Raw genomic sequence first — 230,686 nt, 5'->3', positions numbered from 1 at the left:
GGCACCGCGCAGCGCCTCGCCCATCTGCGGGAGCACGCCCCGCTGCTGGCGGCGCGCGACGACGCCCAGGTGGCGCTCGCGCATCTGCTGGTCAGCGCCGGGGAGGCGGCGGAAGCCGCCGCCGTGCTCACGCAGCGGCGCCTCCAGCCCTGGGAGGGCGGGGAGGGGGAGGCGCTGGCGGCCTGGGAGCGGGCGTGCATCCGGCTCGCCGTCGGCGCCGTCGCCGACAAGGACCCGGACTCGGCGCTCGCGCAGCTGCAGGCCGCCCTCGCGCCGCCCGCTCAGCTCGGCGAGGCGCGCCACCCCCTCGCCTCGACCGCGCAGCTCGAGCTGCTGATCGGGGACGTCCATGCCCGCCGGGGGCAGCCGGAGGCCGCCTCGCAGGCCTGGCGCCGCGCCGCCGAGCAGAAGGGCGACTTCCTCGGCATGCAGACCCAGGAGCACTCCGAGACCACCGCCTGGAGCGTCCTCGCCCTGCGCCGCCTGGGCCGGGACGCGGAGGCGACGGCGCTGCGACAGGACCTCGAGGGCTTCGTCGACGGCCTCGCCGGGACCCCGCCGAGCGTGGACTACTTCGCGACCTCGCTGCCCGACCTGCTCCTGTTCGTGGAGGACCCGACCCTCGTGCGGGATCGGCGGGTCGCCGTGCTCCGCGCGCAGCTGCAGGCCCTGGACGGGGAGCTCGACGCCGCGGCCGACGCTCTCGCCGCCCCCGAGCTCGCGTCCTCCCGGCATGCCGCCGACCTCGGCATGCTCCTGGGCGACGGCGCGGAGGGCCTCGCCTTCCGCGCCGGCCTTCCCTGACCGGCAGGAGCCTCCTCGACCGACCAGGAACGTCCCGAACGCCGCGGATCGCCGCGGACAGCACCACCTCCACCTCACCCGACAAGCACACCGGAGCGGACGATGAAGACCACTCGCATGTCACGACGGACCATCCTCACCAGCGCAGGGATCGGCATGACGGCCGCAGGGCTCGCCGCCTGCGTGAACACCAGCGGCACCGGTGCCACCGGTGGCACGGGCGGCGGAGGGAGCGGGGACGGCATCGTCTTCCAGAACTCGATCCAGGACACCGCCCCGAAGGCCGCCCTCGAGCAGCTGGTCGCCGACTACGACGGCCCGGTGACGATGAACTCCGTGGCCACCGAGCAGTACCGCGCCCAGCTGACCAACTACCTGCGCTCCTCGAACCCGCCCGACGTCTACAGCTGGTACGCGGGCTCCGTCTCCCGCGCCTACGCGTCGCAGGGCCTGCTGCTGGACGTGGCCCCGCTGTGGGACGAGGGCGGCGCCTGCTCCGACTTCTCGCCCGCGCTGAGGAGCCTGTCCGACAACGGCGACGGCACGTTCAGCTTCGTGCCGACCAACTACTACTGGTGGTCGATCTTCTACAAGAAGTCCGCCTTCGCGACCTGGGGCATCACCCCGCCGGAGACCTGGGACGAGTTCATCGCCCTGTGCGAGTCCCTCCTCGCCCAGGGGATCATCCCCCTCGCCAACGGCATCGGCTCCACCCCGTGGATGGCCTCGGGATGGTTCGACTACCTGAACCTGCGCCTGAACGGAGCCCAGTACCACCGCGAGCTGCTGGCCGGCGAGCACGCCTTCACCGACCCCGAGGTGAAGACCGTGATGACCGAGTACGCCCGCCTCATCCCGTTCTTCGACCCCGACATGGCCTCCTACTCGAACCAGGAGGCCACGACGCCTCTCGTGCAGGACCGGGCCGCGATGTACCTGGTCGGCGCGTTCGTGACCAACAACGTCCCCGCCGACATGGTCGAGGACCTCGACTTCTTCTCCGTCCCGGTGATCGACCCGTCGATCCCCACGGCGGAGGAGGCCCCCACCGACGGCTTCTTCGCGGCCTCCGGCAGCTCCGACCCGGAGGCGACCCTCGACTTCCTCAGCTACCTCGCCGCCCCCGAGCAGCAGCAGAGGTTCATCGAGCTGTCCGGCTCGGCGAACCTGCCCACGTCCCCGCAGGTCGACACCTCCGGGTTCAGCGCGCTCACCCAGAAGGGCATCGAGCTGCTGAACTCCACCGAGGAGATCACCCAGTTCTTCAACCGCGACTCCTCCGACGCCCTCCAGACCACGGCCGATGCCGCCCTGACCCGGTTCCTGGCGCAGCCCGAGGACGTCGACGCCGTGCTCACGGAATGGCAGGCCGCGGCCGAGCAGGTCTGGAGCTCCTGATGGCGGCCCTGCGGGCCCGATGGCGGCGGGTGCCGCCGCTGATCTGGCTGATGCTGCTGATCCCGCTGGTCGTCGAGGCGTTCTGGGTGTTCTGGCCGGCGGTCAACTCGTTCTCCCTGGCGACCCTGCGCTGGGACGGCATCACCCCGGCCGAGGGCGTCGGCCTGCAGAACTTCGTCGACCTCACCGCCGACCCGATCTTCCGCACCGCCGCCGCCAACACGGTCTACTGGCTGATCGCCTTCGGCCTGCTCTCGGTCGCGGGCGGGCTCGCGCTCGCCGTCGCCCTGAACCGGCCCGGCCGCGGGGTGGGCATCTATCGGGCGGCGATCTACCTGCCGATGGTCGTGTCGATGGCGGTCACCGGCCTGTTCTGGCGGGTCATGTACCAGCCCGACGGGCCGATCAACAGCGCGCTGGGACTGCTGGGGCTCGGGCACCTGGAGCGGCAGTGGCTCGCCGACCCGGACCTGGCGCTGTCGGCGATCCTCGTCGCGGCGGTCTGGCGCCAGTGCGGCTACATCATGGTCCTGTACCTGGCCGGGCTCAAGGGCGCCGATGCCTCGCTCGAGGAGGCCGCCGCCGTCGACGGCGCGAACGCCTGGCAGCGCTTCTGGCGGATCGTGATGCCGCAGCTCAGCGGCGTGCACACCGTCGTCCTCGCGGTGACGGTGATCGATTCGCTGCGCACCTTCGACATCGTCTGGACCATGACGCGCGGCGGCCCGTACAACAGCACGCAGCTTCTGAGCACCTACATGTTCCAGCAGGCGTTCACGAGCGGGAACCTCGGGTACGCCTCCGCGATCGCCGTGGTCATCTTCCTGCTCGCGATCGGGTTCATCATCACCTACCTGGCCCGCCAGGCCCGCACGGAGGAGGCGTCATGAGCACCGCAGTCCCCTCGGGCGCGGCATCGTCGCCGCGCCGCCGCCGGCGCTCGGGGCGCTCGCCCTGGCTCCACGTCGTCATGATCCCGCTGACCCTGCTATGGATGAGCCCGATCGTGTTCGTCGCGATGATCTCGGTGCGCACCTTCGACGACATCGCCGCCCGCGGGCTGTCGGCCCTGCCCACCTCGATTTCGCTCGAGGGCTTCGCCACCGCGCTCAGCGGCGGGGGACTGCTGCGGGCACTCGGCGTGAGCACCCTCGTGACGGCCCTCGCCGTGCTGGCCTCGCTGGCGCTGTCGTCCTGGGCGGCCTACGCGCTCAGCCGGTTCCGGATCCCCGGGCGCCGCACGATCCTGCTGGCGATGCTCGCCGGCAACCTCCTGCCCCCGCAGATCCTCCTCGTCCCGGTGGCTCGGATCAGCGAGGGCATCGGACTTCAGGACACGCTCAGCGCCCTGATCCTGGTCCAGGTCGGATTCGGCATCGGCTTCTACACCTTCGTGCTGCACGGCTTCATGCAGGGCCTGCCCGAGGAGGTGTTCGAGGCCGCGCGGCTCGACGGCGCCGGCCCCGGACTGATCTATCGGCGGATCGTGCTGCCGCTGAGCAGGCCCTCGTTCGCGGCGCTCGCGGCGCTGGCGACCACCTGGGTCTTCAACGACCTCATCTGGGCGCTGACGATCCTGCGCACCGAGGCGAAGTTCCCGATCAGCGCGGCCCTGCTGAACCTCATGGGCGGCTACGGCAGCAGCTGGAACGTCATCGCCGCGGCCTCCCTCATCGCGGCGGTCATCCCCGCGCTCGTGTTCTTCGCCTTCCAGAAGCAGTTCGTCTCCGGCCTCCTCGTGGGCTCCACCAAGTGAAGGAATCATCGCCGATGTCCCCGCACCACCCGCTCGACCTCACCGGCACCTGGAACTACCGCCTCGATCCCGACCACGTGGGGGAGGCGGACGGCTGGGCGACCGCACCCCTGGCGGACGCGGGCACCCTGACCCTGCCCGGCTCGCTGGGCGCGCAGGGCATCGGCGATCCCGTCACCGTCGACACCCCGTGGACCGGCGGCATCGTCGACCAGTCCTTCTTCACCGACGAGCGCTACGCCCCCTACCGGCAAGGCGAGGACGTCTCCATCCCCTTCTGGCTGCAGCCGCAGGTGTACTACCGCGGCGCCGCCTGGTACCAGCGGCGGATCGAGATCCCCGAGGGCTGGGACGGCAGCGGCCTCGACCTGGTGCTCGAACGCGTGCACTGGGAGTCGACCGTGTGGGTCGACGGGCAGCGCTGCGGCAGCCAGAACAGCCTCACCACCGCGCACCGCCACGACCTGGGCCCCCTCGCCCCGGGGGCGCATCTGCTGACGATCCGCGTCGACAACCGCACCGTCATCGACGTGGGCCCGAACTCCCATGCGATCTCCGACCACACCCAGGGCAACTGGAACGGCATCATCGGCGAGATCGCCGTGCACGAGCGCCCCGAGATCCGCCTGGGCCAGGTGCGCGTCCTCCCCGACGTCGCCGCCCGCCGGGCCCGGGTGCGCCTGGACATCGCCTCCGGCACCGCGGTGGCCCGCGAGGGCCGGCTGCAGCTGACGGCCCGCCGGGCCGACTCCCTGCCCGGTGCGGCCGATGCCCCCGTCATCGGCCCCATCGAGGCAGCCTTCGAGGTCGACCACGGCGAGGACCTCGGCTCCCGCGGCCTGCTGGGCGGCGGGACCCACCTCGACATCGACCTGGACCTCGGGGCCGATGCCGCGCTGTGGGACGAGTTCACCCCGGCGCTGTACGCGCTGGAGGTGCAGCTGAGCGCCCGCACCGCGGACCGCGAGCACACCGATACCGCTCACGTGCTGTTCGGGCTGCGGGAGGTGCGCACCGAGGGCACCCGGATCCTCCTGAACGACCGGCCGATCTTCGTGCGCGGCAGCCTCGAATGCTGCGTGTTCCCGCTGACCGGGTACCCGCCCACCGAGCTGGAGCCGTGGCGGCGCATCATGCGCATCGCCAAGGCCCACGGACTGAACCTGCTGCGCATGCACTCGTGGTGCCCGCCGGAGGCCGCCTTCGTCGCCGCCGACGAAGCGGGCATGTACCTGCAGGTCGAAGGGCCGATCTGGGCGAACCAGGGGGCCGCGGTGGGGGAGGGGCGCCCCGTGGACTCCTACCTCCACGAGGAGACGCGGCGGATCCTGCGCGCCTACGGCAACCATCCCTCGTTCCTCATGATGGCGCACGGCAACGAGCCCGGCGGGCGGGACGCGGAGTTCCTCGCCGCCTGGGTGCGGCTGTGGCAGACCCAGGACCCGCGCCGGCTGTACACGACGGGCGCGGGCTGGCCGGGCGTGCCCGAGAACGACTTCGACAACATCCCGCAGCCGCGCGCGCACCGCTGGGGCGAGGGCCTCGAGTCGCGGATGAACGCACAGCCGCCGCACACCCTGGCGACCTACGACGAGGACGTCGCCTCCCGGGACCGGCCGATCGTCTCCCACGAGATCGGGCAGTGGTGCGTCCACCCCGATCTCGAGGAGGTCGCGCAGTACACCGGCCTGATGCGGCCGCGGAACTTCGGCGTGTTCGCGGACCTCCTGCGGGAATCGGGGATGCTCGACCAGGCGACGGACTTCCTGCACGCCTCCGGACGCCTGCAGACCCTCGCCTACAAGGAGGACATCGAGGCGGCGCTGCGCACCGAGGGCTTCGGCGGGTTCCATCTGCTGGGGCTGACGGACTTCCCCGGGCAGGGCACCGCCCTGGTCGGCGTGCTCAACCCGTTCTGGGAGGAGAAGGGGTACGTGAGCCCCGAGGAGTTCTCCCGCTTCTGCGCCCCGACCGTGCCGCTGGCCCTGCTGCCGCGGCGGATCTGGGCGGCCGAGACGGAGCAGGATTTCTCGGTGCGGATCGCCCACTACGGCCGGGCCGCGCTGGAGCAGGGCGAGGTGCGCTGGAGCCTGCGCGGCGACGACGACGCCGTGCTCGCCCAGGGCGTCTTCGACGGCGCCTCCCGGATCCCCCTCGGCAACTCCACCGTGCTGGGCCCCGCCACGATCCCCGCGGGCCTGGTGGGCGAGGCGACGCACCTGCGGCTGGTCGTCACCGTCCTCGAGGCGGGGGAGCAGATCGGCGAGAACGACTGGGACGTGTGGATCCACCCCGACGCCCCGGCCGATGAGACGCCCGGCGTGCGCACCGCGACCGATCTCGCCGAGGCGGCGCAGGCCGCCGCCCGCGGCGAGAGCGTGCTGCTGGAGATCCCGGCGGAGGCGATCGGCAACGACATCTCCCTCGGCTTCACGCCCGTCTTCTGGAACACGGCGTGGACCCGCGGGCAGGCCCCGCACACCCTCGGCCTGCTGCACGACCCCGCGCACCCCCTGTTCGCGCAGTTCCCGACGGCGGGCGCCACGGACTGGCAGTGGTGGGCGCCGCTGCGCGGGGCCCGGCCGATGCTGCTGGACGGCCTGCCCCGTGCGTTGCGGCCCGACGTGCAGGTCATCGACACTTGGTTCGAGGCCCGCCGCCTGGGCGTGCTGTTCGAGGCGCGCCTCGGCGAGGGCCGGATCCTCGTGACCTCCCTGAACCTCGACGGCGGCAACGGGGCCGAGGAGCGCCTGGCCGCCCGGCAGCTGCGGCGCAGCATCCTCGCCTACATGGCCTCGCCCCGCTTCGCCCCGCAGGTGGAGGTGAGCGCCGAGCAGCTGGCGAGCGTCCTCCGGTGAGGTGAGCGCCCCGCGTACCCTCGAGCAATGGCAGGAGAGAGTTCGGCATCCAGGACGTCCTGGCGGGCCCGGCTGGGCACGGCGCTACTGGTGGTGCTCGCCATCGGGGCGGTCCCCCTGTACCGCGCCGTCACCGGGCCCTCCGCCGACGGGGCCGTGCTGCTGCACGAGGCTCATCGCGTCGAGCTGGGCCCGAACGGCTGGGTCGCCGCGCAGCAGGATGCCAACGGATGGTTCTGGGGCGACGACACCGAGGTCGTGCTGCGCAACCTGGCCACGGGGGCCGAGACGAACATCGGCGGGGCTCCGTCCCTGGAACACATCCTGCCCACGGGCGGGTACCTCAGCGACGTGGGCGGCATCGGGATCCATGAGCCCTCGGGCGAGGAGGTCGCGTTCATCGATCCGCCGATGATCGGCGAGGGGGTGGAGGGGCTCGAGGGGCTGCAGGCCGGCTTCCCCGAGATCGCCGGGGTCTCCGACGAGGTGGTCGCCGTGCTGGTCTGCTATTCCCCGGAGATGGAGCTGCTGTCTTCGGAGGTCGAGGGTGGGCATGCGGTGATGGCGGGCTTCCGCCTGAGCGACGGCGGGCGGGTCTGGGCCCGGGACACCGGGGCCGGATGCGCGGGGCAGGCGATGTACCGCCCGCCGGTCTCGGAGCTGGGCGCCCTCGAGCACGTGGTGACCTACGCTGGCGACCGGGCCGCCGTGACCCGTCTCGACGACGGGGCGGTGGCCGCCACCTGGGAGGACACCCCGCGGGATTCCGTGGTCGTGCAGGACGGGCTCGCCCTGCACCGCATCGGCGACTCCCGGGTCGAGGCGGTGGACCTCGCCACCGGTGACGCCGTCGCCGCGACGGAGTGCGCCGATGCAGGTCTCATGAGCCCGGGCCCGGTCCCGAACCTCTCCCCGGAGGCGGTGCTCGCCGTCGAATGCGGCGACCAGGAGGTCCGGCTCTACGACCGGGACACGCAGGCGTTCACCCCGGTGCCGGCGCCGCCGCTCGGCGAGGACCGCACCATCCCCGACGGGGAGTCCCGGGCCTACGACCGGTACATCCTGCACCGCACGGGGGAGACGCTCACCATCACCGACGCGCTCAGCGGGGAGGAGATCGGCAGCGTCGCCGTGCCTGAGGAGATGGCGATCCAGAACAACGCCCCGCGCGGGCGGGTGCTGCTGCTCTACGTCCTCACGGACGAGGACGACGTCGAGTACCGGATGATGGCGGTGGACCTGCGCACGGCCGAGCCGATCCTGACCGAGGCGAAGGGGGTGGGCCCCGACTGGCAAGTCGATCCGACCGGGTACGCCCTGGTCTCCGGCAGCGACTTCTACAGGAGAGGCGGCCGGAGCAGCTCCGGCACGGTGCACCGGGTGGAATCGTGGGTGGTGGGGGTCGAGTAGGTGGCGGGCGCGGAGTGAGCGGACTCTCTCGGGGTGGCCCTCGAGGTCAACGGCTGAAGATCGGCTCCGCAACCAGGAGCAGCTTCCGGCGCACCGGGGACTCCGCGGTCTCCAAATCCATCGGGAAGAGCTCGGCGCGGGACCTCCAGGCCCTCTCGCTGCCGCCGGGCGCCGACGGCAGCTGCCCCGACACGGGCGCCCAGTAGCAGTCGAGGTCGGCCTGGCGCTCGCCGTCGCTGCGCTCCTCGCGGCAGATGAGCCAGCCGACCTCGACGTCCAGGCCGAAGTCCTCGCGCAGGGCGCGAGCCGAGTTCACCAGCGCCATCCGGCAAAGACGGGACATGCGGGATCTCTCGCAGTCCACGCACTTTAGCCAGGGGCGGGCCTTATACGGAAAGGTCCAGCGGAAGGTCAGCAATGTCCCTAAGACGCTGTCCTTCAACCATCATAGAAAGCAATTCGCGAGACTCATCAGTGCCCAATTCGTTAACGGCTTCCTTCAATTCCGGAAGGGCAAAGTGGTAAACAGTATCGATGTCTCCGGTCCCTAGCGCTAGGGAAGAGATGCGACTCGGAGTAGGTTCGCCAGTCACGACAACGATATGAGGAGTACGACCCTTGCGATTTCGGACGAGGTTCAGTGCTTCACTGCGGGCATTCTGTGCTCGATCCGAACGCAACGTCCACTTACAAGAAATAACCGCATGTAGAATCCGGGATTGGCCTGGACGGCGAAGTCGGATGGGGCTCAAATTTCCAACTTCGGAATCCACTAGGACCGCGTCACTGTTGATGACATCATCTGGAACTGGAGCACGACTGACGATTACATCCGGAGCGATTGCGTATGCGTTGCCCAGAACGGCGAGAAGCTGCGGGTTATCCGTCACTGCTTGATCGAGATAGCCCAGATGAGTGTACGGCTCGTACTGCGCAATATGGTTCGCCTTGCGGGCGCTTCCTAGGTTCCGGACTTCCCATTCGCCAGGACGCAACATATCAAATCTAGGGAAAGTTTCATTGAGCAGGCCAACGACAGCCTTCTCAAAGGATCCTCCAAGGGTCTGACCGGCCGCACGTTCGTGTACTGTCTCCTGCTTCAGTGCGCGCGCAATATGCGCCGAATAGGCTCTCGACTGCGCGTTACCCCTGTCAGCGTTACTGGCAATACCGTCCGAGTCAACGGTTAGTGTGCCCTCCAGCAGGCCAGCATGGAATGACGAACGAGCTATAGATAGAAACGACTCTGGGCTCACGCGACCACCTTCATCGGGACCTCACTGCGGCGGCGAGAGGCGCCAAGCGCACGGCGAATAGCGATTCCAACACTGGCCGCAACTGGCGGCGGGAAGGCGTTTCCTATCTGCCTATATACCGAGGTCTTTCGTCCTGAGAACTGCCACCCTGAATCAAAGCCCTGAATTCGCGCGACCATCTGATTCGTTAGGCGAGGTATATGTGATTCGGCTACATCATGCGATGGTGCCTCGTCGGCGACGCCCTTCCCGTCTACACCCAATTTCAGCCAGGATGCTTTAGCTCGGGTCGGTCCGAGGTCCGCTCCTCCGTGCTTCTTTGATCCCCCCACGATAGTTGGAGCGATCCCGTTCGCGTTGTCCGCCCAGATTCGGGCTCCCCGCCAACCTCGGGCGCCCATAAGAGGTAAAAGAGCCTCACCGACGGTGGGCGGGCTCCCGACTGGACCGGGCCAAACAAAGTTTTGGAACTTGTCTTTGCGGAGAGCAACAAGTATGAACCGAGGACGCAGTTGCGGTACGCCAAACTCTGAACTAAGCAGCAGCTGCCAATCTGCCCCATATCCCAAGCGGTCGAGCTCTTCAAGAATCGACGTGCGATACGTGCCGAACCTTGCAGATGCCAGGCCCTTGACGTTCTCGAGCATTACGGCCGTCGGCCTAGCTTCACGCACTAACCTCAGAGCTTCCGGGAATAAATCGCGTTCGTCATCGGCACCAAGCTGCTTTCCCGCCACACTGAACGGCGGGCAAGGCACGCCTCCGGCGAGCAAATCAATCCCAGTATAGTCCTTGCCGTCGATATCTCGAACGTCGCCCTCGTGCACATTCCACGTCGGCCGATTGAGCCGAAGCGTTGAGGCGGCATCACGGTCGATCTCGACCGCCAACTCGTGCTGAAAACCGGCTTGTTCGAGCCCGTAGGATTGACCCCCTGCACCAGCACAAATCTCCAAGGCTGCGAGTTGTCCAGACAATCTTAGTCTCCTCAGTCCGTCGTCGTCTTCAGCCGACACTCTGCCAGATGACACCGACAGCGCAGCGATCACGGCAGGTCATTGAAGGGGTCTAGGAAGGTGTGGATGCCATGAACAGGGCATCGAAACGAGATCCGCACCCCGCTTTCGGTAGCAACCGCCTCGGGTTCACAGTCCCCACCGCACTCTGCACAGATGCGGTACGACTCATCGTCGCGTCCCATAGGGTCGGCCCGTCCGATGCCACCAACCAACCTCTCACCTCCACATCGTAGTGCACCCAGGCTAGCCGGGGTTAGCCGGATGCTGTGCTGCCTGCGCCCTTCACTCGCTGAGCGGGCGGTCCTACTCACCCGGCACGGACTGATCAGAGTTGCCACGCGCTTAGGCTCGGCATCACAGCCAGGTGCACCCAAGACCCTCCTGGCCGCCCTGCCTCCCCGCACGGCCCGGTCAGTTGGGTGACCCTCGACGGCAGTGGTTGTACGGGTTCGGCGTCAGACCGACGCTGCTACACCAGCTTGCGGCTGAGCACGCGACGTCCGTGGGTCGGACCGCGCAGACTCCAACCGTGGCTGTTGGCATGTCGACTCGCGAGTCGAGGAGACAAGACGCGCTTCGTGAGGGAGTATAGACGTATGGTGAGCAAGGTGGTGTTGAGCACAGTGGGGGGCGGTACCCGTGACCTGCGGGTAGACCCGTACGACACCACTCAGCCCGCGCGCACGCCGTCTGGAAGCGAACTGCACCTGGGGAGCCAGGACTTGGTCCGCCTGACAGGCTTCGCATTAGAGCGTGGATTCGTTCCTACGTCATTCATGATTTCTGACGCTTACTTAGTTGCTTTACCGGAAGACGAACAGGTTCAAGTCTCAACTGAATTGCTACGCCTTTTAGTTGGGTACGGGCCAGACGAGGTCATGATGTCACTCCAGGAGGAGCATGACGGTCTATATATTGTCGGAGTGAACCTGATTGCTGGAGATAGCGGCGGCCGGATATCGGTTCGTCGGCGCGGCTTCGTAGACACCTCTGTCGTGCAGGAAGCCCAGCGATTGCTCGCGTCAGCCTGGCGGGAGCTAAATCTTACGTGACGAATCGATTATTGCGAATAATTGTAGAAGGGCTCAAGGTCGCTGTTGCCGCGTGGCTTACCTTCTGGATGGATCCGTGGTTGCAAAATACTTTCGAGTCCGTACCCGCTCCGTTGAGGTTTCTTATCGGAGCAACCTTAGCAGCCATCCTGCTGGAGGTTCTACTTCAGGTGCTTTTTGGTTGGCCGCAAATAAGACTAGCCTGGTCCGATGAAACTGAGAACGCTCCAATCACGGAGATCCGCGCGAAAATACGCAGAAGTACGGGCGAATCCCAGCCTTTCCGCCTTGAAGTCTTCGCGCATCGGACCGGCTGGCTTGGATATCAAGTTCTGCGACAACTCACGAGAGCTGAACTTCGTTTGGTGATTCGAATCGAACGAGCTCTTATTGTGCCCACCTGCGAAAAATCTTCCAAGATGGGATCCGGCGTTTCCGGCCAGCTATCAGTCACTCCGTGTGATGAAGCGAACGGATTCGCAGTTATGCTTGGCCAAGCTCCGTACAGCTCGGGGATATGGCACTATGCGGATGTGAGGTGGAGGGATGAGGAGACGCCTATCGGTGCCGAGTTCCGGGTGAACTACCGACTGGTGCATCGGCGTCCAGTCATTGAGTGGTTGATGAACCTGTTGATCCGCCGCTCAAGCAATGTAAACTGCTTTCGTGTGATTGGAGCCTGATTTTGCCTACTATGAATCAAGACGCGGTCAAGGTACTGCCGATGGTCTCTCGTTCGAAAATGACCCTTGAAGAGATCCGTGACGGTATGCGCAGGATGAAACCGACGCTTGAAGGGTTCAAAGGGGGGTGGGCAAGCGTCCAAGACGCCGGGTCGAACTTGAGGGTGGCCGGCGAGGAGCCGCCAAATTCGGACCCCGAGATCGTAACGGCCACCAATTTGCTTCCAGAGATGTTGCAAGCGCGTTTTTATTATTGGGACCCGGCCCCAGCCCTAATTCGGCAAAACCCTGACATCGACGTCAGCCAGGTGCGAAAGTTGAATGCTATCGACGTCGTCGTGACTTCGATCGGTGTGAGTAGGATCGGCATTCTATTTTCTACTCGGACCCGTTCGTATCTCGGGGGAAAGGGAGGCGTGATCGCGGCCCTAGAGTCAATTCTGCAGACGCGTGACGTTACGATTAAGATTGACCGTCATGACTCGCACCTTCGGCTCGCGAACGAGGAGATTTTTCTCTGGTTGACCGTGCAGCACAGGGACAATCCGCAGATCGCGGGAGGTATTCGCCTAGACCAGATTTCCGGCATCAGTAGCATGGATGCCGCCAGTCGAACCGCAGAGCTTCGTTTCGGTGTCGACTTTCAACGATCAAACTTCCTGACCGCCGTGGCTGAGAAGGATACTTTGGGTCCGATGGACATCGGGTTTTCGCACATCGAACGTGGTGTGAATCATGCTTACGACCTTAGGCTGCATATTGACGGCGGGATCGAGATTAGCAGGAACCGACTGCATGTCCCGAACAGCCTCAATGATCCGCGCTTCATGCTCAACTCGGTCCTCCTTTTGACGTTCTACATAATTCCCCAGATCAATCGCCTCTACATCGCCGACGCGGCAAACTGGCGTTCCAAGAGGGCGGATGTTATTGATAATGCCATGAGCTCGCTGGAGACTCGGTATAAGGAACTTCGCGCGGTTCTCGCGAAGCACAAGCCGTAGGGGCCAGGAGCGATGTTCGAGGGATCGCCGCTACCGCTCACTCAGATAATCGAGTTTCCAATCCGGGCGGCGACACTTGGGCTGTGGCGTTGGTCTGTTCTGTGTGAGGGAAAGGCGGTTTGACCCGCCCATCTGCATGTCTAGGGCCACAATTGCGGACGGCTTAAGTCCTGATGAAGTCGAGGCATGGCATCGGCGACCGGCCAGGCCAGCGTCGACACTTGCGCCCAGCCCGCCTACGCCGCTCGACATATCCTTCACCCATGCCGCCGACCCCCGAGAACTTCCAGGTCGACCTGCGCGGGATCGTCGAGATCCTGTCGCACAACCTGTACTCGAGCCCGCGCGTGTACGTGCGCGAGCTGATCCAGAACGCACGGGACGCCGTCGTCGCCCGTGGCGAGCAGGTCGCGCCCGTCGAGCTGGTCGTCGACCCCGCGGCGGGGGCGCTCACCGTGCGCGATCACGGCATCGGCCTCACCGAGGCGGATGCCCGCAGCCTGCTGTCCACCATCGGCGCCTCCAGCAAGCGCGAGCAGCTCGTGGCGGCGCGGCGGGAGTTCCTGGGCCAGTTCGGGATCGGCCTGCTGTCGTGCTTCCTCGTCGCGGACCAGATCGAGGTGGTCTCCCGCAGCGCCCGCGACCCGCAGGCGACGACGATGCGCTGGATCGGCTACGGCGACGGCACCTTCACCGTCTCGCCCGCGGAGCAGCCTCTCGAGGAGCCGGGCACCCTGGTGCGGGTGCATGCCCGGCCGGACGAGGCCGAATGGGTGGGGGCGGATCGCGTGTTCCGCCTCGCCCGCGAGTTCGCGAGCCTGCTGGCCGTGCCGATCACCTTCGCCGTCGCCGGGGATCCGCGACCGGCGGTCCGGGTGAGCGGGGATCCTGCGCCGTGGGACCTGCCCCGTGAGGCGGCGGCCGCCTGGTGCGAGGACGCCTTCGGCTTCGCGCCGCTGGCGAGCATCCCGCTGGACCTGCCGATGCTCGGCATCCGCGGCGTCGCGTTCGTGACCGGCGAGGCGACGCCCGGCCGGGGCCGCGCGGGGGACCGGGTGTTCTCCCACGGCATGTCCGTCGCCTCTGACAACACCCAGCTGGTGCCGGAGTGGGTCAGCTTCGCGCGCGTCGCGATCGAGGCGGGGTCGCTCAGCCTCACCGCCTCCCGCGAGAGCCTGCACGAGTCCGCGGCCCTCGCCACCGCGCGGGAGGAGCTCGGCCACCAGGTCCGGGCGGGCATCGAGCGCCTCGCCGCGGGGGACCCGGAGGTCTTCGCGCGCTTCGTCGACGTGCACGGGCAGAGCCTGCTCGCCCTCGCCGTCGCGCACCCGGAGATGCTGGAGTTCGTCGCCCGCCACCTGACCTGGGAGACCAGCTCCGGGCCGCTGCGTCTGGTGGAGATGCCGGCCAGGATCACGTTCACCACGCAGGACCGGGACTTCAGCAGCTACGCCCCGATCGTCCAGGCGCAGGGCGACCTGCTGGTCAACGGCGCCTACACCCACGGCGCCGCCATGCTGCGCGCGTACGACCAGGCCCAGTCGCGGCTCACCGCGCGCGAGTTCGAGCTGACGCGCCTGCTGGAGGACCTCCCGGAGCCGCGCGGCGAGGACGCGGCCCTCGCCGAGCGGATCGGCACCGTGGCGCGGGGCGTGCTCGACGCGCACGGCGTCGCGGTGGACGTGCGCGCCTTCCGCCCGGTGTCCCAGCTGGTGCTGCACGTGCCCGGGCGCGCCGCGGGCTTCGTGTTCGAGGAGGTCGAGGACGATCCGTGGGCCGACATGCTCGGCGGCGGGGCCCCGCGCGAGCAGGAGGACCCCCGGCCCACCCTCGTGCTCAACCTCCGCGCCGAGGCCGTGCGGGCCCTCGGTGGGACGCTCGCCCCCGCCACCCGCGACGACGCGATCCGCGCGCTGCACCTGCTGAGCCTGCTGCAGGCCGGCATCCGCCTGCAGGCCGAGGAGCAGGCGCTCCTCGCGGGCGCGCTGCAGACGCTGCTCCTCGCGGCATCCTGACCGGCGGGGCCGATGATCGCGCGGATGCCGGCGCCGGCACCGACCATCGGCCGCATCGGCCGCAGCCAGACCACACACAGACCGACCACCGACAGCAGGGGATGACGATGATCCGATACGACGAGGTCCGGGGCCTCACCGGCGAGAAGGCGCAGCGCGTGCGGGCGCTCATCGACCGCAGCAGCGAGATCTGGGACATGCCGGAGGACATGGGGACGATCGACGCCTGGGAGGAGCAGATCGCCGCCTGCGAGGCGGAGGGCGTGCCGCATCTCGCGGCGAGCGGGCGCTTCGGTCAGTACTCGATCCTCAGCCTCGGCGGCATGCCGCGGGAGGCCCTCGAGGCGTATGCGCGGCTCATGCAGATCGTCGGCCGCTACGGCGACCACATCCACCCCGACAACGTGAGGACGTTCCTCGGGACGATCTCGAACCTGGTCTCGACCGTGGGGGAGGACCCGTCGCTGTCGCGGCCGCAGCTCGAGCGGATCGTCGACCTCGTCGAGAAGCAGACGATCGCCCACGGCTTCGACCTCTCCAACGTCACGCTGGCGCGGGCGAGCCTCGCCGCCGAGTTCGGCGAGCAGGATCGCGCCTACGCGCTGCTGGACCGCTGGCAGGGCATCGGCAGCCCCGACTGGCCGCCCTTCGACGCGAACACCGTCACCCGCGAGGTCGCGATCCTCGAGCCCTTCGAGCCGGCCCTCGCCGCGGAGACGCTCATGCGACGGTTCACGGCGATGGGCGTGCCGCCGGGCCCGATCGACACGGACCGCGAGGACCTCACCCAGCTCGTGCTGCTGCGGGCGCTGCTGGGATCCCTGTGGGCGCGCGCCGGGCGGAAGGACCTCGCGGCCCGGATCGGCGACGAGCTGGTCGACCAGTTCGGCATCGAGGACCTGGTGCGGACGGCGGTGATCGAGGACCTGCTGCTCGTGCTCGAGCATCGGCCCGACGATGCCCGGGTCGCGGCCGATGTCGGGCTCGCCAACAGTGCGCTCGACACCGTGGACTGCCGGCTGATCGCCGCCCTCGCCCGCAGCCGGACGCTCGAGGACCCGGCGGGGGAGGAGGCGGTGCTGCTGCGCGCCGCGGCGACGGAGGCCGCCGCGGCGCACGATGAGCGCGGCGCGACGGACATCCACACCCGGGAGCTGCGGGAGATCTGGTTCGCGGACCTCCCGCCTGCCGGCCCCGAGCCGGACGCGGCCGATGACCCCGTGGAGCGGGCCGAGCGGATCCTGCGCGCCGGCTGGATCCCGCGGCGCACCGCGCCGGTGACCATCGACGAGGTGCCCTTCGCGATCAAGGACCGCTACCTCGAGCTCCACGGACTGTCGATGGCCGTCCTCGAGGCCGGCTCCGAGGAGGAGTCCGAGGCGCTCGTGGAGAGCATCGTCGCCCGCAGCCGCGAGCTGAGGATGCCGATGGCGGAGTTCGTCGCGCAGCTCATGCGGACGATGCGTGCATACCAGTCCGATGACCACGTGGCGCTCGTCCTGCGCTATGAGGAGGCCCAGCGCGCGCAGGCGCTCGCGCCGGACGGGATCTACCCGCCCCTGGAGAAGGCCGCCGCGGGGCTCTTCCTCCCGGTGATCCTCACGGGCCTCGACCAGCCCGCGATCCCGCTGGAGCGCATCGACGCGATCATCGCCGGGGAGGTCGATCTGCGGGCGCTGACCGGGAAGCCGACCACGCCGATCGCCATGGCCCGGCTCGCCCGGGCCGCCCACCTCGGGGAGGTCTCGGAGATCGAGCCGCTGCTCGCCGACGTCCGGGCACGGCTCGCGGCGGACGCCGGGGACGTCGACCCCTTCGACGTGCAGATCGACCTGGCCCGGATCCTCGCACCGCTGGATGCCCGGGCCGTCCCGGAGCTCGTGGCGGACGTGCTGGAGAGCTCCCACGACCCGTCCCAGCAGCGCGCGGCGCAGGCATGGACGGCCTGGGCCGCACTGCGGGCGGGCCGGCCCGTGGACCAGGACGCGGCCGAGGTCGTCGCGCAGCTCGAGCAGGTCGATCGGGACTTCGAGGATTTCGGGGACCTGCCGCGGTCGGTGGTCCTCGAGCTCGCGGCCCAGGTCCCGGGCGCCCTCGGATGGGCGGTCGACGCGGCGCTCGCGGACGCGACCCCGGGGGACCCGTACCACTTCGACACCTTCGCCGGGGCCGCGCGGGTCCTGCTGGAGCACGCCCCGGACGACGAGCGCGGCCCGCAGCTGCGCGAGGACGCGCTCGCGATCGCCGCCGCGCTCGATGCGCGCAACGGCAGCGACGTGCAGTCCCGGCAGCTGCGCGAGAGGTTCTTCCGGGAGGCTCGCGAGCGCAGCTGAGCAGAGCGAGGCGAGGAACTGCCGCTGCAGGACATGTACATGACGTACGTGTCCTGCCGCAGCAGTTCCTCCGAGCTCTCCGAGATGCCCCTCTGCGGCGGGGGCGGAGCGTCCGGACGCGGCGCACGCATCGCGAACCGAGGCTCGGCGGCGCGCTCGGCAGCGGCAGCGAGCGGGCCGTCGGCCGGCGGGACGGGCGCCCCTACCCCTCCACCCCGAAGTCCCCCAGCACCGCCAGGATGTGGGTGGTGATGCGGGCCTCCAGGTCGGCCGGGCCCTCGGCGATCACGTCGATGACCTCCTGGTGCTTGTCCGCGGAGGTGTTGAGCTTCGCCTGCTGGGCGCCGGCGTGCATGATCGACATGCGCAGCACGCCGGCCAGCTGCTCCCAGGTCTGCAGCAGCACCTCGTTGCCGCATGCGCGGCACAGGGTGCGGTGGAACTCGACGTCCGCCTCGAGGCGCTCGAGCATGGCGAGATCGTCCTCCTCGGCGTCGCGCATGGTGCGCAGGGCGCGGTCCAGCTGACGCAGCGCCTTCGCGCGCTCGGCCTCGGGCATGTCGGCGACGGTGCGGGCGGCGAGGGCCTCGAGGGCGGCGCGCACGCGGAACGTCCCGGCGATGGTGCGGGCGTCGAGGCTGCGCACATGCAGGCGACCGCGGCCGTCGGTGACGGCGAGGCCCTCCTGCTGCAGCTGGCGCAGGGCCTCGCGCAGGGTGCCGCGGGAGATGCCGAGCTCCGAGGCCAGGCGCACCTCCGCGAGGTGGGTGCCCGGGGCGATGCCGCCCATGACGATGGCCTCGCGCAGCGCCTGCAGGGCCTGTTCGCGCAGGTTGTTCACCTGCAGTGACGGGAGGACGGAGGTCTGTGGGCTCACGCCGTCATCCAACACTGGTCCGACCTCCTTGGCAAGTGTTGACAGTAAGACAGTCCGACACGTAGCGTCCCCGCCATACCGACCCCCGGTCCCCGGACAGAGCTGTCCCGAAGGAGCCCGTTGATGTCGCACGACCCCGCACCGCCTGCCCGTCCCCCGCACGGCACGCCCCGGCACGACCCGATCCCGTCCGGCCGCGCCGGCGCCCTGCACGCCCGCCTCGCCCCCGCCCGCCGCCTGCTCGACGTGGTCGAGAAGGCCGTCACCGCGCTCGCCGTCGCGGCGCTCGCGCTGATCGTCCTCACGGTGGTGTGGCAGGTCGTCGCCCGCTACGTGACCTCGCAGTCCACCGCCTGGGCGCCGGAGCTCTCGCAGACGGCCTTCGTGTGGACGGCGCTGCTGGCCATCCCGCTGGGCGTGCGCAGCGGCCGGCACATGGTGGTGGACCTCTGGCGCGGCCGCAGCGAGCGGGTGCAGCAGGCCTTCTTCGTCCTCGCCTCGCTGGTGGTCCTCGGGACCTGCGCGGTGCTGGTGGCCTTCGGGATCGACATGCTCGGCACCTCGTTCCAGCGCAGCCTGCCGAGCCTCGGCATCTCCGCCGGCTGGCAGATGCTCGCCGTGCCCATCGGCTTCGGCCTCAGCTTCATCTTCCAGCTCGAGGTGCTCGTGCGCCGCTTCACCGACCCGGCGAGCGTCGAGGTCGACCCCGCCGCACAGACCGTCTGAGAGGAGACCCCGACATGGGTGGATCACTGCTGGGCACCTTCGGCCTCGGGATGCTCTCCCGCGTCCCCATCGGCTTCGCCCTGGCCGCCGCATCCCTGGTCACGCTGTACTTCCTGACCACCGACAATCTCGCGATCGGCGCGCAGCGCATCGTCGCCGGCGTGACGCCGTACCCGCTGCTGGCGGTGCCGCTGTTCATCCTCGCCGGCGGCCTCATGAACGCCGGCGGCATCTCCCGCCGCCTGCTGGACCTGGCCGATGCGATCGTCGGCCGCCTCACCGGCGGCCTCGCGCACACCAACATCCTCGCCTCGCTGTTCTTCGGCGGGCTGTCCGGGTCCTCCGTCGCGGACGTCTCCTCGCTGGGCCGGATCCTCATCCCCGCCATGCGGGAGCGGAAGTACACCGCCGCCTACGCCGCCGCCGTCACCGCCTCCTCCGCGATCATCGCCCCGATCCTCCCGCCTTCGATCACCCTGATCCTGTTCGGCGTGGTCACCGGCACCAGCATCGGCCAGCTGTTCTTCGCCGGTGTCGTCCCCGCCGTGCTCTACATGGCCGTGCTCATGGTGACCGTGCTCGTCACCGTCAAGCGCTCCGGCTTCGAACCGGAGGCCGTGAAGACCATGGACCCCCAGGACATCGGCCGCACGCCCCGCGACCAGATCGCCCCGTTCTGGCCGGCGCTGGCCAGGGCGATCCCCGCGCTGATGCTGCCGGTGCTGATCCTGGTGGGGATCCGCGGCGGGATCTTCACCCCCACCGAGGCCGCCGGCATGGCCGTCGCCTACGCGCTGCTCGTCGGCGCCCTCGTCTACCGCGAGCTGACGCTGCCGAAGATCTTCACGGCCATGAAGGACTCCGTCGCGCTCATCGGCCTGATCCTGCTGGTGATGGCCGCCGCCCAGCTGTACTCGTGGGTGCTCACCTCCGGCGGGGTGCCGCAGTCCGTGGCCGCCGCTCTGCTCGCGGTCTCCGCCAGCCCCGTGGTGATCCTGCTGCTGATCAACGTCCTGCTGCTGGTCGTGGGCATGTTCATCGAGGCCAACGCCGCGATCATCATCCTCGTCCCGATCATCTTCCCCGTCGCCCTCGAGCTGGGCATCGACCCGCTGCACCTGGGCGTGGTGATCGTCGTGAACATGGGCCTGGGCCTGGTGACCCCGCCGGTGGGCCTGAACCTCATGCTCGCCTCCGAGATCGCCGAGATCGACCTGCTCAGCGGCGCCCGCGCCATGCTCCCCTTCCTCGCCGGCGGCATCGGCTTCCTGCTGCTGCTCACCTTCGTCCCCGCCCTGACCACCTGGCTGCCCGGCGTCCTGTACTGACCCGCACGACCGGGCCGACCACCCGCTCGACCCACCCACCCCAGGAGAAACCGATGATGCTCTCTCGCCGCCACGCCCTCGCCGGAGCCACCGCCCTCGGCGCCGCCGCCCTCACCGCCACCGGATGCTCCCGCCGCGACGCCACCGCCGGCGGCGGATCCGACGGGGGAGGGGCCCAGAAGCTCGTCCTCGGCCACGCCGGATCCGACACCGACCCCCGCCAGGCCGGCTCCGAGCAGCTCAAGAAGCTCATCGAGGAGCGCACCGACGGCCGCCTCACCGTCGAGATCCACGGCAACTCGACCCTCGGCTCCTGGGAGCAGATGATCGAGGGCCTGCAGCTGGGAACCACCCACCTGGTCATCGAGTCGATCCTCTCGCTCGAGGCCTACTCCGAGCTGGCCTCCGTGGAGACCGCCCCCTTCCTCTACGAGAACGACGAGCAGTTCTTCGGCGTCTGGGACGGGGAGCTGGGCACCGAGATCAAGGCCGCGCTGACCGAGGCGACCGGCTTCGAGCTGCTGGGCAACATGTTCCGCGGCGCCCGCAACCTCACCGCCAACCAGGAGGTCGCCTCCCTCGACGCCCTGCAGGGCCTGACCATCCGCACCCCCTCCACGCAGACGATGGTCGAGACCTGGCAGACCCTCGGCGCCCGCGCCGAGGCCATGGCCTGGGACGAGGTCTACTCCGCCCTCGAGCAGCGCGTGATCGACGGCCAGGAGAACCCGCTGGACGTCGCCACGTTCAACGCCCTCTACGAGGTCCAGTCCCACGTGATGATGACCCAGCACATGTACGCCAACTACCACTTCCTCATGTGGGGCGACACCCTCGCCGGGTTCTCCGAGGAGGACCAGGCCATCATCCGCGAGGCCGCCGACGAGGTCGGGAAGACGTACACGGAGACCACCGTCACCAAGCTCGAGGAGTACCGCACCACCCTCGAGGGCGAGGGGATGACCTTCGTCGAGCTCACCGACCGCGACGCCTGGGTCGAGAAGGTCCAGCCGATCATCGATGGCCTCCCCGAGCAGGTCGCCACCTGGGTCGACCAGATCAAGGGCGGCTGAGCCCCCTCCCGCCCATCGGCCCCCAGAACCACCGCACCCCACCCGGGAAAGGACCCCCATGAACCTCCACGAGCTGCTGCGCGCCCGCCAGGACGCCGGCACCCCCATCCGCGTCGGCCTGATCGGCGCCGGGCGCTACGGCACCATGTTCCTCGCGCAGGTGCGCAACACCCCCGGCATGCACGTCGTCGCCATCGCCGACATCAACACGCAGCGCGCCCAGGGCGCCCTGGAGCTGGTGGACTGGCCGGCCGAGGCGGTCGCCGGCTCGATCGACGAGGCGCTCGCCGGCGGCGGCACCGCGGTGATCCCCGACGCCGCCGCCCTGCTGGACGCCGACGTCGACGTGGTCGTCGAGGCCACCGGCAACCCGATCGTCGGCACGAAGCACGCGCTGCACGCGATCCGCACCGGCAAGCACATCATCATGGTCACCGTCGAGGCCGACGCCCTGTGCGGGCCGGCCCTCGCCGCCGAGGCCGAGAAGGCGGGCGTGGTCTACTCCCTCGCCTACGGCGACCAGCCGGCGCTGATCTGGGAGCTCGTGGACTGGGCCCGCACCAGCGGGTTCACCGTCACCTGCGCCGGCAAGGGCGCGAAGTACCTCGAGCACTACCACCAGATGAACCCCGACAACGTCTGGGAGAACTGGGAGTTCTCGAAGGAGCTCACCGACTCCGGGCAGCTGAACCCGTACATGCACACCTCCTTCCGCGACGGCACGAAGGCCGCGATCGAGATGGCGGCCGTCGCCAACGCCGCCGCGCTGCAGCCCTCCGACGAGGGCCTCAGCTTCACCCCCGGCGACGTCGAGCAGATCGCCACGATCTGCAGGCCCGCGGCCGATGGCGGCGTGCTCGCCCACAACGGCTCGGTCGATGTCATGAGCTCGGTGACCCGCGACGGCGACTGGATCGAGCACAACACGCAGGAGGGCGTGTTCGTCGTCGTCGAGGCGACCAACGACTACGTGTCCGGCTGCTTCACCGAGTACCCGTGGCACCCGGACCCCAGCGGCCGGTACGCCGCCCTGTACCGCCCCTACCACTACGTGGGCCTCGAGCTGGGCGTCTCCATCGCCAACGCCGCCCTGCGCGGGGTGGCGACCGGGCGGCCCGTCGGCTTCTACGCCGACGTCGTCGCGACCGCGAAGAAGGACCTCGAGCCGGGGGAGACCCTGGACGGCGAGGGCGGCTTCTGCGTGTGGGGCAAGCTCATGTCCGCCCCCACGTCCGTGGCCCGCAACGCCCTGCCCGTCGCCTTCGCGCACGGCATCGTGCTGAAGCGCGCCGTGCCGGCCGGCGAGGTCGTCACCTGGGACGACGTCGAGGAGCCCGTGGGCATGGACGAGGCCGTGGCCATGCGCCGCGAGACCGTCGCCCTGCTGCCGGCAGCCGATGGGGCGGCACCGGCCGCCGCCTCCGCTACCGTCTGACCATGGAGACATCGCGCGAGCGGGAGCCGCAGGCCGGACCGGTGCCGCAGGACCGGCAGGACATGCCGATCGGGCAGGTATCGCTGATCGGGCTGGGGGCGATGGGCGGGCCGATGGCCCACGCCCTCGTCGACGCCGGGCTCCAGCCCGCCGTCTGGAACCGGACGGCGGCGAAAGCGGCCCCGCTCGCGCAGGCCGGGGCGCAGGTCGCCGCGACCCCGGCCGATGCCGCCCGCGCGGTGACCCTCACGGTGCTCGCCGGCATCGAGGACCTCGTCGACGTGATCGACCGGCCCGACGGGCTGCTCGCCGGCTGGCGCGCCCGCGGGATCGCGTCCCCGATCCTCGTGGTCATGGGCACCGTGCCGCCGGCCGATGTCCAGGCCCTGGGGCAGCGCCTCGCCGCCCAGGGAGTGCGGACGGTCGACGCCCCGGTCTCCGGCGGGGTCGCCGGCGCGGTCGAGCGGCGCCTGGCGATCATGGTCGGCGCCGAGCCGGAGGAGTTCGCGCAGCTCGCCCCCGTGCTGCGGACGATGGGCACCACCGTCGAGCACGTCGGCGCCCTCGGCGCCGGGCAGGCCGCGAAGACCTGCAACCAGGTCGTCGTCGCCGCGACCGTCGCGGCGCTCGCCGAATCGTTCCGCCTTGCCCGGGCCGCGGGAGTGGATCCCGCGGCCCTGCAGCGCCTGCTCGGCGGTGGCCTCGCCGCCTCCGAGGTCCTCGCGCAGAAGGGCGACAACTTCGTCGCGGAGTCCTTCGAGCCCGGGGGTCTGGCCCGCTACCACCTCAAGGATTTCGCCTCCGCCCGCGCCCTGTGCTCGGCCGCGGGCCTCACCCTGCCGGTCACCGACGCCGTCGCCGCCCAGTTCGCGCGCATGGTCGACCTAGGCCTCGGCGACCTCGACAACTCCGGGGTGTACCGGATCCTCGACGCGCGCGACCCGGAGGGCCTGGCCTGATGCGGTGGCGCCGCCCGGCGGGGCGGCGCGGTCGGACGGGGTGACGCTGCGCAGCCCGACGGGACGGCGCAACCTGACGGTGCGAACAGACTGACCGCTGCAGCAGGACACGTACATGATGTACATGTCCTGCCGCAGCGGTTCCCCCGGTCGCCGCTTCCGCGGGGGACTGCGCGGCGAGCCGGATGTCGCCGGTCCTCCCGACGTACGCTTCCCTCCCCACGGCGTTCCTCGAGACGGCTCTCCTCGAGCCGGCGTCGAGCATGTGGTCCTCGCTCGCGGCAGCAGGGGACGAGGGCCGTGCAGGTCGGAGAGGACCGATCGTGCCGGGGACGGACCCCCGCGTCCAGGTGGGGAGGCCGAGCCCAGTCCGGCCGCAAGCGCCGTCCCCGGCCTGTCGCGGACCCCGTGCCCAGTCGGGTCGCAGGCGCCGATCCGTGCGGGGTTCGGACTCATTTCGTCGGCGAGTCGACAGAAAGAACCGCATGTCGTTGCGGGTCTGTCCGTCCCCCCGCATGCTGGCGGGATGACGACCGGGACGACGAGGCCCCTGCGCGGGGCAGAGCACGAGATCCTGCGGGCGCTGCGCCTGCAGGGTCCGTCCACGCGTGCCGAGCTGGTGCGCCGCACCGGGCTCTCCCGCGCCACCATCTCCGCGGTGACCGCGCGGCTGCAGGCCGCCGGCAGGGTGGAGAGCGCGGGGACCGCCCCGTCCCGCCGCGGCATCGGCCGCACGCCGGAGCGCCTGGCGCTCAGCGCGAGCGGCGCCGTGATCCTCGGCGTCGAGTTCGGGCACCGACGCGTCACCGTCACGGCCATGGACGAGGCGCACCACACCGAAGGCACCGCATCGTCCGCCCATGGCCACGACGAACCCTGGCCCCGCCGGGTCCGCGCCGCCCTCGCCCTGCTCGGCGAGCTGGACCTCCGAGGACGCGAGATCCTCGCTGTCGGGCTCGGCGTCCCCGGCCGCATCCCGGATCGCGAGGCCGTGGCCAGGATGCTCGTGGAGACCTTCACGGCCCGCGTCGCGCGGCAGGTTCGGGCGGACAACAACGCGCGCCTGGCCGGGCTCGCGGAGGCCGTGTGGGGTGCCGGCCGGGAGCTGCAGAGCTTCGTCTACCTGCGTCTGATGGACGGGGTCGGCGGGGCGCTCATCTCGCAGGGTGCGATCTACGACGGGCTGCACGGCACAGCCGGGGAGTTCGGGCACATGACCGTGGACCCCTCCGGTCCCGCCTGCCGCTGCGGGAAACGCGGATGCTTGGAGGCGTACGTGTCCCGAGAACGGATCCTCGCCGCCACCGCCCACCGGGACCTCGAGGCGCTGCGCGCGGCGCTCGACGCCGGCGACGCGCGTCGCCGTGACATCGTCGCCGACGCCGGCCATCGGATCGGGGTGGTCCTCGCCAACGCCTGCACGGCGCTCGACGTCCAGGGCGTGGTGCTCGGCGGTGACCTCCTGGACCTCGGTGACCACCTCACCGACCCGCTCGAGGCGGCCTTCGCCGCGAACCTCATGCCCGAGCGGGCTGCGCGGATCCTCGTGCGCACTGGGCGGATCCGCCAGGTCGACGGCGCCCTCGGCGGCATCGCGCTCGTGCTGCGGGACCCTTCCGTCGCCCTGTCCGATACCGGCTCTTCCTCGCGCGCGGCCGAGGCCTCGCCCGGCCCCATCGGCCGCGAGGTCGCCCTCGCGCACCCCGATCAGAAGGGACGGCTCTCCTCGTGACCAGCCCCAACATGTTCTTCTTCCTCACCGACCAGCACCGGGTCGACACCCTGCCCTGTTACGGCAACGACATCGTGCAGACCCCGTGGCTGGACTCGCTGGCCGCCGAGGGCACAGTCTTCGACCGCTTCTACACGCCGACCGCCATCTGCACCCCCGCCCGCGCGAGCCTGCTCACCGGCGAATCGCCGTTCCGCCACCAGCTGCTGGCCAACTACGAGCGCAACGTCGGCTACATCGAGGACCTCGCGCCGGAGCACCGGAGCTTCAGCCGCGACCTGCGCGATCGCGGCTACCGGGTGGGCCTCGCCGGGAAGTGGCACGTGGGGCTGCACCGCACCGCCGAGGATTTCGGCTTCGACGCCCTGCATATGCACGGCTGGCACAACCCCGTGGACCTGCCCGCCTACCAGCGCTGGCTGGCCGAGAGGGACCTGCCGCCGTACCGGCTGCGCGACGAGATCCGCGGGACGTTCCCCAACGGCAGCCCCGGCAACCTGCTCGCCGCCCGGCTCGACCAGGGCGTCGAGGCGACCTTCGAACGGTTCCTCGGGGACCTGGCGATCGCCCGGCTGCGGGAGTACGCGGAGACGTTCCATCGCGACGGCACCCCCTTCTTCCTGGCCACTCACTTCTTCGGCCCGCACCTGCCGTACAACCTTCCCGACGAGTACTTCGACCTGTACGACCCCGAAGACGTCGAGCTGCCCGCCTCGATCGCCGAGACCTTCCTCGGCAAGCCGCCCGTGCAGGCGAACTACTCCGCCCACTGGACCTTCGACACCCTCGAAGAGGCGACCAGCCGCACGCTGATCGCCGCCTACTGGGGGTACGTGACGATGATCGACCACGAGATCGGCCGGATCGTCGAGGCGGCCCGCGAGCTCGGCGTCTACGACGACGCCGCCGTGTTCTTCAGCGCCGACCACGGCGAGTTCACCGGGGCGCACCGCCTGCACGACAAGGGCCCGGCCATGTACGAGGACATCTACCGGGTGCCCGGAGTGGTGCGCCCGCCCGGAGGCGGCCCCGCCCAGCACCGGGCGGAGTTCGCCGATCTCCTCGACCTGACCGCGACCATCGGCGAGATCGCCGGCATCGACCCCGGCCGCACCCCGGACGGCACGAGTCTGCTGCCGATCCTGCACGGCCGGACGCCGCCGTGGCGCACCGACTATGTCGCCGAATTCCACGGGCACCACTTCCCCTACCCGCAACGGATGCTCGTCACCGACCGGTACAAGCTCATCGTCAACCCCGAGTCCGTGAACGAGTTCTACGACCTCGTCGCCGACCCCCACGAGCTGACCAACCGATACGACTTCCCCGAGTGCCGCGCCGAGCGCGACGCCCACCTTGCCCTGCTGTACCGCCGCCTGCGCGAGCGCGGAGACAACTTCTACCACTGGATGACATCGATGTATCCGGTGGGCGGGAAGGACTACGACACCTCGCTGGGCTCCTTCGAGAGGAACAGACCATGACGCCTTCGCTCCACCCCGCACGATCCGGACCCGACAGCGGAGGCCCCGCGGCGCAGAGCACGGCGCGCCGTGCGGTAGGACGCCGGCACCTGCTGGCCGGAGCGGGGATCGCCGGCACGGCCCTGACCGCCGCCGCCTGCTCCGGCGGGCAGTCCGTCGGCGGGCCGGAGGCCCCACCCTCCGCGGCAGAGCCGTTCTCCGGCACCTATGACGGACCCGACGTCACCATCACCTTCTGGAACGGCTTCACCGGCGGCGACGGGCCCTACATGAAGCAGCTGGTCGCAGACTTCACCGCGGCGAATCCGGCGATCACCGTCGAGCAGTCCTCCCTGGAATGGCCGGACCTCTACTCCAAGGTCGTCACCGCCACCGACGCCGGCAGCGGCCCCGACGTCGCCGCCATGCACCTGGACCAGCTGGCGAGCTTCGCCGCCCGCGGCACGATCGTCCCGCTGGACGACCTCACCGAGTCCCTCGGCCTCACCGCATCCGACTTCACCCCGGCGGTCTGGCAGGGCGGCGTCTTCCAGGACCGTCGCTACGGCATCCCCCTGGACATGTTCACCGTCGCCCAGTACTGGAGCACACCGATGCTCGCGGCAGCCGGCCTCGAGAGCGGTCCGGCGACAGCCGAGGAGTTCGCCGCCGCGACCACGGCGCTGCAGGGTTCCGGGGTGGCCACCCCGCTCTGGATCTCCCCGGACAACTGGCAGATCTTCGTGAGCCTGCTGGGTCAGTTCGGCGGCTCCCTCTACTCCGAGGACCTCACCACCGCGACCTTCGGCGACGAGGCCGGGGTGGCAGCGCTGACCTGGATGCGCGACCTCGTCGTGCGCGGCGTCAGCCCCTCGGACGCCACCGACCTGGCGACCGCCTTCAAGAACGGCTCCTCGGCGATCATCCACGAACTGCTGTGGCTCATCAACGACATCGAAGACACCGCCGACGGCATGGAGTACGGGATCGGCCCCTTCCCGATGATCGGCGACGCCCCCGGGGTCTTCGCGAACTCGCATCATTTCGCCCTGACCAAGCAGGCCGATGCCGATGAGGACCGCGGCCAGGCCGCCCGCATGTTCATCTCCTGGATGAGCGAGAACTCCGCGACCTGGGCGGGCTCCGGGAACATCCCCGCCCGTGCCTCCGCCCGGCAGGACGAAGCGTTCACCCAGCGGCGACAGGCTCCGCTCGCCAGCGAGGACGTGCTGGACAGCTTCCTCTTCCTCCAGCAGGTGCCCGGCTCCCGGGAGATCGCGGCGGACAGCTACCAGCGCGCCGTCAGCCGGGCGGTGCTCGGTGAGGAGGAGCCGGAGGCCGCGCTCGCCGCCGCCGTCACCACGGCCCAGGAGATGCTCGACCGCAACCGCGAGCTGTACGGCATCTGACCCCGGAGCCCCGCGCGGGCTCCCGAACCAGGCGGGAGACCGCCGAGAGGAGAGGATCGATGAGCATCGCCGCTCCGAGCCTCAGCCCGTCCCGCAGTCCAGTCGGCACCGTCCCCCTCGGCGCGCGCCGTCGGATCCGCCGGGGCAGCCCGGTGACGCCCTACCTGTTCATCGGCCCCTTCCTGATCCTGTTCGCGGTGTTCGTCCTGGCGCCGATCCTCGTGCTCGCCTGGTCGAGCACCCGCCAGTGGATCCTCGGTTTCGACAGCGGCGGATTCGTGGGCAGCGAGAACTACGCGACCTTGCTCAGCGGCAAGGGGGTCCTGTCCGAGGAGTTCTGGCGCGGGATGCGCGTGACAGCGGTCTTCACCGCGCTGTCGGTGCCGCTCCTGGTGACGGTGCCCTTCGCGCTCGCGCTGCTGCTGAACCTGCGCTTCCGAGGCCGGACCCTGTTCCGCGCCATCTACTTCGCCCCGTACGTGCTGGGTGTCGCCGTCGTCGGAGTGCTGTGGCACTTCCTGCTCGATGCACGGGTCGGCCCCGTCAACCATCTGCTGGGAGCGATCGGACTGCCGGATGCGACCGCCTGGACCACCTCGCTGCCGGCCGGCTGGGTATCGCTGGTCGGGGTGACCGTGTGGTGGACCGTCGGCTTCAACGCCGTGATCTACCTGGCGGCCCTCCAGGACGTGCCCGGGGAGCTGCACGAAGCCGCCCGCATCGACGGCGCCGGGGCTTGGCGGCGACTGTGGGTGGTGACCATTCCGCACATGCGCGGCGTGCTCCAGTTCGTCGTCGTCATCACCATCATCGCCTCGGCCAACATGTACGGGCAGTCGGCGCTGATCACCCAGGAGCAGCCAGGCGGCGCCACCCGCACCGCCATCGGCTACATCGCCCAGACCGGCATGCGCTCCTACGACATCGGCATGGCGAGCGCCATGAGCATGATCCTCGCCGTGTGCCTGATCGCCGCGAGCCTGCTGGTCAACCAGGTCTTCCGACTCGTGGGAAAGGTGTAGACGATGACTGCCGTCCTTCCGCCCCGTCGTAGGCCGCGCATGCGACGCATCGGCCTCTGGATCCTTCTGATCGGGCTGACCTGCGTGTTCGCCCTGCCGCTGCTGTACATGCTCGCCACCGCCTTCAAGACGCCCGCCGAATCGGTCTCGCCGGACTTCCGGCTGTGGCCGCAGGAGCCCACCCTCGGGGCGTTCCGGCAGATCCTGGGCGACGACTCCGTGCCCGTCCTGCGCTGGGTGGGCAACAGCCTTCTGGTCGCCCTCGCGCACTGCGCGCTCACCGTCGTGCTCGCCGTCCTGGCTGCCTACGCCCTCGCCCGCATGGAGTTCCGCGGGAGGCGCCTGATGATGGGGGTCATCCTCGCGACCATGTTCGTGCCGGCCGTGGTTATGCTCATCCCGCACTTCCTCATCGTGAACTCCCTGGGATGGCTGAACTCCTATGCGGCGCTGATCATCCCAGGGGCCGCCGGGGCGTTCGGCGTGTTCTTCCTGCGGCAGTTCTTCGCCGCGATCCCGCGGGAGCTCGAGGAGGCCGCGGTCGTCGACGGCTGCACCCAGTGGTCCACCTTCGCGCGGATCATGCTTCCGCTGGCCCGTCCGGCGGTCGCCACGTTGGTGGTGCTGTCCTTCTTGGCCAGCTGGAACGACTACCTCTGGCCCGTATTCGTCCTGTTCAGCAGCGATATGCAGACCCTGCCCTCCGGGCTGCGGCTGCTGCAGGCGGAGAACTCCACCCGCTACGACGTGATGATGGCCGGCGCCGTCATCGCCAGCGCCCCCGTGCTCGCCCTCTACGTCGTCGCCCAGCGCTGGATCATCGAGGGCGTCTCGACCAGCGGCATCAAGGGCTGACCTCGCCGGGCGACGCCCCCCACCGACCCGTTCCACCGTCGCACCTCACCGTCCCGCCGCACCACCTCGAACAGGAGCCCCATGCCTCCCGCAGCGCCCACCGCATCCGCCCCGCTCACCGCGCAGATCGACCTCGCCCCTGCACCTGACATCCACCGCATCGACCCGATGATCTATGGCCACTTCCTCGAGTCCGCGTTCTTCCGCAACATCGAGGGCGGCGTCTTCGACGAGGGATCCCCGCTGTCGGTGAGTGGGGACGGTCCCCTGGCCGGCTGCCGGCAGGACGTCATCGACGCCTGCCGTGCGCTCGGGATGCCGGTGGTGCGCTGGCCCGGTGGCAACTTCACCTCCGCCTACTGGTGGCAGGACGGGACGGGACCGCGCGACCAGCGGCCCCGCCGCCTGGAGCTGGCCTGGGGGAGCGAGGAGTCCAACCGCTTCGGCACCCCGGAGTTCCTCGCCTGGTGCGAGGCCACCGGAGCCACGCCCTACCTCGCCCATAGCTGCCGCAGCGTCGATGACGCGGTGCGCTGGGTCGAGTACTGCAACCACACGGGGGACACGGGGATGACGCGCCGGCGTGCGGCCGACGGCATCGACCCCGCGCGTCCGGTGCCGATCTGGGGCATCGGCAACGAGGTCTACGGACCGTGGCAGATGGGGCACCGGCCCATCGGGCAGTACACGGCGGACGCCTTGGAGCACATCCGCTTCATGCGTGCCGTCGACCCCGGCATCGCCGTCGTGACGGTCGGCCTGGACCGCGACGACTGGACCGACGAGCTGGTCCGGGTCCTCGGGGAGGCGACCGACTGGATCTCCGTGCACGTCTACGGCGCCGACTTCCACCTCGTCGAACGCACCCGCGAGGAGTTCGACGCCGTCGTCTCCCAGGCCGTGCATGTCGAGACGGTGCTGCAGGGGTTCTCCGAGAAGCTGGCGGCCGCAGCGGTCCGGCACGACGTCCGCACGCCCCTCGCCATCTCGCTGGACGAATGGAACATGCGCCACTACGAGCCGTGCTCCTGGCCGGAGCCCGAGCCCGGTGCCGACGGCGGCATCGCCCCTCGGGACACCTCCGGCCCGGCCGATGCACCCGGCACGGCCGGGGAGAACGGATGGCGGGTCAGCCGGTACTCGCCCCGCACCCTGGCCGATGCCCTGTTCTACGCCGGGGTCTTCCATGCGATCCACCGCACGGCCGGCAACGCGGTGCCGGTGACCATGGCGAACACGGTCAACCTGGTCAACGCCAACGGCCTGCTGGCCGTGCGCGAGGACGGACTGGTGCGCTCGGCGACCTTCCACGTGTGGGACCTCTACCTCAACCACTTCGGGGTCCGCCCCGTCCCGGCGCAGGTCCTCGCCCCCTCGGCGACCGTGCCGGTGCGCCACGAGGTGGGCTGGGGCGGCGCGGCGCACTGCGTCACCGTCCCCGGCACGGTGAGCCTCCTCGACGTCAGCGCCAGCGACTCCGAGGACGGCCGGCGGCGCCACCTCGCGATGATCAACCGCTCCGCCGACCAGGACATCCGCGCCGAGCTCGTGGTGGGCGGGCAGCAGGTGACCGGACCGGTGGAGGTCATGACCCTCGGCGCCGATGCCGAGGACCTGTGGGCCGCGAACACGTTCGAGGCGCCGGAGGCCATCGCCCCGCGGGTGACCACGGCACAGATCGACGACGGCGGGTACGTCGTCCCGGCGCACTCGATCACGGTGCTCAGCTGGGAGGTGACCGGCGCCTGACGTCCGTCGGCCCCGGCCCGATCCGCCCCGGCTGCCCTCCCTCCCGACACCGCCCCGCCACCGATCAGGAAGGATCTGCGCCGATGCCGCACGACCGTCCGAACATCCTCGTGCTGATGACCGATCAGCAGCGCATCGGCTTCACCGCCGCCCAGGGCGGGCCGGATGCCATGCCCCGCACCGATGCGCTGGTGCGCCGCGGCACCCGCTTCCCCCGGGCTTACACCAGCGCCCCGGCCTGCGTGCCCGCGCGCACGAGCCTGCTCACCGGGCGCTTCCCCTCCGCCCACCGCGTGCGGCAGAACTCCACGGCCCAGCATGCCCTCTACTCCCGGGACCTCCTGGACGTGCTGCGTGAGGCCGACTACTCGCTGCATTTCTCCGGCAAGCCCCACATGCATCCCGGCCCGCAGGACTTCGACACCTTCCACGGGCCGTTCATGCACGACGGCGGCCCGCAGGAGACGGCCGAGCATGCCGCCTTCGACTCCTGGCTGCACGACCTGGACCATGCCGTCGCGCACGAGCCGACGCCGTTCCCCGTCGCATCGCAGCTGCCGCACCGCATCGTCGACGGGGCGATCGACGCCGTCGACGCCGCGGACCCGGCGCGGCCGTTCTTCCTCTGGGTCTCCTTCCCCGAGCCGCACAACCCCTACCAGGTGCCCGAGCCGTACTTCTCGCTGTTCCCCCCGGATTCGGTCCCGGAGCGCACCGCCGGGCCCGAGGTCCTCGACCGGCTCGGGTGGCGCTTCCGCTGGCTTCATCGGCTGATCGAGGGGAAGCGGCCCGGGTTCGACGCGGAGTGGCGACGGCTCCGCGCGAACTACCTGGGGATGCTGCGCCTGATCGACGATCAGATCGCCCGGCTCCTCGACCATCTGGGCGACACTCTCGAGGACACCGTCGTGCTGGTCCTCAGCGACCATGGGGATCTCGTCGGCGAGTACGGTCTGCAGCGCAAGGGCGCGGGACTCCCCGATTCCCTGGTCCGGATTCCCTTCGGGGTCTGCGGGCCCGGTGTGGACCGACAGGAGCGCGAGGAGCTCGTCTCGATCGTCGACGTGCTGCCGACCCTCGCCGAGCTCGTGGGGACCGGGATCCCGCCGGGGGTGCAGGGCCGATCCCTCGCCCCGCTGCTGGCCGGGGACGATGCCCCGGCGGAGGAGTTCTCCTCGATGTATGCGGAGCACGGCTACGGCGGCGTCTCGTATCACGAGGAGGACCGCCCGCCGTTGCACTTCCCCTACGAGGGTCGCAGCTTCGACGAGCTCAACAGCGTCACCCAGAGCGGCGAGATGCGCATGGTGGTCGAAGGCGATCTCAAGCTGATCGTCGACGACACCGGCGAGGCGTTCCTCTATGACCTGCGCGAGGACCCGGCCGAGCTCACCAACCTCATCGACGCGCCGCAGACCGCGGAGGCGCGCGACGCGCTGAACCGCCGGCTCGTGCAGTGGCTGCTCCGCGTCGCCGACGACCTGCCCGTCGGCGCATACCGCCCGAGCACGCCCGCGCACAACTGGCGGTGGGCCGATCCCCGGCCGTGAGGAGAACCCGAGAACCCGGAAGCCCGGGCCTTCCCCGGGCACCATGACCCCCGGAGGTCACCATGTCCGCAGACCACGCATCCACCGCGAGCACACCGACCGCCGCCCGGCTGCCACTCGCCACCCGGCAGGTGCTCGACTCCCCACGCCCCGTTCCCTCCCGACGAGCGATGCTCGGCACCGCGGCGCTGCTGGCACCGGCGGCTCTCGCCGGCTGCGGACCGGGCGCCGGCGGAGGAGGGAACGGCCGTGCCGAGGGGCTCCTGGTCTCCTGGTACGGCGGGGTCCCGGTGCACGAGGGCGTCGACGGCGCCCTCGCCGCGTTCACGACCGCCCACCCCGACATCCCCGTCACCTCGGAGAAGGCCGAGTTCTCCGCCTACTGGGACAAGCTCGCCACCCAGACCGCGGGCGGGCAGGGCCCCGACGTGTTCCGCATGTCGATGTCGTACTTCCAGGAGTACGCCGATCGCGGGGCGCTGCTGGACCTCTCCGACTTCATCGGCGACGCCCTGGACATCTCCTCGCTGGACGCCGATGTCGCCGCCTCCGGCGACGTCGGCGGAGGGACCTTCGGCATCGGCCAGTCCTCGATCACCCACGCGACCTTCCGCAACACTCGGCTCGCGGAGGAGCACGGGATCGCGCTGCCGGCCGCGTGGAGCTGGGACGACTTCGCCGAGTTCTGCCGGTCCCTGGCGGGAGCCGCAGGGGAGGGCGTCTACGGCTCCACCGATGCGAGCGGCAGCTTCCAGATCTTCGAGGTGTGGGCGCGGCAGCACGGCATCGACCAGTTCACCGAGGAGGGCTACGCGGGAACGGCGGAGCTCGTGGAGGAATGGTTCGCCCTCTGGCAGGGTCTGCGCGCGGCGAAGGCGGTGCCGCCGGCCGACATCACGGCGGAGGCCGGCGGCTTCGAGAACTCTCCGCTGTCGCTCGGCAACGCCGCCGTCGAGTTCGGCTGGGTCCAGCAGATCGCGTTCTACCAGCCCTTCCTCCCCGAGGCGCCGCTCGAGGTCGCGCCCGTCCCCGGCATGACCGCCGGCGATCTCTCGGGGCAGTTCGTCAAGGCGCTGGATCTGTGGTGCGTCGCCGCCACCAGCGCGAACCCGGAGGGCGCGGCGCAGCTCATCGACTTCATGGTGAACGACGAAGAGGCCGTCCGGTCCATCGGCCTCACGCTGGGCGTGCCGCCGTCGGAGAGCTCGCGCGAGCTGCTGGCGGCAGCGCCGGACACGCCCGAGGGTCGGGCGATCGCCTACGTCGAGTCGATCACCGGGTCGACGGGCGAGGCGCCCGGACCCTGGCCCGTCGGCTACAGCACGCTGCTGGACGCGTTCTCCCGCGTGAGCCAGGACGTCGCCTTCGGGAACGCGGAGCCTTCCGCGGCGGCCGACGATTTCGTGGCCCAGGCGCAGGAGGCGATCGCCTCGGCATGAGTCGCGTGCGACGTCCTCAGAGCCGTCGCCACTCCCACGGGGTCGTCTCGGTGACCTTCACGAAGCCGTAGCGCTCCAGGATCGGCCGGGAGTACGGCGTCGAGTCGCTGTGGATCAGGGTCCTCCCGCCGCGCAGGGCGGATCGGGCGCGGGCCGCGGTGAGCGCACGGTAGATGCCGCGACCCCGCCACGCCGGCAGGGTCGCGCCGCCCCAGATCCCGGCGACCTCGGTGCCGGGCACGGGGTGGAGGCGCCCGGCGCTGATGACCTCGCCCCCGGCCTCGGCGATCCAGCACTCGATCGACGGGTCTCCGGCGAGGCTGGACAGCAGCTCCTCGACGTGGGCGGGGGAGCCGAACACCTCCTCCTGCATGGCGCCCATGCGGCGCACGTCCGCCTCCTCGGTGATGCGCCGCAGGGTGACGCCGTCGGGCAGCGGGACGTCGACGGCGAGCAGCGCGGCCTCGCCGAGCATCACCGACTCCGCCTCCCCGGGGACGAAGCCGTGGGCGCGCAGCGCCTCGGCCAGCCCGGGGGCATCGTCATGCGCGCGGGACTTCCACTCGGCCTCGAGGATCTCCGGGTGCTGCGCGAGGTGCGCGGCGGCCGATGCGACGAGGGCCGGCACATCGGCCCCGACCAGGTCGCGGTAGGAGATGAAGCCGCGCCCGCCGGGGAACTCGCCCAGCCACAGCGGGCCGATGCGCGTCACCGCGAGGGCGCCGTGCATCTCCGCCTCGGTGCGCAGCGTGTCGTCATAGGCCGCGCGCAGCGCGGCGACCTCCGCGCTCGGTGTCCGGCTCATCGGCATCCCGCTCATGGGCATCCCGCCCTTCCCCTCCGCGCTGGTCGCACGGCTCCGCTCGGTGCCGGCCGCAGGGCATGTCTATCAGGCAGGACGCCGGGGAGGTGACCTGATTTCCCGCTGGACCCGTGCCCGGTATTTCCCGCCGGCCCCGTGCCCGGTGACCGTGCCCCGGAGCGTGGGGGATCCTGCTCAGCGGTCGGCGCGGCGCACCACGTCGGTGTCGATGCCCTCGCGGGCGTACACGAGGAAGAACCCCTCGCGGGTCTCGGGCCGGTAGTCGACCACCGCGCCCGCCTCGCGGAGCCCGCTGATCCAGTTGTCGAGCAGCACGTTCTGCTCGTCCTCCAGCTCCACCCCGGCGCGGCGCATCGCGAGCTGGGAGAGCCGGGCGTGGATGTAGCTCGCCGCGTGCTCGTCGCGGATGTCCCAGTGGGCGAGCGGATCCGCCGCGCTCGTGCCTCTCTCGTCCTGCGTCATCGTCCCGCCTCCGCGTTCTGGCTCCCGGGTCGGAGCTGAGGCATGTCTACCCGCAGGGTCCGACGGACGAGCCCGGCAGGTGGCACGCTGGGCCCATGAGCGTCCTCATCGCCTACGCCACCCACTCCGGAGCCACCCGCACCCTCGCCGAGCAGATCGCCGAGACCCTCACCGACCTGGGCCTGGATCCGCAGGTCGTCCACGTCCTCGAGGACCCGGAACCCTCCGCGCACGAGGCGGCCGTGATCGGCTCGGCGGTGCGCGTGGAGTCCTACGAGAAGCCCTTCGTCCAGTGGACCCGCCGCCACGCCGAGGCCCTCGGGCAGCGGCCCGTCGCGCTGTTCTCCTGCTCGGGCTCCGCATCGGACCCGGCGAAGCAGGGAAAGCAGAAGGCCACCGATGCCTTCCTCGCCGAGGCGCCCTTCGAGCCGGTCGCCGTGCGCAACCTCGCCGGCTGGGTGCTCATGGACCGCATCCCGCTGCACGAGCGGCTGCTGCTGCGGTCGATGCGCACCCCCGAGGGCGACTTCCGGGACCTGCCCGCCGTGGCCGCCTGGGCCCGGGAGATCGCCCCGCTGCTGCGCGGCTGACCGCGCCGAGGCGCTGAGCGGACGGTGTGACCAGGCGGACCGGCCCGGTCGACGGCGGCGCGACCGCGCCGGAGGACCTACGGTAGGAGGCGACCCGAGCTGCCCTTCCGGCAGCCGCCGCCGCGCCGGAAGGAGAGGCCGCCGTGATCCCGCTGCTGCGCCGCGACATCGACGGCCGCTACCCCGACTGGCGCCGCACCGTTCTGATCTGCGCGATCGCCGGCGTGCTGCTGGGCTCCTCGATCGGGGCGCTGGCCCGCGTCGTCCTCGTCGAGACCGGCGTCGGCGCGGGGGAGAAGCGCATCGGCACCGTCATGCTCGCCGCGATGCTCGTCGCCCTCGCGCACGTGCTGGTCGTGGCCGTGGACGCCGTGCGCCCCGTCCCCGGCCTGCTGCGCCTGCTGGACACCGCCGGGCGGGTGGCCGTCTGGGCGGCGACCCTCGCCTGCGGGGTGACGCTCCTGCTGCAGGCCACCGACTCCAGCTTCCTCGGCAGCGCCGTGCTGCTGGTCGCCCTCGGAGGCCTGTGGTGGACCCGGGGCATCGGCCGCGCCGCCCGAGCGCGCGCGGAGGACGAGGCCCTGCGCGCGCGGATCGAGCTCCACCTCCAGGAATCCGCGCACCTGCGCGGACTCGAGGCGAGCGTGGAGGCGCTCAGCGTCCGCCTCGGCGAATGGGAGGTGCGGCGTCGCCGCAGGCCCGAGCACGAACGGCATCCCTGGGAGGACACCGGCGTCACCCGGGCCCTCGGGCACCTGGGCCCGCCCGGCCGCGGCGTGCGCCGCGCCCTGGACTGGCTGGGCGGACGCGGCCGCCGCAGCTGACCGCGCCCGCCGAGACGCCCAGGTGCCGGGATACCGGGATGCCGAGATGAGGGGCCGAGATGCCGGGCTGCCGAGGTGCCGGGATGCCGGTGTCGGACGCTCGAGCGATTGCAGCCTGCCGTACCAGTGACGCGCCGAAATTGGTACGTACGCCTGCAATTCCTCCAGGCGCCGCCGCACGATCCCGGAGGGCACTGCGGTCGCGCGGGGCACTGCTGTCCCGGAGGGCACTGCGGTCTCGCGGGGCACTGCGGTCCCGCGCCGCCCCACGGTCCCGCGGGACCCTGCGGTCCCGCGGGCCCCGGGGCGACACCGCCCCGGGGTGCCCAGGCGGCTACCTCCAGGTGTCCTGGCCGGTGCCGTCGTCGGAGCTGGTGGCCGTCGCGGTGCGGTTCGCCCCGGACTCCCAGGTCACGGCGCCGCTGGCGTCCTTCTTGATGTACTTGTACTCGAAGGTCGTTCCCGCCGGCACATCCACCGCGCCGGTCCACGTCGGGTAGGTCGCGGCGGAGAGCTTCACCGCCGCGCCGGTGTTCCACGCGCCGAGCTGCGGGATGCTGCCCACGACGTAGACGTCCTGCCCCCACACGGTGCTGGCGGTGACGGCGAAGTCGACCGCGACCGTCGTCGGGTCGCCCTCCTGCGGGGCGTCCCCGCCGGACAGGGCGCCGACATGCAGGGCGAGCGCCCCGTAGGCCGGCAGCGTCGCGGTGAACGTGCCGTCGGCGGCGACGGTGATCGTCTGCGAGCAGTCATCGGCCGCGATCACGTCGCAGTACGTCCCGGCCGGGAGCGAGGTCTGATAGGTGCGGGTGACGGAGCCGCCGGTGTTGTTGATGCTCACGTAGCCCTTCGCGCCGCGGCCGTAGGCGATGTGGTTGCCGCCGTCGTCCCACCAGTTCGTCACCTCGGTGCCGGCGACCTGGTTGTGGAAGCCGACCATGCCCCGGATCTCCGTCCAGCGCTGGGTGCAGGTCCAGGTCGCGCTCGCGCAGTCCGCATCGGGCACTGTCGTCTCGGTCGATCCGGGGACGCCCGCGTCCTTGTCGGTGAAGCGGTAGCCGGAGTACACCGACGGCGAGCCGTACGGCCAGGACAGCATGAACGTGTTGGCCAGGACGTACTTCGCGCCCCACGTCTCGTTCATGGTCTCGCCGTTGCGCTCGGTGTCGTGGTTGTCCACGAACACGCCCGCGCTCGCCGAGGGCAGCTTCCCGTCGCCGATGGTCCGCAGGTCCTTGATCTGGCCGTCGAAGCGGGTCTTCAGCTCGCGGGCGTACGCGAACTCGTGGGAGTCGCCCGAGCCCAGGTACTCCGAGGGCTGGATCGGCTCGCCGGGGGCGCCGATGACCTCCTGCACCCAGTACACGTCCGGGTCCGACAGCTTGGCCTTGATGGCCACCAGGTCCTCGGCGGGGATGTGCTTGGCCGCATCGATGCGGAACCCGGCCACCCCCAGGTCCAGGAGGTCGTTCATGTAGGCGGCGATGGTGGTGCGCACGTCCTCGGACTCGGTGCGCAGGTCCTGCAGGCCGACCAGCCGGCAGTTCTGCACCTGCCAGCGGTTCGTGTAGTCGGAGATGTCGGTGCGGCAGTCGTGGAAGTCCTCCGCGCCGTACAGGCCGGGGAAGTCGTCGACCCCGTAGGGGGTGCCGGCCACGCCGGTGCCGCTGCCGTTGCCCGCCCCGGTGGTGTGGTTGATGACGGCGTCCGCGATCACCTCGACGCCGGCGTCGTTGCAGGAATCGACCATGGCCGCGAACTCGGCGCGGGTGCCGAGCTTGCCCTCGATCCGGTAGCTGACCGGCTGGTACGAGGTCCACCACTCGGTGCCGCGGATGGTCTCCTGCGGCGGCGAGACCTGCACGTAGCCGAAGCCTGCGGGGCCGATGGTGCTCGTGCACTCCGCGGCCACCGCGTCCCAGGTCCACTGGAACAGGTTCAGGATGACGTCGCCGCGGCCCTGGGGCGACTCCGCCCCCGTGGCGGGCACCGGCGGCGCGGCATCGGCGGCCCGCGGGGGAGCGCTGAGGCCGCTGCACGCGACCAGGAACGCCAGCGCCAGCGCGGCGACCACCTGGGCGAGGGCTCGTGCGCCGGGTCGGGCGGGGGCCGGCATGCCGGGACGGGCCGGCGCGGCGCCGCGATGGTGCAGGCCCGGCCTGCCGGGACGGTGCGGGGCCGCCCCGCCGGGGCCGCTCTCGGACGTGAACTGCATGGAACTCTCCTCTTCGTGGGTGCAGCCCGCCATCGGACTGCCGTCCCGGCCGCGTCGCCGGGAAACCTGACTGCAAGAACTTGCATAAACCTGCAGGGAGTGTGTCGGAGAGTACACGGCTCCGGCAGGCTCGTCGAGAGGTGGTCTGGTGGCCAGGGGTTGGGCCTGGTCTGACGGACCATCGGCGCCGCGTCGCGGGGCGGGACCTGACGGATTCTCGACTTGCGTATTCTTGCAGCCAGGTCTGCTCAGGCCGTCGGTCGCGGGGCGCGGATGCCGGAGATGATCCGTGTCCATCCCTCTGCGCCGCCGCCGTCGGCGATCGCCCGCCGGTAGTGGCCCTGCACCGCGCCCGACAGGGTGGTGTCGATCCCGACGACCGTGCTGGCCGCGTGGACGTGGTCGGCGGTCGCGCCCATCATGGTGACGCTGCTGCCCTCGCCGGGGTGCTCCTCGGCGTCGATCCGCGCCCCGAGGGCCTCGATGCCGTCCGGCGCGATCATCTCCGGGATCGCACGGAACAGCTGCATCACCTCGGGGAGGAACTCCTGCGCCGTGATCCCGGCGGATCCGGCCAGGGCGGTGGCATGGGCGAACCCGGCCAGGGTCGTGAGGAAGACGTCCAGATGCGCCTGGTACATCAGCTGGGCGCGGCCCGGATCGGCCCCCAGGAACCGCGGCGCGGCGATGCGGGCGAGGGTCGCCCGATGAGCGGCGAATGCCTCCTCATCCCCGCTGTAGAACGCGTAGGCGCGCTCGGTCCCGAGCATCGGCGCGGGCACCATCAGCCCTCCGGTGAGGAAGGAGGCGCCGTGGGATGCGGCCCACGCGGCCGCGTCCCGGGTCGCCGCCGGGGTGTCGGAGCTGAGGTTGACCAGCGTCCGTCCGGCCAGCGCGGACGTCGTGCCGTCGAGGATGTCGTGCATCGCGCGGTAGTCGGTGAGGCTGAGAAGGGTCAGCCCGGTGGCCTCCACCGCCTCGCGCGGGGAGTCCGCCCGGCGCGCTCCGGCCTCGACGAGGGCGTCGGCGCGCCGGGGCGTGCGGTTCCACACCGTGACCGGATGGCCGGCCTCCAGCAGGGCGCGGGACATCGCCTGGCCCATCGGGCCGAGGCCGATCACGGTGACGGGCGCGGCGGGGGCCGAGGGAGTTGAGGGGGTGTTCGTCATGCGGCCATACTGGCCGGGCACCGGCGGGTCGGGAAGTACACACTTCTTCCTGCGGTGCTCACCGGCGAGTAAGCGAAGAGGCGGCATGGCGAGAGCACCGAGGACCGGCCCGTACATCTGCGGGATCGACGCCGCGCTCGACGTCGTGAGCGGGAAGTGGAAGGGGCTCGTGCTGTGGGAGCTGCATGCCCACGGCGTGCGCCGGTTCTCCGAGCTGCGCCGGGCGCTCCCCGGGGTGAGCGAGAAGATGCTCGCCCAGCATCTGCGGGAGATGGAGGCCGATGGCCTCGTCCTGCGCACCGTGTATGCCGAGGTCCCGCCGAAGGTCGAGTACTCGCTCACGGAGTCCGGTGCGGCGCTGAACGAGGCGCTGCTGCCCCTGGGGGCCTGGGGCCGCGAGCGGGTGCGCCGCAAGGGGCTCGAGGTCGCACCGGTCCCCGAGGCGTCCGAAACGGCCGCGGGCTGACCTGCTCTCCGGCCGCCGTGGTTGCCGCCCAGGCCGTGGGCTGACCTCTGCTCCGGCCGCCGTGGACGCCGCCTCGCCCGCGGGCTGAGCTGCGGCTGCGTCGTCAGCGGTCCTCGCGGGTGACCGTCACGGCGACGTCCTCGACGCCCAGGTCGTGGGCGGTGCCGTCGGCCGCTTCGAGGGCCAGGTGCAGGCGGGCGGTGGCGCTCTCGATGCCCTCGGGGACCTGGAAGCACGCCAGCTCGGAGGACTCCCCGATCATCGCGAGCTGGTCGGTGGGGCGGCCCAGGGGAGGTGCCGGGGTGCCGTCGGCGAGGATCAGCTCGAGGGTGCTGCGGTCCGTCGTGCCGGGCGGGGCGGGCAGCCGGGTCACGGACAGCGCCAGCACCGCATGGCCCTTCTCGGGCCAGGCCATGCCGTGCACCGCCGGGACCAGCCCGGTCGCCGTCACGAACCCGGCCAGGTGCGGCGCGGGGGCGTCGAGGTCGGCGGCCGAACGCTGCCACCAGCGGGCAGCGGCGTCCACGGCGACGGACCGCTCGTACCAGGGCTCGAGGTCGGAGGAGGTCCGGCTGCCGTCGATCAGGCTCATCCGCTGGACGCGGCCGGCCGTGGTGACCTCGAGGACCAGATGGTCCGGGGCGGCGTCCTCGGGGACGGAGGCGACCACCAGCGCGGCGCCGCCCAGGCGGGGCGGGTCGAGGTCCAGCGCGCTCATCGTCCGATCCACCAGGTGGCCGTCGCGGACGATGCGCTCGGTGCGGTCCGCATCCGGCTGGACGTCCGGAGCCATGATCGTGGGGTCCGTCGAGGTGACCACGGCGACGTGCAGCACCTCCCCGCGCGCCGGGCGCAGCATCGTGCGATACGGCTCGGCGGGGACGGGGAGCCCCAGGTCGGCGGCGTCGGAGCCGCGCACGGTCCCGGGGCGGCCCACCGCCGTGACGGTGTAGCGCACGCCCGGGAGCTCCAGGCTCTGGTCCGGCCCGCCGTCCAGCTCCTCGAGCCAGTCGGCGGCGAAGCCGCCGCGGTCCCGGACCGCGACCAGCCCCGCCTCGAGCTCCTCGGAGTCCTCGCCGCAGGCTGCCAGCAGCAGCACCACGGCTCCGGCGCCGGCGGCACCGAGCACGGGGCGGCGGCCGATGCCTCCGGCGTGCGGGGTCCTGGTCATCGGCCTCTCCTCAGCTCTCGCCCGCATCGGCGGCGAAGGTCAGCGCCCGCTGCGCACCGGCCTCGATGCCGAGAGCGCCGGCGAGGCCCTCGGTCCGGGGGAACGGCTGCACGTCCAGGTGGAGGGCGGCGGCCGCGAGATCGACGGGGACCGGGAACCACAGCAGGAAGGACTCCCGGGAGAACTGGCCGGAGGCGTAGACGGCCCCGGTCGAGGCGACGTCCACGGCGTCGACGGCCGTGCCGTCGGGCAGGTCGAGCCGGCCGCTCACCGTGGCGGGCAGGGCGATCATGGCGCCGTCGCTGCGTGTGAAGCGCTGCTGCGGAGCGACCTCGGCGCCGAGCATCTGCAGCCCGTCGCCCGGCCAGCCGAGGGCCGGGACCAGCGGGGTGAGCACGATCTGCGTGATGTCCAGGTCCAGGGCGTCCTGGGCGCCGTCCGCCGCGGCCTGTTCCGCCTGGAGGACCCGCACCAGCGGCGTCGCGGAGTAGCCGACCGTGCGCATCCGGCCGTAGATGTGCTCGATGTCGGAGCGGAGCCGGGACCCGTCCAGGAGGCTCAGCTGCTGGACCGCGCCGAGGCTCGTCGCCTGCAGCACGACGTCCTCCGGGGCGGCGTCCGCGGCTACCCGCAGCAGCAGCGGCGCGCCCAGCGTCGGGTCGGGCAGCTCGAGCCGGCTCGGTTCCTCGGACCCGGGGCGGCGGACGGACAGCTCCAGCGTCGTCGCCTCGGAGGCGTCGAGCGAGGCGAAGGGCCACGGGCGGAAGTCCGCCTGCAGGCGGACCAGGAGGAAGGCCTCCCCGGGCGGTGCCGGGACGGGCTCCTCGGGCCGGGAGCCGGTGATGACCTCGACCTCGCCGGGGAAGAGGGAGCCGGTGAGGCGGTGGGCGGTGACCTGGTAGGAGGCCTCGGGCGTCTCCAGGGGCATGCGGGAAGCCGCAGGGATCTCCGTGAGGTCCCATGTGACCTCGTCCGAGAGGGCGAGCGGCTCCGCGCCCAGGTCGTCCCAGGGCTGCGTCTCGGCGGTGCAGCCGGTCAGCGTCGCCGCGCCGAGCAGGCCCGTGAGGCCCGCTCCCAGCAGGGACCGTCGTCCCAGCGTCATCGCCGCACCTCCCGATCCGCCCGGTCCGGCCGGGGTGGAGCCGATCCTAGAGCGGGGGCCGGGCGCCGACGATGGGGAGAAGTCCCCACCGGCGCATGATCCCGGCGTCGCCTCAGGTCAGGGCGAGGTCCGTCATGAGGCCGGAGATCTGCTGCGTGACCTCGGCGGTCATGGCGCCGTCGTCGATCGTGGGGGTGCCGTCGCCCGCCTGCGGTCCGTAGTCGCCGAAGCTGGCGTGGCTCGCGCCGGGGATCTCGACGAGCTCGGCGTCGGCGGGCAGCAGGGGGCGGGCGTCGGCGATCTTCTGCGGCGTCGACAGCCCGTCCTCACTGCCGCCGAGGCTGAGGACCGGCAGGTCCGTCCCGGAGAGGTCGGTCGCGCAGTACGAGCCGAACAGGACCAGGGCATCGGCCTCGGCCGCGACCTGGCAGGCCCGCACCCCGCCCATGGAATGCCCGCCGACCATCCAGGTGCCGGCCTCCGGCACGAGGTCGGTGAAGGTGCTGAGCCCGCGCCGGTCGAACAGGGCCAGATGCAAGGCGGGCCGGACGATCACGACGGCCACCTCGTGCTCGGTGACCAGGGCGGACAGCCGCGCGGCGTATGCCTCCGCCTCGACCTTCGCCCCGGGGTAGAAGACGAGGCCCATCGCCGGGGCCGTGGGCGCGCCGTTGCCCTCGGGGCTGCTCGCGGTCGCATCGCCGGGCAGCAGCACGAGGGCCTCGCGGGACGAGCGGACCACGATGCCGGGATCCTCCAGGACGGCCGCGTACGGGGCCTCCTCCGCGTCCATCACGCCGACGTTCGCCCAGACCAGGAACCCGCCGGCGGCGACGAGCACGAGCACGCCCAGCGCGGCGATCAGGCCCAGCAGCAGGCGCAGGGCACGGGGCCGGCGAGAGGCGGAAGGCATGGGCTCAGGGTAGCGGCGCGGCCCGCAGCCGGCTGCGTGCCGGGAGCGGGCCGATGTCCACGCGCGCGATCCGCCCTCCGGCGACGCCGATGCGCACGAGCGCGACGGGGCGGCCGCCCGGGGCGATCACGGCGGCCGGCTCGCCGTCCACCAGCAGGATCGTGCTCGCACGGATCCGGTCCAGGAAGCCGCGGGTCTCCTCGGCGACGGCACGGGCGCCGGTCACCTCCGGCGGCGCTCCGTCGCGCAGCAGCGAGGGATGCGCGGTGCGGACCGCATCCGGGGCCAGGAGGGCGAGCAGCTCCTCCATCCGGCCCTCGCGTGCGGCGGCGAGGAACGCCTCCAGGACGCGCGCATGCTCCTCGAGCACCGCCGGCGACGGCTCCCGCGACCCTGCGGCGTCGGCGGGGGAGGCGTGCAGCCGCAGCCGCGCCCGGCTGGCCTGCTTCTTCGCGCTCGCGACCGAGGTCCCGAGCACCGCCGCGACCTCGACGAACGGGACGCCGAACAGGTCATGCAGCACGAAGGCGACGCGCTGCGCGGCGGACAGCCGCGAGAGCAGGACCAGCAGCGCCCGGGAGACGTCCTCCCGGCGCATCATCTCCTCGTCGGCGGCCACCTGGGCAGGCAGCAGGTGCTCGGGCGGGAGCGAGGACTCCTCGCGGCGGCGTCGGGCCCGCAGCTGGTCCAGGCACAGCCGGGCCGTCACGGTGGTGAGCCAGGCGGCGGGGTCGCGGATCTCGTCGGGGCGGGCGGCCTGCGCGCGCAGCCACGCCTGCTGCACGGCGTCCTCCGCATCGTGCGTCGAGCCGAGGATCCGATGGGCGAGCGACAGCAGGCGCGGGCGCTCGGCGGAATAGGCGTCGAGAAGTGCCATCCGGGAGGTCACCTTTCCGGTGGGAGGGGCGTCATGACGGGTGAACGACCCACAACAGCCCTGCACCGAGGAGAACGCTCGTGAGTGTACAGATCGTCCGGTTCCGCACCGATGCCGCGCATGCCGCCGAGCTCGAGGAGAGCATCGGCCGCGTGCTCGCCGCCCTGGCCGATGCCGCCCCCGCCGGCGTCACCTACACCGCCGTGCGGGCGCGGGAGAGCCCGGAGTTCCTGCTGATGCTGGCGCTGGAGGAGGGCGTCGCCAACCCCCTGCCGGCGCTGCCCGAGGCCGCGGAGCTGCGCACGCTGATCGCGCAGCGCGCCGGAGGGCCCGTCCCGCCGGTCCCGATGCAGGTCATCGGCGAATACCGCGCGGATGCGACCCGATGAGCGCCGTGCTCACGGCGGCGGTCCTCGCCGGCATCCTCGCCAACGCGGTGATCGCCGTCGCGGACCTCGCCCGGGCCCGCTTCGTGCTGGCCAACTCCGCCGAGGTCGGACTGCCGCCGGGCAGCGTGCCCTGGATGGCGGCACCGAAGATCGCCGGGATCCTGGGGCTGGTCGCCGGCCTCGCGGGCCTGGCCCCGGTCGGCCTCGCCGCCGGCATCGGCCTGGTCCTCTTCTACCTCGGGGCGGTCGCGGCGCACCTGCGGGCGCGGGTCCTGCACAACCTCGCGTTCCCGCTCGCGTTCCTGGCGCTCGCCGTGGCCGCGGCGGCACGATTCCTCGTCTGATCCGTGCCGGAGCTCCTCGTCTGGTCCGTGCCGGAGCCGGCCGATGCCGGTCAGCCCTTCTCCCACACCCCGCGGTCCACCGGCCGGCCGATGGCCAGCGCGGCGAGGACTCCCACCAGGGACAGCGCCACCGGCAGCAGCAGGGCATCGGACATGGCGTGGGCGAAGGGCTCGTGCAGCATCGCCGGCAGCTCCGCCGCGCGCGCCCCCTCCCCGCCGGCGCCCGGTGCGGGGGCCGCGCCGCCGAGGGCGTCCTGGAAGCGGGCGGCGATGCGATCGTTCATGACGGTCGCGATGGCGGCCGAGCCCAGCACGGAGCCGATCTGCCGGGTCTCGTTGTAGACCCCGGAGCCGGCGCCGGCCATCGAGGGCGGCAGGTTGCGCGTCGCTGTCATCGACAGCGGACCCCAGATCAGGGCGTTGCCCAGTCCCACCAGGAAGAACGGCAGCAGGAGCAGCACGATCGACGCGCCCGGGGCCATGATCCGCGAGAGCCAGAACAGGCCCGCCGCCAGGGACACGAACCCGCCCACGGCCAGCCAGCGCGGGTTGACGATGCTCATCCATCGGCCGACGAACGGGGCCAGGCCCCCGGAGACCAGCGCCATCGGCACCGTCATCAGCGCCGCCTGCGTGGGGGACATGCCCAGCACCCGCTGGAAGTACAGGGTGATCGGGAAGGACAGCGTCAGCACGGTCGCGCCCATCATCGCGATCGCGATGTTCGCGACGGAGAAGTTGCGGTCGCGGAACAGCGACAGCGGCACCAGCGGTTCGCGCCGGTTGATCGCCTGCCACCCGACGAACACCGCCATCACGACGATGCCGCCGATGATCATCCCCGGCACGCTCACCGGCAGCCCCGTCTCCCACGGGCCGATGCGCAGGGAGTCGGTGATCGTCCCCCAGTCGTAGGTGTTGCCCTCCTGGATGCCGAAGACCAGCAGGAACAGCCCCACCGCGGAGAGCACCACGCCCAGCCCGTCGAAGGAGTGCGCGCGCCGCTCGAAGCGGGGCACATGGCGGGCCGCGAGCACCAGGCCGATGGCCCCCACCGGCAGGTTCACGAAGAAGATCCATTCCCAGCCGGGACCGTCCACCAGCAGCCCGCCGGCGACCGGGCCCACCAGGGTCGCCACCCCGGCCGTGGCGCCCCACAGCGCCATCGCCTCGCCCCGCCGCGCAGGCGGGAACAGGCGGGTGATCATCGACATCGTCTGCGGGGTCATCATCCCGGCGCCCAGCCCCTGCACCACCCGGGCGAGGATCAGCATGCCGACCCCTCCGGCCAGGCCGCACCACAGGCTGGCCAGCGTGAACACCGCGAGCCCCGCCATGTACATCGTCTTCAGGCCGATGCGGTCGCCGAGGCGTCCGGTGATCAGCAGCGGCACCGCATAGGCGAGCAGGTAGGCGCTGGTCACCCACAGCAGCGCCGTGAGATCCGCGCCGAGGTCCGCCTGCATCCGCGGCAGGGCGACGGTGACGATGGTGGTGTCCACCAGGATCATGAAGAATCCCAGCACGATCGACCACAGCGCCGGCCAGGGCCGGTCCAGCCGGGGGTCCCGCGCCGAGGCCGCGGGAGCGGTGCCGGACGGGTCGTGCCCGGAATCGGGAGACCCGGAGGCGTGGGACTCGGATCCGGGATGCGGGGAGCCGGACGGTCCGGTGGTGGACGGCATGGAGAACCCCCTGGTCTGTGCGCATGTCGGCGCGCCTCGAGCTCGGAGGGCGCCGGGGAGGAATCTACGCCTGCCCACCGACGCCGCGCGATGCCGTGCGACGCCGCGCACGTTCGCGCGAGGGGGCATGCCCGCGGGCGGGCTCGGCCGGGATCAGGCCTCGGGGATCGTGATCTCCTGCCGGAAGGCGGGGACGACCTCCCCGTCGCGGCTGGCCTCCGGGCGCAGGTAGAGGCAGCGGTAGGTCTCCTCGCGCCGCGGTGCGACCAGGGCCAGCCATCCCTCGGCGGGAGTGCCGTCGTCGGTGGCGTCCAGCGGGGTGCGGCCGGAGGCGGTGATCTCGTCCCAGAGGGCGAGGTCCGCGCCGGCCTCGGTGCCATCGGCCAGGAGGGAGAAGAAGGTCGGGTAGAGGGCGATCACGCTGCGGGCCCCCGGGGCGACCGCGACCTGCAGCAGGATGACCTCGCCGCCCGCGGCGACGACCTCGGCGCGCAGCGTGGTGGGTGCGTCCCGCAGGGCGGAGACGATGGTGAGGGCGTCGTCCGTCTCCGGGTCGGTGAAGGTCTGGCCGATGGCGACCTCGGCCGGCTCGCGGGGCTCGTGGTCCGGCGTCGCCGCCGCGGTGGATTCCGCAGGAGCGGCCTGCTCGGGCGCGGGGGACGTCGCGCTCGCGGTGGGCGAGGACGCATCTCTGGTCGAGGCGGCGGGCGGGTCGCCCTCCTCGCCGCGGGTGGAGGCGGCGAGGGAGGCGGCCAGCAGTCCGGCCGCGGCCGCGCGGCGGGTGATGCGCCCGGCGGGACCTGTCGCGCGGGGCTCGGACACGCGGGGCTCGGACGCGCGGCCCTGCGGAGGCGCCGGCGGCGTGCTCATGCCGTCACCCGGATCCGCGGGGCATCGGCCGGCGGGGCGAGCTGGGGCTCGGCCCAGATCTCGATCTCGGCGGGCACGGCCCGCGGCCGGCCGGATGCCCAGGAGCCCAGCGCGTCCGCCCCGAGGTCGAAGGTCACCGCGCTGCGGCCGGGGGCGACCTCGACGCGCCGCACGGCCAGCACGGTGCGGGCGCGGGGGACGATCCCGACCTCGTGGCGCCGCCCGTACAGCACCACCGGCACCGAGACGGTGTCCTCGCGGGCGCTCTCGACCTGCACTGTGACCTGCACCGGGCGTCCGTCCTCGAGGGCGGCGGCGGAGACGGGGACGGCTCCGTCCGCGCCCCGGGAACGCTCGCCGCCCCGGAGGCCTGCGGGCTTCGGGGTGCCTGCGACTTCCGGGGTGCCTGCGGTCTCCGGGGTGAGAGCGGGGTCGGCGATGCCCGCGGACCCGACCCGGCAGGAGATCCCGCGCGGGATGCCGGCGCCCAGCAGAGGGCCGCGCACCTCCCGCAGGTCCAGGTAGCCGCGGGCGGCCTCCAGGCGCTGGTCGTGGGAGACCGGCGTGGCGCCGTCGCCGGCCGGGAGCGTCATCGGCAGCAGTCCGCGCGGCCCTCCCTCCCCGTACAGCGCATCGACGATCGCGCGCCCGGCCGTAGGGCCGGGGAACGGGGCGAGGACGACCGCGTCGGCCAGCTCCCGCAGCGAGGTCAGCGCGCGCGGACGGCCGTCGACGACGACGGCGATCACGGGCTTGCCGGCCTCGCGGGCGGCGCGGGCGACGGCGAGCTGCGGCTCCGGGAGCGCGACGGAGGCGAGGTCCACGCCCTCGCCGTTGGTGGTGTCCGATGCGGGGCCCTCGACGGCGCCGTTGTCGGCGAACTCGTCCTCGTAGGAGCGGCGGCTGGTGCCGCCGAGCACCACGACCGCGGCATCGGCGTTCATGGTCAGCGAGGTCACCGCGGTCAGCGGCATCGCCGCGGCGACCTCGGCGATCGGATCCGCGGCGTCCTTCCAGTGCGGGGAGAGCTCGACGGGCATAAGCTCGGAGCGCAGGGCGCTGCCCCGGGCGAAGGTGACGTTCTGGGCCCCCAGGCGCTCGATCAGCGCCGAGCGGACCGTGGACGCGGCCGGGTCCTGCGGCGGGCGCGGCGGGGTGTAGTCGCCCAGCTGCGCGTCGAGGTCGTCGGCGTTGGGGCCGACCACCGCGACCTTCCGCGCGCTCAGCGGCAGCAGCCCGCCGTCCTCGAGCACGACCACCGCCTGCCGGGCGGCCCGCTCGGCCAGGGCGATCGTCTCGCGGGCCGCAGGGGAGGGCCAGGCGCGCTCGTCGTCCCCGGCCGGCGCATCGGCCATGCCCGGGACATCGGCCCCGTCCGGAACATCGGCCCCGGCCGGTGCCGCGGCCCCGGCCGACGCATCGGCCGAATCCGGCTGCTCGGTCCCGTCCTCGCCGGGCAGCAGGCCCAGCCGCCGCTTGAGGGCGAGCACGCGCGAGACCGCGAGATCCAGGGCCGCCGCATCGACCAGGCCCTTCTCGATCGCCGAGGCCACGTGCAGGTAGGCCTGGTCCCAGAGGCTGAGGTCCACGCCGGCGCCGAGGGCGAGGGCCGCCGCGCCCTCGAGCCCGCCGCCGGTGGCGAGGGTGAGGCGGTCGATCGCCCCGCCGTCGGACATGACGATCCCGTCCCAGCCCCAGTCCTCGCGCAGCGTCCCCGTGAGCAGCTCCCGGCTGCCCGTGCACGGCACGCCGTCGACGTCGTTGTAGGCGGACATGAACCCGGCGACCCCGGCGCGGGCGGCCGCGAAGGCGGGGCGCAGGTGGATCTCGCCCAGCTCGCGGCGGCCGATGGGCGCCCCCGAGCCGTTGCGCCCGCCGATCCCGGCGCCCTGACCGGCCAGGTGCTTGGCGACCACGGCGACGTGCCGGGCATCGATCCGCTCCCCGGGGCTGGCGCCCTGCATGCCCTGCACCGTCGCCTCGACCAGCAGGGCCGCGATCGCCGGGTCCTCGCTGAAGCACTCCTCGGACCGGCCCCAGCGGGCATCGCGCAGCACGTCCAGCCCGGAGACCAGCAGCAGATGGGTGCCGCGCTCGCGGGCCTCGGCGGCGACCGCCGCGCCCAGCTCGCGGGCGAGGTCGGCGTCCATGCCGGCGCCGAGCGCCAGGTTCACCGGAAGCGTCGTCCCGCCGAGGGCCATCAGCCCATGCGGCGCCTCCTCCACGAACAGCACCGGCAGCCCGTCGCCGCGGGAGGTGACGCACTCCTGGACCGCGGCGTACGCCTCGGCGCTGCGCTCGGGCGGGATGCCCGTGCCCCAGCGGACGGCCGACCACGGATCCGCGCGCAGCACCCCGTACAGCGCACCGATCCCGCCGAGCCGGTCGATCTCCGCGCGCAGCACATCGGTGACCTGCGGCCGGCCGTCGACCCAGCGCACCGCCTCCCACCCCTTCAGCCGCTGGTTGATCTGCCCGACCTTCGAGGTCACGGAGAGGTCGGAGGTCTTGGTGGGGGAGAGCGTCATCGCCATGGAGTCCACCGTATCGGGGCGCGACGAGAAAGGACGGCGGGCGGAGCCGGGGAACTCTACTGTGAGCGCATGCTCGTGCTCCTCCGCGCCGCCCAGGCCGATGCCCTGGCCGCCCTCCGCCCGATGGGCCGGGGCGAAGCGGGCCCCACCTCGCCCGCCGGATGGACTGCGGTGCGGACGGGGGACGCCGATGCCCTCGCGGGACTCGGCGACGCGGTCCTCATCGACGAGTCCGAGGGCCGGATCGTGCTGGAGGTGCGCACCGCCGAGGGCACGACCTCGTGGTCCTGGTGCCCGGACTGGTGCGAGGACGAGACCGAGCTGGGCGACGAGGAGCAGGACGCGGCGCGTCGGAGCGCGGTGGCGAACGCCGTGGCCCGGGCCTTCGGGCAGCCTGCGGAGCACGGCCCGGTCGAGGCGCTGCTGAGGGAGGTCCTGGATGAGGAGGAGCTGATCGAGGGGCTCGATCGGATCGTCGACCTTCCGGCATGGGATCGCAGGTGGGCCGGGCGATCCGTGGTGCTGATCCGCGATGGTTCGGAGGAGCTCCGGATGGCCCTCCGGCTGCTCGCCCGCGACGGGCATCCCCTTCGCGTCGCAGATCTCGACGGGACGCTCGCGATGCAGTGCGCGGAGATCGAGGGGAGAGCTCTCGGCGAGATGCTGGCCGAGAGCCGCTCCACCGGGGAGGCGCCCGTGGTCCATCTCTGGCGCGGGAGCGGCTCGGCCGCCGGGATCGATCTCCTGCGACGGGATCACCGCCCCGAACGGGAGGGCTGGGCTCCCTGGGTTCGAGACGTCGAGACCACCGCGATCGACTGGGATACCGGGTGGCGGAGCGTCGAGGAGGGCGATCCTCGGCACCGTGAGGATCTGGCGGCGACGATCGTCCGTACTCTCGCGCCCGCGACCGATTCCGACGCCCTTGGCCGTCCCGTGATCCGACCCGAGGAGGACCGTGACCCGATGGCGTCGATGGCGGCGATGGTCGGGATCCCTCCGCAGGTCATCGCGATCCTCGACGGCGACACGGATGCACCGGCGATGCAGGCGGTGAAGCCGGCGTCGCTCGTGCGTGACCTGTGGCAATGCGTGCGTGAGGTGACCGGCGTGAGGGACAGGGCAGCGCTGCGCGTCCCCTTCGTCGTCCTGAGCGTGCTCGGAGCGGTCATCGTGGTGCTGCTCGGGCTGGTCTGCCTCGGGATGACCGCAGTGGGCATCGCTGTCGTCGTGACGGACGGAGCGTTCATCGACGAGCCGTCAGCCACCGTCGAGGACTGGATCTCCGTGTTCCTCTTCGCACTCTTGACCATCGTCATGGCCTGGAACCTGGCCAGGCTCGTGCGATGAGAGGCCCCGCCAAGCGCGACCGTCCCCTCACCGGCTCGGCAGCAGATGCTCCTCCCCGGGCAGCGGGATGCCGAAGCCGGGGCGGTCGCTGAGGTGGAGCATGCCGTCGACGGGGCGCAGCAGGGCCGGGTCGACGCCGTCGACGGTGCCGGGGACGCCCTCGACGATCTCGACACCGCCGAGCCCTGCGGCGAGGTGGGCGGCGTAGACGGTCTTCAGCGGCTCGCCCCAGGCGTGCGGGGAGGCATGGGCGCCGGCGGCGATCACCTCGGGCATCAGCTGCCGCCAGGCGGTGATGCCGAAGGACAGCACGTCCATGAGCAGGACGTCGATGTGCCCGGCGGCGGCGATCGGCATCAGCGCGGCGACGTCGGGGGAGAACTCTCCCTCGGCGATGCGGGTGGCGGGGCAGTGCGCATCGAGCCAGGCGCGCAGGGCCGCGAGATCCGCGGCATCGTCCAGGAACGGCTCCTCGACCCAGTACAGGTCGACATCGGCGACGGCCTCCAGGTAGCGCAGGAAGCCGGCCAGGTCGTAGCCGTCGTTCGCGTCCACGAGGATCCGGGCGTCCGGGAAGGCCTCGCGCACCGCGCGGGTGACCTCCACGTCGCGGCGGTCCCCGGCCTCGCGGGGCATCCACCGGTGGCCGCGGCCGATCTTCAGCTTGAAGCCGGTGAACCCGGCGGCCGCATCGGCCCGGCACTGCGCGAGGATCACGTCGATGCCGCGGGGCGAGGCATCGGGGTCGAGGTCGTCGAAGTACAGCGCGCCGTCGTAGACGGGGACCGCGGGGGACCCGGGGGAGGCGGGTGACCCCGGCGCGGCCGGCGACCCCGAGCCGTCCAGGCCGGCGGGGCCGGCGGGGACGAGCGGACCATGGCCGCCGAGCAGGGCGTGCACGGGAGCATCGGCCACGACGCCCAGCAGGTCGTGCAGGGCGACATCGGCCCAGCGCTCGACAGGGTCCAGCACCCCGGAATCGGGGCTGATCAGCTCCGACAGGGGCCTGCCCACCAGGCGCGACGCGTCCCCGGGGGCGCCCTCGACCAGGCCCCACCCGGTCCGGCCGTCGGCAGTGCGCAGCACGAGGATCTCGGAGGCGGGGGCGTCGCCGTGGCTGCCCAGACGGGCGTTGCGGCCGATGGTGCGCGGGTAGCGGGAGCGCAGGCGGAAGCGCTCGGCGGATCGGATGGACGGGTCGGCGGTGACCATGGATCTCCCGGAATAGAGGTCCGACGATTGTTCCCGTCCCGGCGGCCCGCAGGCAACGATGCGAGTGGGCTGGGTCACGCCCCGCGGGTAACGGTTCGGCAAAGTCGTCCGGGTTCCGGGCCCTCCGGCGACCGCATGGTGGGACGCGGTGCTAGTTTCCATGGCACCCCTGCGGCGATGCAGATCACACCGGACCTGCTTCCCCTGCCGCCTGCCCGCCACCCGTGGGCCGCCCGCCCCACCTGGAGGTTCCCCATGTTCGACGCCCTCACTCCTCGACGCCGGACCGTCCTGCTGTCCCTGGCCGGGATCCCGGTCCTGCTGACCGCCTGCGCGCAGACCTCGGACACCGGAGGCGAGGGCAGCGACGGCGGAGGCGGCGCCGCGCTGTCCGTCGGCACCACCGACAAGGTGACCGCCCTGGACCCCGCGGCCGCCTACGACAACGGCTCCTCGACGGTGTGGACCCAGGTCTACGGCTACCTGCTGAACACGAAGGTCGGCTCGACCGACGGCGTGCCCGAGCCCGACCTCGCGGCATCGGCCGAGTTCACCAGCCCCGACGTCTACACCGTGACCCTGCAGGAGGGCCTGACCTTCGCCAACGGTCACGCGCTGACCAGCGAGGACGTCAAGCACACCTTCGACCGCCAGCTCGCGATCGCCGATCCCAACGGCCCCTCCAGCCTGCTGGCGAACCTCGACTCCGTCACCGTCGTCGACGAGCTGACCGTCGAGTTCCATCTCAAGGAGCCCAACGACCAGACCTTCCCGTACATCCTGTCCAGCCCGGCCGGCCCCATCGTCGACTCCGAGGTGTTCCCCGCCGACGCCGTGCTGCCCGATGACGAGATCGTCGCCGCGGACGCCTTCAGCGGCCCCTACGCGATCGCCAGCTGGAAGCTCAACGAACTGGTCTCCTACCAGGCGTTCGAGGGGTACAAGGGACTGTTCGGCACCCCGGCCACGCCGAACGTGACCATGACCTACTACGCCGACCAGAACAACATGAAGCTGGACATCCAGCAGGGCAACATCGACTGCGTGTGGCGCTCGCTGTCCGCGACGGACATCGAGTCCCTGCAGGGCGAGGACTCCCTCACGGTGCACGAGGGCCCCGGCGGCGAGATCCGGTACATCGTCTTCAACTTCGACACCATGCCCCACGGCACCAAGACCGAGGACCCGGATCCGAAGAAGGCCCAGGCCATCCGCCAGGCCGCGGCGGACCTCATCGACCGCGCCGCCATCGCCTCCGACGTCTACAAGGACACGTACACGCCGCTGTACTCGTACATCCCCGACGGGTTGCCGGGCTCCGGCACCCAGTTCCAGGACATGTACGGCGACGGCTCCGGCAAGCCGGACGCGGCCAAGGCCCGCGGCCGCCTCGAGGCGGCCGGGGTGACGATCCCCGTGGCCCTCAGCCTGCAGTACAACCCCGACCACTACGGCGCCTCCTCCGGCGACGAGTACGCCGCGGTCAAGGCGCAGCTCGAGGCCGACGGCCTGTTCACCGTGGACCTGCAGTCCACCGAATGGGTCCAGTACTCCGAGGACCGCACCGCCGACGTCTACCCCGCCTACCAGCTGGGCTGGTTCCCGGACTACTCCGACGCCGACAACTACCTCTCCCCGTTCTTCATCAAGGACAACTTCCTGGTCAACCACTACGACAACCCGGAGGTGCAGGCGCTGATCGCCCAGCAGCGCGGCACCGAGGACGCCGCCGAGCGCGAGGCCCTGTTCGTGCAGATCCAGGACCTCGTGGCCGCCGACGTCTCCACCCTGCCGCTGCTGCAGGGCGCGCAGATCGCCGTGTCCACGACGGAGGTCCAGGGCGTCACCCTCGACTCCTCGTTCAAGTTCCGCCTCGCCCCGCTGGCGAAGTGAGCGGCGCCGACCGGGCGACGACCACGCAGGCATCCGACGGGGCGGGCGCCCCGGCCGGATCCTCCGGCACGGCCCCTGCCCCCGCCGCGCGGCGCGCCCGCGGCGGGGGCGGCGGGCTGGGCCGCTACGTGCTCGTGCGCTTCCTGCTGATCATCCCGACCGTGCTGATCCTCATGACGGTCGTCTTCTTCCTCATGCGGATCACCGGCGACCCGATCACCGCCGCGCTCGGCGGGCGCCTGACCCCCGACCAGCTCGCGCAGCGCCGCGCCGAGGCCGGCTACGACCGGCCGCTGATCATCCAGTACCTCGACTACCTCGGCGGGGTGGTGCGCGGGGACTTCGGGACCACGTACACCGACCGCACCCCCGTCGCGCAGATCCTCACCGACTACGGCGGCGCCACCGCGGAGCTCGTGCTCTACGCCGTGATCGTCGCGCTGGCGATCGGCGTGCCGCTGGGGATGATCGCCGCTCGCACCCGCGACCGCGCGCCCGATGCGGCGCTGCGGATCCTCGCGATCCTCGGCTACGCGACCCCCGTGTTCTTCGTCGGCCTGCTGCTCAAGCTCGTCTTCTCGGTGGGCCTGGGCTGGCTGCCGGTGGCCGGCCGCATCTCCAGCCGCGGCGAGCTGACCATGGGCAGCATCCTCAACCCGACCCCGTTCTACCTGCTGGACGCCCTGCGCCTGGGCCGATGGGACCTGATCGTCGACGTGGTCAGCCATGCGGTGCTGCCGGCCGTGGCGCTCGGCATCCTCACCGGCGGGATCTTCCTGCGCCTGGTGCGCACGAACATGATCGGCACCCTGGAGATGCCGTACGTCGACTCCGCCCGCTCCCGCGGCGTCGCCGAGTCGCGGCTGACCACCCGCCACGCCCTGCGCCCGGCGCTGATCCCCATCGTCACGGTGATGGGCATGCAGATCGCCATGATGCTCGGCGGCGCGGTGCTGACCGAGACCACCTTCGAATGGAAGGGCCTGGGCTACATGCTTGCCCAGTACATGACCGCCCGTGACTACGTCGCCGTGCAGGGCATCGTCATGATGCTCGCGGTGATCGTCGCCGTCTCCAACTTCCTGGTCGACGTGATCGCGGCCCTCATCGACCCGAGGGTGAGGTACTGACATGACCATCTCCACCCCTGAACCGCCCGCCGGCCCCGGCGGGTCCGGCGATGCCGCGGGTCCCGCGGCCGATGCCGCCGTCGCCGCGGAGTCCGCGATCGTCGCCGCCCGGTCGCACGCGCCCTGGTACCTGCGCCTGCCCGTGATCAGCCACCTGCGGCGCAGCGTCGGCCTGCAGCGCGGCATGCTCGTGACCGGCCTCGTGCTGGTGCTGGGCCTGCTGCTGACAGCGCTGCTGGTGCCGATCATCGCCCCCTACGGCTTCGCGCAGACCTCCGCGGACGGCGCCGCCTTCCCCACCCAGGGCGCCCCCTCGGCCGCGCACCCGCTGGGGACCACGGTCACCGGCTTCGACGTGCTCTCCCGCGTCCTGTGGGGCACGCGCACCGCCGTCGCCGTCATGGCCTGCGCGGTCGTGGCCAGTCTGTTCCTCGGCGTGGCGCTCGGCCTGGTGTCCGGGTACGTCGGCGGATGGCTGGACCGCGTGCTGGTGATGCTGGCCGATGCCATCTACGCCTTCCCGTCCCTGCTGCTGGCCATCGTCATGGCGATCGTGATCTCCGGCGGGCAGTCCAACGCCTGGGGAGGCATCCTCGCCGCGGCGCTGTCGATCACCGTCGTGTTCGTGCCGCAGTACTTCCGGGTGATCCGCGCCGAGGTGGTGCGGCTGAAGGCCGAGCCCTTCGTCGAGGCCGCGAAGGTCGTCGGCACCGGGCACGGCCGCATCATGGGCACGCACCTGCTGCGCAATGCCACCCGCACCCTGCCGCTGATCTTCACGCTCAACAGCTCCGAGGCGATCCTCACCCTCGCCGCGCTGGGCTTCCTCGGCTTCGGCATCGAGCCGACCAGCGCCGCCGAATGGGGCTACGACCTCAACCGCGCCATGTCCGACGCCACGAGCGGCATCTGGTGGACGGGCCTGTTCCCGGGGCTGGCCATCGTGCTCGCCGTGCTCGGCGTGACGCTGGTCGGCGAATCCGTCAACGACCTCAACGACCCGCGGCTGCGCACCCGCCGCGCCCGCCGACCGCGCCCCGCCGCGGCGGCCCGGAAGGCGGCCTCATGACCCCGCAGAGCACCCCGACCCCCGAGGACCGGCCGGCCTCTTCGCCCCCGCAGCCGGCGGGCCCGTCGGCCGCGCAGCCGGCGGGCCCATCGGCCGCCGATCCCGCGGCCGATCCGCGGCTGGCGATCCGCGACCTCGACGTCCACTTCGCGACCGACGGCGGGGACGTCCACGCCGTCGCCGGGGTGAGCCTCGAGGTCGCCCCCGGGGAGATCCTCGCGATCGTCGGCGAGTCCGGCTCCGGCAAGTCCGTCACCGCCCGCTCCATCCTGGGCCTGCTGCCGGAGACGGCCGATGCCTCCGGCGCGGTGCTGGTCTCCGGCACCGACGTGGTGGGCCTGTCGGGAGCGCGTCTGCGGGCGCTGCGCGGCGAGGACGTCTCCATGATCTTCCAGGAGCCCTCCAGCGCGATGAATCCCGTCTTCCCCATCTGGTGGCAGATCGGGGAGGGGCTGCGCGCCCACGAGAAGGGCCTGAGCCGGAAGGAGATCCGGAGGCGCAGCGTCGAGGCCCTCGAGGCCGTCGGCATCCCCGACGCCGCCGAGCGCATCGACCGCTTCCCCCACGAGTTCTCCGGCGGGCAGAAGCAGCGCATCATGATCGCGATGGCCCTGGCCCTCGGGGCGGAGCTGATCGTCGCCGACGAGCCGACGACCGCCCTGGACGTCACCGTGCAGGCCGAGATCCTGGACCTGCTGCGGGACGTCCGCGACCGCTTCGGCACCTCGATCATCGTCATCACCCACAACATGGGCGTCGTCGCCGATCTCGCCGACTCCGTCGCGGTGATGTACCGCGGGCGCGTCATCGAGCGCGCCGGGGTGCGCGAGCTGTTCGCCTCCCCGCGCGAGGAGTACACCCGCACGCTCCTGGCGGCCGTCCCGCACCTGGGCCGCCGCAGCGCCTGGACCGCCCTGGAGCCCGCCCAGCAGCAGGCGATCGAGGAGGCCGAGCCGGTGGTCGAGGCCCGCGGCCTCGTCGTCGAGTACCCCGGGCGGCTGGGCCGGGCGGCGTTCCGCGCGGTCAAGGGCGTGGACCTCACCATCCGCGCCGGCGAGGTGTACGGGCTGGTGGGGGAGTCGGGATCGGGCAAGACCACCATCGGCCGGGCGATCGCCGGGCTCGAGCGGACCACCGACGGCAGCCTGCAGGTGCTGGGCCACGAGATGCGCGGGGTGCGGGAGCGGGACTTCAAGCCCGTGCGCCGGCGCATCGGCTTCGTGTTCCAGGACCCGGCGACGTCCTTCAACCCGCACCTGACCATCGAGGAGTGCATCGCCGAGCCGCTGATCGTGCACGAGCGCAGCATCGGCGCGGCCGAGAGGTCCCGCCGGGTGCGCGAGCTGCTGGACTCCGTCGAGCTGCCCGGCGCGTACGCCGGTCGCTACCCGCACGAGCTCTCCGGCGGGCAGCGCCAGCGGGTGTCCCTCGCGCGGGCCCTCGTGCTCGAGCCCGAGCTGCTGATCGCCGATGAGCCCACCAGCGCCCTGGACGTGTCCGTGCAGGCCACGGTCCTGGAGCTGTTCCGGGAGCTGCAGGCGCGCAAGGGCTTCGCCGCGCTGTTCATCAGCCACGACCTCGCGGTGGTGGACTCGCTCGCCCATCGCATCGGCGTGCTGCTGCGCGGCGAGCTCGTCGAGGACGGCCACGGGCCCGATGTGCTCCAGCGGCCCGCGCACGACTACACGCGCCGGCTCATCGCCTCGCTGCCCGTGCCCGACCCGATCGAGCAGGAGCAGCGGCGCCGCGCCTTCGCGGCCCGGTGGGGCGCCGGCGCGGGAGCGGCCTGAGGCGCGGCGGTCAGCTGTCGGCGCGGACCAGGGCGCCGTCCTCGACCCGGAACGAGGACTGCAGGGCGTGCGGCTCGCACTCCTCGCCGTTGGGGCTGTTGGTCACGGGCGCCCCGAGCTCCTCGGCCGCGACGGTCCGCTCCCCGGAGGGCCCGGTGAAGACGAGCTCGACGGAGGTCAGCGAGCGCATCCCCATGGGGGCGACGATGACGCTGGTGAACGCGGTGCCGTCCTCGCTCCAGGCCTGCTCGCCGAGCTGCTGGACGCGGACCACCTGCTGGGTGCCGTCGCTCACCCGCAGCGTCGCCGTGGTGGCATCGCCGGCGGCCTCCTCGGAGAAGCGGACGAAGACGCCGTCGTCCGCGCCGATGGCCGTGCAGGCGATGCCCGGCCCCCAGGGGCCCGCGTCCTTCCGCAGCCAGCCGGCGACCCCGGCGCCGCCCAGGGCCAGGCCGAGCACGAACGTGAGCGTGGCGGCGATGACCGTGCGGCGCAGCGAGGCGGGCCGGGCGGGGGCGGCATCGGAGTCCATACTTCAGGGTATGACCGGACATCACCCCTGACGATGGCGAGGGCATAACGATCCGGCCCCGACCCGGCCCGTCGCCGAACCGGTCCCTTGCCGAGCCGGCCCGTCTTCGACCCGGGCCCGTCGCCGTCGGGGCGCGGGGCGCCGGGCCGTCACTCGCTCAGACGCCGGTACCGGTGGAGGCGTCGCACTCCGGGCGCGACCGAGCCCTCGGGCGCCGCGAGCGCCCGCTCCAGGCGTGCGCGGACATCGGCCGCATCCAGGTGCAGCCCGATCGCGACCAGTCCCGGCGTCGAGGCGTCGGCCGCGGCCGGGGCGGGGGTGACGTGCACGTGCCGGCCCACCAGGTTCAGCACGTGGCGGCGCGTGCGCGATCCGCTCGCCACCTCGATGACGCCCTTCATGCGGTAGACGCCCGCCGGCGGGTCCTCGAACAGGTCCAGCACCCGTCCCGGGTCGACCGGCTCCGCGGCGGCGACAGTCACCGCCTCGGCGTGCTCGTGATGGTGCTCCGCCTCGTGCTCGGCCCGCTCCTGGCGGGTGATGGCCGCCAGCGGCAGCTGGCCCTCCGGGTCCTCGTCGCGGGCCACATCGGCCACGAGCGCCGCATCGATGCTGCCGTGCGGCGCCTCGACCACGCTGACCTGCGGGTTGCGGGCGCGGACGCGTTCGGTGATCGCGGCGAGGGTGCTCTCGCGCTCCGAGGCGGGGAGCAGGGCGGTCTTGGTGACGACCACCAGCGAGGCCGCCTCGAAGCGGACCGGGGGCCGGCCCGGGCGGCCGTCGGCCCCGCGCACGTCGACCGTCTCGAAGTAGTGGGTGGCGTCGACGACCTCGATGATCCCGCCGGGCCGGGTGCGCTCGGCGGAGGTGAAGCGGATCAGCCGCGCGACCGCCAGCGGCTCGGCCGCACCGCTGGCCTCGACGATGATCGCGTCCAGACCCAGCCGCGGGTCCGAGAGCTTCTCGAGCGCCTCGTCCAGGCCGCCGTGGTCGGGCAGGCAGCACACGCATCCGCCGGCGATCGAGGCCGCCTCGTCGACCTGGCCGGTGACCAGGGCCGCGTCGACGTTGATGGCGCCGAAGTCGTTGATCACCACGCCGAACCGGGCGCCCGGGGCGCGCAGCAGCGAGTTGAGGACGGTCGTCTTGCCCGCCCCGAGGAACCCGGTCAGGGCGATCACGGGCACGGTGGGGACGTCGGATGCGGCGGGCATCGGATCCTCTCGGGTCGGGTCGGGTCGGGACGGGATGGGACGGGACGGGACGGGACGGGACCGGACGGGTCGGATCGGGCGGGTCGGTCGGATGGGCCGGCACCCACCTTAACGGGAATGGTTCGCAGTCAGCGGGTGTCGTTCCCCGATCGGCCCCGACGGCCCCGCCCGGCCCGGGAGGATCGCCCCGAGGCGATGTGTCGATCCGCGCCGGCCCGTGCGACAGCATGATGAGGACGGCGAGAGACGCCGTCCCTCAGGAGGAGGAATCCCATGGCCCGCTACACCGTGTTCCTGTACAAGCCGTCCGATGCTCCCGAGGTCGATCCCGAGACCCTCGCGGCGCAGCTCGCCGAGCACGACGCCTACGCCCGCGAGATGCTCGAGGAGGGGGTGATGATCTTCGGAAGCCCGCTCGAGGACCACGACGCCACCACCTCGATCCGCGCCGACAGCCTCGTGGACGGGCCGTTCGTCGAGGTCAACGAGGTGATTGTCGGGTTCTACGTCCTCGAGGTCCCCGACCTCGACGCCGCCGTCGCGATCGCGCGCCGCAACCCCATCCTGCACCAGGGCGGCGGGGTCGAGATCCGGCCGATGCCCGGCGAGGACGGCCCCGGCACCGCCGAGGACGCCCCGGCGTGAGCGGTCCCGGCGCACGCCGACCCGGCACGCCGGGCAGCGGCGGCTCCCCTCGCGGTGCCGCCGCTGCGGCGCGCGACGCGGAGGTCGCCGCCGCGGTCGCCGCCGCGCACCGCGAGCACTGGGGCTCCGTGCTCGCCGCGACCGCGGGCCTGACCCGGGACCTCGACCTGGCCGAGGACTGCGTGCAGGAGGCCTTCGTCCAGGCCCTCAGCGCCTGGCGGGAGGACGGCGTCCCCGGCAGCCCCGGCGGCTGGCTCGCCACGACGGCGCGGCGCCGCGCCCTGGACGCCCTGCGCCGCGGCGAGACCCTGCGCCGGAAGCTGCCCCTGCTGGTCTGGGACGAGACGGCCCCGTCGGCGGAGACGGAGGGGGACGCGGAGACGCAGCGGGACGCGCCGGCGGAGGGGGATGCGGCCCGCCCTGCGCGGATCGCCGACGAGGAGCGCGCGGTGGTGCGCGACGAGCAGCTGCGGCTGATCTTCCTCGCCGCGCACCCGGCGCTCGCGCCCGAGGCCCGGGTCGCGCTCACCCTCCGCCTGGTCGGCGGCCTGACCACCGCGCAGATCGCCGCCGCGTTCCTCGTCGGCGAGACCGCCATGGCCGCCCGCCTGACCCGGGCCAAGAAGCGCATCGTGCTCAGCCGCATCCCCTGCCGGGTGCCGGGCGCGGGGGAGATCGACGCCCGCCTGGTCGACGTCCTGGACGTGGTCTCCGTGCTCCTGGCCACGGGGGAGAGGGCCGGCGGCGAGGACGTGCTCGACGCCGCGATGCGGATCCTGGAGGTCCTCGCCGCGCTGCGGCCCCGGCACCCCGAGGTGCAGGGCCTGCTCGCCCAGGCCCTGCTGCTGAAGGCCCGCGCCGCCACCCGTCATGACGCGCGCGGCCGCCCCGTCGCCCTGGCCCAGCAGGATCGCGGGGCCTGGGACCGCGGCCTCGTCGAGCGGGCCGACGCCCTCGTGATCGAGGCGCTCGCCGGCGGCGGGCGCGGCCCCTACCTGCTGCAGGGCGCGATCGCCGCCGCCGTCGCGGTCCCCGCGCGGCATGAGGACGTCGACTGGGAGGAGGTGGTCGCGCTGTACGACGCGCTGCTGGGGCACTGGCCGACGGCCATCGTGCGGCTGGGGCGGATCGTCGCCCTCGGCGAGGCGCGCGGCGCCGCGGCGGCCCTCGCCCAGCTCGAGACGCTCGGGGCGGAGCTCGACGAGCATCGGCCGTTCCATGTGATCCGGGCGGAGCTGCTGGGGCGCATCGGCGCGCACGAGCAGGCGGCCGAGGCGCTGCGCACCGCCCTGGAGCGGCGGGGCCCCGAGGGCGAGTCCGCCCTGCTGCGGGAGCTGGTGCGCGGGGTCTGAGCGCGGCCTCAGCCTCAGGTCGCGACCAGCACCCATTCCCCGTAGAAGAGCCCCATCCCCGCGCCGACGCAGACGGCCGCGATGATCCAGAACCGGATGGAGACCGTCACCTGGTTCCAGCCGAGCTTCTCGAAGTGGTGATGGATGGGCGTCATGAGGAACAGCCGCCGGCCCACGCCGCCGCCGGCGCGCTTGGTGAGCTTGAAGATGCCCACCTGCAGGATCACGGTGACGACCTCGAAGACGAACAGCCCGCCCAGCAGGATCAGCAGCAGCTCGGTGCGGCTGAGGATCGCCAGCCCCGCGAGCGCCCCGCCCAGGCCCAGCGAGCCGGTGTCGCCCATGAACAGGATCGCCGGCGGCGTGTTCCACCACAGGAAGCCGATGCACGCCCCGGCCATGCACGCCGCCACCAGGGCGAGGTCCAGCGGGTCGCGCACCTCGTAGCAGCCGGGCACCACGGCGGCGCGGCAGCTCTGCAGGGACTGCCATATCCCGATCATCGTGTAGGCGACCAGGGCCATGGCGCAGGCGCCGGCGGCCTGCCCGTCCAGGCCGTCGGCCAGGTTCACGCCGTTGCTGGCCGCGGTGATCATGAGGACCACCCAGGCCACCAGCAGGATCGTGCCCAGGATCGCGCCCGCGAAGGCGAGGTCGATCGCGGTGTCCCGCACCACCGAGATCCGGAAGCTCGCCGGGGTGGTGCCGTCGCGCGCGAAGCGGGTCGCCAGCAGCGCGAAGACGACCGCCACCAGCGCCTGGCCCAGCAGCTTCTGCCCGGAGCGCAGCCCCAGGGACCGCTCCCGGCGGATCTTCGTCCAGTCGTCGAGGAAGCCGATGAACCCGACGCCCACCATGAGGAACAGCACCAGCAGGCCGGAGATCGTCGGCGCGTTCCAGGTCGCCAGATGGGCGATCGCGTAGGCGGCGAGGGTCGCGCCGATGATGGCGATGCCGCCCATCTGCGGGGTGCCGCGCTTGCTCTGGTGGCTCTCCGGCCCGTCGACGCGGATGAACTGCGCCCAGCCGCGGCGCTTGGCCAGCCCGGCGTAGTACCGGGTCCCCACGAGGCCGATGATCACGGCGGCGAGGGCGCCCAGGAGGATCAGGCCCACGGCAGCCCCGTCCCGCGGCGGAGCACGACGGGGCGGACGTCGTGGGGATCGCGTTCGCGACAGGGCACGGGCACCTCCTGGAGACCGGGTCAGGGCGTCAATCTACGCCGAGGGCCTGCGCCGACGGGCATGCGTCCTCCCGGCGCGAGGCCGCGGCAGCGGGCCGGGACCGCCGGCGGCGAGGGCCGCGGATATCGTGGGCCGGGTGATCCGAGCCCTGCGCCTCCTCGCCGCGGGCGCCGTCCTGGTGCTCGCCGCCTGCGGGGCGAACGACGCGCCCGCCCTCGACCCCGAGGGCGCTGGCCTGCGGGCCCTGCCCTCCCACGGGGTCTTCGACTACCAGCTGGGCGGTGCCTACGACCCGGGCCCGGGCGGCGGGCCGGAGCGGATCGACGTGGTGGTGCGCGATGCGGGCGAGCCGCCCCTGCCCGGCGCCTACAGCATCTGCTACGTCAACGGCTTCCAGACCCAGCCCGATCAGGCCGCGCTGTGGCAGGAGCGGCCCGAGACCCTGCTGCACGACGACGCGGGCGCCCCGGTGCACGATCCCGACTGGCCCGACGAGATGATCCTGGATCCCTCGAGCCCCGCGCAGCGGGACCGGATCCTCGAGATCATCGGCCCCGAGATCCGCGGCTGCGCTGACGCCGGCTACGACGCCGTCGAGATCGACAACCTGGACACGGCCGCCCGCTTCCCGCAGATCGACCAGGACGGCGCGCTCGCGCTCGCCGCCTCGTACGTCGGGATCGCGCACGAGGAGGGGCTGGCCATCGGCCAGAAGAACGCGGCGGAGCTCTCCGGCCGCGCCCAGGGGGAGCTCGGCTTCGACCTCGCCGTGGTCGAGGAGTGCGGCGCCTACGACGAATGCGCCGCGTACACCGACGTGTACGGCGACCAGGTGCTCCAGGTGGAGTACCCGGACAGCCTCGCCGAGGCGGGCCTGACCTTCGCGCAGGTGTGCGCCCGGGCCGATCGGGCGCCGATGACGATCCTGCGCGACCGCGAGCTGGTCGCGCCCGCGGAGCCGGGATACCGGTACGAGGCCTGCTGAGCCGGTCTCAGGCCAGCCCGGACTGGTAGGCGAACACCACCAGCTGCGCGCGGTCGCGGGCGCCCAGCTTGATCATGGCCCGGCTGACGTGGGTGCGGGCGGTCGCCGGGCTCAGCACCAGGCGATCGGCGATCTCCTGGTTGGTCAGTCCCTGCGCGACCAGGCCCACCACCTCGGCCTCCCGGGCCGTGAGCTGGTCCAGCTGCGGGTGCGGGGAGACGGGGCGCCGCTGCTCGGCGACGAACTCGGCGATCAGGGTGCGGGTGACGCTGGGGGCCAGCAGCGCCCCGCCGTCGACCACGGTGCGGATCGCCTCGAGCAGCCGCGGCGGCGGGGTGTCCTTGAGCAGGAACCCGGAGGCTCCCGCGCGCAGCGCCTCGAAGACGTACTCGTCCCGCTCGAAGGTGGTCAGCACGATCACCCGCACCGCCGCCAGCTCCGGGCGGGCGACGATGCGGCGCGTCGCCTCGAGCCCGTCGATCCCGGGCATGCGGATGTCCATGAGGACCACATCGGGGCGGGCCCGCGCGGCCTCCTCGACCGCGGCCAGGCCATCGGCCGCCTCCCCGACGACCTCGAAGCCGTCCTCGGTCTCCAGCAGGGTGCGCAGGCCGATCCGCACCAGGTCCTGGTCGTCGACCAGCAGCACGCGGATCATCGCCCGCCCCGCTCCCGGCCGCGGCGCCCCCAGGGCTTGATCACCGAGATCGCCGCCGCGAACAGCAGCGCCGCGGTGGAGACGACCGGCGGGTAGATCAGCTGCCGGTCGAACACGAAGCGCGCCGATCCGGCGCCGCCGGCCTCCTGCGATGCCGCGGCGGCCGCGGCGAGCTCCGCCACCGAGGGCACCAGCACCACGATCACGAGCACCGTGAGGACCACCGTCAGCACCAGCTTCACGCCCACCCACCAGTAGCGCAGCAGCCCGTACTTCGACCCCAGCCCCAGCACGATCCCGCTGACCAGCGTCGCGACCGCCGCCGCGACGAGCGGCAGACCGACGAAGACGCCGATCGCCCGGGCCATCACGGCCGATGTCGGGCCATCGGCACGCAGCGCCGTCGCCACCAGGATCCCCAGGACGACGTCCATGCCCAGCCACGTCCCCATCGCCGCGAGATGCACGCTCAGCACCGCCTTGCGGGTGCGGGCGCCGAGGCGGGGGACGGCGCGGCGCGCGGGGCGCGTCGTCGGCATCGTCGGCGTGGTGGTCGTGGACATGACCGGCTCCTTCCGGGAACGGACCCTCAGTATCCGCGGGGCGGCATCGGCGGCGCATACGCTCGCGGACGTATCCCGACGTACGCTCCGAGGGCGGCGCACCGGCCGCCCCCGGCGAGGAGGATCGTGGTCATGACATCTCGCCCGCCCCTGCCGCGCCTGCGCGACGTGGCGCTGGCCCTGGCCATCGGCGTGCTGGTGATGGGATCGCTGCGCTGGACCGGCCGATGGGGCCCGCCCGGGCAGTGGGAGGGAGGGCCGATGCCGCCCGACGGCCCGGCCGGCGCCACGGTCGGGGCCGAGGCGTTCGTCCTGGCCGGGCTGGCGGTCCTCGCGGTGGCGATCCGCCGCTGGCCGCTGCCCGCCTTCGCGCTCGCCGTCCTCGCGACGTCCTCCTATCTCCTGGCGAGCAACCCGTACGGGCCCATCCTGCTGCCGGTGGTCGTCACCTCGTACGGCCTGGGCCGGCACGTCCGGCTGCCGCAGGCGGCGATCGCCGCCGGGGCCGGGATCCTGCTGCTGCTCGCCCATGTGCTGGTGAGCTCCTCGCCGGTGGACGGGCTGGTCGCGGTGCTGCCCGGCTCGGCCTGGGTGGTGGTGCCCTTCAGCATCGGGCTCGCCCGGCGCCTGGTGCGCGAGGCGTCCCGACGCCAGCAGGCCGAGGCCGAGCGCCGCGCCCTGGACGCCGAGCGGCTGCGTCTGGCCTCCGAGGTCCACGACGTCGTCGGCCACGGGCTGGCGGCGATCCAGATGCATGCCGACATCGCCCTGCACGTGCGCGACCGCCGGCCCGAGCAGGCGCACGTGGCCCTCGAGGCCATCAGCCGGGCCAGCGCCGATGCCCTCGCCGAGCTGCGCGCCACCCTCGCCGCGATCGCGCCCGAGGGCGAGCCGGGCGACGACGCCGCCCACGCGCCCACCCCGGGCCTGGACCGGGTGGCGGACCTCTGCGCCCGCATGCGGGAGGCCGGCATCGCCGTGGACCTCGAGATCGCGGGGACCCGGCGGGCCGTGCCGCCGGCGGTCGACGTCGCCGCCTACCGGATCGTGCAGGAATCCCTGACCAACGTCGTCAAGCACGCCTCCGAGCGCCGCGCCGACGTGCGCGTGGCCTATGCCGACGGCGCCGTCGAGCTCGAGGTGACCAACGCCCTGGACGGCGCGGGCGAGGTCCGAGACGGCTTCGGGATCACCGGCATCCGCCGCCGGGTGCGCGACGTGGGCGGGCAGGTCGACATCGGCCCCGGGGCGGGCACGTTCCGCGTCCGGGCGAGCCTGCCCACCTGACCTGACCTGACCTGACCTGACCTGACCTGGCCTGGCCTGGGCTGCCGGGACTGCGTCCGGGGACGTAGTGCAGGTGCCGCTCCTGGGCCGATGGGCGTTGGCGTTCTCGCGGCGAGAGTGGACGCACCATCGACCGAGAGGACACGTCATGCTCACCGACGCACTGACCCTGATCACCGCCTACGGCCCCCACTGGGGAGACGGATCCGGCCCCGGCCCCGTCTTCTTCCCGCTCATCCCCATCGTGTTCTGGCTGCTCGTGATCGCCGGCGTGATCACGGCGATCGTGCTGCGGGGCCGCCGCGCACGCTCCGCCCCGCGCCGCGAGGCGGAGACCCGGCTCGCCACCCGTTTCGCCGCCGGCGAGATCGACGAGGACGAGTTCCGCACCCGCCGCGCCGTGCTGCGCGAGAAGGGCTGACCCGGGCCGCCCGGCTGCCCGCCCGCCCGTCGGCGCCCTACCGAAAGTCACCCTGGCTTCCCTCTGAGACCCCTGGATGGAAGCCAGGGTGACTTTCTGGCTGCACGCGGCACACCGCAGGCGCCGGCCGGGTCGGCTGATGTCGGTAGCCGGCGGGCGGGTCGGGACGGCTTATCCACAATCCGTTCGAACGTGTGGCGGCGGTGCTCGCGGACGACCACCCTGGAGGTGGCCGAAGGAGAGGAATCGCCATGGGACTGTTCGACCCCACCCCGGAGGACCATCGGGACTACGCCATCCGCGAGGCCCTGCGGGAGCATGCGATCCTCGACCGGCTCGACCCCGACGGCCCCGAGGACCGCCGCCCCTGGTGGATCGACCAGCAGGAATGGGAGGCGTGCGTGCGCCGGTTCCGCGAGGACTACGACCTGGAGGAATGATTCCGATGCGTACGCGGAGCAGTCCCGTACGGGCGGGATGGTCGCCTGCGTGCTGCAGTCCGCCGCCCGGTATGAACTTCGCCGGATCGGCGTCCGCACCAGAGGGTGCCTCGCCTCGTCCAGGGCCCGCGGGGTAAATCCTGGCCCGCATAGCACCTACTCCGACTGGTTGCTCGAACGGATCCACCGGCTGTACACCGGGTGCGCGTCCGTGCAGCCCATCGCCGAGCAGCTGACCACTGAGGGCATCTCCACCTCGAAGGGCGGCGCCTTGCACGCCTCGATCGTCAGGTCGATGCGCCAAGCCGAGCGGATGGGTGAGCGGATCGGCTGGCCCATGAGGCCGGGGACATCGCGAATCGATGAGTGCCGGCGCTCGCCCGTCTGGCCACTGGCCTACTGTCATCGAAGGCTCGAATGTCGGTCTGCCCGTGCATCGTGGTCCACGGTGTGTGCGATCAACTGGATGGAGATGGTGATGCAGGTGTTGGAGTCGGTAGCGGCCGTGGTGACTGCGGGAGCCACGGTGCTTCTGGCCATATACGCGTACTCAACGGCGAAGGCGGCAAAGGACACGTTGATGGAGTCCCGTAAGGCTTCGAAGCTATCAGCGCGCCCCTACGTCTCGGTTGCCGTTCTACCCGGGCTGCAAGGAACCGGGAGGTGGGATCTTGTGCTGGAGAACACGGGGCGATCGTTGGCGCGCGATGTGAGAGTCAAGTTGCTGGACGGGGTGAAGCCACTCGAAGGCGGTGTGATCGGTGATGATCTAACGCGATGGCTTTCTCAGCCGCACACTCTCGCGCCGGGCGCGCGCATTCGAATCATGTGGAGATGGAACGAAGGCCGGGAAGGTTCAAGCGCCCAGGCCGATGGGATGCCCTCGCGATCTCGAGTCGCTCTCTCTTATCGCTCGACCGATGGTACGGAGGTCTACGGTGCGGGAGAAGTTTACGAGATTGAAACTGATCTATTTGGCAAGGCGTCTCCTGCTCCGCAACAGGGGAGCCGAGTGGGTCCGTCTCCTTCCGAGAGTCAGCAGACCAGGGCCTTGAAGAACATTGACCGCGCGATCCGAGCCCTGAACACGCATGTGGGCGAACTGCGGCGGTAGTCTTCGAGGCAGCGTCGGTGAGATCGGCGGCGCCTGCGGCGGCCGGAAGCTTGCTCTCCTACACCGGAATCTCCCGCCCCTCCGATCCGTCGTCGACTGGCGGCACGACGGGTAGGTCCTCGCCGGTTGCCGAGTGCCCTCGTCGCCTCTCGTGCGCATGGTCCTGTTCGCTACGTCGTCTCCGACTCTGGGCGCTTCTCGTGGGTGCCCTGCAGCCGCCGGACGGGCCGTCCAGCACGTACATGCCGGTGCGATTGAGGCTGATGCGCAGCATATTGCCGTCGTCGCGTCGGACCGTCTTGGGTTCGGGTCACCGGGCGCGTTTTCTCGTCGCCCCCGCTTGCGCGTTGGTCGTATGCGATCTGCGGATACCGCTGTGACCTGTGGTGGGGCCACGGTCCTCCCCATCCTGGAGGAGTGATGCCGCCCCTGCGGCGCCAGCTGCGGCGCCATCCCCCGGTCTGACCGGGAGGTCACCGCCCAGGGGGAGGCGACGGCTCGAGCTCGCGACCCGCGCCGGACGCGGGCACGGCGGCTGCGGGAGGAGGCTCGAGGCCATGACGTCCCGTACTCCTGCCAGGCCGTTCCACGCACCGCGCCCCGCCCTCGAGCGGACCGCCGTCCTGCCCCGGCTGCTGCCCGCGACCGCCCGACCTGCGCCCTGGGGCCCGTCCGCGTCGACGGCCGCTCCCCGCCGCCGTGACCTCCCTGCGGGGACCGCGGGCCGCGAGATCGCCGACGGGGGAGCCGGCTCCGGCGGGGTCGCGATCCGCGGGACCGGCGACGTCGCTGCCGGAGCTAAAGCCGCCGCCGAGCAGGGCGGGGCCGACCGGGGGAGCGGCGGCGGCATCGGCCGCCTCGAGTCCCTCGACCTCGTGCGGCTGCTCGCCATCCTCGGGATGATGGCCGCCCACCTCCTCGCGCCGCTGGCGATGGTCGGCGCCGACGGGCTGCAGGGGGCGACGGCGCGGGTCGCGAGCGTGCTGACCGAGGGGCCCGCGTCCGCGACCTTCGCGGTGGTCGGCGGGTTCAGCCTGGTGCTGGCCTCCCGCGGCCGGCTGCTCGCCGGGGACCGTCGCGGCGCCGTCCTCGCCGGAGTGCTGCGCGGGGCGCTCGTGGCCGGCATCGGCCTGGTGCTCGGGTTCGTGCCCACCTCCGTCGTCGTGGTGCTGGTGCCCTTCGGCATCGGCATGATGATCACGGCGCCCCTGCTGCTGGTGCGCAGCCGATGGCTGATCGCGATCGCCGCCGTGCTCACCGCCGGCGGCGGGTACCTCAACGCGCTGGTCCGCTCGAGCCTCGGCCAGGTGCAGGAGGTCGGCGCGATCACCCCGCTGAACCTCGCCGAGCCCGTCGTGCTGCTCCGCGGCCTCGCCCTGACCGGCATGTACCCGCTGGTCACCTGGCTGTCGTACCTGCTGCTCGGCGTCGTCCTGATGCGCTCGCTGCTCACGGCCATCGAGGACGGACGCGCCCGCCGGTGGTCCGCGCGCGCCCTCGGCATCGCAGCCGCGGTCGCGACGGCGACCTACGGGCTCTCCGCCCTCGCCGGTGCCTGGGCCATCGGCCACGGGGTGGACCCGCTGGCCGTGAGCCTGCACGGCTTCGGCGCCCCGGTCCTCCCGGAGGCCTGGGCCCTCGCCGTGGCCGCCCCGCACAGCGGCTCCCCGGCCGACATGATCGCGACCGCCTCGGTCGCCGTCGCCCTCATCGGCGCCATGACGCTGCTCGTGCCGCCGGGCCGTCATCTGCGCGAGGCCATCGGCCGCACGCTGCGCACCGCGGGCGCCGCGCCGCTGACCATCTACACGGTGCACGTGATCCTCACCGGCGTCGCGCTCGTCGTCGCGATGCTGTCCGATCCCGAGGGCGGGTTCCTGACGATGCCCTGGTACGTCGCGGGCCTCGGCGTGTTCGCCGTGCACGTCTCGATCGCCCTCGGGATCGGCGCCGCGCTCGCGCGGAGCGGGAGGCGCGGACCGCTCGAGGCGGCGCTCAGCGGAGCCGTCCGCCGAGGCGTCCCGCAGCGGTGACGTCGGCATGCCGTGATCGCTCGCGGTCCTCGCCCCGCGCTCCTACACTGCAGCCATGAACGCGGATCCGAAGGACTCCTCGCCCCAGGACCCTCCGCTGTCGGAGGCGGACGGCCCCACCGACTACGCGCGCCATGAGACGAGAGCCGCGCAGCTGGACCGCAACTGGAACGAGATCCTCCAGGAGATCCGCGTGCTGCAGACCGGATCGCAGATCGTCGCGGCCTTCCTCATCGTGCTGCCGTTCCAGTCGCGGTTCGAGATCCTCGACGCCTTCCAGGTGGGCTGGTACCTCGGACTGCTGGTGCTCGCCCTGCTGATCGTCGCCCTCCTGCTGGCTCCGGTGAGCATGCATCGCAGCCTGTTCCGCCGGCGGGTCAAGGACGACATCGTCACCGCCTCGAACCGCATCGTGAAGCTCGCCCTGGTCATGCTGGGGCTGCTGCTGGCCGGGGTCGTCCTGCTGATCTTCGACGTGGTGGTGGGGCGCGGCGCAGGCATCGCGGCCGGCGCCGTGCTGCTCACCATCGTGCTGTGCCTGCAGGTCGTGTACCCGCGGGTGATGGTCGCCCGGAGCTGAGAGCGGCGGCCAGGGGCCGGTAACCTCGCGGGCATGGGTACGCCACCGCTCGTGATCGGATCCGCCCAGGGCAGGCCGATGCCGACCCTGCCGACGACGGAGATCGGGCTGCGGCGCCTCGGGTCGGCGGCGCTGGGCGGCGGCGCGGTCGTCCTCGTCCTCGCCGCGACCGGCGTGGCCGTCGTCCTCGAGGGCACGGCGCCGCTCACCGCGCTGATCGCGGTGGCGCTGCTGATCGCGTGCGCGGCGCCGATGATCCTCACCGGCTGGCGCGTCCTGCGTGCCGTGCACGCGGCACAGGGCGGTCCCGTCCACATCGCCCCGCCCTACGCCTTCCGCGTCGAGAAGGACGAGATCATCTTCCCGCCCTGGTACCGCGGCCGCGGCGAGGTCTGGCTGCTCTCGCAGACCACCCTCCGGAGCCTCCGGACCCGCCGCGGCGCCGTCCTCGAGATGCGGGCTCCTCAGCGTCGACCGCGCCGCTTCTCCCAGTCCGCCCTGGCGCTGCCCGTCGAGGACGTGATCGCCCAGGTCGAGGCTCGCCGCTGAGCCATGCCCGGATCACGAGGCATGCCCGGATCATGCGTGCCCGGATCAAGAGGCGTGCCCGGATCGGCACGCCTCAGCCGGCGGACGGGCCCTGCTGCTGCGCCACAGCTCCCGCGACCCGGGCGATCTGCGCCGGCCCCACCCGGCAGCAGCCGCCGATCAGCCGGGCTCCCGCCGCCGCCAGCTGCGGGACCGCCCCCGGAAGATCCGCGCCCGGCTCCCCGGGCAGCCAGCGGCGATGCACCTGGTCCCACACCTCGCCGCTGTTGGGGTACGCCAGCAGCGGCACGTCCAGCTCCTCCGCCAGGATCCGCAGCGCCGCCACCGCATCGGGCACCGGACAGCAGTTCACGCCGACGGCGACCAGAGAGCTACCCCGCAGCACCCGGGCCGCCTCGCGCAGGTCCGTGCCGTCGCCGAGGGCGCCCTCGCGCACCGTCATGCTCAGCATCGCCGGAACGCGAAGGCCCTCGAGCTCGCCGGCCAGCGCCTCCACCTCGCGGATGCTGGGCACCGTCTCGGCCAGCAGCACGTCCGCGGCGGTGTCCGCGAGGATCTCCAGCCGCGGCCGATGCCAGGCCGCGAGCTCCCGCGCGCTGAGCCCGTAGGCGCCGTCGTACTCCGTGCCCGCGCCGGGACCCGCTCCGTAGGGGCCGATGGACGCCGCGACGAGGCGGAGCGCGGACCCGCGGACCGCCGGCGCCGCACCGGGGTCCCCGTCGCCGCGGGAGCCCTCGGCCCGGGCATCGCCGTCGGTCCCGGCAGCGGCCGGGGCGTCGGCGGCCTGCCGGGCGAGGTCCACGCTGGCCCGCAGCAGCTGCTCGAGCTCCGCCGGGGCGGCTCCCGCGCGCGCCAGGCCATCGGCGGTGACCTGGTACGAGCAGCTCGTCGCCACTTGCGCGCCCGCGGCGAAGAAGTCCGCGTGCGCGGCGCGGACCTCCTCCGGGCGCTCCCGGAGGATCTGCGCCGACCACAGCTCTCCGGTGACGTCCAGCCCCCGATCGGCCAGATGGGTGCCCAGCCCGCCGTCCAGCACCCGCGGCGGAGCGCTGCGATCGGCGAGGACATCGGCGAAGGACGGGGCGGAGGGCGCAGCGGGATTCACCGTTCGAGGGTACGGCCGCGCCGCGCCGTCCCGCGGCCGCCGACGCCCGCATGAACGCGGATGACACGGCGCGGCGCACGCCGCCGCGCCCCCGGTACCGTTCCTCCGTTCCCGACCCAGGAGGCGCCATGGCCCGCCCCGATGCACCCCACGGCGCCGCCGGCGCCCCCGCCGCCGCCGACGCCCCCGCCGCCGCTGGCGCCCCTGCCGTCCCCGGCGCCCCTGCCGCGCTCGTCGCCGAGCCCGCCCACGACCCATCGGCCGCAGCGCCGGAGGCGGGGGAGGGCGAGCTGCGCTCCGGCCTGCGCCGCACCATGGCCTCGCGCCACCTGGTGATGATCGCCCTCGGCGGCGTGATCGGCTCGGGGCTGTTCGTCTCCTCCGGGTACACGATCTCGCAGGCCGGCCCGCTGGGCGCCGTGCTCGCGTACGTGATCGGCGCCCTGGTGGCCTACATGGTGATGGCGAGCCTCGGGGAGCTGTCCGCGAAGCACCCGGTGGCCGGCGGCTTCCACGCTCACGCCACGCGGAACCTGGGCCCGGCCTGGGGCTTCGCGACCGCGTGGCTGTATTGGCTGTGCTGGGCGGTGGCGCTGGGCAGCGAGTTCACGGCCGCCGGCATCCTCATGCAGCGCTGGTTCCCCGGCGTCGACGTGTGGGTGTGGTGCCTGGTCTTCGCGTCGCTGCTGTTCGCGATGAACGCGGTCTCCTCCCGGGTGTTCGCCGAGACGGAGTTCTGGTTCTCCCTGGTCAAGGTCGCCGCCGTGGTGGCGATCATCGTCGTCGGCGCTGCGACGATCCTCGGCATCAACCCGGTCGCGGAGGCCGGCACCGGGGGACTGGGCGGCTTCGTCACCGACGAGGGACTGTTCCCCCGCGGGGCAACGGGCGTCCTGGTCACCGTGCTGGCCGTGTTCTACGCCTTCAGCGGCACCGAGCTGATCGGCGTCGCCGCCGGCGAGGCGCGGGACCCCGAGCGCACGATCCCGCGGGCGATCCGCACCGCCGTGATCCGCCTGGCCGTCTTCTTCATCGGCGCGATCGCCGTGATCGCCGCCCTGGTCCCCTTCGAGACCGCCGGCACCGACGAGAGCCCCTTCGTCACCGTGCTGGACCGTGCGGGCCTGCCCGCCGGCGGCGACCTCATGAACTTCGTGATCATCACGGCGCTGCTCTCGGCCGGGAACTCCGGCCTGTACTCCTGCGCGCGGATGCTCCACTCCCTGGGCGCCGAGGGGCAGGCGCCGCGCTGGCTCTCGCGCACCACCGGCCGCGGCATCCCCCTGATCGCCCTGTCGCTGTCGATGCTGGGCGGCCTCGCCTCCCTGCTCACCAGCGTGATCGCCCCGGGCAGCCTCTTCCTGGCGCTCGTGTCCATCGCCGGGTTCGCGGTGGTGGCGGTGTGGATCATCATCTGCGCCTCGCACCTGGGCTTCCGCCGCCGGTACCGGCGCGACGGCGGCGACCTGGCCGACCTCCCGTACCGGGCGCCCCTGTTCCCGGTGCTGCCGATCATCGCGCTGGTCCTGCTGGGCGCCTCGCTCATCGGCGTCGCCCTGGACCCGGCGCAGCGGGCCGCCCTCTGGTGCGGGGTGCCGTTCACCCTCGCCTGCCTGGCCTGGTTCCGCCTGCGCCACGGGCCCGGGGTCTTCTCGCCGCGCTGAGTCCTGCCGATCCCGGGCCGAGGGGGCCGGGCAGAGGGGGCGCCGCGCCGCCGGCGTCTGACCGGCGGGTGACCATCGGATGCCGGGACGGTGACGTGCGATGACGCGGCGGGAGCGCTCTCCTAGAGTGCAGGAGCCCCGTCCTCCCGACCCCAGGAGAACCCCCGTGACCTCCCCTCTCGCCCGTCGCACCCTCATCGCCGGCCTCGGCGGCGCCGCCATCGGCACCGCCGCGCTCGCTGCCGTCGCCGCTCCCGCCGGCGCCGCCCCGGTCCCCGCCCGCGGAGGCGGCGCCGCCCTCATCGGGAAGGCGAAGCGGGACCGCCTGCACATCATGAGCTTCAACATCCGCTACGACCGCTCGCGCACCGGCGACACCCAGCCGGGCGACCCCGATCACTGGCCGGACCGCGAGCCCATCCTCATCGACCTCCTCGAGCGCGAGCAGCCCACCGTGCTGGGCGTGCAGGAGGCGCTGTACCACCAGATGGCCGCCGTCGAGAAGGCCCTGCCCGGCCACCGCATGGTCGGCTTCGGCCGCGAGGGCGGCAGCGCCGGCGAGTACTCCGCGATCTTCTACGACACCGCCCGCCTCGAGGTCCTGGCCTGGGACCAGTTCTGGCTCTCCGACACCCCCGACGTGATCGGCTCCGCCACCTGGGGCAACACCGTCACCCGCATCGTCGTGTGGGCGCGGCTGCGCGACCTGGCCAGCGGCACGGAGTTCGCGGTGATCAACACCCACTTCGACCACCGGTCCGAGCCCGCGCGCATCAAGAGCGCCCAGGCCATGATCGACCTGTTCGAGGGCGGCGAGCTCGACCAGCTGCCCACCATCGTCACCGGCGACTTCAACTCCGTCGCCCACGACTCCGGCGCCTACACCACCCTGGTCGCCGACGGCCCGACCCTCGACACCTGGGACACCGCGGGCGAGCAGCTCACCCCCGCCTGGGGCACCTTCCCCGGGTACGAGGATCCCGTCGAGGGCGGCAGCCGCATCGACTGGGTGCTCGCCACCGGCGACGTCACGGTCCACCAGGCCGCCATCAACGTCCACCGCGACAAGGACGGCTCCTACCCCTCCGACCACGCCCCCGTGCAGGCGCTCGTCCAGCTGCCCTGACCCGTCCCGGCGCGGCGGCCGATAGTCTCCCCCGATGACCGGGAAACCCAGGACCGAGGACGCCGCGCCGGTGCGCCGCATCGACCACGTCGCGATCGCGGCGCATGACGCCGACGCGGCCGCGCAGTACTACGAGGGCACCCTCGGCATGCGGCGGGTGCGGGACGAGGAGGTCGCCGAGACCGGCTCGCGGCTGGTGTGGCTGGAACCGGTGGGCATGCCCGCCGGCGGGGCGCGCTTCCAGATCGTGCAGCCCCTGCGCGACGGCCCCGTGGCCGAGTTCCTCTCCCTCCGCGGCGAGGGGCTGCACCACGTGTGCTTCGCCGTGGACGACGCGGCGGCCTTCCTCGCCGAGCGCGGCGAGGAGGAGTCGGCCCTGTTCGCCGGCGGGTTCGGCCTGCCGTGCGCCTTCCTCGGATCCGCACCGGAGGGCATGGCCGTGGAGATCGTCGAGCCCGCGCCCGGGGCGCAGGCTTCCCCCATCGACCCCGTCGGAGCGGAGCACCCATGGACCTGACCTTCGTCACCGCCCTCGTGTCCTGGCGCGGGCCGGCCCCCTTCGTCTTCGCCCCGGCGCCGGAGGACGCGGCCGATGAGATCGCCGATGTCGCCGCGCGCCTCACCTACGGCTGGGGCGCGATCCCGGCGACCGTGCGGCTCACCGCCCTCGACGGCGGCGAGGGGACGGACTCCGGCGGGGACGCGGCGGACGCCCCGCCCGAGGACGCCGGCATCGCCTACACCACCTCGCTGTTCCCGCGCGAGGGCACCTACTTCGTGCCCGTGAAGGTCGCCGTGCAGCGCGCCGCCGGCGTCGGCGTCGGGGACCGCGTGCGCATCGACCTCCACCTCGAGCTGCGGCGCTGATCCCGTCCGATTCGTCCGTTGTGCCCCGCAGCTCCGATCCGGGCGATACCCTGCGAGCACCGACGACCGAGGAGCCGACCATGTTCGATCTGACGGCGAGCGCCGACCGCGCGGCGGCCCTGGTGGCAGGCGTCTTCGACGCCCAGCTCGAGGACCCCACCCCGTGCCCCGAGATGCGGGTGCGCGAGCTCGTCGCGCACCTGCACGGCCTGGCGATCGCCTTCGGCGACGCCGCCGCCAAGGTCGACGGCCCCACCACCCGCACCCCGCCGGACCCCGCCGCCTCCGTCCTCGCCCCGGACTGGCGCGAGGCCGCCCCGGCGGCCCTCGCCGCGCTGGGCCGCGCCTGGCAGGATCCCGCCGCTTGGGAGGGGATGACGGCCGCCGGCGGCGTGGAGATGCCCGCAGAGGTGACCGCCATGGTCGCCCTCGACGAGCTCGTCCTGCACAGCTGGGACCTCGCCGTCGCCACCGGCCAGAGCTTCGATCCCGACCCCGCCGCCCTCGACATCGCCGAGCAGTTCTGCGCGGACATCGGCGAGGACCCGGCCGAGCGGGCGGGGCTGTTCGGCCCGCGAGTCCCCGTCCCCGAGGGCTCCGGACAGCTGGACCGCGTGCTGGGGCTCTCGGGCCGCGATCCGTTCTGGACCCCGCCGGAGGACTGACGCGCAGCGACCCGGCGCGGCGGGCGCCGTGGATGCCGTCCCTGCCGTGCCACGACATCAGGAGGATGAGGCCATGGACGTCTCGAGGTGCACCGTATCCCCGCTCGACTCCTCGACCTGGCCCGCGTACGAAGCGGCGGTTCGTGAGGCGGGAGGCATGCCTGCGGGGTGCTGGTGCATGGCCTTCCATCCCGAAGGCGCGGCGATGGCCGGGCGCGGCGCGGACGCCGAGCTCAACTGCGCACGCCGCCGGGCGAAGGTCGAGGAGGGGACCACGCGAGCCGCCCTCGTCCTCGACGGCGAGCGATGCGTGGGGTGGTGCCAGTACGGCACGCCGGACGAACTGCCTCGGATCAAGAACCGCGTCGCGTACGAGAAGACCGTCGAGAAACTGCCGGACTGGCGCATCGGGTGCTGCTACGTCACCAAGCCCTCCCGTCGGCACGGCGTCAGCGAGATCGCGCTGCGCGGCGCACTGGACCTGATCGCCCGCGCCGGAGGCGGGGTGGTCGAGGGGTATCCGGAACCGGCGGACCAGGTCCCGGCGGGATTCCTGTTCCACGGCTCCCTCGGCACCTTCGAACGGCTCGGCTTCACGCGCACCCGGCAGATCGGCAAGCATCGATGGGTCGTGACGCGCCAGGTCGACCCCGCCCCGCCGGCTGCCGGCGCGCCCTGACCTCGGGCCCCTGACCTGGTCGTGAGTGCAGCCACCGGCCGCGGGACAGCGGCGACGAGGCGGGCTGCGGCCACCCGTTGACTACGTAGTCAGTCAGTCGTATGCTCGCTCCGTCACGCCGACCCGCAGAGAGGGGGAGTCGCCTTGTCCGAGCCGCACACGCACCACGTGCACGATCCGTCGGATCCGTCCGATGCGCCGCGTCGCCCCGTCTCGATGGTGGACGTCGCCCGGCGGGCCGGGGTCTCCCAGAAGACCGTCTCGCGAGTCGTCAACGGCGAGCCGCATGTGCGCGAGGAGCTGCGCGACCGCATCCACGAGGCGATCCGGGAGCTGGGCTATCGACCCAACGCCGCGGCGCGCTCGCTGGTCACGCGCCGCACCCGGCGCATCGGCGTGGTCGCCTTCGGGGCCGCGCTGTACGGTCCCAGCTCCGTGATCGCCGCGATCGAATCGGTCGCCCGCGCCGACGGCTACGCGCTGAGCATCCTGCGCACCGAGACCCTCGACCGCCATGAGGTCCAGGGCGCGGTGGACGCGCTGCTGGACCAGGGGGTCGAAGGGATCGTGCTGTCCGAGCCGCTGTACCTCGGAGGTGCGGCGCTGCAGGTTCCCGAGGACGTCGCGGTGCTGACCATCGGCTCCCAGGGACTGAGCGACCGCGAGGACGAGCTGGTGGTCGGGGCCGATGAGTTCAGCGCGGCGCTGCTGGCGACGGGGCACCTGCTGGCCCTCGGGCATGCGAGCGTGCACCACATCGCCGGGCCCGACGCCTGGGTCTCGAGCCGCCTGCGGCGCGATGGCTGGAGGTCCGCGCTCGAGGGCGAGGGTCTCGAGGTGCCGGAGGTGGCGCGGGGGGACTGGTCCCCGCGCAGCGGCTTCACGGCGATGCAGACCCTGCTGCGCGAGGCCGCGCCGACGGCGGTCTTCGTCGCCAACGACCAGATGGCCATCGGCGCGATCGCGGCGATCGAGCAGGCCGGGATGCGCGTCCCGCAGGACGTGAGCATCGTCGGCTTCGACGATCTCGACGTGGCCGAGTACCTGTCCACCCCGCTGACCACCATGCGCCAGGAGTTCGGGGTCTTCGCCCGCCTGGGCATGGCCCGGCTGATCCGGACCATCGACGGCACCCCGCCCGCCGAGGTCCGCCAGCTCGTCCCCGCCTCGCTCGTGACCCGGGCGACGACGGGGAGGCCCCCGCACGCCCCGTAGCCCCCGGACGCAGGGCGCCGGCCGTCGTGCCCCTCCGTCCTGCACCCGTCCATGCCCACGATTGACAACGTAGTCAGGAGTGCCTGTCCATGCCCACCATCCCTCCGCGCCCGCCGATCCCGCGGCGAGCACTGCTGCGATCGGCGGCCGCTCTCACCGCCGGCGCCGGTATCGCCGCGGCCCTCGGGTCCTGCGGCTCCGCCGCACCGCCGCCGCTCGAGAGCGGCGAGGTGCCCCTGTCGCTGTGGACCCACGACGACGGGTACATCGCCTTCTTCACCGAGGCTGTCGCCGTCGCCGAGGCCGCCTCCGACTTCACCTACGACCTCGCCATCACCAAGACCGCCGCCGCCGACCTCGTCACCAAGCTGATCGCCCAGGCCGTGGCCGGCACCGGCACGCCCGATGTCGCGGGCCTGGAGATCGGGGCCTTCTCCCGCATGCTGCGCGGGGAGATCGCCCCTGAGCTCCTGGTGGACCTCACCCCCGACATCGAGCCCTACCGCGAGGACCTCATCACCGCGCGGCTGGCCCCGTTCAGCAAGGACGGCGCCCTCTACGCCCTGGACTCCGACACCCCGGTCACCGTGCTCTACCATCGGGCCGACGAGTTCGAGCGGCTGGGCATCGACCCGGAGTTCGGCACCTGGGAGGAGCTCGCCCGCATCGGGACCGATCTCGCCGCACGCGAGGAGAAGTCCCTCGGCGCCGTCGCCGTCAACGACCCCGGCGGCACCGTGCAGAGCTTCCACATCCACCTCCTCCAGCGCGGCGGCGACCTCTTCGACGCCGACGGCGCGCCCACCCTGCGCACCCCCGAGGCGGAGGAGACCCTCGACTTCCTCGTCCAGGGCGTGCAGACCGGCTTCCTCGCGACCGTGGCCGACATGTACGGGCCCAGCGTCCAGTCGGGCCTGAAGAGCGGGAAGATCCTCGCGGTCAACATGCCTTCCTGGTACTCGAGCTACGGCATCCAGCCGAACGTCCCCGAGCAGGCGGGGCAGTGGCGCGTGGCGCCCGTCCCGCGCTTCGCCGGCGGCGGGCACGCGGCCGGCGTCGGCGGCGGCACGGGCTTCGCGGCGCTGCGCGACAAGGCCGCGACCGATGCCGCCCGCACCCTGGTCGTCTCCGGCTATCTGGACCCGGCGCAGCAGGTCAAGCGCTACCAGGACATGGGCTACCTGCCCACCCTGCGCTCCGTCTACGACGACCCGCAGCTGCTGGGCCTGGAGAGCGAGTACTTCGGCGGACAGAGGCTCTTCGAGGTGTTCCGCCAGGTCATCGACGACGTCCCCGAGTACCACCAGAGCCCGGACAGCTCGATCATGACCACGGTGCTGTCCGGCCACATCCTGCGGGCCTTCCGCGGCGACGTCTCCGCCGCGCAGGCGCTCGCCGATGCCGACCACGATTTCCGCGGACAGGCGAAGGGCTGAACCCATGACCACCATCGACACCCGCCCCCGACCGGCGCAGGCCCCGCAGGACCGCGCACGTCGCGCCCGCAGCCTGAACGGGGGAGCGGCGCCCTACGCCTTCATCGCCCCGTTCTACGTCCTGTACGTGCTGTTCATGATCGTGCCCATCGGCGCGGCCGTGTATCTCAGCCTCACGCAGTGGGTGGGTCTGGGCACGCCCGAGCTCATCGGCCTGCGCAACTACGCGAACCTCCTGACCGACACCAGCTTCCACACGGCGCTGGCGAACTCGCTGGTCTACACGCTCATCGCGGTCCTCGTGGTGGTGCCCTGCGCCCTGCTGGTCGCCCAGGCGCTGAACAGCCGCGGCCTGCGCTTCCGCGACCTGTTCCGGGTGGCGTACTTCGTGCCGATGGTGCTCTCGCCCATCGTCATCGCCCTCATCTACTCGCTCATGTTCGACCGCGACTACGGGCTCATCAACGCGAGCCTCCATGCGCTGTTCGGGCTGCCGGCCGTGGACTGGCTGGGCGACCCGACCATCGCCAAGGGCGCCATCGGCTTCGTGCTGCTGTGGAGGACCGTCGGCTACCTGACGATCTTCTTCCTGGCCGCGCTGCAGAACGTGCCGCGCGAGCAGTACGAGGCGGCGGCCCTGGACGGGGCTGGGCGGTGGAGGACCTTCCTCGCCGTGACCGTCCCCGGGATCCAGCCCATCTCCGCCTTCGTCATCGTCACCTCGTTCATCGGCGCGGCGCAGCTGTTCGACGAGCCCTACCTGCTGACCAAGGGCGGACCGGGCGAGGCGACGATCTCGGTGGCCATGTTCATCTACCGCGCCGCCTTCGAGCGCCAGCAGTTCGGCTACGCGGCCGCCGCCGGCGTCGTCCTGTTCGCCATCGTCTTCGCCGTCAGCCAGGGGCTGAACCGCATCCTCGGGATCGGGAGGGACTCATGAGCACCACCGCCACCACCCCCGCACGCACCACCGTCCCCGACGGGCCCGCCCGCCGCCGGTCCGAGCGGACCGGGGCCGCGCCATCGGCCCTGGCCCGGCGCGGGCTGCTGTACGCCACGCTGATCGCCCTGCTGGTCGTCTTCATCGCCCCGCTGCTGTGGGCGCTCAGCGGCTCGTTCAAGCAGCGCGGCGACATCTTCGCCACCCCGCCCAGCCTGATCCCGAACCCGGCGACCCTCGAGAACTACCGGAACCTGCTGACCACGCAGCCGTTCTGGAACTGGTTCGCGATCAGCATCGGCACTGCGGCCATCGCGACGGTCGTCTCCGTGTTCGTGTGCGCCATGGCCGGCTACGGCTTCGCGAAGTTCCGGTTCCGCGGGAAGCGGATCCTCTTCGCGGTGATGTTCTCGAGCCTCTCGGTGCCCTTCGCGGTGATCCTCATCCCGCTGTTCATCCTCGTCGTCAAGAGCGGGCTGGCGAACCCGTGGTTCGCGCTGATCGTCCCCTGGGTGGCGCCCGCGTTCGGGATCTTCATGATGCAGCAGTTCATCGTCCAGGCCATCCCGGACGAGCTCATCGAATCCGCCCGCATCGACGGCAGCAGCGAGTTCGGCACCTTCCGCCGGGTGGTCCTGCCCCTGCTGCGGCCCTCCCTCGGGGCGCTCGCCGTGTGGAGCTTCCTGCAGAGCTACAACAGCTTCCTGTGGCCGCTGGTGATCATCTCCGATTCCACGCAGTACACCCTGCCGCTGGGCCTGAACGTCCTGTACGCCTCCGAGAACCGCAGCTACGACCTGGTGCTCGCCGGCGCCGTGCTCGCCTCGATCCCGACCATCCTCGTCTTCGTCCTCCTGCGCAAGCAGCTGCTCGAGGGCCTCGTCGCCGGGGCGGTGAAGGGATGAGTCCCGCTCCTGCGCTCGGCGTCCCCCAACGGGATTCGAACCCGTGTCGCCCCGATCCCGGCCGCCCCGCCGCGGCAACCTCCGCCACCTCCGGAAAGGCTCCCATGTCCTCCGCTCCGCACGACTCCGCCCTCCGCGACCGCGTCCTCTTCGGCGCCGCGTACTACCACGAGTACCAGCCCAGCCCCCGCCTCGAGGAGGACATGCGCCTCATGCAGGAGGCCGGCTTCTCGGTGATCCGCGTGGGGGAGTCCGTCTGGTCCACGTGGGAGCCGCGCGACGGGGTCTTCGACCTCGAATGGCTCGCCCCCGTCCTGGACGCCGCGCACGAGCACGGGATCCAGGTCATCCTCGGCACCCCCACCTATGCGGCGCCGATGTGGCTGGTGCGCCAGGTGCCCGAGATCAACGTCGAGCGCAGCACCGGGCAGCGCATCGGCTGGGGAGCACGGCAGGAGATCAACTACGCCCACCCCGCCTTCCTCTTCCACGCCGAACGGGTGATCCGGAAGATCGTCGGCCGCTACGCCCAGCACCCCGCCGTCATCGGCTACCAGGTCGACAACGAGCCCGGGAACGAGGTCTTCGCCAACGACCAGGTGTTCCAGAGGTTCGTCGACCATCTGCGCGAGCGCTACGGCAGCGTCGAGGATCTCAACCGCGAATGGGGCCTGACGTACTGGTCCCACCGGCTGTCGGACTGGGCGGACCTGTGGCGGCCCGACCTCAACGTCCAGCCGCAGTACACGCTGGCCTGGCGCCGCTTCCAGGCCGACCTCACCACCGCCTTCATCGGCTGGCAGGCCGATGTGGTCCGGGAGTACGCCCGCGAGGACCAGTTCGTCACCACCTGCATCTCCTACGACCGGCCGACGCTGGACGAGCAGGCGGTGGGCCGTTCCCTCGACATCACCTCCGGGAACCCCTACTACCGCATGCAGGACGCCCTCGCGCTGCCCAGCACCGCGGAGCAGGGCCAGTCCTGGACCACCTCCGGGGTGTGGTCCCTGATCACCCACGCCGACCGCATGTACGGGACCAAGCAGGCGCCGTTCCTGGTCACCGAGACGAACGCCCAGGCCATCGGCATGACCTGGACCAACGAGCCGGCTTTCGACGGGCAGTGGCGCCAGGCCGCCTGGGCGCTCATCTCGCGCGGCGCCGCGATGATCGAGTACTGGCACTGGCACACCCTGCATGCCGGGGCGGAGACCTACTGGGGCGGCATCCTCCCGCACAGCCAGGAGCCCGGGCGGGTGTACCGCGAGCTCGCCGCCCTCGGCGCGGAGCTGCGGACGGCAGGACCGGCGGTCACCGGGCTGACCCCGCACGCCGACGTCGCTCTGCTCTTCGACAACGCCAGCAAGTGGTCGCTGCACCCACTACCCGGCGCTGTCCTCGGCCGAGGGCGAGCCGGACCATCGCAGCTTCCAGACCGTGTACGAGGCCTACTCCCGCGGCGCCTTCGAGGCGGGCCTGCAGTCGAACGCCGTGCACATCGCCCAGCTGCGCGAGCAGGCACCGGCAGAGTTCGCCCGGCGCCGCCCCGTGCTGGTGGCGGCCGCCTTCACGATCGCCTCCGACGAGGACCTCATCTGGTTGCGCGAGTACGCCGAGGCCGGCGGGCACCTCGTGCTCGGCATCCGCACCGGGTACGAGGACGAGGAGGCCCGGGCCCGGCTCGAGCGCAAGCCCGCCCACCTCGGCGAGGCGGCCGGCATCTGGTACGACGAGTTCAGCAACCTGCGCGCACCCCTGCCGCTGCTCCCCGGGGCCGATGCCGCGGCCGAGGGCCTCGACCTCCCGGACGGCGCGACCGCACGCCTCTGGGCCGATGGCCTCCAGCTCGCGGACGGCGACGGCGCGGCGCGCGTCCTGATCGGCTACGACCACCCTCACTTCGGCCGCTGGCCTGCGGTGACGACCCGCCTCGTCGGAGAGGGGCGCATCACCCATGTCGGCACGGTGCCCGATGCGCCGCTGGCGTCGGCCCTGCTGGACTGGGCCGTCGAGGTCGGCTCGGGAGTCCGCTCGTGGGCGCCGACCACCGCCTCGCAGACGATCTCGAGCTCCACCAACCGCGCCGGTGAACGGATCCACGTGATCCACAACTGGTCCTGGGACCCGAGCTCCCTCGCCCTGCCCGGCGCGGCGCGGGATGTGGTCTCCGGCGACCGCCTCGACGAGGGAGCCTCCCTCGAGCTCGGCTCCTGGGACGTGAGGATCCTCGTCGAGGAGGGCTGATCGCTCCCGGCCCGGCTCGCAGGTCCGGAGGATGCGCGCTTCCCGGGGGAGGAAGCGCGCAGGAGCCCGTTCTCAGGTGCTGAGCGCGCCGCCGTCAGCGGCGCGGTCAGTACAGGGTGCTGCTGCCCGCGTCGACGCGGGCGCGGTAGTCCTCCAGCACGGCGAGGGCCTCGGTCTCGCAGCGGCCCGTGGTCACGGCGATGCCGCGGCCCTCGAGCTGCTCGCGCCAGTCGGCCGGGACGGGGCCCTCGTCGAAGCCGGTGATCCGCTCGACATCGGCCCCGAGGGCGGCGATGTCCACGGCGCGCACGCCGGACCAGATCACCGCGCCCAGGCACATGGCGCACGGCTGGGCGCTGATGACCAGGACGAGCCCCTCCGTGCCGTGCGCGCCCAGGTCATGGGTGCCCAGCCGGGCCTGGGCGAGGCTCAGGGTGACGACCTCCGCGTGCGCGGCCGAGAGCCCGGAACCGGTCACGAGGTTCGTGCCCACGGAGACGACCCGCCCGGTCGCGCGGTCCAGGACCATCGCGGCGAACGGGCCGCCGGTGCCCTCCTCGACGCTGCGGGCCGCCAGATGCAGCACGAAGCGCATCCGCTCCTGCGCATCGGGGACGCGCGGCGGCATCGCGGCGATCTCCTCGCGCAGCCAGACGGGCAGCTCGACGCCGAAGGCGTCGGGATGGGGCGGGAGGGCATCGGTGGTCATGGCAACCCCTGGGACGTCGGTCGGCTCGGGCCCGCATCCGGCGGCGGCCCGGCTCCGAACGTAGCACCGCGTGCAAGGATGTCGGCACCCTCGCCCCGCCGCGCGTCGCGGCCCGACCTCCCCGAGGTGAACGATGTCCTCCTCCGCCGACCTCCTCTCCCTGCTCGCCGTCGTCGTCATCGGCGCCGTCGGAGGCGTGCCCATGGGGGTGCTGCTCGCCGCCGGGATCCTCGCCGCCGCCCCGGGCAGGGGCCGGTTCGTGCTGGCGGCGGCCGCGGCCGTGATGCTGCCGACCGTGCTGCTCGTGATCGCCCTCGCCCTCGGGGCCGCGCGGCCGATGCCCGCCGTGCAGGATGCCGTGATGGCGCTCGCCCTGCTCGGCCTGGTGCTGTGCACCCTGTGCTCCCTGGTCGCGGCGGTGCTCCTGCTGGCCCGGCGCGCCGGGACGACGGCGGCGACGGTCGCCGGGGCCGCCGCGGCGGTGCTCAGCGGGGCCCACGTCCTCGAGCAGGGCCCCGCCTTCGCGGGCCTCGCACCGCTGGGCGCAGGGGGCGTCGGCGCGACGCTCGGCGTGCTGCTGGGCACGGGCGCGACGGTCGTCGTCCTGCTCGCGGTGGCGGCAGGGCTGGCGTCCCTCGGCCGGGCGCGTCCCCGGGCGGCCGGGGCGGTCGCCGTCGCGGCGATCCTCACCGGCGCCGCCGTGCTCCTCCAGGTGCTGGTGTACGCCCTGCACCGGCTCGTGCATCTGCCGCTGATCCCGATGGCGGCGATCCTCGCCGTCGCGGTCCTGGGGCTGGGCCTCGGGGCGATCCTGGCCGCGGCCGGCGCCCTCCCGGCGACGCCGCACCGCGAGCAGGTCAGCCCGAGACGCTGAGGCCGAACTGCGCCAGCAGCGCGGAGCCGACGTAGGTGCCGATGAACACGAACACGGCGGTGATCGCGACCTTCCATGACGTCCGCGAGAGGTCCACCAGGCGGTCGGCGACGCTGACGCCGGCGAAGGCGAGGATCGGCGTGGTCAGCGACAGGAAGTCGACCGCGCCGATGGCGTCGACGAAGCCGCCCCAGGCCAGGCAGCCGGCCAGCGAGGTCAGCGACACCCAGCCCAGCACGGGGAAGTCCCGCAGGACCGGCACCCGGGACAGGGTCATCAGGTCCCCGATGACGATGCCGATCATCGCGAACAGCCACAGCGTCGCGAGGCCCCCGAGGGTCAGGGCGGTCAGCGGCGTGGACTCGGGGTTCACCCACAGCTTCATCTGCTGGGTGAACAGCACCAGCGCCACCGACAGCAGCAGCACGGCGGCGAAGGTCGCGTAGCGCCGCGCGGCGAACAGGGTGGCCGCGCTCGCCGGCGCCGCCTCGGCCGCAGGGGAGGCCGATGCGGTCGAGGGCGCGGCGGGGATCGCGCCGCCGGCGGGCAGGCGGTCCTTCCCGCGCATGAGCAGGTTGTACAGGAAGCGCTGCAGCGGCACGGCGAGGAAGACCATCGTGTAGGTGCCGATGAAGCTGGTCAGCAGCTGGCTCGCCGCGGCGTAGGAGACGATCGTGTCCTGCAGGTCCGGCGTCTGCGCGGCGAGGGTCGAGGAGGCCGCCGTCATCATCGAGGCCGAGCCCATGCCGGAGGCGATCGCGAGCGCCCGCACGTCCAGCCCGAACCCGAGCAGCACCGGCGCGAAGAAGGAGAAGAACAGCGCGCCGAACAGGGTGCCCATGAGGTACATCGACAGCACGCCGCGCCCCGGATCGGAGTTCAGCGAGTACTTCTCGGAGATGTAGGCGAGCTCGCCCTCGCGGCCCAGGCCCAGCGTGGAGCCGATGGCGTGACGGCGCAGCCCCAGCAGCAGGGCGATCGGCAGGCCCAGCAGGACGGTGCCCAGGTTGCCGAGCTCCTGCAGCAGGAACACCCAGCCGATGGAGACGATCTCGCCGAGCCGCGGGGCGACGTCGGCGCCGTAGCGGGCCATCAGCGGCAGCATGATGATGATCAGGAACGCGCCGGAGAAGCCGACGTTGCGCCGCGAGTAGATGCGTCGCAGGATGCCCTTCCGCCACACCGGGATGCCCAGGATCATCGTGATCAGCACGGCGAACACGAGCGGCAGGATCGTGATGGTGATCGAGTCCGTGATCGGCACCGGGCGGATGCCGATGGCCTCGGCGATCACGATGGTGACCAGCACCAGGCCGATCAGCAGGCCCATGTCGAGCAGGGCGCCGCCGCGCGAGGGCGCGACGGCCGCCGGGGCGGGGGATGCGGGGTGCGAGGTCATCGGCCCTCCGAGGGCGAGGTGGGGACAGGGGCGCCGGGCGCGGCGGGGGAGGGGGCGTCGCCGGCCGCGGCGGCCGGGGCGGCTCCCTCGGGCACGGGGGCGATCGCGGCGATCGTCTCGACGTACTCGGCGTAGGTGCGGCGCGGCAGCGGCTCGGGCAGGTGGGAGCCGAGGCGCAGCAGGGCGGCGACCAGCAGCCGCGGCACGGCGATGAGCACGTGCTCGGGATCGACCATCCGGAAGTCGCGGCCGTGGATGGTGCCGTCGAAGCCGCCGTAGGACAGCTGCACCGTCGGCATCATGAAGGACAGGTCGCCGGCGTCGCCCGCGGCGGCGATCGCCCCGCGGTCCTCGATCAGCCGGGTGATCGTCGGATCCTCCGCGAAGGCCTCGCGGAACGCGCCCGACATGGTGCGGTCCTGGACGAAGGGCAGGTACCCCATCTCCGTGCGCACGTGCGCGGTGCCGCCGAGCGCGGCGGCGCAGCCGTGCGCGGCGCGGTCCACGCGGGAGGCGACCTCGCCCAGGTAGTCGAGGTCGATGGAGCGCACGTCGGTGCCCACCACCGCCCGGTGGGGGACGACGTTCGTGGTCATCTCCGTGGAGGGGATCACCGGGTTCATGCGCACCAGCACGTCCTCGCGCAGCTGCTGGCGGCCCAGCCCCAGCGCGGTCGTGAACAGGGTGGCCATGGCGTAGGCGTTGGTGCCGCTGAACGGGTCCAAGCCGGCGTGGGAGGCGACGCCCTCGAACTCGACGGTCTTGTACAGGAAGCCGGCGAGGTCGCAGTCGATCTCGATCGTCGGCTCCTCCTGCAGGCCGCCGATGGCGTGCAGGCACACCGCGGCGTCCACGTCGTCGAAGACGCCCAGCATCATCGCCTCCGGCTTGCCGCCGAACCAGGTGATGGTGCCGTCCTCGCGCAGTTCCGCGCGGCGGGCGAGGTCGACGAACTCCTCGGCGGGCACGAAGACGAAGGTCAGGTCGACATCGGCCTGCTTCCAGGCCCCCGTGGCGACCAGGTGCGCGAAGGCCGCCAGGGCGATCCCGACCTGGGTGTGGTGGCCGCAGGCGTGCACGGCGCCGGTCGTCGGGTCCGCGTCGGGGTGGGCGGGGGAGATGACCGCGTCGAGCTCGGCGACCACCGCGATGCGGCGGCGCGGCGCGGCCGCGGGATCGCCGCCGGGCACGGCCGGGCTCGCGCCGGCGGCCGAAGGCAGGGCGACCTTCAGGCCGGTGGTGGAGAAGCGCTCGACGCGCAGGCCGTCGCCGTGGCGGTGCAGGAACTCCTCGACCGCGCGGGAGGTGCGCTCCTCGCGGTAGCCGAGCTCGGGATGGTCCCACAGGCCGTCGACCAGGGCGCGGACCTCGGGGTAGATGCTCTCGAAGGACATGGTGGGGCGGAGTCTCCAGGGTGGCGGGGGAGGCCGGGGTGCGGCCGGGAGCCACTGTAAATCGGTCAACCGGTCTCGGGCACGGGCGTCCCGCTCCGTGGCGGCCCCCGCCCGGGGTGCGGGGCAGGGCCGGCGCCCCCGGGCCGCCGCGTCCCGGCCCCGGCGCGGCCCGGTCACTACTGTGGGGCCATGGTGGTCGAGCGCGGCGAACGGTACAGGCAGATCGCCGAGGTCCTGGTGGGCTTCGGCTGGAGCGCGGTGGCCGACGCCCTCGGCATCGGCCGGCAGGTCCCCTCCTTCGCCGCGATCGTGCGCCGGCATCGGCACGAGCACGGGCGCGGCGCATCGGCCCCGCAGCCCGGGGGCGAGGCGCCCTCGGCCCCGGTGCGGCTGCGGCTGGCCCTCGAGGCGCTGGGCCCCACCTTCATCAAGCTCGGGCAGATGCTCGCCACCCGCGAGGACATCCTGCCGCCCGCCTACGCGCGCGAGCTCGGGGCGCTGCAGGACGGCGCCGCGGCGGTCCCCTTCTCCGACATCCGCGCGGTGCTGCGGGCCGAGCTCGGCGCCGATGCCGAGCACCTGTTCGCCCATCTCGAGCAGACGCCGCTCGCCTCGGCGTCCATCGGCCAGGCGCATGCGGCGCGGCTGGCCGACGGCCGGGAGGTCGTGGTCAAGGTCCGCAAGCCGGGCGTCTCCTCGCAGGTCGAGGCCGATCTCGCGATCCTGCGGGACCTCACCGAGATCGCCGCGCGGGAATGGGACCTGGCCGAGCGCTACGGGCTGCCGGCCCTGGTCGCCTCCTTCGACCGGGCCATGCGCCGCGAGCTGGACTATCGCATCGAGGCCGAGAGCGCCCGCGCCTTCGCCCGCAACCTCGCCGACGACCCCCTGGTGCGGATCCCCGCCGTGATCGACGAGCTGTCCACCGCGCGCGTGCTCACCGAGGAGCGGGCCACGGGGATGCGCATCGACGACACGGCCGCCCTGGACGCGGCGGGCCTGGACCGGCGCGCCCTCGCGCAGGGGGCCACGCGCACGGTGATCCGCATGGTGCTGGCCGACGGCCTCTTCCACGCGGACCCGCACCCCGGCAACATGTTCGTGCAGCCGGACGGCAGGCTGTGGCTGATCGACTTCGGCATGGTCGGCGAGCTGGACGAGGACACCCGCGGCGAGCTGCTGTGGCTGCTGCTGGCGCTGGGCCGCCACGACGCCGACGCGGTCATGAGCCGCCTGCTGCACCTGGCCCCGCCGCGCGGCACGGTGGACCGGCGGCGGCTGCGCGCCGACGTCCGGTCGCTGATGGAGACCGTCAGCGGGAACCTCGCCGAGATGTCGATGGTCGACTTCTTCGCGCAGCTCACCGGCATGCTGCGCCGCCACGCCCTGCAGCTGCCCGGCGAGGTCGCGACCCTGCTGCGGATGCTGGTGCTCACCGAGTCCACCGCCACGGTGCTGGATCCCCGGTTCCGCCTGGGCGCGGTGCTCGAGGAGGTCGGCTACGGGGCGCTGTTCGAGCAGTGGGGCGTGCACGCGCTGTCCCGGCGGCTGACGGGCGCCGGGCTGCGGGCGGCGCACCTCGCGGCGGACCTCCCCGAGCGGGGCGAGCTGCTGCTGGAGGACTTCGAGGCCCACGGCCTGCGGGTGCGGCTGGACGCGCAGGATCTCGAGCCGCTGGTCGAGCGGGTCGAGGTGGTCAGCGACCGGGTGATCGCCGGGATCACCATGAGCGGTCTGCTGGTGGCCCTCGGCAGCGTCGTCGCCACCGGCGCCGGCCCCGCGGGCCGATGGCGCGACCCGATCATGCTCGCCGCCGGAGGGGCGACCAGCCTGCTGGGGGCGTACCTGATGGCCGGGGCGGGGCCGGCCCGCGGGGCGCGGCGGGCGGTGCGGCGCGCGGTGCGACGCCCCTGAGCCCGGGGACGCTGGCCCCTGGGGGCGGTGACCCCGGCGGACGCGGGCCCCGGGGACGGGAGCCGGGGCCGGGATCAGCAGGCCGCCGCGACCTCCCCGTCCCGCAGCCGCAGCGCCCGCCCCGCGAGCGCCCCGGTCGGCTCGCCCTCGGCCAGGGCGGCACGACCGTTCACGAGCACCCAGGAGATCCCGATCGCCGGCTCGCGCGGGTGCTCGTAGGTGGCGCCGGGGGCGATGGTCTCCGGGTCGAACAGGACCAGGTCCGCCGCCCATCCCTCGCGCACCAGGCCGCGGTCCCGCAGTCGCAGCCGCCGCGCGGCCCGTCCGGTGAGGTGCGCGATCGCCTCTTCGAGCGTCAGGTCGCCCAGCTCGCGGACGTATCGGCCCAGCAGCTGCGGCGCGGTGCCCCAGGCCCGCGGGTGCGGCTTGGCGCCCACCAGCAGGCCGTCGCTGCCCACCAGGTGGGCGGGGTGCCGCTGGATCGCGCGGACGTTCTCCTCGTGGCCGACGTGCTGGAGGATCCCGGTGGCCAGGCGGTCGCGCCGCAGCTGGTCGACGAGGACGGCGAAGGGCTCGATCCCCTCCGCCCGGGCGATCTGCGCGATCGTGCGGCCCACCCGGCCGGTGAGCTCCGGGCGGGAGACCCCGCTGATCTCGATCGTCTCCCAGTCGGCGGTGACGCCGTGGCAGCCGTCGGAGCCGGTGACCTCGAGCGCCTCCCGGATCCGGGCGAGGGCCGCGGGATCGGCCAGGCGCTCCAGCGTCGCCTCGAGACCGCCGGCCGATGCCCAGCTGGGCAGGACCGCCGCGAGGGTGGTGGCCCCGGCGAGGTAGGGGTAGGAGTCCACGGTGACGTCCCCGCCCTCGGCGATCGCCGCGTCCACCAGCGCCAGCAGCTCCGCGGCGCGCCCGGCGTTGGGCGGGAAGTTCATGGTGGCGTGGGTGAGGTGCAGGGCGCAGCCGCTGTCCTGGGCGATCTCGAGCACCTCCCGGTACGCCTCCAGGGCGCCGGCCCCGTAGGAGCGGGTGTGCGGGGCGAAGACGCCGCCCGCGGCCGCGACCACCCGGCACAGCCGCACCAGCTCCTCGCGCCCCGCGTACATCGCCGGGGTGTAGGTCAGCCCGGTGGACAGGCCCACGGCTCCCTCGGCGAGGCCCTGGGAGACGAGCTCCTCCATGCGCGCCAGCTGCGCCGCGGTCAGCGGCGCGTCCTCCCAGCCGGCGGCGACCGCTCGCACCGTCCCGTGCGGGACCAGGTAGGCGGCGTTGGTGGCGATCCCCTGGTCCAGCCGGTCCAGGTACTGCCCGACGCCGCGCCAGGACCAGTCGAAGCCCTCCGGGTCGCCGTTCCAGCCGGCGATCTTCGCCCGCAGCTCCGGCAGCACGGCGTCGGTGACGGGCGCATAGGACAGACCGTCCTGGCCCAGCACCTCGGTGGTGAAGCCCTGGGTGATCCGCGAGGGGTGCGCGGGCTCGAGGAGGATCCGCAGGTCGGCGTGGGAATGCAGGTCGATGAAGCCGGGGGCGAGCACCTGGCCGTCGGCGTCGATGCGGTGGGTCCCGGGCGGGACGGCCACCTCCCCGCGGGAGCGGCCGACGGTCGCGATGCGCCCCTCGCGCACGAGCACGTCGGCCCGGAAGCCGGCAGCACCCGTGCCGTCGAGCACCTGCGCGCCGCGCAGCAGGATCGGCGCGGCGGGGGAGGCCGGGACGGTCATCGGGCGCGGACCCCGGGCGCCGGGTCGGCGCGCATCAGAAGTAGGTCCGCAGGAGCGCGGTCACGGCCGGGTCGGCGGCCTCGGCGTCGTCGATCACCGGGATCAGCCGCCACTTGTCCAGCGCCGTGCACGGGTGGGAGAGGCCCAGGCGCACCACGTCCCCGACGGCCAGCGGGTCATCGGCCGGGATCTCGAGGAAGGTGTGCTGGTCGTTCATCGCCGTGGCCCGGGCCCCTTCGAGGCGGCGGGAGGCGGCGCCGAAGCCGGGCATCGCGCGCTGCGGCTCGGGCAGCCCCTCGTCGAAGGACAGGTCCCGCTTGCCGCCGTCGAGCAGGGCCAGCGTCGGCTCCGGGCGGGAGAGCACCCGCACCCAGGCGTGCATCGCCGGGACCAGTCCGCCGCCCTCGGTGCCGGCGCCCAGCGGGGTGATCCCCCGGTAGAAGCCGTCGTCGTGGACGATGTACGCGCCGGAGCGCAGCATCACCGTGGTGCGCAGCTCCCCGGCGCTCGCGGCGACCTCCTCGCCGACCCCGGCGAAGCGATCCACCACCAGGTCGAAGTAGGCGCTGCCGCCGGCGGTGAGGACGATCTCCTCCGCATCGAGCAGCCCCTCGGCCGCCAGGCGCACCAGCAGCGCCCGCATGTCCTCGAGGTAGGCGGTGACGGCGGCGAGGCCCTCGGCGGAGCGGTCGTGCGCGAGGGCGCCCTCGTAGCCGGCGACGCCGCGCAGCCGCAGCCGGGGCGAGGCGTGCACGGCGGCGGCGACCTCCCGGGCCGCGTCGATCCCGCGGGCCCCGGTGCGACCCCCGGGAGCGCCGAGCTCGACGAGCACGTCCAGGGCCGGACCGTCGGCCGCGAGATGCCGGGCGAGGCGGGCCACCGCGGCGAGGTCGTCCACCCAGGACAGGACCTCGACGCCCTCGGCGGCCATGGCCTGCGCCAGCGCGATCCCGTGCGGGTCCACCAGGCAGTTCGCCAGCTGCACCCGGGCGATGCCGGCGGCCCGGGCCACGGCGAGCTGGGCGGGGTTCGCGACGGTCACGCCCCAGGCCCCGGCCTCGATCTGCCGGCGCCACAGGTCCGGGGCCATCGTCGTCTTGCCGTGCGGGGCGAGCGCGACGCCGTGCCGCGCGCAGTACTGCGCGAGCAGCGCGATGTTCGCCTCCATCGCCGACCCGGTCAGGGCGAGGACCGGGGTGGTCAGGTCGCTCAGGTGCAGGCCGCGGTCCAGCAGCTCCCGCACCGTCAGCTCGGCGGATCCCTCCGGGAGGGACTTCTGGGCCGGGCCGACGCGCAGCGCGTCGAGGTTCTCGAGGGTCATGGCGTCCTCCCGGGCGATCGGGCGTGGGATGGAGAGGGGTGGGGAGCGGTGGGGCCGGGGAGCGGTGGGGCCGGGTGCGTGCACGGACGGCGGTCTCAGGTCCTCGAGCCAGGCAATCGCCTGGCTCGCGGCCCTCAGAGCGCCGATCGTGCACACCGCCGACGCCCCCCCTGCCCCGCCCCGTCGTGCACCGGCAGCGCCGCGCACCTGCACTACCCTGCCGGGGTGACCCGCATCGGCATCATCGTGACCCACCCCGGCTTCTACTCCCGCGAGGACCCCGACCACGACACCGCGGCGCTGCTGCCGGCGTTGCGCGAGCGCGGCGCCGAGGCGGAGGCCCTCGTCTGGCACGACCCGGCGGTGGCGTGGGAGAGCTACGACCTGCTCGTCCTGCGCAGCCCCTGGGACTACGTGCTGCGCCCGGCGGACTTCCGCGCCTGGCTGGACCGCATCGAGGCGGCGGGCGTGCCGCTGCTCAACGAGCCCGCCCTGATCCGGTGGAACATGGACAAGATCTACCTCGAGCAGCTCGCCGAGGCCGGCGTCGCCGTCGTGCCCACCACCTACCTGCGGGAGGCGTCCGGGATCGCGGCAGCCCTGTCCTCGGCGGACGCCGAGCACGTCGTCGTGAAGCCGTCGGTGAGCGCCGGCTCCCAGCGCACCGGCCTGTTCGCGGCCGATGATCCCGCGGCGGCGCAGCTCGCGCGCGCCATCGTCGAGGCCGGCGACACGGCGATGATCCAGCCGGAGGTGCCGGAGCTCTCCGCCGGGGCGGAGAAGGCGCTGTACCTGGTCGACGGCCGCTTCACCCACGCGATCGCCAAGGGGGCGCTGCTCGCGCGCGGCGGCGGGATGATCGGCGGCGTCTACCAGGAGCGGCCGGAGCCGGTGGAGGCATCGGCCGAGGAGATCGCCGTCGCCGAGCAGGTGCTCGCGGCCGTGGTCGCTGTGACCGGCGCGGCGATGCCGCTGTACGCCCGGATCGACACCGTGCGCTCCGCCCGCTATGGGCTGGTGCTGCTGGAGGCGGAGCTGTTCGAGCCCGCGCTGAACCTGCACGTGGCCCCGCAGGTCACGGCGACCGTCGCCGAGGCGATCCTCGGCCGCGCCGAGGACCCGGCCCGGCCCTGAGACCGGAGCGCACGACGCCGCCGTCCCCGGGGGACGGCGGCGTCGCGACGGACCGGGACGCGCCGGATCAGCCGCCGGCGGCGGAGCGCTTCTTGCTGACCAGGTCGAAGGCGACGGCGGCCAGGAGCACGAGGCCCTTGATCGCCATCTGCCAGGACGGGTCGACCGAGAGGATCGACAGGCCGATGTTCAGCACGCCCATGATGAGCGCGCCGATCATCGCCCCGGAGATCCGGCCGACGCCGCCGGAGACCGCCGCGCCGCCGATGAAGCAGGCGGCGATGGCGTCCAGCTCGTAGCTCTGGCCGGCGCTCGCGACGGAGGACCCGGCCCGGGCGGTGACGACGATGCCGGCGACCGCCGCCAGCAGCCCGGCGAGCAGGAAGATCCCGAAGGTGACCTGCTTGGCGTTCACGCCCGAGAGCTCGGCGGCGCGGTAGTTGCCGCCGATCGCGTAGATGTTGCGGCCGAAGCGGGTGCTGCGCAGGATCACGGTGAAGATCATGACGAGCACGCCGACGATCACCAGGACGATGGGCAGCCCGCCGGTGGACTTGGCCAGCAGGTAGGTGAACACGCCGATCGCGAGGATCATCGCTCCGGTCTTGACCCAGAAGGCGCCGATCGGCTCGACCGCGAGGTCGTGGCCGCGCATGACGGCCCGGCGGCGCAGGCCCGACCACACCAGGCCGGCCGCCCCGAGGGCGCCCACCAGCAGGGTCACGCCGTCGAGGTAGCCGATCGGCGGGGTGTTCGTGAAGCCCAGGACGTTGGGCACGGAGCCGTTGGAGATCGCGTTGAACGCCTGGTCGTAGCCGGAGATCGTCTCGCCGACGAGGATCTGCGCGATGCCGCGGAAGATGAGCATCCCGGCCAGGGTGACGATGAAGGCGGGGATCCCGACGTAGGCGACCCAGAATCCCTGCCAGGCGCCGACGACCAGCCCCACGATGAGGGCCAGGAGGATCGCGACCGGCCAGGGCAGGCCCCAGCCGACCATGGCGATGCCGACGACGCCGCCGATCATCGCCACCGTCGAGCCGACGGACAGGTCGATGTGCCCGGCGATGATCACCAGCATCATGCCGATCGCGAGGATCATGACGTACGCGTTCTGCTGGATCAGCGAGGCCACGTTGTCGGGGGCGAGCAGCCGCCCGCCGGTGAGGATCTGGAACAGGATGATGATGCCCACCAGGGCCAGCATCAGCCCGGACTGGCGCAGGTCGATGTGCCGGGTCCGCCTCGTCCCGGCGGCGCCCTTCGGCCCGGCGGGGGCGCCGGTGCCCGGCGTCCGGTCTGCGGACGCGGTGGTCGTCTCGGTGCTCATGCGCGCACCCCTTCCTCCTGGGTCATGAGGCGCATGAGCGCCTCCTGGGTGACGTCCTCGCGGTCGATCTCGCCGGTGACGCGTCCCTGGTTGATGGCGTAGATCCGGTCGCACAGGCCGATCAGCTCCGGCATCTCCGAGGAGATGACGATGACGCCGCGGCCGGTCGCGGCCAGCTCGTGGATCAGCTGGTAGATCTCGAACTTGGCCCCGACGTCGATGCCGCGGGTGGGCTCGTCGAGGATCAGCACGTCGGGGTCGGTGTACATCCACTTCGCCAGCGCGACCTTCTGCTGGTTGCCGCCGGAGAGGTTGCCGACGACGGTCTCGACGCCGGCGGTCTTGATGCGGATGTCCCTCTGGTACTTCTGGGCGACCAGGACCTCGCGGTGCTCGTCGATCATGCCGCGGCGGGTGAGCTTGCCCAGCGCCGCCGCGGAGATGTTCTCGCGGATGGACTGGATGAGGTTCAGCCCGGCCTCCTTGCGGTCCTCGCTGACGTACGCGAGCCCGGCGGCGATGGCCCTGCGGACGGTGGAGACGTCGATCTCCCGGCCGTTCTTGAAGACCTTCCCGCCGCGGTAGGTGCCGTACTGTCGGCCGAACACGCTCATGACGAACTCGGTGCGCCCGGCTCCCATCAGCCCGGCGATGCCCACGATCTCCCCGGCGCGCACGCTGAGGTGCGCGTGGTCGACGGCGAGGCGGTCCGGGATGGTGGCGTGCTCGGTGGTCCAGTCCTCGATCCGCAGCAGCTCCTCGCCGATCTGCGGCGTCCGGTCGGGAAAGCGGGAGTCGAGGCTGCGCCCGACCATGCCGCGGATGATCCGGTCCTCGCCCGCATCGGGGTCGCGCATCGAGAAGCTCTCGACGGTCTCCCCGTCGCGGATGATCGTCGTCGTATCGGCGATCTCCTCGATCTCCCCGAGCTTGTGGGAGATGATCACGCAGGTCACGCCTTCGGCGCGGAGCTGGCGGATGAGCTCGAGGAGCTGCTCGGAGTCGTCGTCGTTCAGGGCGGCCGTCGGCTCGTCCAGGATCAGCAGGCGCACCCGCTTGGAGAGGGCCTTGGCGATCTCCACGAGCTGCTGCTTGCCCACGCCGAGCTGCCCGACGAGGGTGTCGGGGTTCTCGTCCAGGCCCACCTTCGCCAGCAGGCGGCGGGCCTCGCCGCGCATGCTCTCCCAGCGGATCATGCCCTTGTCGGTGTGCTGCCGGCCCAGGTAGATGTTCTCCAGGATCGACAGGTTCGCGCAGAGCGCCAGCTCCTGGTGGATGATCACGATGCCGGCGGCCTCGGAGTCCCGGATGGAGCGGAACTCGCAGATCTGCCCGTCGAAGACGATGTCCCCGGTGTACGAGCCGTGGGGGTACACGCCGGAGAGCACCTTCATGAGGGTCGACTTGCCGGCCCCGTTCTCGCCGCAGATCGCGTGGACCTCGCCGCGCCGGGCCTCGAGGTCCACGCGCTTGAGGGCGACGACGGGGCCGAAGGTCTTGCCGATCCCGCGCATCTCGAGGACGACGGGGGCGGCGGAGGCGTCGGCCGGGGCCGAGCCGACGGATCCATCGGCCGCAGGATCACCGGCGGAACCGGCGGGCTCAGGGGTGCGGGCGTCCATCACAGCCCCAGCTCATCGGCCGTGTAGAAGCCGGAGTCCACGAGCACGGAGGGGATGTCCTCCTTGGTGATGGACTGCGGCTCCAGAAGGAAGGTGGGCACGTCCTTGACGCCGTTGTTGTACCCGGCATCGGGCGTGATCTCCGGCTCCTCGCCGGCGATGATCGACTGGCACATGATCGCGGCGCGCTTGCCCTGCTCGCGCATGTCCTTGAAGACGGTCATGCCCTGCTTGTCGGCCAGCATGTTCAGCACGTTGGCCTTGTCGGCGTCCTGGCCCGTGACGAAGGGCCAGTTCTGGCCGGGCACGTAGCCGCGCGCCGCGATGGCCTGCTCGATGCCCAGCGCCAGGGAGTCGGCCGGGGCGAGCACCGCGTGCAGCGGCGTGCCGTCGGCGTAGAAGGAGTTCAGGCGTGTCTGCATCTCCGACTGGGCCTTGGCGCTGTCCCAGCCGAGGATGCCGATGCTGGTCCACTCCTCCGCGCTCGCGGGCACCTTCCCCGAGGGGGAGATCGCCCGGCCGTCGGCGAAGTAGGGCTCCAGCACGTCCCAGGTGCCGCCGAAGAACTGGGCGGCGTTGGGGTCGTCCGGCGAGCCGGCGAACAGCTCGAGGTGGAAGGGCCCGGGCTCGGACTCCATGCCGAGCGCCTCGACGATCGCCTCGCCCTGCATCTGGCCGACGCGGAAGTTGTCGAAGGTGACGTAGTAGTCCACCGCCTCCGAGCCCTCGATGAGGCGGTCGTAGGCGATGACGGTGATGCCCTTGGCGGCGGCCTGCTCGATGACCGGGCCCAGCACCGTGCCGTCGATCGAGGCGATGACGACGATGTCGACGTCGCCGGTGACCATGTTCTGGATCTGGCTGATCTGCTGGTCCGTGCGGTTGTCGGCGTACTGGAGCGTGGTGCGGTACCCGAGGGCCTGCAGCTCCTTCTCGAGGTTGGCGCCGTCGCGGTTCCAGCGCTCGAGGGACTTGGTGGGCATGGAGATGCCGACGTAGGCGTTCTCGGGGTCGATCTGCCGCTCGGTGGTGGGTCGCTCGGCGACGCAGCCGGCCAGGGCGAGGGCCGCGAGACCACCCGCCCCTCCGAGCAGTCGGCGCCGTGTGGGGCGTGGGACGGACATGTGTTCTCCTCGTCGTCGAAGGGGATCCGTGGAGAGGGACGGGCGGCCGGAGCACGGTCCGGCGGTCGAGGACGGGCCGAGATGGCGGGTCCGGGAGGGAGGATCGGGTCGGGGGGGGATCGAGCAGAGGCGGGATGGAGCGGAGGCGGGGATGGGTGGGGGCGGGGATGGGTAGGGGGCGGGGATGGGTGGGGGCGGCCGATGGGCGCGGCCGGCGAGCGCCGACCACGGGAACCGCTCTCCGCACCCTACTCCTCGGTAGCACCGGGGCGGAGCAGGGTGCGGAGCGACGCGTGGAGCAGGGCGCGCAGCAGGGCGCGGGGCGCGGTCAGCTCCAGCTCTCGGTGCGGTCCTTGAGCTCGCGGTAGGCCTCCAGCACCTGCGGGGTGGCCTCCGCGGAGACGACCTCGGACCCGGTGATCTCCCAGCTCGGAGGCTGCTCGGTGCCCGCGAGCGCCCAGGCGGCCTGGCGCGCCGCGCCGAGGGCGACGTACTCGCCCTCGGGCGCGATGGTGACCTCACGGCCGAAGATCGCCGGGGCCAGGGCCCGCACCGCGGGGTTCCGGGCCGCGCCGCCGATGAGCGTGATGCGCCGTGCGGCGGTGCCGGTGCGCTCCTCGAGGGCGCCGATGCCGTCGGCCAGCGAGCACAGCAGCCCCTCGACGCAGGCGCGGGCGACATCGGCCCGGCTCGTCGCGGTCGACAGTCCCGTGAACGTGGCGCGGGCGGCGGGACGGTTCGGGGTGCGCTCCCCGTCGAAGTACGGCAGCAGCGTCGCGCCGCCGGCGCCGGGGGTGCTCGACAGGGCCAGGCGCGAGAACTCGTCCCAGTCCACGTCCAGCAGGGAGCGGCCGAACTCGAGGATCCGGGCGGCGTTGATCGTCGTGGTCATCGGCAGGAAGCGGCCGGTCGCATCGGCGAAGCCGGTGACCGTCCCGGTCTCGTCGCCGGGCTTGGCCTCGGAGACCATCGCGCACACGCCCGAGGTGCCGATGGAGACGGACACGTCCCCGGGGCCCAGGCTGAGGCCCAGGGCCGCGCCGGCGTTGTCCCCGGTGCCGGCGGCGAGGGCCGCCCCGCCCGCCGTGCGGGCCATGACCTCCTGCGGCGTCCGCGGCAGGCGCGGCAGCACGATGCCGTGGCCCAGGGCGCGCTCGGCGAGCTCGGGCGCCCACGCCTCGGTGCGCACCGAGTAGTAGCCGGTGCCGGTCGCGTCGCCGCGGTCGGTGAAGGGCTCCTCGCTGCTCGCCGAGAGGTCCAGCCCCGCCAGGTGCGCGGAGACGTAGTCGTGGGGCAGCAGGACCCGGGCCGCGCGCGCCGCGTTCTCCGGCTCGTGGTCGCGCACCCAGCGCAGCTTCGAGGCGGTGAACGAGGCGACCATCAGCGAGCCGATCTCCTCGACGCACGCCGCCGGGCCGCCCATCTCCTCGATCAGCGTCTGCGCCTGCGGCGCGGAGCGGGTGTCGTTCCACAGCAGGGCAGGGCGCACCACCTCCCCCGACTCGTCCAGCAGCACCATGCCGTGCTGCTGCCCGCCCACGGCCAGGGCATCGGCCTTCTCGAGCAGGGGGCCGGCGGCCTCGTCGACCGCGGAGAGCCAGGACCGGGGATCGACCTCGGTGCCGTCGGGGTGGGAGGCGCGGCGCTCCTCGAGCACCTGGCCGGATTCGGCGTCGACCAGGATGGCCTTGGTCGACTGGGTCGAGGAGTCGATGCCGAGCACGAGCGTCATGGACGGAACCTTTCAGAGGATGCGCCGGACGAGCGCGGGGACGTGATGGGTCGGCACGGGCGGGATGCCCGGAGCGGGGCCACGAGGGGATGCGGGCAGGAAGGGTGAACGGCGGGAGCGATGGGGCCGACCCCGGCGAGGGGGCCGACCCCGGCGCCAGAACCGATCCACGGGACCAATACGGGGACATGGGCCCATATACGGCCTGTATCCCCGTATTGGTCCCGTGGTCCTGCGCCGCGGGGGGATCAGGCGCGGAAGCCCAGGAGGTGCTGCATGGCCAGCTGCTGCAGGCGCACGAAGCCGTAGTTGCGCTCGCCGGCCTTGTCCGCGTCGAACTCCTCGAAGGAGGAGCGGTCCGCGAGCAGGTCCGCGAGGGTCTCGCCCTCGGCGAGCGTCGGCTGCGCGAGCTCCTCGATGCCGGAGTAGGCCAGCGCCTCCTGCACCTCGGAGTCGGCGCGGAAGGCCAGGGCGCGCTCCTTGAGCATCAGGTACATCTCCATGTTCGCGGCGGCGGAGTCGTACTGGCCGGTCTCGTGCTCGGTGCGTGAGGGCTTGTAGTCGAAGTGGCGGGCGCCCTCGTAGGCGCCGGGCTTGGACGGGAAGCCGTTCTCGAGCAGGTCCACGGTGAAGAAGGCGCTGATCAGGTCGCCGTGGCCGAAGACGAGGTCCTGGTCGTACATCGGGCCGTGCTGGCCGTTGAGGTCGATGTGGAAGAGCTTCTCGCTCCAGAGCGCCTGGGCGAGGCCGTGGGTGTAGTTCAGGGTGGCCATCTGCTCGTGGCCGGTCTCGGGGTTGATGCCCACGATGTCGCCGTGCTCGAGCTGCTCGATGAAGGCCAGGGCGTGGCCGACGGTGGGCAGGAAGATGTTGCCGCGGGGCTCGTTCGGCTTGGGCTCGAGGCCGATGCGCAGGTCGTAGCCCTTGTCCTTGATGTACCCGGCGACGGAGTCGATGCCCTCGCGGTAGCGCTCGAGGGCGGCGAAGTGGTCCTTGGAGCCGTCGTACTCGGTGCCCTCGCGGCCGCCCCACATGACGAAGGTCTTCGCGCCGAGCTCGGCGGCGAGGTCGACGTTGGCGAGCACCTTGCGCAGGCCGAAGCGGCGCACGGAGCGGTCGTTCGAGGTGAACGCGCCGTCCTTGAAGACGGGGTGGGCGAAGGTATCGGTGGTGACCATCTCGATGACCAGGCCGGTCTCCTCGGTGACGGCCTTGAGCTGGTCGATGATCCGCTGGCGCTCCTCGGGGGTGGCGTCGAAGGGGACCACGTCGTTGTCGTGGAAGGTGAAGCCCCAGGCGCCCAGCTCGGCGAGCTTGCGGATGTGGGCGGCCAGCTCGAGCGCGGGGCGGGTGGCCAGGCCGAACTGGTCGCGGGCCTCCCAGCCGGTGGTCCACAGCCCGAAGGAGAACTGGTCATCGCGGGTGGGGGTGGGTGCGGTCATGGTGCTCCTCCATCGGAACGGTCGCCTTAGTAAGTTACCGTTACTAATGTAGACGTGGGACCCTGGTCCGCACAACCCGAGCGCGCACATCCGATCCGGCAGAAGGAGCGCATCCATGCAATCGACCGATCTGAGAGAGCACAACCTCTCCGTCGTGCTGCGCTCCCTGGTCGCCTCCTCCGAGCCGGCTTCCCGGGCCGCGATCGCGAAGGCCACCCGCCTGACCAAGCCCACCGTGTCCAAGCTCGTCGAGGAGCTGGTCGGGGCGGGCCTCGTGCAGGAGGGCTCCCCGCAGGTGCGCGGGACGGGCCGGCCCATCGTCCCCCTCTCCCCCGCCCAGGGGACGCTGGTGGCCCTGGGCCTGGAGGTCGCAGCCGATCACATCTCCTGCCTCGCCGTGGACCTGGCCGGCCGCGAGGTCTCCCAGCACACCGAGTACCTGCACGTCACCGCCCGCTCCGTGGATGCGGCCGTGGACCGCTCCGCCCGGCTCATCGCCGCCGCACGGACCGCGGCGGGCGCCGTGCCCACCGTGGGGATCTGCGTGGCGCTGCCCGGCCGCATCTCCCCCGACGGCTCGCGGGTGCTCTCGGCGCCCAACCTCGGCTGGACCGATGTCCCCTTCGTCGAGCGCCTGGCCGCGCACCCGCTGCTGGACGGGCTCCCCGTGCGCGCCCAGAACGACAACCGCCTGGCGGTGAACACGGAGCTGGACCGGCGCCCCGGCGCGTCCTTCCTCTACGTGCGCGGGAGCACGGGCGTGGGCGGCGCGATCGTGCTCGAGGGCTCGGTCCTGGACGGGCAGCACGGCTGGGCCGGCGAGATCGGGCACACCGTCATCGAGCAGGGCGGGGCGCGCTGCCGCTGCGGCCGCCGCGGATGCCTGGAGGCGTACGTGTCCTACCACGCGCTGCGCGAGCGCGCGGGCCTGAGCGAGGACGTCCTCATCGAGGACCTCGTGGACGCCCTGGCCCTGAGCACCGACCGGGCCGAGGTCATCGGCACCATCGGCCGCTCCCTGGGGCTCGCGATCGCGAACGCCCTGAACGTGCTCGACCTGTCGACCGTGGTCCTCTCGGGCTACCTCGCCCCGATCGCGGAGGAGATCTCGCCCGTCGTGCGAGCCACGGTGGAGGCCCATGCGCTGGCCGTGGAGGCCGGGCCGGTGACCATCGAGCGCTCGGACGGCCTCGCCGACCCCTCCCTGCGCGGCGCCGCCCGCGCGGCCCTGGACCCGGTGCTCACCTCCCCCGGCACCTGGATCCGCCAGCACGTCTGACCGGCCCCGCCACGCGACCCCGAACACCCGGCCCCGCCGCGGGATCCCCGGCCCTCGTCCTGCGCGCGTCGATCAGCGCGGGGCGGCGGTGGACTCGCGCTCGACGAGGTGGGTCTCGAGCTTGAAGGGGTGGGCGAACAGGCCCGGATCCGCGGAGAGGGCGAGCAGGCGCTCGACGGCCACCTGCCCCATAGAGAACAGCGGCTGATGCACCGCGGTGAGCTGGGGAAACGTCCAGCGCGCGATCATCGAGTCGTCGAAGCTGATCACGCTGAGGTCCCGCGGCACCTCGAGGCCGCGCTCGCGGGCCGCCCGCAGCACGCCCACCCCGAGGGTGTCGGAGACCGCGAAGATCGCGGTGGGCGGATCGGGCAGCGCCAGCAGCCGCTGGGCGCCGCGATGCCCCTCGGCGTAGTCGAAGTTCGCGCCGACCACGAGCTCCTCGTCGAAGGGCAGGCCGGCCTGCTCGAGGACGGTCCGATAGCCGAGCACGCGCTGGCGGGCCGGGATCGAATCGGCCGGCCCGGACAGCACCCCGATGCGGCGGTGCCCCAGCTCCACCAGACGCTGGACGGCGGCCATGCCGCCCTCCCAGTTCGTGGCGGAGATCGTCACCAGGCCGCGCACCTCCTCGTGATGGACCACCGGGTCCACCACGATCAGCGGCAGGTCCAGGTCGCGGCTCCAGCGCACGTGCTCGGGCCCCACGGGCGTGGTCACCGCGACCACGCCGTCGATGCCGCGGGCGGCCAGATCCGCCATCCAGCCCCGGGACAGCGGGGCCAGGCGCTCCTCGCGCTGCGCCTTCATGACCAGCAGCTCGATGTCGGCACGGTGGGCCGCCTCCTCCGCCCCCTCGAGCACCTGCAGCTCGTAGGGGCTGGTCAGCGTGTTGAAGACGATGCAGACCCGCCGCCGGGGCGCCGGGGCGCGACGGCGGGGCTCGTAGCCCATCTCCTGGGCGACGGCGGTGACCTCGAGGCGGGTCTGCTCGCGCACGTCGTCGCGGCCGTTCATCACCTTCGAGGCGGTGGCCAGCGAGACCCCGGCCGCGCGCGCCACCTCCGTGAGGGTCACCCGGGACTCCTTGGGCACCATCGGTCCACCTCCTGCACCCCGCGCGATCGGACGTCTGTGCGGGAACGTTCCGAGCATCGTACCTCAGATTTCGAAAACTCCGGCTTCTTTCGAGGCGGCGAGGACACCTCGGGGGCCTCGCGCCGGCGCCCCGGTCCGCCCGCGGCGGCAGCGGCTCCCCCGGCCCGCCGGCCGACGCTCCGCGCCGCCGCCCGCCCGCCGGCGGCGCCCGCTCGTCGCGCCGCTCCGGCGCCCTGCGGGGCCGCGAGAGCAGTGCCGGACGGACCCGATGACGACGCCTCGACGGGCGAGCGCTTTCCATCTCGTTTCCATCGATGCAAGCCTCTGACCAGCCCATCCGCACTTCCTGGACGCCCGTGCATCACGATCGGGCATCGGCCTTGACCCGGCGCTCGTTGCTTTGTAAATTAGCCACACTTATTCCGGTGCGGACCGCGCACCGCCCAGCTCGGCACTGTCGACGGCGACCCCAGGAGCACACCATGCACACCCCGAACCTCTCGCGACGTTCCCTGCTCGGCCTCTCGGCCGGCGCCTCCGCGATCGCCCTGGCCGGCTGCGGCACCGCCGGACCGGGCGCCGGAGGCGGCGGCGGGGACACCGCAACTTTCTGGGCCCTTTCCGGCCAGCCCAACGAAGGCATCTACGGCGACGCGGTCGAGGCCTTCAACGCCGAGGGCGAGGGCACGGTCGAGATCACGTTCTTCCAGAACGACGCGTACAAGCAGAAGATCCGCACGGCCATCGGCGCGGGCGAGGCCCCGACGATCATCTACGGCTGGGGCGGCGGCGGTCTGCGCACCTACGCCGAGGAGTCCCAGGTCGACGACCTCACCGGGTGGCTCGGGGAGAACGCCGCCTTCCGCGACCGCTTCGTGGAGTCGGTGTGGGGCGCGGCGACGGTGGACGAGAAGGTCTACGCCGTCCCGCTCGGCTCCACGCAGCCGATCATCCTGTTCCACAACACGAAGGTCCTCGAGGACATCGGCGGCGCGGCCCCCGCGACCTGGGACGAGCTGCTGGACGTGGTGGAGAAGGCGAAGTCCGCGGGCGTGGCCCCGATCTCCCTGGCCGGCCAGTCCCGCTGGACCTCGATGATGTGGCTGGAGTACCTGCTGGACCGCGTCGGCGGTCCGGAGGTCTTCGCCCGCATCGCGGCCGGCGAGCCCGACGCCTGGCTGGACCCCGCGGTCATCACGATGGGCGAGCGGGTCCAGGAGCTGCTCGAGGCCAAGGCCTTCGCCGACGGCTTCGAGTCGATGGCCGCGGACTCCAACACCGACCAGGCCCTGCTGTGGTCGGACAAGGCCGCACTCATGCTCCACGGCGGCTGGACGTTCGGCTCCATGAAGGCCAGCGGCGGCGACTTCGTCCAGAGCGGCCGTCTGGGCTTCTCCGCCTTCCCCACCATCGAGGGCGGCAAGGGCGAGCTGAGCAACCTCGTCGGCAACCCCTGCAACTACCTCTCGATCTCCTCCTCCGCCACGGACGAGGCGAAGGAGGTCGCGAAGACCTACTTCCTGGACGGCTACATGACCGAGGACGTCACCAAGGCCATCGTCGAGTCCGGGGCCGTCCCGGTCGTGACCGGCCAGGACGACGCCCTCGCCGCGAGCGAGGACGCCGAGTACCTGCAGTGGGTCTACACCTCCCTGCAGGATGCGCCCGCCTTCACGCAGTCCTGGGACCAGGCCCTGCAGCCCACCGTGGCCGAGACGCTCCTGGTCACCATCGAGCAGCTGTTCCTGGGCCAGGTCACCCCCGAGCAATTCGCGGAGACGATGAACGGGACGGCGGCCTGAGCATGACGACCGCCTCCCCCGCATCGGCCCCGGCCCGGGCACAGCGCCCGGGCCGGCGGCCTGCCGGCGCGCCCGAGCCCGTCCAGCTGTCCCACCTGCTGTTCGCGGCGCCCGCGCTGCTGTTCTTCACCGTCTTCGCGCTGCTGCCGCTGATCGGCGTGGTGGTGCTGTCCTTCACCACCTGGAACGGGATCGGGACGATCGAGTTCACCGGGCTGACCAGCTGGAAGGAGGCGCTGACCCGCTCCTCGACGTGGCACGGCCTGTGGCTGGTGATGCTCATGATCGCCGCGACGTGGCTGCTGCAGACCCCGCTGAGCATCCTGCTGGGGACCTTCCTCGCCGGGGCGCAGCGCTACCGCAACGTCCTCGCGATCCTGTACTTCCTGCCGCTGCTGCTGAGCTCCGCCGCGATCGCGATCACCTTCAAGTCCCTGCTGGACCCGAACTTCGGCCTGGCCAGCGGGCTGAACATCGCCTGGCTCGCGCAGAACTGGCTGGGCGACGCCCGCCTGGTGTGGGTGGTGCTGCTGTTCATCATCGCCTGGCAGTTCATCCCCTTCCACACCCTCATCTACCAGGGCGCGGTGCGGCAGATCCCGGCGAGCATGTACGAGGCGGCGCAGATCGACGGCGCCTCCCGCGCGCGGCGCTTCCTCTCGATCACCCTGCCGCAGCTGAAGTTCACGATGATCACCAGCTCGACGCTGATGGTGGTCGGTGCGCTGACGTACTTCGACATCATCTTCGTCCTCACCCAGGGCGGGCCGGGCGTGGCCACCCGCATCCTCCCCCTGGACATGTACCTCACCGGCTTCCGCGGCAACGAGATGGGCGTGGCCAGCTGCCTCGCCGTCATGCTCGTGGTGATCGGCCTGGGCCTCGCGCTCGGCGTGCAGAGCCTGGGCGGCAAGGACGCCTCCGCGAGCCAGATGGAAGGAGCCTGAGCATGAAGCGCAACTGGATCGGAGGCACCTTCGGCTGGCTGTGGCTGCTGGTCGTGCTCCTGCCCATCTACTTCGTGGGGATCACCGCCTTCAAGTCGATCTCCACCTACTTCGGCTCCAACCCGGTGCTGCCCTCGCTGCCGGTGGCCGTCGAGAACTTCACCGCGGTGCTCGAGGCCGACTTCGGCATGTACCTCCTCAACAGCGTCCTGGTGGCGCTGGGGACCGTGGTGCCGCTGGTGCTCATGGCCTTCATGGCCTCCTACGCGATCGTGCGCGGGGCGCGGCGGGTCTTCGCCCCGGTGCGCAGCATCTTCCTGCTGGGCCTGGCGATCCCCGTGCAGGCCACCATCGTGCCGATCTACCTGCTCATCATCCAGATGCGCATGTACGACTCGCTGGCCGCGCTGATGCTGCCCGGCATCGCCTTCGGCCTGCCGCTGAGCATCCTCATCATCGCCAACTCGCTGCGCGACGTGCCCAACGAGCTGTTCGAGGCCATGTCCATCGACGGCTGCACGGAATGGCAGAAGATGTGGCGCCTCGCGCTGCCGATGACCCAGCCGGCGCTCGTGACCGTCGCCGTCTACCAGGCGCTCATGTCGTGGAACGGCTTCCTGTTCCCGCTGATCCTGACGCAGAGTCCTGACAAGAGGACCCTTCCCCTGGCACTGTGGTCCTTCCAGGGCGAGTACGCGACCAACGTGCCCGTCGTCATGGCCGCCGTCGTCCTGTCCTCGATCCCGATCCTCGTCCTGTACGCCTTCGGCCGCCGCTACCTGGTCAGCGGCATGACCGCCGGCGCCGGCAAGTGACGCGACCCCACCCCGACCCGCGCCGCGCATCGCGCCGCGCAGAAGGAGGAGAGACTTCGTGACCTCCCCGCATCCCGCCGAGACCGCCCCCGCCCCGCTGCGGGTGGGCATGATCGGCTACGGCTTCATGGGCGCCGCCCATTCCCATGCCTGGCGCACCGCCCACCGCTTCTTCGACCTGCCGCGCACCCCCGAGCTGCGCACCCTCGCCGGGCGCAGCCCCGAGGCCCTCGCCCAGGCCGCCGATCGCTACGGCTTCGCGCAGACCACCACGCGGTGGCAGGATGTGGTCGAGGATCCCGAGATCGACGTGGTGGACGTGTGCACCCCCGGCGACACCCACCACGAGATCGCCCTCGCGGCGCTGCGCGCCGGCAAGCACGTGCTGTGCGAGAAGCCGCTGGCGAACTCCGTCGAGGAGTGCGAGGAGCTGGCCGCGGCCGCCGCCGAGGCCCGCGCCCGGGGCGTCCGATCGATCTGCGGCTTCTCCTACCGCCGCACCCCCGCGCTCGCCTATGCCCGCCAGCTCGTCCAGGAGGGCGCCGTCGGCGAGATCCGCCAGGTGCGGGCCCAGTACCTGCAGGACTGGCTCTCCGACGCCGATGCGCCCATGACCTGGCGCCTGCAGAAGGACAAGGCCGGCTCCGGGGCCCTCGGCGACATCGGTGCGCACGTCATCGACCTCGCGCAGTGGATCACCGGCACCGACATCACCGCGGTCTCCGGCACCCTGCAGACGGTCGTGCCGACCCGTCCCGCCGCCGGGGACATGCAGGGCCTGGGCGGCAAGGGCGATGCGAGCGGGGAGCGCCAGCAGGTCACCGTCGACGACCTCGCCCTGTTCACCGCCCGCTTCGAGGGCGGGGCGCTCGGCGCGTTCGAGGCGACCCGCGTCGCCCAGGGCCGCAAGAACGCCATGCGCCTGGAGATCCACGGCGCGAAGGGCGCGATCGCCTTCGACTTCGAGCGGATGAACGAGCTGGAGGTCTACGACGCGACGGCCGGCGCCGGGCGCCAGGGCTTCTCCCGCGTCCTGACCACGGAGCCCGAGCACCCCTACGCCGCGGCCTGGTGGCCCACCGGCCACGGCCTCGGCTACGAGCACACCTTCACCCACGAGATCGCCGACCTCGTCCGCGCCATCGGCGAGGGCAGCGACCCCTCCCCCTCCTTCGAGGAGGCGCTGCAGGTCCAGCGCGTGCTGGCCGCCGTCGAGCAGAGCTCCCACGACGCGAGCCGCTGGACGTCGCTGCCCGCACCGGCCCCCGAGGCCGCGTCCCCGAACCCCACCGATGCCGCAGGAGGCACCCGATGACCGACCCCCGCACCGCCCTCGTCGTCCGCGGAGGCTGGGACGGGCACCAGCCCGTCGAGGCGACGAACCTGTTCATCCCCTTCCTGGAGGAGAACGGGTTCACCGTCCGGATCGAGGAGTCCCCCGCGATCTACGCCGACGCGGAGTACATGGCCACGGTCGACCTCATCGTCCAGTGCAACACGATGAACACCATCGAGCGCCCCCAGTTCGAGGGGCTGCGCGCGGCGATCGAGGCCGGCACCGGCATGGCCGGCTGGCACGGCGGCATCGCCGACAGCTACCGCAACGAGTCCGACTACCTCACCCTGATCGGCGGCCAGTTCGGCTGCCACCCCGGCAAGCATCCCGACGAGCGCACCGGCGAGCAGTCCGACAACTACGTCCCCTACACGGTGAACATGCTGCCCGCGGCGGCGGAGCACCCGATCACCCGGGGCATCAGCGACTTCGACCTGGTCACCGAGCAGTACTGGGTGCTCTCGGACGACTACATCGACGTCCTGGCCACCACCACCCAGAAGGTGCGCGAGTGGGATCCGTGGAACCGCCCCGTCACCTCCCCGGCGATCTGGACGCGCCAGTGGGGCCGGGGCAGGATCTTCGTGTCGACCCCCGGCCACCGCGTCGAGGTCCTCGAGGACCCCAACGTCCGCACCATCATCGAGCGCGGCATGCTCTGGGCAGCCCGCTGACCACCCCTTCGATCCCAGGAGAACCTCGCCCATGCGCATCGGCATGATCGGCTGCGGCAACATCGCCGCCCAGTACCTCGCCTCCTTCCCCCTCCTGCCCGATGTCGAGCTGGTCGCGGTCGCGGACCTCGACCCGGAGCGCGCCCGCGCCGTCGCCGCGGAGCACGAGGGCGTGCGCGCCCTCACCGTCGACGAGCTGCTGGTCGACGAGGCCGTGGACACCGTCCTGAACCTCACCATCCCCGCCGCCCACGCGGAGATCGACCTGCGGGCCATCGCCGCCGGCAAGAACGTCTACTCCGAGAAGCCCTTCGCCGTGGACACGGCCGATGGCGCAGCGGTCCTCGCGGCCGCCGAGCAGCGGGGCGTGCTCGTGGGCAGCGCCCCGGACACCGTGCTGGGCACCGGCACGCAGACCGCCCGGGCGGTGATCGACGCCGGGAGGATCGGCACCCCCGTCGCGGCGACCGCCACCATGCTCACCCCCGGCCACGAGCGCTGGCACCCGAACCCGGACTTCTACTACACCCCGGGCGGCGGCCCGCTGCTGGACATGGGCCCGTACTACATCCATGCCCTGGTCACGCTGCTGGGCCCGGTCTCCGCGGTGATCGGCGCCGGCAGCCGCTCCCGCGACGAGCGCGAGATCGGCTCCGGCCCGCGCGCCGGGCAGCGGATCCCCGTCTCGATCGACACCCACATCACCGGGGTGCTGGTCCACGCCTCCGGCGCGCTGTCGACGCTGGTCATGAGCTTCGACGCGGTCGCCACCTCCGCCCGGCCCATCGAGGTGCACGGCACCGAGGGCTCCCTCGCCGTGCCGGACCCCAACCGCTTCGAGGGGGAGGTGTCGCTGCACAGCCTGGGCGGCGAAGGCTGGACGGACGTCCCCGTCAGCGCCGGCTACGTGGAGGCCGGCCGCGGCATCGGCCTGCAGGACATGGCCGTGCGCGGCTCCGACCTGCGCGCGAGCGGGAGGCTGGGACAGCACGCGCTCGAGGTCATGAACGCCGTGCTCGCCTCCTCGGTCAGCGGCGCGCGGATCGAGATCGCCAGCACGGTCGAGCGTCCCGAGGCCGTGCCGCTGCAGGATCTCCGCACCGCGGCGACGGCCTGAGACCCGCGGAGGGAGCATCGGCCCCGGCCGATGCTCCCTCCGGGGCGGCCCGGCCATCGGCCCGGCCATCGGCCCGGCCGATGGGCCCTCCGGGGCGGCCCGACCGATGGGCCCTCCGAGGTGGCCGGAGCGGACTCCCTGCCACGTTCCCAGAATTTCGTCGAAACGCTTCGCCTGCATGGTCCACAATGGACCTGTCGCCCGGCACCCGGGCGGCCAGGATCACCGACGGCGCGCCGCATCGGCCGCGTCCGAGACAGGACACGCAGCATGGCAACCATGACCGACATCGCCCGCGAGGCGGGCGTCTCCCTGAGCACGGTCAGCTATGCCCTCAGCGGGAAGCGCCCGATCTCCCCCGCGACCCGGGAGCGCATCCAGTCGGCCATCGACCGCCTGCAGTACCACCCGACCGCGAGCGCGCGGGCCCTGGCCTCGCAGCGCACCTCCCTGCTCGGGGTCGCCGTGCCCCAGCGCGAGGACGTCGACGCCCACGTGATCATGGAGTTCGTCAGCTCCATCCTCACCGCCTCCCACGAGCAGGACTACGACCTCCTGCTGGTCGCCGCCGAGGACCACGAGCGCACCCGCCGGGTGATGGACGAGGGCAAGGTCGACGCCCTGATCGTCATGGACCTCGTCGAGGACGACCCGCGCATCCCCTCCCTCGCGGCGCTGCCGCGGCCGGTGGTGCTCATCGGGTACCCGCAGGAGTCCGGGGGGCTGGCCTGCGTGGACTTCGACTTCCTCTCCGGGGCGATGCTCGCCGTGCGCGAGCTGCACGCCCGCGGCTCCCGCCGCATCGGCATGCTCACCTCCCCCGCCGCGACGCACCGCCCCTCCCCCACCTACGCCCGGCGCTCCCGCCTGGGATACACGATGGCCTGCACCGAGCTCGGCATCGCACCGACCATCGTCGAGGTCCCCTCCGACGCCGAGTCCCTCGGCGCCTTCGTGCGCGAGCAGCTCGTGCAGGAGCAGCGCTTCGACGCCCTCTTCGTGCACCAGGAGCCCGCCCTCGCCCACCTGGGCCGGGCCTTCGCCGCCCAGGGCGTCGCCTGCCCCGAGGACGTGCAGATCGTCGCGATCTCCCCGGAGGACGTCGCCGTGAGCGGCCCCTGGGACGTCTCGAACGTCGAGCTGCCGATCAGCTCCATCGGCCGCACCGCGCTGGCGATGCTGCTGGAGATGCTCAGCGGCCCGGCCGCCCCGCCCCACTCCCGCCTGCTCAGCCCCACCTTCACCCCGCGCGACACCACCCGCGCCTGAGGTCCCCCGCACCGGCCGGCAGGCGGTGCGCGGCGTCGCGCGCGAGCACGAACGGCGGCCCAGGAGCCGCGAGCCAGGCGATCGCCTGGTCCGCGGACGCTGGACCGCCGTGCGTGCACGCCGGAGTCGGCGCCGGATCAGCCGAACTCGGCGACGACCTCCTTGCGCAGGGCGTCCTGGTCCTTGGCGTTGGCCATGTCGACCTCGAGGACCTGCTGGTAGCCGAGGCCGTCGGCGGTGGACTGCATCTCCGCCAGGAGGGCGTCGAACTCGGCCTGGTCCTTGGCGAAGGCCATCTTCCAGGAGCTCTCGACGATCACGGCCTTGACCTGGTTGCGGATCGTGGAGATCTCCGAGGAATCCTCCGGCGCCACGTAGCTCGCCCCGGCGCCCACGGCCAGCATGTCGTTGGCCTGCAGGTACTCCATGGTGGTCGCGTGGCCGCCCATGCGGCCGGCCCAGTCCTCGGTGAGGGGGTTCGCGGCGGTGGCCTGGTAGGTCTCCCACATCTTGTAGTTGAAGGGGAAGCCGGTCTCGGGGTCCTCGTCGTTGCCGATGACCGTGGTGACGTTCAGCCAGGAGGTGCCGTCGATGTAGCTGCCGCCGCCCCACTCCTCGGGCACGTTCCCGCCCTCGCCCAGCAGCACCTGGCGGCCGAAGTCGGTCAGCTCGGGCTTGCCGTCGGCGTTCAGCTCCCAGGTCAGGCCCTGCGGCCCGGCGGCGCCCATGGTCTGGCTGGAGTTCGCGTAGACGCCCTCGGAGGAGTACAGCCAGTCGATGAACGCGGCGCCGCGCGCCGGGTCCTCCGCGTTCGAGCCGACGCCGAAGACCTGCTTGCCGCCGTACACCGAGGCGCCGTAGGAGAAGATCTTCTGGTCGGCCAGCGGCGCGATCATGAAGCCCTTGCCCTCGGCCATGTTGGCCTCGGTGTTGAAGGCGGCCTGGCCCTGCCAGGGCCAGAACGAGAACAGCACCTGGCCGGCCTGCATCTTGGAGAACAGGGTGTCGTAGTTCTGGGTGGTCGACTCGGGGTCGAGGATGCCCAGCTGGTTGGCCTCGAAGAACCACTTCAGCACGCGCACGTACAGCGAGCCGGGGTCCAGGATCGACTGGAAGTCGGAGCCGTCGGCCTTGGCCAGGACGAAGCCGACCTCGTCGTAGCCGTAGTAGCAGCAGGGCTGCTTGGCGTTGTTCATGTAGTTGCCGTCCCAGTCCGCGAAGAGCGACAGGGCGTAGGTCCGCTTGCCGTTGGCGGCGGTGGGCTCGGCGTCCTGCATCTGCTTGAGGACGGGCAGCAGGTCCTCGAGGGTGCCGATCTCTGGGTAGCCGACCTTGCCGTAGACGTCCCAGCGCACGAAGGGGCCGAAGGTCGGGTCGATGCCCTCGCTCGGCTCGGAGGGCTTCAGGGTCGAGACCTGGGTGGGGATGGCGTAGATGCCGTCCAGGCCCTCGTTGACCTTCTGCACCGCCGCGTCGAAGCGCGCGGAGCTCTCCATGTGCTCGTACCAGGAGGAGATGTCCATGAGCAGCCCGCCCTCGACGAGCTCGGTGAGCTTCTGCCCCTGGTCGGTCAGGACGATGTCGCCCAGGTCCCCGGCGGAGACGCGGGTGTTGTACAGGGTGTCCCCGCCGCCGGCGACGTTGGGGGCGATGACGTTGAGGGTGAGGTTGAAGCGGTCGGTGACGAGCTTGCCGAACCAGCCGGGCTGCTCGCCCATCTGGTTGGCGAGGCCGTCGAAGACGTCGGCGGTGAGCGCGTCGTCCCAGGCGGTCGGGAAGGGCTCGGCGGGACCGTCGCCCGGCCCGGAGTTCGAGCCGGAGCAAGCGCTCAGGCCCAGTCCGGACAGGGTGAGGACGGCGCCTCCCGTGAGCAGGGAGCGGCGGCGGACGTCAGAGAGCATGTCTCCTCCTTGAGAGTGATCTGGTGGTGCGCGGGTCGAGCGGGACGGGGCGGGGATCAGCCCTTGACGGCGCCGAGCATGATGCCCTTGACGAAGTAGCGCTGGAACAGCGGGTAGACGAAGAGGATCGGCATCACCACGACCACGGCGACGGTGGTGCGGATCGAGGTGGCCGTCTGCTGGGTCGCCGCGGAGGCGATGGCGCCCATGTTGCCGCCGGACTGCTGCGCGGCCTGGGCGAGGGAATCGGCCTGGTTGATGTACATGTAGAGCAGGAACTGCAGGGTGTACAGGCTCTGGTCGGTGATGTAGATCAGGGTGTCCTGGAAGCTGTTCCACTGGGTCACGGCGGAGAAGATCGCGATGGTCGCGAGGATCGGCGTCATGTTGGGCAGCGCGATCCGGAAGAACACCTGGAAGATGCTCGCGCCGTCCATCTCCGCCGCCTCCTGCAGCTCCTCCGGCATCGCCTCGACGTAGGTCTTCACGAGGATGATGTTGAAGGGCTGCACGACCAGCGGGAGGATGTACACCCAGAAGCTGTTGGTCAGCCCCAGCGTCTTCATGATGATGAAGACCGGGATGAGGCCGGCGTTGAAGTACATCGTGATGATCACCAGGCGGTACCACAGGGCGCGCTTCCACAGCTTCGCCTGGGTGAACATGAATCCGAGGTAGGCCGAGGCGAGCACGGTGGCCGCGGTCCCGATCACGGTGCGGCCGATGGAGACGGCGGCGGCCGTGGGCAGGCCCTGCAGCTCGAAGACCTGGCGGTAGTTGTCCAGGTGGATCCCCTGCGGCAGCCAGCGGATGTCCCCGAGGGCGGAGACGTCGTTCGCGCTGATCGAGTTGATGATCAGGTAGTAGAACGGGTAGCCGCAGACGAACGCCAGCAGGGCGAACACGAGGGCGTTGAGGATGCTGAAGGGGACATCGCCCTTCTCGCGCTGGCGGCTGCGCCGGCGCGGGGCGAGGACGGTCTTCGGGGCGGTGGTGGAGGTCATCAGGGTTCCTCAGATGAGCGAGGTGCCGCGCACGCGCTTGGACAGGGCGTTCACCGACAGCAGCAGGACGACGGAGATGACGCTCTTGAGCATCGAGATCGCGGTCGCGAGGGACAGGTTGTTACCGGTCATGCCGATGTTGTAGACGTACAGGTCCAGGACCTGGATCGTGTCCTTGTTGAAGGCGTTCTGGAACACGTAGTACTGCTCCATCCCGTTGTTCAGGATGTTGGCGATCGCCAGCATGAGCAGGACGAAGTAGGTGGGCATCAGCTGGGGGACGGTGATGTGCCACATCGTCGAGAAGCGCCCGGCGCCGTCGACCTTCGCGGATTCGTAGAGCGACTGGTCGATGCCCGCGATCGCGGCGAGATACAGGATCGCGCCCCAGCCGAGCGTCTTCCACACGCCCCACAGCGCCATCTTCAGCCAGACGTGCTCGTCGCTGTCGAGGAACTTGAGGGGCTCGGAGATGAGGCCGATGCTCTCCAGCAGGCCGTTGACCATGCCCGTCGTCGAGAACATCGAGAACGCGATCATGTACACCAGGACCCAGGAGATGAAGTTCGGGAGGGTCGTGAGCGTCTGGATGAGGTTCTTGAACCAGGTCGCCCGGATCTCGTTGAGGAAGACCGCGAAGGCCAGCGGCAGCACCGAGGCGGCGATGCCGAGGAAGCTCATGGCCAGCGTGTTCAGCATGACCTGGACGATCTGGTCGACCTGCGTCGGCGAGCTGACGAGCATCGTGAACCACTGCAGCCCGACGAACTCGGAGCCGGACAGGCCGCGGGCGGGGCGGTAGTCGAACAGCGAGTAGATCCAGCCGTACAGCGGGAAGTAGCTGAACAGGAACACCAGCACCAGCAGCGGCACGATGCTCAGGAACAGCACGAACCCCTCGCGTCGCTGGCTGGGGAGCCGGCCCCGCCCCCGGGAGCCGTCATCGCGCCGATCCGGCGCCTTCGCGGCGGTCGCCGCCTCGGTGTTCATGGGAGCAACCACGTCGCCCAGCCTCTCGTCATCGCGCCCGTGCGGGCGCCGGGTTCCGTCTCTGCCACTGCGCACTCCGTCGTGTCGAAGCAACGGCGGCCGGGGGCTCCTCGCGGCACGCCAGTTTGTTAGCCCCGAACACTAATCAGCGGCGGGGTGCGCGTCAAGAATTTCTCCGAAGCGCTTCGACACCAGCGGGCGCGAGATCCCCGCGGACGCCGGCCGCGGCGCCGCCCGTCGGCGCAGGACCGCAGGCAGGGCGCGGTTCCGGGAGGCCAGGTCACGAAGGGGTCACGATGCTGCGGGCGCGCCGTCGCGACGCCGCCGGGTCGCCCGTCCCCGCGCAGAGGCACCCGGCGCCGGGCGGCGACGCCGGAGCGGGGTCGGGGCGCTCAGGCCCCGCCGGCGTGCCGGGAGTGCACGGGGCGCAGCAGCAGCGCCATCAGGTAGGCGCCGAAGGAGCAGCCGATGGTCACGAGGATCCAGCCGAGCACCGGCATGATCACCACCAGCGCGAGCCCGGTGACCGGGATCAGCACCAGGCCCATGGTCCGCAGCGGCTCGGCCCCGGGCAGCAGCAGGGCGTTGCGGACGGTCCGCCCGATCCCGGCGTCGAAGGCCGCCACCAGGGCGAGGCCGTGGATCAGGGCGGCGAGCAGGTATGCCGCGCCGAGCCCGGCGACGGCGGCCGCCATCAGCGACAGGGGCGAGTCCAGCATCAGCCAGAAGGCGGCGGCGAAGGCCAGCAGCAGCATCGGGATCGACAGCAGCAGGTGCACCGCGGTGGCGCGCAGCGCGTTGCGCCCGAGGGCGAGGACGAAGTCCTTGACGAGATAGCCTCGCTCCTCGTCGGCGTAGCGCAGGGTCACCTCCAGCAGCGCGCTGCCGGCGGCGCCGAGGGTGATCACCGGCAGGCAGGCCAGGAGGAACAGGAGGTTGAGCACCACGAAGGAGAGGAAGGTGGTCAGGCCCTGCACGGCCCTGCCGCCGGGGTCGATCCGCGAGCTGTTCATCGGGGAAGTCTGACACGCCCGCCCCGTCCGCAGGCCGTCGACCCCCTGGACATGTGTCGAAGCGATTCGATATGGTCTCCGCACTGCCTGCCCGGCCAGGCGCGGGCCCGGGCCCCGCATCGCCGCACCGCCCCGATCCGCGCCGCCGCCCGGAGCCGGGCCGTCCCGGGCCCGTCCGCACCGCCGTCCCGGCCCCTGCCCCCGCACCGTCCCGACCTGCATCGTCCCGACCTGCACCGTCCCGACCCGACCCGACCCGACCCGACCCGACCCGAAGAAGGATCCATGACGTCCAGCGACCTGCGTCCCGACCGCCTCGCGCGGATCCCGGCGGCCGACGCCCGCCGACTGGCCTGGGCGCGCGACGCCGTGGCCCGCATGACCCGCGAGGAGAGGATCGCCCAGCTGCACCAGTACGCCCCGGGCGTGGAGCGCCTCGGCATCGGCCCCTTCGTCACCGGCACCGAGGGCGTGCACGGCGTCGCCTGGAAGGGGAAGGCCACCCAGTTCCCCCAGCCCGTGGGGATGGCCGCGAGCTGGGACCCGGAGCTGCTGGAGCAGGCCGGCGCGACCGTCGCCCTCGAGGTCCGGGAGATGCACGCGGAGGACCCGGCCGTCTCCCTCAGCGTGTGGGCGCCCGTGGTCAACCTGCTGCGCCACCCGCTGTGGGGGCGCACCGAGGAGGCCTACACCGAGGACCCGCTCCTGAACGCGGTGCTGGCCTGCGGCTTCAGCAGCGGCCTGCGCGGTCGCGGCGAGACCTGGCAGACGCTGCCCACCCTCAAGCACTTCCTGGCGTACTCGAACGAGACCGATCGCGCCGCCACCAGCTCCGAGATGCCCGACCGCGTCCTGCACGAGATCGAGCTGCCCGGCTTCGTCGAGCCGGTGGCGCGGGGGCTGGCCGCCTCCGTGATGCTGTCCTACAACCTCGTCGACGGCCGGCCCGCGCATCTCACCGACCTGCTGGAGACGCAGCTGCGCGCGCACCTGCCCGATCCCGACCTGCTGTTCGTGGTCTCCGATGCGGGGGCGCCGGGAAACCTGTTCCGCTCCCAAAAGGTCACGGCCGATGCCGCCGCGGCCTACGCCGCCATGCTGCGCGCGGGCGTGGACTCCTTCACCGACAACGACACCGATCCGCGCGAGAGCGTCGAGGCGATCACCGCGGCGCTCGAGCAGGGGCTGATCGAGGACGCGCACGTCGAGCGGGCGCTGGTGCGACAGCTCCTCGCCCGGGCGCGCACCGGGGAGTTCGACGACCGGATCGAGCCCGGCAGCCCCGCCGATGCCTCGTCCGCCGGATCGGCCGAGGCGGGCTCCGCGGCCCCGTCCCCCGCCGTGCCCTCCCGCGCCGCGCGCCGGGAGCTCTCCCGCGAGGTCGCGGTGCGGTCGGCCGTGCTGCTGTCCCGGCGCGACGAGTCCGCGCTGCCGCTGCCGGCCGGACCCCTGGCCGTCCTCGGCGAGCAGGCCCACAGCGTCCTGCGCGACTGGTACAGCGGGGAGTTCTGCGAGGTCACCTCCATCGCGCAGGCGCTCTCGGCACGCCATGACGGGCCCGTGCGCACGGCGCGCGGACTGGACCTGGTCTCCCTGCACGTGCGCTCGACCGGCGCGCACCCCGGGGTCCCGGCCCTCGACCTCGCGCCGGAGGACGCCGCGGTGCGCCTGGCCGCGGACTCCTCGCTGCGGCTGCGGAACCCGGGGGCCGATGGTCCCGCCGCGGCCGCGGCGCCCGCGCGCTTCGCGGTGATCGACCTGGGCGAGGACGTCGTGGCGCTGCGCGAGGTCACCACCGGCCTGCTGCTGGCGCCGGACGACCGCGGCCGGCTCGCCGCGCGCGGCGAGCGCATCGGCGGCTGGATCGCCCAGGAGACCCTGCGCCGGGTGGTCGGACCGGACGGCAGCTGGCAGCTGCAGCACGTGGGCACCGGCCGCTTCCTGGGCGTGGAGCACCACACCGGGGCGCTCGTCCTGCGCACGGCCGCGCCCGCCTCCGGCGCCGTGCTCGCCGTGCAGGTGCACCGCACCGCCGCCGAGGAGGTCGACGCCGCCCTCGGCACGGGGACCGCCCAGGCGGCCCGCGCCGTGGTGCTGGTCCTCGGCAACGACCCGCACGTCCACGGCCGCGAGACCGAGGACCGCCCGCACGTGCGGCTGCCCGCCCCGGACCGTGCGGCCGCCGAGCGCCTCGCGGCCCTCCCGCCCGAGATCGCGACCGTCCTGGTGATCACCTCCTCCTACCCCTACGACCTCGAGGGCCTCGAGGAGCGGGTCGGCGCGGTGGTGTGGTCCTCCCACGCCGGGGAGGCCGAGGGCGAGGCGATCGCCGACCTGCTCACCGGCGCCCGGGACTTCTCGGGCCGCCTCGCCCAGGCCTGGCCGGACTCCTCGCCGCTGCCGCCGCTGCTGGACTACGACGTGATCCGCGCCGGCTCGACCTACCAGTACGGACAGTCGGCCCGGTTCCCCTTCGGCCACGGCCTCGCCGTGGACGCCGTGCGCTGGCACGACGCCCGCATCGACGCCGGCGAGGACGGGCTGACGGTCTCCGTCGACCTGAGCGCACCGGCCGAGCGCGCGACCGCCGGCCCGCTGCGCGAGGTGGTCCAGGTGTACGTCGATGCGCCGGCATCGGCCTTCTCCCGCCGCGAGCACGCGGTGCCCGCGACCCGCCTGGTCGGCTTCACGGCCCTCGAGGTGCCCGCCGACGGCTCCGTCACCGCGCAGGTGTCCGTCCCCTACGCCCGCCTGGCGCTGTGGGCGAGCGACCGCGACGCCTGGGAGCTGCCCGACGGGCCGGTGCGGGTGCGTGTCGCGCGCTCCTCGAGCGTGGCCGAGGCCGAGGCCGAGGTCTCCGTCCCCGCGGCGGTCCTCGCCGCGCACGCCCTGCCCGCCGAGGCCGCATCGGCCGATGAGCTGCGCATCCCCGCCCATCGGGCGGAGCGGACCTGCGGCGCCGTCCGGGCGGCCGCCTCCCTGCTCGAGGGCACCGAGATCCGGCCGCTCGGCGCCGCCCCCGGCACCGCCGCCTTCGTGCTCGCCGCGGGCACCCGGATCGACGGGCTCGAGGTCCGCGCGCTGGACGGGGAGACCCCCGCCGGCCGGGCGGAGCTCGTGGACCCCGACGCCCCCGACCCCGCATCGGCCCCCGCCCTCCCGCTGCCCCACCGCGTCCCCGCGGACGGGACGCGCCCCACCGGACGGGTGCTCGTGCGCCTGTCCGGCCCCCTCGCCCTGACCGCCCTGCGCTGCGCCGCCCCGCCGGCCGCCCAGGCCTGACCCGCGCCCCACGATCTGGAGACCCCCATGAAATTCACCGACGGCTACTGGCTGGTCCGCGACGGCGTCACGCTGCAGCGCCCCGCCGAGGTCCACGACATCGAGGTGCGCGAGGACTCCCTGCGCGTCTTCGCGCCGGTCACCCGCATCACCTCGCGCGGCGACACCCTGAACAAGCCCGTCATCACGGTCACCTTCACCGCCCCGCGGGCCGATGTGATCGCCGTGGAGATCGAGCACTTCGCGGGCGCCCGGCAGTCCCTGCCCCGCTTCGACCTCGCCGCCGAGGCCACGGCCCCCGTCATCGAGCGGGCGGGCGAGGGCGAGGGCGAGACCGTCACCTTCACCTCGGGGCGCCTGGCCGCGCGCGTGGCGCTGCACGGGCCGTGGCACGTGGACTACCTGTGGGACGGCGACGTGCTCACCAGCTCCACGGCCCGCTCCGTCGGCTACGCGCAGGTCGAGGGCGAGGGGCCCTACGTCCTCGAGCAGCTCTCCCTCGGCGTGGGCGAGAGCATCTACGGCCTCGGCGAGCGCTTCGGCGCCTTCGTGAAGAACGGCCAGAGCGTGGACATCTGGAACGCCGACGGCGGCACCAGCTCCGAGCAGGCCTACAAGAACATCCCCTTCTACCTCTCCTCCCGCGGCTACGGCGTGCTGGTCGACGATGCGGGCCCCGTCTCCTTCGAGGTGGGGTCCGAGAACGTCACCGCCACCCAGTTCTCCGTCCCCGGGGAGCGGCTGCGCTACGAGGTCTACGGCGGCGGCGCGCCGCTGGAGGTCCTGGACCGCTACACCGCCCGCTCCGGCCGGCCCCCGCAGCTGCCGGAATGGTCCTTCGGCCTGTGGCTGTCCACGTCCTTCACCACCGAGTACGACGAGGACACCGTGCTGTCCTTCGTCGACGGCATGGCCGAGCGGGGCATCCCGCTGTCGGTGTTCCACTTCGACTGCTTCTGGATGCGCGGCTTCCACTGGTCCGACTTCGTGTGGGACCCGGCGACCTTCCCGGACCCCCGCGGGCTGATCGCCAAGCTCCACGAGCGCGGGCTGAAGGTGTGCGTGTGGATCAACCCGTACATCGCCCAGCGCTCCCACCTGTTCGCCGAGGGCGCGGAGCAGGGCCACCTGGTGCGCACCGTCGACGGCGACGTCTGGCAGAGCGACCTGTGGCAGGCCGGCATGGGCCTGGTCGACTTCACCAGCAAGGAGGCCACCGCCTGGTTCACCGGCAAGCTCGAGGCCCTCCTCGACGACGGCGTGGACGCCTTCAAGACGGACTTCGGCGAGCGGATCCCCCACGAGGGCATCGTCTGGGCCGACGGCTCGGACCCGCTGCGCGAGCACAACTTCTACACCCAGCGCTACAACCAGGCCGTCTTCGAGCTGCTCGAGCGGCGCCGCGGCGAGGGGGAGGCGGTGCTGTTCGCCCGCTCCGCCACCGCCGGCGGTCAGCGGTTCCCCATCCACTGGGGCGGCGACTGCGAGTCGACCTACGAGGCGATGGCCCAGTCCCTGCGCGGCGGGCTCTCGCTGACCAGCTCCGGCTTCGGCTTCTGGAGCCATGACATCGGCGGCTTCGAGGGCACCCCCGACCCGACGGTGTTCAAGCGCTGGATCGCCTTCGGCCTGCTGTCCACCCACTCGCGCCTGCACGGGTCGAACTCGTACCGGGTGCCGTGGCTGTTCGACGAGGAGGCCGTCGAGGTCATGCGCGAGTTCACGCGGCTCAAGCAGACCCTGATGCCCTACCTGCTGGCCACCGCCGAGAACACCGCCCGCACGGGGCACCCCGCCATGCGGTCGATGGCCCTGCAGTTCCCCGAGGACCCCGCCGCCCGCACCCTGGACATGCAGTACATGCTGGGCTCGGACATCCTCGTCGCCCCCGTCCTCCAGCCCTCCGGCGAGGTCGACGTGTACCTCCCGGCCGGACGCTGGGTGCACCTGCTGGACGGCGAGGAGGTCGAGACCGCCACCGGCACCTTCCTGCGGCGCCGCTACGACGTGCACTCGCTGGGCCTGTTCGCCCGGGCGGGCTCCGAGGTCCTCGCGCAGGTGCGCGGATGAGCGCGGCGCAGGGGTCGGGGCCCGAGGTCGGTCGCCGGGCCCGGGAGCCCTACGTCCCGCCGGCGTTCCTGTTCGGCGGCGACTGGAGCCCTGAGCAGTGGGACCCGGCCACCTGGCAGGAGGACGTGGCGCTCATGCGCCGCGCCCGCGTGAACACGGTGACCCTGGGCGTGTTCTCCTGGGCGAGCCTCGAGCCGGCCGAGGGACGCTACGAGACCGCCTGGCTGGACGCGGTGATCGACCTGCTCACCGACGCCGGCATCGGCTTCTTCCTGGCCACCCCGACGGCCTCCCCGCCGCCGTGGTTCTCCCGCGCCCACCCCGATGCGCTGCCCGTGCGCCCCGACGGGGTGCGCCTGACCCACGGCTCGCGCGACACCTACGCCGTGAGCGCCCCCGCCTACCGCGCCGCGAGCCGGGCCATCGCCCGCATGCTCGGCGAGCGCTACGGCGAGCACCCCGGCCTGCGCGGATGGCACCTGCACAACGAGTACGGCACCCTGGACCACGGCCCGCACGCCGCCCGGGCGTTCCGGTCCTGGCTGCAGGAGCGGTACGGCTCGCTCGAGGCGCTGAACGCGGCATGGTGGACGGCGTTCTGGTCGCAGGGCTACAGCTCCTTCGAGGAGATCGAGCCGCCGCGCGCCACCCAGTACCTGCACAACCCGGCCCAGCTGATCGACTTCCGCCGCTTCAGCAGCGACGAGATGCTCGCGGCGCTCGTCGAGCAGCGCGAGGAGATCCGGCGGGCGGGCTCGACTGCGCCCGTGACCACGAACTTCATGCTCCCCACCTGGAACCACCTGGAGCAGTGGTCCTGGGCGGGCGAGCAGGACGTCGTGTCCCTGGACCACTACCTCGACACGACCGGGCCCGATGCGGAGGCGCACGTCGCCTACGGCTCGGACCTCGCCCGCTCGTGGTCCGGCGGTCCGTGGGTGCTCATGGAGCAGAACCCGACCGGCATCCGCGTGGGCGATCGCACCTACGCCAAGCCGGCCTCGCGGATGATCCGCAACTCCCTGGGATACATCGCCCGCGGCTCCCAGGCCTCGCTGTTCTTCCAGTGGCGGGCCTCCGCCGGCGGCTCCGAGCAGTGGCACGGGGCGCTGGTCCCCCACGCCGGCGGGGAGACCCGGGCCTTCGCCGCGGTCGAGCACCTGGGCGGGATCCTCGAGCGGATCGCCCCGGCCCTCGCCCCGCCGGCCTCCGGGCCGATGGTCCCCGCGCAGGTCGGCATCGTCTGGCACGCCGACGGCTGGTGGGCGCTGGAGACCCCGCACCTGCCCAGCGACGCGATGACGTACTCCGCGCAGCTGCGCGGGACGCACCGGTCCTTCTGGCGGGCGGGGATCGCCACCGACTTCCTCGCCCCGGGGGCCGATGCGCGCGGCTACCGGCTGCTCGTGGTCCCCACGCTGGCGCCGATGACGCCGCAGCAGGCCGCATGGCTCGAGGACTACGTCCGCGGCGGCGGGACCCTGCTGGTCGGGCCGATGACCGGGATCTCCGACGAGAACCTGCGCGTGGTCCCGGGCGGCCACCCCGGGATGCTCCGGGACCTCCTGGGCGTCCGCGGCGAGGAGGTCCTGCCGCTGGAGCCCGGGCAGATGCTCACGCTCTCGGACGGCACCGCGGTGCAGGAGTGGACGGAGCTGCTCACGGCGACCGACGCCGAGGTGCTGGCGACATACACCCATCCCGAGCTCGACGGCTCCCCCGCGATCACCGCGGCCCGCCGCGGGGACGGGCGCGCGGTGTACGTCTCGGCGGATCTGGTCCAGGAGTCGCGGGACGCCCTGCTGGCCGGCCTCGCCGCCGAGCTCGGCATCGCCCCGACGCTCCCGGGCGCCGCCGGGGCGGGCCTGGAGGCCGTGCGCCGCCGCGGCGCGGAGGCCGACCATCTGTTCCTGCTGCACCACGGCTCCGCGCCGGTGCGCGTCCAGGCGGAGGGCACCGACCTCGTCTCCGGGGAAACGGCGGCATCGGGCCTGGTCATCGCCCCGGGCGAGGTCGCCGTCGTGTCCGTGGCCCCCGGCGCCCCCGCCCGCCTGCTGCCCGACGCCTGATCCCCGGCGCCCCGCCGGATCCCGACCGTCTCCCCTCCCCCTCGACCCCGTCCCGGAGGACGCTCCCCATGGCCCTGTTCGACCTGCCCCTCGCCCAGCTGCGCACCTACCGTCCCGAGCTCGACGAACCCGCCGACCTCGACGACTTCTGGGCCGGGAAGCTCTCCCGCGCCCGCGCCCACGCGCCGCTCATCCAGGTCACGCCTGTCGAGACCGGCCTGACGCTGGTGGACACCTGGGACGTCACCTTCGCCGGGCACGACGGCGACCCGATCCGTGCCTGGTACCTGCGGCCGGCCGGCGTCCCGGGCGACCTGCCGGTGGTCGTGGAGTACATCGGCTACGGCGGCGGCCGCAGCCTCCCGCTGGAGCATCTCGCCTGGCCGGCGGCCGGCTACGGGCACCTGGTGATGGACACCCGCGGCCAGGGCTCCGGCTGGGGCTCGGGCGGCGCCACCCCGGACCCGGTGGGCTCGGGGCCGGCCGCCCCGGGGTCGATGACCCGCGGCATCGACGACCCGGAGACCGCGTACCTGGGCCGTCTGATGACCGATGCGGCCCGCGCCGTGGATGCCGCCCGCGCCCTGCCCGGCGCCGACGGCCGCGTCGCGGTGACCGGCAACAGCCAGGGCGGCGGCCTCGCGCTCGTCGCCGGGTCGCTGGTGCCGGACGTCTCCGCGGTGATGGCGAACGTGCCCTTCCTGTGCCAGATCCGCCGGGCCATCGACATCACCGACTGCGACCCGTACCAGGAGATCGTCCGCTACCTCGCGGTGAACCGGGACCGCGAGGCCGCCGTCGAGCGCACCCTCGGCTACCTCGATGCGGTGCACCTGGTGCGGCGGGCCCGGGCCGATGCCCTCTTCTCGGCGGCGCTGCGGGACATGACCTGCCCGCCGTCGACGATCTTCGCCGCCCGCAACCACTACGCGGGCACCCTGCCGGAGGGTTCGCCGGAGGCGCCGTCCACGCAGATCGAGGTCTACCCCTACAACAACCACGAGGGCGGCGCGGCGGTCCAGCACGATCTCCAGATCCGCTGGCTGCGTGAGCGCCTCTGATCCCGCGCGCGCCCGCCCCTCCGGCGCCGCTGCGGCCGGCACCGGCCCGGGAGGGGCGGGATCAGGGCCGCAGGGCGGTGGTGAGGGCGAGGGCGGCGGCCCCCACGGAGCAGGGGTGGGGCTGCACGGTCGAGACGGCCACGTGCACGTCCGCGCCCAGGGCCCCGGCGCGCTCGCGCAGCGAGGCGGTGACGGCGTCGCGGTACAGCTTCGGGGCCATGGAGATGCTGGTCCCGCTCAGCACCACGCTGCGCACCCCGAGCGGGCCGATGATGTTGCCGATGACCAGCGCGATCGTCCGGGCGCTGTCCAGGACGATGCGCGTCGCGCCCGCGTGGCCGTGGGCCGCAGCCTCGGTGAGCCGGGCGTGGTCGGTGATGACGCGGGTGCCGTCCGGGTCCAGGCCCAGCTCCTCGCCGAGCCCGTCCTGGACGGCCCGGCGGATGTCGGCCGCGTTCGAGGACGTCTGGTGCAGGCAGCCGCGGCCCCCGCAGGGGCACGGCGGCCCCTCGGGGTCGACGATGACGTGGTCCAGAGAGCTCGAGCCGGGGATCTCGGGCAGGATCGGCCCTCCCGCGGAGAGCACGACCGCGCCGATGCTGGGCCCGAGGTGCACGGTGAGGCAGGCCGACTCCTCCTGCTCGCCCACCCAGTAGCTCCCCAGCCCCGCGCACAGGGCCGGGCTGCCGAAGGTCGTGGGCAGGTCCAGCTCGCGCTGGAGGAGGTCGCGCACGTGCGCAGCGGCGGCGGCGTCCTGGCGGAGGTCGGCGATGCCGATGCCGGCGCAGCCCCCGCGCTCGTCGTCGATCCGGGTGCGCAGGTCGCGCAGGCGCTCGAGGAGCGCCGCCTCGTCCAGGGCGAGGGCGGGGCCCTCGGCGGCGCCCGGGGCCGCCGGCCGGCCGTCCTCGGCCGCGGCGGCGCTCGCGCCGAGGGGCATCACGGCGCGGAAGCGGAGGCTCCCGTCCATGTTCATGGCGACCAGGGAGAGCCGGTCGAGCTCGAGGGTGCAGCCCAGGGACCAGCGGGAGGCGGTGTTGACCCGCAGCAGGCTCGCCGGCTTGCCGCCGGTGGAGCGGGCGCGGCCCACCTCGACCACGAGCCCCTCGGCGAGCAGGCGCTTGACGGAGTTGGTGACCGTCACCGCGGTCACCCCGAGCTCCGCGGCGAGCGCGGTGCGGGTGGTGTCGGGGACCCGGCGGATCGCGTCGAGGACCGCGGCATCGGTCGCCGCGCCGCTGCGCGGTCGAAGAGCTGCCATGGGGTTTCCTCTCGACGGTCGATCGGGCGGGGCGGGGACGCAGCGGTCGGGCGCCGACGGCGCCGCCTCGACGCCGCGGTCTCCGTCGATGGTCGCGGACCCCGGAGGCGCCCGCGCTGATCGTGACATCTTCGTGACGCTCGAGGCGCGGGAACGCGGTTGACGCCGCCGTGAACATGCTCGCATACTTGCGCTTACTTCACAAAGTTGGTTAAGTAAGTCCCGCCGGCAGCGGCCGGTCCCTCGGACCCGCCGCTCCCGTCCCCACCGTTCCCGCACCACCCTCCCGCCCGATCGGGCACCACAGATCTCACGCACTGCCGCGTGGAGAAGGAGAGCGACGATGCATCTCAGCCGCAGGACCCTCGGCAAGCTGTCCCTGGCCGCCCTGGCCCCGCTGGGGCTGGCCGCCTGCTCGGGCCAGTCGAACCTCGAAGGCGGTGCGTCCGGCTCGGACAAGCCGATCGTGACCACGTACAACGGCTCCGGCGCCGGCTTCACCAAGAACTTCAACCCGCACTCGGCCTCGGTGCTGAGCATGGTCCAGGGGATGATCTTCGAGCCCCTGTTCTACTTCAACCCGCTCAACGCGATCGATGCGGACCCCGTCCCCCAGCTGGGCGAGTCCTATTCCTGGAACGAGGACGGCACGGCCCTGACCGTCACCGTCCGCAGCGGCGTGACCTGGTCGGACGGCACCCCCTTCACGGCGAACGACGTCGCCTTCACCTTCAACCGCATCAAGGACACCCCGGCCCTGAACGGCTCCGGCAAGGCGCCCTCGGCGGAGGCCACCGACGATGCCACCGTCGTGATCACCTACCCGGCGCCCTCCTTCGTCGAGGGCCCCAACGCCCTGGGCCGCACCTGGATCATCCCCGAGCACCGGTTCGCGGACGTGGCGGACCTCGCCACCGACGCCAACGAGGAGCCCGTGGGCACCGGGCCGTTCGTGCTCTCGGACTTCACCGCCGAGTCCTACCTGCTCGGCGCCAACGAGTCCTACTGGGAGGAGGGCAAGCCCGCCATCGGCGGCGTGCGCGTGATCTCCCTGTCCGGCAACCAGTCCGCCACCGACAAGTGGCTCGCCGGCGAGATCGACTACATGTCCACCGCCATCCCGGACCTGGACACGCACGTCGCGAACAACCCCGACCTCAGCTACACCAACACCGGCACCTCGCAGGCGGCCCTGTTCGCCGCCGCGAACCCGGAGCTGGGGTGCGAGGGCCCGCAGACGGACGTCGCCGTGCGCCAGGCGCTCTACTACGGCATGGACCGCGAGCAGCTCTCCAAGCTGGCGTTCTTCGACCTGGGCACCGACATCTCCCCCGCCTTCGCGCTGCCCGAGCGGGACAAGGAGTTCATCGACCCGTCGATCGAGCTGGCCCCCTGGAACGCCGATCCCGCCAAGGCCGAGCAGATCCTCCAGGACGCCGGCTACGCCAAGGGCGGCGACGGCATCTACGCCAAGGACGGCGTGCGCGTGTCGATGACCGTCAGCTGCCCCACGGGCTGGACGGACTTCGTCACCGCCCTGGACACCCTCAAGCAGCAGTACTCGCAGATCGGCATCGAGCTGATCCCCCAGCAGGTCTCCGTCAACGAGTGGAACGACGCGAAGTCCAAGGGCACGTTCCAGCTGGTCATCGACTCCGTCGGGCAGGGCCCGGCCCCGGACCCGTTCTACCCGTACCACACCTTCTTCGGCACGGACTCGACCGTGCCCGTCGGGGAGAACGGCAACCCGTACCAGAACAGCTCCCGCTTCTCCGACCCCGACGTCGACGCGGCGCTCGAGGTCGCGGCCGGGACCGACGACCCGGAGGTGAAGAAGCAGCAGTACTTCATCATCCAGAAGAAGATCGTCGAGGCGATGCCGTACATCCCGCTGCTGATCGGCTCGAGCCTGACGGAGTACAACTCCTCGAAGGTCACCGGCTGGCCGACCGCCGAGAACCTGTACGCCTACCCCATGTCGTGGTCCGCCCCGGACAACGCCCAGGTCCTCAAGACCGTCACCCCCGCCTGAGAACAGCGCTCCCCCGGACGCCGGGCGCCCCGCACGACGGGGCGCCCGGCCCCGCCCGGCGCTCGTGCAGAAAGGACCTGCGGTGCACATCGCGCGGAAGCTCGGCTTCTACCTCGTGGCCCTCTGGGCCGCCGTCACCCTCAACTTCTTCATCCCCCGGGCGCTGCCCGGCAGCCCCGTCGACGCCGTGCTGGCCAAGCTCGCCCTACGCGGCCCCGTCGACCCGGGCACCCGCCACGCGATCGAGGTGATGCTCGGCGCCGACGACCAGGGCTCGATCATCGAGCAGTACTTCCAGTACCTCGGCAACCTGCTGCGCGGGGACCTCGGCACCACCGTGACCTACTTCCCCGCGCCCGTGACCGAGGTGATCGGCCAGGCGCTGCCCTGGACGCTGGTGCTGGTGGGCCTGTCCACCTGCGTCACCTTCCTGCTCGGGGTGGGGCTGGGCACCGTGGCCGGCTGGCGGCGCGGCACCTGGCTGGACTCCCTGATCCCCGCCACCACGATCCTGCAGTCCGTGCCCTACTTCTGGCTGGCGCTGCTGTTCGTGTACGCCTTCGCGGTGAACCTCCGCCTGTTCCCGATCTCCGGCGGGTACGACGTCACCCTGGTGCGCCCCGCCCTGGACTACCCCTTCCTCTCCAATGCGGTCTACTACGCCTTCCTGCCCGCGCTGACCATCGTGCTCAGCTCGCTGGGCGGATGGCTGCTGGGCATGCGCAACATGATGGTCTCGACCCTCAGCGAGGACTACATCCTCACCGCGGAGGCGAAGGGCCTCAGCCCGCGCCGCATCATGCTCACCTACGCCGCGCGCAACGCCGTGCTGCCCAGCGTCTCCGGCTTCGCGATCTCGCTCGGCTTCGTCGTCTCCGGGTCGATCGTGGTGGAGTCGGTGTTCTCCTACCCGGGGATCGGCTACACGATGCTGCAGGCGGTCAACAACAACGACTACGCCCTGATGCAGGGGCTGTTCCTGATCATCACCGTGGCCGTGCTGGGGGCCAACCTCGTCGTCGACCTGCTGTACGGCGTCATCGACCCCCGCACCCGGGCCCGCGGCTGAGACGGAGGAGAGACCATGACCACCAAGCCCACCACCGCGGCGATGGCCGTGTCCGCCCAGCGCCGGCGGCTGCCGCGATTCCTCACCCCCACGCTGATGGTCGGCGGCGGCATCGTCGTGCTGATCACCCTGTTCGGGCTCATCGCCCCCTTCTTCGTGGCCGATCCCAACGCCGTGGACAACATGGGCATGCAGCCGCCCTCGGCCCAGCACTGGCTGGGCACCACCCAGACCGGCCAGGACGTGCTGGCCCAGCTCGCCTGGGCCACCCGCGGCTCGCTCACCGTCGGCATCATCGTGGCCGTGATGGCGCTGTTCCTCTCGGCCTTCTTCGGGATCCTCGGCGGATACCTGGGCGGCTGGCTGGACGAGGCGTTCTCCCTGTTCACCAACGTCGTCCTCATCCTCCCCGGCCTGCCCCTGATGATCGTCATCGGCTCCTACGTCGAGCAGCGCGGGCTGATCCTCATCGCCGTGGTCCTCGCGATCACCTCGTGGGCGGCGGCCGCCCGCGTGCTGCGCTCCCAGACCCTGTCGATCCGCGGCCGCGACTACGTGCAGGCCTCGAAGATCGCCGGCGAGCGCCCCTGGCGCATCATCGCCGTGGAGATCCTCCCGAACCTGCTGCCGGTCATGTCCAGCAGCTTCGTGTTCGCCCTCGTCTCGGCGATCCTCGGCGAGGCGGGGCTGAGCTTCATCGGCCTCGGCGTGGTGGGCACCCATACCTGGGGATCGATGCTCTTCTACGCCCAGAACGGCCAGGCCCTCACCCTGGGCGGCTGGTGGTGGTTCGTCCCGCCGGGCGCGATGATCGCGGCCCTGGGCGGCGGCCTGTCCCTGATCAACTTCTCCATCGACGGGATCATCAACCCCCGTCTGCGCACCGCCCCCGCCGCCGCGCGGACGGCGCGCCACGCCCAGAAGGAGGCGGCTGCGGCATGAGCACCCCCACCCCCGATCCCGCATCGGCCGCCGCGGCCGATCCCGCGCAGCACCATCCGAGCGCCGCGGATCTCGCCGCCTCCGCCGCGAACCGCGAGCTGGTGGACATCGAGCACCTGCGCGGGGACGACTCCCCGCTCTCGCAGGAGCCGGTGCTCACCGTCTCCGACCTCAGCATCGAGTACCAGGTCGACCCGCCGGTGCGGGCCGTCCGCAGCGCGAGCTTCCAGCTGCGGCGCGGCGAGGTGCTGGGCCTGGCCGGGGAGTCCGGCTGCGGCAAGACGACCCTCGCCTACGGCCTGAACCAGCTGCACCGGCCGCCGGCGCGGATCGTCGAGGGCTCGGTGACCTTCCACGGCCAGGACGGCCACGACGTGGACGTGCTGGGGCTCCACGGCGCGGACCTGCGCGCCTTCCACTGGTCCCGCATCGCCATGGTGTTCCAGGGGGCGATGAACTCCCTGAACCCCGTGATCAGCGTGCGCGCCCAGCTGGACGACGTGTTCACCACCCATCGGCCGGAGATGTCCAAGGCCGAGCGCCTCTCCCGCAGCCGCGAGCTGCTGGACCTGGTGGGCGTGGATCCCGACCGGATCGGCGCCTTCGCCCACGAGCTCTCCGGCGGCATGCGCCAGCGCGTGATGATCGCGATGGCGCTGGCGCTGGACCCCGAGCTGATGATCATGGACGAGCCGACCACGGCGCTGGACGTCGTGGTGCAGCGGGAGATCCTCCAGGAGATCCTGCGCCTGCGCCACGAGCTGGGCTTCGCGGTCATCTTCATCACCCACGACCTGCCGATGCTGCTGGAGATCTCCGACCGGATCGCCGTGATGCGCGCCGGGCAGATCGTCGAGCTGGAGACGGCCGAGGAGCTCTACTTCGCGCCGAAGCATCCCTACACCCGCAAGCTGCTGGGCTCGTTCCCCTCGCTCACCGGCGACGCGGGCGACTTCATCCGGGCCGGCTACTCCTACGAGGAGACCCGATGACCACCCTCACCGCCCAGAACATCCACAAGACGTACACCCTGCGCAACGGCCTGCGCTTCTCCAAGCTCCAGGCCGTCAAGGACGTCTCCTTCGAGCTGACCGCCGGCCGGACCGTCGCCCTGGTGGGCCAGTCCGGCTCCGGCAAGTCGACCATCGCCAAGCTGCTCATGCAGCTCGAGCACCCGACCTCCGGGCAGCTGCTGCTGGACGGGAAGCCCATCGGCCGTCGCGGCGCCGCCCTGACGGCCTACCGCGACGACGTGCAGATGGTCTTCCAGGACCCCTTCGCCTCCCTGAACCCGTTCCACTCGATCGGCCACCACCTGCGCCGGCCGCTGCTGCTGCACGGGAAGGCCACCGCGAAGACGGTGGACGCCCGGGCCGCCGAGCTGCTGGAGCGGGTGAACCTCTCCCCCGCCGCGAGCTTCCTGGAGCGCCGTCCCCACGAGCTCTCCGGCGGGCAGCGCCAGCGCGTGGCCATCGCCCGGGCCCTCGCCCCGGGGCCGAAGGTGCTGGTCGCCGACGAGCCCGTGTCCATGCTGGACGTGTCCGTGCGCCTGGGCGTGCTGAACCTGCTGGCCCGCCTGCAGCGGGAGGAGCAGCTGGCGATGCTGTACATCACCCACGACCTCGCCACCGCCCGCCACTTCTCCGACGAGATCCTCGTGATGTACAAGGGCGAGGTCGTCGAGCGCGGAGCGGCCGATGATGTCATCCTGAACCCGCAGGCCGAGTTCACCCGCACGCTGCTGAAGGCCGCCCCCGAGCCGGGCACCAACCAGCGCTTCCTCGCCGAGGCCCGTCGCCGCGGCGTCCCCATGCCCGACCATCTCGCCCACCGGGAGGACCAGTGACCCCAGCGAGCGCCCTGACGCCCGTGACCTCGGTGCGCCGAGCATCCGACTCCGCCATCGACCGCCTCGACCTGCACGAGGGCTGGACCCTCACGGTGCTGGACGGCCCCGCCCCGTTCCCCGTCCAGGACATCCCCGCCACCGTGCCCGGCACCTTCCTCACGGATCTGCTGGACGCGGGCCTCATCGAGGACCCGTACCTCGACGAGAACGAGAAGGCGCTGGCCTGGAGCGGCGAATGCGACCTCTCCTACCGCACCTCCTTCACCCTGGGCGCCCTGCCCGGCGATCGCACCGACCTGGTCGCCCGCTCCCTGGACACCGCCGCGACCGTGATCCTCAACGGCGAGACCGTCGCCGTCGTGCAGAACCAGCACCGCTCCTGGCGCTGGGCCGTCGAGCACCTGCTGCGCGAGGGCGAGAACACCCTCGAGATCCGCTTCGCCTCCCCGCTGCGCACCGCCCGGGAGAACCAGCAGGTCATCGGCGAGCTGCCGAAGATCGGCAACGAGCTGCCCTACAACGCGATCCGCAAGATGGCCTGCAACCTCGGCTGGGACTGGGGGCCGGTGCTCGTGACCAGCGGCATCGCCGGGCCCATCGGCCTGGAGACCTGGAACGGGGCGCGCCTGGCGACCCTGCGCCCGCAGGTCGACGTCACCGGCGAGGACGGCTCCGTGCGCGTCCGCGCCCAGGTCGAGCGCGCCGCGGACGCCGCCGCCCCGGCCGTGGCCGCCCCGGATGCCCCGGCCGCGGCCGATGCCCCCGAGGAGCTCGCGCTGCGCCTGGTGGTCACCGACCCCGACGGCGCGGAGGTCGCGACCCTCGAGCACGCCCTGACCGGTGCGGAGCGCGAGGTCGATCTCGCCGCGGCCGTGCCGGCGGTGCGCCGCTGGTGGCCGCGCGGCCACGGCGAGCAGCCCCTGTACACCGTCGCCGTGTCGCTGCGGCGCGCGGACGGCACCGTGCTCGATGCGAGCGCGCACCGGGTGGGCTTCCGCACCGCCGGCTTCGTGGAGGAGACCGACGAGATCGGCACCTCCTTCACCATGGTCGTCAACGACCGCCCCATCCTCATCAAGGGCGCCAACTGGATCCCCGACGACTGCTTCCCCACCCGCCTGACGCAGGAGTCCTACCGCCGCAGCATCGGCCACGCGCTGGACGCGGGGATGAACACGCTGCGCATCTGGGGCGGCGGGCTGTACGAGGACGACGTCCTCTACGACATCTGCGACCAGGAGGGCCTGCTGGTGTGGCAGGACTTCGCGATGGCCTGCGCCGCCTACTCCGAGGCCGAGCCGCTGCGCTCCGAGATCGAGGCGGAGGCCCGCGAGAACATCGTGCGCCTGGCCTGGCATCCCGCGCTGGTGCACTGGAACGGCTCCAACGAGAGCGTCGAGGGCTACTACCACTGGGGCTTCCGCGAGGTCATCGCGGAGGGCACCGGCTGGGGGAACGGCTACTTCACGCAGCTGCTGCCGTCCCTGGTCGCCGAGCTGGACCACTCCCGCAGCTACACGCCCTCGAGCCCCTACTCCCGGCCGAAGGTCGAGGACCCGCGCAACCCCGACCACGGGACCGTGCACAACTGGGTGGTGTGGGCCTCCGAGGAGGACAACAACTACGTCCACTACCGCGACACCTCCCCGCGCTTCGCCGCCGAGTTCGGCTGGCAGGGACCGGCGTCCTGGGCGACCGTGGAGCGGGCCATCACCGAGCGGCCCCTGCGCGCGGACTCCCCCGCGATGCTCAACCACCAGAAGGCCATCCGCGGCCAGGAGAAGCTCGTGGCCGGCTACCGGCCCCACTTCCCCGACCCGGACCCGGCCTCCTATGCGGACTTCCATTTCACGACCTCGCTGAACCAGGCGCGCGCGCTGCTGGTGGGCATCAGCCACTACCGCTCGCTGTGGCCGCGCTGCGGCGGCACCATCATCTGGCAGCTCAACGACTGCTGGCCCGTGACCTCGTGGGCCGCGGTCGACGGCGACGACCGCCGCAAGCTGCTGTGGCACGCCATGCGCGAGCTGTACCGGCCGGTGCTGCTGAGCGTGCAGCCCGGGCGCGACGGCGACCCCGCCGGCCCGGGCCTGCGGGTGAGCCTCGGCAACGACCGGGACGAGGAGCTCGCCGGCACGCTGCTGCTGCGCCGGCAGACCCTCGCCGGGGAGGTCCTCGCCGCCGCGGAGGCTCCCGTCGCCGTCCCGGCGCGCAGCGCGGGCGCGGTGCCCGTCCCCGAGGAGCTCGCCCTCGCGCAGGACCCGGCCGGCGAGGTGCTGGTCGTCGAGCTCGCCGGCCCGGCAGGCTCCGCGGCCGAGGCGGGCGGGGCGCCGCGCGCCGTGCACTGGTTCGCGGAGGACAAGGACCTGGCGCTGGAGGCCGATGCCCTGATCGCGAGCGCCCGCGCCGAGGGCGAGGACGTGGTCCTGGACCTCGAGGCCCGCTCGAGCGTCCGCGACGTCTGCGTGATCGCCGACCGCGTCCACCCGGACGCCGTCGCCGAGCGGCAGCTGCTCACCCTGCTGCCCGGCGAGCGCGCGAGCATCCGCATCCGGGTGCCCGGCGGCGCCGCGGACCCGGCGGCGTACGCCGCCCCCGGCGTGCTGCGGCACGTGGGCGAGCTGCTGGCCCGCTCCCGCGCCGCGCAGCCCGCCGGGCCTGCCCAGCCCGCCCGCGCCCGGGAGGAGGCCCGCACCTCGTGAGCACCGTCGGCCTCGTCGTCCCCGGCGACATCTGGTCCGCCCGCAGCGAGCAGTTCCTGAACCAGGTGCTCGCCGGGATCGAGGACGTCGTCGTGGCGGCGGGGCACACGGTGCTCACGCACGCCGCCGGCTCCGTCGAGGAGGAGATCGCCGTGCACCGGCGCTGGTCCGCCGAGGGAGCGGTCCGCGCCGTCGTGCTGCGCGACCTGGGCGCGCAGGACCCGCGCCCGGGGATCCTCCACGACCTGGGGCTGCCGTACGTGCTGATCGGAGACGTGGTCCAGGAGGACGGCCCCGGCGCCGGCGTCCCCACCGTCACCGTCGACAACGCCGGGATCATGCGGGAGGTGCTCGGCACCCTGCTGGAGATGGGCCACCGTCGGATCGTCCACGTGGGCGGGCCGCCGCACCTGCTGCACTCCGCCCTGCGCCGCGCCGCCTACCGCGAGGTGATGGCCCGGCACGGGCTCGAGGACCTCGGCATCGACGGCGACTACACGCGCGCCTCCGGGGCGGCGGCGCTCGAGGCCGTGCAGGCGCGCCTGCCGGGCGTGCCCGCGACCGACCCGCCGGCGCCGAGCCGCGCCGTGCTCGTCCTGGACAACGACGCCATGGCCCTGGGCGCCCTCGAGCGCGCCCTGGAGCTGCGCCTGCGCGTGCCCGTGGACGTCTCCCTGGTCTCCTGGGAGGACTCCATGGGCTGCCAGCTCAGCGAGCCGCCGATGACGGCGCTGGGCCATTCCCTGAGGTCGACGGGGATGCAGGTGGGCCGGGCGCTCGCCCTCCTCGTCGAGGACCCGTCCCGGGTCATCCGCCACCGCCCCTCGACGCCCGTCCTGCTGCGGCGCGAGACCCTCGCCGGGGCCCCGGCGGACGCCGCGCCCCCGCGCTGAGGCTCCGCGCGCCCGCTCCGACCCTCCGCGCGCCGGCTCCGCGCGCCCGGACAGGGCCGAGGCCGGTCCCGGACCGGGCGCTGCACGGCGTCGGCATGTCGTGACCTGATCGAAACTTCCGTGCACTTTTTCCCCGGTGCCGGCGCATCTGCGCAGCTGGCCCGCGACCGCGGGCCTCCGGCCGAATCCCTGCGCGCCGCCGACATGCGCCCCGGAAAGACGCTGCATACTGCGGGTTCTCTCGATCCCGCAGCCCTCCGCGACGAGCTTCCGCAGCAGGCAGACTCCGTTGCCGCCTGTTGCCATACGGCGATTGACGCTCCAAAACCCCTCCGCTACTGTGAGCGGGCGTACCCGGTTTTACGAAAACTTCAGGCACCGATGCCGACCAGGGTCGCCACTCACACGCACGAGGAGGTGCATGACCCCGTGACCACGTCCAGCCCCGCGCAGGAGCTGCCGGCCGTCGCCGAGGGGACCAGGCCGCAGACGAGCCCGCCCCGACGGACGTCCCGCCGCCGCCCCCTCGGGCGCGACATCCGCAAGGACTGGCGGCTGTACTCCCTGCTCGTCATCCCGCTGGTGTACCTGGTGATCTTCAAGTACATCCCCATGGCCGGGAACATCATCGCCTTCCGCCGCTTCCGCGCGGGCGGGTCGATGTTCGGCGACGAATGGGTGGGCCTGCGCTACGTCCAGAAGTTCCTCGAGGACCCGGCGTTCTGGAAGGTCTTCTCGAACACGGCCATCCTCGGCGTGCTGAGCCTGATCATCGTCTTCCCGATGCCGATCATCCTGGCGCTGCTGCTCAACGAGGTCCGCAAGACCTGGTTCAAGCGCTTCGTGCAGACCGTCTCCTACCTCCCCCACTTCATGTCGATCGTGATCGTCGTGGGCATGGTGATGCAGCTGGTCTCCCTCAACGGCACCGTGAACTCCGTGATCACGGCCCTCGGCGGGGACCCGGTCAACTTCATCGCCCAGGCCGGCTGGTTCCGCACGCTCTACATCAGCTCGGAGGTCTGGCAGACCGTCGGCTGGGGCACGATCCTCTACCTCGCCGCGCTCACCCAGGTCGACACGCAGCTGTACGAGGCCTCCCGCATCGACGGCGCGAACCGCCTCCAGCAGACCTGGCACGTCACCCTGCCCGGCATCACGCCGACGATGATCACCCTGCTGATCCTGAACATCGGCACGTTCCTCTCGGTGGGCTTCGAGAAGATCCTGCTGCTGTACAACCCCCTGACCTACGACACGGCCGATGTCATCGCGACCTACCTGTTCCGCGTCGGCCTGGTGTCCAACAACTTCAGCTATGCCACGGCCATCGGCCTGTTCGAGGCGATCATCGGCCTCGTGCTCGTGCTCGGTGCCAACGCCCTGTCCCGCCGCGTCGTCGGCTCGAGCCTGTGGTGAGGAGAGGACGATGAGAGAGTCCCGCAGCTACCGGACCTTCACGGTCCTCAACACGATCTTCCTGCTCGGCGTCGTCTTCCTGACGATGTACCCCTTCCTGAACATCATCGCCCAGTCCCTCTCGAGCGAGGCCGCGATCATGGCGGGCCGGGTCACCCTGTTCCCGATCGGCTTCACCACCGAGACCTACGAGGTCGTGATGTCGGACCGGCTGTTCTGGGTCAACTACAAGAACACCGTGGTCTACACCGTCGTCGCCACCGCGATCTCGCTGGTGCTCACCACCATGTACGCCTACGCCATCTCCCGGATGCGGCTGCGCGGGCGCGGGCTGTTCATCGGCATCGCCGTGTTCACCATGTTCTTCAACGGCGGCCTGATCCCGAACTACATCCTCATCAACTCGCTGAACATGGACAACAGCATCTGGGCGATCGTCATCCCCAATGCCGTGAGCATCTTCAACCTGCTGGTGATGAAGGCGTTCTTCGAGAACCTCCCCCTCGAGCTCGAGGAGGCGGCCGCGATCGACGGCCTGACCACCTACGGGATCCTGCTGCGCATCGTCATCCCGCTGTCCAAGGCGATCCTGGCGACGATGCTCCTGTTCTACGCGGTCTCCCACTGGAACTCCTGGTTCCAGGCGTTCATCTACCTCTCCGACAAGGAGCTGTTCCCGGTCACGATGTATCTGCGGAACATGATCGCCGGCACCAGCCAGACCTCCGACGTCGCCGCCGCCTCCGCGGACGCCCAGAACAACGTCTCCTCCAACATCAAGGCGGTGACGATGGTCCTCACCGTCCTGCCGATCCTCTGCGTGTACCCGTTCATCCAGCGGTACTTCGTCTCCGGCGTCATGCTCGGCTCCGTCAAGCAGTGACCCGCCCGGGGACCGTCCCTCCGGCGCGGCCCCTCGCCTCCGCAGCGCATCCCGTCCGATCCCACCTGTTTTTCACCGACGAAAGGCACCACCATGTTCTCCAGGCGCTCATTCCTCGCCGCGTCCTCCGCGACCGCGGGGCTCACCCTCTCCCTCGCCGCATGCTCCTCCGGCGGCGCCGGCGGCGGCGGCGAGCCGGTCGACACCTCCGAGCTCAGCACCGGGGCGATGGACGACTACACCGTCGGCAGCCAGTTCACCGCGACCGAGCCGTTCGACCTGCCGATCCTCTTCAACGACAACGCGGCCTACCCCTACCGCGCGGACTGGCTGTTCTGGACGGAGCTGACCAAGCTCACCAACGTCACCCTGAAGCCGACCGTCGTGCCGATGTCGGACTACGAGCAGAAGCGCTCCCTGCTGGTCAGCGCGGGCGATGCCCCCTACGTCATCCCCAAGACCTACCCGGGCCAGGAGGACGCCTTCGTCACCTCCGGCGCGATCCTCCCCATCAGCGACTACGTCGAGCACATGCCCCACTACCAGGACAAGGTCTCGACGTGGCAGCTGGAGGAGGAGATCGACGGCCTCCGCCAGGCCGACGGCAAGTACTACGTGCTGCCGGGCCTGCACGAGGAGGTCTGGCCCGACTACACCCTCGCCTACCGCGTGGACGTGCTCGAGGAGCTGGGCCTGGCCGAGCCCACCACCTGGGACGAGCTGCTGGACGTGTACCGCAAGGTCCGGGAGGCCAAGCCCGACATGTGGCCGCTCTCGGACCGCTTCTCGGGCGACTGCCTGCTCGGGCTGGTCGCGGCCAGCCACGGCGTGGGCGCCGGCTGGGGCCTCGGGGACGGGGTCGTGCGGGAGGAGCCGGGCAGCGAGACCCTCGTCTTCGGCCCGCAGCAGGAGGAGTACCGGGCGATGACCGAGTGGTTCTCCACCGGCATCGCCGAGAAGCTCATCGACCCCGAGAGCTTCACCCAGGAGGACGACCCGGCCGTCCAGAAGTTCGTGACCGGGAAGTCCTTCTCCCTCTCCACCAACTCGCAGACCGTCATCGACTACCGCACGGGCCTGGCCGAGAACGTCGGCGAGCAGGCGGTCGTGAAGAAGATGCTGCTGCCGGGCGGGCCGCGCGGGCAGATCATGGCCGGCTCCCGCCTCGAGAACGGTGTCATGTTCACCGCGCAGATGGCCGAGGACGAGCACTTCCTGGCGATGCTGCAGTTCATCGACTGGCTGTGGTACTCCGACGCCGGCCAGGAGTTCGCCAAGTGGGGCGTCGAGGGCGTCACCTTCGAGCGCGAGGGCGACAAGCGCGTCCCCGCGGCCGATGTCACCTTCCTCGGCATCAACCCCGAGGGGACGAAGGACCTGCGCAAGGACTACGGCTTCTCCGGCGGCAACTACGCCTACGGCGGCACCACCGATCTGCTGCGCTCGACCATGAACGACGAGGAGATCGCCTGGCAGGAGGAGATGGCCGCCACCCACGAGCCCGCCGAGCCGATGCCCCCGTACCCCTTCGACGAGATCCAGCAGGAGGACGCCACCCTCGTCATCACGCCGCTGACGGACTTCGTGGACCAGAGCACCCTCAAGTTCGCCACCGGCCAGCGGGACCTCGCCGAGTGGGACGCCTTCGTCACCGAGTGCGACGACAACGGCGCCGCGAACTACATGGAGATCGTCCACGAGGCGCAGGCCGCCTTCGAGGGCTGAGACCGACATGGCCACCGCACCGGCATCGAAGGGCGCCCCCGAGGGGCGCGACGTCCACGAGCGCGGCATCTGGCGCGCCGCGTTCGTCCTGTACGACCTGGCGCTGCTCGCGGTGCCGCTCGCTCTCGGCGGCGCCCTGGTGCTGGCCGCGGTGGTCCTCTCCCAGGGGACCCTGCTGGGACTGCTCCTGGTCCCTGGGGAGGCCTGGCTGATCGGGTCCCTGGTCGTGGCCGCGCTCCACGCGGTCCACGACCAGGACCTCACCACCGACATCCGCCCCCTGCGCCGCCTGCTGGCCGGGCTGCGCCAGGGGCACCGCCAGGCGGCGGTGCTGTGGATCCCCGTCGGCCTCATGGCCGCGGGGCTGATCGGCGGCGGGATGATCGGCGGCGGGGCCGGCCCCGATCTCGCAGGCCTCGTCCTGCTCCTCGCCGTCGCCCTCATCGCCCTGCTGGGCAGCGTGATCGCCAGCCGCTTCACCGTCAGCGGCATCGGCCTGTGGCGGGCGGCGCTGGGCGCGGTCGCCGTCTCCCCGCGCGGCGTGCTCGGGGTGGGGCTCACGCTCATGGCCGCCGTCCTCAGCGTCGCGGTCCTCGGCGAATGGGTGCTGCTGCTGGTCGCCGCCCCGCTCGTGCTGCTGCTGGACCGTTCCGCCCGCCCCCTCGTCCTCACCCTGGAGGAATCCCTCGATGACCGCTGACCCTGCGGCCCGCCCGCTGCCCGCCCTCTTCCCCTACGGCGGCGACTACTGCCCCGAGCAGTGGCCGGCCGAGGTCCGCGCCGCCGACCTCGATGCGCTCCAGGACATCGGCGTGAACACGGTGACCCTGGGCGTGTTCCTCTGGTCGAGCCTGCACCCCGCGCCCGGGGTCTACGACTTCTCCCTGCTCGACGAGATCCTCGAACCGGTGCTGGCCCGGGGCATGCAGATCGTCCTGGCCACCCCGACCGGCGCCCACCCCGCCTGGATGGCCCGCACCGCCGATGTCACCCGGGTCGACTTCGAGGGGCGGCGCCACCTGTTCGGCGCACGCCACAACAGCTGCCCGAGCTCGGCGACGTTCCGTGCGGAGTCCGCCGAGATCGCCGGGCTGCTCGCGCAGCGGTACCACGACCTCCCGGGCCTGGTGGCCTGGCACATCGGCAACGAGTTCGGCGGCATGTGCTACTGCGAGAGCTGCGCCGCGGGCTTCCGGCGCTGGCTGCAGGAGAAGTACGGGACCCTCGAGGAGCTCAACCGCCGCTGGTACACGCTGTTCTGGGGCCACACCATGCACTCCTTCGAGGACATCGTCCCGCCCAGCGCCCTCAGCGAGCACTGGAACGGCCCGGCCTACACGGCCTTCCAGATCATCACCCTGGACTACCGCCGCTTCCAGTCCGAGGCGCTGCGGGAGTGCTTCCGCCTCGAGAAGCAGGCGATCCGCCGCCACAGCCCCGACGTCCCCGTCACCGCCAACCTGATGGGCTTCTTCCCGGGCATCGACTACCGCCGCTGGGCCGATGACCTCGACATCGTCTCCTGGGACAACTACCCGCGCATCGGCCACGGCCCCGGCAGGGTGGCGCTCGCGCACGAGCTCATGAAGGGGCTCGCGCCGGATCGGCCGATGTGGCTGATGGAGCAGACCCCCTCGCAGACCGCCTGGCGGCCCGACAACCCGCTGCAGGAGCCGGGGCTGCTGCGCCTGCGCACCTGGCAGGCCATCGCCCACGGCGCCGAGGCCACGCTCTACTTCCAGATGCGCGCCTCCCGCGGAGCCAGCGAGAAGTTCCACGGCGCGATCCTGAACCACGCCGCGCGCACCGACACCCGCGTGGTGCGGGAGGTCGCGCAGATCGGCGCGGAGGTGCGCGCCGCGGCCCAGCTGCGCGGCTCCCGCACCGAGCACCGGGCGGCCGTCTGCGTGGACTGGGACAGCTGGTGGTCCCTCGAGATGAGCGACGGCCCCACCCGGCGCGTCCCCTACGTCGACGAGATCACCCGCATCCACCAGGACCTCTTCGACCGCGGCATCGGGGTGGACGTCCTCTCCCCCGACGCCGACCTCACCGGCTACGACCTGATCCTCGCGCCGGTCCTGTTCGTCACCGGCCCCGAGCGGGCCGCGAACCTCGAGCGCGCCGTCGCCGCCGGCGCGGACCTCGTCACCGGGTTCCTCAGCGGACGCGTCGACGAGGACGACCAGGCCCCCACCCTCGACGTCCCCGGGCACCTCGCCCCGCTGTGCGGGATCCGGGTGGACGAGACCGACTCCCAGCCCGAGGGCGTCGATCGGGAGATCCGATGGGCCGATGGCACCACCTGCCGCGCCGACACGGTCTTCGACCTGGTCACACCGGTGGACGCGGAGCCCCTCGCGGACTACGGCTCCGGCTTCTACGCCGGGACCGCCGCCGTCACCCGCCGCGACACCGGCGCGGGGCGCGTGTTCTACGTCGGCGCGCGCCTGGACGAGGCAGGGCTGCGGACGCTGTGGGACCAGGTGCTCGGGACGGCCGAGGACCGTGCGCCCGGGCTCGAGCGGGTGCGCCGCCGCACCGAGGACGCGGAGGTGCTGTTCCTGCTCGCCCACGACGGCGCCCACCGGGTCGTCCTCGACGGGGCCTCGACGGACCTGCTCACCGGCGACTCCTTCCCGGCCGGGGCGGTCCTCTCCCTCTGCGCGCCGGAGGTGCGGGTGCTGCGCCGGCCCCTCGACGGGGCGCCCGCATGAGCGCGCCGGCATCCCTGTTCACCGGGATCATCGCCGCGAACGCCCGCGAGGACCTCGGGATCTACGGCGTGCACGTCCACCAGGAGGGCGTGGGCGAGGCCGAGCACCGCTTCCGCGCCGACGACCTCGTCCACGTGTTCTCCTGCTCGAAGACGTTCACGGCGCTGGCCGTGGGCATGCTCGGGGACGCCGGCGCGCTGCGGGTCACCGATCGCCTGGTCGACGTCGTCCCGCCGCGCGGCGAGGTCGCCCCCGGCGTCGAGGACATCACCCTCGAGCACCTGCTGACCATGACCTCCGGCAGCTCCTTCACCTGCTTCACGGAGCGCGAGAAACTCGAGGCCGATGTGGCCTCCGCCTTCTTCGCCGCCCCGCTGTCCAGCGCCCCGGGCGCACGCTTCGACTACTCCAACGGCTCCACCTACATGCTCGCGCGGGCGGTCGACGCCGTGGCCGGCGAGGACCTGCGCGAGTTCCTCATGCCGCGCCTGTTCGCGCCGCTGGGCATCGCCAACCCGCAGTGGTTCCGCTGCCGGGGCGGTCACTCCTGGGGCGCCTACGGCCTGCACCTGCGCACCGCGGAGCTCGCCCGGCTGGGCCGGCTGCTGCTGCAGTCCGGCGCCTGGGACGGCACGCAGCTCGTCTCCTCGGACTGGGTCGAGGCGATGCACGCCGACTGGGTCCCCACCGGCCGCGAGGACAGCGAGGACACCGCCCGCTACGGCTACCAGGTCTGGGACTGCGCGCCCGAGGGCGCCTGGCGGGCCGACGGCAACTACGGCCAGTACTCGATCGTGCTGCCCCGCGAGCGGGCCGTCGTCACCGTCACCGCGCACCTCGAGGGCGGGAGGATGCACGAGATCCTCACCGCCCTCTGGCGCGACCTGCTGCCGCGGCTGCGCTGATGCCGGGCGCCCCGGCCCGATCAGCTGCGGCCGAGCACCTCCGCGGTGAGGATCGTGCCGCCGAGGCTCCAGCCGTCGCCGTGCACCTCCTCGAGGATCACGAGGGCGGTGGCGCGGGCGAGGGGTCGACGTCGCAGCGCGCCTCAGGCCATCCCGCCGTTCGCGCGCAGCACCTGGCCGTTGACCCATCGGCCGTCGGGCCCGGCGATGAAGGCGACGACGCCCGCGATGTCCTCGGGAGTGCCCAGGCGCTCCAGCGGCGGGGTCTTCGCGAGGGCGTCGATCTGCTCCGGCGTCTTGCCGTCGAGGAACAGCGCGGTGGCCGTCGGCCCCGGGGCGACGGCGTTGACGGTGATGTCGCGGCCGCGCAGCTCGCGGGCGAGGATCAGCGTGATGCTCTCGACCGCGGCCTTGCTGGCCGCATAGGCGCCGTACTCGGGGAACTGGGCGGCCAGGACCGTGGTCGAGAAGGTGACCAGGGCGCCGCCGGCGCGCAGCCGCCGGGCGGCCTGCTGCGCGACGACGAAGGTGCCGCGGATGTTGGTCCGGTGCAGCGCGTCGAGGGCCGCCAGGTCGAGGTCGGCGATGCGCGAGAGGGCCATGCGCCCTGCCGCGTGGACGACGACGTCGACCCCGCCGAACTCCTGCTCGGCCCGATCGAACAGGGCCGCCATCTCCTGCTCGTCGGCGACGTCGCCCTGCACGGCGAGGGCGGTGCCGCCGGCGGCGGAGATCGCGGCGACCGTCTCCTCGGCCGCGGCGGCACCGCCGGCGAAGTCGACGACGACGGCGAACCCGTCGGCCGCGAGGCGCTGCGAGACCGCCCGGCCGATGCCGCGCGATCCGCCGGTGACGAGGGCGACCCGCTGGGTCGCTGGGGTGTGGGTGTCTGTCATGCCGTCCACTGTCCGCCGGCGCGAGCGGCGGATCCAGGGGATCACGTCCCATGGTCCGCGCTCCCGCCCCTCCGGCAGACTGGGAGCATGACCCCCGCGAACCACTCCGAGCTCGGCACCTTCCTCCGGTCCCGGCGCGAGCGCATCCGCCCGGATCAGGTGGGGCTTCCGCTCGGACCGCGGCGACGGGTGCCGGGACTGCGGCGCGAGGAGGTGGCGCAGCTGGCCGGCGCCTCCGTCGACTACTACACCGAGCTGGAGCGCGGCGCGGGCTCGCAGCCCTCGGAGCAGATGCTCGCCGCGCTCGCGCGCGCCCTGCGCCTGTCCCGCGACGAGCGCGACTACCTGTTCCACCTGGCCGACCGGCCGGTGCCGGTGGACGCCGGGGCGAGCGCGCACGTGCACCCCGGGATGCTCGACCTGCTCAGCCGGCTGCCGGACACCCCGGCGCAGGTGATCACCGACCTGCACGAGACCCTGGTCCAGAACCGCCTGGCCGTGGCGCTGCTGGGCGACCACAGCGGTCTGCGCGGCCGCCGGGCGAGCTTCATCCACCGGTGGTTCCTCGAGGAGGAGGCCCGGCGGCTCTACCCCGAGGCCGATCACGCGCGCCAGTCCCGCTCCTTCGTCGCCGACCTCCGGGCCGCGGCGGCCGCCCGGGGACCACGCGACCCTGAGGTCGCCGCGCTGGTCGCCGAGCTGACGCAGGCCTCCCCCGAGTTCGCCGCCCTGTGGGCCGAGCACGATGTCGCGGTCCGCCGCGAGGACCGCAAGCGCCTGATCCATCCCGCGCTCGGCCTGATCGAGGTCACCTGCCTCCACCTGTTCAGCGAGGACAGGCGCCAGCGGCTGCTGTGGTTCACGCCGGCGCTCGGCTCCGACAGCGCGGACGCCCTGGAGATGCTGTCGGTCATCGGCGCCCAGGACCTCGCCGACGAAACCGCCTGACGGATCACGGATTACCCGTCGACCTGCTCGGGCGAGATGACAGGGAGAAGTCGGACGAGATGGCAGGGAGAAGTCGGACGAGGCGGCAGGGAGAACCGGCAGGAACCGCCGCAGGATGACTCCGTCCGATATCCGGATAACCCCCGGAGGAATGGCCTCGTGAGGACGCGCCGGAATGACATCGCCGCGCGCTCGAGGCGGCGGCGATGCCCTTCCGGGCGATCCCCGGCGGGGACCGCGCCTCAGCGCACGACGTAGGTCGTGATGCTCTGCGCGGGCAGCTCGCCGCGCAGCGCCCCGGCGCTGTCGATCACCGGAGCCTCGACGACGGCCGAGCGCTCCTCCGCCGAGGTGCGCCAGGCCTCGACCGACGCGGGCCGCATCCCGGCCAGCTCGTAGGCCCTGCTCAGCGGCGTCTCGGAGGAGTTGATGGCCACGATGACGACGGAACCGTCGGCCGCACGATAGGCGGACTCCCGCACCCCCTCGGCGCCGTCGCCGTCGAGCACGAGCCGCTGCGAGCCTGCGCGCAGGAACCGCGAGAAGTGCGACATCACGTGGCCGCGGTGGCTGATCGAGCCGTCCTCGCTGATCGGACCGTAGTTGCGGCGGATGTACCACCACACGTAGGCCTGGAACTCCGCGACGACGAAGGAGTCATGGATGCTCTCGCCGACGACGAGGGACTCCGGCCAGCGCTCGTTCGAGTCCGGCTCGCTGTTGGGGACGTACACCTCCGTCATCCACAGCTCGCGATCCCCCTTGTTCTCGTGGAACAGCGGGTACTCGAACGCATCCGGCTGCGTGCCGTACAGGTGCGCGCCGAGGATGTCGACGTTCGCCCAGGCCGCCTCGGAGCGGATGATCGGGTCGGAGGTGTCCTTGAGGTACTGGAAGGACTCCGGCGCGATGATGCGGCAGTCGATGCCGCCCGCGTGGTTCTCGAGGAAGTCGATCATCTCCGCCGGCGTCCACCAGGTCCACTCGTGCGCGTAGTCGGGCTCGTTCTGGATCGAGATGGCATGCAGGTCCACCCCGTTCTCGCGCATGAACGTCACGAAGTCCTGCAGGTGCTGGGCATAGGCCGGGTAGGCGTCGTGACGCAGCCGCATCGCGTCCTCCTGGACCTCGATGCGGCGCACACGGATCCCGTCGACAGCGGGCCGGCCGTCGACGGTCACGAGCTCCACGGCGTTGCCGCCCGCCTCGAAGGGGACGTCGACCTCGACCTCCTGCCAGTCCTTCGCCGAGGCGGTCGCCGGGAGCTCCAGCTCCGTCGCGATCACGTCACCGTTGATGCGAACCTGCAGGTGAGCGGGCTGGGACGGGAGGGCGTAGCGGATCGAGAGCCGGTACGGAGCCGTCCGGTACGCGGTGACCGCATCCCAGGAGATCACCGCGCCGGAGTCCGTCGTCGGCACGACGTACCCCTCTCCCCGGTATCCGGAGACCCCTGTGGCCACGCGCACGCCCTCGAGCCGCTGCGCCTCCTCCGCGGGGAACGGCGAGCCGGCTCCGCCCGGCTCCTCGCGGCGGAAGGTCTCGCGCATCTCCTGCGGCGGGTACCAGGGGGAGGCGAAGACGATCGCCCCGTGCTCCTGGGCGCGCAGCGCGGTCTCGAGCTGCAGGCCCCAGGTCTCGCGCCGATCCGAGACGGGGATCCGCAGCACGGCGAAGCCCAGCTGCCCCTCCTCGGTGCCGAACGCCGTCTCGCGCTGGGCCGGGGTGAGGTCAGGGATCCACTCCGGGAAGTTGATGCCGCCGACGCCGCGGATGGTCTGGCGCGGCTGGGAGGTGCGGATCACGGCCTGGCCGGCGGCGGCGCCCTTCTGCGGGGTGCTCTCGGCATGCGCGACGGGCAGGCCTGCGGCGGCGCCGACCACCGGAGCGATGCCGAGGCCGGCCAGCGCGACGCGGCGGGAGAGGGTTCCCGCGCCGTCGGCGCCGGAGGCCGGGGCGGGCGAGTGGGACGCGGAGCGCGGGGACGCGGGGAGGGGGTCGTGCGAGGACATCGTCGTCCATCCTTTCGGAAACTTTTCGTGAACGGAGGGCTCCAGTCCACCCGAGCGCACCATCGATGTCAACCGCTTTCCGGATTTTCCGGGATCGCCCGCGATCCTCGTCCGAGGATGCGCCCGGGAAAGGACCTGTTCCGCGGCCGGAGGCCCTCGACCCGAATGCGTCGAGAATGCGCGCCCGGCCCGCACGGAACTGCGGAGATGATACGCCCGGAAGGACGGCATCCCGTCGGAGAAATGGCGAGAAGGAGCTCGCCGCCCGCTGCCGGCGCGCCCCGAGGGCGCTCGCCGCCCGGAGCGGCGGCGCGGAGGGTCAGGACAGCTGCAGGCCGGTCAGGCAGGTGGGGGCGTCGGCGGTGGTGGCGAAGGGGATCGAGCCCGTCTCCTCGCCGATCGCGGCGGTGATGGTGCCGGCCACGTCGCGCGGCAGCCAGAAGTCCGCGAAGCCGTTGGCGCCGGTGGTGGTCTCCTCCTGGACCAGGACGGTGCCGCCCTCGTCGACGATCTCGACGTGCACGGCGGTGTCGGCGAGCTCGCCCTGGCAGCCGCCCAGGCTGTGGAAGAAGCAGTCGTGGGTCTGCGTGCGGAAGGGGGCCAGGGCCAGGGAGAACAGGTCCTCCGGCAGCGCGACCTCGATCGCGCGCCCCTCGGGATCGAACACGACCCGATCCGCCTGGACCGAGGCCATCAGCGCCAGCGGGCGGGGACCGGGGTGGGCGTCCAGCGCCTGGACCGCCTCCTGCACGGTGCGGGCGCGGATGCCGAGATCGGCGAGCATGCTCCGCACCTCCCGGGGCAGCGCGCCGGGCTCCGCCGCGCAGGCGGACAGCAGCAGACCGCCGGCGCCGACGGCGGCCAGGGAGGCGGCGCCGCGCAGCAGGTCGCGTCGGCTGCCGCTCACGCGCCGGGCTCCTCGGAGCCCGCCGGCGGGGCGGTGGACTCGCGGACGATCAGCTGGGTCTCGAGCTTGAACGGGTGCGCGAACAGGCCCGGGTCCGAGGCGAGCGCCAGGGCGCGCTCGATCGCGACCTGCCCCATCGACGCCAGCGGCTGGCGCACGGTGGTCAGCTGCGGGTTGGACCAGGTGGCGATGAGCGTGTCGTCGAAGCTGACGACGCTGAGCCTGTCGGGGACCCGCAGGTCGCGGGCGCGGGCGGTGCGCAGCACGCCGATCGCGAGGGTGTCGGCGACGGCGAAGATCGCGGTGGGCGGCTCCGGCAGGTCCAGCAGCGCCTCGGCGGCCGCGCGCCCGTCGTCGTAGCCGAAGGAGCTGTGCCGCACCAGCTCCGGGTCGAAGGGGACCCCCGCCTGCTCGAGCGCGCTGCGGTAGCCCTGCAGGCGCTGGCGCGCCGGCACCGAGTCCTCCGGGCCGGCGACCACGCCGATGCGCCGATGCCCCAGCTCCAGCAGATGCCCCGTGGCCGTCTGCCCGCCCTCCCAGTTCGTCGCGGAGATCGTCACCAGCGAGGTGTCGGAGGTCGAGACCGGGTCGACCACGAGGATCGGCACCCCGATCTCGCGGCTGTAGCGGGCGTGGCGGGCGTCGACCTGGTGGGTCACGGCGATCACGGCGCCGATGCCCCGGTCGGCCGCGGCCTGCAGCCATTCGCGCGAGAGGGCCTCCCCCTCCGGACCGCCGTCCTCGCCGTGCACGGTGACCTGCAGGTCGTACCCGGCGCGGGAGGCGGCGCGCACGGCGCCGTCCAGCACGTGCAGGGCGTAGGGGCTGGAGAGGTCGTCGAAGACGATGAGCAGACGGTGCTGGCCGCCCGGGGGCTCGCGCCGCCGTGCGACATAGCCGAGCTCCTGGGCCGCCTCGGCCACGCGGGTGCGGGTGGAGTCGCGGACGTCGGCCCGGGAGTTCATGACCTTGGAGGCGGTCGCCAGGGAGACCTGCGCCCGCTCCGCGACGTCGCGCAGCGTCACCCGACCGTGCCCCGCCGTGACCACATGCGCTCCTTCGTGCCGCTCCCGCGTTCTCGTCCCCGCATGGTATCGGAGCATCGGCCCCCGCCCCGACCCGGCGGTCGCCGGGCGGACGGGCGCCCAGGCGGTGCGGCGCGGGATCAGCGCGCCGGCGGGGGCGCCGTGGACTCGCGCACCACCAGCCGGGTCTCCAGCTTGAACGGCATCGCGAAGCGCCCGGGATCCGCCGCGAGCGCGGCGGCGCGCTCCACCGCGACCTGCCCCATGGACGACAGCGGCTGGCGCATCGTGGTCAGCTGGGGGTTCGACCAGGTGGCCACCAGGGTGTCGTCGAAGCCGATCACGCTGAGCCGGTCCGGGACGCTCAGGCCCCGGTCGCGGGCCGCGCGCAGGACGCCGACCGCGAGGGAGTCCGCGACGGCGAAGATCGCCGTCGGAGGATCGGGCAGGTCCAGCAGCTGGCCCGCCGCCGTCCGCCCGGCCTCGTTCGCGAAGGACCCGCCGCGCACGAGCTCCCGGTCGAAGGGGATGCCCGCGTGCTCGAGGGCGCTGCGATAGCCCTGCAGGCGCTGGCGCGCCGGGACCGAGGCGCTGCGCCCGCCCACCACGCCGATGCGCCGGTGCCCCAGGCCGAGCAGATGCTCGGCGGCCGCCCGGCCGCCGTCGAGGTTGGTCGAGGAGATGGTCACCAGCGACGAGTCGCCCGTGGTCTCCGGGTCGACGGCGATCACGGGGACCCCCGCCTCCGCGCTCCATCGGGCCAGCCGGGCGTCCACCGGCCGGGTCACGGCGATCACGCCCTGGATGCCGCGGGCGGCGACCTCCTTCAGCCAGGGGCGGGACAGGGCCGTCCGCCCCAGGGACTCGTGGTCCCCGTCGAGCGCGATGTGCAGGTCCACGCCGGCGCGGGCGGCGGCCCGCACCGCGCCGTCGAGGACATGCAGGGAGTAGGGGCTGGTGAGGTCCCGGAAGACGATCATGAGCGACACCGCGGGCCGCCCGCCCTCGCGCCGCCGGGCCTCGTACCCGAGCTCCCGCGCCGCCGCCGTCACCCGGGACCGGGTGAGGTCCCGGACATCGGCCCGGCCGTTCATCACCTTCGAGGCGGTGGCCAGGGAGACCTCCGCCCGGGTGGCGACGTCCCGCAGGGTGACCCGGGCGCTGTCGATGCCCGTCATCGGTCCTCAGCCCTTGACCGAGCCCAGCATGATGCCGGAGACGAAGTAGCGCTGCACGAAGGGATAGACGCAGAGGATCGGGATGAGCACCAGCAGCATCGTCACCGACTGGATGTTGGCGTTGATGGCGCTGACGGTCGAGCCCGAGGCGGCGGCGCCCTCCGAGGTCGCCGTCGAGGCGCCGGCGATGAGGTTGCGCAGGAACAGGGTCACCGGGAACAGGTCGCTGCGGTCCATGTACAGGAAGGCGCTGAACCAGTCGTTCCAGTACTGGACGGAGTAGAACAGGACCATCGTCGCGATGACCGCCTTGGACAGCGGCAGCACGATCCGGAAGAAGATCCCGAACCAGGACAGGCCGTCGATCTGCGCGGCCTCCTCGAGCTCCCCGGGGAGGTTCTCGAAGAACGCCTTCATCACCAGCAGGTTGAAGACGGACAGCGCCGGCGGCAGGATCACCGCCCACATCGTGTTCTTCATCCCCAGCGAGGAGATGAGGACGTAGTTGGGGACGATGCCGCCGTTGAAGAACATCGTGAACACGGCGATGCCGACCAGCAGCCCCCGCCCGCGCAGATGCCGCTTCGAGAGGACGTAGGCGTAGGTCGTCGTGAGCACCATCGCGATGGTGGTGCCGATGACCGTGTACAGCACGGTGTTCCCGTAGCTGCGCCAGAACGAGCCGTTCTGGGCCACCGCCTTGTAGGTGTCGACGTTGAAGTCGACGGGCAGCAGGTTCACCGTGCCGGCGTTGATCGCCCCGGCGGAGCTGAAGGACTGCGCCAGCAGCATGATGAACGGGTAGAGCATGATCGCGCAGATGACCAGCAGCGCGAGGATGTTGACCACGGTGAAGACCCGGTAGGACACCGAATCCTTGACGCGGGTGCTGCGCGGAGCGGGCGCCGGGGCGCCGCGCTCGGACTGGAATGCTTCGATCACCACAGGCTCGTCCCCACCAATCGCCGCGAGATGTAGTTCGCCGCCATCACCATGCCGAATCCGATCAGCGCCTGGAACAGCCCGATGGCCGCCGCGTAGCTCAGGTTGTTGGACATGAGGCCCACGCGGTACAGGTAGGTGGAGATGACGTCCGCCGTCGGGTACGTCAGCGGGTTGTACAGGAGCAGCACCTTCTCGAACCCGACGTTCAGGAACGTGCCGATGTTCAGGATGAGCAGCGTGACCATCGTCGGGCGGATGCCCGGCAGGGTCACGTGCCAGGTCTGCTGGAGGCGGTTCGCCCCGTCAATGCGCGCCGCCTCGTAGAGGGAGTCGTCCACCGCGGTGAGCGCCGCGAGGTACAGGATGGTCCCCCAGCCGACGGTCTGCCAGGCCTCCGAGGCCACGTAGATGAACCGGAACCATTCGGGGCGCTGGGTGAACGCGACCGCGTCGCCGCCGAAGGAGGTGACGATCTGGTTGACCGTCCCCTGCAGCGACAGCAGCTGGAACACCATGCCCACCACGATCACCACCGACAGGAAGTGCGGCAGGTAGGTGATCGACTGGACGATGCGCTTGAATTGGCGCACCCGCAGCTCGTTGAGCATGAGCGCGAGGATGATCGGCAGCGGGAAGCAGACCGCGAGGGTCATCGCGCCGATGATCGCGGTGTTCGCGAACACCTTCCAGAAGGCCGGGTCGCTGATGAACATCTCCACGTAGAAGGTGCCCACCCATTCGTCGCCGAAGATGCTTCCGCCGGGGCGGAACCGGCGGAACGCGATCGCGTTGCCGAGCATCGGCAGGTACCGGAAGATGCCCAGGAAGATCAGCGGCAGCACCGCCAGGGCGTACAGGGGCCAGTCCCGCTGCAGCGCCCGCTTCCAGGCGGCGCGGCGGCGGGCCGGATCGATCCCCGCCGGGGCGGGGCTCGGTGCGGGCGCGGGCGCCGTGCTGCTGCGCGGGGCCTCGAGCTGGGTCATGCGGGCCTCCTCCTCGCGAGGGATTCCACGGCGATCAGCCGACCGTCTCGGCGAAGCGGTCGCGGGCGCCGTTGATGAGGTCGACGTACTTCTGCAGCCCGGCGGCCTCGAGCTCGCCCAGGAAGGCATCCCACTCGGCGATGTCGCGGTCCCCCATGATGAACTGCAGCGTCGCGGTGTCCACGGCGTCCTTCAGCGGGGTCGCCATGAGGGAGGACTGCTCGAGCTCGGCCTCGTCCAGCGGCGCCGGCGGGTAGGGATCGCGCGGGGTGCGGGCGGTGAGGACGTCGTCGATGTACTGGATGGAGGCGGGGGTGCTGTAGGACTCCTTGAGCGCCCGGGACTCGGTGGACTCCGCCGGGAAGGTGGAGAAGCCCAGGTCGATCTTGATGTCCGTGCCGGCGCCCGTGTTGATGTCGAAGTCGTCCAGGGAGTAGCCGTCCATCAGCGCGATGGTGCCGTCCTCGGCCTTGGTGTAGGTCTCGTCCTGGACGCCCCAGCGCAGCATCTCGCGGGCGTCGGGGTTGTAGTAGAGCCAGTCGAGGAACTGGATCGTCGCCAGGAAGTTCTCCGAGCCGGTGATCGAGGAGCTGAGCATGAAGCCGTGCCAGAAGTTGCGCGGCTCGACGTTGCTGCCGGCCGGGCCGGTGGGCGGCGGCACGAGGCCGACGTCGTGCTTGCCCGCGCCGACGGTCTCGTCCAGCGCCTGGGCGAACTCGATGGCCGTGCCGGAGGAGCCCGACGCCGCGAAGCAGAGCTCCTGGGCGAACTTCTCGCTGACATCGGCCGCGCCGGAGCCGTCGTTCGAGGCGGTGAAGGACTCCTTGTCCAGCAGCCCGTCGGCCACCAGGGAGCGGAAGTACTCCACGAGCTGCTTGTAGCCCTCGGTGGTGGGGGCGTAGGCGAGCTTGCCGTCCTCCCCCTCGACCAGGCCGTTGCCGAAGCCCCAGCCGGCCTTGGTGCCGAAGGCGTGGGAGGCGAAGTTGAGCATGGACTGGCCCTCGAAGCCGTCCGCCAGCGGGGTCGAGTCCGGGTACTGCTCCTTGATCGCGAGCAGCGCCTCGCGCAGCTCGTCCCAGCTGTCCGGGATCCCGCCGGCGACCGCCTCGAAGACGTCCTTGCGCAGCACGAGGCTGAACACGGGGACGGAGACCTCCTGCAGACCCGGCAGCATGTACGCCTTGCCGTCGGCCTGGCGGATGTTGTCGATCATCTCCGTGAGGCCCCACTCCTGGACGTACTTCTGGAAGTTGGGCATGTGCTCGATGTAGTCGCTCATCGGCACCACCGCGCCGGAGGACACGAACGGGGCGTCCTCGCCGGTGTACACCAGCGGGATCACGGTGGGGGCGTCCCCGGCGCTGATCAGCAGGTTGCGCTTCTCGGTGGCGTCGCTGAAGGGCAGATGGGTCAGCGTGATGTCGACGTTCGTGAGCTCCTTGATGCGCTCGAAGATGCGCCAGCTGTCCTTCACCGGGACGTCGGGCCAGTCGGTCCACAGCATCGAGACCTCGAAGGGCTCGCTCGCGGTGAACTGCGTGTCGGCGGCGAATCCCTCCATCGCGCCGACGTTCTGGGTGCTCACGTCCACGGGCTCGTCGCTCGAGCCGCTGGAGCACGCCGTCATGGCGACCGTCGCGAAGGCCGCGGCGGAGAGCCCCACGAAGCTGCGGCGGCCGGTGATGAAGGGCGGGATGTTCGATGTCGTCATTGCCATCTCCTGTTCAGGACGAGCGCCGGGCAGCGGTGCCGGCAGCCGGTCGGATCACGACGGGACTGGGGTGCGCGCCGGGGAGGACCCCGAGCGGGCGTGCCCTCCCCCAGCGGTGGAGGAGGACGGTGCGGAGGAGGATCAGGCGTTCCGCCCCCGCGGCAGGACCTGCAGCCCCGGGCACCATCGCCGGAACTGTGACCCGATACTTTCCTTAAAGTTTCGGTGCGGAACAAACGTAGCGCCCCGGAACCCGGGCGTCAAGCGATCTCGAGCAGTCGGACGCGCCGGCATCCAGAGACGCTCCATGAGGCGTAGACCTGCGGGAATGGCGTCCGCAGCGACGCCGGCTCCGGCACAGGGGTGCCACGACATCGAGTCTCGATCCGGCAACGTCAGTCCGAAAGCTTTCGTTCCGCGCGGGAAAGCGCCTTCTTCGGACGGTGCGCACTGCCCCGCCCTCCGGTCCCGCGGGGCGCGGCGTCGATCGGGCTCGGGCCGGGCCGGGGTGACGAGGGGCCGCGGCCGGGGCCGGGCGACGAGGGCCGGGCCGGGCGATGCGGGTCCGCGGGTCCGCGGGTCAGCGGGTCCGCGGGGTCAGCCCAGGGTGACCGTGGCCGACGGCGCGGCGCCGTCCAGCTGCGCCTCGGCCGCTCCCCCGAGGGCCTCGACCCGGTAGCCGCCGGCGAATCCCCGGAAGCGCAGCACGCCCTCGGCGTCGGTGCGCACGGTGACCGGGTCCCGCCACCACTGCCCGCGGATCAGCCCGCGCAGCGCCTCGTAGGACGGCTTGGGCGTGCCGTCCCGGCGCACCAGGCCCGCCGGCGCGCCCAGCCAGGCCCCCTCGTCGCCGAGGCCCCAGTAGGTCAGCGACTCGACCTGCGGGTGCGCGAGGACGGTGCGGTAGTGGCGCACCAGCTCGTCCGCCTGGCGCGCCTCGCCCTCGGGCGTGGAGGGCCAGTCCGGGACCTGGTGGTCGTTGAGGTCCTCGATGTGCGCGGGCATGAGGTCGCCGGAGACGAGGGTGGTCTCGGTGAGCTCGAGGGGCAGGCCGAGGCGGGAGAACCTCTCGAGGATCTCGTGGATCTGCTCCTCGCCGCGGTAGCCCTGGTGCATGTGGGTCTGCAGGCCGATCGCGTCGATCGGCACCCCGAGCCCCAGCAGCTCCTCGATGACCTCTTCGAAGCGCGGGGTGAGGTCGAAGTCGTTGAGCACCAGGCGGGCGGCGGGGTCGGCCTGCCGGGCGGTCTCGAAGGCCATCGCCACGACGTGCGCCCGGCCGCGGGCCCGGGCCAGGCGGGTGACGGCGTTCTCCTCCGCGGTGAAGCGCGGGAGGATGACCGTCTCGTTGATGACGTCCCATTCGTCGACGGCGCCGGCGAACTCGCCGGCCTCGCGGCGGATCCGGGCGCGGATGGTGCGCTCGACCTCGTCGTCGTCGAGGTCGAGCAGCCAGGGCGGGGCGAGGGTGTGCCACAGCAGGGGGTGGCCCTTGACGCGCCGCCCGTGCTCGCGCAGCCAGCGGACCGTCCGCCAGGCCTGCGCCGCCCCGGTGCTCCCGGGGTCGGGCTCGTACCAGCGCCAGTAGAACGGGACGGTGCCCATGGAGAACAGGTCCAGCCACAGCTCGTCCAGGCCGGGCGCGTCGGCGGTCGCGTCGGCGGCGTCCGGGCTCGTCGGATCGGCATCGGCCGCGGAGGCGGCATCGGCCCCCGGGCCCTCGCCGGGCGCACCGGGCATCCCGAAGGCGATGCAGCCGAAGCCGAAGGCGTGGGAGCGCTGCTCCAGACGCACCTCGACCTCCGCGGCGGGGGCGCCGTCGGGCCGCCGCACCAGCAGCGCGAGGTCGTGCACCCGGCCCTCCGGACCGGTCGGCCCGGGGATCGCGGAGGTCACGCGGGGGCTCCGACCTGGGCCGCGGGAGCGGTGCGCCGGACGGCGACGGGGGTCTCCAGGACCCGCGGGACGTCCTCGATGTCGCGCACGGCGCCCTCGATGCGGAACGAGCCCTCCAGGGTGCGGTCCTCGCTGGAGGCGCCCAGGCGCACCACGAGCTCGCCGGGCTCGACGATGCGCCGCAGCGCCGGGCCGGTGAAGGAGGTGCGGTCGGCGTGGAGGCGGAAGGAGACCTCGGCGCTCTCCCCGGCCGCGAGCGCGATCTTGGAGAAGCCGACCAGGCGCTTGAGCGGCCGGACCACGCTGGCGACGGGGTCGCTGAGGTACAGCTGGACGACCTCCTTGCCGTCGCGGTCGGAGGTGTTGGTGACGCGGGCGCTGATCTCGACCTCGCCGTCGGGCGCGATCACCGTCTCGGAGATCCGCAGGTCGGAGTAGGCGAAGCGGGAGTAGGAGAGGCCGAACCCGAAGGGGTACAGCGGCTTGGGGTCGAGGTTGGAGATGCCGTCGCTCTCCCACGCGAGCACCGGCGCGAGGTAGGTGCCGGGCTGGCCGCCCACGTGCGCGGGGATGCCGATGGGCAGGCGGCCCGAGGGGTTCACGCGGCCCGAGAGCACGCCGGCGATCGCGCCGCCGCCCTCCTCGCCGGGCATGAAGGCCTGCACGATCGCGGCGCAGCGCTCGGCGTAGGCGCCCAGCGCGTAGGGGCGGCCGGTGACCAGCACCAGCACCACCGGGGTGCCGGTGGCCAGGACCGCCTCGACCAGCTCGCCCTGCACGCCGGGCAGGGACAGGTCCACGACGTCGCAGCCCTCGCCGGAGGTGCCGGCGCCGAACAGGCCGGCCTTGTCGCCGACGGCGACCACGGCGACGTCGGCCGCGCGGGCGGCGCGCACGGCGTCCTCGATGCCGGAGCGGTCCTCGCCGGTGAAGTCGGTGCCGCGCACCGTCTCCAGGGCGGCGTCCGGCAGCTCCGCGGCGAGCGCCTCGGCGAGGCTCGGCACGGGCACCGAGGTGCCGGCGTCGGCGAGGCGCGAGAGCACGTGGTTGGTGAAGCTGTAGCAGCCCAGGAAGCTGCGCGGCTCGGTGGCGCTGGGGCCGAGGAGCGCGATCCGGCCGTGCCCGGCCAGCGGCAGGGCGCCGTCCTCGTCGCGCAGCAGGACGATCGACTCCTCGGCGAGGGTGCGGGCCAGGGCCCGGTTCTCCGCGGTGTCGAGGTCGATCGCGGCTCCGTCGCGGGTGATGTCGAAGCCGGCGTCCAGCAGGCCCAGCTCCACCTTCTGGCGCAGCACGCGGCGCACGGCGGTGTCGAGCACCTCGACCTCGAGCTCGCCGTCGGCGATCGCGGCGGGCAGCTCGTCGAAGCAGTTGGTCTCGGGCAGCTCGACGTCCATGCCGGCGCGCAGGGTGGTGATCGCGGCCTCACGGGGGCTGCCGACCACGCGGTGCATCGACTCCAGGAAGTTCACGGCCCAGTAGTCGGAGACGACGGTGCCCTCGAAGCCCCAGCGGCCGCGCAGCAGGTCGGTCATGAGCTCGCGGGACGCCGCCGGCGGCACCCCGTCGATGTCGGCGTAGGAGTTCATCACGGCGCCGGCTCCGCCCAGGCGCACGGCCATCTCGAAGGGCACCAGGTCGATGTCGGCCAGCTCGCGGCGGCCGATGGAGACCGGCGCGTGGTTGCGCCCGGCGCGCGAGGCGGCGTGGCCGGCGAAGTGCTTGAGGGTCGCGATGACGCCCGATTCCTGCAGGCCCTGCACGTAGGCGGTGGAGAGGGCGCCGATGAGGAAGGGGTCCTCGCCCATCGTCTCCTCGATCCGGCCCCAGCGGAGGTCGCGCACCACGTCGAGCACGGGCGAGAGGCCCATGTGGGTGCCCAGCGCCCGCATGTCCGCGCCGATGCGGCGGGCCATCTCGTGGACGAGGTCCGGGGAGAAGGCCGCACCCCAGGCGATGGCGGCGGGGTAGGTGGTGGCGCGGTGCGCCATGAGGCCGGTCAGGCACTCCTCGTGGGCGATCGCGGGGATGCCGTGGCGGGAGGAGGAGACGACGACCTTCTGCAGGGCCCGCAGGTGCTCGATCCCCTCGGCGACCTCGAAGGGCGAGCTGCCGAAGGCGCGGGTGATGTGGCCGAGGCCGTCCCGGGCGGCGTCCTCGAAGGGGTCGCGCCCCTCGTCGAAGGTGGACTGCATGGGGGCGAAGCTGCCGGCGTCGCCCAGCTCCGGGCGCTTCCAGTAGCTGCCGAGCTGGGCGACCTTCTCCGCGACGGTCATGTCCGCCAGGAGCGCCTCGACACGCTCGGACACGGGGCGTGCCGGGTCGTTCCAGATGGGGGTCATGGTTCCTCCGCTCACGGGCGGGACCTCCGGGCCCGGCGCACGTCGACGGCGACGCGGCCACAGCGGCCTGAAAGTCCATCGTTCTTCCCGAATAGTTTCGCTGGATCTACCGTAGTGCTCACGCCTTCAGCGGTCAATCCCCGAGGCCGGTGGGCCAGCACACGCTCGAAAGTTTCACGTAGGCGCCGCTCCGTTCCCGCGCAGCCGCCACTCCCGGGCGACCTCGCGCGCCGCGGCGAGCCCGGGAGGACGCCGCGAGCGGGCGACGGGGTGCGGCATCCCGCGCGCGCCGGGCTTGACGGAATCGATGTGAACGTTGACACTCGGATAACTCCTGCTCACGCGTCCCGCTGGAGGACCGCCCCGCCCGGAAGGCCCGCCCCATGACCTCGCTCCCGCGCCGCCCGTCCATGACGGACGTCGCCGACCGTGCCGGGGTCTCGTACCAGACCGTCTCGCGCGTCCTGAACGACCCGCACCGCGTCAAGCCCGCGACCCGCGAGCGGGTGCAGGCCGCCATCGAGGAGCTCGGCTTCACCCGCAACCGCGCCGCGCGCGCCCTGCGCACCACGCGGTCCCGGATCATCGGTGTGCTCACCGACGGCTCCTCGCTGTACGGGCCGGCGACCACGCTCAGCGCGGTGGAGGCCGCCGCCCACGAGGCCGGGTACACGACCCTGCTCGCCTCGGTCGGCCCCCACGGCGCCTCCGGCGAGCGCACCGGGCGGGAGCTGCTGGAGAGCGGCGCCGACGGCATCATCGTCATCGCCCCGCACGAGGGCATGGTCCCGGCCCTCGAGGCGATCGCCCGCACCACCCCGATCGTCTCGGTCACCGCCGGCGCCCCCGCCATCCCCGGGGCGACCATGGTCACCGTGGACCAGGCCCGCGGCGCCCGCAGCGTCGTCGAGCACCTGGCCGAGGCGGGCTGCCGCTCCGTCGTCCACCTGCAGGGACCCCCGTCCTGGTTCGACGCCCGCGGCCGCCGGGCCGGCTTCGTCGAGGCGGTCGACCAGCTGGGCCTGGACGCGGAGATCACCGAGCCCGGCGACTGGTCCCCCGGCTCCGGCGCCCGCATCGCCGAGGCGCTGCTGCGCGGCCCCCTGCCCGATGCGGTCTTCGCCGCCAACGACCACATGGCGCTCGGGCTGCTGCACGTGCTCCATGCCCGCGGGGTGCGCGTGCCGGAGCAGGTCGCCGTGGTCGGCTTCGACGACATCAGCGGCGCCGCCTACTTCACCCCCTCGCTCAGCACGGTGCGCCAGCCCTTCGACCGCCTCGGCCAGGCCGCCGTCGCCCGGCTGATCTCCGGCCTCGGCCCCGCCCCCGAGGAGGCCGAGCCCGCCGCCGCGCCGTCCGGCCTCGCGGCGGATCTCGCCCCGGAGCTCATCGTGCGACGCTCCTCGTCGCTCACCGCCCCGACGACGACGGACGAGCCGCCCGTCAGCTGACCGAGCCGTCAGTTGACCGAGCCGTCTGCTGACCGAGCTCCGGCTCCGCCGTTCTCGGGCCTCAGAAGCCCACTCCCCCGGATGCGGCGGACACGAACGGCCGCCCCAGAGCCTCGAGCCAGGCAATCGCCTGGCTCGAGGCTCTGAGGCAGCCGTTCGTGCACAGGGCCACCGCCGCACGGCAGACGGGCACCCCACGGCAGGCGGGCACCTCACGGCAGGCAGGCACCTCACGGCAGGCAGGGCCCGCAGGGCAGGGCCCGCAGGGCAGGGCCCGCAGGGCAGGGCACGCAGGGCAGGGCACGCCGGCAGGGCAAGCCGGGCCGGATCGAGCCGGCAAGGCGGGCCGGCAGGGCAGGGCTGGTCAGTCGCCGCCGCGCAGCAGGGGCGGGTTCAGCACGGTGCCCTCGCCGGCGGCGAAGAGGCGCGCGGGGCGGCCGCCGGTGCCGTCGGTCTGCGTGCCGAGGTCGACGACGAATCCCGGGGAGCGGGTGGCCTTGCGGTGGAAGTTGCCGGGATCCAGGCTCGTCCCCCAGACGCTCTCGTAGACCCCGCGCAGCTGCGAGATGGTGAACTCGGGCGGGAGGAACGACGTGGCCAGGGTCGTGTACTCGAGCTTCGCGCGGGCGCGCTCGACGGCGGTCCCGAGGATCTCGGCGTGGTCGAAGGCCAGGGCGGCGGGGTCGATGTCGGTGAGGTTCCAGAAGCGGGCATCGGCCGCACCGGGGCCGAACACCGGATCCGGCAGATCCGCGCCGAGGGCCATGAACGCGACCGAGATGACCCGTCCGCGCGGGTCGCGGCCCGCATCGCCGAAGGTGCGCAGCTGCTCGAGGTAGGTGTGCTCGCGGCCCAGGGAGGCCTCGCTCTGCAGCACCCGATGCGCCGCGGCGAGCAGGTCCTCCTCGAGCTGGACGAAGCCGCCCGGCAGCGCCCAGGTCCCGGCATAGGGCTCGTCCTCGCGCTGCACGAGCAGCACGCTGAGCCTCCCCTGCCGCAGGGTGAGCACGACGAGGTCGACGGCGACGTTGATGGGAGCGGCGGCGGCATCCATGCGGTCACCCTAACCCGGGGATTGTCAGGATGACGTGAAGTGCGGTCAGGTCTCCACGATCCGGACATTCCGGCCCGCCGGCACCCGTGAGGGACCGGGGCCGGGTCCGGGCGCGGGGGCGCCCCCGGGGCGCTCAGGGAGCGGGGAGCGTGATGACGCTGAACGACCACGCGGGCACGGCCATCTCGAGCCGGCCTCTCCCGTGGAGGCTCTCGACGCCGATCGGGTGCGGCCAGGCCTCGAAGGGCGCCCCCTCGTCCGGGTCGGGGCCGGCGAGGATCTCGGCAGTCCCGGTCACCGGCCCGTCCCACGGCGTGGTGATCTCCAGCGGGCGCTGCTGCGCCGTGGCGTTGACGACCTTGAGGATCCGCGTCCCGTCCTCGCGGGCCACGGCGCCGACGACGACGAGCTCGTCGGGATCGCCCCGGTCCTGCACGTCGTGCGCGAGCTCCCCGTCGATCCACACGCGCAGCCGCACGGAGCCGGCGACGAGCTCGGCGCGGACCCGGACATGCCGCGGCACGCCGGTCGCGAACCCGCGCAGCGGCGTCGGCCCGTCGATCTCGTCGCCGATGCCGTCGTCGGAGCGCCCCACGACGCTCGTCCGGTTCTGCCAGCCTCCGAGCTGCACCGTGTAGTGGGTGGTGCCCGCGGGACCGCCCAGATGGATCTCGGCGCCCTGCGCGCCCTCGATGCGGGTCAGCTGGACCGAGATCTCGCACGCATCCGCGCCCCAGCCGGGCAGCGCGATCTCCTCGCCGTCCGCCGCGGTGACCTGGTCGGGGTGGGTGATGCCGTCCACAGCGATCTCGCTCCACCGCACCCGGTTCCCCGGGCTGCGCAGGCGCACCGATCGCGCGTCCGGCACGCCGCGGACCCGGGCTGCGGCGCCGGTGACCTCGAGCCCGCAGACGTGCTCGCCCCGGGCGTGGGAGAACATGCGCTGGACGTGGTAGCTCGCGGAGGGACGGACCTCGGTGTCGGTGAAGTAGATCAGATCGGGCGTCCACTGCGTGTGGCCGACCCGGGCCAGGAGGGGCGCGTAGGAGGCCAGCCGCACGACGTCGGAGTTGCGCTCCATCCCGATCATCCCGGCGGCCTCCGCGAGCGCCGAGCGCAGCCGGGACGTCCTCGCCGCGTACTCGCCGACGTAGACGGCGGGACCGGACCGGTCGTACGTGTCGAACCGGCGGGTGTTCTGGTGGAACCAGTGGGGCGTGCGGTAGCCGTGCTCGTCCACGATGGCGACGTCCTCCTCGCGGGCGAACGTCCAGCCGTCCTCGAAGTCGATGCCGAACGGGTTGGGGCCCGCGGTGCCGATCACCGTGATCTCGGGATGCTCGGCGCGCAGCGCGGCGTGGATCTGGTGGAAGCGGTCCCGGAAGTCCGCGGTGATCTGGTCCTCGTTGCCGACCCCGAGGTAGCGCAGGCCGAACGGCTCGGGATGGCCGAGCGCGGTGCGGACGGCGCCCCAGCCGGTCTCTGCCCCGCCGTTGGCGAACTCGACCAGGTCCAGGACATCGCGGATGTACTCGGGCATCTCGTCCTGCGGGATGGCCCGGGGCCCTCCCGGCAGGTTCTGGCAGCAGACCCCGGCGGGGACGATCGGCATCGGGGTCGCCCCGAGCTGCTCGCACAGCAGGAAGTACTCCAGGTAGCCGATGGACATCGACTGGTGGTACCCCCAGGTGTTCCGCAGGTGCCGGCGCTCGTGCCGGGGCCCCAGCGTGGTCTTCCAGTGGTACATGTTCTCCAGGCCGAGGCCGTGCGCCACGCAGCCGCCCGGGAAGCGCACGAAGGAGGGCTTCAGTTCGGCCAGCGCGGCGACCAGGTCGGGCCGGAAGGTCCGGGGCCGGCCGGTCCCGGGGTCGATCGGCCGCAGGCTCACCACGTCGAGGTCGGCCGTGCCCCGGGCGAGCTCGAGGGCCAGCGCGGCGTCCTCGACGTCGGCGGGCAGCTCGAGCCGCGTCTGGAGGAACGTCCATTCCCGGGCGGGGGCGTCGAGGGCGAGGGAGGTGCGCGCGATCTCGCGATCGCCGCGGGTCAGCCGCACGGTCAGCGACGCGGCGGCCTCGTCGACCCGCCGGAGGGCGAGCTCGAGCAGGTGGGGGCCGGCGCCGAGGGTCATCCCGTCGTACCCGTGGTTCGTGATCGATGCGGCGGTCCGGTCGCCGTGCAGCCGCACGTGGGTCGCGGTCGCCGTGTGGACGGGGTCGGCGGAGCGGACGGTGACGGAGCCCTGCGCGGTCCACGCGGTGAGCGGGCCCCAGCCCGGGCGATCCTCCGGGCTGTACTCGAACTGCCCGTTCTGGACGACGTCGGCGTTCAGCCCGCCGTCCAGGGCGTCGTTGATGTCCTCGAGGAAGATCCCCCAGAGGTCGGGGCTCGCACGGCGGCCGATGGGCTCTCCGAGGGCGATGTGCAGGGCCGGGGTGTGCGGGGTCATCGGGCTCCGTCGGGGATCGTGGGGCGGCGCGGGCTCGTCGTCCGGCGGGTCGGGAGCACCAATGTATCGATAAACGGCCGTCCGTCAAGAGCCCTCGGCGAGGGCGCGGCACCGAGCGCGGCGCCGCGGATCCCTCACCCCTCGATCCGGATCCCCAGGTGGGCGGCGAACAGCTCGGCGAGCTCGACGGCGCGGCCGTGGTCCAGCGTCGCCCCGCGCAGGCCGGAGAGGTCGTCGACCGCCTCCGCCTGCAGGCCGCGCAGGTCCACGTCCTGCAGCCGGGACTGCGCCACGTCGAGGCGGTCGGCCCGGCAGCCCTCGAAGGCCACGCGCGCGGCCCTCGCCCCGCCCAGGTCCACCTCGACGAAGGCGCAGTCCTCGAAGAGGACGTTCTCCAGCTCGGCCCCGCGCAGGTTGATCCAGTCGATCTTGCAGCCCGTGAACCGCACCGAGCTCAGCGAGGACTCGTACACGTCCAGCGCGCCGATCCGCGACCCGGTCACCTCCACATCGCGCAGGGTCGAGCGGGCCAGGTCCAGCACCGGGGCGTTCAGGCGCTCCAGGCGCGTCTCCAGCAGCCGGGATCCGCGCAGCACGGTCTCGTGGGCGGTGGCGGAGACCAGGGAGCACTCCGAGAGCACCAGGCCGGCGAGGTCCCGCCCGGAGAGGTCCGCGTCCTCCAGCAGGCGCCCCTCGAGGGCGGCGCCGGGCTCGAGGTCATCGGCCGCGGCGGGCTCGAGGTCCAGCAGGGTCAGACGGTCCACGACCGGGGGCCTGGTGCGGGCGGAGCGTCTCATCGGGCCTTCTTCCTGTCGGTCCGGCTCGTCGCGGTCCACGCGGCGGCCGAGGGAGCGCTCTGCCGCGCCCCGGAGCGGGTGCGGCGGACGGTGACATCGGGGGCGGCGTCGGGCGCGGGATGCTCCTGGCGCCGCAGCAGCAGGGATTCGCGCAGGTAGGGCAGGGAGAACTCGACGTAGCCGCGGCCGGCGGGCTGGATCAGGTCGTCCTCGATGAGCCGGCGGCGGTACACGGACTGGTAGCCGTGGTCGCGGCCCAGGCGCCGGCCGATCTCCCCGGTGGAGCTGGGGCCCTCGTCCTCCAGCATCGCCTCGAGGTAGGCGAGCTTGCCCGCGGCGATGCCGCGCAGCGCCGGGCCGTGGACGTTCATGTGCATCTGGCGGATCGCGCTGTCGCGGGTGCGGCGCACGTCCTCGAGCGCGATCTCGGCCGCGCCCTGGCTGTTCTCCCAGGCCTGCGCCCCGACGTACTGGATGAGGTACGGGTAGCCGCAGGAGATCTCGCCCGCCGCCACCGCGGCCTCCGGGCCGATGCTCCGGTCCGTCCCGGCGATGGTCAGGCGGATCGCCTCCGCGGCCGTGCCGACGTCGACCGCGCCCAGCTCGACGCGGTGCGCGCGGCGCAGGAAGGTCGTCTTGCCCTGGGCCAGCAGCGCCTCGATGCCCGAGCGGATCCCCGCGCCGATGAACGCGACGGGCCGCCCGGTGCGCACGAGGTCCTGGTACAGCTGGGTGACGCCGGCCAGCTGGTCGAGGTCCACGGACTGCACCTCGTCCACGCTCAGCAGCAGCCCGCCGCCGCTCGCACCGGCCAGCTCCGCCAGCCGCGCGAGGGCGGTCGCCGTGCTCGGCCCGCCGGAGTACCGGTCCACGGTCTCGGTCCGCACGGAGCCGATGCTCGCGATGCCCGCCCCGGTCAGGCGCGTGCCCTCGGCGTCGGGATCGACCTCCCGCAGGCGCTCCAGCACCAGCTCGCGCAGCTCCTCCGCCAGCGAGGCGGCCGCGGTGTGCAGGCGCAGGACCTCCCACCCCTGGTCCTGGGCGATCATCTCCATCTCCGTGAGCAGCACCGTCTTGCCGGTGCCGCGCGCGCCGGAGATCAGCGTGGAGCGCTGCTCGCTGCCGGGATGGTCCTCGAGGGCGTGCTCGAAGGCGTCCAGGGCGAAGCTGCGGCCGGCCAGGGCGATCGGCACGGCGCCGAAGGACGGCCGGAACGGGTTCTCCATGGCGACTCCAGGCGAGGGCGGGGCGGTGGGCACCCCCGATCGTGCCACGCGGCGCCGACGACCGGCGCGGCCGGCCGGCCGGGCGCGGGCTACCGGATGCCGGCGATGATGTCGTCGACGACCTTCTCGGCGATCGTCCGCACGGTCTCCGCGTCGGCGCCGCGCAGGGGGCCGCGGACCAGCAGCTCGGCGCAGCCGTGCACGGCCGACCAGCAGGAGAACTCGGCGCCGGGACGCCGGCGCGGGGACAGCACGCCGGTCTCGACGCAGTCGTCCAGGGCCGCCAGCAGCTCGAGGAACGGCGCGGCGTGGGCGGGGCCCTCGTCCGGCGGATCGCCGGCGCCGAGCAGCGCGGTGGCGAACCAGCCCGGCTCGGCGAGGGCGAAGTCGATGTATCCCAGGCCCACCCCGCGCAGCCGGTCCAGGGCGCGGGCGGCGGCATCGGCCCGTCCGTCGGAGCGCGCGCGCCGCTCCCGCATCGGCACCACCATGCGGGCCTGGACCTCGCGGGCGGCGGCCCGGAGCAGGGCCTCGCGGTCGCGGAAGTGGCGGTAGGCGGCGGCCGGGGAGACCCCGACCCGCCGGGTGACCTCCCGCAGGGAGACGGCCGCGGGCCCGCCCTCGCGGGCGAGGTCCAGGGCGGTCTCGAGGAGGGCGGCGTGCAGGTCGCCGTGGTGGTACGGCCGGGACGGCTCCGCGGTGCTGTCCGAGGACATCTGCTCCTCCTCTCGCTCTTGACGGTGCGCGCGGCCGATCCTACGCTGGGAGCACGCCATGTGGACGGTGTTCACATCAGCGGACCCGCCGGTTCGCCGCAGGGCATCGCCGCCCCCGATCGCACCCCGGAGGTGCCCCATGTCCCCCGAAGCCACCGCCCTCCCGCCCGTGGTCGACGCCGCGACCTGGCGCCGCGAGCTCGACGCCCTGCGGGTGCGCGAGAAGGCCGCCACCCGCGAGCTCGACGCGATCGCCGCCCAGCGCCGCCGCCTGCCCATGGTGAAGATGCCCGACTACACGCTGACCTCGAAGGACGGCCCGGTGCGGCTGGTCGACCTGTTCGACGGCGCCTCCCAGCTGATCACCTACCACCACATGTGGAGCCCCGGGGCGCCGTGGCAGTGCGGCGGCTGCACCGGCTTCACCTCCCAGTACACGCGCCTGGAGTTCCTGCGCTCCTATGACGCCCGCTTCGTCGTCGTCACCCAGGGCGAGATCGACGAGGCCCTCGCCTACCGCGAGAAGGTCGGCAACGAGATGGAGTGGTACTCCACCGCCGGCAGCCCCTTCGGGGCCGATGTCGGCGCCGGGCCGGGCGAGGGCTTCGCGGTGAACGTCTTCCTGCGCGACGGCGAGGACGTCTACCGCACCTGGCACACCGACGGGCGCGGCACCGAGCAGATCTCGCACACCTTCCCCCTCATCGACCTCCTGCCCTGGGGCCGCCAGGAGGAATGGCAGGACTCCCCCGAGGGCTGGCCGCAGTCCGGCACCTACGAGGGATGGCTCGACTCCCCCGACATCGCGACGCTCTACGGAAGGACCCCCTCATGACCTCCCCGACCGCCCCCACCGCCGACCAGGAGCCGCGCCTGGTCGTCTCCCGCACCCTCGATGCCGCGCCCGAGGCCGTGTTCTCCCTGCTCACGGACCCCGCGCAGCACCATCGGCTGGAGCCGACGGACTGGGTCGGCGAGGCCCTGGACCCGCAGCAGGGGCCGATCACGGCCGAGGGCCAGGTCTTCGGGATCCGCATGTTCCACGTCAACGCCGGCGGCGAGTACCACATGCACAACCGCGTGATCGCGTACGTCCCGCAGCGCACCCTGGCCTGGGAGCCCGGGCAGTACGACGACTCCGGGAAGCTGGGGACCGGCGGCTGGACCTGGCGCTACGACCTCGAGCCCGCCGAGGGCGGGACCCGCGTGCAGATCACCTATGACTGGAGCGAGGTGCCCGATGCGATGCGCGAGCAGTTCGGGATCCCGCCCTTCGGGCCGGACTACCTCGAGCGGTCCCTCGCCTCGCTCGCCGAGGCGCTCGGGGAGGACGCGTAGGGCGATCCGGGCCGCGCGAGGCGCAGCACCGCGGCCAGGGCCACGGTGAGGATCCCCCACAGCCCGACCACCGGCGGCAGGGTCCCGGCCAGGCGGTACGCCGCGCCGAGGCTCGCCGGCGGGCCCTCGAGGGCAGCGCTCACCGCGACGGCACCGAGCAGCAGCATCGGCAGGGACAGCCACCAGCCCACGCGCAGCATGCGCGGCGCCGGAGCCGTCGGCCCCGGTTCGCGCCCCCGCAGCCAGTGCGCTCCGGCCGCGCCGAGGAGGATCAGGCCGCCCAGCCCCGAGCCGTACTGGAGCACCGTGTAGCCCGGCAGCGGCCCCCACGGCAGGGCGAGGGCGGGGAGAAGGAACGTGCCGAAGCGGCCCTCGTGGGTGAAGCCGTCCCACACGATGTGGCTCGCGATCCCGGCGGCGAGCCCCACCAGGACCAGCGCGGCGCCGCCGGCGGAGGGGAACGTCTCCCGCAGGGCCGCGACCGGGCCGCGATCCCAGGTCCCCGGCAGCCGTGAGCCCAGGGCCCGGGGTGCGAGGGCGCGAGCGGCCGGGCGCAGCAGCACCCGCCAGATCAGCAGCAGCGCGAGCGCGATCAGCACGGTCGCCGGGATCCAGCGCGGATCATGCGTCAGGGCGTAGTCCACGCCCGTGCCCCGGAGGAACATCGGCAGATCCGGCGCCATCGCCCCCACGGCGATGGCCGCCGCCAGCCCGGGACGACGGGCGAACGGCAGCGCGAGGACGGCGTGGCTCGGGGTGAACGGCATGGCGGGAACATATCCGTCCGCCCTGCGCACGCCCCGATGCCCGACGCCCCGCGGCGCGGCCCGCCGTCATGCTCAGGCCGGCACGAACTCCGAGCGCTGCGTGCCCAGGCCCTCGATGCCGGTCTCCACGACGTCGCCCGCGGCGAGATAGGGGAACCGGCCCGACAGCGCGACGCCCTGCGGGGTGCCGGTGTTGATAAGGTCGCCGGGCGAGAGCACCATGTACTGCGAGAGATGGTGGACCAGCTGCGCGACGGTGAACACCATGTCGGCGGTGGTCGAATCCTGGCGCCCCTCCCCGTTCACGGCGGACCACAGCCGCAGGGACTGCGGGTCGACCTCATCGGCCGGGACCAGGTCGGGGCCGACGGGGTTGAACGCCTCGGCGCACTTGCCCTTGGACCACTGGCCGCCGGACTGCTCGAGCTGGAAGTCCCGTTCGGAGACGTCGTGACTGGTCACGTACCCGGCGATGACGTCGAGGGCGTCCTGCTCGGACTCCAGGTACTTCGCCTCGCGGCCGATGACCACGCCCAGCTCGACCTCCCAGTCCACCTTCGCGGCGCCGCGCGGGATCGGCACGGCGTCCTGCGGGCCGACCACGGTGTTGGGGTGCTTGAAGAAGATGATGGGCGTGGTGGGCGGCTCCGCCCCGGACTCCGCGGCGTGGGCCGCGTAGTTCTGGCCGATGCAGATGACAGCCGCGGGCCGGGCGATCGGGGAGCCGATGCGCTCGGACTCCGCCCCCTCCCACACGGGCAGCTCCCCCGCGGCGAGCTTCTCGCGCACATGGGCGATGCCGTCGGCGGCGAGGAAGTCCCCGTCGATGTCTCCGGTCAGGGAGTCCAGCCGATAGGTCACCCCGCCCTCGACGACGGCCGGCTTCTCGTGTCCGCGGGCACCGATTCGGCGCAGCTGCATGGGGTTCCTCCTCAGGATCGGCCCGATGATTCGAGGCGCGGTTCAAGCATCGCGGACCAGTCTGGCACGCGCGACCCTCCCTGTCTCCCGACAAGTCACCCGGTGGGTACGGCAGAACGGCCCGGCGCCCCCCGTGCTCGCGCCCTCGCGGTGCACACTGAAGCTCCACCCGCCCCTCGATTCATCGGATGAATAGCGGTATCGTGCCGGGCGAGCCCATTGCCGATTCCCGCCGAGGAGATCCCATGACCGCACCGACCGCCCTCGAGTTCGACGGGATCCGCGCGCTGGTCACCGGCGGCGGCGCCGGCATCGGCGCGGCGACCGCCACGGCGCTCATGTCCCGCGGCGCCCGCGTCGCGGTGCTGGACCTCGACCCCTCCGGTGCCCCCGACGGCGCCCTGCCGCTGCGCTGCGACCTCGGGGACACCGCCGCGGTCGAGGCGGCCGTCGAGGAGGCCGCCGCCCAGCTCGGCGGCATCGACGTGGTCATCAACAACGCCGGCATCGGCGCGCAGGGCGACGTGGCCGCGAACTCCGACGAGGAGTGGCTGCGGGTGCTGGACATCAACGTCCTCTCGGTCGCCCGGGTGACGCGGGCGGCGCTTCCGCACCTGCGCCGCTCGGAGTCCGCGGCCGTGGTGAACACGGCCTCGATCGCCTCCGCCCTGGGCCTTCCCGACCGCGTGCTCTACTCCGCCTCCAAGGGCGCCGTGCAGGCGATGACCCTGGCCATGGCGGCGGACTGGGTGCGCGAGGGCATCCGCGTGAACGCCGTCGTCCCGGGCACCGCCAACACGCCGTGGGTGGGCCGCCTGCTCGATGCGGCCGATGATCCCGCCGCCGAGCGCGCCGCCCTCGAGGCCCGCCAGCCCCACGGCCGCCTCGTCGAGCCCGAGGAGGTCGCCGAGGCCCACTGCTATCTCGCCTCCCCCCGCAACCGCTCGACCACCGGCGTCCTCCTGCCCATCGACGGCGGCATGACAGGCCTGCGCACCCGCCAGTGACCGGGCGCTCGCGGTCCGCATCCCGCCGGGCGCCGAGGGCGGCCGCCCGGCGGGCGGAGCGGGCCGCGCGTGCCGCGTCCGGGCGGGCGGAGCGGGCCGCGCGTGCCGCATCCGGGCGGCGCCGCCGGGTCAGGCGCCGCCGTGCGGAGCGCGCGCGAGAGTCCGGACGGCCGTGCTCGCGAACCGGAGCGGGCCGTCCTCCCCGGCGAGCCCGGCTGCGCGGCGACGGTATTCCTCCTCGACCCGCCGCCTGATCTGCGGGGCCTGCGCCAGATAGGTCTGCCCCTGCGTCGCGATGCCGCAGGCGATCCCGGCCCAGAGATCCTCGATCCCCACCTCCCACGTCCAGTGCAGTTCCTCGCTGAGCACGACGCGCAGCCCGGCCCGCTCGGCCAGGTCGGCGAGGCCCCGCGGGGTGCGGGCGAAGTCGAGATCAGCCGGCAGGCGGGTGCTCGGCGGCGCCACGACCTCTGCCGCCGCGAAGGCCCCGCCGACCAGCTCCTGCCATCCGCCGCCTCCGGCGGGCCAGATCGTCGTCGTCGCCGTGCCGCCCGGCCGCAGCAGCCGGGCGATCTCCCGCATCGCGTCCAGGGGACGCGGGACATGGTTGACGACGAAGTTCGCGACCACGGCATCGAACGCCGCGTCCGCGAACGGAAGGTCCGGAAGCTCTGCCTCCCGTACCTCGCCGGCGCCCGGGCCGCCGGCAGCCGCGGCGGCATCGATCACCTCCCGGGCGCGACGCACCATCGAGGGCGCGGAATCCACTGCGACGACCTGCGATCCCCGGGCCACCGCGCGTGCCGCCAGCTCGCCGGTGCCGCAGCCGACATCGAGGAGCCGCGGCCCCTCCGCGTCGTCGAGGATCCGTTCGATCGTCCCCGCGCAGAGCGCCCCGAACGAACGCTCATAGTCCGCGGTCGTCGTATCCCAGCTGCGCATGACCCCACGCTACGGCTCCCTCACCGCCGCCCGCCGCCTGCTGCACGGACCCGCCCCGGATCCGGGCCCTCACGCGCCGCCCGGAAATCGATCGGAGTGAATCCGTCGCTACGCGCATCGATCGGAGTGATTCCGTCGCTACGCTCATCCGTCGGAGTGAGTCCGTCGCTACCTCGCGGGGAAGCGACGGATTCACTCCGACAGATCTCGTCGAGCAGGGGAAGCGACGACATCACTCCGACGGATGCCGCGGAACGGGTGGAGGGACGACATCACTCCGACGGATGCCGCGGAACGCACGAGGCGACGACGCAATCCCGACGGATGGCGGGGAACGGGGACGGTACGGCGGTCCGACAAGCGGGAAGGCGTTTACCCGGGTCGGGTTCGGCCGTAGGCTTCGGGGAGGCACAGCGGCCGCCGGGCAGCGGTGGGCGAGCAGAGACCGCCGACGGGCGACCCGGGCGGCGGCGCTGTGCGACATCGGCTTCGACGAGGAGGACCTTGTGACCACGCGTATCCCCATCCCCCAGCTCACCGCGGCGTCCGGACTCGTGGTGGTGGTGCGCGGCAGCGATGCGGCGCAGTACCCGGTGGTCATCGACACCCTCGCCGAGGCCGGGGTGCGCAGCGTCGAGCTGACCCTGTCGACCCCGAAGACCCTCGACGTGCTGCCGACGCTGGTGGAGCGGTACGCGGCGAGCGTGGACGTGGGCGTGGGCACCGTGACCTCGCATCCGCAGCTGCTGCGCGCCCTCGACGGCGGCGCCCGCTACATCGTCACCCCGGTGACGGACCCGTCGCTGGTGGAGACGTCGATCGCCTCCGGCGTGCCGATCCTTCCCGGCGGCCTGACGCCGACGGAGCTGTTCTCCTCGTGGTCGGCGGGGGCCTCGGCGGTGAAGGTGTTCCCGGCGGGCCTGGTGGGCCCGGGGTACGTGAAGGACCTGCGCGGCCCGTTCCCGGACATCGAGGTCGTCCCCTCCGGCGGCGTGGACCTCGAGGCCGCGCGGGCGTGGCTGGCCGCGGGCGCCGCGGCCGTGAGCGTCGGCGGGCCGCTGCTGGGCGACGCGCTGAAGGGCGGCTCGATGACCGAGCTGGCCGCCCGCGCCCGCGACTTCGTCGCCGCCGTGCAGGACGCCCGATGACCCGTCCCGCGGCGCGGCCGCGCGTGCTCACCCTCGGCGAGACGATGGCGCTGATGCGCACCGAGGGCATCGGCTCCCTCGCCCACGCCCACCACCTCGCCCTGGGGATCGGCGGGGCCGAGTCGAACCTGGCGATCGGGCTGGCCCGCGCCGGGATCGACGTCACCTGGGTCTCCCGGGTCGGCGCCGATGCGCTCGGCGAGCGGGTCCTGCGCGAGGTGCGTGCGGAGGGCGTGGACGTGCGCGCCGCCGTCGACCCGGACGCCCCCACCGGCCTCATGATCAAGGCGAAGCCGACCTCGGCCACCACCACCGTCCAGTACTTCCGGGCAGGCTCGGCCGCATCCCGCATGACCTCGGCCGATGTCCCCGACGAGCTCCTCGCCGCGGCGTCCCTGCTGCACGTGGGCGGGGTGACGACGCTGCTCTCGCCCGGCGCGGCGGCGACCGTCGAGGACGCCGTCCGCCGTGCCCGCGCGGCAGGGGTCGCGGTGAGCTTCGACGTGAACCATCGGCCCTCCCTCGCCCCGCCCGGGGGCGTGCGCGAGGTCTACACCCGCCTGGCCGCGGGAGCCGATGTCGTCTTCGGCGGGCTCGAGGAGCTGGCGCTCATCGCCCCCGAGGGCACCGATCCGGAGGACCCGGAGGCGCTGCTGCGGGCGCTGGATGCGCACCTGGAGGCCCTCTCCCCCGACGGCGCGGGCACGGGCGGACGCGAGCTGGTCGCGAAGCTGGGCGGGGACGGCGCCGCGAGCCTCATCGACGGGCATCTGACCCGCCATGACGGCTTCACCGTGCCGGTGGTGGACACCGTCGGCGCCGGGGACGCCTTCGTCGCCGGCTATCTCGCAGCGCGGCTGGCCGGGGCCGACCCGGCCGAGCGGCTGCTGCGCGGCAATGCGCACGGCGCCCTGCTGTGCATGTCGCCCGGCGACTGGGAATCCGCGCCGCGGCCCGCCGACCTGCAGCGATTCCTCGACCCCGACGGCGACCCGGTCAGCCGGTAGCCGCCGGGACCGACCCGCCGCCGACCGGCCCCCGCGCGGCCCGCTCCGGCGCCCCATCGGCCGCGCCCGGCCGATACCATCGAAGGATGAGGCCGGAGGAGAGCAGCGCCCACGCCGCGTCGACTCCTTCAGGCGTCGACGCGGCCACCGCGGCCGATGCGTCCCAGCGCATCGGCGAGACCGCCCTGCGCCGGGGCGCCGCCGGGGAGAGACGGCCCCGCGGCATCGGCCGCCGGGCCCTGCTGACGGGGGCGGCGGCCGCCGCCGGATCGGCCGTGGTCTGCCTGGGGCCGCTGTGGGCCCGCGCGCACATCCTCGACGGCCCGCGCGATGACGACCAGGGCTGGGGGACGGGCCCCGAGGCCGCCGGCACCGTCTTCGCCTCGTTCATCACCGACGTGCACATCGACGCGGTCGCCGCGGCGCAGGACATCCACCTGCAGCTGGTCCTCGAGGACATGCGCGCCCTGAACGTCCCGCTCGTGCTGCACGGCGGGGACATCACCGAGTTCGGGTCCAACGACACCTACGACCGCTACCTGCGGCTGGTCCCGGAGGACTTCCCCGGGGAGATCCAGCACGTCGCCGGCAACCACGAGATGCGCTGGGATCCCAGCGGCGGGAACGTGTACCGCGCGCGGATGCACGAGGAGGGCTCGCGCTCCTTCGACCATCAGCGGATCCACGTGATCATGCTCGAGGTCTCGGGCCCGCTGCAGGAGGAGGCGCACGTCAGCCGGGCGACCCTGGAGTGGCTGCGCGCCGATCTGCGGATGGCCGGGCGCACGCCCAGCATCATCGTCATGCACTGCCCGCCCGGGGCGGACTTCCACTACGTGCGCGGCATGGACCAGCTGTTCGCGCTGATCGCGGATCATCCCGTGCGGGCGATCCTCGCCGGCCACAACCATTCCGAGACCGTCACCCGGGTCAACGACACCATCGTCCTCACGGGCCGGGCGGTGAAGAACTCGCCCGTCCACTACCTGCTGCGCCACAGCCCCACCGAGGAGATGGACCAGCTCACCGTCGAGGCGGTCTCGCTGCCGGCCCCCGGGGACGACGGCGAGCGCACCGTCACGCCGGTCGTCACGATCCCGATGGGCACGCCGCGCGCCAGCGGCCACCAGGCCATGCCGCGGCGGCTGAACGCCCGCGCCCCCGGCTCGGCCGTGCACCTGAGCGCGCGCATCGGCGGCGAGGACGCCCTCGTCGCCGCCGCGGCGCAGGTCTGGGACGAGTCGCTGTACGGCCTCACCGAGCACGGCACCTGGTACGACATGAGCATCGACGGCACCCTGCTCGAGGCGCGGATCGACGTGGCCGCGATCAGCCCGCCGGTCCTGCCGGGCACGCACCGGGTGCGGGTGCGCGGCACCGCCGCCGACGGCGGGACCTGGGAGGCGGCCGATGAGCTGACCACCCGCGGCGGACCGGTGCGCCCGCTGGGCACCTACGAGGTGGACGGGGCGGTCACCGGCGCGGTGGTCCCCACCGGCGAGGACGCAATGCTGGTGTCCACCGACCAGGGCGAGGTGATCTCCTTCGTCCTGCGGGGGCGCAGCCTGCGCCGGCAGTGGCGGGTGGAGACGGGCCCGGTCCATCGCCCGCTCGCGCTCTCCCCCGACGCGGGCACCGCCTACGTGCCCTCCCTGGACCGGGCGCTCGTCGCGCTCGACATCAGCCGGGGGCGCGAGCTGTGGCGGGCCGAGCTGCCCGAGCGCGTCGCCTCGGCCCCGCTCGTGGTCACGACGGACGGCCTGGAGAGCGTGCTGGTCAGCGCCGGGCCGACGCTGAACCGCATCGACGAGACGGGCACGGTGATGTGGACGGTGCCGATCCCGGTGCAGTCGTGCGGCCGGCCCCTCGTGCTGGGGGACACCGTGGTGATCGGGGCGGGGGACGGCACCGCCCGCGGCTACTCGCTCGAGCGGGGCGCCGAGCGCTGGGTCGCGCAGCTGGCGCGGCGGTCGACCGCCTACCAGCGCCTGCTGTACGGGCCGTGGACCACGACGGTGCGCCCCATCGGCGCGGACGCCGTGCTGGTGGGCACCGTGGACACCCTCCACTGCCTGGATGCGGCCGACGGCACGGCCCGCTGGACGGCGGCCGCCTCGGCGATGTACACCCCGCCGGAGATCCTCGACGACGGCGCCGTCCTCGTGGTCCAGGAGCGCGGGCAGGCGGCGCTCATCAGCCCCGACGACGGCACGATCACGCCCATCGGCGAGGGCGGCCAGGTGTCCCTGGACGCGGGACTCGCCCCCGTGGCCGGGACCCATCGGGCCTGGCACGTGAGCCTGACCGGCGTGCTCTCCCTGATCGACGCCGATGCCCCCGACGTCACCGCGCTGCACCAGGTCACCACCTCGCGGGTGATCGCCACCCCCGCCTACCTCCCGGTGCCCGGCGCGGTGGTCGTCGGCGACCAGGACGGGATGGTGCGCGCCTTCGACGTCACCGAGGTGTGAGACGGCGCAGGGCGCACCGGCAGCAGGGCCCACCGACGGCAGGACGCACCGAACGGCAGGGCGCACCGGCGCGGGCCGGTGCACCCTGCGCGGAGGGCGCGGGTCGGCGGCGGGGACGGGCAGGCTCCGTCCCCATCGCCTCACTCGCGGTCGAACAGCATCCGGTAGGTGGAGCCGGCGATCGCCGCGCCGATCAGCGGGGCGAGGAGGAACAGCCACACCTGGCCCAGCGCCGCCGGGTTGAACACCGCCACGGCGAGCGAGCGGGCGGGGTTCACCGAGGTGTTGGTGACCGGGATGGAGATGAGGTGGATGAGGGTCAGGGCGAGGCCGATGGCCAGCGGCGCGAAGCCGACCGGGGCGCGGCCGTGGGTCACCCCGAGGATCACCCACAGGAACACCGCCGTCAGCACGATCTCGATGAGCAGAGCCGACAGCAGGCTGTAGCCTCCCGGCGAGAGCTCGCCGTAGCCGTTGGTCGCGAAGGATCCCGCGGCGCCGGGGTCGATGGCGAAGGAGTCGGAGCCGCTGGCGATGAGGAACAGCACCGCCGCGGCGACCACGCCGGCGACGACCTGCGTGGCCATGTACGGCAGCACCGCCTTCGCCTCGATGCGGCCGCCCAGGACGACGCCCAGGGTGACGGCGGGGTTGAAGTGGCCGCCGGAGATGTGGCCCACCGCGTAGGCGCCGGTGACGACGGTCAGGCCGAACGCGAGCGCGACGCCCACGAAGCCGATGCCCAGCTGGGTGCCGTCGTCGGTGAGGAAGACCGCCGCGAGGACCGCGGATCCGCAGCCGCCGAAGACGAGCCAGAACGTGCCGAGGAACTCGGCGATGAGACGGGAGGAGAGAGGAGGGACAGGAGAATCGGACACGGTGGCCTCCAGGGCTGCCGAGGAAGGGATGGGAAACGCCTGCTCGGTGCAGTCCTACCGTGCGGTCGATGATCCCGCAATGCCCGCGTTCCGGTATGTCCGAATGCCGTCCTGCCCGGCAGCTCAGCAGCCGGCCGGGGAGGTCAGCGGCCGGCCGGGGACAGCTCGCGCTCGAGGAAGAGGCTCGCCGCGCCGATCGCGCCGACGTCGTCGCCGAGCGTGGAGGACGTGATGAGCACGCCGTGGTCGCCGCCGCCGGCCCGCAGCGCGCGCTCGCGCAGCGCCGGCAGGGACGCCTCCTCGAGCAGTCCCCAGTAGGGCCCGCCGATGATGATGCGGTGCGGGTCGTGGATCCCGATCAGGGTGCGCAGCGCCTCGCCGAGGGCGCGGCCGTGCCCGGCGACGAGCTCGGCGGCCGCCGCGTCCCCGGCGCGGGCGCAGGCCACGACCTCGCTGAGGGCATCGGCGACCAGGGCGTCGGGGTCGTCGGCGATGACCCCCTGCTCGCGCGCGGCCTGCAGGATCCCGGAGGCGTCGGTGTACAGGCCGAGGCACGCCCGCCGTCCGCACTGGCACATCGGCCCGTCCAGGCCGGTGGGGAGGTGCCCGATCTCGCCGGCCTGCGTGGTGCTGCCGCGGTGCACGGTGCCGTCGCCAGCGACGGCGGAGCCCACGCCCGCGCCGACGTAGATGTACAGGACCGTCTCCTCCTGCGGGTAGCTGCCGGCCCACTTCTCGGCGGTGAGCGCCGCGTTGGTGTCCTTGTCGAGCACGGCCGGCAGGCCGGTGGCCGTCTCGATCTCGGAGACGATCGGCTCGTGGCGCCAGCCCGGCAACCATGGCGGGTCCACCAGGATGCCGGCCTCGGCGTCCAGCCCCGCGGGCGCGGCGATGCCGATGCCGGCGAGCGCGCCGGCGACGTCGCCGCCGTCGGCCGCGGACATCCCCGCCTCGCGCAGGTCGGCGAGCATGTCCTCGAGGGCGTCGGCGATCCGGACCACGTCGTCCGCCGGGTCCTCGCCGGGCGGCTCGAGCGCACGCTTGGCGATGACCTGCGCGAACAGGTCGACGATGACGACGGTCAGCTGGGCGGGGTCCAGGTGCACCCCGGCGGTGAGCTGCGAGCCGGGGACGATGCCCAGCACCGTGGAGGGCTTGCCGCGCCCGTTGACGCGGGTGCCGTGGGTCTGCACGAGGCCGCGATCGATCAGCCGCCGCACGATCTGGGAGACGGCCTGGCGCGACAGCCCGCTGCGGCGGACGACCTCCGACTGGGAGATGCCCTCCGGCCGCAGCCGGATCGCCTGCAGGATCACCATCTCGTTGCGAGCCCCGAGATCCGGCATGGTCGATCCGCGCATGAGGTCCTCCTGGGCCCGTTCCTGGCCCGATGGTAGCGGCCGCTCCGCCGCCCCTTGTTTTATGTCCATCGGTGTGAGTAATGTACCCGGCGACACGACGGAGTGGTCCGGCCCACACGCTTCACGGACATCTCCCGCCCCCTGCCCCGCGCAGCGGACCACCCGTCATGACTCGGTGCACCGACGGGGTTGCACCGCATCTCGGAAGGAGAACGATGAGCGCCACCGACGTGGACGGAGCGCGCGCCGCGGGCACCGGAGCCCCCGCGCGATCCACGACGCCGCTCGCCGGAGCATCGGGCGAGAAACGCCGCATGTCCCTCACCCACAAGCGCAACCTCAGGCTGGGGCTGCTGTTCATCTCGCCCTGGATCATCGGCGTCGCCGTCTTCATCGTGTACCCGGTGACCTACTCGATCGGCCTGAGCTTCACCCGGTACTCGGGCATGGCGACCCCCACCTGGGTCGGCGTGCAGAACTACATCACCGCGTTCAGCGACCCGCTGGTCGCCAAGGCCACCGGGAACACGCTGTTCTACGCGATCATCGCCGTGCCGCTGGGACTGGTCGTCGCCCTCACCCTCGCGATCGCCATGAACCAGAACGTGCGCGAGGTCGCCTGGTACCGCACCATCTTCTACGCCCCCTCGCTGATCCCCGCGTTCGCGATGTCGTTCATCTTCATCGTGTTCCTGAACCCGCAGTTCGGCGTGTTCAACCAGGTCATCGGCCTGTTCGGCGGCGCGAACGTGAACCTGCTGGGCGATCCGACGGGCGTGAAGATCGCGATCATCCTCATGGCGCAGTTCGGCGCCGGCAACGCGGCCCTCATCTTCCTGGCGGGCCTGCGCAACGTGCCGAAGACCGTCTACGAGGCGGCGCGCGTGGACGGGGCCGGCCCCATCCGCCAGTTCTTCTCGATCACCTTCCCGCTGCTGACCCCGGTGCTGCTGTTCAACCTCATCACCGGCGTCTCCGGTGCGCTGCAGGTCTTCACCGAGGCCTTCGTGATCACCAACGGATCCGGCGATCCCGACGGCGGCGCGCTGTTCTACATGATGTACCTGTACAAGACGGCATTCGGCTTCGCAGAGCTGGGCTACGCCTCCGCCCTGGCCGTGCTGCTGTTCCTGACGGGTCTTGCCCTGGCGCTGCTGATCTTCTGGCTCTCGCGCCGATTCGTGAACTACGACGTGGACGCCGCCTGATGACTACCTCCCTCACCGAGCACGACTCGAGCGCCGCCTCGAGCACCGCCAAGAACTCCTCGCACCTCGCCGAGCGCCGCCGCCAGCGGGCGGAGGACGCCGACCAGAACAACCGTCGCGCCGACGGCACCCTGCGGCCGTGGTACTCCACGCTCATCGCCCGGATCGTCATGATCGCGCTGAGCGCGCTGTTCCTGCTGCCGATGTACTGGATGATCGCGTCCTCGCTGAAGTCCAACGAGGAGCTCGCGAAGTTCCCGCCGACCCTGCTCCCCCAGTCCTGGGAGTTCGGGAACTACGTCAAGGCCATCACGGCCATGCCGTTCCTCCAGTTCTTCGCGAACTCCGCGATCATCACCATCTCCGTGGTGGTCCTCAGCGTGGTCGCGAACTTCATCGTCGCCTACGGCTTCTCCTGCATCGAGTGGCCCGGCCGCGACAAGGTCTTCCTCGTGGTCATCGGCACCCTGTTCCTGCCGTTCCCGGTCACGCTCATCCCGATGTTCGACATGTGGGCCCGGCTGGGCGCGGTGAACACCCTGTTCCCGCTCATCATCCCGGCCATGTTCGGCTCCGCGTTCTTCGTGTTCCTGCTGCGGCAGTTCCTGCTGCAGATCCCCCGGGACATGCTCAACGCCGCCCGCGTGGACGGGGCCAGCGAATGGACGATCCTGTGGAAGCTCGTCTTCCCCACCGCCCGCCCGGCCCTGACCACGGTCGCGATCTTCGCCGCGGTCGGCGCCTGGAACGACTTCATGGGACCGCTGATCTACCTGCAGGACCAGAGGGTCCAGACCCTGTCCATCGGTCTGCAGACCTTCCGCTCCGTCAACGCCCAGGACGTCTCCTTCAACCAGCTCATGGCCGCATCGTTCCTCGTGATCCTGCCGCTGCTGGTCCTGTTCTTCATCTTCCAGCGGTACTTCATCCGCGGCATCACGATCGGAGGCTTCAAGTGATCGACAGACGACGATTCCTCGGCGGTGCGGGCCTCGCCGCCGCCGCGACCCTGGGCGCCACCTCCTGCGCCCGCAGCCGGGCGACCGGCGACAACGTCATCCGCTACTGGGGCATGGGCGCCGCCGACACCGACAAGGATCAGGCGGTCCTGGACGCCTTCAAGGCCACCGACGCCGGGAAGGACGTCCAGGTCATCATCGACCAGGTCCCCTCCAGCGGCGCGGCGGACAACAGCCAGATCATCACGGCCGTGCGCGGCGGGACCGCGCCGGACCTGTGGTGGATGGACCGCTTCAACGCCGTGCAGAACGCCTCCATCGGCCTGCTCGAGCCCATCGACGGCCTCATCGAGGAGTACGAGGACGTCTCCGTCGAGGAGTTCAAGTCCCAGTGGATCCAGTTCGCGATCGACGAGCTGACCTACGACGGGCAGACCTACGGCCTGCCCACCGCGACCGACGCCCGCGGCCTGCTCTACAACGAGAACATCCTCAAGGACGTCGGGATCGACCTGGACATGTTCGACCCGACGCAGCACGTCATCACCTGGGACGAGCTGCGCGAGGTCGCCCGGCAGGTCACCCACGAGGACTCCCGCGGCAACTACGACCGCTTCGGCTTCGTGCCGTGGGTGGACCAGGGCACGCCCTACACCTGGGCCTTCGGCCTGGGCGCCGAGGTCTACGACAACGAGACCTCGAAGATCACCCTGGACTCCCCCGAGTGGAAGGCCGTGTTCGAGCTGTACGCGGACTGGGCCGAGGAGTTCCCCTACTCCAAGGTCGACGCCTTCTACGCGACCTACCAGCCGCCGAACGCGCCGCCCACGCAGAACGCGCTGTTCTCCGAGCGCCTGGCCATCACGCCCACCGGCCCGTGGCAGATCCAGGGCAACGAGAAGTACGCCCCGGACCTCCCGCTGAAGTGGACCTGGCTGCCCGTCCAGAAGGACGGCGACCCCACCTACACGTGGTCGGGCGGCCAGTCGCTGGTCATCCCCAAGGGCGCGAACATGACCAAGACGCTCTGGGAGTTCCTGAAATTCTTCGCGGGCTACCCGGGCCAGTCGATCTACCAGCCGATGCTGGGCAACCTGCCCACGAACCTGCAGGCGATCGTCGAGAAGAAGTACAACCCGGGGGCGGAGCTGTTCCGGGAGATGCTCCCGAACTCGACCTCCCGTCCGCCGCTGCCGGTGGGCTCGGCCGTGTGGGACACCACCGACCGTGCCAAGTCCTCGGTGGCGCTGGGGTCCAAGACGCCGCAGGAGGCGATCGAGGAGAACCAGGCCCTGATCGCCCCGAAGATGGCGCTGTTCCCCGACTTCAAGATGCCCGAGACGTACGGCAAGCCCAGCCCCATCCCCGAGGCCTGAGCCTCGCCCGGGCTCCGCGACCTCCGCGTCGCGGGGCCCGGGCGGCCTCGGCCGATGTCCGTCCCGAAAAGATCCGACGAATCGTCCGATGCCCCTCCCCATGCCCTGCCCCCATCGGGCAGGCTGAAGACGTCGGCCCCTCGGCCGGCCCGGGACCCGGCACCATCGCGGGCCCCGACCCCGGCCACCGGCCGGACCGCCGGCCATCGGCCGGCCCCAGACCCCCGGCCATCGGCCGGACCGCAGACCCCCGGCCTCCCGGCCGGACAGGAAACCCACGAGACGGGAAGCAGGAATCCACCCCATGACCTCCCCCCTGGACACGGCAGCGCCCTTGCGGATCGCCGTGCTCTCCGCCTGGCACGTGCACGCCGAGGAGTACGGACGCGCCGCGATCGACCACCCGGGCACCGAGCTGGTCGCCGTGTGGGACGACGACGCGCCCCGCGGGCAGGAGCTCGCCGAGCGCCTGGGCGTCCCCTTCGAGGCCGATCTCGAGGCGCTGCTGGCGCGCGAGGACCTCGACGGCGTCACCGTCACCACCGCCACCAGCGACCACGACGAGGTGCTCGGAAAGGCCATCGCCGCGGGCAAGCACGTCTTCACCGAGAAGCTGCTCTCCCCCACCGTCGAGGGCTGCGACGTCCTCGTCGAGGCGGCCGGCGCCGCCGGCGTGGCGCTGACCGTGTCGCTGCCGCGCCTGTCCCACGGGTACTGCGTGGCCCTGCGCGAGGTGCTCGGGGCCGGGACGCTGGGACGCCTCACGTACTCGCGCGTGCGCCTGGCCCACAACGGCTCCCTCGCCAACTGGCTGCCCGAGCGCTTCTACGACGCGACCGAGGCCCTCGGCGGCGCGTTCTCGGACCTCGCCGCCCACCCCGTCTACCTCACCCAGCTGATCCTGGGCGAGGACGTGCAGGTCGCCGGTGCGACCTACACCGACATGACCGGCCGCGGCGTCGAGGACAACGCGGTGGTCACCGTGACCTCGGCCGACGGCGCGATCGGCGTGGTCGAGACCGGGTTCGTCACCCCCGCCAGCCCGTTCACCATCGAGGTCCTCGGCACCGAGGGCTCCCTGATCTACGGCTTCGAGGAGGACGAGCAGGGCGCCGTGATGCGCGTGAACGCCGGCGACGGCTTCCAGCGCGTCGACGTCCCCGCCGATGCCCCCGCCCCCTTCGACCTGTGGGTCGAGGCGATCCGCACCGGAGAGCCCACCACCGAGAACCTGCGGCGGGCGCGCGCCCTGACGGCCCTGGTCGTCGCGGCGAACGACCGCGCGCACGCCTGAGCGGCCCCGCACCGGGCTCTGCCCTCCGTCCCCACCACTGCCGACCCAGAACGCTTCCCACCAGGAGAACCAGGAACCATGACCACCACCTCCACCGCCCCCCTTCCGAGCTCCGCGACCATCGCCTCGCCCGTCCGCATCGGCATCATCGGCGGCGGCGGCATCGCCGGCGCGCACCTGAACGGCTACAAGGCCGCCGGCGACGCCGTGCGCATCACCGCCATCGCCGATGCCTTCGAGAAGACCCTCGCCCAGCGCGTCGAGGAGACCGGCGCGAAGGGCTACTCCGACTTCGCCGAGCTCGTGAAGGACCCCGAGGTCGACGCCGTCGACATCTGCCTGCCCCACCACCTGCACCGCGACGCGATCGTCGCGGCCGCCGAGGCCGGCAAGCACATCCTCTGCGAGAAGCCGCTGTGCCTCACGCCCGAGGAGGCCCGCGACGTCCGCGACGCCGTGCAGAAGGCCGGCGTCACCCTCATGTGCGCGCACAACCAGCTGTTCATGCCGGCGGTCGCCAAGGCCAAGGAGATCATCGACTCCGGCGCCCTGGGCACCGTGTACGAGGTCCGCACGACCGACTCGTTCTACAACAACTTCGACCCGGCCAACATGGGCTGGCGCGCGAAGGCCGCGACCTCCGGCGGCGGCGAGTACATCGACACCGGCTACCACCCGACCTACCTGCTCATGCACCTCTCCGGCGGCGGCCGTCCCGAGAAGGTCTTCTCGATGATGTCCACCCACCGCCTGGACTTCATGGAGGGCGAGGACTCCGCGCAGGTCCTGGTGCGCTTCGACAACGGCAGCGTGGGCCAGCTGGTCACCTCCTGGGCCTACCAGGCCGCCCCCGGCACCGACCGCTTCAGCGTGGTCGGCGAGAAGGGCTCGCTCAGCTCCGACGGCACCACCCTGCGCGTCAAGCTGCACGCCGAGGACACGGAGCAGGTCTTCGAGCACGAGGAGGTCGACACCTTCGCCGCGGAGATCGCCGACTTCCTCGAGTGCCTCACCACGGGCAAGCGCCCGCTGAACACCGAGGACGAGGGCATCGCCGTGCTCGGCATCATCCTCGCCGCCTACGAGAGCGCCCGCACCGGCACCCTCGCGGACGTCCCCGAGGTCTGATCCCCCTCCGCCGGCCCCGCGGCACCCGCCGCGGGGCCGGCGCCCTCTCCTCCTCCCGAAGCGGCCGCCGATCCCGATCCCGGCCGCTGCGCGCACAGACCTCGTCGCAGCGCGCCCACCCCCGCGTTCCCTCCCCCACCCCTGGAGACGATGATGTCCCACCGGAACCTCCCCTCCTCCGCCCTTCGCCGCCCCATCGGCCGTCGCAGCGCCCTCGGCGCGGGCCTCGGCGCCACCGCCCTGGCCCTCGGGGCCGCGTCCCCGGCCGCGGCCGGCGGTCCCGCCCCGCTCGCGGGCCCCACAGCGGCAGGCGCCCCGGCCGCGCCCCTGCTGCCGGCCCCCGCCGAGCGCGGCACGCCCGGCGTGCGCTGGAAGGACGGCCACGTCCTGCCGACCTTCGCGCGCGCCACATCCCTGCGGGTCGCCGATCCCCGGGAGCTGGACGGCTTCGCCCAGACGCTTCTGGTCACCCTGCAGGGCCTGGTCAACCGCGAGCGCCCCGAGATCTACCTGGTCCTGGACGAGGTCGACGCCACCTGGGTGCCGGACCTGCCCGTGCCGACCGAGACCGTCGAGGACCCGCTGAGCCTGGTCGAGACCTACCGCGACCGCATCGCCGGCGCCGTCGTCTACGACATGGACGCCCCGGACACCATCAACGTCGCCACCACCCTGGCCGCCCTGCACGGCGGCGTCGCCGCCACCGCCGAGCTCGCCGCCGAGCATGGCCTGGAGATCCTCGAGGACCTCCGCGGGCGCTTCGAGGACGACCCGGCCGCGATCTACGCCTGGGCCCACGAGACCCTGTGGGAGCAGTGCACCCACCGCATGCTGGTGGGCCTGCCGCCTACCCGGACCGTCGAGGTCGACGGCGTCACCTGGACGGAGGCGCTGCGCTGGCCCGAGCAGACCCGCGACTTCTCCAACCGCGAGGTGCGCACCGTCGACCTGTCCGCGCACCTGGACGCCGAGGCGGTCTTCGTCCGCATGACCGACGCCTTCCCCGAGGACGGCTGGGGCCCGGACGTCTACGGCGTCACCGTCGAGGCCGATGGCGCGCAGATCGCCGCCTTCACCCCCGGCACCCCGGAGGAGGAGCCCTTCCTCTTCGACGGCTCCGGCTCGACGGTCCTCGAGGGCCACCGCTTCGCCGACGGCGGCGGGCGCTTCATCTACCGGATCGCGGTGCCGGAGGGGGCGACGAGCCTGTCCATCTCCCTGGACATCGTCAACCAGTTCGTCGTCTCGATCACCGGCACCTCCCCCACCCGGGTAGAGCCGTTCGTCCACTTCCGCGACATGGCCGCCGCGACCGATGCGCTCGTGGTCTGGCTGCCGCCCTCCGGCGACAGCGGCTCGCAGTTCACGCAGCTGCTGGACGCGCTCGAGCCCGGATCGGCCTTCGCCGGCTGGTTCGCGAACGACGTCTCCGGCGAGTGGTCCGGGGTGACGCTGTGCAGCCAGGCCGGGGTGATCGTCGTCCCGGCGGACTGGTACGCCAACGGCTCCGCGCTGTCCGGGGTCGCGGCCGATGTGCACCACGTCCCCGCGCGGCGGTCCTCGCAGCGCCCCGAGGACGCGACCTACGTGACCCTCATCTTCGGCGAGGGCGACAACATCCAGTACTGCCAGCGGCACCTGCGGGCGCTGTGGGACGACCCGGCGCGCGGGCAGGTCCCGATCTCCTGGACCGTCAGCCCGCTGCTGGAGGACGCCGGCCCCGCGCTGCTGCGCCACCTCCGCGACACCGGCACCGACAACGACCTGCTGGTGTGCGGGCCCTCCGGTGCCGGCTACACCTACGGCGATTCCTGGCCGGAGGACGAGCTCGCGGTCTACACCGGCATCACCGGCGGCTACCTGGCCCGCACCGGTCTCGACGTCATCTACGGCTACACCACGCCCACGCCCGACGGCGACAACCCCGTCATGCCCGAGCGGGTGCTGGAGGCCTACGCCCGCGACGTGCGCCTGCGCGGCATCATGCAGACGGGCGACCCGTACGAGATCTCGGAGCCCGGGGCCGCGGTCCCGCTGATCGCCGCCCTGTCCCCCTTCGGCGACCCCGAGAGCTATCGGACGCAGATCGAGGAGATGATCGCCGAGCGCAAGGGCCCGGGCCCGCTGTTCATCGCGGTGCACGTGCACGCCTGGTCCTTCACCCCGACGAAGGCGGCCGAGCTGGTGGCAAGCCTGCCGGAGGGCGTGCGGGTCGTCCTCGCGGACGAGTTCTTCGACCTGTTCCGGCGGTCGCAGGAGGGCTGAGTCGGCACGGCGGCCGCCCGCACCGCGGCCGCCGTGCCGCCCTCCCGGGCACGGGCCGGGCTCAGCTCCGCAGGATCCCCGCCACCAGGTACGCCGCGCACAGCGCGCCCAGCAGGAGCACCGCGCCGGTGGCCACGAGCATCGGCACGCCCGAGCGGGCCAGCCCGTCCTCCTCGACGAGGCCGCGGTGCTCGCGGGCGTAGCCGTGGGCGGTGGCGACGTAGGCGAGGATCGCGCAGCCGGCCACGGCCAGGCCTGCCACCACCGCCGTCACCCCGAGGGCGGGCGCGGTGAAGCGGGCGGCCACCAGCCCGGCGGCGGCGAAGGACAGGCAGGTGCGCCGCCACGCCAGCAGGGTGCGCTCGACCTGCAGCCCCGGGTCGAAGGGCGCGTCGCCCGGTCGGCGCGGGCGCCCCGGCGGGCCGCCCGGCGGCGGCCCCGGAGGCCCGGACGGCGGGGCGGGCGGGGTGGGGCCCGCAGGCGGCGTGCTCACGCGAACAGGCCGATGGTCACCAGGGCCGCCGCGATGATCACCCCGGCCACGATGATCGCGCCGGCGCCGAGGCCCGGCAGCGGCGTGTCGCGGCGCAGGGAGCGCTCGGTCGCGGCCCAGCCCCACCACGCCTGCAGGGAGGCGACGGTGCCGAGGACCACGAAGACCCCGGCGGCGGCCGCCCGCCATCCCAGGGCCTCCGGCAGGGCCAGGGCCTCGAGGGCGAACGCCCCCGCGTACAGGGCCAGGGCCGTGCGCAGCCAGGCGAGGAAGGTCCGCTCGTTGGCGAGGCTGAACCGGGGATCGGGCTCGTCGCCGTCGCGGTAGACGGTGCCGGGGAAGCGGCGGGGGGCGTTCATGCATCGGCCTTTCGCAGGGACGCCGTGCGGAAGCCGGCGTTGCCCATCGAGGAATCCGGGGTGTTCTGGGACCGCGCGGAGTTGCGGTACCGGTTGCAGTAGGAGATGTGGCAGAGGTAGCTGCCGCCGCGCAGCACGCGCGAGGGCCCGTCCTCGGGGCCGACGGGGTCGGTGACCAGGGCGCGCTGGGCCGCGGTGGTGCCGCGGCGGTAGGTGGCGGGGTGGAAGACGTCCTCGCACCACTCCCACACGTTGCCGACGCTCTGCCACAGGCCGTAGCCGTTGCGGGAGAAGGCGCGCACGGGCGCGGTGGTGAGGCAGCCGTCCTCGAGGGTGTTCGCACGCGGGAAGTCGCCCTGCCAGATGTTGGCGCGCCAGCCGCCGTGCTCCAGGTCGCCGCCGGTGTCCGGCTCCTCGTCGCCCCAGGGATACTTCGCGCCCTCCAGCCCGCCGCGGGAGGCGTACTCCCATTCGGCCTCCGTGGGCAGGCGCCGTCCCGCCCAGGCGCAGTACGCCTGGGCATCGTTCCAGCTCACATGCGTGACCGGATGGTCGCCGATGCCCTCGATCGAGGAGTCCCGCCCGCCGGGCCGGCGCCAGTGCGCGCCCTTCACCCCCGCCCACCAGGGCACGCCCGAGGCGGGGCCCATGATGTCCCCGGGCGGCGCGGAGATCGCGAGATGGAAGACCGCGGAGAACCCGAAGGACTCCGCCTCGGTGACGTAGCCGGTGTCCTCGACGAAGCGGGCGAAGTCGTCGTTCGTGACCGTGGTGGCGTCGATGTCGAAGGCGCTGATCGCGACCTCGTGGCGGGGCGTCTCGCCGTCGCCGCGGTTGCGGTCCCCCGAGGAGTCGCCCATGACGAACGTTCCCGCGGGGACGTGCGCCTGCTCGATGCGGTGGCGGGCGACGCCGGTCGCGGACGCGGCCGATGGCCCCGAGCCGTTCTCCGCGGATCCCGCAGGCGTTCCCGCGGGAACGTCACGCGGCGCGGGAGCGGTGCCCAGCGCCAGGGCCTGCGCCCGGGTGGGGGTGCATCCGCAGCCGCAGCCTGCTGTCCCGTTCTCCGACATCCACGCCCTCCGCTCGTCCCATCGTCCTGCCGCCGGCCCGCGGTCGTCCCCGATTGTCTCAGGCATGACGGCGCGGACGCCTAGGCTACTCGCACTTGCACCTAGTCGCACATGCACCTAGAGTCTCGTCATCGCTCTCGAGGAGGAGATGACCATGAAGCTCGAGTTCCCGCTGCTGGGACTGCTGGCCGCCCGATCGATGACCGGCTACGACATCGCCCGATGGACCCGGGTGGAGGGAAAGTTCTCCGGGCTGGACCGCCACCCCAGCCAGATCTATCGGCTCCTCTCGCGCATGGAGACCGAGGGCTGGGTCTCGCACGTCGTCGACCCGCGCTCCACCGCCCCGGACGCCAAGGTGTACTCGGTGACCGATGCCGGCTTCGCACGGCTGCTGCGCTGGGTGCACTCGGTGTACTCGCCCCCGCGCCGGTTCCAGGACCCGGAGTTCATCGGCCGCCTGCGCATCGCCGCGATGGTCGATCTCCCCCGCGCGCTGCAGCTGCTGGAGGAGGAGCTGGAGGCGCGCCGCCGCCAAGTCGCCGAGAACCGGGGCCGCGACCGCGGCGAGGACCATCTCTCCGAGGCCGCGCGGCCCGAGATCGACGTCCATGCCCTGGCGCTCTTCGCCGACGAGCTCAACGCCTACGGCGAGGCGGCCATCGACCAGTGGATCGCGTGGCTCGAGCGGATGCACGACGTGATCACGCAGCAGCTCGCGCAGCGCGGCGCCGAGCAGGGCGCGACCGAGCTGGGTACGACCGAGCAGCGCGCGGCGCCCTCCGAGTCCGGCTCCTCGGAGAGGACGGGCCGTTGAGAGCCGTCGTCCTCCTCTTCGACAGCCTGAACCGGCGGTTCCTCCCGCCCTACGGGGCCAGCGGGATCCACGCCCCGAACTTCTCCCGGCTGGCGGAGCGCAGCACCCGCTTCGAGACCTGCTACGGCGGGTCCATGCCGTGCATGCCGGCCCGTCGCGAGCTGCACACCGGGCGCCACAACTTCCTGCACCGCTCGTGGGGGCCGCTGGAGCCCTTCGACGACTCCGTCCCGCAGATGCTCAGCGAGAACGGCGTGTACACGCACCTGGTCACCGACCACCAGCACTACTGGGAGGACGGCGGCGCGACGTACCACAACCGCTTCGACTCCTACGAGTTCTTCCGCGGGCAGGAGGGCGATGCCTGGAAGGGGCACGTCGCCGATCCGATCGAGCCGGAGGACAGCCCGCGCCGGATCCGCCACGGGCTGTGGCGGCAGGACCTCATCAACCGCGAGTACCTGCGCGACGAGGCCGACCACCCCCAGACCCGCACGGTCGACGCCGGCCTCGAGTTCCTGGCGACCAACCGGGACGAGGACGGCTGGATGCTGCAGATCGAGTGCTTCGACCCGCACGAGCCGTTCTTCTCCTACGCCCAGTACCAGCGCCTGTACGGCCTGGACCCGGAGGATCCGCGCCGCACCGACTGGCCCGACTACAAGCGCGCCGACGAGGACGTCGAGACGGTGGAGCGCATCCGCGACGAGTATTCGGCGCTGCTGAGCATGTGCGACGCCTCCCTGGGACGGATCCTCGACCGCTTCGACGAGGACGACCTCTGGAAGGACACCCTGCTGATCGTCTGCACCGACCACGGGCTCCTCCTGGGCGAGCACGGCTGGTGGGGCAAGAACGTCCAGCACTGGTACGACGAGAACATCCACACGCCGCTGTTCGTGGCCGATCCGCGGCACGGAGGCGCCGGCGAGACGCGCAAGAGCCTCGTGCAGACCGTGGACCTCGGGCCGACGCTGCTGGACTTCTTCGGGATCCCGGCCACCGAGCGGATGCAGGGGCGCTCGATCGCCCCGGTGCTCGCCGAGGACGCCCCGATCCGCGAGCACGCCCTCTTCGGCACCTTCGGCGGGCACGTCAACGTCACCGACGGCCGCTACGTCTACATGCGCGCCGCCGTCGACGCGGGCAACGGCCCGCTGTTCGAGCACACGCTCATGCCGACCCACATGAACCAGCGCTTCTCCCCCGCCGAGCTGGTCGACGCCGAGCTCCACCCGCCGCTGTCCTTCACCCAGGGCGCCCCCGTGCTGCGCCTGCCGGGACGCGCGATGGGCAGCTCCGCGGACCTGGGCACGGCCCTGTTCGACCTCGAGACCGACCCCGAGCAGACGCACCCCCTGCTGGACGACGCGCTCGAGCTGCGCATGATCACGCTGCTGCTGGAGGCGATGCGCCAGGCCGATGCCCCGCCGTCGCAGTACCTCCGGCTGGGCCTTCCCGAGCACGGGCCCGCGACCGAGGAGCATCTGCTCGCCCGCGCCCAGCACCCCACGTATCTGGCGTCCCTGGCACCGCTGCCCTCGGCCGAGCAGTTCGCCGCGACGTCCCCCGTGGTCGTCTCCCCCCTGCGCGAGCTGATGGCCGACGAGGACCGGGCGCAGATCCTGCGCTCGCAGCTGGGAGGCGCGGCCGATTCGCTCGCGCGTCTCGCCGGCGCCTCGACGCTGCTGCAGCTCGCGCCCCTGTCGCCGCTGCTGCGCCATGCGGTGCTGGCCGAGCTCGACGCCCGGCTGACCGCCGTCCCCGCTTCCTGACCCACCGACCCGAATCCGCCGCGCCGCGGCCCGATCCATCTCGACGAGGAGATCCGCCATGTCCCCGACCCAGGAGACGGCTCCTGCGACCGCAGGAGAGCGTTCCACCCCCGCGCCCCGCCTGACCCCCGACGGCAAGGGGGTGATCGTCCCGGGCCGATGGCGCAAGCTCGCGCTCGTCGGCGGATCCCTGTTCGCCGACAACAACGAGACCAGCCTGCTCAGCGTGCTCGCCGCCGTGATCCTCCCGGCCCTGGGCATCGGCACCGCCGCCCTCGGCCAGCTGGTCGCCGCCGGCAAGGCCATCGCCGTCGTGTTCGGCCCCTTCTGGGCGTTCGTCGCCCGGAGGACGAACCGCAAGAAGACCTTCGTGCTCACCTCCGTCGCCGCAGGCCTCGCGACCATCGCGACCGGCTTCGCGCAGGGGTACGGCACGCTGCTGCTGGGCTACGGCGTCACCGCCGCCTTCGTGGCGGCGTCCCTGCCGCTCATCTCGGAGATCACCAGCGATCTGTTCGACGAGCGCTCCCGCGGGCGCGCCTCCGGGTACACCTGGGGCGGCGTGGCGCTGCTGGGGGCCGTCGCCGGGCCGCTGATCGGGCAGCTCGCGAACGTCGAGGACGGCTGGCGCTACGGCTTCTATCTCTGGGGCGGGATCATGGTGATCCTGGCCCTGGCGGTCTGGCTCTTCTTCGAGGACCCCGGGGTCGGCGCGAGCGAGGCCGCGTCCACCTCCATGACCGCAGAGCAGCGGGCGGTGAACGACACGCTCACCTGGGCCAAGGTGCGCCAGATGTTCACGATCCCCACCTTCGTGCTGATGCTCGTGCAGCGCCTGGTGAGCGGGCACCTGCTCATCGCCTCCTTCGGAGTCATCTTCCTGGTGCAGACCTATGGCTTCACCACGGCCGTCGCGGCCGTCGTGACGCTGCCGTTCGGCCTCGGCTTCCTCGGGGGGACCCTCGTCGGCGGCGCGGTGACCGATCTGCTGCACGTCCGCTTCCCGCGCTGGGGACGCATCGCCGTGCTCCAGTTCGCGCAGCTCGCCTTCGGCGCGGTGGCCATCGTCGCCACCCAGCACGACTGGGGCGGCATCGGCGTGTTCGCCGCTTTCTGGGCCGTGCTCGGCCTGCTGCAGGGCTTCAACCCCGGGGTGAACCGCCCGATCGTCGCCGCGGTAGTGCCGCCCGAGATGCGCGGCGCCGCCTACGCCCTCATGCTCAGCGTCTTCGAGGCCTTCGCCTACGCCGCCTTCAACCTCCTCGCCGGCTACCTCGGCGAGGCCTACGGGCTGGGGGTCGTCATGCTCTGGCTCCCCGGCATCCTCATGCTCGTCAACGGGCTCTTCGTCACGGCCCTCTACGTCACCTACCCCCGCGACGCGATCCGTCTCGAGGACACGCTGCGCGACCGGGCACGGAGCACCCCCGGCACGCTCTGACCGCCCCTTCTCTGCACGGACCGCGCTCGTCCCCCTCCCGGGGACGAGCGCGGTCCGCATCCGGCAGGAGTCGCGATGCGCACCGGGCGCGGCGGCAATGCTCAAACCTTTGAGTCTTCGGTTCAAACGTTTGAACCCCTACGGTCGAACCACACGGCCCGGCGCTCGAGGCACTCGACACCGACGTCCCGCTCCCGCTGCGGCCGCGCGACTCGAAGGAGAGACATGTCCACCACCGCCACCGCCACCGGCCCGGCCTCGACGCTCGCGCCGTCGCGCCCCTTCGGCCTCCGCGACAGGATCGGCTACCTGTTCGGGGACCTGGGCAACGACTTCACGTTCATCCTGGCCTCTGCGTATCTGATGGTCTATTTCACCAACGTCGCCGGGCTCGAGGCCGCGCACGTGGGTCTGCTGTTCCTGGCGGCGCGGCTCGTCGATGCGTTCACGGACATCGGCTGGGGCCGCTTCCTGGACCGCCACCGCCCCAGCCGCCTGGGCCGGTTCCGCCCGTGGATCGGGCGCATGGCGATCCCCGTCGGCATCGCGAGCATGCTGCTGTACGTGCCCTTCACGGCCGACTGGGCCTACGGCGCGAAGCTCGCCTATGCGGTGGCGACCTACCTGCTGTGGGGCTCGATCTGTTACACCACCACGAACATCTCCTACGGGTCGATGGCCTCGGTGATGACGATCGTCCCCGCCGAGCGGGCCTCGCTGTCCGTCTTCCGCAGCATCGGCGCGAACTTTGCGGGGCTGTTCGTCTCGCTCGTGCCGCCGCTGCTGATCTACACGATGGTCGACGGCACCTCCCGGCTCGACCCGCAGCGCATGTTCGCGGTCGCGGCGGTGTTCTCCGTGCTGGCCGTGCTCTGGTACTTCCTGTGCTTCGCGAACGTCCGCGAGCGCGTCAGCGCCCCCGTCGACGTCGCGCACCGTCGCAGCTTCGGGTCCCTGGCGCGGTCGCTGGTCACCAGCCGCCCTCTGCTCACCCTGGTCACGGCGAACATCGTCATCATGCTGGGCTCGCTGCTGATGGGCACGATGGCCGCCTACCTGTGGCTCTACCACTTCAATGACGGGGCCCTGTCCGGGCCCGCCCAGCTGACCTCGTACCTGCCCGGACTGCTGCTGGCGCCCGTCGCGGCGCGCCTCGCGGCCCGCTTCGGCAAGAAGGAGGTCGTCACGGCCTCGCTCGTGCTCGCCGGTGGTCTCTACATCGTCATCTTCCTCCTGCAGATCACCTCCCCCTGGGTATTCATCGCCATGGCGTTCGCGGCCGGCTTCGGCATCGGGTTCTACAACCTCATGGTGTGGGCGCTGATCGGCGACGTCATCGACGACGAGGAGCGCCGCAGCGGCGAGCGCGACGACGGCACGGTCTACGCCGTGAACACCTGGGCCCGCAAGCTCGGGCAGGCGGCAGCAGGTGGCCTCGGAGGGTTCGCCCTGGGCATGGTCGGCTTCCGTGCCGCCGAGACCGTGCAGACCCCCGCGACCATCCAGGGGATCTACGCCGTCGCGACCCTCGTCCCCGGGATCCTGTTCCTCGTCGCGGCCGCGATCCTGCTGCTGGCGTACCCGCTGGGGCGCCGCCGCGTGGAGAGCACCGTGCAGGAGCTCGCACGCCGCCGCACCGAGGCGGAGGCGTCGGCATGATCCCCCGCGCCGCCTCCCGCCCGACGCTCAAGGACGTCGCCGCCGCGGCCCATGTGTCCGTCTCCACCGTGTCCTACGCGCTGAACGACGAATCTCGCGTGCGTCTCGCGGCCGAGACCCGGTCGCGGATCCGACGCATCGCCAAGGAGCTCGGGTACACCCCCAACGGCATCGCCCGGTCCCTGCAGTCCCGCTCCAGCCGGAGCATCGGCGTGGTCGTGAGCAAGCCGCTCACCTTCCTGCGGTATGCGGCGATCGTGCAGGGGGCGGGTACCGCGATCACCGGGCACGGGTTCCGCATGGCGGTGCTCCCCGACGCGAGCGGGGCGTCCTTCATCGACGACTGCCGCAGCGGCCTGCTGGACGGGCTCATCTTCATCGGCCACGACGACGTCTCGGTCCCGGAGCTCCTGGTCGAGGCGGCAGCCGACGGCTCGGCACCGCTGGTGACGATCGACGCCGGCACCCCGGGCCCCGAGGCGCCGTACTCGAGCGTGGACTTCGACTACGCCGCCGGAGCCGAGTCCATGGTCCAGGAGCTCAGGGGCCGCGGCATCACCACCGTCCTGCACCTGCGGCCCGAGGTCTCCTCCCGTGCCGAGCGGGAGCGCCAGGCCGCGCTCATGCGGGCGCTGGGCCGGGCCGACCGCCTCACCCTCCAGGTCGTCAGCACCGGACTGCGGGACGAGGAGCTGCGGCGGACGGGCCAGGACCCCGGACTCGACCGCACCTACCTCGATCGCCTCACGGCGCGCCTGCGGGCGGCGCTGTCCGAGGCCGATGGCCCCGCGGGCAGCACGGCGGTGCTGTGCTCCTGGGGCGCCGACGTCGAGGCGACGCTGTCCGTCGTGACCGCGGGCTTCCCCGGGACGACCGTCGCCTCCCTGGCCTCGGGCTGGCCCCGGGTCGAGCTGTGGGAGCGTCTGATCTACTCCGCGCTACCGCTGCAGGAGGCCGGGGAGAGAGCCGTGGAGCTCCTCGCCGGGGAGCTGCGCCCCGATGCCCGTCACGAGCACGTGATGCTGACGCCCCGGATCCAGCCGCCGCCCGGGCAGGCCCCACCGCCGCAGGGCTGATCCCCTGCGATCGGCGGCCCGACCGCCGGTCCCCGCGACATCGCCCAGCCGCGCCCCCGGCCCGATGCCCGCGCCCGATGCCACCACCGCACCCTCCGTCTGAAGGAACGCCCCATGCCCCGCCCGAACATCGTGTTCATCATGTCCGACGACCACGCCGCCCACGCGATCTCCGCCTACGGCAGCCGCGTCAACCGCACGCCCCACCTGGACCGCATCGCGCAGGAGGGGATGCGCATGGACGCCGTGTTCTGCACGAACTCCATCTGCAGCCCCTCGCGCGCCTCGATCCTCACCGGCACCTACAGCCACGTCAACGGCGTCTCCTCCATCTGGACCGAGATGGACTACCGCGTCCCGACCTTCGCGAAGTGCCTGCGCGAGAACGGCTACCGCACCGCCATGTTCGGCAAGTGGCACCTGGGCGAGCACGGCCAGTCGCTCCCCCGCGACTTCGACGACTGGACGATCTTCCCCGGCCAGGGCGACTACGTCGACCCCGAGATGATCGACGAGAACGGCCCCCGCATCGTCGAGGGCTACGCCACCGACATCGTCACCGACATGACGATCGACTGGATCGACGGCCTGGTCGCCGACGACCCCGAGAAGCCCTTCCTGGCGATGGTCCACCACAAGGCTCCCCACCGGCCGTGGGTCCCCGACGAGAAGCACCGGCACCTCTACGCCGACGGCACCATCCCGGAGCCGGAGACGTTCTTCGACGACCTCGAGTCCCGGTCGAAGGCGGTGCGCGGCGTGCACATGAGCATCGCCGACGACATGGGCGCCGACGACCTCAAGCAGGAGGTCCCCGAGCACCTGCGCGGCGCGGAGAACCGCGAGGAGCGGATGCGCTGGAAGTACCAGATCTACATGCGCGACTACCTCCAGTGCATCCAGTCGATCGACGACAACGTCGGTCGCCTGCTGGACCACCTCGAGGAGCGGGGGCTGGCGGAGAACACCCTCGTGGTCTACACCTCCGACCAGGGCTTCTTCCTCGGGGACCACGGCTGGTTCGACAAGCGCCTCATGTACGACCAGTCCCTGCAGATGCCGATGCTGATCCGCTGGCCCGCCGCGATCGCCCCGGGCACCCGCTGCGAGGAGATCATCACCAACGTCGACTTCGCCGCGACCTTCCTGGACGCCTGCGGTCTCGATGCCGCGGAGGTGCTGCCCACCTCGCAGGGCCGCAGCTTCCTGCCCCTGCTGCGCGGCGAGCAGGTCGAGGACTGGCCCGAGGCGATGTACTACCGGTACTGGGAGCACGACGACCCGATCCACCACGCCCCGGCGCACTACGGGATCCGCACCCGCACCCACAAGCTCATCCACTACTACGGCGCCGGTCTCGGCGTCCCCGGCGCCTCGGACCGGATCTTCGAGAGCGAATGGGAGCTGTACGACCTGCAGGCGGATCCCATCGAGGTGCGCAACGTCGCCGATGACCCGGCGTACGCGGAGCTCCGTGCGCAGCTCGAGGCGCTGCTCGCCTCCTACCAAGAGCGCTATGCCGACGAGCCCTACCGCGGCCCCGACACCCCGCACCCGGAATGGGGTCCCTACGACGAGGAGATCTTCGCGCGCGTCGCGGAGTACGTGGCGGCGATCGACGCCTCCAGCCGCTGAACCGCGGCGGGTCCCCGCCCCGCGGCGGGACGCTCCCGGGCGTCCCGCCGCGGTCCGTCAGACCGACCAGTCCAGCCGCGGCGTGTCCGGGCCGGCGTAGGGCGCATCGCCCACGTCGGCCTGGAGCCGCGCCAGCTGCGCCTCGAGCTCGGCGCGGATCCCCGCGTAGGCGGGGTCCTCGGCCACGTTGGTGAGCTCGGCCGGATCGGCGACGAGGTCGTACAGCTCCCACTGCGCGGGCCACACCGCATCGCTCGAGCCCGGCGAGCCGAGCCCGTCGTTGTAGTAGTGGATCAGCTTGTGGGTGCGGGTGCGGATCCCGTAGTGCGCCGGGGCGTGGTGGGCGGGCTCGTCGTGCTCCCAGTAGCGGTAGTAGACGGCGTCGGGCCAGTCCTCGACGCTCTCCCCGCGCAGCCACGGCAGCAGGCTGCGGCCCTGCTGGGCGGGCAGGGCCGCGGGCTCCACCCCGCAGGCCTCCAGCAGCGTCGCGGCGATGTCGACGTTGGTGGCCATCGCCTCGACCTCGGTGCCGGCGGGGATCTGCCCCGGCCATCGGACCAGGAACGGCATGGTCAGCGACTCGTCGAACATGAGGCGCTTGTCGAACCAGCCGTGGTCGCCCAGGAAGAACCCCTGGTCGGAGGTGTAGACGACGATGGTGTCCTCGGCCCGGTCATGCTCCTCGAGCCAGTCCAGCAGGGTGGCCACGGAGTCGTCGACGGCCTGGACGGTGCGCAGGTAGTCGCGCATGTAACGCTGGTACTTCCAGGCGCTGCGCTCGCGCAGCCTCTCCTCGCCGCGCAGCTCCTCGGGCACCGGCTCCTTCACGTCGTGCTCGGTGAGGTCGTCCAGGGTCATCCGCACCTGCCGCACGGCGTCGCTGCGACCCTCATGGTCGTCGCCGATGGTCTCCGGCTCGGGGATGGTGCCGACCTCGTAGAGGTGCTCGTGACGCGGGTGCGGCACCCACGGCCGATGCGGAGCCTTGTGGTGGACCAGCAGGCAGAAGGGGTCATCGGCCCCGAGCTCGTCGAGGAAGGACGTGGCCTGCGCGGTGATGATGTCCGTCGCGTAGCCGCGGATCCGCTCCTGCCCGCCCGGCCCGTACATCACCGGGTCGACGTAGTCGCCCTGGTCGGGGAAGACCTTCCAGTCCTCGAAGCCGCGCGGGGTGGCCTTCTCGGCGGTGCCCAGGTGCCATTTGCCGTACAGGGCGGTGCGGTAGCCGCGCTCCTGCAGCACCTCGGGGAAGGTCCGCACCCGGTAGTCGAACTGGGAATAGATCGAGCAGGCGCCGTTGACGTGGCTGTACGTGCCCGTGAGGATCGACGCGCGCGAGGGCGTGCAGATCGAGTTGGTGCAGTACATCGCGTCCAGGCGGGCGCCCTCCGCGCCCACGCGGTCGATGCTCGGGGTCGAGTTCACGCGGCTGCCGTAGGCGGAGATCGCGTGCGCGGCGTGGTCGTCGGTGAGGACGAACAGGATGCTGGGCCGGGGGCGGGCGGCGGGGCGGGTCATGGAGGTCCTTCGTCGGCGAAAGATCGGACCTCTCCATCCTCGCCCTGCGCCGCTCGGAAGTCGAGCCGCGGGGCGCCCGCGGCTCGGCGGGCGCCCCGCGTCGGGACGAGGGGCCGGGGATCAGCCCCGGCAGGCGGAGGTCAGAGCAGGCCCTGCGCGTCGGTGCCGGCGGGGATCGGCGTCATGCGCGTGACCAGGACGGGCTTGGTGGTCAGGCCGTCGATGTCCTCGTTGAGGATCTTCACCGCGGCGCCGCCGCCGTGGACGTCGAGATCCTCGACGGTGGACCACTTCTCGATCATCGTGATGGTGCCGTCCTCGGCGTCGTGGATCGCGTAGAGCTCGCAGCCCTTCTCCTCGTGGACGGCCGAGATGCCGCGCTGCATCGCCTGCGCGAGCTCCTCCTTCTTGCCCTCGGCGGGGTAGAACACGGCGGTGACGACGACGGTCATGGTGACTCCTTCGGCAGGGGTTCGGCGAACCGCACCATCCTCCCGGACCGGCACGGGGAAGTCGAGGCGACGGGCCGGATCGGCCCGACCATTGCCCCGCCCGCGGCGACGTGCTTGGCTCGGAGGGACCGCGCGGCGCGCGCCGCGCCCGCCGCCTCCGCCGCGCACAGGGCACGGCGACCGCCGCTCGGAAGGAGCACGGCGGCGGGGGCACGATCGAGGAGGATCTGCCATGAGCACCGAGGACGACGTCCGCCGCCTGGCCACCGCCCTGCCCGAGGTCTCGGAGAAGCCCAGCTACGGCACCCCCGCGTTCTTCGTCGCCGGGAGGATCTTCGCCCGGATGCACGAGATGCCCGAGGTGCTGGTCTGCTGGGTCCCGGATCTCGACGAGAAGGAGGCGCTGCTCGCCGCGGACCCCGCCGTCCTCTTCACGACCGACCACTACCGCGGCCACGCCAGCGTGCTGGTCCGCCTCGCGGAGATCGAGGTCGACGAGCTCGCCGAGCTGCTCGGGGCGGCCTGGGACGCCCGCGCTCCACGGCGCCTGCGTGGGACAGGCACCGCACGCGAGCGGCTCTGACGCCGCGCCCCGCCCTGCCGCGCCCCGCCCTGCCGCACCCGCTGCCCGGTGCTCGACCCCCGCCGTCATCCCGTCGGGAGACGGCGCGGATCGAGCACCGGGGCGGTCAGGCGCCGGCGGGAGCCGGGTCCGCGGGGCCCTCCCCGTCGCGGCGCGCCGGCCGGGCGGGATCCTGCTCGTCGGCGCGGTGGGTGGGCCGCTCCGAGGCCTCGCCCTGCGCCGCTCCGGCCGCAGTCGCCTCCCCCGCCTCGCTCCCGGCGAGGTCGCGGGCGCGGCGCTCGGCGCGGGCCTCCCGCGCCTGGCGGCGGGCCTGCCGGCGCGCCCGCCGCTTCTCGCGGCCGCCGCGCACCAGCACGTACAGCACCGGCACCAGCACCAGGGTGAGGACGGTCGAGCTGGTCAGGCCGCCGATCACGACGATCGCCAGCGGCTGGGAGATGAACATGCCGCCGCCGGTGAGCCCCAGGGACATCGGCACCAGCGCGAAGATCGTCGCCGCCGCCGTCATGAGGATCGGCCGCAGGCGCAGCCGCGTCCCGTGCAGGACGGCGTCCATGAGCTCCATGCCCTCCGCCCGCAGCTTCCCGATCAGGTCCATCAGCACGATCGCGTTGGTCACGACGATGCCGATGAGCATGAGCAGGCCGATCAGCGAGGGCAGGCCCAGCGCGGTGTCCGTGAGCAGCAGCAGCAGGACGGCGCCGGTGGCGGCGAAGGGGATGGAGACCAGCAGGATCAGCGGCTCGATGAGGCTGCGGAAGGTCGCGATCATCACCAGCGTCACCAGGGCGATCGCGGCGAGCATGGCGATGCCCAGCTGGCTGAAGGACTCCATCATCTCCTCCTCGGCGCCGCCGACCACGAAGCTGACGCCGGCCGGGAGGTCGGTGTCCGCGGTCAGCTGGGCCACGCCCGCCGAGACCGTGTTCAGCTGGTCCGGGCCGGGGGTGAGGCTCACGGTGACCTGGCGGGTCCCGTCCTGGCGGGTGATGGTGGTGGGCACCTGCTCCTGGCTGACCGTGGCGATGTCGCCGACGGTGACGGGCTCGCCGGTGATGTCCGCCAGGCCCTCCTGGCGCTCGGTGAGCTCCTCCTGCTCCTGGCGGTCGGACTGCTGCTCCTCGCGGGCCTCCTCGAGCTCCTCGACGGCGGTCTGCGCGTCCTCGTAGCCCTGCTCGGCCTGCTCGACGAACTCGTCGGCCGCCTCCCGCTGCTCCTCGAGCGCGGCCGCCGGGTCCTGCGGGGCGAGGGAGGCCGGGTCGTCGAGGGCCTCGCGCTGCTCGCGGGCGTCCTCGACGGCCTGCTCGGCCTGGTCGCGGGCCTCGCGGGCGGACTCGAGCTGCTCGTCGGCGGCCTCCTCCGCCTCGCGCTCGGCCTTGTCGGCGCGCTCGTCGGCGATGGCCTCGAGCTCGTCCTGCTCGGCCTCCTGGGCGAGCTGGGTCTGCCGCGGGGTGACGGGCAGCTCGAGCGCGGCGATCTCCTCGGGGCCTGCTCCGGGATGCGTCGGCGCGATGACGATGTCCCGCTCGGTGCCCTCGAGGGTGACGGTGCCGGCGGGCGTGCCGTCGATCGCGGCGGCGACGGCCTGACCGACATCGGCCTGGGTGAAGCCCTGCTCCGCGGCGGCCCGGCGGTCCACGTCCACACGGATCACGGACTGCTCGGCGGCGAGGTCGCTGCGGACGCTCTCGACGCCGTCCAGCTCGCCGGCGGCGTCCGCGACGTCCTGCGAGGCGGTTTCGAGATCGCCGATGTCCTCGCCCGTCAGGCGGATCTCGACGTCCTGGCTGACGGCGGAGGAGGCGAGGTCCTGCACCTCGATCTCCCCGGCGCCCTGGAGCGTGCCCATGGTGGTGCGCAGGCGGCTGGTGGCGGCGACGGTGTCGGAGTCGTCGCGCAGGGTGACGGTGAAGGAGTTCGAGCCGCTGCCGGTGGCGGCCTGGATCGAGGAGACGTACGACTCGACGTCCGGGTCCTCCTCCAGCTGGGCCTCCACCAGGCGGGCGGCCTCCTCGCTGTCGGCGAGGGTGGTGCCCTGCTCGAGGGTCTGCGTCACGGCCAGGGAGGTCTGGCCCTGGCTGCCCAGCAGGTCGGTGCGCAGCAGGCCGGACATGCCGAGGGTGACCACGAGGATCACGACGGACAGGGCGAGGGTGCGGCCGGGGTGGCGCAGGGCGGTGCGGATGGCGGGCATGAGACGGCGCTGCAGGCCGTCGACGGGCGTGGACGCCTCCCCGTGGGCGGTGGGGGCGAGGGGATGCTCGCGCTGCGCGGCGGGCAGCAGGGCGCGGCCCTTGGCGGCCCGGGCGGTGTTGCGGCGGTCGATGCGGGCCTGGGCCTTCTCGTACCGCGCCTGGGCGCGGGCCTCCTGGCGATCCTGCCACGCCTCGTAGCGGGCGTCGGAGGCCTGCTGCTTCGCGGGCTTCAGGGGGCGCGGCGCACGGCGCAGCACCCAGTAGCTGACGGTCGGGACGATCGTCAGGGCGACCAGCAGCGAGGCCAGCAGCGCCAGGCTGACGGTGACGGCGAAGGGCGAGAACAGCTCCCCGGCGATGCCGGTGACGAAGGCGATCGGCAGGAACACGGCGACGGTGGTCAGGGTGGAGGCGGTGATCGCCCCGGCGACCTGGCGCACCGAGTCGACGATGTCGGGGACGGTCAGGTCGTCGGTCCCCTGGCGTCGCCGGATGTTCTCGATGACGACGATGGAGTCGTCGACCACGCGCCCCACAGCGATGGTCAGGGCGCCCAGGGTCAGCATGTTCAGGGTGTAGCCGCCGACCCACAGGCCGATCATCGCGACCAGCAGCGACAGCGGGATGGAGATCGCCGCGACCAGGGTGGAGCGGAACGAGCCCAGGAACACGAGGATCACGAGCACGGCGAACAGCAGGCCCAGACCGCCCTCGACGGTGAGGTCGTGGATGGACTGCTCGATGTAGGGGGCCTGGTCGAACAGGGTGGTGAAGGAGACGCCGTCGCCCAGCTCGGGGCCGGCGCGCTCGAGCACCTCGTTCACGCCGTGGGAGACGGAGACGACGTTGGCGTCCTTGTCCTTGACGACGGAGACGATCAGCGCGTCCTCGCCGCCGGCGCGGGCGATCGAGGTCCGCTCGGAGGAGACCAGCTCGACGTCGGCGACATCGGCCAGGGCCACGGTGTCGCCGTCGGCCGTTGTCACCGGGATGGCCTCGACGTCCTCGACGGTGCCGAGGGCCGAGCCGACCTCGATCGACAGCGTCCTGCCGTCCACCAGGCCCTCGCCGGCCGGGGTGACGACCCCGGCGGTCTGCAGGGACTGCGGGATCGAGGTCGCGGCGACGTCGAGGTCCTCGGCGTCCTGCTCGCGCACGGTGATGCGCAGCTCCTGCTCGGTGCGGCCGATGACATCGACCCGGGAGACGCCGGTGACGCCCTCGAGCTCCGGCACCAGGGTGTTCTCGACCCGCTCGCCCAGCTGATCGGCCTCGCCCGGTCCGGCGACGGCGACCTGCAGCACCGGGGTGTCGTCGATCGCGGCGGAGACGACCTCCACCTCGGCCCCCGTGGGCAGGGACGACTTCACGCCGTCGACCGCGGAGCGCACGGAGTCGGACATCTCGTCCTCGTCCTCGCCGAAGGGCCACAGGACGATGGCGGTCATCATGCCCGTGGACGTGTCGCTGGAGACGCTGTCGATGCCCGAGACGGAGGACAGCGCCGTCTCGACCGGTTCGGTGACCTGCTTCTCGACCACGTCCGGCGAGGCGCCGGGCATCACGCCGGTGACGATGATTCCCGGGGTCGACAGGGAGGGGAGCGTCTCCTGGTTCAGGGACGTCGTCGCGACCACCCCGAACACGGCCACGAGCGCGGCGATGAGCCCGACCACCAATCGATTCAGCAGGCTCATCCGGGTCAGGGCGGTCATGGTGCTCCTTCGGGGCGGGGCGAGGCGACAGGTCAGGCGAGACAGCGGTTCAGGCGAGACGGCGGTTCAGGCGAGGCGGCGGGTCGCGCGAGGCGACCGGAACGTCGGGACAGCGGGGCAGGCAGGCCACGGCAGGCGGAGGGCGCGGCACGCCCAGCCCACGCTCCAGGCTGTCAGGGCGACCCTCGGCTCCGCGCCCGTCGAGGGTCTACCGCCGCGCGCGGCGGGTCATCCTTCCGGATGATCCGACCCTGGACTTCCGGAGGGTGCCCGCCGGCCGGCCGTGCACGAACGGCGGTCTGAGGGCCTCGAGCCAGGCGATTGCCTGGCTCGCGGACCTGGGACCGCCGTTCGTGCCCGGCCTCCCCGCCGTCGGTGTCCGCCCTCCCCGGCGCTCATCCACAGCGTCGGCGCTCCCCCTCCTCCACCCCAGCCCGGACGCATAGTCTGGCCCCCATGGAGACCCATCCCGCCGAGCCGGCCCTGCCCGAGTCCCTCGAGTCCCTGCCGGGCATCGCCGATGCCGCCGCCGGGGCGCCGGGCGGGGCGGGGGCGCGCGCCCTCGAGGTGCTCTCGCGGGTGTTCGGGTACGACGCCTTCCGCGGCGACCAGGCGGCGATCATCGAGCACGTCGCCGGCGGCGGGGACGCGGTGGTGCTCATGCCCACCGGCGGCGGCAAGTCCCTGTGCTACCAGATCCCCTCGCTGCTGCGGGAGGGCACGGGCGTGGTGATCTCCCCGCTGATCGCCCTGATGGCCGACCAGGTGGCGGCGCTGGAGGCGGTGGGCATCCGGGCGGCGTTCCTGAACTCGACCCTGGATCCGCACGAGGCGCAGGCCGTCGAGCAGCAGCTGCTGGCCGGGGAGCTGGACCTGCTGTACATGGCGCCGGAGCGGCTGGTCCTGCAGCGCACCCTGGGCCTGCTGCAGCGCGCCCGGATCGCCCTGTTCGCGATCGACGAGGCGCACTGCGTGGCCCAGTGGGGCCACGACTTCCGGCCCGACTACCTGGGCCTGAGCGTCCTGGCGGAGGCCTTCCCCGGCGTGCCGCGAATCGCGCTGACGGCCACGGCCACCCGGCAGACCCACGAGGAGATCACCCGCAACCTGCGCATGGAGCAGGCGCAGCACTACGTCTCCAGCTTCGACCGCCCCAACATCCAGTACCGGATCGAGCCGAAGGACCGGGCCCGCGAGCAGCTGCTGCGGCTGATCCGCGCCGAGCATCCCGGGGAGGCGGGCATCGTGTACTGCCTCTCGCGGCGCAGCGTCGAGGAGGTCGCCGCCTGGCTCAGCGAGCGGGACGTGCCGGCCCTGCCGTACCACGCGGGCCTCGACGCGCGCGTGCGCCAGCACCACCAGGAGCGGTTCCTGCGCGAGGACGGCCTGGTCATCGTCGCGACCATCGCCTTCGGCATGGGCATCGACAAGCCCGACGTCCGCTTCGTGGCGCACCTGGACCTGCCCAAGTCCATCGAGGGCTACTACCAGGAGACGGGCCGTGCGGGCCGCGACGGGCAGCCGTCGACGGCATGGATGGCCTACGGCCTGGGCGACGTCGTCAGCCAGCGGAAGTTCATCGACGGCGGCGACGGCAGCGAGCAGTTCAAGCGCAACGCCCGCTCGCATCTGGACGCGATGCTGGCCCTGTGCGAGACGGTCACCTGCCGCCGCGTGCAGCTGCTGCGCTACTTCGGGCAGGACTCCGAGCCCTGCGGCAACTGCGACACCTGCCTGTCCCCGCCGAAGACGTGGGATGCGACGGTCGCGGCGCAGAAGATGCTCTCCGCGCTGATCCGCCTGGACCGCGAGCGCGGCCAGAAGTTCGGGTCCGGGCAGATCATCGAGGTGCTGCTGGGCCGGGAGAACGACCGCTCCCGCCAGGGCCGCCACCATGAGCTGAGCGTGTGGGGCATCGGCACCGAGCTGTCCGAGCGCGAATGGCGCACGGCCCTGCGCCAGCTGCTGGCCCGCGGGATCGTCGAGGCGGAGGGCGACTACGGCGTCCTGGTCCCCGGCCCGCAGGCCGGCCCGGTGCTCTCCGGCGAGACCGTGCTCGAGCTCGCCGTGGACCGTGCCCCGGCGAAGGCCTCCCGCTCGCGCGGCTCCGGCGGCGGCTCGGCCGGGTCCCGGGCGGCCGATGGGCTCGAGCCCGCCCAGCGCGAGGTGTTCGAGGCGCTGCGCGCCTGGCGCACCGCGGTCGCCACGGAGAAGTCGATCCCGCCGTACATGGTGTTCTCCGACGCGACCCTGGTGGGGATCGTCGAGGCCCGGCCCGGCAGCGTGAGCGCGCTGGGCGGGGTCAGCGGGGTGGGCGCGAAGAAGCTCGCCGAGTACGGCGAGGCCGTGCTGGACGTGCTCGCCGGATCGACGGGCTGAGCCGGTGTCCGCGCGGCACGTCGGCATCATCCGCAACCCCGCGAAGGTGGAGGCGGAGATCCTCGACGCGGCGGTGCGTGCGGCGACCATCGGCCGGGAGCCCCCGCGGATCACCACCTTCGAGACCTCCCGGGAGGACCCGGGCGTCGGCGCGACGCAGCGGGCCCTCGCGGCGGGCGCGGACCTCGTGGTCGCCGCCGGCGGCGACGGCACCGTGCGCGCAGTGGTGGAGACCCTCGCCCGGCGCGGCGCCCCCGCGGACATGGGCGTGGTGCCGATGGGCACCGGCAACCTGCTGGCCCGCAACCTCGGCATCCCGCTGCACGACCCCGCCGCGGCGTTCGCGCTGGCCCTGGACGGATCGGCGCGGCCGATCGACATCGGCTGGGTCGAGGTCGCCCTCGAGGACGGTCCACGGCGGTACGCCTTCGCGAGCATGACGGGGATCGGCGTGGACGCCCACATGATCGAGCAGACCGACGAGTCCCTCAAGAAGCGCATCGGCTGGCTGGCGTACATCGCCGCGATGGGGCCCGCGATCTCGGCGAGCGCCCCGGTGGACGTGGACCTGCTCATCGACGGCCGCACCGCGCTGCGCGAGCGGGCGCACACGGTGATGGTCGGCAACGTCGGCATCGTCCAGGGCGGGCTGAACCTGCTGCCCGACGCCTCCGCCGAGGACGGCCGCCTGGACCTGCTGATCCTCGGCGAGAACGGGGTGACCGGCTGGGTCGACACCGTGCGCAACCTGGTGTGGGACAACGGCGTCACCCGGATCCTCACCGGGCGCGAGGAGTCCGTGGACAGCCGGACCGCCACCCGGCGGCCGATCACCACGCTGGAGGTGCGGCTGTCCGAGGAGCGCATGTTCGAGCTGGACGGCGAGCCGATCGGCCGCACCCGCTCCCTGCGCTTCGAGGTGCAGCCCGCCGCGCTCCGCCTGCGCTGCTGAGACCGGCCGGCCCTCGCCCCTGCGCGGTCCCCGCACCCCGGCCGGCCCCCGCGGCGGCCGCCTCGCGCCCCGGCCGGCCCCCGCGGCGGCCGCCCCGCATCCCGCACCGATATGACCTGCGTCACGATGCGGACGCCCTGCCGTGAGGAATCATCGCCCGGTCGCGTCCCCTGCACGACACCGAGGGCTGCCGCCCTCGCCTTCCCCGTCCCCCATCGGCCCCGGCACGTGCCCGGGCCGGACAAGGAGCTCCTCATGGTCGTCATCGGCTGGATCATCGTCGGCCTCGTCGCCGGCGCGCTCGCCCGGCTCATCCTCCCCGGCCGCCAGGGCGGCGGCTGGATCGCCACCCTGCTGCTCGGCGTCATCGGCGCATTCGTCGGCGGCCTGCTGTTCGGGCTCATCGGCGGCAAGGGCGTCGGCGCCGTCTTCGCGGATCCGTGGTCCTGGGGCTCGCTCGCCATCGCGGTGATCGGTGCTCTGGTGTTCTCCTTCGTGTGGGGGCTGATCACCAAGGACCGCGCCGTCTGATCCGCCGGATCCGACGCCCGCCCCTCCCGGAAGGAGACCCCATGTCCGAGCAGCACATCGGCATCGTCCTGAACCCCTCGAAGGTCGAGGCGGAGGTGCTCGAGGACGCCCTCGACGCCGCCTCCGAGATGCGGTCCCGGCCCCAGCTCTCGATCTTCGAGACCACCCCGGAGGATCCGGGCGGCGCGGCGGCCGCGCAGGCCCTCGCCGCCGGCGTCGACCTGATCATCACCGCCGGGGGCGACGGCACCGTCCGCGCGGTCGCCGAGGTCCTCGCCCAGCGCCGCTCCCGCGTGGAGCTGGGCATCGTCCCCCTGGGCACCGGGAACCTGCTGGCCCGCAACCTCGGCATCCCGCTGGGCGACGTCGACGCCGCCCTGGCCCGGGCGCTGGACGGGACGGCCCGCCCCGTCGACGTCGGCTGGTGCCTGGCCGAGCTCGAGGACGGCCCGCGGCGCAGCGCCTTCCTGGTGATGGCCGGGGTCGGCGTGGACGCCCGCATGATCGACGAGACCGATGACGACCTCAAGAAGACGGCGGGCTGGATCGCCTACGTCGAGGCGATGGGACGGGCGGTGACGGCGAGCTCCGCCGTCGAGGCCGATCTCGTCGTCGACGGCGAGACCCGCATCCACGAGACCGTGCACACAGTCCTGGTCGGCAACGTCGGCACCGTGCAGGGCGGGATCGACCTGCTGCCCGATGCCGCGCCCGATGACGGCCGGCTGGACCTGTTGATCCTCGGCGAGGACGGCGTCGCCGGCTGGGCGGACACCGTCGGCAACGTCGTCTGGGACAACGGGATCGCGAAGCTGCTGCCGGGCCGCGGCGACGGCGACGGCGCCGTCGACAGCGAGACCGCCACCCGTCTCGCGCTCAGCACGCTCGCCCTGGACCTGTCCGCGCCGCGCATGGCGCAGATCGACGGGGAGGCCCTCGGCGAGACGACCTCCCTGCGCATCGAGGTCCAGCCCGCCGCGCTCAGGATCCGCCTCTAGGGCAGGTCACGGCGCGGGGTCGAGGTCCGCGGCCCGCAGCCAGCGATGGCCGTAGGCCTCCAGCGCGAGGGTGATCTGCCCGCCGGCGGCGCTGGGGCCCTCCGTGGGGGCCAGCAGGTCCTCGAAGCAGGCGTCCTCGCCGACGATCTCCCCGACGGGCACCCGCACCGTGCACGGCTGCGCGGAGAGGTTGTGCACGGCGAGGAAGGCGGCGCCCGCGGAGACGGAGGCGTGGGCGAGCACGGAGGCGGGCGAGACGTCCAGCACCCTCAGCTCGCCCCAGGCGATCTCCGGGGTGGAGCGGTACTGCGCGATGAGCCGGCGGATGTACGACAGCAGGGACTCGGGGTCCCGCAACTGGTCGCGCACGTTGACCCGGTCGGGGCCCAGCTCCCCGCCGGTCGGGGGCGTGGGCAGCTCCTCGCGCGGCGCCCCGGAGAAGCCGCCGGTGGGGCCGGCCTCCCACTGCATGGGGGTGCGCATCCCGCCACGGTCGTCGGTGTCCTCCGGCTCGCCCATCCCGATCTCCTCGCCGAAGTAGAGCACCGGGGCTCCGGGCAGGGAGAACAGGAGGCTGTAGGCCAGGCGCAGGCGGCGGGGGTCGTTCTCGAGCATCGGCGCCAGGCGCCGCACGATGCCGCGGTCGAAGACGCGCCGACGCGGATCCGGGGCGAACGCCTCGAAGACCTCCTGCATCGGCCCCTCCCCGAGCAGCTCGAGCGTCAGCTCGTCGTGGTTGCGCAGGAACATCGCCCAGCCCTGGGCGGCGTCCACCACGGGGCGATCGGCCAGGACGCGGGCCAGCGGGGCGGCGTCCTCGCGGGCCATCGCCAGGAACACCGTCTGGGCGGTGAGGAAGTCGAGCTGGAGGTCCAGCTCGACCCCGCCGTCCCCGAAGTACTCCAGCTGCTCCTGGTGGGGCAGCCCCACCTCGCCCAGCAGCGCCGCCTCCCCGCAGCGCCGCCGCACGAAGCGGTGCATCTCCCGCAAGAAGGCGTGGGGGTCCTGTCCGTCCGGGGCGCCGGGCTCCTCGACGAGGAAGGGCACCGCGTCGATGCGGAAGCCGTCCACGCCCAGCTGCAGCCAGAACCCGAGGATCCGGGCGATCTCCTCGCGCACCCGCGGTTCGGCCAGGTTGAGGTCGGGCTGGTGGCGGTAGAAGTTGTGCAGGTAGTACTGCTCGGTGGCGCGGTCGTACTCCCAGATCCCGTCCTCCTGGCCGGGGAACACGCTGTTGCCCGGGTCCTCGGGCACCTCGTCGCGCCACACGTAGTAGTCGCGGAAGGGGCTCTCGCGACTGCTGCGGGCGGAGAGGAACCACGGGTGCTGGTCGGAGGTGTGGTTGATGACCAGGTCGATGATGACGCGCAGCCCGCGGTCGTGGGCGACGCGCAGGATCTCGACGAACCGCCCCAGGTCCCCCAGCCGCTCGTCGACGCCGAGGTGGTCGGTGACGTCGTAGCCGTCGTCGAGGTCCTCGGTGCGCTGGAAGGGCATCAGCCACAGGCACGTCACCCCGAGGGAGGCGAGGTACTCGATGCGGTCGGCGAGGCCGTCGATGTCGCCCACCCCGTCGCCGTCGGAGTCCTGAAAGGTCTCGATGTCCAGGCAGTAGATGACGGCGGTGCGCCACCACAGGTCGCTGCGGTCGGCCGGTCGGGTGGAGCGCCGCCCCTCGGCCCCGCCGCTGCCGCGGCTCCTGCCCGGGCTCATCCGTGCTCCTGCGGAGGCCGGCCGGGCTCCGGCGGCGCCGCGGCGGCGTGCAGCCGTTCGCGCAGGGCGCCCAGCAGCTCGGGCGCCTGGTCGAGGAAGGCGTCCTGGTCGAGGCCGACGTGGTGGATGTGCACCTGGTCGAAGCCGCGCGCCGCCTCGGCGATCCGGTCGGCCAGCAGCCGTGGCGAGGAGGAGATCGCGACGGCGCCGCGCATCGCCTCGGGCCGAGGATCGGAGCGGGCGTCGAAGTGCTCGGGGTGCTCGAGGTCCCACATCTGCTCGGCGGGGACGGTGGCCTGGCGCCACTGCTCCTGCGCGATGCGCAGGGCCTCCTCGTCGGTGCGGGCGAGGCTCACGTGGATCTGGAGCATCGCCTCGCCGCGGCCGCCCCGGCCGCGGTACGCCTCGAGCACGGCCGCCGTCTGCTGCGGGTCGCTGCCGACGGTGATGAGGCCCTCGGCCCATCCGGCCGCCCAGGCGGCGGTCTGCTCGCTCACCGCGGCGGCGATCACCGGCGGCGGCTGCGCGGGACGGCTCCAGATCCGGGCCTCGTGCACGCGCACGGGGTCATCGGCGCTGACCGTCTCCCCCGCGAGCAGGGCGCGGATGATCTGCACGCTGGAGCGCAGGCGCTGGCGGCGCTCCTCGTGGCTGGGCCAGGCGTCGCCGGTGACGTGCTCGTTGAGGGCCTCGCCGCTGCCGTAGGCCGCCCAGAAGCGGCCGGGGAACATGCGCGAGAGGGTGGCGACGGCCTGCGCCGTGACGACGGGGTGGTAGCGCTGGCCGGGGGCGGTGACGACCCCGAACGGCAGGGTGGTCGCGGCGAGCGCGGCGCCCAGCCAGCTCCAGGCGTGGCCGGCATGGCCCTGCGCCACGCCCCACGGGGCCAGGTGGTCCGAGCTCAGGACGGCGTCGAAGCCGGCAGCCTCGGCGCGCTGCACCAGGCGCAGCAGCTCCTCCGGCGGGGTCTGCTCGTGGGAGGCGTGGTAGCCGATCCTCCGGCGCGGCCTGCCGCCGGGGCGGGGGCTCGCCCCGTGGGGGACGGCGCCGGTCACGGGGATCGTGCCCGTGCGGGTGCCGGGCTCCTCGAGCTTGGCGGGCACGCCGCCCTTGGGCACGTGCCAGCAGTCGCGGCCGCGGGCCGGGGCGCCGTTCATGCCGCGCTCCCGGCGGGATCCAGCACGATCTTCACGCAGCCGTCGTGCTTGCGCTGGAACATGTCGTAGGCGGCGGGAGCCTCCTCGAGCGGCAGCCGATGGGTCACCAGGTCGTCCAGGCCGAGCGGGTCCGCCGGGGCCTCCACCAGCGGCATCAGCGTGTCGGTCCAGGCGCGCACGTTGGCCTGCCCCATGCGCAGCTGGATCTGCTTGTCGAACATCCGCAGCAGCGGCATCGGGCTGGCGGCCCCGCCGTAGACCCCGCTGAGGGACACGGTCCCGCCGCGGCGCACCAGGTCCAGGGCGGTGTGCAGGGCGGCCAGGCGGTCCACTCCGGCCTTCTCCAGGGCGGCCCGGCCCAGGGCGTCGGGCAGCAGGCCCACCGCCCGATGGGCCGCGTGCGCGGCCGGGCTGCCGTGGGCCTCCATGCCCACGGCGTCGACGACGGCGTCGGGGCCGCGGCCGGAGGTGCCCTCGCGGATCGCGGCGACGGCGTCCTCCCCCGGGGCGAAGGTCTCGATGCCGTGGCGGGCGGCCATCTCCCGGCGCGCGGGCACGGGGTCGATCGCCATCACGCGCGCCCCCTGCAGGGCGCCGATGCGGGCGGCGAGCTGGCCGACGGGCCCCAGGCCGAGCACGGCGAGGGTGCCGCCCTCGGGGACGTCGGCGTAGCGCACGCCCTGCCAGGCGGTGGGCAGGATGTCGCTGAGGAAGAGGTAGCGGTGGTCGGGCAGCTCCTCGCCGACGGGCATCAGGCCGTGGTCGGCGTGCGGCACCCGCAGCAGCTCGGCCTGGGCGCCGGGCACCTGCCCGTACAGGCGCGAGTAGCCCAGCAGCGCGGCGCCGGTGCCGTGCTCGGTGACCTGGGTGGTCTCGCACTGGGAGTCCAGTCCGCGGCGGCAGAAGAAGCATCGGCCGCAGGAGATGGTGAAGGGGACGACGACCCGGTCGCCGGGGGCGACGTGCGTGATGGCGCTGCCGACCTCCTCGACCACCCCCATGGCCTCGTGCCCCAGCACGTCGCCGGCGTCCAGGAACGGGCCCAGCACCTCGTACAGGTGCAGGTCGGATCCGCAGATGGCGGTCGAGGTGATGCGGATGATCGCGTCGTCGGGACGTTCGATGCGGGGGTCGGGGACGTCCTCGACGCGGACGCGGCGGGTCCCCTGCCAGGTCAGTGCTCTCATGGTGGTCCTCCTTCGGTGTCGACGGGGTTCCTTCCGAACGGTCAGGGATTCCCTCCGGCCCCGGGACGGGGGCCTAGCATGCGCGGAGGGCAGCAGCCGCGTGCGAACCATCCCCAGGGAGCGAGAACATGTCCGACGAGACCTCCGGCGGCATCACGATCCTCGTGGTCACCGATCCCGGCCTTCCGCTGCGCCGCATGCTCGCGATCCGCGAGGACCTGGAGCGGCGTCTGGCGGAGCGGGTCGACGGACCGGCGACGGTGCACGTGCGCTCCGAGCTGATCGAGACCCGCACCGACGGCTCGCTGCGCCTGGCCTCGGCGGCGCGGCTGCGCCGCGAGCACGACGGGGCGGAGATCACCCTGGTCCTCACGGAGATGCCGCGCCATGCGCAGGGGCGCCTGCTGGTGGCCGAGGCGTTCCCCGAGCATCGGCTCGCGGCCCTGTTCTGGCCGACGCTGTGGAGCCTGTCCACCCGCCGGCGGATCCTGGACATCATGGTCGAGAGCGTCGAGCACCTGGGCGAGGGCCTGATCCCCGCGCAGGGCCGGATGCCGACCCGCCGGTCGACCTCCCCGGGAGCCCCGGTCTGGGAGCGGGACGCCGCGCGCGGGGTGATCGCCCTGCGGGCCCGTCCCGTCATCGGCCAGGTGCGCACGGTGCTGGGGATGGTGGTGACCAATGCGCCGTGGGCGACGGTCCGCAAGCTCTCCAGCGCGCTGGCGGCGGCCTCGGCCGCGGGGGCCTTCGGCATCTTCTACAGCTCGATCTGGCAGATGTCGGCGGCGCTGTCCACGCCGCGGCTGCTGCTGATCGGACTGCTCGCCATGACCCTGATGGTCGGCTGGCTGGTGGTGGGCAACCGCCTCTGGGACCGGCCGGTCCACGAGGGGGGCGGCGGGGCGGCGGGCCTGTACAACGTCTCCACGCTGCTGACGCTGTTCCTGTGCGTCCTCGCGCTGTACGTGGCGCTGGTGGTGCTGATCCTCCTGGCGGGGCTGGTGGTGATCGCCCCCTCGTTCATGGCGCAGGTCCTCGGCGAGCCGGCCACCTTCTCGCACTACATGGGCGTGGCCTGGCTCAGCGCGGCCCTCGGCGTCGTCGCCGGCGGGCTGGGGGCGAGCTTCGACTCGGAGACCGACCTGCGCCAGCTCACGCATGCCAGCCGGGAGCGGCAGCGGGAGCGCTCGGAGGACGGCCCGGACGATCGGGACGATCGGGACGAGCGGGAGGATGCCGCGGGCTGAGCCCGCGCGGGGGTCGCCGGTCACGGGGGCCCCGCGGCCGGCGCCGCTCATGGGCGCTCCTGCCCCTGCACGCGCGCCTCGGCCTCGGTCGCCGGGTCCCGACGCACGCGCTCGGGGCCGATGCGCAGGAAGCGCCACCCGAAGGCGAGGACCGCGGCGGCGAGGATGGCGACGGGCAGGGAGGCCCACGACCACGGGTCCGTGACGAGGGAGCCGAGGGTGCCGCCGGTGGCCAGGCGGAAGATGAGCCCGCCCGCCACGGCGCCGAGCACCCCCAGGCCGATGGTGCTCACCCAGCCGCCGCGGGAGCGGCGGGGCAGGATGTTCTTGGCGATGGCTCCGATGAAGATGCCGGTGATGATCCACGCGACGATGACCATGTGCTGCCTCCTGTTCTGCACAGGGCGGGTAGCCCTGTGGACGGCGCGGTGCTCGGCGCGGAGGGGGCGGCGGCCGGTGGGCCGCGGATGCCCCGAGCCGCATCGGCTCCTCGGGCGATCCCCTCCTTCCTAGCATGCGCCGCCCCGTTCCGCGAGGGTCCGCGGTCCCGGGCCGGTGACCTCCACCGGCGCAGAAGACCTGCAGGTCGCAGGCACGCGCTGCCGAGGCCGCGCGATCTTCCGACCGCTCGGTCGAGGTTCCCGCCCCTCGACCGATCGGTCGAGCCCGACCCTTCCCCAGGGCGCCGATGTGTGCTTACGGTGAGGTCATCGCAGGGTCGGCGGAGACACCGGGACCGACCGCCGGAGCCCCGCGACGCACCGCCGTCCGGGCCCCCGGGCCGGCCGTGCGGAAGCACCGTTCAGGACGCCCGCCGGCGGCACGATCGCCCCGGCGGCAGCGTCGAGAACCATCGGCCGGGACCCCCGCGCCGAGAACCATCGAAGGAGCGAGAAGGATGAACACCTCCGCACAGTCCACCGACCAGCTCACCTTCTGCGACCCCGTCACCCGATTCCCGGAGATCACCCCGCCGAAGCAGGATCAGCCCGAGCCCGGCCTGGACGCCGAGCTGATCCCCGGCACCGACCGCGGCGAGGACAGCTACCGCGGCACCGGCCGTCTCGAGGGCCGCCGGGCCCTGATCACGGGCGCCGACTCCGGCATCGGGGCGGCCGTCGCGATCGCCTTCGCCCGCGAGGGCGCCGATGTCGCGCTGAACTACCTCCCCGCCGAGGAGGAGGACGCCCAGCACGTGGCCGGCGTGATCCGCGAGGCGGGCCGCACCGCCGTGCTCATCCCGGCGGACCTCATCGACGCCGAGGCCTGCCGCGAGGTCGTCTCCCGCGCCGTCGAGGGGCTCGGCGGCCTGGACGCCCTGGTCAACAACGCCGGCAAGCAGATCGCGGTCGAGAAGTTCGAGGACCTCACCGACGAGCAGTGGACGCAGACCTACACCGTGAACATCACGGCGATGGCCCGCATCGTCCGCGAGGCGCTGCCGCACCTGCCGGCGGGCTCGACCATCGTGAACACCACCTCGATCCAGGCGTACTCGCCCTCCCCGCACCTGGTCGACTACGCGTCCACGAAGGCGGCGATCAACAACTTCAGCAAGGGCCTGGCCCAGCAGCTCGCGCCGCGCGGGATCCGCGTGAACGCCGTCGCCCCCGGGCCGATCTGGACGCCGCTTCAGGTCTCCGACGGCCAGCCCAAGGACGCCCTGCCCGAGTTCGGGAAGTCCACGCCCCTGGGGCGCGCCGGGCAGCCCACCGAGCTCGCCCCGGCGTTCGTGTTCCTCACCTCGCCGGAGTCCAGCTACGTCCTCGGCGAGACCCTCGCCGTGACCGGCGGGAACCCCACCCCCTGATCGACCGTCCCGATCACCCCTCCACGGCGGCCGTCGCGCGCACTGCGCGGCGGCCTCCGTGCCTCCGGAAGGACACCCCATGGCCGACGACGCCCACGACTCCTCCTCCCCGACCCCTCGTGATGCCGCGCCGCCCGCCGCGGCGCAGCCCGACGAGGCACAGCCTGCGGGCTACCGCGTCCCGCCCCTTTCCCAGGAGGGGCGGACCCTCACCACCTCACAGGGCCTGCGCCTGCGCGACACCGACCACAGCCTGCGCGCCGGCGCCCGCGGCCCCTCCCTGCTGCAGGACCATCACCTGCGCGAGAAGATCACCCACTTCGACCACGAGCGGATCCCGGAGCGGGTGGTGCATGCGCGCGGCGCCGCGGCCCACGGCCATTTCGAGAGCTACGGCACCGCCGCCTCGCGGACGGTGGCGGACTTCCTCGCCCCGGGGCGGGTGACCGAGGTCTTCACGCGCTTCTCGACGGTGGTCGGCTCGCGCGGCTCGGCGGACACCGTCCGCGACACCCGAGGCTTCGCGACCCGCTTCTACACCCGCGAGGGCAACTACGACCTGGTCGCGAACAACATCCCCGTGTTCTTCATCCAGGACGGCATCAAGTTCCCCGACATCATCCATGCCGCCAAGCCCCACCCCGACCGGGAGATCCCGCAGGCCCAGAGCGCCCATGACACCTTCTGGGACTTCGTCTCCCTGCACACGGAGGCGCAGCACCACGCGATCTGGCAGATGTCCGACCGGGCCGTCCCCCGCTCGTACCGGATGATGGAGGGCTTCGGCATCCACACCTTCCGCCTGACCGACGCCGAGGGCGGCACCTGCCTGGTCAAGCTGCACTGGAAGCCGCTGCTCGGCGTCCATTCCCTGACCTGGGAGGAGGCGCAGATGCTCGGCGGTGCCGATCCGGACTTCCACCGCCGGGACCTGGCGGACGCCATCGACGCCGGCCACTTCCCCCGCTGGGAGCTGGGGATGCAGGTCCTCCCCGACAGCGCCGAGGAGATGTTCGAGGGGATCGACCTGCTGGATCCCACGAAGCTGATCCCGGAGGAGCTCGCGCCCGTGCAGCCGGTGGGCCTGCTGACGCTGGACCGCAACCCCACCAACTACTTCGCCGAGACGGAGCAGGTCGCCTTCCATCCCGGGAACCTGGCGCCGGGGATCGACGTCACCGACGACCCGCTGCTGCAGGCACGGCTGTTCTCGTACATCGACACGCAGATCACCCGGTTGGGCGGGCCCAACTTCTCGCAGCTGCCGATCAACCGCCCCCATGCGCCGGTGGACGACATGCTGCGCGACGGCTTCGGCCAGCAGGCGGTCCACGAGGGCATCGCCCCGTACTCCCCGAACAGCCTGGACGGCGGATGCCCGATGACCGCCGGCGCCGACCCGTCCGCCTTCCTGGACGTGCCGGCGCCCGTGGCCGGGTCGGTCCGCGAGCGCCGGGCGCCCGCCTCCTTCGAGGACCACTTCAGCCAGGCGCGCCTGTTCTGGCGATCGCTGACCGCGCTCGAGCGGGACCACGTCGTGGCGGCCTATTCCTTCGAGCTGGGACGCTGCCGCGAGGTGGCGGTGCGCGAGCGCCAGGTGCAGTGCCTGGCGCGCATCGACGCCGAGCTGTGCCGCCGGGTCGCCGCGGCGCTCGGGCTGCCGGCCCCGGAGGCCGAGGAGCCGCCCGCCGAGGACATGCCGCCCAGCGCCGCGCTCTCGCAGCTCGGGGGCCGATGGCCGGTCGACGGCCGGGTGGTCGGCGTGGTCGTGGATCCCGATGTGCTGCCGCGCGACCTGGAGGCGACGCTCGCGGAGCTGGAGACGGCCCGGCTGCGCCCGCTGATCATCGCCCCGCAGGGCGGCGAGGTGGTCGGGCGCCCGGTGGATCGCACCTTCGCCACGGCCCAGACCTTCGAGCTGGACGGGATCCTCCTGGCCGGAGCGCCCGCGGCGGCGGTCGATGCCCGCCCGACAGTCGACGCCCGGGCCGGGACGCCGGTGACGGGCGCCGCGGCCGTGGTCGACGGCGCCGGTCGTGCGGTGGCCAGCGCGGTCGATCCGCGGGTCATCGCCCTGGTGCAGGGGTGCTGGCGCCATGCGAAGCCGATCGCCGCGTGGCAGGACGGCGAGCAGGTGGTCGAGGACAGCGGCGTCGCCGGGCGCCTGGCGGGGCTGGACCCGAGCGGGGCCGGCAGCGGCGCGGCGGCCGGCGTGGTCATCGCCGCGGACGGCCTGGCCGCCGCCGAGGCCCTGCGGGACCTGCTCGCCGAGCATCGCGTCTGGACCCGGTTCGAGCCGGCCGCGAGCTGATCCCGGGGGGGCCCGGGAGTGCCCGTGAGGGCCTGTGAGGGCCCGTGGAGGGAAGGACAGGGCCCGCGCGCCCCGGATCTCCGGGGGGCCGGGCCCTGTCCTTCCCGGGAATTCTGGGCGGGCACGCAGATCCTTGTCAGGAAAGAATCTTCATTTCTTCTCCCGCGGCACACGGGTATTTCTTCTCGACGCGTCCGGCCAGATTATCTGGCCGGTCGTCCATCGGTCATGTCTTTCATCGCCAACCGGCGCCCCACACACGCCCACGCACAGCGACAGCGGGCGCAGGCGCCGTGCGCCTGCGCCCGCTGTCGGACGGAAGAGGGGGAAGGGGTCAGCCGCCGCTGTGGCTGTTGCGGCCGCCCTCACGCTTGGCCTCGGTGGACTGGGCGTCGGCGCCCGCCCGGCCGGCCTGGCTCGGATCGGCGGAGTTCTCGTCGCCGAAGCTGCCCGAGGAGGCTCGACCTCCCTGCTGACCGGCCTCGCTGGGATCGGCCGCGTTCTGGGAGCCGAAGCTGCCCGAGGACGCTCGACCACCCTCCTGACCAGCCTCGCTGGGGTCGGCCGCATTCTGGGAGCCGAAGCTGCCCGAGGACGCCCGGCCACCCTGCTGACCGGCCTCGCTGGGGTCGGCCGCGTTCTGCGAGCCGAAGCTGCCCGAGGACTCCTGGCCGCCTTCGTGGCCCGCAGCGCGGGGATCCGCGCCGTTCTCCGAGCCGAAGCTGCCGGTCGAGGCCTGGCCGCCCCTGCTCGCCTGCTGCTCGGTGTCCTCGCGGTTGCCGAACTGTCCGGGGTTGTTGGTGTCTGCCATGGAGATCAGATCCTCTCATCGAGTCGGTCGATCTTTCCCTGGAGCAGATGCTCCACTTCGAGACTAAGCACGACCCTCCGGGCCGCACAACCCCCATGGCGACCCCGCAATCGGCATTCTCCGTTATCCATCCGTGACCAGCGATGATCATTTTTCGACCACATGGTCGTCCCCGCGGTCCCGGCGCACCTCGACCGCACGGTCGGGCGGTCGGGGCGAGGCGGGGCGGGGCCACGCATCGGACCGCCGCGCCGCACCGCGACCCCGATGCCTACCGTGGGGCCATGCCCGCCGAGTCCCGCCCCGCTCCCCCGCCCGTCGTCCCGGAGACGTCCTCCGGCGGGGCTCCGGGACCGGCCGGGTCGCTGCTGCAGCCCGTCACCGCGGGCCTCGTCTCCGCGCTGGTGGCGTTCACCAGCTCCTTCGTGGTCGTGCTCAGCGGCCTCGAGGGCGTCGGCGCGAGCCCCGCGCAGGCGGCGAGCGGGCTGGTGGCCGTGAGCGTCCTGATGGGGCTGGGGTCGATCGTCCTGTCGTTGCGCACGCGCCTGCCGATCACCGTCGCGTGGTCGACGCCGGGAGCCGCGCTGCTGGCGACCACGGGCGCGATCACCGGGGGCTGGAGCGCCGCCGTCGGCGCGTTCCTCGTGGTCGGGGCGCTGATCATGCTCACGGGGATGGTCCCGCAGCTGAGCCGTCTGATCTCCCGCATCCCCACCTCCATCGCCCAGGCGATGCTCGCCGGGGTGCTGCTGCAGCTGTGCCTGGGCCCGGTCACCGGCCTGATGGAGAATCCGCTCGGGGTCGCGCCGGTCGTGGTGGTGTGGGCGCTGGCCTCCCGCTTCGCCCCGCGCTGGGCCGCACCGCTGGCGTTCCTCACCGCGACCGCCGTCATCGTGGTCTCGATGGCGTCCTCGGGCACCGGCCTGTCCCCATCGGCGCTCGTGCCGCGGCTCGAGCTCACGGCGCCCACCCTGTCCCTCGGCGCCCTCGTGGGCATCGCGCTGCCGCTGTACCTGGTCACGATGGCCTCGCAGAACGTCCCGGGGGTCGCGGTGATGAAGGGCCTGGGCTACGAGGTGCCGTGGCGCGCCTCGATGCTGGTCACCGGCGCCGGCAGCCTCCTCGGCGCCCCGGCGGGCGGTCACGGCATCAACCTCGCCGCGATCAGCGCCGCCCTGGCGGCCGGCCCCGAGGCCGGTCCTGATCGCGACCGCCGCTGGATCGCCTCCCTCACCGCGGGCATCGCCATGGTCGTGCTGGGCCTCGCGGCGACGGCCGCCGCGCAGCTCATCGCGGTCGCTCCGGCGGGGGTGATCGCCGCGGTCGCGGGACTGGCGCTGATCGGCACCTTCGCCTCGGCGCTGCGCGGCGCCCTCGCCGATGCCTCCGAGCAGCTGCCCGCCGCCGCGACCTTCATCGTCGCGGCCTCCGGCATCGCCGCGTTCGGCGTCAGCGCCGCGTTCTGGGCGCTGCTGAGCGGCCTCGCCCTGCACGGCATCCTGCGGCGGCGCACGCCCCGCCCCTGAGCCGCCTGCGCGCCGCACCGGCGTGGCCGGGCGGCGCGCCCCGCTCCCCCGTGCGGGGGAGCCGATTCCCCCGCCCCGGGGAAGAGCACCGGCCCGGCGCACCGCAGGCTCGAGGCATGACCTCCTCACGCACCATCCCCAGCTCCTCGCCCTCGACCGCCGCCTCCCGGCCGCCCGCCGACGCGCTGACCGTCGCAGCGGCCGTGTCCCTGCTGATCATCTGCATCCTGCACACCGTGGTCTTCGCGATCCATCCCTGGTGGGGCGCCTGGCTCGCCGGCCCCTTCCGTACGGGATCGATGCCGGCCGAGGCGATGGTCCCGTTCTGGGGACTGCCCGGCGGATTCGTCGTGCCCGGGGTGCTGTTCGCGCTGCTCGTGCTCGAGGTGGGGCGGCGCGGCGGCACCGTGCCCGGGTACGTCGGCGCGGTGCTCGGGATCTGGGCCCTGCTCTGCATCTGGATGGTGGGTCCGAGCGGATTCGTGATGGTCCTGGTCCCCTCGGCCCTGCTGCTCCTGGCACGCCGGCGAGCGCGCCGGGCCGCTCGGGACGCGGCGTGACCGCCGCGGCGGAGCGGCCGGGTCCCGGCATCGTGCCGACGCCGGGACGGGCGGTCCGCGCGGCGGCGGTGCTCGGGGCGCTGGGCCTGCTCGCCTTCGCGGCGGTGAACGTCTCCTTCGAGGCCGGGGATCGCTTCGCGACCGGCTCGACGGCCGCCTATGCCGACGGGCTCTCCGTGATGAACTGGCTGGTCGTCGCACTGAAGCTGCTGGGGGCCGCCCTCCTGCTGCTGTCGCTGCGCACTCCCTCCCGCGCCGGCGGATCGGCCCTGACGACCCTGCTGCTCTGGGGCGCGTTCGCCGTCTTCTCGCTCTACGCGCTCGGGTCGATCGGGGAGGCGATCGCCATGCTTCTCGGCTGGGCCGGCGGGCCGGGGCGGATCGATGCGGCCGGCATCGGGTACCTCCTGTCCATGACGGCCTTCGCGGGAGCCTTCGGGGCGACCGCGGTCTCCTGCTCCCGTCGCACCGGCTGGCGCCGCGCGCCGATCGCCCTCGGCGTCCTCGGCGCACCGGTGCTGCTGGCCGGGATCCTCGTGCTCGCCCCGGCGCTGCTCGTCGCCCTCGGGGTGATGCCGGCGCTGTGACCCGGCCGGTCCCGAGCGGCGGGGTTCCCGCGGGAACGCCGGTGGGGTGACGCAGGTCGCGCGTGCCAGGATCCGGACCGCGCGCACCGCATCGGCACGGTTGGTTAGCCTTACCTAAGGCCAGTGGCTCTGTCGTGCCCGGGCCCTGCCGACCGACCCCTCACCGAGAGGCCTCGCCGTGACCGTCCGTCCCCTCCGCGTGCCCCGCCGCACCGCCGTCCTCGGCTCCGCCACGGCGCTGGCCGCCGCCCTGATGACCGCCTGCTCCTCCGGCTCCGCCGAGACCGAGGCCGCAGCCGGCGGCGGCGCGGCGAGCGACGCCGGCGGAGCCGCGGGCGCCACCCGGTCCGTCGTCCACGCCCGCGGGACCACCGCGGTCCCCGAGGATCCCCAGCGTGTGGTCGTCCTCGAGCCGCTCGAGCTGGACACGGCCGTGGGCCTCGGCGTGACGCCGGTGGGCGCCGCGGTCGCCGGCAACATCACGACCCTGCCGGAGTACCTGGGCGTCACCGGCGTCGCGCCCGTGGGGACCGTGCCCGAGCCGGACCTGGAGGCCATCGCCGCCCTCGCACCCGACCTGGTGCTGGGCACCGAGACCCGCCACGCGAAGCTCTACGACCAGCTCGCCTCGATCGCGCCCACCGTCTTCATCGCCGACCACGCCGCGCCGTGGCGGGAGAACATGGGCCTCATCGCCGAGGCGCTCGGCAGGTCCGAGGAGGCGGCCGATCTGCTGGAGGCCGTGGACGCCCGCAGCGAGGAGATCGCCGCCGAGCACGCGCCGTCCGGCACCACCGTGAACATGGTGCGCCCGCGCGACGAGACCACCCTCTCCCTCTACGGCCCGACCTCCTTCGCCGGCAGCCTGCTGGCGAGCGTGGGGCTGAGCATCCCCGAGCGCGAATGGGCCGACGCCATCCAGAGCGACATCTCCCCCGAGAACATCCTCGAGGCGCAGGCCGACCTCGTCCTGGTGACGACGACCGACGTCGAGGACCCCACCACCATCCCCGCCGCGATCGCCCAGAACGCCGAGGCCTTCCCCGACGTCCGCCTGGTCGACACGAGCTGCTGGGTCTCCGGCGTCGGTCCGGTGGGCGCCCAGAGGGTGCTGGACGACATCGAGGCGATCCTCGCCGACCGCTCGTGATCCCCCGGCACCGACGGCCCCTCGGCGCCGCGGCGCTGCTGCTGGGCGTGCTGATCGCCGTCGCCCTGTCCCTCGCGCTGGGCGCGAATCCGCTCCCCCTCGCCCTGATGTGGGACACGCTGCAGGGCGGCGGGACGGCGGAGTCGCAGTTCGTCCTCGGCACCCGCAGCCCGCGGACCCTCGCCGGGATCCTCGCGGGGGCATGCCTGGGCGTGGCCGGCGCCCTGATGCAGGCCTTCACCCGCAACCCGTTGGCCGATCCCGGGATCCTCGGCGTCAACGCCGGCGCGGCGTTCGCGGTGGCCCTCGGCGTCGCGCTGCTGGGGCTGGACCACGTCTCCGCCATGGTCTGGCCGGCCTTCGGCGGCGCCCTCGCGGTGACCGTCGCGGTCTACCTCATCGGCTCCTCCGGTCGCGGGGCCGCGGATCCCGTGCGGCTCACCCTGGCGGGCGTCGCGCTGGGCGCCGTGCTCTCCGGGGTCACCACGGGCCTGACGCTCTCGAACCCGGAGGCCTTCGACGCGATGCGCGGCTGGCACGCCGGCTCCCTGCTGGGGCGGGGCGGGGAGGTGCTGCTGGGCGTGCTGCCGTTCGCGCTGATCGGCCTGATCGTCGCCGCGCTGCTGGCGCCGGGGCTGAACGCGATCGCCCTCGGGGAGGACGTCGCCCGGGCCCAGGGCGCCGACGTCCGGCTGATCCGCCTCGGCGTGGTCGTCGCGGTGACCCTGCTGGCCGGCTCCGCGACCGCGATCGCCGGCCCGATCTCCTTCATCGGCCTGATGGTCCCCCACGCCGCCCGCTGGGTGTTCGGGACGGACCAGCGGGTGATCCTGCCGGTCTCCGCGGTGCTCGCGCCGCTGATCGTCCTCGTCTCGGACGTGCTCGGGCGGCTGCTCATCGCCCCGGCGGAGGTGCCGGTCGGCATCGTCACCGCCTTCGTCGGCGCGCCGGTGCTGGTGCTGCTGGCCCGGCGCCGCCGCGCCCGCGGGCTGGGGGCCCTCCGGTGAGCGCCGGCCCGGACCTGGCCCGGCGCCCGCTGCGCCGCGCGGAAGGACGGCTGCCCCTGCGCCGCGGGCCGATCTCGCTGGTGCTGCGCCCGCGCGCCCTGATCGTGGCGGGCATCCTGCTCGCCGTGATCTGCCTGCTGGCCGTGGTCGCCCTGGGGTCGGGCACCTACCGCCTCGCCCCCGCCGAGGTGCTCGAGGTGCTGCGCGGCGGCGGGCGGCCGATGGACCGCACCGTCGTGCTCCAGTGGCGCCTCCCGCGCGCCGTCGCGGCCGTCGCCCTGGGGGCCCTGCTGGGGATCTCCGGCGGCCTGTTCCAGACCGTCACCCGCAACCCCCTGGCGAGCCCGGACATCCTGGGCCTGGCCAACGGGGCCTTCACCGGCATGCTGCTCACCCTGGTGCTGGTCTCCTCCTCCTGGCCGCTGCTGAGCGCCGGAGCGGTCCTCGGCGGGGCGGCGACGGCCCTGCTCATCTGGGCCCTGGCCCGCACCGGCGGGGTGCAGGGGTTCCGGCTGATCGTGGTGGGCATCGGCGTCTCCGCGATGCTGGCCTCGCTGAACACGTGGATGCTGCTGCAGATCGAGCTGGAGACCGCCATGTTCGCGGCGGCCTGGGGCGCCGGGACCCTCAACGGCCTCACCGCGCCCCCGGTGATCGGCGCCGTCCTCTGCGCCGTCCCGCTGCTGGCGGTCCTGGCGGTGCTCGGCCCCTCGCTGCGCCAGCTGGACCTGGGCGATGACATGGCCGCCGCCTCCGGGGTGCGTCCGGCGCGGGTGCGCAGCGCGGCGCTGCTCATCGCCGTCGCCCTGGTCTCCCTCGCGACGGCCGTGATCGGCCCCGTCTCGTTCATCGCCCTGGCCGCCCCGCAGATCGCCCGGCGCCTGGCCCGCGCGCCGCACCTCTCCCCGATGCTGTCCGGGATGACCGGCGCCGCGCTGCTGCTCCTGTCCGATCTGGTGGCCGAGCATCTGCTGCCGCTGCTGGCGCGCACGCGCGAGGCCGTGGCCGCCGCGCTGCCCGCCCTGGCCGCGCACCTGCCCGCCGGCCCCGCTCCCGTCCCGCTGCCGGCCGGTGTGGTCACCGTGTCCGTCGGCGGGCTGTACCTCGTGCTGACCCTCATCCAGGAGATCCGTCGCCGTGCCTGACCGCCTTGCTCCCCCGGCCTCCGCCGCCTCCCGGCTCTCCGCCGAGGGCATCGCCCTGACCTACGACCGCACCGAGGTCATCTCCGAACTCTCGGTGCACATCCCCGACGGCCGCTTCACGGTGATCATCGGCCCCAACGCCTGCGGGAAGTCGACCCTGCTGCGCGGCCTGTCCCGCCTGCTGGCCCCCGCACGCGGGCAGGTCGTGCTCGACGGCCGGTCCATCTCCCGCTACCCGGCGAAGGAGGTCGCGCGCCGCCTGGGACTGCTGCCGCAGAGCGCCATCGCCCCCGAGGGCATCACGGTCGCGGACCTCGTCGCCCGCGGCCGATACCCGTACCAGCACCTGGTGCGGCAGTGGTCCCCGCAGGACGAGCGGGCGGTCGCCCGCGCCCTGGAGGACACCGCCACCACCGAGCTCGCGGAGCGGCAGGTCGACGAGCTCTCCGGCGGGCAGCGCCAGCGGGTGTGGGTGGCGATGGTGCTGGCCCAGCAGACCGATCTGCTGCTGCTGGACGAGCCGACCACCTACCTCGACGTCGCGCACCAGATCGAGCTCATGGAGCTGTTCTCCGACCTGCACGCGGCCGGACGCACCGTCGTGGCGGTGCTGCACGACCTGAACCAGGCCGCCCGCTACGCCACCCACGTGATCGCCATGCGCGAGGGGCGCATCCTCGCCGAGGGCCCTCCGCGCGAGGTCATCACCAGTGCCCGGGTCGAGGCGGTGTTCGGCCTGCCCAACGTGGTGATCGCCGATCCCGTCACCGGCGGGCCGCTGGTGGTGCCCCGAGGCGGCCGCGCCCCGAGCACAGCGCCCCCTGACGCCGTCCACGGCGAGGTCCCCGCGGCTCCCGTCCCCTCGGCCGCCGGGGAGGGCCGATGAGCCCGCGCGCTGTGCCGGCCCGCCCCGGACCGCCGGCATCGGATGCGGAGGCGGAGCGCCCCTGGGAGTACAGCGCCTTCCCCGTGACGGTGGCGCGGGCCGAGGCGGTGAGCCCGGCCTGGATGCGGATCACCGTCACCGGCGAGGCGCTGCAGCACTTCGCCCCGTGGGGCCTGGACCAGCGGATCAAGCTGGTGCTCCCCCTCCCCGGCGGCGGCATCGCCGACTTTGGCCTGCTCGAGGAGCCCACGCCCCACCCCTCGCACTGGTACACCCGGTGGAAGCAGCTGCCCGAGGGCGATCGCAACGTGCTGCGCACCTACACCCCGGCCGCGATCCGCCCGCAGGCGCGGGAGCTCGACATCGACGTGCTGCTGCACGACCCGCCCGGCCCCGCATCGCGCTGGGCGAGGTCGGCGCGGCCCGGGGACGACCTCGTCATCACCGGCCCCGATGCCCGCGCCGGCTGGACCGGGTACGGGCTCCACTGGAAGCCGGAGCGCCCGGTGCAGCGGGCCCTGCTCATCGGCGACGAGACCGCGTTCCCCGCGATCCGCGGCATCCTGGCCTCCCTGCCGCGGGGAGCGCGGGCCGATGTGCTGCTCGAGCTCTCCGACCTCCGCGACGATCTGGTGAGCCCGTCGGCCCCAGCCGGAGCCCGGATCCGCCGAGCGCTGCGCGACGGCGCCGGTCCCGGCCGCCGCCTCGAGGAGCTGGTGCGGGAGTGGACGGCGGAGCACGGGGACGGTCCCGCCCAGGATCCCGGGCTGTCCGTGTGGATCGCCGGCGAGACGGGCGCGGTCGCCCGGATCCGCGCCCACCTCACCCAGGACGCGGGCATCCCGAAGGCACAGGTCGCGTTCCTCGGCTACTGGCGCATCGGCGGGGCACTGGTCGGCTGAGCCGATCAGAACGGGCAGGTGCTGCGCACCTCGCTCACGGCGATGCCGGTGCTGGGGCCGGGGCACACGAACCGGTCGTAGCGGGTGTCGTCGTCGACGAAGCGCTTGAGCCAGGCGATGCTCGAGCTGGCGATCGTCGTGTCGGAGGTGTTGGGCGCGAAGTGCGAGGCGCCGCGCAGCTCGATGTAGGCCTTCTGGCCGTCGTCCGGGAGACCCTCGTAGAGGGGCTCGGCGTGCGTGCGCACGGGGGCTACGGTGTCGTTCTGGGCGCCGATGACGAGCATCGGGGTGCTGACCTCGGGGAAGGTCTTGTCGGTGTTCCACGGGGTGAGGCCGATGGCCGCCTGCAGGGCGGGATCGTCCTTCGCGGCCTCGAAGGTGCCGCCGCCGCCCATCGAGTGGCCCATCACGGCGAGGCGCTCGGGGTCGATGCGGCTGCGCACGTCGCTGGAGGTGGTGAGGTAGTCCAGGGCGGCGAGCAGCTGGTCGCCGCGGGAGGAGGGCTGGTCGTACCGGGAGGTGGTGTCGATCGTGAAGACGACGAAGCCCTGGGACGCCAGCCGCGGCCCGAGCCACGCCATGCTGCTCTGCGAGGCGGTGTAGCCGGGGGCGATCGCGACGGCGCCGAAGGTGCCGTCGGCCGTGGAGGTCGGGTAGTAGATCGTCCCGCCGCCGAATCCGCGCACGGAGTAGGAGGGGACGCGCGTCTGGGAGACGTCGTAGCTGCCGCGCGTGGCCTCGATGCTCTGCTGCGTCGGCTCCGGGCCGCGGGCGTAGGGGTTCTCGTCCGCCAGGGCGGCGCTCTGGGCGAAGACGGTGGAGGCGAAGAGGACGGTCAGGGCCGCGAGCCCTGAGCTCAGTCGGGTGAGGGATGTACGCATGGGGTGCTCCTGGGTCGGGAATGCGTTCCGCCGGTTACTCTACCTAGTGGTAGAGCTATTGAGGAGACCCGTCCCCGAGCGTCGTCCCGGCCGCCGTCGGAGCGCTGCGGCCCGGGCCCTGGCCGACGGGCCTTCGCCGCCCGCGCGGATGCTGAGGTGGTATACGAGAGGGATGAGCGAACAGGTGGATGGCCGTCGACGCCGGTACGAGCACCGGCGCGGGGAGATCCTCGAGGCCGCGACGGCGCATGTCCTCGAGCACGGCGTGCGCGAGCTGTCGCTGCGCAAGGTGTCGCAGACCGTCGGGATCAGCCATGCGACGCTCCTGCACCACTTCCGCACCCGGGACGAGCTCGTCGCCGAGGTGGTGGACCAGGTCGTCGCCCGAGCCCTGTCCGTCCCCTCGCTCGACGAGGCGGATCCTGATCCGCTGCGCACGCTGTGGGACCGGGCGACGGCCGACGGCGGCTCGCCGTACGTCCGGCTGTTCCTCGAGCTGGCCGGCATGTCGATGTTCGGTACCTCGCCGGTCCACGAGGCGCTCGTCCGCTCGATGCGTGCGCGGATCGCAGCGCTGGCCGATGGACTCGTCCGCGCCGGCTGCCCGCCGCGTGATGCGGAGACGCACGCCACATGGATCCTCGGCGCCCTGCGCGGGCTGATCAGCGATCGGTTCGTGACGGGGGACACGGCGCGGGTCGATGCCGCCTTCGAGGAGCTGCATGCCGACGTCGCGCGACGTGCCGCGCAGTGGCGCACTGCACAGAACTCGTGACGCCGACGAGCCCCGGCCCGACGACGGAGACACCCTCGCCGACGCCCGGAACGGCACGCAGCGGCCTCAGAGCGCGGACGGTTCCTCCCCTTCGGCTCCTCCCCTTGGGCGCCGGCTGACCACAGCACGGCCGGCAGGGCGGACCCTCCGAGCACGTTCTGCACCCGCAGGGCAGGACGAGCATCGATCACCCCTCTCCAGCTCGCCGACACGTCACCCCGGAGCGTGGGCGAGCGCCGGGTCGCACCGGCCCGAAGAAGGACCCTGGAACGCGAAAAAGCCCCGCTGCACGATCGGCAGCAGGGCAAAACGGAAACGGGTCTGGGGAATGACGAAGCGGGTGACACCCGGTCCTCGACCTGCGCGCCTCCCATCGGGTGGCTGCGGCAGGGAGGACACCATGGTGTCACCCGCTCCGTACTAGAAGAATGTCCGGCGGCGTCCTACTCTCCCACAC

General features: G+C 72.7%; 188 protein-coding genes and 1 pseudogene (1 of these 189 cut by a window edge). 119 read left to right on the top strand and 70 right to left on the bottom strand.

Annotated features, from left to right (window positions below; all coding sequences use genetic code 11):
- The 6 genes from ABD234_RS12780 to ABD234_RS12755 all read left to right on the top strand — a co-directional run.
- On the top strand, positions 1–804 hold the end of the coding sequence (locus tag ABD234_RS12780; protein WP_344356783.1) for a DUF5107 domain-containing protein. 2,592 nt of this gene lie to the left of the window's left edge; only the last 804 of its 3,396 coding nucleotides appear in the window; the start codon falls outside the window, past its left edge; its stop codon occupies positions 802–804.
- Positions 805–921: 117 nt separating this feature from the next.
- A complete protein-coding gene (locus tag ABD234_RS12775) occupies positions 922–2,202 on the top strand; it encodes an ABC transporter substrate-binding protein (protein ID WP_344356780.1) in 1,281 nt (426 codons plus the stop codon).
- Entirely contained in the window at positions 2,202–3,092 is an 891-nt protein-coding gene (locus ABD234_RS12770) for a carbohydrate ABC transporter permease (RefSeq protein WP_344356777.1), read from the top strand. The genes ABD234_RS12775 and ABD234_RS12770 overlap by 1 nt, the downstream gene beginning before the upstream one ends.
- Positions 3,089–3,958 carry a carbohydrate ABC transporter permease gene (locus ABD234_RS12765; RefSeq protein ID WP_344356774.1) on the top strand — a complete coding sequence of 290 codons (870 nt, stop codon included), beginning with the start codon at positions 3,089–3,091 and terminating at the stop codon, positions 3,956–3,958. Before ABD234_RS12770 ends, ABD234_RS12765 begins: the two co-directional genes overlap by 4 nt.
- 14 nt (positions 3,959–3,972) lie before the next feature.
- Entirely contained in the window at positions 3,973–6,816 is a 2,844-nt protein-coding gene (locus tag ABD234_RS12760) for a glycoside hydrolase family 2 protein (protein WP_344356771.1), read from the top strand.
- Positions 6,817–6,843: 27 nt separating this feature from the next.
- Positions 6,844–8,226: a hypothetical protein gene (locus tag ABD234_RS12755; protein ID WP_344356768.1), complete on the top strand. Its 1,383-nt coding sequence runs from the start codon at positions 6,844–6,846 to the stop codon at positions 8,224–8,226.
- 46 nt (positions 8,227–8,272) lie between these two features.
- On the opposite strand, the gene ABD234_RS12750 is transcribed toward ABD234_RS12755, so the two are convergent.
- Genes ABD234_RS12750 through ABD234_RS12740 form a run of 3 tightly spaced genes read right to left on the bottom strand, consistent with a single transcriptional unit; the run spans position 8,273 to position 10,531 of the window.
- Complete coding sequence (locus tag ABD234_RS12750) at positions 8,273–8,569, bottom strand: NUDIX hydrolase (protein WP_344356765.1); 297 nt, start codon at positions 8,567–8,569, stop codon at positions 8,273–8,275.
- 43 nt (positions 8,570–8,612) lie between these two features.
- The gene (locus ABD234_RS12745; RefSeq protein WP_344356763.1) at positions 8,613–9,482 is read right to left on the bottom strand and encodes an NgoMIV family type II restriction endonuclease; all 870 of its coding nucleotides are present in this window, start codon (positions 9,480–9,482) and stop codon (positions 8,613–8,615) included.
- Positions 9,479–10,531, bottom strand: a complete 1,053-nt coding sequence (locus ABD234_RS12740; protein WP_344356761.1) for a DNA cytosine methyltransferase — start codon at positions 10,529–10,531, stop codon at positions 9,479–9,481. The genes ABD234_RS12745 and ABD234_RS12740 overlap by 4 nt, the downstream gene beginning before the upstream one ends.
- 569 nt (positions 10,532–11,100) lie before the next feature.
- On the opposite strand from ABD234_RS12740, the gene ABD234_RS12735 reads away from it, so the two are divergent.
- The 4 genes from ABD234_RS12735 to ABD234_RS12720 all read left to right on the top strand — a co-directional run bounded on the left by ABD234_RS12735 (position 11,101) and on the right by ABD234_RS12720 (position 17,588).
- A complete protein-coding gene (locus ABD234_RS12735; protein WP_344356758.1) occupies positions 11,101–11,553 on the top strand; it encodes a hypothetical protein in 453 nt (150 codons plus the stop codon).
- A gap of 616 nt (positions 11,554–12,169) precedes the next feature.
- Positions 12,170–13,240 carry a hypothetical protein gene (locus tag ABD234_RS12730; RefSeq protein WP_344356755.1) on the top strand — a complete coding sequence of 357 codons (1,071 nt, stop codon included), beginning with the start codon at positions 12,170–12,172 and terminating at the stop codon, positions 13,238–13,240.
- 263 nt (positions 13,241–13,503) lie between these two features.
- The gene (locus tag ABD234_RS12725) at positions 13,504–15,255 is read left to right on the top strand and encodes an HSP90 family protein (RefSeq protein WP_344356752.1); all 1,752 of its coding nucleotides are present in this window, start codon (positions 13,504–13,506) and stop codon (positions 15,253–15,255) included.
- Positions 15,256–15,362: 107 nt separating this feature from the next.
- The gene (locus tag ABD234_RS12720) at positions 15,363–17,588 is read left to right on the top strand and encodes a hypothetical protein (protein ID WP_344356748.1); all 2,226 of its coding nucleotides are present in this window, start codon (positions 15,363–15,365) and stop codon (positions 17,586–17,588) included.
- 202 nt (positions 17,589–17,790) lie between these two features.
- On the opposite strand, the gene ABD234_RS12715 is transcribed toward ABD234_RS12720, so the two are convergent.
- The gene (locus ABD234_RS12715; protein WP_344356745.1) at positions 17,791–18,465 is read right to left on the bottom strand and encodes a GntR family transcriptional regulator; all 675 of its coding nucleotides are present in this window, start codon (positions 18,463–18,465) and stop codon (positions 17,791–17,793) included.
- Positions 18,466–18,588: 123 nt separating this feature from the next.
- On the opposite strand from ABD234_RS12715, the gene ABD234_RS12710 reads away from it, so the two are divergent.
- The 13 genes from ABD234_RS12710 to ABD234_RS12650 all read left to right on the top strand — a co-directional run bounded on the left by ABD234_RS12710 (position 18,589) and on the right by ABD234_RS12650 (position 35,205).
- Positions 18,589–19,191 carry a TRAP transporter small permease gene (locus tag ABD234_RS12710; RefSeq protein ID WP_344356742.1) on the top strand — a complete coding sequence of 201 codons (603 nt, stop codon included), beginning with the start codon at positions 18,589–18,591 and terminating at the stop codon, positions 19,189–19,191.
- 14 nt (positions 19,192–19,205) lie between these two features.
- Entirely contained in the window at positions 19,206–20,519 is a 1,314-nt protein-coding gene (locus ABD234_RS12705; RefSeq protein ID WP_344356739.1) for a TRAP transporter large permease, read from the top strand.
- A 53-nt stretch (positions 20,520–20,572) separates the two neighbouring features.
- On the top strand, positions 20,573–21,592 hold the full coding sequence (locus ABD234_RS12700) for a TRAP transporter substrate-binding protein (protein WP_344356736.1): 1,020 nt from the start codon (positions 20,573–20,575) through the stop codon (positions 21,590–21,592).
- Positions 21,593–21,650: 58 nt separating this feature from the next.
- Positions 21,651–23,027, top strand: coding sequence for an NAD(P)H-dependent oxidoreductase (locus ABD234_RS12695; protein ID WP_344356733.1), 1,377 nt, complete (start codon positions 21,651–21,653; stop codon positions 23,025–23,027).
- A 2-nt stretch (positions 23,028–23,029) separates the two neighbouring features.
- A complete protein-coding gene (locus tag ABD234_RS12690; protein ID WP_344356731.1) occupies positions 23,030–23,986 on the top strand; it encodes an NAD(P)-dependent oxidoreductase in 957 nt (318 codons plus the stop codon).
- Positions 23,987–24,512: 526 nt separating this feature from the next.
- The gene (locus tag ABD234_RS12685; RefSeq protein WP_344356729.1) at positions 24,513–25,718 is read left to right on the top strand and encodes an ROK family transcriptional regulator; all 1,206 of its coding nucleotides are present in this window, start codon (positions 24,513–24,515) and stop codon (positions 25,716–25,718) included.
- Positions 25,715–27,202, top strand: a complete 1,488-nt coding sequence (locus ABD234_RS12680) for a sulfatase family protein (protein ID WP_344356727.1) — start codon at positions 25,715–25,717, stop codon at positions 27,200–27,202. Before ABD234_RS12685 ends, ABD234_RS12680 begins: the two co-directional genes overlap by 4 nt.
- Entirely contained in the window at positions 27,199–28,590 is a 1,392-nt protein-coding gene (locus ABD234_RS12675) for an extracellular solute-binding protein (RefSeq protein ID WP_344356724.1), read from the top strand. The genes ABD234_RS12680 and ABD234_RS12675 overlap by 4 nt, the downstream gene beginning before the upstream one ends.
- 59 nt (positions 28,591–28,649) lie before the next feature.
- A complete protein-coding gene (locus ABD234_RS12670) occupies positions 28,650–29,612 on the top strand; it encodes a carbohydrate ABC transporter permease (protein WP_344356721.1) in 963 nt (320 codons plus the stop codon).
- Positions 29,613–29,615: 3 nt separating this feature from the next.
- On the top strand, positions 29,616–30,467 hold the full coding sequence (locus ABD234_RS12665; RefSeq protein WP_344356718.1) for a carbohydrate ABC transporter permease: 852 nt from the start codon (positions 29,616–29,618) through the stop codon (positions 30,465–30,467).
- Between the two features lie 81 nt (positions 30,468–30,548).
- Complete coding sequence (locus ABD234_RS12660) at positions 30,549–32,216, top strand: alpha-L-arabinofuranosidase C-terminal domain-containing protein (RefSeq protein WP_344356715.1); 1,668 nt, start codon at positions 30,549–30,551, stop codon at positions 32,214–32,216.
- Between the two features lie 83 nt (positions 32,217–32,299).
- Positions 32,300–33,766, top strand: coding sequence for a sulfatase-like hydrolase/transferase (locus ABD234_RS12655; RefSeq protein ID WP_344356712.1), 1,467 nt, complete (start codon positions 32,300–32,302; stop codon positions 33,764–33,766).
- 62 nt (positions 33,767–33,828) lie between these two features.
- Positions 33,829–35,205 carry an ABC transporter substrate-binding protein gene (locus ABD234_RS12650; RefSeq protein WP_344356709.1) on the top strand — a complete coding sequence of 459 codons (1,377 nt, stop codon included), beginning with the start codon at positions 33,829–33,831 and terminating at the stop codon, positions 35,203–35,205.
- Between the two features lie 16 nt (positions 35,206–35,221).
- On the opposite strand, the gene ABD234_RS12645 is transcribed toward ABD234_RS12650, so the two are convergent.
- Both ABD234_RS12645 and ABD234_RS12640 read right to left on the bottom strand, forming a co-directional pair.
- Positions 35,222–36,010: a GNAT family N-acetyltransferase gene (locus tag ABD234_RS12645; protein ID WP_344356706.1), complete on the bottom strand. Its 789-nt coding sequence runs from the start codon at positions 36,008–36,010 to the stop codon at positions 35,222–35,224.
- Between the two features lie 192 nt (positions 36,011–36,202).
- Positions 36,203–36,490 carry a hypothetical protein gene (locus ABD234_RS12640; RefSeq protein WP_344356703.1) on the bottom strand — a complete coding sequence of 96 codons (288 nt, stop codon included), beginning with the start codon at positions 36,488–36,490 and terminating at the stop codon, positions 36,203–36,205.
- Between the two features lie 95 nt (positions 36,491–36,585).
- Between ABD234_RS12640 and ABD234_RS12635 the strand changes: the two genes are divergently transcribed.
- Both ABD234_RS12635 and ABD234_RS12630 read left to right on the top strand, forming a co-directional pair.
- Entirely contained in the window at positions 36,586–37,080 is a 495-nt protein-coding gene (locus ABD234_RS12635) for a flavodoxin domain-containing protein (protein ID WP_344356699.1), read from the top strand.
- 143 nt (positions 37,081–37,223) lie between these two features.
- Entirely contained in the window at positions 37,224–37,904 is a 681-nt protein-coding gene (locus ABD234_RS12630) for a hypothetical protein (protein ID WP_344356697.1), read from the top strand.
- Positions 37,905–38,238: 334 nt separating this feature from the next.
- On the opposite strand, the gene ABD234_RS12625 is transcribed toward ABD234_RS12630, so the two are convergent.
- Complete coding sequence (locus ABD234_RS12625) at positions 38,239–40,122, bottom strand: carbohydrate-binding module family 20 domain-containing protein (RefSeq protein WP_344356694.1); 1,884 nt, start codon at positions 40,120–40,122, stop codon at positions 38,239–38,241.
- A gap of 248 nt (positions 40,123–40,370) precedes the next feature.
- Positions 40,371–41,291 carry an NAD(P)-dependent oxidoreductase gene (locus ABD234_RS12620; RefSeq protein ID WP_344356692.1) on the bottom strand — a complete coding sequence of 307 codons (921 nt, stop codon included), beginning with the start codon at positions 41,289–41,291 and terminating at the stop codon, positions 40,371–40,373.
- An 85-nt stretch (positions 41,292–41,376) separates the two neighbouring features.
- Here ABD234_RS12620 and ABD234_RS12615 point away from each other — a divergent pair, with 85 nt between their 5' ends.
- Positions 41,377–41,757 (top strand): winged helix-turn-helix transcriptional regulator, encoded by a 381-nt coding sequence (locus ABD234_RS12615; protein WP_344356690.1) that lies wholly within the window; start codon positions 41,377–41,379, stop codon positions 41,755–41,757.
- Between the two features lie 103 nt (positions 41,758–41,860).
- Here the strand turns inward: ABD234_RS12615 and ABD234_RS12610 are convergent, their stop codons facing one another.
- The 4 genes from ABD234_RS12610 to ABD234_RS12595 all read right to left on the bottom strand — a co-directional run bounded on the left by ABD234_RS12610 (position 41,861) and on the right by ABD234_RS12595 (position 45,820).
- Complete coding sequence (locus tag ABD234_RS12610; RefSeq protein ID WP_344356687.1) at positions 41,861–42,928, bottom strand: hypothetical protein; 1,068 nt, start codon at positions 42,926–42,928, stop codon at positions 41,861–41,863.
- Positions 42,929–42,938: 10 nt separating this feature from the next.
- Positions 42,939–44,030, bottom strand: coding sequence for a hypothetical protein (locus ABD234_RS12605; protein ID WP_344356684.1), 1,092 nt, complete (start codon positions 44,028–44,030; stop codon positions 42,939–42,941).
- A gap of 112 nt (positions 44,031–44,142) precedes the next feature.
- The gene (locus tag ABD234_RS12600; protein ID WP_344356681.1) at positions 44,143–44,943 is read right to left on the bottom strand and encodes an alpha/beta hydrolase; all 801 of its coding nucleotides are present in this window, start codon (positions 44,941–44,943) and stop codon (positions 44,143–44,145) included.
- Positions 44,944–44,947: 4 nt separating this feature from the next.
- Positions 44,948–45,820 (bottom strand): sigma-70 family RNA polymerase sigma factor, encoded by an 873-nt coding sequence (locus tag ABD234_RS12595; RefSeq protein ID WP_344356678.1) that lies wholly within the window; start codon positions 45,818–45,820, stop codon positions 44,948–44,950.
- 80 nt (positions 45,821–45,900) lie between these two features.
- Here ABD234_RS12595 and ABD234_RS12590 point away from each other — a divergent pair, with 80 nt between their 5' ends.
- Positions 45,901–46,209, top strand: coding sequence for a hypothetical protein (locus tag ABD234_RS12590; protein WP_344356675.1), 309 nt, complete (start codon positions 45,901–45,903; stop codon positions 46,207–46,209).
- Positions 46,206–46,553, top strand: a complete 348-nt coding sequence (locus tag ABD234_RS12585; RefSeq protein WP_344356672.1) for a DoxX family protein — start codon at positions 46,206–46,208, stop codon at positions 46,551–46,553. Before ABD234_RS12590 ends, ABD234_RS12585 begins: the two co-directional genes overlap by 4 nt.
- A 50-nt stretch (positions 46,554–46,603) precedes the next feature.
- On the opposite strand, the gene ABD234_RS12580 is transcribed toward ABD234_RS12585, so the two are convergent.
- The 3 genes from ABD234_RS12580 to ABD234_RS12570 all read right to left on the bottom strand — a co-directional run bounded on the left by ABD234_RS12580 (position 46,604) and on the right by ABD234_RS12570 (position 51,642).
- Positions 46,604–48,064 carry a DHA2 family efflux MFS transporter permease subunit gene (locus ABD234_RS12580; protein WP_344356857.1) on the bottom strand — a complete coding sequence of 487 codons (1,461 nt, stop codon included), beginning with the start codon at positions 48,062–48,064 and terminating at the stop codon, positions 46,604–46,606.
- 327 nt (positions 48,065–48,391) lie between these two features.
- A complete protein-coding gene (locus ABD234_RS12575) occupies positions 48,392–49,108 on the bottom strand; it encodes a hypothetical protein (RefSeq protein WP_344356669.1) in 717 nt (238 codons plus the stop codon).
- Positions 49,105–51,642 carry a glycoside hydrolase family 3 protein gene (locus tag ABD234_RS12570; protein ID WP_344356666.1) on the bottom strand — a complete coding sequence of 846 codons (2,538 nt, stop codon included), beginning with the start codon at positions 51,640–51,642 and terminating at the stop codon, positions 49,105–49,107. The genes ABD234_RS12575 and ABD234_RS12570 overlap by 4 nt, the downstream gene beginning before the upstream one ends.
- A 360-nt stretch (positions 51,643–52,002) precedes the next feature.
- Between ABD234_RS12570 and ABD234_RS12565 the strand changes: the two genes are divergently transcribed.
- On the top strand, positions 52,003–52,992 hold the full coding sequence (locus ABD234_RS12565) for a hypothetical protein (RefSeq protein ID WP_344356663.1): 990 nt from the start codon (positions 52,003–52,005) through the stop codon (positions 52,990–52,992).
- A 27-nt stretch (positions 52,993–53,019) separates the two neighbouring features.
- Here the strand turns inward: ABD234_RS12565 and ABD234_RS12560 are convergent, their stop codons facing one another.
- A complete protein-coding gene (locus ABD234_RS12560; RefSeq protein WP_344356660.1) occupies positions 53,020–54,204 on the bottom strand; it encodes an enolase C-terminal domain-like protein in 1,185 nt (394 codons plus the stop codon).
- A gap of 255 nt (positions 54,205–54,459) precedes the next feature.
- Here ABD234_RS12560 and ABD234_RS12555 point away from each other — a divergent pair, with 255 nt between their 5' ends.
- From ABD234_RS12555 to ABD234_RS12540, 4 genes are all read left to right on the top strand, one after another.
- Positions 54,460–56,097, top strand: coding sequence for an ABC transporter substrate-binding protein (locus tag ABD234_RS12555; protein WP_344356854.1), 1,638 nt, complete (start codon positions 54,460–54,462; stop codon positions 56,095–56,097).
- Positions 56,098–56,213: 116 nt separating this feature from the next.
- A complete protein-coding gene (locus ABD234_RS12550) occupies positions 56,214–57,227 on the top strand; it encodes an ABC transporter permease (RefSeq protein ID WP_344356851.1) in 1,014 nt (337 codons plus the stop codon).
- A 1-nt stretch (position 57,228) separates the two neighbouring features.
- The gene (locus ABD234_RS12545) at positions 57,229–58,296 is read left to right on the top strand and encodes an ABC transporter permease (RefSeq protein WP_344356659.1); all 1,068 of its coding nucleotides are present in this window, start codon (positions 57,229–57,231) and stop codon (positions 58,294–58,296) included.
- A complete protein-coding gene (locus tag ABD234_RS12540) occupies positions 58,293–60,086 on the top strand; it encodes a dipeptide ABC transporter ATP-binding protein (RefSeq protein ID WP_344356657.1) in 1,794 nt (597 codons plus the stop codon). The genes ABD234_RS12545 and ABD234_RS12540 overlap by 4 nt, the downstream gene beginning before the upstream one ends.
- 10 nt (positions 60,087–60,096) lie before the next feature.
- On the opposite strand, the gene ABD234_RS12535 is transcribed toward ABD234_RS12540, so the two are convergent.
- Both ABD234_RS12535 and ABD234_RS12530 read right to left on the bottom strand, forming a co-directional pair.
- Positions 60,097–60,618: a hypothetical protein gene (locus tag ABD234_RS12535; protein ID WP_038370902.1), complete on the bottom strand. Its 522-nt coding sequence runs from the start codon at positions 60,616–60,618 to the stop codon at positions 60,097–60,099.
- Positions 60,619–60,767: 149 nt separating this feature from the next.
- Complete coding sequence (locus tag ABD234_RS12530; RefSeq protein ID WP_344356653.1) at positions 60,768–61,832, bottom strand: CobW family GTP-binding protein; 1,065 nt, start codon at positions 61,830–61,832, stop codon at positions 60,768–60,770.
- Positions 61,833–62,105: 273 nt separating this feature from the next.
- Here ABD234_RS12530 and ABD234_RS12525 point away from each other — a divergent pair, with 273 nt between their 5' ends.
- Together ABD234_RS12525 and ABD234_RS12520 are read left to right on the top strand one after the other, a co-directional pair.
- Positions 62,106–62,477: a YciI family protein gene (locus ABD234_RS12525; RefSeq protein WP_038370904.1), complete on the top strand. Its 372-nt coding sequence runs from the start codon at positions 62,106–62,108 to the stop codon at positions 62,475–62,477.
- Positions 62,474–63,829, top strand: a complete 1,356-nt coding sequence (locus tag ABD234_RS12520; protein ID WP_344356650.1) for an RNA polymerase sigma factor — start codon at positions 62,474–62,476, stop codon at positions 63,827–63,829. Before ABD234_RS12525 ends, ABD234_RS12520 begins: the two co-directional genes overlap by 4 nt.
- 14 nt (positions 63,830–63,843) lie before the next feature.
- Here ABD234_RS12520 and mraY read toward each other — a convergent pair whose 3' ends face one another.
- Positions 63,844–64,944, bottom strand: a complete 1,101-nt coding sequence (mraY, locus tag ABD234_RS12515; protein WP_344356647.1) for a phospho-N-acetylmuramoyl-pentapeptide-transferase — start codon at positions 64,942–64,944, stop codon at positions 63,844–63,846.
- 205 nt (positions 64,945–65,149) lie between these two features.
- Between mraY and ABD234_RS12510 the strand changes: the two genes are divergently transcribed.
- Positions 65,150–65,998, top strand: coding sequence for an endo alpha-1,4 polygalactosaminidase (locus tag ABD234_RS12510; RefSeq protein WP_344356645.1), 849 nt, complete (start codon positions 65,150–65,152; stop codon positions 65,996–65,998).
- Positions 65,999–66,005: 7 nt separating this feature from the next.
- Here the strand turns inward: ABD234_RS12510 and ABD234_RS12505 are convergent, their stop codons facing one another.
- Positions 66,006–66,656 (bottom strand): response regulator, encoded by a 651-nt coding sequence (locus ABD234_RS12505; RefSeq protein ID WP_038370909.1) that lies wholly within the window; start codon positions 66,654–66,656, stop codon positions 66,006–66,008.
- Positions 66,653–67,219, bottom strand: coding sequence for a hypothetical protein (locus ABD234_RS12500; RefSeq protein ID WP_344356642.1), 567 nt, complete (start codon positions 67,217–67,219; stop codon positions 66,653–66,655). Before ABD234_RS12500 ends, ABD234_RS12505 begins: the two co-directional genes overlap by 4 nt.
- Positions 67,220–67,351: 132 nt before the next feature.
- Between ABD234_RS12500 and ABD234_RS12495 the strand changes: the two genes are divergently transcribed.
- From ABD234_RS12495 to ABD234_RS12470, 6 genes are all read left to right on the top strand, one after another.
- Positions 67,352–68,506, top strand: coding sequence for a sensor histidine kinase (locus ABD234_RS12495; RefSeq protein ID WP_344356641.1), 1,155 nt, complete (start codon positions 67,352–67,354; stop codon positions 68,504–68,506).
- Between the two features lie 148 nt (positions 68,507–68,654).
- Positions 68,655–68,927, top strand: a complete 273-nt coding sequence (locus ABD234_RS12490; protein WP_051486526.1) for an SHOCT domain-containing protein — start codon at positions 68,655–68,657, stop codon at positions 68,925–68,927.
- A 251-nt stretch (positions 68,928–69,178) separates the two neighbouring features.
- The gene (locus ABD234_RS12485) at positions 69,179–69,367 is read left to right on the top strand and encodes a hypothetical protein (RefSeq protein ID WP_038370912.1); all 189 of its coding nucleotides are present in this window, start codon (positions 69,179–69,181) and stop codon (positions 69,365–69,367) included.
- A 1,671-nt stretch (positions 69,368–71,038) separates the two neighbouring features.
- Positions 71,039–72,514 carry a heparan-alpha-glucosaminide N-acetyltransferase domain-containing protein gene (locus tag ABD234_RS12480; RefSeq protein ID WP_344356638.1) on the top strand — a complete coding sequence of 492 codons (1,476 nt, stop codon included), beginning with the start codon at positions 71,039–71,041 and terminating at the stop codon, positions 72,512–72,514.
- Between the two features lie 55 nt (positions 72,515–72,569).
- The gene (locus tag ABD234_RS12475; protein WP_232226193.1) at positions 72,570–73,094 is read left to right on the top strand and encodes a DUF6328 family protein; all 525 of its coding nucleotides are present in this window, start codon (positions 72,570–72,572) and stop codon (positions 73,092–73,094) included.
- A gap of 33 nt (positions 73,095–73,127) precedes the next feature.
- The gene (locus ABD234_RS12470) at positions 73,128–73,643 is read left to right on the top strand and encodes a hypothetical protein (RefSeq protein WP_344356634.1); all 516 of its coding nucleotides are present in this window, start codon (positions 73,128–73,130) and stop codon (positions 73,641–73,643) included.
- Positions 73,644–73,716: 73 nt separating this feature from the next.
- Here ABD234_RS12470 and mmuM read toward each other — a convergent pair whose 3' ends face one another.
- A complete protein-coding gene (mmuM, locus tag ABD234_RS12465) occupies positions 73,717–74,748 on the bottom strand; it encodes a homocysteine S-methyltransferase (RefSeq protein WP_344356632.1) in 1,032 nt (343 codons plus the stop codon).
- 128 nt (positions 74,749–74,876) lie between these two features.
- Here mmuM and ABD234_RS12460 point away from each other — a divergent pair, with 128 nt between their 5' ends.
- The 12 genes and pseudogenes from ABD234_RS12460 (at position 74,877) to ABD234_RS12405 (ending at position 86,489) form a co-directional block, all read left to right on the top strand.
- A complete protein-coding gene (locus tag ABD234_RS12460) occupies positions 74,877–76,412 on the top strand; it encodes an amino acid permease (protein WP_344356630.1) in 1,536 nt (511 codons plus the stop codon).
- 166 nt (positions 76,413–76,578) lie between these two features.
- Positions 76,579–77,538 carry an endonuclease/exonuclease/phosphatase family protein gene (locus ABD234_RS12455; RefSeq protein WP_344356628.1) on the top strand — a complete coding sequence of 320 codons (960 nt, stop codon included), beginning with the start codon at positions 76,579–76,581 and terminating at the stop codon, positions 77,536–77,538.
- Positions 77,539–77,572: 34 nt separating this feature from the next.
- Positions 77,573–78,055: a VOC family protein gene (locus tag ABD234_RS12450; RefSeq protein ID WP_344356626.1), complete on the top strand. Its 483-nt coding sequence runs from the start codon at positions 77,573–77,575 to the stop codon at positions 78,053–78,055.
- The gene (locus ABD234_RS12445; protein ID WP_344356623.1) at positions 78,046–78,405 is read left to right on the top strand and encodes a DUF1905 domain-containing protein; all 360 of its coding nucleotides are present in this window, start codon (positions 78,046–78,048) and stop codon (positions 78,403–78,405) included. Before ABD234_RS12450 ends, ABD234_RS12445 begins: the two co-directional genes overlap by 10 nt.
- An 80-nt stretch (positions 78,406–78,485) precedes the next feature.
- Positions 78,486–79,070: a TIGR03086 family metal-binding protein gene (locus ABD234_RS12440; protein WP_344356620.1), complete on the top strand. Its 585-nt coding sequence runs from the start codon at positions 78,486–78,488 to the stop codon at positions 79,068–79,070.
- 178 nt (positions 79,071–79,248) lie between these two features.
- Positions 79,249–79,749 (top strand): GNAT family N-acetyltransferase, encoded by a 501-nt coding sequence (locus ABD234_RS12435; protein WP_344356617.1) that lies wholly within the window; start codon positions 79,249–79,251, stop codon positions 79,747–79,749.
- A 144-nt stretch (positions 79,750–79,893) separates the two neighbouring features.
- Positions 79,894–80,964, top strand: coding sequence for a LacI family DNA-binding transcriptional regulator (locus ABD234_RS12430; protein ID WP_344356614.1), 1,071 nt, complete (start codon positions 79,894–79,896; stop codon positions 80,962–80,964).
- A gap of 89 nt (positions 80,965–81,053) precedes the next feature.
- Positions 81,054–82,400: an extracellular solute-binding protein gene (locus ABD234_RS12425; protein ID WP_344356611.1), complete on the top strand. Its 1,347-nt coding sequence runs from the start codon at positions 81,054–81,056 to the stop codon at positions 82,398–82,400.
- A 4-nt stretch (positions 82,401–82,404) separates the two neighbouring features.
- Positions 82,405–83,340, top strand: a complete 936-nt coding sequence (locus tag ABD234_RS12420) for a carbohydrate ABC transporter permease (RefSeq protein ID WP_344356609.1) — start codon at positions 82,405–82,407, stop codon at positions 83,338–83,340.
- Positions 83,337–84,245, top strand: a complete 909-nt coding sequence (locus ABD234_RS12415; protein ID WP_344356606.1) for a carbohydrate ABC transporter permease — start codon at positions 83,337–83,339, stop codon at positions 84,243–84,245. The genes ABD234_RS12420 and ABD234_RS12415 overlap by 4 nt, the downstream gene beginning before the upstream one ends.
- Positions 84,242–85,483: pseudogene (locus tag ABD234_RS12410) on the top strand (beta-galactosidase); the annotation flags it as partial. The gene ABD234_RS12415 and the pseudogene ABD234_RS12410, both read left to right, overlap by 4 nt.
- A gap of 199 nt (positions 85,484–85,682) precedes the next feature.
- Positions 85,683–86,489, top strand: a complete 807-nt coding sequence (locus ABD234_RS12405) for a beta-galactosidase trimerization domain-containing protein (RefSeq protein WP_344356603.1) — start codon at positions 85,683–85,685, stop codon at positions 86,487–86,489.
- Between the two features lie 106 nt (positions 86,490–86,595).
- Here the strand turns inward: ABD234_RS12405 and ABD234_RS12400 are convergent, their stop codons facing one another.
- Complete coding sequence (locus ABD234_RS12400; RefSeq protein ID WP_051486531.1) at positions 86,596–87,198, bottom strand: nucleoside deaminase; 603 nt, start codon at positions 87,196–87,198, stop codon at positions 86,596–86,598.
- 133 nt (positions 87,199–87,331) lie between these two features.
- Here ABD234_RS12400 and ABD234_RS12395 point away from each other — a divergent pair, with 133 nt between their 5' ends.
- Positions 87,332–88,072 carry a hypothetical protein gene (locus ABD234_RS12395; RefSeq protein WP_344356599.1) on the top strand — a complete coding sequence of 247 codons (741 nt, stop codon included), beginning with the start codon at positions 87,332–87,334 and terminating at the stop codon, positions 88,070–88,072.
- On the opposite strand, the gene ABD234_RS12390 is transcribed toward ABD234_RS12395, so the two are convergent.
- Positions 88,056–89,471 (bottom strand): DUF3100 domain-containing protein, encoded by a 1,416-nt coding sequence (locus ABD234_RS12390; RefSeq protein ID WP_344356596.1) that lies wholly within the window; start codon positions 89,469–89,471, stop codon positions 88,056–88,058. The genes ABD234_RS12395 and ABD234_RS12390 overlap by 17 nt on opposite strands.
- Positions 89,468–90,865, bottom strand: coding sequence for a M20/M25/M40 family metallo-hydrolase (locus ABD234_RS12385; RefSeq protein ID WP_344356593.1), 1,398 nt, complete (start codon positions 90,863–90,865; stop codon positions 89,468–89,470). Before ABD234_RS12385 ends, ABD234_RS12390 begins: the two co-directional genes overlap by 4 nt.
- 189 nt (positions 90,866–91,054) lie before the next feature.
- Between ABD234_RS12385 and ABD234_RS12380 the strand changes: the two genes are divergently transcribed.
- Entirely contained in the window at positions 91,055–92,779 is a 1,725-nt protein-coding gene (locus ABD234_RS12380; RefSeq protein ID WP_344356590.1) for an ABC1 kinase family protein, read from the top strand.
- A 74-nt stretch (positions 92,780–92,853) separates the two neighbouring features.
- On the opposite strand, the gene ABD234_RS12375 is transcribed toward ABD234_RS12380, so the two are convergent.
- Together ABD234_RS12375 and ABD234_RS12370 are read right to left on the bottom strand one after the other, a co-directional pair.
- The gene (locus ABD234_RS12375; protein ID WP_344356587.1) at positions 92,854–94,497 is read right to left on the bottom strand and encodes an N-acyl-D-amino-acid deacylase family protein; all 1,644 of its coding nucleotides are present in this window, start codon (positions 94,495–94,497) and stop codon (positions 92,854–92,856) included.
- A gap of 34 nt (positions 94,498–94,531) precedes the next feature.
- Positions 94,532–95,818, bottom strand: a complete 1,287-nt coding sequence (locus ABD234_RS12370) for a type III PLP-dependent enzyme domain-containing protein (protein ID WP_344356584.1) — start codon at positions 95,816–95,818, stop codon at positions 94,532–94,534.
- Between the two features lie 225 nt (positions 95,819–96,043).
- On the opposite strand from ABD234_RS12370, the gene ABD234_RS12365 reads away from it, so the two are divergent.
- Positions 96,044–96,952 carry an ATP-grasp domain-containing protein gene (locus tag ABD234_RS12365; RefSeq protein WP_038373851.1) on the top strand — a complete coding sequence of 303 codons (909 nt, stop codon included), beginning with the start codon at positions 96,044–96,046 and terminating at the stop codon, positions 96,950–96,952.
- A 67-nt stretch (positions 96,953–97,019) separates the two neighbouring features.
- Here the strand turns inward: ABD234_RS12365 and mmsB are convergent, their stop codons facing one another.
- From mmsB to xylA, 5 genes are all read right to left on the bottom strand, one after another.
- Positions 97,020–98,282, bottom strand: coding sequence for a multiple monosaccharide ABC transporter permease (mmsB, locus tag ABD234_RS12360; protein WP_038373852.1), 1,263 nt, complete (start codon positions 98,280–98,282; stop codon positions 97,020–97,022).
- Positions 98,279–99,796: a sugar ABC transporter ATP-binding protein gene (locus ABD234_RS12355; protein ID WP_038373923.1), complete on the bottom strand. Its 1,518-nt coding sequence runs from the start codon at positions 99,794–99,796 to the stop codon at positions 98,279–98,281. Before ABD234_RS12355 ends, mmsB begins: the two co-directional genes overlap by 4 nt.
- A gap of 107 nt (positions 99,797–99,903) precedes the next feature.
- The gene (locus tag ABD234_RS12350) at positions 99,904–101,028 is read right to left on the bottom strand and encodes a substrate-binding domain-containing protein (protein ID WP_038373854.1); all 1,125 of its coding nucleotides are present in this window, start codon (positions 101,026–101,028) and stop codon (positions 99,904–99,906) included.
- Between the two features lie 328 nt (positions 101,029–101,356).
- Positions 101,357–102,760 (bottom strand): xylulokinase, encoded by a 1,404-nt coding sequence (gene xylB / locus ABD234_RS12345; RefSeq protein WP_038373857.1) that lies wholly within the window; start codon positions 102,758–102,760, stop codon positions 101,357–101,359.
- Between the two features lie 248 nt (positions 102,761–103,008).
- The gene (gene xylA / locus ABD234_RS12340; protein WP_038373859.1) at positions 103,009–104,202 is read right to left on the bottom strand and encodes a xylose isomerase; all 1,194 of its coding nucleotides are present in this window, start codon (positions 104,200–104,202) and stop codon (positions 103,009–103,011) included.
- Between the two features lie 115 nt (positions 104,203–104,317).
- Between xylA and ABD234_RS12335 the strand changes: the two genes are divergently transcribed.
- A complete protein-coding gene (locus tag ABD234_RS12335) occupies positions 104,318–105,481 on the top strand; it encodes an ROK family transcriptional regulator (RefSeq protein ID WP_038373860.1) in 1,164 nt (387 codons plus the stop codon).
- A gap of 72 nt (positions 105,482–105,553) precedes the next feature.
- Here the strand turns inward: ABD234_RS12335 and ABD234_RS12330 are convergent, their stop codons facing one another.
- A complete protein-coding gene (locus ABD234_RS12330) occupies positions 105,554–106,558 on the bottom strand; it encodes a LacI family DNA-binding transcriptional regulator (RefSeq protein WP_232226463.1) in 1,005 nt (334 codons plus the stop codon).
- A 503-nt stretch (positions 106,559–107,061) separates the two neighbouring features.
- On the opposite strand from ABD234_RS12330, the gene ABD234_RS12325 reads away from it, so the two are divergent.
- From ABD234_RS12325 to ABD234_RS12295, 7 genes are all read left to right on the top strand, one after another.
- Positions 107,062–108,381, top strand: coding sequence for an extracellular solute-binding protein (locus ABD234_RS12325; protein WP_038373863.1), 1,320 nt, complete (start codon positions 107,062–107,064; stop codon positions 108,379–108,381).
- A 2-nt stretch (positions 108,382–108,383) separates the two neighbouring features.
- Complete coding sequence (locus ABD234_RS12320; RefSeq protein WP_084148604.1) at positions 108,384–109,328, top strand: carbohydrate ABC transporter permease; 945 nt, start codon at positions 108,384–108,386, stop codon at positions 109,326–109,328.
- A gap of 2 nt (positions 109,329–109,330) precedes the next feature.
- Positions 109,331–110,143, top strand: a complete 813-nt coding sequence (locus ABD234_RS12315) for a carbohydrate ABC transporter permease (protein WP_038373864.1) — start codon at positions 109,331–109,333, stop codon at positions 110,141–110,143.
- Positions 110,144–110,252: 109 nt separating this feature from the next.
- Positions 110,253–111,458 carry a Gfo/Idh/MocA family protein gene (locus ABD234_RS12310; protein ID WP_051487063.1) on the top strand — a complete coding sequence of 402 codons (1,206 nt, stop codon included), beginning with the start codon at positions 110,253–110,255 and terminating at the stop codon, positions 111,456–111,458.
- A complete protein-coding gene (locus tag ABD234_RS12305; RefSeq protein WP_038373865.1) occupies positions 111,455–112,153 on the top strand; it encodes a ThuA domain-containing protein in 699 nt (232 codons plus the stop codon). Before ABD234_RS12310 ends, ABD234_RS12305 begins: the two co-directional genes overlap by 4 nt.
- Positions 112,154–112,184: 31 nt before the next feature.
- Positions 112,185–113,270 carry a Gfo/Idh/MocA family protein gene (locus ABD234_RS12300; RefSeq protein ID WP_038373867.1) on the top strand — a complete coding sequence of 362 codons (1,086 nt, stop codon included), beginning with the start codon at positions 112,185–112,187 and terminating at the stop codon, positions 113,268–113,270.
- 270 nt (positions 113,271–113,540) lie between these two features.
- The gene (locus tag ABD234_RS12295) at positions 113,541–114,539 is read left to right on the top strand and encodes a LacI family DNA-binding transcriptional regulator (RefSeq protein ID WP_344356569.1); all 999 of its coding nucleotides are present in this window, start codon (positions 113,541–113,543) and stop codon (positions 114,537–114,539) included.
- A 137-nt stretch (positions 114,540–114,676) separates the two neighbouring features.
- Here ABD234_RS12295 and ABD234_RS12290 read toward each other — a convergent pair whose 3' ends face one another.
- From ABD234_RS12290 to ABD234_RS12275, 4 genes are all read right to left on the bottom strand, one after another.
- Positions 114,677–116,440 carry a type 2 periplasmic-binding domain-containing protein gene (locus ABD234_RS12290; protein WP_038373869.1) on the bottom strand — a complete coding sequence of 588 codons (1,764 nt, stop codon included), beginning with the start codon at positions 116,438–116,440 and terminating at the stop codon, positions 114,677–114,679.
- Between the two features lie 56 nt (positions 116,441–116,496).
- Entirely contained in the window at positions 116,497–117,444 is a 948-nt protein-coding gene (locus tag ABD234_RS12285; protein WP_038373871.1) for a carbohydrate ABC transporter permease, read from the bottom strand.
- Between the two features lie 9 nt (positions 117,445–117,453).
- Positions 117,454–118,446 (bottom strand): ABC transporter permease, encoded by a 993-nt coding sequence (locus ABD234_RS12280; RefSeq protein WP_344356563.1) that lies wholly within the window; start codon positions 118,444–118,446, stop codon positions 117,454–117,456.
- A gap of 380 nt (positions 118,447–118,826) precedes the next feature.
- Positions 118,827–119,447: a DUF624 domain-containing protein gene (locus ABD234_RS12275; RefSeq protein ID WP_038373872.1), complete on the bottom strand. Its 621-nt coding sequence runs from the start codon at positions 119,445–119,447 to the stop codon at positions 118,827–118,829.
- A gap of 285 nt (positions 119,448–119,732) precedes the next feature.
- On the opposite strand from ABD234_RS12275, the gene ABD234_RS12270 reads away from it, so the two are divergent.
- From ABD234_RS12270 to ABD234_RS12255, 4 genes are all read left to right on the top strand, one after another.
- Positions 119,733–122,729, top strand: coding sequence for a glycoside hydrolase family 3 protein (locus tag ABD234_RS12270; protein ID WP_051487053.1), 2,997 nt, complete (start codon positions 119,733–119,735; stop codon positions 122,727–122,729).
- Between the two features lie 27 nt (positions 122,730–122,756).
- Positions 122,757–124,799: an alpha-xylosidase gene (gene yicI / locus ABD234_RS12265; RefSeq protein WP_038373873.1), complete on the top strand. Its 2,043-nt coding sequence runs from the start codon at positions 122,757–122,759 to the stop codon at positions 124,797–124,799.
- Positions 124,796–126,868 carry a beta-galactosidase gene (locus tag ABD234_RS12260; RefSeq protein WP_084148606.1) on the top strand — a complete coding sequence of 691 codons (2,073 nt, stop codon included), beginning with the start codon at positions 124,796–124,798 and terminating at the stop codon, positions 126,866–126,868. The genes yicI and ABD234_RS12260 overlap by 4 nt, the downstream gene beginning before the upstream one ends.
- A gap of 68 nt (positions 126,869–126,936) precedes the next feature.
- Complete coding sequence (locus ABD234_RS12255) at positions 126,937–127,929, top strand: acetylxylan esterase (RefSeq protein WP_344356556.1); 993 nt, start codon at positions 126,937–126,939, stop codon at positions 127,927–127,929.
- Between the two features lie 61 nt (positions 127,930–127,990).
- On the opposite strand, the gene ABD234_RS12250 is transcribed toward ABD234_RS12255, so the two are convergent.
- Complete coding sequence (locus ABD234_RS12250; RefSeq protein ID WP_344356553.1) at positions 127,991–129,187, bottom strand: ROK family transcriptional regulator; 1,197 nt, start codon at positions 129,185–129,187, stop codon at positions 127,991–127,993.
- A gap of 343 nt (positions 129,188–129,530) precedes the next feature.
- Between ABD234_RS12250 and ABD234_RS12245 the strand changes: the two genes are divergently transcribed.
- From ABD234_RS12245 to ABD234_RS12185, 13 genes are all read left to right on the top strand, one after another.
- The gene (locus tag ABD234_RS12245) at positions 129,531–131,219 is read left to right on the top strand and encodes an ABC transporter substrate-binding protein (protein ID WP_344356551.1); all 1,689 of its coding nucleotides are present in this window, start codon (positions 129,531–129,533) and stop codon (positions 131,217–131,219) included.
- 82 nt (positions 131,220–131,301) lie between these two features.
- Positions 131,302–132,288 (top strand): ABC transporter permease, encoded by a 987-nt coding sequence (locus ABD234_RS12240; protein ID WP_038373878.1) that lies wholly within the window; start codon positions 131,302–131,304, stop codon positions 132,286–132,288.
- Positions 132,289–132,303: 15 nt separating this feature from the next.
- Positions 132,304–133,230, top strand: a complete 927-nt coding sequence (locus ABD234_RS12235; RefSeq protein ID WP_344356548.1) for an ABC transporter permease — start codon at positions 132,304–132,306, stop codon at positions 133,228–133,230.
- Complete coding sequence (locus ABD234_RS12230; RefSeq protein WP_344356546.1) at positions 133,227–134,222, top strand: ABC transporter ATP-binding protein; 996 nt, start codon at positions 133,227–133,229, stop codon at positions 134,220–134,222. Before ABD234_RS12235 ends, ABD234_RS12230 begins: the two co-directional genes overlap by 4 nt.
- On the top strand, positions 134,219–135,076 hold the full coding sequence (locus ABD234_RS12225) for an ABC transporter ATP-binding protein (RefSeq protein WP_344356544.1): 858 nt from the start codon (positions 134,219–134,221) through the stop codon (positions 135,074–135,076). Before ABD234_RS12230 ends, ABD234_RS12225 begins: the two co-directional genes overlap by 4 nt.
- A complete protein-coding gene (locus tag ABD234_RS12220) occupies positions 135,073–137,781 on the top strand; it encodes a glycoside hydrolase family 2 protein (protein WP_344356543.1) in 2,709 nt (902 codons plus the stop codon). Before ABD234_RS12225 ends, ABD234_RS12220 begins: the two co-directional genes overlap by 4 nt.
- Positions 137,778–138,674 carry a LacI family DNA-binding transcriptional regulator gene (locus ABD234_RS12215; RefSeq protein ID WP_344356541.1) on the top strand — a complete coding sequence of 299 codons (897 nt, stop codon included), beginning with the start codon at positions 137,778–137,780 and terminating at the stop codon, positions 138,672–138,674. Before ABD234_RS12220 ends, ABD234_RS12215 begins: the two co-directional genes overlap by 4 nt.
- 429 nt (positions 138,675–139,103) lie before the next feature.
- The gene (locus ABD234_RS12210; RefSeq protein WP_425546792.1) at positions 139,104–140,093 is read left to right on the top strand and encodes an ABC transporter permease; all 990 of its coding nucleotides are present in this window, start codon (positions 139,104–139,106) and stop codon (positions 140,091–140,093) included.
- Positions 140,094–140,103: 10 nt separating this feature from the next.
- Positions 140,104–140,976, top strand: coding sequence for a carbohydrate ABC transporter permease (locus ABD234_RS12205; protein WP_038373883.1), 873 nt, complete (start codon positions 140,104–140,106; stop codon positions 140,974–140,976).
- A 93-nt stretch (positions 140,977–141,069) separates the two neighbouring features.
- Positions 141,070–142,701, top strand: coding sequence for an ABC transporter substrate-binding protein (locus tag ABD234_RS12200; RefSeq protein ID WP_344356539.1), 1,632 nt, complete (start codon positions 141,070–141,072; stop codon positions 142,699–142,701).
- A 7-nt stretch (positions 142,702–142,708) separates the two neighbouring features.
- Positions 142,709–143,401 (top strand): hypothetical protein, encoded by a 693-nt coding sequence (locus ABD234_RS12195; protein ID WP_344356537.1) that lies wholly within the window; start codon positions 142,709–142,711, stop codon positions 143,399–143,401.
- Positions 143,391–145,418: a beta-galactosidase gene (locus tag ABD234_RS12190; RefSeq protein WP_344356535.1), complete on the top strand. Its 2,028-nt coding sequence runs from the start codon at positions 143,391–143,393 to the stop codon at positions 145,416–145,418. Before ABD234_RS12195 ends, ABD234_RS12190 begins: the two co-directional genes overlap by 11 nt.
- A complete protein-coding gene (locus ABD234_RS12185; RefSeq protein WP_344356533.1) occupies positions 145,415–146,323 on the top strand; it encodes a serine hydrolase domain-containing protein in 909 nt (302 codons plus the stop codon). The genes ABD234_RS12190 and ABD234_RS12185 overlap by 4 nt, the downstream gene beginning before the upstream one ends.
- A 143-nt stretch (positions 146,324–146,466) precedes the next feature.
- Here ABD234_RS12185 and ABD234_RS12180 read toward each other — a convergent pair whose 3' ends face one another.
- Positions 146,467–147,219, bottom strand: a complete 753-nt coding sequence (locus tag ABD234_RS12180; protein WP_038373891.1) for an SDR family oxidoreductase — start codon at positions 147,217–147,219, stop codon at positions 146,467–146,469.
- An 87-nt stretch (positions 147,220–147,306) separates the two neighbouring features.
- Between ABD234_RS12180 and ABD234_RS12175 the strand changes: the two genes are divergently transcribed.
- The gene (locus ABD234_RS12175; RefSeq protein WP_038373892.1) at positions 147,307–148,167 is read left to right on the top strand and encodes a helix-turn-helix transcriptional regulator; all 861 of its coding nucleotides are present in this window, start codon (positions 147,307–147,309) and stop codon (positions 148,165–148,167) included.
- Positions 148,168–148,409: 242 nt separating this feature from the next.
- Here ABD234_RS12175 and ABD234_RS12170 read toward each other — a convergent pair whose 3' ends face one another.
- The 9 genes from ABD234_RS12170 to ABD234_RS12130 all read right to left on the bottom strand — a co-directional run bounded on the left by ABD234_RS12170 (position 148,410) and on the right by ABD234_RS12130 (position 161,163).
- Positions 148,410–150,179: a carbohydrate-binding protein gene (locus ABD234_RS12170; RefSeq protein WP_344356530.1), complete on the bottom strand. Its 1,770-nt coding sequence runs from the start codon at positions 150,177–150,179 to the stop codon at positions 148,410–148,412.
- Positions 150,180–150,498: 319 nt separating this feature from the next.
- A complete protein-coding gene (locus ABD234_RS12165; RefSeq protein ID WP_344356528.1) occupies positions 150,499–151,086 on the bottom strand; it encodes a CueP family metal-binding protein in 588 nt (195 codons plus the stop codon).
- Positions 151,083–152,135: a LacI family DNA-binding transcriptional regulator gene (locus ABD234_RS12160; RefSeq protein WP_344356526.1), complete on the bottom strand. Its 1,053-nt coding sequence runs from the start codon at positions 152,133–152,135 to the stop codon at positions 151,083–151,085. Before ABD234_RS12160 ends, ABD234_RS12165 begins: the two co-directional genes overlap by 4 nt.
- Positions 152,136–152,251: 116 nt before the next feature.
- A complete protein-coding gene (locus ABD234_RS12155; protein ID WP_038373898.1) occupies positions 152,252–153,289 on the bottom strand; it encodes a LacI family DNA-binding transcriptional regulator in 1,038 nt (345 codons plus the stop codon).
- 6 nt (positions 153,290–153,295) lie between these two features.
- On the bottom strand, positions 153,296–154,228 hold the full coding sequence (locus tag ABD234_RS12150; RefSeq protein ID WP_344356844.1) for a carbohydrate ABC transporter permease: 933 nt from the start codon (positions 154,226–154,228) through the stop codon (positions 153,296–153,298).
- Complete coding sequence (locus ABD234_RS12145) at positions 154,228–155,217, bottom strand: ABC transporter permease (protein ID WP_344356524.1); 990 nt, start codon at positions 155,215–155,217, stop codon at positions 154,228–154,230. The genes ABD234_RS12150 and ABD234_RS12145 overlap by 1 nt, the downstream gene beginning before the upstream one ends.
- 34 nt (positions 155,218–155,251) lie before the next feature.
- The gene (locus ABD234_RS12140; protein ID WP_344356522.1) at positions 155,252–156,928 is read right to left on the bottom strand and encodes an ABC transporter substrate-binding protein; all 1,677 of its coding nucleotides are present in this window, start codon (positions 156,926–156,928) and stop codon (positions 155,252–155,254) included.
- 597 nt (positions 156,929–157,525) lie between these two features.
- On the bottom strand, positions 157,526–158,824 hold the full coding sequence (locus ABD234_RS12135) for an endo-1,4-beta-xylanase (protein WP_344356520.1): 1,299 nt from the start codon (positions 158,822–158,824) through the stop codon (positions 157,526–157,528).
- Positions 158,821–161,163, bottom strand: coding sequence for a beta-glucosidase family protein (locus tag ABD234_RS12130; protein WP_344356518.1), 2,343 nt, complete (start codon positions 161,161–161,163; stop codon positions 158,821–158,823). Before ABD234_RS12130 ends, ABD234_RS12135 begins: the two co-directional genes overlap by 4 nt.
- Positions 161,164–161,546: 383 nt before the next feature.
- Between ABD234_RS12130 and ABD234_RS12125 the strand changes: the two genes are divergently transcribed.
- Complete coding sequence (locus ABD234_RS12125) at positions 161,547–162,614, top strand: LacI family DNA-binding transcriptional regulator (RefSeq protein ID WP_344356516.1); 1,068 nt, start codon at positions 161,547–161,549, stop codon at positions 162,612–162,614.
- A gap of 364 nt (positions 162,615–162,978) precedes the next feature.
- On the opposite strand, the gene ABD234_RS12120 is transcribed toward ABD234_RS12125, so the two are convergent.
- The 5 genes from ABD234_RS12120 to ABD234_RS12100 form a co-directional block, all read right to left on the bottom strand.
- Positions 162,979–163,668, bottom strand: a complete 690-nt coding sequence (locus ABD234_RS12120; RefSeq protein WP_038373905.1) for an NUDIX hydrolase — start codon at positions 163,666–163,668, stop codon at positions 162,979–162,981.
- 133 nt (positions 163,669–163,801) lie between these two features.
- A complete protein-coding gene (locus tag ABD234_RS12115; RefSeq protein ID WP_344356513.1) occupies positions 163,802–166,114 on the bottom strand; it encodes an alpha-L-arabinofuranosidase C-terminal domain-containing protein in 2,313 nt (770 codons plus the stop codon).
- A 134-nt stretch (positions 166,115–166,248) separates the two neighbouring features.
- The gene (locus ABD234_RS12110) at positions 166,249–166,911 is read right to left on the bottom strand and encodes a pentapeptide repeat-containing protein (RefSeq protein WP_344356511.1); all 663 of its coding nucleotides are present in this window, start codon (positions 166,909–166,911) and stop codon (positions 166,249–166,251) included.
- Entirely contained in the window at positions 166,908–168,137 is a 1,230-nt protein-coding gene (locus tag ABD234_RS12105) for an ATP-binding protein (RefSeq protein WP_344356509.1), read from the bottom strand. Before ABD234_RS12105 ends, ABD234_RS12110 begins: the two co-directional genes overlap by 4 nt.
- A gap of 89 nt (positions 168,138–168,226) precedes the next feature.
- Positions 168,227–168,853, bottom strand: coding sequence for a TetR/AcrR family transcriptional regulator (locus ABD234_RS12100; RefSeq protein ID WP_344356507.1), 627 nt, complete (start codon positions 168,851–168,853; stop codon positions 168,227–168,229).
- Between the two features lie 139 nt (positions 168,854–168,992).
- Here ABD234_RS12100 and ABD234_RS12095 point away from each other — a divergent pair, with 139 nt between their 5' ends.
- Positions 168,993–169,688: a DUF899 domain-containing protein gene (locus tag ABD234_RS12095; protein WP_344356505.1), complete on the top strand. Its 696-nt coding sequence runs from the start codon at positions 168,993–168,995 to the stop codon at positions 169,686–169,688.
- Positions 169,685–170,191: an SRPBCC family protein gene (locus tag ABD234_RS12090; RefSeq protein ID WP_344356503.1), complete on the top strand. Its 507-nt coding sequence runs from the start codon at positions 169,685–169,687 to the stop codon at positions 170,189–170,191. The genes ABD234_RS12095 and ABD234_RS12090 overlap by 4 nt, the downstream gene beginning before the upstream one ends.
- Here ABD234_RS12090 and ABD234_RS12085 read toward each other — a convergent pair.
- Both ABD234_RS12085 and ABD234_RS12080 read right to left on the bottom strand, forming a co-directional pair.
- Positions 170,137–170,958 (bottom strand): DUF4184 family protein, encoded by an 822-nt coding sequence (locus ABD234_RS12085; RefSeq protein WP_344356501.1) that lies wholly within the window; start codon positions 170,956–170,958, stop codon positions 170,137–170,139. The genes ABD234_RS12090 and ABD234_RS12085 overlap by 55 nt on opposite strands.
- 72 nt (positions 170,959–171,030) lie before the next feature.
- Complete coding sequence (locus tag ABD234_RS12080; RefSeq protein WP_344356499.1) at positions 171,031–171,879, bottom strand: fumarylacetoacetate hydrolase family protein; 849 nt, start codon at positions 171,877–171,879, stop codon at positions 171,031–171,033.
- A 245-nt stretch (positions 171,880–172,124) separates the two neighbouring features.
- Here ABD234_RS12080 and ABD234_RS12075 point away from each other — a divergent pair, with 245 nt between their 5' ends.
- Complete coding sequence (locus tag ABD234_RS12075; protein WP_344356497.1) at positions 172,125–172,886, top strand: SDR family NAD(P)-dependent oxidoreductase; 762 nt, start codon at positions 172,125–172,127, stop codon at positions 172,884–172,886.
- Positions 172,887–173,015: 129 nt separating this feature from the next.
- On the opposite strand, the gene ABD234_RS12070 is transcribed toward ABD234_RS12075, so the two are convergent.
- Complete coding sequence (locus ABD234_RS12070) at positions 173,016–173,828, bottom strand: class I SAM-dependent methyltransferase (protein WP_344356495.1); 813 nt, start codon at positions 173,826–173,828, stop codon at positions 173,016–173,018.
- Positions 173,829–174,334: 506 nt separating this feature from the next.
- Here ABD234_RS12070 and ABD234_RS12065 point away from each other — a divergent pair.
- From ABD234_RS12065 to ABD234_RS12055, 3 genes are all read left to right on the top strand, one after another.
- Positions 174,335–174,976: a bifunctional 4-hydroxy-2-oxoglutarate aldolase/2-dehydro-3-deoxy-phosphogluconate aldolase gene (locus ABD234_RS12065; RefSeq protein ID WP_344356493.1), complete on the top strand. Its 642-nt coding sequence runs from the start codon at positions 174,335–174,337 to the stop codon at positions 174,974–174,976.
- Positions 174,973–175,983 (top strand): sugar kinase, encoded by a 1,011-nt coding sequence (locus ABD234_RS12060; protein WP_344356491.1) that lies wholly within the window; start codon positions 174,973–174,975, stop codon positions 175,981–175,983. The genes ABD234_RS12065 and ABD234_RS12060 overlap by 4 nt, the downstream gene beginning before the upstream one ends.
- Before the next feature lie 86 nt (positions 175,984–176,069).
- Positions 176,070–178,454 carry an outer membrane protein assembly factor BamB family protein gene (locus tag ABD234_RS12055; protein WP_344356489.1) on the top strand — a complete coding sequence of 795 codons (2,385 nt, stop codon included), beginning with the start codon at positions 176,070–176,072 and terminating at the stop codon, positions 178,452–178,454.
- Between the two features lie 140 nt (positions 178,455–178,594).
- On the opposite strand, the gene aqpZ is transcribed toward ABD234_RS12055, so the two are convergent.
- Together aqpZ and ABD234_RS12045 are read right to left on the bottom strand one after the other, a co-directional pair.
- A complete protein-coding gene (gene aqpZ, locus ABD234_RS12050) occupies positions 178,595–179,332 on the bottom strand; it encodes an aquaporin Z (RefSeq protein ID WP_344356487.1) in 738 nt (245 codons plus the stop codon).
- A 143-nt stretch (positions 179,333–179,475) separates the two neighbouring features.
- Positions 179,476–180,693, bottom strand: coding sequence for an ROK family transcriptional regulator (locus tag ABD234_RS12045; protein ID WP_038374282.1), 1,218 nt, complete (start codon positions 180,691–180,693; stop codon positions 179,476–179,478).
- A gap of 215 nt (positions 180,694–180,908) precedes the next feature.
- Between ABD234_RS12045 and ABD234_RS12040 the strand changes: the two genes are divergently transcribed.
- The 6 genes from ABD234_RS12040 to ABD234_RS12015 all read left to right on the top strand — a co-directional run bounded on the left by ABD234_RS12040 (position 180,909) and on the right by ABD234_RS12015 (position 188,923).
- The gene (locus tag ABD234_RS12040) at positions 180,909–181,901 is read left to right on the top strand and encodes a carbohydrate ABC transporter permease (protein WP_344356484.1); all 993 of its coding nucleotides are present in this window, start codon (positions 180,909–180,911) and stop codon (positions 181,899–181,901) included.
- Entirely contained in the window at positions 181,901–182,860 is a 960-nt protein-coding gene (locus tag ABD234_RS12035) for a carbohydrate ABC transporter permease (protein WP_344356482.1), read from the top strand. Before ABD234_RS12040 ends, ABD234_RS12035 begins: the two co-directional genes overlap by 1 nt.
- Entirely contained in the window at positions 182,857–184,236 is a 1,380-nt protein-coding gene (locus ABD234_RS12030) for an extracellular solute-binding protein (protein WP_344356480.1), read from the top strand. Before ABD234_RS12035 ends, ABD234_RS12030 begins: the two co-directional genes overlap by 4 nt.
- Before the next feature lie 304 nt (positions 184,237–184,540).
- The gene (locus ABD234_RS12025; RefSeq protein ID WP_344356478.1) at positions 184,541–185,530 is read left to right on the top strand and encodes a Gfo/Idh/MocA family protein; all 990 of its coding nucleotides are present in this window, start codon (positions 184,541–184,543) and stop codon (positions 185,528–185,530) included.
- A gap of 78 nt (positions 185,531–185,608) precedes the next feature.
- Entirely contained in the window at positions 185,609–186,658 is a 1,050-nt protein-coding gene (locus ABD234_RS12020; protein WP_344356476.1) for a Gfo/Idh/MocA family protein, read from the top strand.
- Positions 186,659–186,811: 153 nt separating this feature from the next.
- Entirely contained in the window at positions 186,812–188,923 is a 2,112-nt protein-coding gene (locus tag ABD234_RS12015; protein WP_344356474.1) for a GxGYxYP domain-containing protein, read from the top strand.
- Positions 188,924–188,984: 61 nt separating this feature from the next.
- Here ABD234_RS12015 and ABD234_RS12010 read toward each other — a convergent pair whose 3' ends face one another.
- The 3 genes from ABD234_RS12010 to ABD234_RS12000 are packed head-to-tail and all read right to left on the bottom strand — an operon-like array spanning position 188,985 to position 190,848.
- Positions 188,985–189,416 carry a DUF202 domain-containing protein gene (locus ABD234_RS12010; RefSeq protein ID WP_344356472.1) on the bottom strand — a complete coding sequence of 144 codons (432 nt, stop codon included), beginning with the start codon at positions 189,414–189,416 and terminating at the stop codon, positions 188,985–188,987.
- Positions 189,413–189,775 (bottom strand): YidH family protein, encoded by a 363-nt coding sequence (locus ABD234_RS12005; RefSeq protein ID WP_344356470.1) that lies wholly within the window; start codon positions 189,773–189,775, stop codon positions 189,413–189,415. Before ABD234_RS12005 ends, ABD234_RS12010 begins: the two co-directional genes overlap by 4 nt.
- On the bottom strand, positions 189,772–190,848 hold the full coding sequence (locus ABD234_RS12000; RefSeq protein WP_344356468.1) for a formylglycine-generating enzyme family protein: 1,077 nt from the start codon (positions 190,846–190,848) through the stop codon (positions 189,772–189,774). The genes ABD234_RS12005 and ABD234_RS12000 overlap by 4 nt, the downstream gene beginning before the upstream one ends.
- A gap of 148 nt (positions 190,849–190,996) precedes the next feature.
- Between ABD234_RS12000 and ABD234_RS11995 the strand changes: the two genes are divergently transcribed.
- The 6 genes from ABD234_RS11995 to ABD234_RS11970 all read left to right on the top strand — a co-directional run bounded on the left by ABD234_RS11995 (position 190,997) and on the right by ABD234_RS11970 (position 199,251).
- Complete coding sequence (locus ABD234_RS11995) at positions 190,997–191,665, top strand: PadR family transcriptional regulator (protein ID WP_344356466.1); 669 nt, start codon at positions 190,997–190,999, stop codon at positions 191,663–191,665.
- Positions 191,662–193,440, top strand: a complete 1,779-nt coding sequence (locus ABD234_RS11990; protein WP_344356464.1) for a sulfatase — start codon at positions 191,662–191,664, stop codon at positions 193,438–193,440. Before ABD234_RS11995 ends, ABD234_RS11990 begins: the two co-directional genes overlap by 4 nt.
- A 58-nt stretch (positions 193,441–193,498) precedes the next feature.
- The gene (locus ABD234_RS11985) at positions 193,499–194,881 is read left to right on the top strand and encodes an MFS transporter (RefSeq protein ID WP_344356462.1); all 1,383 of its coding nucleotides are present in this window, start codon (positions 193,499–193,501) and stop codon (positions 194,879–194,881) included.
- A gap of 225 nt (positions 194,882–195,106) precedes the next feature.
- Positions 195,107–196,540 carry an MFS transporter gene (locus ABD234_RS11980; RefSeq protein ID WP_344356460.1) on the top strand — a complete coding sequence of 478 codons (1,434 nt, stop codon included), beginning with the start codon at positions 195,107–195,109 and terminating at the stop codon, positions 196,538–196,540.
- Positions 196,537–197,616, top strand: coding sequence for a LacI family DNA-binding transcriptional regulator (locus ABD234_RS11975; protein WP_344356458.1), 1,080 nt, complete (start codon positions 196,537–196,539; stop codon positions 197,614–197,616). Before ABD234_RS11980 ends, ABD234_RS11975 begins: the two co-directional genes overlap by 4 nt.
- Before the next feature lie 114 nt (positions 197,617–197,730).
- Positions 197,731–199,251: a sulfatase family protein gene (locus ABD234_RS11970; RefSeq protein ID WP_344356456.1), complete on the top strand. Its 1,521-nt coding sequence runs from the start codon at positions 197,731–197,733 to the stop codon at positions 199,249–199,251.
- Between the two features lie 57 nt (positions 199,252–199,308).
- Here ABD234_RS11970 and ABD234_RS11965 read toward each other — a convergent pair whose 3' ends face one another.
- Together ABD234_RS11965 and ABD234_RS11960 are read right to left on the bottom strand one after the other, a co-directional pair.
- Positions 199,309–200,769 carry a sulfatase family protein gene (locus ABD234_RS11965; RefSeq protein WP_344356454.1) on the bottom strand — a complete coding sequence of 487 codons (1,461 nt, stop codon included), beginning with the start codon at positions 200,767–200,769 and terminating at the stop codon, positions 199,309–199,311.
- 140 nt (positions 200,770–200,909) lie between these two features.
- Positions 200,910–201,221: a putative quinol monooxygenase gene (locus ABD234_RS11960; protein WP_038374294.1), complete on the bottom strand. Its 312-nt coding sequence runs from the start codon at positions 201,219–201,221 to the stop codon at positions 200,910–200,912.
- A gap of 232 nt (positions 201,222–201,453) precedes the next feature.
- Between ABD234_RS11960 and ABD234_RS11955 the strand changes: the two genes are divergently transcribed.
- Positions 201,454–201,804 (top strand): MmcQ/YjbR family DNA-binding protein, encoded by a 351-nt coding sequence (locus ABD234_RS11955; RefSeq protein WP_344356451.1) that lies wholly within the window; start codon positions 201,454–201,456, stop codon positions 201,802–201,804.
- Positions 201,805–201,910: 106 nt separating this feature from the next.
- On the opposite strand, the gene ABD234_RS11950 is transcribed toward ABD234_RS11955, so the two are convergent.
- On the bottom strand, positions 201,911–205,714 hold the full coding sequence (locus ABD234_RS11950; RefSeq protein ID WP_344356449.1) for an efflux RND transporter permease subunit: 3,804 nt from the start codon (positions 205,712–205,714) through the stop codon (positions 201,911–201,913).
- Between the two features lie 456 nt (positions 205,715–206,170).
- Between ABD234_RS11950 and recQ the strand changes: the two genes are divergently transcribed.
- From recQ to ABD234_RS11930, 4 genes are all read left to right on the top strand, one after another.
- On the top strand, positions 206,171–208,093 hold the full coding sequence (recQ, locus tag ABD234_RS11945) for a DNA helicase RecQ (protein ID WP_344356447.1): 1,923 nt from the start codon (positions 206,171–206,173) through the stop codon (positions 208,091–208,093).
- Between the two features lie 4 nt (positions 208,094–208,097).
- Complete coding sequence (locus ABD234_RS11940; protein ID WP_344356445.1) at positions 208,098–209,045, top strand: diacylglycerol/lipid kinase family protein; 948 nt, start codon at positions 208,098–208,100, stop codon at positions 209,043–209,045.
- 255 nt (positions 209,046–209,300) lie between these two features.
- Entirely contained in the window at positions 209,301–209,576 is a 276-nt protein-coding gene (locus tag ABD234_RS11935) for a GlsB/YeaQ/YmgE family stress response membrane protein (protein ID WP_038370833.1), read from the top strand.
- 41 nt (positions 209,577–209,617) lie between these two features.
- The gene (locus ABD234_RS11930; protein ID WP_344356442.1) at positions 209,618–210,574 is read left to right on the top strand and encodes a diacylglycerol/lipid kinase family protein; all 957 of its coding nucleotides are present in this window, start codon (positions 209,618–209,620) and stop codon (positions 210,572–210,574) included.
- Positions 210,575–210,580: 6 nt separating this feature from the next.
- On the opposite strand, the gene ABD234_RS11925 is transcribed toward ABD234_RS11930, so the two are convergent.
- The 3 genes from ABD234_RS11925 to ABD234_RS11915 are packed head-to-tail and all read right to left on the bottom strand — an operon-like array spanning position 210,581 to position 214,631.
- Positions 210,581–212,287: an alpha-amylase family glycosyl hydrolase gene (locus ABD234_RS11925; RefSeq protein ID WP_344356440.1), complete on the bottom strand. Its 1,707-nt coding sequence runs from the start codon at positions 212,285–212,287 to the stop codon at positions 210,581–210,583.
- A complete protein-coding gene (locus ABD234_RS11920) occupies positions 212,284–213,444 on the bottom strand; it encodes a TIGR03885 family FMN-dependent LLM class oxidoreductase (protein WP_344356438.1) in 1,161 nt (386 codons plus the stop codon). The genes ABD234_RS11925 and ABD234_RS11920 overlap by 4 nt, the downstream gene beginning before the upstream one ends.
- Entirely contained in the window at positions 213,441–214,631 is a 1,191-nt protein-coding gene (locus tag ABD234_RS11915; RefSeq protein WP_344356436.1) for an alcohol dehydrogenase catalytic domain-containing protein, read from the bottom strand. Before ABD234_RS11915 ends, ABD234_RS11920 begins: the two co-directional genes overlap by 4 nt.
- Before the next feature lie 128 nt (positions 214,632–214,759).
- On the opposite strand from ABD234_RS11915, the gene ABD234_RS11910 reads away from it, so the two are divergent.
- On the top strand, positions 214,760–215,878 hold the full coding sequence (locus tag ABD234_RS11910) for a hypothetical protein (protein ID WP_344356434.1): 1,119 nt from the start codon (positions 214,760–214,762) through the stop codon (positions 215,876–215,878).
- 47 nt (positions 215,879–215,925) lie between these two features.
- Here the strand turns inward: ABD234_RS11910 and ABD234_RS11905 are convergent, their stop codons facing one another.
- Positions 215,926–216,258, bottom strand: a complete 333-nt coding sequence (locus tag ABD234_RS11905; RefSeq protein ID WP_344356432.1) for a GlsB/YeaQ/YmgE family stress response membrane protein — start codon at positions 216,256–216,258, stop codon at positions 215,926–215,928.
- 518 nt (positions 216,259–216,776) lie between these two features.
- Here ABD234_RS11905 and ABD234_RS11900 point away from each other — a divergent pair.
- Positions 216,777–217,688: an SDR family oxidoreductase gene (locus tag ABD234_RS11900; RefSeq protein WP_038370829.1), complete on the top strand. Its 912-nt coding sequence runs from the start codon at positions 216,777–216,779 to the stop codon at positions 217,686–217,688.
- A gap of 79 nt (positions 217,689–217,767) precedes the next feature.
- Positions 217,768–219,999 (top strand): catalase, encoded by a 2,232-nt coding sequence (locus ABD234_RS11895; protein WP_344356429.1) that lies wholly within the window; start codon positions 217,768–217,770, stop codon positions 219,997–219,999.
- Positions 220,000–220,333: 334 nt separating this feature from the next.
- On the opposite strand, the gene ABD234_RS11890 is transcribed toward ABD234_RS11895, so the two are convergent.
- Complete coding sequence (locus ABD234_RS11890; RefSeq protein WP_051486506.1) at positions 220,334–220,810, bottom strand: hypothetical protein; 477 nt, start codon at positions 220,808–220,810, stop codon at positions 220,334–220,336.
- 284 nt (positions 220,811–221,094) lie between these two features.
- Here ABD234_RS11890 and ABD234_RS11885 point away from each other — a divergent pair, with 284 nt between their 5' ends.
- The 8 genes from ABD234_RS11885 (at position 221,095) to ABD234_RS11850 (ending at position 228,573) form a co-directional block, all read left to right on the top strand.
- Complete coding sequence (locus ABD234_RS11885) at positions 221,095–222,336, top strand: benzoate/H(+) symporter BenE family transporter (RefSeq protein WP_084148250.1); 1,242 nt, start codon at positions 221,095–221,097, stop codon at positions 222,334–222,336.
- 116 nt (positions 222,337–222,452) lie between these two features.
- Positions 222,453–222,896, top strand: a complete 444-nt coding sequence (locus tag ABD234_RS11880; protein WP_344356425.1) for a hypothetical protein — start codon at positions 222,453–222,455, stop codon at positions 222,894–222,896.
- Entirely contained in the window at positions 222,893–223,483 is a 591-nt protein-coding gene (locus ABD234_RS11875; RefSeq protein ID WP_344356423.1) for a hypothetical protein, read from the top strand. The genes ABD234_RS11880 and ABD234_RS11875 overlap by 4 nt, the downstream gene beginning before the upstream one ends.
- Positions 223,484–223,661: 178 nt before the next feature.
- Positions 223,662–224,633, top strand: coding sequence for an ABC transporter substrate-binding protein (locus tag ABD234_RS11870; RefSeq protein WP_344356421.1), 972 nt, complete (start codon positions 223,662–223,664; stop codon positions 224,631–224,633).
- Positions 224,630–225,640 carry an iron chelate uptake ABC transporter family permease subunit gene (locus ABD234_RS11865; RefSeq protein ID WP_344356419.1) on the top strand — a complete coding sequence of 337 codons (1,011 nt, stop codon included), beginning with the start codon at positions 224,630–224,632 and terminating at the stop codon, positions 225,638–225,640. The genes ABD234_RS11870 and ABD234_RS11865 overlap by 4 nt, the downstream gene beginning before the upstream one ends.
- The gene (locus ABD234_RS11860; protein ID WP_344356417.1) at positions 225,637–226,785 is read left to right on the top strand and encodes a FecCD family ABC transporter permease; all 1,149 of its coding nucleotides are present in this window, start codon (positions 225,637–225,639) and stop codon (positions 226,783–226,785) included. The genes ABD234_RS11865 and ABD234_RS11860 overlap by 4 nt, the downstream gene beginning before the upstream one ends.
- A complete protein-coding gene (locus tag ABD234_RS11855) occupies positions 226,778–227,671 on the top strand; it encodes an ABC transporter ATP-binding protein (protein WP_344356415.1) in 894 nt (297 codons plus the stop codon). The genes ABD234_RS11860 and ABD234_RS11855 overlap by 8 nt, the downstream gene beginning before the upstream one ends.
- Positions 227,668–228,573, top strand: a complete 906-nt coding sequence (locus ABD234_RS11850) for a siderophore-interacting protein (RefSeq protein WP_051486505.1) — start codon at positions 227,668–227,670, stop codon at positions 228,571–228,573. Before ABD234_RS11855 ends, ABD234_RS11850 begins: the two co-directional genes overlap by 4 nt.
- A gap of 5 nt (positions 228,574–228,578) precedes the next feature.
- Here the strand turns inward: ABD234_RS11850 and ABD234_RS11845 are convergent, their stop codons facing one another.
- Positions 228,579–229,454 (bottom strand): alpha/beta hydrolase family protein, encoded by an 876-nt coding sequence (locus ABD234_RS11845; RefSeq protein ID WP_344356412.1) that lies wholly within the window; start codon positions 229,452–229,454, stop codon positions 228,579–228,581.
- Positions 229,455–229,626: 172 nt separating this feature from the next.
- On the opposite strand from ABD234_RS11845, the gene ABD234_RS11840 reads away from it, so the two are divergent.
- Positions 229,627–230,229: a TetR/AcrR family transcriptional regulator gene (locus tag ABD234_RS11840; protein ID WP_344356410.1), complete on the top strand. Its 603-nt coding sequence runs from the start codon at positions 229,627–229,629 to the stop codon at positions 230,227–230,229.
- Positions 230,230–230,686 lie beyond the last annotated feature (457 nt).

The organism is Brachybacterium phenoliresistens (genome assembly GCF_039530785.1).
Lineage (GTDB): Bacteria > Actinomycetota > Actinomycetes > Actinomycetales > Dermabacteraceae > Brachybacterium > Brachybacterium phenoliresistens.
The sequence above is the reverse complement of the archived record's forward strand: the minus strand, read 5'-3'. Positions and strand labels throughout refer to the sequence as shown.

Excerpts from the sequence above, each read along its gene's own strand:
- ABD234_RS12775 (WP_344356780.1), top strand. The coding sequence starts at position 922 with ATGTCACGACGGACCATCCTCACCAGCGCAGGGATCGGCATGACGGCC.
- ABD234_RS12770 (WP_344356777.1), top strand. The coding sequence starts at position 2,202 with ATGGCGGCCCTGCGGGCCCGATGGCGGCGGGTGCCGCCGCTGATCTGG.
- ABD234_RS12765 (WP_344356774.1), top strand. The coding sequence starts at position 3,089 with ATGAGCACCGCAGTCCCCTCGGGCGCGGCATCGTCGCCGCGCCGCCGC.
- ABD234_RS12760 (WP_344356771.1), top strand. The coding sequence starts at position 3,973 with ATGTCCCCGCACCACCCGCTCGACCTCACCGGCACCTGGAACTACCGC.
- ABD234_RS12755 (WP_344356768.1), top strand. The coding sequence starts at position 6,844 with ATGGCAGGAGAGAGTTCGGCATCCAGGACGTCCTGGCGGGCCCGGCTG.
- ABD234_RS12750 (WP_344356765.1), bottom strand. The coding sequence starts at position 8,569 with ATGTCCCGTCTTTGCCGGATGGCGCTGGTGAACTCGGCTCGCGCCCTG.
- ABD234_RS12725 (WP_344356752.1), top strand. The coding sequence starts at position 13,504 with ATGCCGCCGACCCCCGAGAACTTCCAGGTCGACCTGCGCGGGATCGTC.
- ABD234_RS12720 (WP_344356748.1), top strand. The coding sequence starts at position 15,363 with ATGATCCGATACGACGAGGTCCGGGGCCTCACCGGCGAGAAGGCGCAG.
- ABD234_RS12710 (WP_344356742.1), top strand. The coding sequence starts at position 18,589 with ATGTCGCACGACCCCGCACCGCCTGCCCGTCCCCCGCACGGCACGCCC.
- ABD234_RS12705 (WP_344356739.1), top strand. The coding sequence starts at position 19,206 with ATGGGTGGATCACTGCTGGGCACCTTCGGCCTCGGGATGCTCTCCCGC.
- ABD234_RS12700 (WP_344356736.1), top strand. The coding sequence starts at position 20,573 with ATGATGCTCTCTCGCCGCCACGCCCTCGCCGGAGCCACCGCCCTCGGC.
- ABD234_RS12695 (WP_344356733.1), top strand. The coding sequence starts at position 21,651 with ATGAACCTCCACGAGCTGCTGCGCGCCCGCCAGGACGCCGGCACCCCC.
- ABD234_RS12690 (WP_344356731.1), top strand. The coding sequence starts at position 23,030 with ATGGAGACATCGCGCGAGCGGGAGCCGCAGGCCGGACCGGTGCCGCAG.
- ABD234_RS12685 (WP_344356729.1), top strand. The coding sequence starts at position 24,513 with ATGACGACCGGGACGACGAGGCCCCTGCGCGGGGCAGAGCACGAGATC.
- ABD234_RS12675 (WP_344356724.1), top strand. The coding sequence starts at position 27,199 with ATGACGCCTTCGCTCCACCCCGCACGATCCGGACCCGACAGCGGAGGC.
- ABD234_RS12670 (WP_344356721.1), top strand. The coding sequence starts at position 28,650 with ATGAGCATCGCCGCTCCGAGCCTCAGCCCGTCCCGCAGTCCAGTCGGC.
- ABD234_RS12665 (WP_344356718.1), top strand. The coding sequence starts at position 29,616 with ATGACTGCCGTCCTTCCGCCCCGTCGTAGGCCGCGCATGCGACGCATC.
- ABD234_RS12660 (WP_344356715.1), top strand. The coding sequence starts at position 30,549 with ATGCCTCCCGCAGCGCCCACCGCATCCGCCCCGCTCACCGCGCAGATC.
- ABD234_RS12655 (WP_344356712.1), top strand. The coding sequence starts at position 32,300 with ATGCCGCACGACCGTCCGAACATCCTCGTGCTGATGACCGATCAGCAG.
- ABD234_RS12650 (WP_344356709.1), top strand. The coding sequence starts at position 33,829 with ATGTCCGCAGACCACGCATCCACCGCGAGCACACCGACCGCCGCCCGG.
- ABD234_RS12645 (WP_344356706.1), bottom strand. The coding sequence starts at position 36,010 with ATGAGCCGGACACCGAGCGCGGAGGTCGCCGCGCTGCGCGCGGCCTAT.
- ABD234_RS12640 (WP_344356703.1), bottom strand. The coding sequence starts at position 36,490 with ATGACGCAGGACGAGAGAGGCACGAGCGCGGCGGATCCGCTCGCCCAC.
- ABD234_RS12635 (WP_344356699.1), top strand. The coding sequence starts at position 36,586 with ATGAGCGTCCTCATCGCCTACGCCACCCACTCCGGAGCCACCCGCACC.
- ABD234_RS12625 (WP_344356694.1), bottom strand. The coding sequence starts at position 40,122 with ATGCAGTTCACGTCCGAGAGCGGCCCCGGCGGGGCGGCCCCGCACCGT.
- ABD234_RS12620 (WP_344356692.1), bottom strand. The coding sequence starts at position 41,291 with ATGACGAACACCCCCTCAACTCCCTCGGCCCCCGCCGCGCCCGTCACC.
- ABD234_RS12615 (WP_344356690.1), top strand. The coding sequence starts at position 41,377 with ATGGCGAGAGCACCGAGGACCGGCCCGTACATCTGCGGGATCGACGCC.
- ABD234_RS12610 (WP_344356687.1), bottom strand. The coding sequence starts at position 42,928 with ATGACCAGGACCCCGCACGCCGGAGGCATCGGCCGCCGCCCCGTGCTC.
- ABD234_RS12605 (WP_344356684.1), bottom strand. The coding sequence starts at position 44,030 with ATGACGCTGGGACGACGGTCCCTGCTGGGAGCGGGCCTCACGGGCCTG.
- ABD234_RS12600 (WP_344356681.1), bottom strand. The coding sequence starts at position 44,943 with ATGCCTTCCGCCTCTCGCCGGCCCCGTGCCCTGCGCCTGCTGCTGGGC.
- ABD234_RS12595 (WP_344356678.1), bottom strand. The coding sequence starts at position 45,820 with ATGGCACTTCTCGACGCCTATTCCGCCGAGCGCCCGCGCCTGCTGTCG.
- ABD234_RS12585 (WP_344356672.1), top strand. The coding sequence starts at position 46,206 with ATGAGCGCCGTGCTCACGGCGGCGGTCCTCGCCGGCATCCTCGCCAAC.
- ABD234_RS12580 (WP_344356857.1), bottom strand. The coding sequence starts at position 48,064 with ATGATCCTGGTGGACACCACCATCGTCACCGTCGCCCTGCCGCGGATG.
- ABD234_RS12575 (WP_344356669.1), bottom strand. The coding sequence starts at position 49,108 with ATGAGCACGCCGCCGGCGCCTCCGCAGGGCCGCGCGTCCGAGCCCCGC.
- ABD234_RS12570 (WP_344356666.1), bottom strand. The coding sequence starts at position 51,642 with ATGGCGATGACGCTCTCCCCCACCAAGACCTCCGACCTCTCCGTGACC.
- ABD234_RS12560 (WP_344356660.1), bottom strand. The coding sequence starts at position 54,204 with ATGGTCACCGCCGACCCGTCCATCCGATCCGCCGAGCGCTTCCGCCTG.
- ABD234_RS12555 (WP_344356854.1), top strand. The coding sequence starts at position 54,460 with ATGTTCGACGCCCTCACTCCTCGACGCCGGACCGTCCTGCTGTCCCTG.
- ABD234_RS12545 (WP_344356659.1), top strand. The coding sequence starts at position 57,229 with ATGACCATCTCCACCCCTGAACCGCCCGCCGGCCCCGGCGGGTCCGGC.
- ABD234_RS12540 (WP_344356657.1), top strand. The coding sequence starts at position 58,293 with ATGACCCCGCAGAGCACCCCGACCCCCGAGGACCGGCCGGCCTCTTCG.
- ABD234_RS12535 (WP_038370902.1), bottom strand. The coding sequence starts at position 60,618 with ATGGACTCCGATGCCGCCCCCGCCCGGCCCGCCTCGCTGCGCCGCACG.
- ABD234_RS12530 (WP_344356653.1), bottom strand. The coding sequence starts at position 61,832 with ATGCCCGCCGCATCCGACGTCCCCACCGTGCCCGTGATCGCCCTGACC.
- ABD234_RS12525 (WP_038370904.1), top strand. The coding sequence starts at position 62,106 with ATGGCCCGCTACACCGTGTTCCTGTACAAGCCGTCCGATGCTCCCGAG.
- ABD234_RS12505 (WP_038370909.1), bottom strand. The coding sequence starts at position 66,656 with ATGATCCGCGTGCTGCTGGTCGACGACCAGGACCTGGTGCGGATCGGC.
- ABD234_RS12500 (WP_344356642.1), bottom strand. The coding sequence starts at position 67,219 with ATGTCCACGACCACCACGCCGACGATGCCGACGACGCGCCCCGCGCGC.
- ABD234_RS12495 (WP_344356641.1), top strand. The coding sequence starts at position 67,352 with ATGACATCTCGCCCGCCCCTGCCGCGCCTGCGCGACGTGGCGCTGGCC.
- ABD234_RS12490 (WP_051486526.1), top strand. The coding sequence starts at position 68,655 with ATGCTCACCGACGCACTGACCCTGATCACCGCCTACGGCCCCCACTGG.
- ABD234_RS12485 (WP_038370912.1), top strand. The coding sequence starts at position 69,179 with ATGGGACTGTTCGACCCCACCCCGGAGGACCATCGGGACTACGCCATC.
- ABD234_RS12480 (WP_344356638.1), top strand. The coding sequence starts at position 71,039 with ATGACGTCCCGTACTCCTGCCAGGCCGTTCCACGCACCGCGCCCCGCC.
- ABD234_RS12475 (WP_232226193.1), top strand. The coding sequence starts at position 72,570 with ATGAACGCGGATCCGAAGGACTCCTCGCCCCAGGACCCTCCGCTGTCG.
- ABD234_RS12470 (WP_344356634.1), top strand. The coding sequence starts at position 73,128 with ATGGGTACGCCACCGCTCGTGATCGGATCCGCCCAGGGCAGGCCGATG.
- ABD234_RS12460 (WP_344356630.1), top strand. The coding sequence starts at position 74,877 with ATGGCCCGCCCCGATGCACCCCACGGCGCCGCCGGCGCCCCCGCCGCC.
- ABD234_RS12450 (WP_344356626.1), top strand. The coding sequence starts at position 77,573 with ATGACCGGGAAACCCAGGACCGAGGACGCCGCGCCGGTGCGCCGCATC.
- ABD234_RS12445 (WP_344356623.1), top strand. The coding sequence starts at position 78,046 with ATGGACCTGACCTTCGTCACCGCCCTCGTGTCCTGGCGCGGGCCGGCC.
- ABD234_RS12440 (WP_344356620.1), top strand. The coding sequence starts at position 78,486 with ATGTTCGATCTGACGGCGAGCGCCGACCGCGCGGCGGCCCTGGTGGCA.
- ABD234_RS12435 (WP_344356617.1), top strand. The coding sequence starts at position 79,249 with ATGGCCTTCCATCCCGAAGGCGCGGCGATGGCCGGGCGCGGCGCGGAC.
- ABD234_RS12425 (WP_344356611.1), top strand. The coding sequence starts at position 81,054 with ATGCCCACCATCCCTCCGCGCCCGCCGATCCCGCGGCGAGCACTGCTG.
- ABD234_RS12420 (WP_344356609.1), top strand. The coding sequence starts at position 82,405 with ATGACCACCATCGACACCCGCCCCCGACCGGCGCAGGCCCCGCAGGAC.
- ABD234_RS12415 (WP_344356606.1), top strand. The coding sequence starts at position 83,337 with ATGAGCACCACCGCCACCACCCCCGCACGCACCACCGTCCCCGACGGG.
- ABD234_RS12400 (WP_051486531.1), bottom strand. The coding sequence starts at position 87,198 with ATGACCACCGATGCCCTCCCGCCCCATCCCGACGCCTTCGGCGTCGAG.
- ABD234_RS12395 (WP_344356599.1), top strand. The coding sequence starts at position 87,332 with ATGTCCTCCTCCGCCGACCTCCTCTCCCTGCTCGCCGTCGTCGTCATC.
- ABD234_RS12390 (WP_344356596.1), bottom strand. The coding sequence starts at position 89,471 with ATGACCTCGCACCCCGCATCCCCCGCCCCGGCGGCCGTCGCGCCCTCG.
- ABD234_RS12385 (WP_344356593.1), bottom strand. The coding sequence starts at position 90,865 with ATGTCCTTCGAGAGCATCTACCCCGAGGTCCGCGCCCTGGTCGACGGC.
- ABD234_RS12380 (WP_344356590.1), top strand. The coding sequence starts at position 91,055 with ATGGTGGTCGAGCGCGGCGAACGGTACAGGCAGATCGCCGAGGTCCTG.
- ABD234_RS12375 (WP_344356587.1), bottom strand. The coding sequence starts at position 94,497 with ATGACCGTCCCGGCCTCCCCCGCCGCGCCGATCCTGCTGCGCGGCGCG.
- ABD234_RS12370 (WP_344356584.1), bottom strand. The coding sequence starts at position 95,818 with ATGACCCTCGAGAACCTCGACGCGCTGCGCGTCGGCCCGGCCCAGAAG.
- mmsB (WP_038373852.1), bottom strand. The coding sequence starts at position 98,282 with ATGAGCACCGAGACGACCACCGCGTCCGCAGACCGGACGCCGGGCACC.
- ABD234_RS12355 (WP_038373923.1), bottom strand. The coding sequence starts at position 99,796 with ATGCGCGGGATCGGCAAGACCTTCGGCCCCGTCGTCGCCCTCAAGCGC.
- ABD234_RS12350 (WP_038373854.1), bottom strand. The coding sequence starts at position 101,028 with ATGTCCGTCCCACGCCCCACACGGCGCCGACTGCTCGGAGGGGCGGGT.
- xylB (WP_038373857.1), bottom strand. The coding sequence starts at position 102,760 with ATGACGCTCGTGCTCGGCATCGACTCCTCGACCCAGTCGACCAAGGCC.
- xylA (WP_038373859.1), bottom strand. The coding sequence starts at position 104,202 with ATGACCGCACCCACCCCCACCCGCGATGACCAGTTCTCCTTCGGGCTG.
- ABD234_RS12335 (WP_038373860.1), top strand. The coding sequence starts at position 104,318 with ATGCAATCGACCGATCTGAGAGAGCACAACCTCTCCGTCGTGCTGCGC.
- ABD234_RS12325 (WP_038373863.1), top strand. The coding sequence starts at position 107,062 with ATGCACACCCCGAACCTCTCGCGACGTTCCCTGCTCGGCCTCTCGGCC.
- ABD234_RS12320 (WP_084148604.1), top strand. The coding sequence starts at position 108,384 with ATGACGACCGCCTCCCCCGCATCGGCCCCGGCCCGGGCACAGCGCCCG.
- ABD234_RS12315 (WP_038373864.1), top strand. The coding sequence starts at position 109,331 with ATGAAGCGCAACTGGATCGGAGGCACCTTCGGCTGGCTGTGGCTGCTG.
- ABD234_RS12310 (WP_051487063.1), top strand. The coding sequence starts at position 110,253 with ATGATCGGCTACGGCTTCATGGGCGCCGCCCATTCCCATGCCTGGCGC.
- ABD234_RS12305 (WP_038373865.1), top strand. The coding sequence starts at position 111,455 with ATGACCGACCCCCGCACCGCCCTCGTCGTCCGCGGAGGCTGGGACGGG.
- ABD234_RS12300 (WP_038373867.1), top strand. The coding sequence starts at position 112,185 with ATGCGCATCGGCATGATCGGCTGCGGCAACATCGCCGCCCAGTACCTC.
- ABD234_RS12295 (WP_344356569.1), top strand. The coding sequence starts at position 113,541 with ATGGCAACCATGACCGACATCGCCCGCGAGGCGGGCGTCTCCCTGAGC.
- ABD234_RS12290 (WP_038373869.1), bottom strand. The coding sequence starts at position 116,440 with ATGCTCTCTGACGTCCGCCGCCGCTCCCTGCTCACGGGAGGCGCCGTC.
- ABD234_RS12285 (WP_038373871.1), bottom strand. The coding sequence starts at position 117,444 with ATGACCTCCACCACCGCCCCGAAGACCGTCCTCGCCCCGCGCCGGCGC.
- ABD234_RS12275 (WP_038373872.1), bottom strand. The coding sequence starts at position 119,447 with ATGAACAGCTCGCGGATCGACCCCGGCGGCAGGGCCGTGCAGGGCCTG.
- ABD234_RS12270 (WP_051487053.1), top strand. The coding sequence starts at position 119,733 with ATGACGTCCAGCGACCTGCGTCCCGACCGCCTCGCGCGGATCCCGGCG.
- yicI (WP_038373873.1), top strand. The coding sequence starts at position 122,757 with ATGAAATTCACCGACGGCTACTGGCTGGTCCGCGACGGCGTCACGCTG.
- ABD234_RS12260 (WP_084148606.1), top strand. The coding sequence starts at position 124,796 with ATGAGCGCGGCGCAGGGGTCGGGGCCCGAGGTCGGTCGCCGGGCCCGG.
- ABD234_RS12255 (WP_344356556.1), top strand. The coding sequence starts at position 126,937 with ATGGCCCTGTTCGACCTGCCCCTCGCCCAGCTGCGCACCTACCGTCCC.
- ABD234_RS12250 (WP_344356553.1), bottom strand. The coding sequence starts at position 129,187 with ATGGCAGCTCTTCGACCGCGCAGCGGCGCGGCGACCGATGCCGCGGTC.
- ABD234_RS12245 (WP_344356551.1), top strand. The coding sequence starts at position 129,531 with ATGCATCTCAGCCGCAGGACCCTCGGCAAGCTGTCCCTGGCCGCCCTG.
- ABD234_RS12235 (WP_344356548.1), top strand. The coding sequence starts at position 132,304 with ATGACCACCAAGCCCACCACCGCGGCGATGGCCGTGTCCGCCCAGCGC.
- ABD234_RS12230 (WP_344356546.1), top strand. The coding sequence starts at position 133,227 with ATGAGCACCCCCACCCCCGATCCCGCATCGGCCGCCGCGGCCGATCCC.
- ABD234_RS12225 (WP_344356544.1), top strand. The coding sequence starts at position 134,219 with ATGACCACCCTCACCGCCCAGAACATCCACAAGACGTACACCCTGCGC.
- ABD234_RS12205 (WP_038373883.1), top strand. The coding sequence starts at position 140,104 with ATGAGAGAGTCCCGCAGCTACCGGACCTTCACGGTCCTCAACACGATC.
- ABD234_RS12200 (WP_344356539.1), top strand. The coding sequence starts at position 141,070 with ATGTTCTCCAGGCGCTCATTCCTCGCCGCGTCCTCCGCGACCGCGGGG.
- ABD234_RS12195 (WP_344356537.1), top strand. The coding sequence starts at position 142,709 with ATGGCCACCGCACCGGCATCGAAGGGCGCCCCCGAGGGGCGCGACGTC.
- ABD234_RS12190 (WP_344356535.1), top strand. The coding sequence starts at position 143,391 with ATGACCGCTGACCCTGCGGCCCGCCCGCTGCCCGCCCTCTTCCCCTAC.
- ABD234_RS12185 (WP_344356533.1), top strand. The coding sequence starts at position 145,415 with ATGAGCGCGCCGGCATCCCTGTTCACCGGGATCATCGCCGCGAACGCC.
- ABD234_RS12180 (WP_038373891.1), bottom strand. The coding sequence starts at position 147,219 with ATGACAGACACCCACACCCCAGCGACCCAGCGGGTCGCCCTCGTCACC.
- ABD234_RS12175 (WP_038373892.1), top strand. The coding sequence starts at position 147,307 with ATGACCCCCGCGAACCACTCCGAGCTCGGCACCTTCCTCCGGTCCCGG.
- ABD234_RS12170 (WP_344356530.1), bottom strand. The coding sequence starts at position 150,179 with ATGTCCTCGCACGACCCCCTCCCCGCGTCCCCGCGCTCCGCGTCCCAC.
- ABD234_RS12155 (WP_038373898.1), bottom strand. The coding sequence starts at position 153,289 with ATGACGGGCATCGACAGCGCCCGGGTCACCCTGCGGGACGTCGCCACC.
- ABD234_RS12145 (WP_344356524.1), bottom strand. The coding sequence starts at position 155,217 with ATGACCCAGCTCGAGGCCCCGCGCAGCAGCACGGCGCCCGCGCCCGCA.
- ABD234_RS12140 (WP_344356522.1), bottom strand. The coding sequence starts at position 156,928 with ATGACGACATCGAACATCCCGCCCTTCATCACCGGCCGCCGCAGCTTC.
- ABD234_RS12130 (WP_344356518.1), bottom strand. The coding sequence starts at position 161,163 with ATGACCCCCATCTGGAACGACCCGGCACGCCCCGTGTCCGAGCGTGTC.
- ABD234_RS12125 (WP_344356516.1), top strand. The coding sequence starts at position 161,547 with ATGACCTCGCTCCCGCGCCGCCCGTCCATGACGGACGTCGCCGACCGT.
- ABD234_RS12120 (WP_038373905.1), bottom strand. The coding sequence starts at position 163,668 with ATGGATGCCGCCGCCGCTCCCATCAACGTCGCCGTCGACCTCGTCGTG.
- ABD234_RS12115 (WP_344356513.1), bottom strand. The coding sequence starts at position 166,114 with ATGACCCCGCACACCCCGGCCCTGCACATCGCCCTCGGAGAGCCCATC.
- ABD234_RS12110 (WP_344356511.1), bottom strand. The coding sequence starts at position 166,911 with ATGAGACGCTCCGCCCGCACCAGGCCCCCGGTCGTGGACCGTCTGACC.
- ABD234_RS12105 (WP_344356509.1), bottom strand. The coding sequence starts at position 168,137 with ATGGAGAACCCGTTCCGGCCGTCCTTCGGCGCCGTGCCGATCGCCCTG.
- ABD234_RS12100 (WP_344356507.1), bottom strand. The coding sequence starts at position 168,853 with ATGTCCTCGGACAGCACCGCGGAGCCGTCCCGGCCGTACCACCACGGC.
- ABD234_RS12095 (WP_344356505.1), top strand. The coding sequence starts at position 168,993 with ATGTCCCCCGAAGCCACCGCCCTCCCGCCCGTGGTCGACGCCGCGACC.
- ABD234_RS12090 (WP_344356503.1), top strand. The coding sequence starts at position 169,685 with ATGACCTCCCCGACCGCCCCCACCGCCGACCAGGAGCCGCGCCTGGTC.
- ABD234_RS12085 (WP_344356501.1), bottom strand. The coding sequence starts at position 170,958 with ATGCCGTTCACCCCGAGCCACGCCGTCCTCGCGCTGCCGTTCGCCCGT.
- ABD234_RS12080 (WP_344356499.1), bottom strand. The coding sequence starts at position 171,879 with ATGCAGCTGCGCCGAATCGGTGCCCGCGGACACGAGAAGCCGGCCGTC.
- ABD234_RS12075 (WP_344356497.1), top strand. The coding sequence starts at position 172,125 with ATGACCGCACCGACCGCCCTCGAGTTCGACGGGATCCGCGCGCTGGTC.
- ABD234_RS12070 (WP_344356495.1), bottom strand. The coding sequence starts at position 173,828 with ATGCGCAGCTGGGATACGACGACCGCGGACTATGAGCGTTCGTTCGGG.
- ABD234_RS12060 (WP_344356491.1), top strand. The coding sequence starts at position 174,973 with ATGACCCGTCCCGCGGCGCGGCCGCGCGTGCTCACCCTCGGCGAGACG.
- ABD234_RS12055 (WP_344356489.1), top strand. The coding sequence starts at position 176,070 with ATGAGGCCGGAGGAGAGCAGCGCCCACGCCGCGTCGACTCCTTCAGGC.
- ABD234_RS12045 (WP_038374282.1), bottom strand. The coding sequence starts at position 180,693 with ATGCGCGGATCGACCATGCCGGATCTCGGGGCTCGCAACGAGATGGTG.
- ABD234_RS12040 (WP_344356484.1), top strand. The coding sequence starts at position 180,909 with ATGAGCGCCACCGACGTGGACGGAGCGCGCGCCGCGGGCACCGGAGCC.
- ABD234_RS12035 (WP_344356482.1), top strand. The coding sequence starts at position 181,901 with ATGACTACCTCCCTCACCGAGCACGACTCGAGCGCCGCCTCGAGCACC.
- ABD234_RS12025 (WP_344356478.1), top strand. The coding sequence starts at position 184,541 with ATGACCTCCCCCCTGGACACGGCAGCGCCCTTGCGGATCGCCGTGCTC.
- ABD234_RS12020 (WP_344356476.1), top strand. The coding sequence starts at position 185,609 with ATGACCACCACCTCCACCGCCCCCCTTCCGAGCTCCGCGACCATCGCC.
- ABD234_RS12015 (WP_344356474.1), top strand. The coding sequence starts at position 186,812 with ATGTCCCACCGGAACCTCCCCTCCTCCGCCCTTCGCCGCCCCATCGGC.
- ABD234_RS12005 (WP_344356470.1), bottom strand. The coding sequence starts at position 189,775 with ATGAACGCCCCCCGCCGCTTCCCCGGCACCGTCTACCGCGACGGCGAC.
- ABD234_RS12000 (WP_344356468.1), bottom strand. The coding sequence starts at position 190,848 with ATGTCGGAGAACGGGACAGCAGGCTGCGGCTGCGGATGCACCCCCACC.
- ABD234_RS11995 (WP_344356466.1), top strand. The coding sequence starts at position 190,997 with ATGACCATGAAGCTCGAGTTCCCGCTGCTGGGACTGCTGGCCGCCCGA.
- ABD234_RS11985 (WP_344356462.1), top strand. The coding sequence starts at position 193,499 with ATGTCCCCGACCCAGGAGACGGCTCCTGCGACCGCAGGAGAGCGTTCC.
- ABD234_RS11980 (WP_344356460.1), top strand. The coding sequence starts at position 195,107 with ATGTCCACCACCGCCACCGCCACCGGCCCGGCCTCGACGCTCGCGCCG.
- ABD234_RS11975 (WP_344356458.1), top strand. The coding sequence starts at position 196,537 with ATGATCCCCCGCGCCGCCTCCCGCCCGACGCTCAAGGACGTCGCCGCC.
- ABD234_RS11970 (WP_344356456.1), top strand. The coding sequence starts at position 197,731 with ATGCCCCGCCCGAACATCGTGTTCATCATGTCCGACGACCACGCCGCC.
- ABD234_RS11965 (WP_344356454.1), bottom strand. The coding sequence starts at position 200,769 with ATGACCCGCCCCGCCGCCCGCCCCCGGCCCAGCATCCTGTTCGTCCTC.
- ABD234_RS11960 (WP_038374294.1), bottom strand. The coding sequence starts at position 201,221 with ATGACCGTCGTCGTCACCGCCGTGTTCTACCCCGCCGAGGGCAAGAAG.
- ABD234_RS11955 (WP_344356451.1), top strand. The coding sequence starts at position 201,454 with ATGAGCACCGAGGACGACGTCCGCCGCCTGGCCACCGCCCTGCCCGAG.
- ABD234_RS11950 (WP_344356449.1), bottom strand. The coding sequence starts at position 205,714 with ATGACCGCCCTGACCCGGATGAGCCTGCTGAATCGATTGGTGGTCGGG.
- recQ (WP_344356447.1), top strand. The coding sequence starts at position 206,171 with ATGGAGACCCATCCCGCCGAGCCGGCCCTGCCCGAGTCCCTCGAGTCC.
- ABD234_RS11935 (WP_038370833.1), top strand. The coding sequence starts at position 209,301 with ATGGTCGTCATCGGCTGGATCATCGTCGGCCTCGTCGCCGGCGCGCTC.
- ABD234_RS11930 (WP_344356442.1), top strand. The coding sequence starts at position 209,618 with ATGTCCGAGCAGCACATCGGCATCGTCCTGAACCCCTCGAAGGTCGAG.
- ABD234_RS11925 (WP_344356440.1), bottom strand. The coding sequence starts at position 212,287 with ATGAGCCCGGGCAGGAGCCGCGGCAGCGGCGGGGCCGAGGGGCGGCGC.
- ABD234_RS11920 (WP_344356438.1), bottom strand. The coding sequence starts at position 213,444 with ATGAACGGCGCCCCGGCCCGCGGCCGCGACTGCTGGCACGTGCCCAAG.
- ABD234_RS11915 (WP_344356436.1), bottom strand. The coding sequence starts at position 214,631 with ATGAGAGCACTGACCTGGCAGGGGACCCGCCGCGTCCGCGTCGAGGAC.
- ABD234_RS11910 (WP_344356434.1), top strand. The coding sequence starts at position 214,760 with ATGTCCGACGAGACCTCCGGCGGCATCACGATCCTCGTGGTCACCGAT.
- ABD234_RS11905 (WP_344356432.1), bottom strand. The coding sequence starts at position 216,258 with ATGGTCATCGTCGCGTGGATCATCACCGGCATCTTCATCGGAGCCATC.
- ABD234_RS11900 (WP_038370829.1), top strand. The coding sequence starts at position 216,777 with ATGAACACCTCCGCACAGTCCACCGACCAGCTCACCTTCTGCGACCCC.
- ABD234_RS11895 (WP_344356429.1), top strand. The coding sequence starts at position 217,768 with ATGGCCGACGACGCCCACGACTCCTCCTCCCCGACCCCTCGTGATGCC.
- ABD234_RS11890 (WP_051486506.1), bottom strand. The coding sequence starts at position 220,810 with ATGGCAGACACCAACAACCCCGGACAGTTCGGCAACCGCGAGGACACC.
- ABD234_RS11885 (WP_084148250.1), top strand. The coding sequence starts at position 221,095 with ATGCCCGCCGAGTCCCGCCCCGCTCCCCCGCCCGTCGTCCCGGAGACG.
- ABD234_RS11880 (WP_344356425.1), top strand. The coding sequence starts at position 222,453 with ATGACCTCCTCACGCACCATCCCCAGCTCCTCGCCCTCGACCGCCGCC.
- ABD234_RS11850 (WP_051486505.1), top strand. The coding sequence starts at position 227,668 with ATGAGCCCGCGCGCTGTGCCGGCCCGCCCCGGACCGCCGGCATCGGAT.
- ABD234_RS11845 (WP_344356412.1), bottom strand. The coding sequence starts at position 229,454 with ATGCGTACATCCCTCACCCGACTGAGCTCAGGGCTCGCGGCCCTGACC.
- ABD234_RS11840 (WP_344356410.1), top strand. The coding sequence starts at position 229,627 with ATGAGCGAACAGGTGGATGGCCGTCGACGCCGGTACGAGCACCGGCGC.